This window comes from Nocardia sp. CDC160 (assembly GCF_035818795.1).
In the GTDB taxonomy this organism is placed as follows: domain Bacteria; phylum Actinomycetota; class Actinomycetes; order Mycobacteriales; family Mycobacteriaceae; genus Nocardia.
In genome coordinates this window covers 343773-571309 of record NZ_JAYKYT010000002.1, presented here as the reverse complement: position 1 = coordinate 571309, position 227537 = coordinate 343773, and the positions used below count along the sequence as shown (strand labels likewise).

Annotated in this window: 218 protein-coding genes, 2 tRNA genes and 4 pseudogenes (2 of these 224 cut by a window edge); 129 read left to right on the top strand and 95 right to left on the bottom strand. The window is 68.0% G+C overall.

Annotated elements, in window-relative coordinates; all coding sequences use genetic code 11:
* From VMT40_RS10045 to VMT40_RS10010, 8 genes are all read right to left on the bottom strand, one after another.
* On the bottom strand, nt 1–194 hold the 5' portion of the coding sequence (locus VMT40_RS10045; RefSeq protein WP_326357711.1) for a hypothetical protein. It extends 10 nt beyond the left edge of the window; only the first 194 of its 204 coding nucleotides appear in the window; its start codon is at nt 192–194; the stop codon falls past the left edge of the window.
* A gap of 227 nt (nt 195–421) precedes the next feature.
* Complete coding sequence (locus VMT40_RS10040; RefSeq protein ID WP_442789971.1) at nt 422–931, bottom strand: peroxynitrite isomerase; 510 nt, start codon at nt 929–931, stop codon at nt 422–424.
* Between the two features lie 81 nt (nt 932–1012).
* Nucleotides 1013–1834, bottom strand: coding sequence for an ABC transporter permease (locus VMT40_RS10035; RefSeq protein ID WP_326357708.1), 822 nt, complete (start codon nt 1832–1834; stop codon nt 1013–1015).
* Nucleotides 1834–2667, bottom strand: coding sequence for an ABC transporter permease (locus VMT40_RS10030; protein ID WP_326357707.1), 834 nt, complete (start codon nt 2665–2667; stop codon nt 1834–1836). Before VMT40_RS10030 ends, VMT40_RS10035 begins: the two co-directional genes overlap by 1 nt.
* Nucleotides 2664–3737, bottom strand: a complete 1074-nt coding sequence (locus VMT40_RS10025; protein WP_326357706.1) for an ATP-binding cassette domain-containing protein — start codon at nt 3735–3737, stop codon at nt 2664–2666. Before VMT40_RS10025 ends, VMT40_RS10030 begins: the two co-directional genes overlap by 4 nt.
* Nucleotides 3738–3769: 32 nt before the next feature.
* Entirely contained in the window at nt 3770–17017 is a 13248-nt protein-coding gene (locus VMT40_RS10020; RefSeq protein WP_326357705.1) for a non-ribosomal peptide synthetase, read from the bottom strand.
* 89 nt (nt 17018–17106) lie between these two features.
* Nucleotides 17107–17493, bottom strand: coding sequence for an AMP-binding protein (locus tag VMT40_RS10015; RefSeq protein WP_326357704.1), 387 nt, complete (start codon nt 17491–17493; stop codon nt 17107–17109).
* 180 nt (nt 17494–17673) lie between these two features.
* The gene (locus VMT40_RS10010; RefSeq protein WP_326357703.1) at nt 17674–18543 is read right to left on the bottom strand and encodes a helix-turn-helix domain-containing protein; all 870 of its coding nucleotides are present in this window, start codon (nt 18541–18543) and stop codon (nt 17674–17676) included.
* 262 nt (nt 18544–18805) lie between these two features.
* Here VMT40_RS10010 and VMT40_RS10005 point away from each other — a divergent pair, with 262 nt between their 5' ends.
* A complete protein-coding gene (locus VMT40_RS10005; protein ID WP_442789970.1) occupies nt 18806–19165 on the top strand; it encodes a DUF4254 domain-containing protein in 360 nt (119 codons plus the stop codon).
* Nucleotides 19166–19476: 311 nt separating this feature from the next.
* The gene (locus VMT40_RS10000; protein WP_326357702.1) at nt 19477–19866 is read left to right on the top strand and encodes a hypothetical protein; all 390 of its coding nucleotides are present in this window, start codon (nt 19477–19479) and stop codon (nt 19864–19866) included.
* 80 nt (nt 19867–19946) lie between these two features.
* Here VMT40_RS10000 and VMT40_RS09995 read toward each other — a convergent pair whose 3' ends face one another.
* The 8 genes from VMT40_RS09995 to VMT40_RS09960 form a co-directional block, all read right to left on the bottom strand.
* Nucleotides 19947–20582, bottom strand: coding sequence for a LysE family translocator (locus tag VMT40_RS09995; protein ID WP_326357701.1), 636 nt, complete (start codon nt 20580–20582; stop codon nt 19947–19949).
* Nucleotides 20582–22285: a hypothetical protein gene (locus VMT40_RS09990; RefSeq protein WP_326357700.1), complete on the bottom strand. Its 1704-nt coding sequence runs from the start codon at nt 22283–22285 to the stop codon at nt 20582–20584. The genes VMT40_RS09995 and VMT40_RS09990 overlap by 1 nt, the downstream gene beginning before the upstream one ends.
* A 153-nt stretch (nt 22286–22438) precedes the next feature.
* A complete protein-coding gene (locus VMT40_RS09985) occupies nt 22439–23236 on the bottom strand; it encodes an ABC transporter permease (protein WP_326357699.1) in 798 nt (265 codons plus the stop codon).
* A gap of 3 nt (nt 23237–23239) precedes the next feature.
* The gene (locus VMT40_RS09980; protein WP_326357698.1) at nt 23240–24133 is read right to left on the bottom strand and encodes a 2-aminoethylphosphonate ABC transporter permease subunit; all 894 of its coding nucleotides are present in this window, start codon (nt 24131–24133) and stop codon (nt 23240–23242) included.
* Nucleotides 24130–25311, bottom strand: a complete 1182-nt coding sequence (locus VMT40_RS09975) for an ABC transporter ATP-binding protein (RefSeq protein WP_326357697.1) — start codon at nt 25309–25311, stop codon at nt 24130–24132. The genes VMT40_RS09980 and VMT40_RS09975 overlap by 4 nt, the downstream gene beginning before the upstream one ends.
* Before the next feature lie 28 nt (nt 25312–25339).
* A complete protein-coding gene (locus tag VMT40_RS09970) occupies nt 25340–26404 on the bottom strand; it encodes a 2-aminoethylphosphonate ABC transporter substrate-binding protein (protein WP_442789943.1) in 1065 nt (354 codons plus the stop codon).
* Between the two features lie 75 nt (nt 26405–26479).
* The gene (locus VMT40_RS09965) at nt 26480–27172 is read right to left on the bottom strand and encodes a phosphonatase-like hydrolase (protein WP_326357696.1); all 693 of its coding nucleotides are present in this window, start codon (nt 27170–27172) and stop codon (nt 26480–26482) included.
* Nucleotides 27173–27194: 22 nt separating this feature from the next.
* On the bottom strand, nt 27195–28310 hold the full coding sequence (locus tag VMT40_RS09960) for a TIGR03364 family FAD-dependent oxidoreductase (protein WP_326357695.1): 1116 nt from the start codon (nt 28308–28310) through the stop codon (nt 27195–27197).
* Nucleotides 28311–28407: 97 nt separating this feature from the next.
* Here VMT40_RS09960 and VMT40_RS09955 point away from each other — a divergent pair, with 97 nt between their 5' ends.
* Nucleotides 28408–29169 carry a GntR family transcriptional regulator gene (locus tag VMT40_RS09955; protein ID WP_326357694.1) on the top strand — a complete coding sequence of 254 codons (762 nt, stop codon included), beginning with the start codon at nt 28408–28410 and terminating at the stop codon, nt 29167–29169.
* A gap of 3 nt (nt 29170–29172) precedes the next feature.
* On the opposite strand, the gene VMT40_RS09950 is transcribed toward VMT40_RS09955, so the two are convergent.
* A complete protein-coding gene (locus VMT40_RS09950; RefSeq protein WP_326357693.1) occupies nt 29173–30375 on the bottom strand; it encodes an alpha/beta hydrolase family protein in 1203 nt (400 codons plus the stop codon).
* A gap of 111 nt (nt 30376–30486) precedes the next feature.
* On the opposite strand from VMT40_RS09950, the gene VMT40_RS09945 reads away from it, so the two are divergent.
* The gene (locus tag VMT40_RS09945) at nt 30487–31101 is read left to right on the top strand and encodes a TetR/AcrR family transcriptional regulator (protein ID WP_326357692.1); all 615 of its coding nucleotides are present in this window, start codon (nt 30487–30489) and stop codon (nt 31099–31101) included.
* Between the two features lie 56 nt (nt 31102–31157).
* On the opposite strand, the gene VMT40_RS09940 is transcribed toward VMT40_RS09945, so the two are convergent.
* The gene (locus tag VMT40_RS09940) at nt 31158–32171 is read right to left on the bottom strand and encodes an LLM class flavin-dependent oxidoreductase (RefSeq protein ID WP_326357691.1); all 1014 of its coding nucleotides are present in this window, start codon (nt 32169–32171) and stop codon (nt 31158–31160) included.
* Between the two features lie 129 nt (nt 32172–32300).
* On the opposite strand from VMT40_RS09940, the gene map reads away from it, so the two are divergent.
* From map to VMT40_RS09920, 4 genes are all read left to right on the top strand, one after another.
* Nucleotides 32301–33164: a type I methionyl aminopeptidase gene (map, locus tag VMT40_RS09935; RefSeq protein ID WP_326308811.1), complete on the top strand. Its 864-nt coding sequence runs from the start codon at nt 32301–32303 to the stop codon at nt 33162–33164.
* Nucleotides 33161–33457, top strand: a complete 297-nt coding sequence (locus VMT40_RS09930) for a hypothetical protein (RefSeq protein ID WP_326357690.1) — start codon at nt 33161–33163, stop codon at nt 33455–33457. Before map ends, VMT40_RS09930 begins: the two co-directional genes overlap by 4 nt.
* Nucleotides 33454–34995 carry a cobyric acid synthase gene (locus VMT40_RS09925; protein WP_326357689.1) on the top strand — a complete coding sequence of 514 codons (1542 nt, stop codon included), beginning with the start codon at nt 33454–33456 and terminating at the stop codon, nt 34993–34995. The genes VMT40_RS09930 and VMT40_RS09925 overlap by 4 nt, the downstream gene beginning before the upstream one ends.
* A gap of 66 nt (nt 34996–35061) precedes the next feature.
* Nucleotides 35062–35625 carry an alpha/beta fold hydrolase gene (locus tag VMT40_RS09920; protein WP_326357688.1) on the top strand — a complete coding sequence of 188 codons (564 nt, stop codon included), beginning with the start codon at nt 35062–35064 and terminating at the stop codon, nt 35623–35625.
* On the opposite strand, the gene VMT40_RS09915 is transcribed toward VMT40_RS09920, so the two are convergent.
* A complete protein-coding gene (locus VMT40_RS09915; protein ID WP_326358560.1) occupies nt 35605–36543 on the bottom strand; it encodes an alpha/beta hydrolase in 939 nt (312 codons plus the stop codon). The genes VMT40_RS09920 and VMT40_RS09915 overlap by 21 nt on opposite strands.
* A 294-nt stretch (nt 36544–36837) precedes the next feature.
* On the opposite strand from VMT40_RS09915, the gene mqo reads away from it, so the two are divergent.
* Together mqo and VMT40_RS09905 are read left to right on the top strand one after the other, a co-directional pair.
* The gene (gene mqo / locus VMT40_RS09910) at nt 36838–38361 is read left to right on the top strand and encodes a malate dehydrogenase (quinone) (RefSeq protein WP_326357687.1); all 1524 of its coding nucleotides are present in this window, start codon (nt 36838–36840) and stop codon (nt 38359–38361) included.
* A gap of 18 nt (nt 38362–38379) precedes the next feature.
* Nucleotides 38380–38829: a GNAT family N-acetyltransferase gene (locus VMT40_RS09905; RefSeq protein WP_040810874.1), complete on the top strand. Its 450-nt coding sequence runs from the start codon at nt 38380–38382 to the stop codon at nt 38827–38829.
* Between the two features lie 66 nt (nt 38830–38895).
* On the opposite strand, the gene VMT40_RS09900 is transcribed toward VMT40_RS09905, so the two are convergent.
* Entirely contained in the window at nt 38896–39282 is a 387-nt protein-coding gene (locus VMT40_RS09900; protein WP_326357686.1) for a YybH family protein, read from the bottom strand.
* Nucleotides 39283–39399: 117 nt separating this feature from the next.
* Here VMT40_RS09900 and VMT40_RS09895 point away from each other — a divergent pair, with 117 nt between their 5' ends.
* The 7 genes from VMT40_RS09895 (at nt 39400) to VMT40_RS09870 (ending at nt 47279) form a co-directional block, all read left to right on the top strand.
* A complete protein-coding gene (locus VMT40_RS09895) occupies nt 39400–41574 on the top strand; it encodes a VWA domain-containing protein (RefSeq protein ID WP_326357685.1) in 2175 nt (724 codons plus the stop codon).
* Between the two features lie 119 nt (nt 41575–41693).
* Nucleotides 41694–41975 carry a hypothetical protein gene (locus tag VMT40_RS09890; RefSeq protein ID WP_326357684.1) on the top strand — a complete coding sequence of 94 codons (282 nt, stop codon included), beginning with the start codon at nt 41694–41696 and terminating at the stop codon, nt 41973–41975.
* 90 nt (nt 41976–42065) lie between these two features.
* Nucleotides 42066–42686, top strand: a complete 621-nt coding sequence (cobO, locus tag VMT40_RS09885) for a cob(I)yrinic acid a,c-diamide adenosyltransferase (RefSeq protein ID WP_326357683.1) — start codon at nt 42066–42068, stop codon at nt 42684–42686.
* Nucleotides 42680–44065, top strand: a complete 1386-nt coding sequence (locus VMT40_RS09880; protein WP_326357682.1) for a cobyrinate a,c-diamide synthase — start codon at nt 42680–42682, stop codon at nt 44063–44065. Before cobO ends, VMT40_RS09880 begins: the two co-directional genes overlap by 7 nt.
* Complete coding sequence (locus tag VMT40_RS39345; RefSeq protein WP_442789942.1) at nt 44052–44426, top strand: cobalamin biosynthesis protein; 375 nt, start codon at nt 44052–44054, stop codon at nt 44424–44426. The genes VMT40_RS09880 and VMT40_RS39345 overlap by 14 nt, the downstream gene beginning before the upstream one ends.
* A 68-nt stretch (nt 44427–44494) precedes the next feature.
* Nucleotides 44495–46045 carry an HNH endonuclease signature motif containing protein gene (locus VMT40_RS09875; protein WP_326357681.1) on the top strand — a complete coding sequence of 517 codons (1551 nt, stop codon included), beginning with the start codon at nt 44495–44497 and terminating at the stop codon, nt 46043–46045.
* An 868-nt stretch (nt 46046–46913) separates the two neighbouring features.
* Nucleotides 46914–47279, top strand: a complete 366-nt coding sequence (locus VMT40_RS09870; RefSeq protein ID WP_326357680.1) for a hypothetical protein — start codon at nt 46914–46916, stop codon at nt 47277–47279.
* 16 nt (nt 47280–47295) lie between these two features.
* Here the strand turns inward: VMT40_RS09870 and VMT40_RS09865 are convergent, their stop codons facing one another.
* Both VMT40_RS09865 and VMT40_RS09860 read right to left on the bottom strand, forming a co-directional pair.
* Nucleotides 47296–48408: a hypothetical protein gene (locus VMT40_RS09865; protein WP_326357679.1), complete on the bottom strand. Its 1113-nt coding sequence runs from the start codon at nt 48406–48408 to the stop codon at nt 47296–47298.
* Between the two features lie 3 nt (nt 48409–48411).
* Nucleotides 48412–49548: a phosphotransferase family protein gene (locus VMT40_RS09860; protein ID WP_326357678.1), complete on the bottom strand. Its 1137-nt coding sequence runs from the start codon at nt 49546–49548 to the stop codon at nt 48412–48414.
* Between the two features lie 274 nt (nt 49549–49822).
* Here VMT40_RS09860 and VMT40_RS09850 point away from each other — a divergent pair.
* A pseudogene (locus VMT40_RS09850) lies at nt 49823–51175 on the top strand (DoxX family protein).
* Here the strand turns inward: VMT40_RS09850 and VMT40_RS09845 are convergent.
* Nucleotides 51162–52148: a poly(ethylene terephthalate) hydrolase family protein gene (locus tag VMT40_RS09845; RefSeq protein ID WP_326357675.1), complete on the bottom strand. Its 987-nt coding sequence runs from the start codon at nt 52146–52148 to the stop codon at nt 51162–51164. The pseudogene VMT40_RS09850 and the gene VMT40_RS09845 sit on opposite strands and share 14 nt — an antisense overlap.
* A 160-nt stretch (nt 52149–52308) precedes the next feature.
* Here VMT40_RS09845 and cobA point away from each other — a divergent pair, with 160 nt between their 5' ends.
* Nucleotides 52309–53553 carry a uroporphyrinogen-III C-methyltransferase gene (gene cobA / locus VMT40_RS09840; RefSeq protein ID WP_326358559.1) on the top strand — a complete coding sequence of 415 codons (1245 nt, stop codon included), beginning with the start codon at nt 52309–52311 and terminating at the stop codon, nt 53551–53553.
* A 149-nt stretch (nt 53554–53702) separates the two neighbouring features.
* Complete coding sequence (locus VMT40_RS09835) at nt 53703–55166, top strand: MFS transporter (protein ID WP_326358558.1); 1464 nt, start codon at nt 53703–53705, stop codon at nt 55164–55166.
* A gap of 12 nt (nt 55167–55178) precedes the next feature.
* On the opposite strand, the gene VMT40_RS09830 is transcribed toward VMT40_RS09835, so the two are convergent.
* The gene (locus VMT40_RS09830) at nt 55179–56168 is read right to left on the bottom strand and encodes an SMP-30/gluconolactonase/LRE family protein (RefSeq protein ID WP_326357674.1); all 990 of its coding nucleotides are present in this window, start codon (nt 56166–56168) and stop codon (nt 55179–55181) included.
* Nucleotides 56169–56234: 66 nt separating this feature from the next.
* On the opposite strand from VMT40_RS09830, the gene VMT40_RS09825 reads away from it, so the two are divergent.
* Nucleotides 56235–56810 carry a TetR/AcrR family transcriptional regulator gene (locus VMT40_RS09825; protein ID WP_326357673.1) on the top strand — a complete coding sequence of 192 codons (576 nt, stop codon included), beginning with the start codon at nt 56235–56237 and terminating at the stop codon, nt 56808–56810.
* Nucleotides 56811–56885: 75 nt separating this feature from the next.
* A complete protein-coding gene (locus tag VMT40_RS09820) occupies nt 56886–57515 on the top strand; it encodes an HD domain-containing protein (RefSeq protein WP_326357672.1) in 630 nt (209 codons plus the stop codon).
* Nucleotides 57516–57524: 9 nt separating this feature from the next.
* On the opposite strand, the gene VMT40_RS09815 is transcribed toward VMT40_RS09820, so the two are convergent.
* Nucleotides 57525–58001 (bottom strand): Lrp/AsnC family transcriptional regulator, encoded by a 477-nt coding sequence (locus VMT40_RS09815; protein WP_326357671.1) that lies wholly within the window; start codon nt 57999–58001, stop codon nt 57525–57527.
* A gap of 84 nt (nt 58002–58085) precedes the next feature.
* Here VMT40_RS09815 and VMT40_RS09810 point away from each other — a divergent pair, with 84 nt between their 5' ends.
* Nucleotides 58086–59234 carry a metallophosphoesterase gene (locus tag VMT40_RS09810; RefSeq protein ID WP_326357670.1) on the top strand — a complete coding sequence of 383 codons (1149 nt, stop codon included), beginning with the start codon at nt 58086–58088 and terminating at the stop codon, nt 59232–59234.
* Nucleotides 59235–59387: 153 nt separating this feature from the next.
* Here the strand turns inward: VMT40_RS09810 and VMT40_RS09805 are convergent, their stop codons facing one another.
* From VMT40_RS09805 to VMT40_RS09795, 3 genes are all read right to left on the bottom strand, one after another.
* Nucleotides 59388–60803 carry an NAD(P)/FAD-dependent oxidoreductase gene (locus tag VMT40_RS09805; protein WP_326357669.1) on the bottom strand — a complete coding sequence of 472 codons (1416 nt, stop codon included), beginning with the start codon at nt 60801–60803 and terminating at the stop codon, nt 59388–59390.
* A gap of 392 nt (nt 60804–61195) precedes the next feature.
* Nucleotides 61196–62563, bottom strand: a complete 1368-nt coding sequence (locus VMT40_RS09800) for an aspartate aminotransferase family protein (RefSeq protein WP_326357668.1) — start codon at nt 62561–62563, stop codon at nt 61196–61198.
* A 25-nt stretch (nt 62564–62588) separates the two neighbouring features.
* Nucleotides 62589–64079: a CoA-acylating methylmalonate-semialdehyde dehydrogenase gene (locus tag VMT40_RS09795; protein ID WP_326357667.1), complete on the bottom strand. Its 1491-nt coding sequence runs from the start codon at nt 64077–64079 to the stop codon at nt 62589–62591.
* Nucleotides 64080–64190: 111 nt separating this feature from the next.
* Between VMT40_RS09795 and VMT40_RS09790 the strand changes: the two genes are divergently transcribed.
* The 5 genes from VMT40_RS09790 to VMT40_RS09770 all read left to right on the top strand — a co-directional run bounded on the left by VMT40_RS09790 (nt 64191) and on the right by VMT40_RS09770 (nt 71651).
* A complete protein-coding gene (locus tag VMT40_RS09790; protein ID WP_326357666.1) occupies nt 64191–65912 on the top strand; it encodes a PucR family transcriptional regulator in 1722 nt (573 codons plus the stop codon).
* 577 nt (nt 65913–66489) lie between these two features.
* Nucleotides 66490–69534 carry a BTAD domain-containing putative transcriptional regulator gene (locus VMT40_RS09785; RefSeq protein ID WP_326357665.1) on the top strand — a complete coding sequence of 1015 codons (3045 nt, stop codon included), beginning with the start codon at nt 66490–66492 and terminating at the stop codon, nt 69532–69534.
* 193 nt (nt 69535–69727) lie between these two features.
* On the top strand, nt 69728–70018 hold the full coding sequence (locus VMT40_RS09780) for an FAD-dependent monooxygenase (protein ID WP_326357664.1): 291 nt from the start codon (nt 69728–69730) through the stop codon (nt 70016–70018).
* A gap of 5 nt (nt 70019–70023) precedes the next feature.
* Nucleotides 70024–70941, top strand: a complete 918-nt coding sequence (locus VMT40_RS09775; protein ID WP_326357663.1) for an FAD-dependent monooxygenase — start codon at nt 70024–70026, stop codon at nt 70939–70941.
* 137 nt (nt 70942–71078) lie between these two features.
* Nucleotides 71079–71651, top strand: a complete 573-nt coding sequence (locus tag VMT40_RS09770) for a methyltransferase family protein (protein WP_326357662.1) — start codon at nt 71079–71081, stop codon at nt 71649–71651.
* Here VMT40_RS09770 and VMT40_RS09765 read toward each other — a convergent pair.
* Nucleotides 71648–72490 (bottom strand): SCO6745 family protein, encoded by an 843-nt coding sequence (locus tag VMT40_RS09765; RefSeq protein WP_326357661.1) that lies wholly within the window; start codon nt 72488–72490, stop codon nt 71648–71650. The two genes, VMT40_RS09770 and VMT40_RS09765, sit on opposite strands and share 4 nt — an antisense overlap.
* Before the next feature lie 108 nt (nt 72491–72598).
* On the opposite strand from VMT40_RS09765, the gene VMT40_RS09760 reads away from it, so the two are divergent.
* The 3 genes from VMT40_RS09760 to VMT40_RS09750 are packed head-to-tail and all read left to right on the top strand — an operon-like array spanning nt 72599 to nt 75398.
* On the top strand, nt 72599–73987 hold the full coding sequence (locus tag VMT40_RS09760; RefSeq protein WP_326357660.1) for a purine-cytosine permease family protein: 1389 nt from the start codon (nt 72599–72601) through the stop codon (nt 73985–73987).
* 5 nt (nt 73988–73992) lie between these two features.
* Nucleotides 73993–74442, top strand: a complete 450-nt coding sequence (locus VMT40_RS09755; protein ID WP_326357659.1) for a nucleoside deaminase — start codon at nt 73993–73995, stop codon at nt 74440–74442.
* Nucleotides 74439–75398 carry an isopenicillin N synthase family dioxygenase gene (locus VMT40_RS09750; protein ID WP_326357658.1) on the top strand — a complete coding sequence of 320 codons (960 nt, stop codon included), beginning with the start codon at nt 74439–74441 and terminating at the stop codon, nt 75396–75398. The genes VMT40_RS09755 and VMT40_RS09750 overlap by 4 nt, the downstream gene beginning before the upstream one ends.
* Nucleotides 75399–75493: 95 nt before the next feature.
* Here VMT40_RS09750 and VMT40_RS09745 read toward each other — a convergent pair whose 3' ends face one another.
* Complete coding sequence (locus VMT40_RS09745) at nt 75494–76690, bottom strand: MFS transporter (RefSeq protein WP_326357657.1); 1197 nt, start codon at nt 76688–76690, stop codon at nt 75494–75496.
* A gap of 111 nt (nt 76691–76801) precedes the next feature.
* Here VMT40_RS09745 and VMT40_RS09740 point away from each other — a divergent pair, with 111 nt between their 5' ends.
* Nucleotides 76802–77128 carry an ArsR/SmtB family transcription factor gene (locus tag VMT40_RS09740; RefSeq protein ID WP_326357656.1) on the top strand — a complete coding sequence of 109 codons (327 nt, stop codon included), beginning with the start codon at nt 76802–76804 and terminating at the stop codon, nt 77126–77128.
* A gap of 132 nt (nt 77129–77260) precedes the next feature.
* Complete coding sequence (locus VMT40_RS09735; protein WP_326357655.1) at nt 77261–77938, top strand: NADPH-dependent F420 reductase; 678 nt, start codon at nt 77261–77263, stop codon at nt 77936–77938.
* Between the two features lie 243 nt (nt 77939–78181).
* Here VMT40_RS09735 and VMT40_RS09730 read toward each other — a convergent pair whose 3' ends face one another.
* Both VMT40_RS09730 and VMT40_RS09725 read right to left on the bottom strand, forming a co-directional pair.
* A complete protein-coding gene (locus tag VMT40_RS09730; RefSeq protein WP_326357654.1) occupies nt 78182–78544 on the bottom strand; it encodes a DUF4189 domain-containing protein in 363 nt (120 codons plus the stop codon).
* Between the two features lie 143 nt (nt 78545–78687).
* Nucleotides 78688–79176: a nuclear transport factor 2 family protein gene (locus VMT40_RS09725; RefSeq protein WP_326357653.1), complete on the bottom strand. Its 489-nt coding sequence runs from the start codon at nt 79174–79176 to the stop codon at nt 78688–78690.
* Nucleotides 79177–79233: 57 nt separating this feature from the next.
* On the opposite strand from VMT40_RS09725, the gene VMT40_RS09720 reads away from it, so the two are divergent.
* The 5 genes from VMT40_RS09720 to VMT40_RS09700 all read left to right on the top strand — a co-directional run bounded on the left by VMT40_RS09720 (nt 79234) and on the right by VMT40_RS09700 (nt 83651).
* On the top strand, nt 79234–80301 hold the full coding sequence (locus VMT40_RS09720; protein WP_326357652.1) for an NAD(P)H-dependent amine dehydrogenase family protein: 1068 nt from the start codon (nt 79234–79236) through the stop codon (nt 80299–80301).
* A gap of 35 nt (nt 80302–80336) precedes the next feature.
* The gene (locus VMT40_RS09715; RefSeq protein WP_326357651.1) at nt 80337–80825 is read left to right on the top strand and encodes a carboxymuconolactone decarboxylase family protein; all 489 of its coding nucleotides are present in this window, start codon (nt 80337–80339) and stop codon (nt 80823–80825) included.
* A 121-nt stretch (nt 80826–80946) separates the two neighbouring features.
* Nucleotides 80947–81636 carry a PadR family transcriptional regulator gene (locus tag VMT40_RS09710; protein ID WP_326357650.1) on the top strand — a complete coding sequence of 230 codons (690 nt, stop codon included), beginning with the start codon at nt 80947–80949 and terminating at the stop codon, nt 81634–81636.
* A 177-nt stretch (nt 81637–81813) separates the two neighbouring features.
* Complete coding sequence (locus tag VMT40_RS09705; RefSeq protein ID WP_326357649.1) at nt 81814–82836, top strand: ABC transporter ATP-binding protein; 1023 nt, start codon at nt 81814–81816, stop codon at nt 82834–82836.
* On the top strand, nt 82833–83651 hold the full coding sequence (locus VMT40_RS09700; protein WP_326357648.1) for an ABC transporter permease: 819 nt from the start codon (nt 82833–82835) through the stop codon (nt 83649–83651). The genes VMT40_RS09705 and VMT40_RS09700 overlap by 4 nt, the downstream gene beginning before the upstream one ends.
* 131 nt (nt 83652–83782) lie before the next feature.
* Here the strand turns inward: VMT40_RS09700 and VMT40_RS09695 are convergent, their stop codons facing one another.
* Both VMT40_RS09695 and yaaA read right to left on the bottom strand, forming a co-directional pair.
* On the bottom strand, nt 83783–84175 hold the full coding sequence (locus VMT40_RS09695; protein ID WP_326357647.1) for an ankyrin repeat domain-containing protein: 393 nt from the start codon (nt 84173–84175) through the stop codon (nt 83783–83785).
* 153 nt (nt 84176–84328) lie between these two features.
* A complete protein-coding gene (yaaA, locus tag VMT40_RS09690) occupies nt 84329–85075 on the bottom strand; it encodes a peroxide stress protein YaaA (RefSeq protein WP_326357646.1) in 747 nt (248 codons plus the stop codon).
* A 58-nt stretch (nt 85076–85133) separates the two neighbouring features.
* On the opposite strand from yaaA, the gene VMT40_RS09685 reads away from it, so the two are divergent.
* Entirely contained in the window at nt 85134–86882 is a 1749-nt protein-coding gene (locus VMT40_RS09685; protein WP_326357645.1) for a proline--tRNA ligase, read from the top strand.
* A 431-nt stretch (nt 86883–87313) separates the two neighbouring features.
* On the opposite strand, the gene VMT40_RS09680 is transcribed toward VMT40_RS09685, so the two are convergent.
* Both VMT40_RS09680 and VMT40_RS09675 read right to left on the bottom strand, forming a co-directional pair.
* Nucleotides 87314–87550, bottom strand: a complete 237-nt coding sequence (locus VMT40_RS09680) for a hypothetical protein (protein ID WP_326357644.1) — start codon at nt 87548–87550, stop codon at nt 87314–87316.
* A gap of 201 nt (nt 87551–87751) precedes the next feature.
* Nucleotides 87752–88405, bottom strand: a complete 654-nt coding sequence (locus VMT40_RS09675) for a Uma2 family endonuclease (RefSeq protein WP_326357643.1) — start codon at nt 88403–88405, stop codon at nt 87752–87754.
* Between the two features lie 154 nt (nt 88406–88559).
* Between VMT40_RS09675 and VMT40_RS09670 the strand changes: the two genes are divergently transcribed.
* Entirely contained in the window at nt 88560–88952 is a 393-nt protein-coding gene (locus VMT40_RS09670; RefSeq protein WP_326357642.1) for a hypothetical protein, read from the top strand.
* 121 nt (nt 88953–89073) lie between these two features.
* Here VMT40_RS09670 and VMT40_RS09665 read toward each other — a convergent pair whose 3' ends face one another.
* Complete coding sequence (locus VMT40_RS09665; protein WP_326357641.1) at nt 89074–89472, bottom strand: VOC family protein; 399 nt, start codon at nt 89470–89472, stop codon at nt 89074–89076.
* A gap of 190 nt (nt 89473–89662) precedes the next feature.
* Here VMT40_RS09665 and VMT40_RS09660 point away from each other — a divergent pair, with 190 nt between their 5' ends.
* Nucleotides 89663–90475 (top strand): PIG-L family deacetylase, encoded by an 813-nt coding sequence (locus VMT40_RS09660; protein ID WP_326357640.1) that lies wholly within the window; start codon nt 89663–89665, stop codon nt 90473–90475.
* Between the two features lie 40 nt (nt 90476–90515).
* Here VMT40_RS09660 and pdxR read toward each other — a convergent pair whose 3' ends face one another.
* Nucleotides 90516–91937, bottom strand: coding sequence for a MocR-like pyridoxine biosynthesis transcription factor PdxR (pdxR, locus tag VMT40_RS09655; RefSeq protein ID WP_326357639.1), 1422 nt, complete (start codon nt 91935–91937; stop codon nt 90516–90518).
* 46 nt (nt 91938–91983) lie between these two features.
* On the opposite strand from pdxR, the gene VMT40_RS09650 reads away from it, so the two are divergent.
* The gene (locus tag VMT40_RS09650) at nt 91984–92469 is read left to right on the top strand and encodes a carboxymuconolactone decarboxylase family protein (protein ID WP_326357638.1); all 486 of its coding nucleotides are present in this window, start codon (nt 91984–91986) and stop codon (nt 92467–92469) included.
* Nucleotides 92470–92495: 26 nt separating this feature from the next.
* The gene (locus tag VMT40_RS09645; RefSeq protein WP_326357637.1) at nt 92496–92738 is read left to right on the top strand and encodes an Rdx family protein; all 243 of its coding nucleotides are present in this window, start codon (nt 92496–92498) and stop codon (nt 92736–92738) included.
* A gap of 50 nt (nt 92739–92788) precedes the next feature.
* Here the strand turns inward: VMT40_RS09645 and VMT40_RS09640 are convergent, their stop codons facing one another.
* A complete protein-coding gene (locus VMT40_RS09640; protein WP_326357636.1) occupies nt 92789–93184 on the bottom strand; it encodes a hypothetical protein in 396 nt (131 codons plus the stop codon).
* Between the two features lie 127 nt (nt 93185–93311).
* On the opposite strand from VMT40_RS09640, the gene VMT40_RS09635 reads away from it, so the two are divergent.
* On the top strand, nt 93312–94103 hold the full coding sequence (locus VMT40_RS09635) for a helix-turn-helix domain-containing protein (protein ID WP_326357635.1): 792 nt from the start codon (nt 93312–93314) through the stop codon (nt 94101–94103).
* Nucleotides 94104–94119: 16 nt separating this feature from the next.
* Here the strand turns inward: VMT40_RS09635 and VMT40_RS09630 are convergent, their stop codons facing one another.
* On the bottom strand, nt 94120–94665 hold the full coding sequence (locus VMT40_RS09630) for an anthrone oxygenase family protein (protein WP_326357634.1): 546 nt from the start codon (nt 94663–94665) through the stop codon (nt 94120–94122).
* A gap of 116 nt (nt 94666–94781) precedes the next feature.
* Here VMT40_RS09630 and VMT40_RS09625 point away from each other — a divergent pair, with 116 nt between their 5' ends.
* Entirely contained in the window at nt 94782–95567 is a 786-nt protein-coding gene (locus VMT40_RS09625; protein ID WP_326357633.1) for a TetR/AcrR family transcriptional regulator, read from the top strand.
* A 28-nt stretch (nt 95568–95595) separates the two neighbouring features.
* Nucleotides 95596–96474, top strand: coding sequence for an alpha/beta hydrolase (locus VMT40_RS09620; protein ID WP_326357632.1), 879 nt, complete (start codon nt 95596–95598; stop codon nt 96472–96474).
* Here the strand turns inward: VMT40_RS09620 and VMT40_RS09615 are convergent.
* The 3 genes from VMT40_RS09615 to VMT40_RS09605 all read right to left on the bottom strand — a co-directional run bounded on the left by VMT40_RS09615 (nt 96471) and on the right by VMT40_RS09605 (nt 99054).
* Nucleotides 96471–97898 carry a three-helix bundle dimerization domain-containing protein gene (locus VMT40_RS09615; RefSeq protein ID WP_326357631.1) on the bottom strand — a complete coding sequence of 476 codons (1428 nt, stop codon included), beginning with the start codon at nt 97896–97898 and terminating at the stop codon, nt 96471–96473. The genes VMT40_RS09620 and VMT40_RS09615 overlap by 4 nt on opposite strands.
* Nucleotides 97899–98050: 152 nt before the next feature.
* Nucleotides 98051–98485: a ferritin-like domain-containing protein gene (locus tag VMT40_RS09610; protein ID WP_326357630.1), complete on the bottom strand. Its 435-nt coding sequence runs from the start codon at nt 98483–98485 to the stop codon at nt 98051–98053.
* On the bottom strand, nt 98482–99054 hold the full coding sequence (locus VMT40_RS09605; protein ID WP_326357629.1) for a hypothetical protein: 573 nt from the start codon (nt 99052–99054) through the stop codon (nt 98482–98484). The genes VMT40_RS09610 and VMT40_RS09605 overlap by 4 nt, the downstream gene beginning before the upstream one ends.
* Nucleotides 99055–99312: 258 nt before the next feature.
* Between VMT40_RS09605 and rimP the strand changes: the two genes are divergently transcribed.
* The 8 genes from rimP to VMT40_RS09565 all read left to right on the top strand — a co-directional run bounded on the left by rimP (nt 99313) and on the right by VMT40_RS09565 (nt 107484).
* Nucleotides 99313–99945, top strand: coding sequence for a ribosome maturation factor RimP (gene rimP / locus VMT40_RS09600; RefSeq protein WP_326357628.1), 633 nt, complete (start codon nt 99313–99315; stop codon nt 99943–99945).
* Nucleotides 99942–101021 (top strand): transcription termination factor NusA, encoded by a 1080-nt coding sequence (gene nusA, locus VMT40_RS09595; protein ID WP_326357627.1) that lies wholly within the window; start codon nt 99942–99944, stop codon nt 101019–101021. Before rimP ends, nusA begins: the two co-directional genes overlap by 4 nt.
* A 152-nt stretch (nt 101022–101173) precedes the next feature.
* Nucleotides 101174–101503: a YlxR family protein gene (locus tag VMT40_RS09590; protein ID WP_326358557.1), complete on the top strand. Its 330-nt coding sequence runs from the start codon at nt 101174–101176 to the stop codon at nt 101501–101503.
* A 108-nt stretch (nt 101504–101611) separates the two neighbouring features.
* Nucleotides 101612–104668 carry a translation initiation factor IF-2 gene (infB, locus tag VMT40_RS09585; protein WP_326357626.1) on the top strand — a complete coding sequence of 1019 codons (3057 nt, stop codon included), beginning with the start codon at nt 101612–101614 and terminating at the stop codon, nt 104666–104668.
* Between the two features lie 111 nt (nt 104669–104779).
* Nucleotides 104780–105070 (top strand): DUF503 domain-containing protein, encoded by a 291-nt coding sequence (locus VMT40_RS09580; RefSeq protein WP_326309182.1) that lies wholly within the window; start codon nt 104780–104782, stop codon nt 105068–105070.
* A 20-nt stretch (nt 105071–105090) separates the two neighbouring features.
* Nucleotides 105091–105540 (top strand): 30S ribosome-binding factor RbfA, encoded by a 450-nt coding sequence (gene rbfA / locus VMT40_RS09575; RefSeq protein WP_326357625.1) that lies wholly within the window; start codon nt 105091–105093, stop codon nt 105538–105540.
* 6 nt (nt 105541–105546) lie between these two features.
* Nucleotides 105547–106539, top strand: coding sequence for a DHH family phosphoesterase (locus VMT40_RS09570; RefSeq protein ID WP_326357624.1), 993 nt, complete (start codon nt 105547–105549; stop codon nt 106537–106539).
* A gap of 87 nt (nt 106540–106626) precedes the next feature.
* Nucleotides 106627–107484 (top strand): DUF5995 family protein, encoded by an 858-nt coding sequence (locus VMT40_RS09565; protein WP_326357623.1) that lies wholly within the window; start codon nt 106627–106629, stop codon nt 107482–107484.
* A gap of 16 nt (nt 107485–107500) precedes the next feature.
* Here the strand turns inward: VMT40_RS09565 and VMT40_RS09560 are convergent, their stop codons facing one another.
* Nucleotides 107501–109066, bottom strand: coding sequence for a mucoidy inhibitor MuiA family protein (locus VMT40_RS09560; protein ID WP_326357622.1), 1566 nt, complete (start codon nt 109064–109066; stop codon nt 107501–107503).
* A gap of 215 nt (nt 109067–109281) precedes the next feature.
* Here VMT40_RS09560 and VMT40_RS09555 point away from each other — a divergent pair, with 215 nt between their 5' ends.
* Entirely contained in the window at nt 109282–110718 is a 1437-nt protein-coding gene (locus VMT40_RS09555; protein WP_326357621.1) for an MATE family efflux transporter, read from the top strand.
* A gap of 7 nt (nt 110719–110725) precedes the next feature.
* On the opposite strand, the gene VMT40_RS09550 is transcribed toward VMT40_RS09555, so the two are convergent.
* Nucleotides 110726–111325 (bottom strand): TetR/AcrR family transcriptional regulator, encoded by a 600-nt coding sequence (locus tag VMT40_RS09550; protein ID WP_326357620.1) that lies wholly within the window; start codon nt 111323–111325, stop codon nt 110726–110728.
* A gap of 115 nt (nt 111326–111440) precedes the next feature.
* On the opposite strand from VMT40_RS09550, the gene VMT40_RS09545 reads away from it, so the two are divergent.
* On the top strand, nt 111441–112520 hold the full coding sequence (locus VMT40_RS09545; RefSeq protein WP_326357619.1) for a Gfo/Idh/MocA family protein: 1080 nt from the start codon (nt 111441–111443) through the stop codon (nt 112518–112520).
* Nucleotides 112521–112526: 6 nt separating this feature from the next.
* On the opposite strand, the gene VMT40_RS09540 is transcribed toward VMT40_RS09545, so the two are convergent.
* Both VMT40_RS09540 and grpE read right to left on the bottom strand, forming a co-directional pair.
* Nucleotides 112527–113672 (bottom strand): Rieske 2Fe-2S domain-containing protein, encoded by a 1146-nt coding sequence (locus VMT40_RS09540; protein ID WP_326357618.1) that lies wholly within the window; start codon nt 113670–113672, stop codon nt 112527–112529.
* 87 nt (nt 113673–113759) lie between these two features.
* Nucleotides 113760–114275, bottom strand: a complete 516-nt coding sequence (gene grpE / locus VMT40_RS09535; protein ID WP_326357617.1) for a nucleotide exchange factor GrpE — start codon at nt 114273–114275, stop codon at nt 113760–113762.
* Between the two features lie 49 nt (nt 114276–114324).
* Here grpE and VMT40_RS09530 point away from each other — a divergent pair, with 49 nt between their 5' ends.
* The 4 genes from VMT40_RS09530 to VMT40_RS09515 all read left to right on the top strand — a co-directional run bounded on the left by VMT40_RS09530 (nt 114325) and on the right by VMT40_RS09515 (nt 120236).
* Nucleotides 114325–116007, top strand: a complete 1683-nt coding sequence (locus tag VMT40_RS09530) for an Hsp70 family protein (protein WP_326357616.1) — start codon at nt 114325–114327, stop codon at nt 116005–116007.
* A 26-nt stretch (nt 116008–116033) separates the two neighbouring features.
* The gene (locus VMT40_RS09525) at nt 116034–118277 is read left to right on the top strand and encodes an Ig-like domain repeat protein (RefSeq protein ID WP_326357615.1); all 2244 of its coding nucleotides are present in this window, start codon (nt 116034–116036) and stop codon (nt 118275–118277) included.
* 196 nt (nt 118278–118473) lie between these two features.
* The gene (locus VMT40_RS09520; RefSeq protein WP_326357614.1) at nt 118474–119430 is read left to right on the top strand and encodes a metallophosphoesterase family protein; all 957 of its coding nucleotides are present in this window, start codon (nt 118474–118476) and stop codon (nt 119428–119430) included.
* Between the two features lie 104 nt (nt 119431–119534).
* Nucleotides 119535–120236, top strand: coding sequence for an LmeA family phospholipid-binding protein (locus VMT40_RS09515; RefSeq protein WP_326357613.1), 702 nt, complete (start codon nt 119535–119537; stop codon nt 120234–120236).
* Between the two features lie 22 nt (nt 120237–120258).
* Here VMT40_RS09515 and VMT40_RS09510 read toward each other — a convergent pair whose 3' ends face one another.
* From VMT40_RS09510 to VMT40_RS09485, 6 genes are all read right to left on the bottom strand, one after another.
* Nucleotides 120259–121152 (bottom strand): LysR substrate-binding domain-containing protein, encoded by an 894-nt coding sequence (locus tag VMT40_RS09510; RefSeq protein ID WP_326357612.1) that lies wholly within the window; start codon nt 121150–121152, stop codon nt 120259–120261.
* 104 nt (nt 121153–121256) lie between these two features.
* A tRNA-Met gene (locus VMT40_RS09505) sits at nt 121257–121329 on the bottom strand.
* 87 nt (nt 121330–121416) lie between these two features.
* Nucleotides 121417–121812: an ester cyclase gene (locus VMT40_RS09500; protein ID WP_326357611.1), complete on the bottom strand. Its 396-nt coding sequence runs from the start codon at nt 121810–121812 to the stop codon at nt 121417–121419.
* Between the two features lie 99 nt (nt 121813–121911).
* Complete coding sequence (gene truB / locus VMT40_RS09495) at nt 121912–122982, bottom strand: tRNA pseudouridine(55) synthase TruB (protein ID WP_326357610.1); 1071 nt, start codon at nt 122980–122982, stop codon at nt 121912–121914.
* Nucleotides 122982–123656 carry a 4'-phosphopantetheinyl transferase Npt gene (npt, locus tag VMT40_RS09490; protein WP_326358556.1) on the bottom strand — a complete coding sequence of 225 codons (675 nt, stop codon included), beginning with the start codon at nt 123654–123656 and terminating at the stop codon, nt 122982–122984. The genes truB and npt overlap by 1 nt, the downstream gene beginning before the upstream one ends.
* 178 nt (nt 123657–123834) lie before the next feature.
* Nucleotides 123835–124224 (bottom strand): VOC family protein, encoded by a 390-nt coding sequence (locus tag VMT40_RS09485; protein WP_326357609.1) that lies wholly within the window; start codon nt 124222–124224, stop codon nt 123835–123837.
* 94 nt (nt 124225–124318) lie between these two features.
* Between VMT40_RS09485 and VMT40_RS09480 the strand changes: the two genes are divergently transcribed.
* Together VMT40_RS09480 and VMT40_RS09475 are read left to right on the top strand one after the other, a co-directional pair.
* Nucleotides 124319–125053, top strand: coding sequence for an SDR family oxidoreductase (locus tag VMT40_RS09480; RefSeq protein ID WP_326357608.1), 735 nt, complete (start codon nt 124319–124321; stop codon nt 125051–125053).
* 100 nt (nt 125054–125153) lie between these two features.
* The gene (locus tag VMT40_RS09475) at nt 125154–126053 is read left to right on the top strand and encodes an alpha/beta fold hydrolase (protein WP_326357607.1); all 900 of its coding nucleotides are present in this window, start codon (nt 125154–125156) and stop codon (nt 126051–126053) included.
* Between the two features lie 3 nt (nt 126054–126056).
* On the opposite strand, the gene VMT40_RS09470 is transcribed toward VMT40_RS09475, so the two are convergent.
* Complete coding sequence (locus VMT40_RS09470) at nt 126057–126827, bottom strand: metal-dependent transcriptional regulator (RefSeq protein ID WP_442789941.1); 771 nt, start codon at nt 126825–126827, stop codon at nt 126057–126059.
* A 156-nt stretch (nt 126828–126983) separates the two neighbouring features.
* Here VMT40_RS09470 and VMT40_RS09465 point away from each other — a divergent pair, with 156 nt between their 5' ends.
* From VMT40_RS09465 to VMT40_RS09440, 6 genes are all read left to right on the top strand, one after another.
* Nucleotides 126984–127943 carry a bifunctional riboflavin kinase/FAD synthetase gene (locus VMT40_RS09465; RefSeq protein WP_326357605.1) on the top strand — a complete coding sequence of 320 codons (960 nt, stop codon included), beginning with the start codon at nt 126984–126986 and terminating at the stop codon, nt 127941–127943.
* 168 nt (nt 127944–128111) lie between these two features.
* Nucleotides 128112–128381 (top strand): 30S ribosomal protein S15, encoded by a 270-nt coding sequence (gene rpsO / locus VMT40_RS09460; protein ID WP_326308720.1) that lies wholly within the window; start codon nt 128112–128114, stop codon nt 128379–128381.
* A 421-nt stretch (nt 128382–128802) separates the two neighbouring features.
* Complete coding sequence (locus VMT40_RS09455) at nt 128803–131064, top strand: polyribonucleotide nucleotidyltransferase (protein WP_326357604.1); 2262 nt, start codon at nt 128803–128805, stop codon at nt 131062–131064.
* Nucleotides 131065–131149: 85 nt separating this feature from the next.
* Entirely contained in the window at nt 131150–132490 is a 1341-nt protein-coding gene (locus VMT40_RS09450) for a M16 family metallopeptidase (RefSeq protein ID WP_442789969.1), read from the top strand.
* Between the two features lie 107 nt (nt 132491–132597).
* Nucleotides 132598–134313 (top strand): serine/threonine-protein kinase, encoded by a 1716-nt coding sequence (locus VMT40_RS09445; protein ID WP_326357603.1) that lies wholly within the window; start codon nt 132598–132600, stop codon nt 134311–134313.
* A 78-nt stretch (nt 134314–134391) separates the two neighbouring features.
* Complete coding sequence (locus tag VMT40_RS09440; protein WP_326357602.1) at nt 134392–135069, top strand: pyridoxamine 5'-phosphate oxidase family protein; 678 nt, start codon at nt 134392–134394, stop codon at nt 135067–135069.
* Nucleotides 135070–135103: 34 nt separating this feature from the next.
* Here VMT40_RS09440 and VMT40_RS09435 read toward each other — a convergent pair whose 3' ends face one another.
* Complete coding sequence (locus tag VMT40_RS09435; protein WP_326357601.1) at nt 135104–136219, bottom strand: alcohol dehydrogenase catalytic domain-containing protein; 1116 nt, start codon at nt 136217–136219, stop codon at nt 135104–135106.
* Between the two features lie 76 nt (nt 136220–136295).
* Between VMT40_RS09435 and VMT40_RS09430 the strand changes: the two genes are divergently transcribed.
* A complete protein-coding gene (locus VMT40_RS09430; RefSeq protein ID WP_326357600.1) occupies nt 136296–136949 on the top strand; it encodes a class I SAM-dependent methyltransferase in 654 nt (217 codons plus the stop codon).
* Here the strand turns inward: VMT40_RS09430 and VMT40_RS09425 are convergent, their stop codons facing one another.
* On the bottom strand, nt 136950–137741 hold the full coding sequence (locus tag VMT40_RS09425; RefSeq protein ID WP_326357599.1) for a hypothetical protein: 792 nt from the start codon (nt 137739–137741) through the stop codon (nt 136950–136952). It lies immediately after the preceding gene.
* Between the two features lie 115 nt (nt 137742–137856).
* Between VMT40_RS09425 and VMT40_RS09420 the strand changes: the two genes are divergently transcribed.
* Nucleotides 137857–138633, top strand: a complete 777-nt coding sequence (locus VMT40_RS09420; RefSeq protein WP_326357598.1) for a VOC family protein — start codon at nt 137857–137859, stop codon at nt 138631–138633.
* Between the two features lie 33 nt (nt 138634–138666).
* Here VMT40_RS09420 and VMT40_RS09415 read toward each other — a convergent pair whose 3' ends face one another.
* Together VMT40_RS09415 and VMT40_RS09410 are read right to left on the bottom strand one after the other, a co-directional pair.
* Nucleotides 138667–140109 (bottom strand): pentapeptide repeat-containing protein, encoded by a 1443-nt coding sequence (locus VMT40_RS09415; RefSeq protein WP_326357597.1) that lies wholly within the window; start codon nt 140107–140109, stop codon nt 138667–138669.
* 168 nt (nt 140110–140277) lie between these two features.
* Nucleotides 140278–141504 carry an MFS transporter gene (locus tag VMT40_RS09410; protein WP_326357596.1) on the bottom strand — a complete coding sequence of 409 codons (1227 nt, stop codon included), beginning with the start codon at nt 141502–141504 and terminating at the stop codon, nt 140278–140280.
* Nucleotides 141505–141598: 94 nt separating this feature from the next.
* Here VMT40_RS09410 and VMT40_RS09405 point away from each other — a divergent pair, with 94 nt between their 5' ends.
* The gene (locus VMT40_RS09405; protein ID WP_326357595.1) at nt 141599–141922 is read left to right on the top strand and encodes an ArsR/SmtB family transcription factor; all 324 of its coding nucleotides are present in this window, start codon (nt 141599–141601) and stop codon (nt 141920–141922) included.
* Nucleotides 141923–141988: 66 nt separating this feature from the next.
* On the opposite strand, the gene VMT40_RS09400 is transcribed toward VMT40_RS09405, so the two are convergent.
* Both VMT40_RS09400 and VMT40_RS09395 read right to left on the bottom strand, forming a co-directional pair.
* Nucleotides 141989–143098 carry an RNA-guided endonuclease InsQ/TnpB family protein gene (locus tag VMT40_RS09400; RefSeq protein WP_326357594.1) on the bottom strand — a complete coding sequence of 370 codons (1110 nt, stop codon included), beginning with the start codon at nt 143096–143098 and terminating at the stop codon, nt 141989–141991.
* A 3-nt stretch (nt 143099–143101) separates the two neighbouring features.
* Nucleotides 143102–143176, bottom strand: coding sequence for a helix-turn-helix domain-containing protein (locus VMT40_RS09395; protein WP_326358554.1), 75 nt, complete (start codon nt 143174–143176; stop codon nt 143102–143104).
* A 47-nt stretch (nt 143177–143223) separates the two neighbouring features.
* Between VMT40_RS09395 and VMT40_RS09390 the strand changes: the two are divergent.
* From VMT40_RS09390 to VMT40_RS09380, 3 genes and pseudogenes are all read left to right on the top strand, one after another.
* Nucleotides 143224–143346, top strand: a pseudogene (locus VMT40_RS09390) (alcohol dehydrogenase); the annotation flags it as partial.
* A gap of 24 nt (nt 143347–143370) precedes the next feature.
* Nucleotides 143371–145299, top strand: coding sequence for a M3 family metallopeptidase (locus tag VMT40_RS09385; protein ID WP_326357593.1), 1929 nt, complete (start codon nt 143371–143373; stop codon nt 145297–145299).
* A gap of 105 nt (nt 145300–145404) precedes the next feature.
* Nucleotides 145405–146061, top strand: coding sequence for a maleylpyruvate isomerase N-terminal domain-containing protein (locus VMT40_RS09380; RefSeq protein WP_326357592.1), 657 nt, complete (start codon nt 145405–145407; stop codon nt 146059–146061).
* An 18-nt stretch (nt 146062–146079) separates the two neighbouring features.
* On the opposite strand, the gene VMT40_RS09375 is transcribed toward VMT40_RS09380, so the two are convergent.
* Both VMT40_RS09375 and VMT40_RS09370 read right to left on the bottom strand, forming a co-directional pair.
* Nucleotides 146080–146844: an AEC family transporter gene (locus VMT40_RS09375; RefSeq protein WP_326357591.1), complete on the bottom strand. Its 765-nt coding sequence runs from the start codon at nt 146842–146844 to the stop codon at nt 146080–146082.
* Between the two features lie 114 nt (nt 146845–146958).
* Nucleotides 146959–147774 carry a TauD/TfdA family dioxygenase gene (locus VMT40_RS09370; protein WP_326357590.1) on the bottom strand — a complete coding sequence of 272 codons (816 nt, stop codon included), beginning with the start codon at nt 147772–147774 and terminating at the stop codon, nt 146959–146961.
* Between the two features lie 180 nt (nt 147775–147954).
* Between VMT40_RS09370 and VMT40_RS09365 the strand changes: the two genes are divergently transcribed.
* Entirely contained in the window at nt 147955–149556 is a 1602-nt protein-coding gene (locus VMT40_RS09365) for a sensor histidine kinase (protein ID WP_326357589.1), read from the top strand.
* The gene (locus VMT40_RS09360) at nt 149553–150269 is read left to right on the top strand and encodes a response regulator (RefSeq protein WP_326357588.1); all 717 of its coding nucleotides are present in this window, start codon (nt 149553–149555) and stop codon (nt 150267–150269) included. The genes VMT40_RS09365 and VMT40_RS09360 overlap by 4 nt, the downstream gene beginning before the upstream one ends.
* Before the next feature lie 55 nt (nt 150270–150324).
* Here VMT40_RS09360 and VMT40_RS09355 read toward each other — a convergent pair whose 3' ends face one another.
* Both VMT40_RS09355 and VMT40_RS09350 read right to left on the bottom strand, forming a co-directional pair.
* On the bottom strand, nt 150325–151923 hold the full coding sequence (locus tag VMT40_RS09355) for a peptide ABC transporter substrate-binding protein (RefSeq protein WP_326357587.1): 1599 nt from the start codon (nt 151921–151923) through the stop codon (nt 150325–150327).
* Nucleotides 151924–152043: 120 nt separating this feature from the next.
* Entirely contained in the window at nt 152044–153612 is a 1569-nt protein-coding gene (locus VMT40_RS09350) for an esterase-like activity of phytase family protein (RefSeq protein ID WP_326357586.1), read from the bottom strand.
* A gap of 172 nt (nt 153613–153784) precedes the next feature.
* Here VMT40_RS09350 and dapB point away from each other — a divergent pair, with 172 nt between their 5' ends.
* The 3 genes from dapB (at nt 153785) to VMT40_RS09335 (ending at nt 155755) form a co-directional block, all read left to right on the top strand.
* Nucleotides 153785–154540 (top strand): 4-hydroxy-tetrahydrodipicolinate reductase, encoded by a 756-nt coding sequence (gene dapB / locus VMT40_RS09345; RefSeq protein ID WP_442789940.1) that lies wholly within the window; start codon nt 153785–153787, stop codon nt 154538–154540.
* A 68-nt stretch (nt 154541–154608) separates the two neighbouring features.
* Nucleotides 154609–155031: a hypothetical protein gene (locus tag VMT40_RS09340; protein WP_326358551.1), complete on the top strand. Its 423-nt coding sequence runs from the start codon at nt 154609–154611 to the stop codon at nt 155029–155031.
* A gap of 55 nt (nt 155032–155086) precedes the next feature.
* Nucleotides 155087–155755 (top strand): hypothetical protein, encoded by a 669-nt coding sequence (locus tag VMT40_RS09335; RefSeq protein WP_326357585.1) that lies wholly within the window; start codon nt 155087–155089, stop codon nt 155753–155755.
* Between the two features lie 218 nt (nt 155756–155973).
* Here the strand turns inward: VMT40_RS09335 and puuE are convergent, their stop codons facing one another.
* The 6 genes from puuE to VMT40_RS09305 form a co-directional block, all read right to left on the bottom strand.
* Nucleotides 155974–156906: an allantoinase PuuE gene (puuE, locus tag VMT40_RS09330; RefSeq protein ID WP_326357584.1), complete on the bottom strand. Its 933-nt coding sequence runs from the start codon at nt 156904–156906 to the stop codon at nt 155974–155976.
* Nucleotides 156903–157931, bottom strand: coding sequence for an allantoicase (gene alc, locus VMT40_RS09325; protein ID WP_326357583.1), 1029 nt, complete (start codon nt 157929–157931; stop codon nt 156903–156905). Before alc ends, puuE begins: the two co-directional genes overlap by 4 nt.
* Nucleotides 157928–159142 carry a DUF6986 family protein gene (locus tag VMT40_RS09320; protein WP_326357582.1) on the bottom strand — a complete coding sequence of 405 codons (1215 nt, stop codon included), beginning with the start codon at nt 159140–159142 and terminating at the stop codon, nt 157928–157930. The genes alc and VMT40_RS09320 overlap by 4 nt, the downstream gene beginning before the upstream one ends.
* Nucleotides 159139–159885, bottom strand: a complete 747-nt coding sequence (locus VMT40_RS09315) for an aspartate/glutamate racemase family protein (protein WP_326357581.1) — start codon at nt 159883–159885, stop codon at nt 159139–159141. The genes VMT40_RS09320 and VMT40_RS09315 overlap by 4 nt, the downstream gene beginning before the upstream one ends.
* 75 nt (nt 159886–159960) lie before the next feature.
* Nucleotides 159961–160695, bottom strand: a complete 735-nt coding sequence (locus VMT40_RS09310) for a GntR family transcriptional regulator (protein ID WP_442789939.1) — start codon at nt 160693–160695, stop codon at nt 159961–159963.
* Between the two features lie 76 nt (nt 160696–160771).
* On the bottom strand, nt 160772–161221 hold the full coding sequence (locus VMT40_RS09305) for a MarR family winged helix-turn-helix transcriptional regulator (RefSeq protein WP_326357580.1): 450 nt from the start codon (nt 161219–161221) through the stop codon (nt 160772–160774).
* Nucleotides 161222–161306: 85 nt separating this feature from the next.
* On the opposite strand from VMT40_RS09305, the gene VMT40_RS09300 reads away from it, so the two are divergent.
* Genes VMT40_RS09300 through VMT40_RS09285 form a run of 4 tightly spaced genes read left to right on the top strand, consistent with a single transcriptional unit; the run spans nt 161307 to nt 164242 of the window.
* Complete coding sequence (locus VMT40_RS09300; RefSeq protein ID WP_326357579.1) at nt 161307–162755, top strand: DHA2 family efflux MFS transporter permease subunit; 1449 nt, start codon at nt 161307–161309, stop codon at nt 162753–162755.
* A 52-nt stretch (nt 162756–162807) separates the two neighbouring features.
* Complete coding sequence (locus VMT40_RS09295) at nt 162808–163380, top strand: DUF6817 domain-containing protein (protein ID WP_326357578.1); 573 nt, start codon at nt 162808–162810, stop codon at nt 163378–163380.
* A complete protein-coding gene (locus tag VMT40_RS09290; protein WP_326357577.1) occupies nt 163377–163751 on the top strand; it encodes a hypothetical protein in 375 nt (124 codons plus the stop codon). Before VMT40_RS09295 ends, VMT40_RS09290 begins: the two co-directional genes overlap by 4 nt.
* Entirely contained in the window at nt 163748–164242 is a 495-nt protein-coding gene (locus VMT40_RS09285) for a DnaJ family domain-containing protein (RefSeq protein ID WP_326357576.1), read from the top strand. The genes VMT40_RS09290 and VMT40_RS09285 overlap by 4 nt, the downstream gene beginning before the upstream one ends.
* On the opposite strand, the gene VMT40_RS09280 is transcribed toward VMT40_RS09285, so the two are convergent.
* Nucleotides 164199–165557 (bottom strand): MFS transporter, encoded by a 1359-nt coding sequence (locus VMT40_RS09280; RefSeq protein ID WP_326357575.1) that lies wholly within the window; start codon nt 165555–165557, stop codon nt 164199–164201. The genes VMT40_RS09285 and VMT40_RS09280 overlap by 44 nt on opposite strands.
* Before the next feature lie 141 nt (nt 165558–165698).
* On the opposite strand from VMT40_RS09280, the gene VMT40_RS09275 reads away from it, so the two are divergent.
* From VMT40_RS09275 to VMT40_RS09260, 4 genes are all read left to right on the top strand, one after another.
* Nucleotides 165699–166151, top strand: a complete 453-nt coding sequence (locus tag VMT40_RS09275; RefSeq protein WP_326357574.1) for a flavodoxin family protein — start codon at nt 165699–165701, stop codon at nt 166149–166151.
* Nucleotides 166152–166277: 126 nt separating this feature from the next.
* Complete coding sequence (locus VMT40_RS09270) at nt 166278–166958, top strand: response regulator transcription factor (protein ID WP_326357573.1); 681 nt, start codon at nt 166278–166280, stop codon at nt 166956–166958.
* Nucleotides 166955–168241 carry a sensor histidine kinase gene (locus tag VMT40_RS09265; protein WP_326357572.1) on the top strand — a complete coding sequence of 429 codons (1287 nt, stop codon included), beginning with the start codon at nt 166955–166957 and terminating at the stop codon, nt 168239–168241. Before VMT40_RS09270 ends, VMT40_RS09265 begins: the two co-directional genes overlap by 4 nt.
* Nucleotides 168228–169277 (top strand): hypothetical protein, encoded by a 1050-nt coding sequence (locus VMT40_RS09260; protein ID WP_326357571.1) that lies wholly within the window; start codon nt 168228–168230, stop codon nt 169275–169277. Before VMT40_RS09265 ends, VMT40_RS09260 begins: the two co-directional genes overlap by 14 nt.
* 28 nt (nt 169278–169305) lie before the next feature.
* Here VMT40_RS09260 and VMT40_RS09255 read toward each other — a convergent pair whose 3' ends face one another.
* The gene (locus tag VMT40_RS09255; protein ID WP_326357570.1) at nt 169306–169755 is read right to left on the bottom strand and encodes a hypothetical protein; all 450 of its coding nucleotides are present in this window, start codon (nt 169753–169755) and stop codon (nt 169306–169308) included.
* A gap of 147 nt (nt 169756–169902) precedes the next feature.
* Here VMT40_RS09255 and dapA point away from each other — a divergent pair, with 147 nt between their 5' ends.
* Both dapA and VMT40_RS09245 read left to right on the top strand, forming a co-directional pair.
* Entirely contained in the window at nt 169903–170811 is a 909-nt protein-coding gene (gene dapA, locus VMT40_RS09250) for a 4-hydroxy-tetrahydrodipicolinate synthase (RefSeq protein ID WP_326357569.1), read from the top strand.
* Entirely contained in the window at nt 170808–172904 is a 2097-nt protein-coding gene (locus VMT40_RS09245) for a ribonuclease J (protein ID WP_326357568.1), read from the top strand. The genes dapA and VMT40_RS09245 overlap by 4 nt, the downstream gene beginning before the upstream one ends.
* Nucleotides 172905–172970: 66 nt before the next feature.
* Here the strand turns inward: VMT40_RS09245 and VMT40_RS09240 are convergent, their stop codons facing one another.
* The gene (locus VMT40_RS09240; protein ID WP_326357567.1) at nt 172971–173534 is read right to left on the bottom strand and encodes a hypothetical protein; all 564 of its coding nucleotides are present in this window, start codon (nt 173532–173534) and stop codon (nt 172971–172973) included.
* Between the two features lie 13 nt (nt 173535–173547).
* Nucleotides 173548–173937 (bottom strand): DUF4189 domain-containing protein, encoded by a 390-nt coding sequence (locus tag VMT40_RS09235; protein ID WP_326357566.1) that lies wholly within the window; start codon nt 173935–173937, stop codon nt 173548–173550.
* A gap of 189 nt (nt 173938–174126) precedes the next feature.
* Here VMT40_RS09235 and VMT40_RS09230 point away from each other — a divergent pair, with 189 nt between their 5' ends.
* The 8 genes from VMT40_RS09230 to VMT40_RS09195 all read left to right on the top strand — a co-directional run bounded on the left by VMT40_RS09230 (nt 174127) and on the right by VMT40_RS09195 (nt 185910).
* Nucleotides 174127–174744, top strand: coding sequence for a TIGR03085 family metal-binding protein (locus tag VMT40_RS09230; protein ID WP_326357565.1), 618 nt, complete (start codon nt 174127–174129; stop codon nt 174742–174744).
* Between the two features lie 126 nt (nt 174745–174870).
* Entirely contained in the window at nt 174871–177732 is a 2862-nt protein-coding gene (locus VMT40_RS09225; protein ID WP_326357564.1) for an AfsR/SARP family transcriptional regulator, read from the top strand.
* A 119-nt stretch (nt 177733–177851) separates the two neighbouring features.
* The gene (locus tag VMT40_RS09220; protein WP_326357563.1) at nt 177852–180446 is read left to right on the top strand and encodes a DNA translocase FtsK; all 2595 of its coding nucleotides are present in this window, start codon (nt 177852–177854) and stop codon (nt 180444–180446) included.
* A 54-nt stretch (nt 180447–180500) separates the two neighbouring features.
* Nucleotides 180501–181601 carry a hypothetical protein gene (locus VMT40_RS09215; RefSeq protein WP_326357562.1) on the top strand — a complete coding sequence of 367 codons (1101 nt, stop codon included), beginning with the start codon at nt 180501–180503 and terminating at the stop codon, nt 181599–181601.
* Nucleotides 181602–181653: 52 nt separating this feature from the next.
* The gene (locus tag VMT40_RS09210) at nt 181654–182970 is read left to right on the top strand and encodes a KamA family radical SAM protein (RefSeq protein ID WP_326357561.1); all 1317 of its coding nucleotides are present in this window, start codon (nt 181654–181656) and stop codon (nt 182968–182970) included.
* A gap of 79 nt (nt 182971–183049) precedes the next feature.
* Nucleotides 183050–183481, top strand: coding sequence for a hypothetical protein (locus VMT40_RS09205; RefSeq protein ID WP_326357560.1), 432 nt, complete (start codon nt 183050–183052; stop codon nt 183479–183481).
* 135 nt (nt 183482–183616) lie between these two features.
* Nucleotides 183617–185251: an adenylate/guanylate cyclase domain-containing protein gene (locus tag VMT40_RS09200; protein WP_326357559.1), complete on the top strand. Its 1635-nt coding sequence runs from the start codon at nt 183617–183619 to the stop codon at nt 185249–185251.
* A complete protein-coding gene (locus VMT40_RS09195; protein ID WP_326357558.1) occupies nt 185248–185910 on the top strand; it encodes a Crp/Fnr family transcriptional regulator in 663 nt (220 codons plus the stop codon). The genes VMT40_RS09200 and VMT40_RS09195 overlap by 4 nt, the downstream gene beginning before the upstream one ends.
* A gap of 26 nt (nt 185911–185936) precedes the next feature.
* Here VMT40_RS09195 and VMT40_RS09190 read toward each other — a convergent pair whose 3' ends face one another.
* Complete coding sequence (locus VMT40_RS09190) at nt 185937–186443, bottom strand: nuclear transport factor 2 family protein (RefSeq protein WP_326357557.1); 507 nt, start codon at nt 186441–186443, stop codon at nt 185937–185939.
* Between the two features lie 149 nt (nt 186444–186592).
* Here VMT40_RS09190 and VMT40_RS09185 point away from each other — a divergent pair, with 149 nt between their 5' ends.
* Nucleotides 186593–187660 (top strand): AraC family transcriptional regulator ligand-binding domain-containing protein, encoded by a 1068-nt coding sequence (locus VMT40_RS09185; RefSeq protein WP_326357556.1) that lies wholly within the window; start codon nt 186593–186595, stop codon nt 187658–187660.
* Here VMT40_RS09185 and VMT40_RS09180 read toward each other — a convergent pair.
* Nucleotides 187633–187944, bottom strand: coding sequence for an EthD family reductase (locus VMT40_RS09180; RefSeq protein ID WP_326357555.1), 312 nt, complete (start codon nt 187942–187944; stop codon nt 187633–187635). The genes VMT40_RS09185 and VMT40_RS09180 overlap by 28 nt on opposite strands.
* 132 nt (nt 187945–188076) lie before the next feature.
* Here VMT40_RS09180 and VMT40_RS09175 point away from each other — a divergent pair, with 132 nt between their 5' ends.
* Nucleotides 188077–188979, top strand: coding sequence for a LysR family transcriptional regulator (locus VMT40_RS09175; RefSeq protein WP_326357554.1), 903 nt, complete (start codon nt 188077–188079; stop codon nt 188977–188979).
* A gap of 3 nt (nt 188980–188982) precedes the next feature.
* Here VMT40_RS09175 and VMT40_RS09170 read toward each other — a convergent pair whose 3' ends face one another.
* From VMT40_RS09170 to VMT40_RS09150, 5 genes are all read right to left on the bottom strand, one after another.
* Nucleotides 188983–189927 (bottom strand): YihY/virulence factor BrkB family protein, encoded by a 945-nt coding sequence (locus VMT40_RS09170; RefSeq protein ID WP_326357553.1) that lies wholly within the window; start codon nt 189925–189927, stop codon nt 188983–188985.
* A gap of 75 nt (nt 189928–190002) precedes the next feature.
* Nucleotides 190003–190269 carry a cold-shock protein gene (locus tag VMT40_RS09165; protein ID WP_326357552.1) on the bottom strand — a complete coding sequence of 89 codons (267 nt, stop codon included), beginning with the start codon at nt 190267–190269 and terminating at the stop codon, nt 190003–190005.
* An 84-nt stretch (nt 190270–190353) separates the two neighbouring features.
* The gene (locus VMT40_RS09160) at nt 190354–190983 is read right to left on the bottom strand and encodes a UdgX family uracil-DNA binding protein (RefSeq protein ID WP_326357551.1); all 630 of its coding nucleotides are present in this window, start codon (nt 190981–190983) and stop codon (nt 190354–190356) included.
* A 9-nt stretch (nt 190984–190992) separates the two neighbouring features.
* Nucleotides 190993–191412: a low affinity iron permease family protein gene (locus VMT40_RS09155; protein WP_326357550.1), complete on the bottom strand. Its 420-nt coding sequence runs from the start codon at nt 191410–191412 to the stop codon at nt 190993–190995.
* Between the two features lie 23 nt (nt 191413–191435).
* Complete coding sequence (locus VMT40_RS09150; protein ID WP_326358547.1) at nt 191436–191981, bottom strand: hemerythrin domain-containing protein; 546 nt, start codon at nt 191979–191981, stop codon at nt 191436–191438.
* A gap of 351 nt (nt 191982–192332) precedes the next feature.
* On the opposite strand from VMT40_RS09150, the gene VMT40_RS09145 reads away from it, so the two are divergent.
* Nucleotides 192333–192797: a CinA family protein gene (locus VMT40_RS09145; protein ID WP_326357549.1), complete on the top strand. Its 465-nt coding sequence runs from the start codon at nt 192333–192335 to the stop codon at nt 192795–192797.
* Between the two features lies 1 nt (nt 192798).
* Here VMT40_RS09145 and VMT40_RS09140 read toward each other — a convergent pair whose 3' ends face one another.
* Complete coding sequence (locus tag VMT40_RS09140) at nt 192799–193161, bottom strand: MerR family transcriptional regulator (protein WP_326357548.1); 363 nt, start codon at nt 193159–193161, stop codon at nt 192799–192801.
* Nucleotides 193162–193584: 423 nt separating this feature from the next.
* The gene (locus VMT40_RS09135) at nt 193585–194565 is read right to left on the bottom strand and encodes a TIGR03557 family F420-dependent LLM class oxidoreductase (RefSeq protein ID WP_326357547.1); all 981 of its coding nucleotides are present in this window, start codon (nt 194563–194565) and stop codon (nt 193585–193587) included.
* 151 nt (nt 194566–194716) lie between these two features.
* Between VMT40_RS09135 and VMT40_RS09130 the strand changes: the two genes are divergently transcribed.
* Both VMT40_RS09130 and VMT40_RS09125 read left to right on the top strand, forming a co-directional pair.
* Nucleotides 194717–195196, top strand: coding sequence for a Dps family protein (locus tag VMT40_RS09130; RefSeq protein WP_326357546.1), 480 nt, complete (start codon nt 194717–194719; stop codon nt 195194–195196).
* Between the two features lie 173 nt (nt 195197–195369).
* Nucleotides 195370–195726, top strand: coding sequence for a hypothetical protein (locus VMT40_RS09125; protein WP_326357545.1), 357 nt, complete (start codon nt 195370–195372; stop codon nt 195724–195726).
* Here VMT40_RS09125 and VMT40_RS09120 read toward each other — a convergent pair.
* The 3 genes from VMT40_RS09120 to VMT40_RS09110 form a co-directional block, all read right to left on the bottom strand.
* Complete coding sequence (locus VMT40_RS09120) at nt 195707–195988, bottom strand: hypothetical protein (RefSeq protein ID WP_326357544.1); 282 nt, start codon at nt 195986–195988, stop codon at nt 195707–195709. The two genes, VMT40_RS09125 and VMT40_RS09120, sit on opposite strands and share 20 nt — an antisense overlap.
* 88 nt (nt 195989–196076) lie before the next feature.
* Nucleotides 196077–196149: transfer RNA gene (locus VMT40_RS09115), tRNA-Arg, on the bottom strand.
* A gap of 312 nt (nt 196150–196461) precedes the next feature.
* On the bottom strand, nt 196462–196872 hold the full coding sequence (locus VMT40_RS09110; protein WP_326357543.1) for a hypothetical protein: 411 nt from the start codon (nt 196870–196872) through the stop codon (nt 196462–196464).
* 219 nt (nt 196873–197091) lie between these two features.
* Here VMT40_RS09110 and VMT40_RS09105 point away from each other — a divergent pair, with 219 nt between their 5' ends.
* The 3 genes from VMT40_RS09105 (at nt 197092) to VMT40_RS09095 (ending at nt 200131) form a co-directional block, all read left to right on the top strand.
* A complete protein-coding gene (locus VMT40_RS09105; RefSeq protein WP_326357542.1) occupies nt 197092–198201 on the top strand; it encodes an ATP-grasp domain-containing protein in 1110 nt (369 codons plus the stop codon).
* Nucleotides 198202–198233: 32 nt separating this feature from the next.
* Nucleotides 198234–199832: a GMC family oxidoreductase gene (locus VMT40_RS09100; RefSeq protein ID WP_326357541.1), complete on the top strand. Its 1599-nt coding sequence runs from the start codon at nt 198234–198236 to the stop codon at nt 199830–199832.
* An 83-nt stretch (nt 199833–199915) separates the two neighbouring features.
* Nucleotides 199916–200131 (top strand): hypothetical protein, encoded by a 216-nt coding sequence (locus tag VMT40_RS09095; protein WP_326357540.1) that lies wholly within the window; start codon nt 199916–199918, stop codon nt 200129–200131.
* A 12-nt stretch (nt 200132–200143) separates the two neighbouring features.
* On the opposite strand, the gene VMT40_RS09090 is transcribed toward VMT40_RS09095, so the two are convergent.
* The 3 genes and pseudogenes from VMT40_RS09090 to VMT40_RS09080 form a co-directional block, all read right to left on the bottom strand.
* Nucleotides 200144–201109, bottom strand: coding sequence for an adenylate/guanylate cyclase domain-containing protein (locus VMT40_RS09090; RefSeq protein ID WP_326357539.1), 966 nt, complete (start codon nt 201107–201109; stop codon nt 200144–200146).
* A gap of 38 nt (nt 201110–201147) precedes the next feature.
* Nucleotides 201148–201906: pseudogene (locus VMT40_RS09085) on the bottom strand (Gfo/Idh/MocA family protein); the annotation flags it as partial.
* Between the two features lie 57 nt (nt 201907–201963).
* On the bottom strand, nt 201964–202389 hold the full coding sequence (locus tag VMT40_RS09080) for a hypothetical protein (RefSeq protein WP_326357538.1): 426 nt from the start codon (nt 202387–202389) through the stop codon (nt 201964–201966).
* A 132-nt stretch (nt 202390–202521) separates the two neighbouring features.
* On the opposite strand from VMT40_RS09080, the gene VMT40_RS09075 reads away from it, so the two are divergent.
* From VMT40_RS09075 to VMT40_RS09065, 3 genes are all read left to right on the top strand, one after another.
* Nucleotides 202522–203004 (top strand): hypothetical protein, encoded by a 483-nt coding sequence (locus tag VMT40_RS09075; protein WP_326357537.1) that lies wholly within the window; start codon nt 202522–202524, stop codon nt 203002–203004.
* Nucleotides 203005–203082: 78 nt separating this feature from the next.
* The gene (locus tag VMT40_RS09070) at nt 203083–204456 is read left to right on the top strand and encodes a glycosyltransferase 87 family protein (RefSeq protein WP_326357536.1); all 1374 of its coding nucleotides are present in this window, start codon (nt 203083–203085) and stop codon (nt 204454–204456) included.
* Nucleotides 204440–204922 carry an FKBP-type peptidyl-prolyl cis-trans isomerase gene (locus tag VMT40_RS09065; protein WP_326357535.1) on the top strand — a complete coding sequence of 161 codons (483 nt, stop codon included), beginning with the start codon at nt 204440–204442 and terminating at the stop codon, nt 204920–204922. Before VMT40_RS09070 ends, VMT40_RS09065 begins: the two co-directional genes overlap by 17 nt.
* A gap of 4 nt (nt 204923–204926) precedes the next feature.
* Here the strand turns inward: VMT40_RS09065 and VMT40_RS09060 are convergent, their stop codons facing one another.
* Entirely contained in the window at nt 204927–205358 is a 432-nt protein-coding gene (locus tag VMT40_RS09060) for a TIGR03668 family PPOX class F420-dependent oxidoreductase (protein WP_326357534.1), read from the bottom strand.
* A gap of 216 nt (nt 205359–205574) precedes the next feature.
* On the bottom strand, nt 205575–206162 hold the full coding sequence (locus VMT40_RS09055) for a TetR/AcrR family transcriptional regulator (RefSeq protein WP_326357533.1): 588 nt from the start codon (nt 206160–206162) through the stop codon (nt 205575–205577).
* A 90-nt stretch (nt 206163–206252) separates the two neighbouring features.
* Between VMT40_RS09055 and VMT40_RS09050 the strand changes: the two genes are divergently transcribed.
* Entirely contained in the window at nt 206253–207377 is a 1125-nt protein-coding gene (locus tag VMT40_RS09050) for a Gfo/Idh/MocA family protein (protein WP_326357532.1), read from the top strand.
* Between the two features lie 95 nt (nt 207378–207472).
* Here VMT40_RS09050 and VMT40_RS09045 read toward each other — a convergent pair whose 3' ends face one another.
* Nucleotides 207473–207757 carry a YciI family protein gene (locus VMT40_RS09045; RefSeq protein ID WP_326357531.1) on the bottom strand — a complete coding sequence of 95 codons (285 nt, stop codon included), beginning with the start codon at nt 207755–207757 and terminating at the stop codon, nt 207473–207475.
* Nucleotides 207758–207798: 41 nt separating this feature from the next.
* Nucleotides 207799–208341, bottom strand: a complete 543-nt coding sequence (locus VMT40_RS09040) for an amino-acid N-acetyltransferase (RefSeq protein ID WP_326357530.1) — start codon at nt 208339–208341, stop codon at nt 207799–207801.
* Between the two features lie 189 nt (nt 208342–208530).
* On the opposite strand from VMT40_RS09040, the gene pgsA reads away from it, so the two are divergent.
* From pgsA to VMT40_RS08965, 15 genes are all read left to right on the top strand, one after another.
* Nucleotides 208531–209163, top strand: a complete 633-nt coding sequence (pgsA, locus tag VMT40_RS09035; protein WP_442789968.1) for a CDP-diacylglycerol--glycerol-3-phosphate 3-phosphatidyltransferase — start codon at nt 208531–208533, stop codon at nt 209161–209163.
* A gap of 64 nt (nt 209164–209227) precedes the next feature.
* Nucleotides 209228–209722: a CinA family protein gene (locus VMT40_RS09030; RefSeq protein WP_326358544.1), complete on the top strand. Its 495-nt coding sequence runs from the start codon at nt 209228–209230 to the stop codon at nt 209720–209722.
* Between the two features lie 81 nt (nt 209723–209803).
* Nucleotides 209804–210247, top strand: a complete 444-nt coding sequence (locus VMT40_RS09025; protein ID WP_326357529.1) for a helix-turn-helix domain-containing protein — start codon at nt 209804–209806, stop codon at nt 210245–210247.
* A gap of 187 nt (nt 210248–210434) precedes the next feature.
* Nucleotides 210435–211268 (top strand): phage shock protein PspA, encoded by an 834-nt coding sequence (gene pspA / locus VMT40_RS09020; protein ID WP_326308630.1) that lies wholly within the window; start codon nt 210435–210437, stop codon nt 211266–211268.
* A gap of 243 nt (nt 211269–211511) precedes the next feature.
* Nucleotides 211512–212489, top strand: coding sequence for a phage shock envelope stress response protein PspM (pspM, locus tag VMT40_RS09015; protein WP_326357528.1), 978 nt, complete (start codon nt 211512–211514; stop codon nt 212487–212489).
* Between the two features lie 311 nt (nt 212490–212800).
* Nucleotides 212801–212977: a hypothetical protein gene (locus tag VMT40_RS09010; protein ID WP_326357527.1), complete on the top strand. Its 177-nt coding sequence runs from the start codon at nt 212801–212803 to the stop codon at nt 212975–212977.
* A 71-nt stretch (nt 212978–213048) separates the two neighbouring features.
* Complete coding sequence (locus tag VMT40_RS09005) at nt 213049–213993, top strand: quinone oxidoreductase family protein (RefSeq protein WP_326357526.1); 945 nt, start codon at nt 213049–213051, stop codon at nt 213991–213993.
* 124 nt (nt 213994–214117) lie between these two features.
* Complete coding sequence (locus tag VMT40_RS09000) at nt 214118–215281, top strand: sugar ABC transporter substrate-binding protein (RefSeq protein WP_326357525.1); 1164 nt, start codon at nt 214118–214120, stop codon at nt 215279–215281.
* Nucleotides 215282–215292: 11 nt separating this feature from the next.
* Complete coding sequence (locus tag VMT40_RS08995; protein ID WP_326308624.1) at nt 215293–216066, top strand: ATP-binding cassette domain-containing protein; 774 nt, start codon at nt 215293–215295, stop codon at nt 216064–216066.
* Nucleotides 216067–216083: 17 nt separating this feature from the next.
* Entirely contained in the window at nt 216084–217511 is a 1428-nt protein-coding gene (locus VMT40_RS08990) for a sugar ABC transporter permease (RefSeq protein ID WP_326357524.1), read from the top strand.
* Between the two features lie 25 nt (nt 217512–217536).
* Complete coding sequence (locus VMT40_RS08985) at nt 217537–218688, top strand: ROK family protein (protein WP_326357523.1); 1152 nt, start codon at nt 217537–217539, stop codon at nt 218686–218688.
* Nucleotides 218689–218733: 45 nt separating this feature from the next.
* On the top strand, nt 218734–219447 hold the full coding sequence (locus VMT40_RS08980; RefSeq protein WP_326357522.1) for a PIG-L deacetylase family protein: 714 nt from the start codon (nt 218734–218736) through the stop codon (nt 219445–219447).
* A gap of 370 nt (nt 219448–219817) precedes the next feature.
* Nucleotides 219818–220981 carry a glycosyltransferase gene (locus VMT40_RS08975; RefSeq protein WP_326357521.1) on the top strand — a complete coding sequence of 388 codons (1164 nt, stop codon included), beginning with the start codon at nt 219818–219820 and terminating at the stop codon, nt 220979–220981.
* Between the two features lie 82 nt (nt 220982–221063).
* A complete protein-coding gene (locus VMT40_RS08970; RefSeq protein ID WP_326308616.1) occupies nt 221064–221255 on the top strand; it encodes a DUF3046 domain-containing protein in 192 nt (63 codons plus the stop codon).
* On the top strand, nt 221249–221974 hold the full coding sequence (locus VMT40_RS08965) for an aminoglycoside 3'-phosphotransferase (RefSeq protein ID WP_326357520.1): 726 nt from the start codon (nt 221249–221251) through the stop codon (nt 221972–221974). Before VMT40_RS08970 ends, VMT40_RS08965 begins: the two co-directional genes overlap by 7 nt.
* Nucleotides 221975–221992: 18 nt before the next feature.
* Here VMT40_RS08965 and VMT40_RS08960 read toward each other — a convergent pair whose 3' ends face one another.
* Nucleotides 221993–222544: a CGNR zinc finger domain-containing protein gene (locus tag VMT40_RS08960; protein ID WP_442789938.1), complete on the bottom strand. Its 552-nt coding sequence runs from the start codon at nt 222542–222544 to the stop codon at nt 221993–221995.
* 124 nt (nt 222545–222668) lie between these two features.
* On the opposite strand from VMT40_RS08960, the gene VMT40_RS08955 reads away from it, so the two are divergent.
* The 3 genes and pseudogenes from VMT40_RS08955 to VMT40_RS08945 all read left to right on the top strand — a co-directional run bounded on the left by VMT40_RS08955 (nt 222669) and on the right by VMT40_RS08945 (nt 224472).
* A complete protein-coding gene (locus tag VMT40_RS08955; protein ID WP_326357518.1) occupies nt 222669–223121 on the top strand; it encodes a VOC family protein in 453 nt (150 codons plus the stop codon).
* Nucleotide 223122: 1 nt separating this feature from the next.
* Nucleotides 223123–224007 (top strand): annotated as a pseudogene (locus tag VMT40_RS08950) (pyridoxamine 5'-phosphate oxidase family protein); the annotation flags it as partial.
* Nucleotides 224008–224019: 12 nt separating this feature from the next.
* Nucleotides 224020–224472, top strand: a complete 453-nt coding sequence (locus tag VMT40_RS08945; protein ID WP_326358543.1) for a nuclear transport factor 2 family protein — start codon at nt 224020–224022, stop codon at nt 224470–224472.
* Between the two features lie 108 nt (nt 224473–224580).
* Here VMT40_RS08945 and VMT40_RS08940 read toward each other — a convergent pair whose 3' ends face one another.
* On the bottom strand, nt 224581–225990 hold the full coding sequence (locus VMT40_RS08940) for a DHA2 family efflux MFS transporter permease subunit (RefSeq protein ID WP_326357517.1): 1410 nt from the start codon (nt 225988–225990) through the stop codon (nt 224581–224583).
* A gap of 95 nt (nt 225991–226085) precedes the next feature.
* Here VMT40_RS08940 and VMT40_RS08935 point away from each other — a divergent pair, with 95 nt between their 5' ends.
* The gene (locus tag VMT40_RS08935) at nt 226086–227108 is read left to right on the top strand and encodes an Lrp/AsnC family transcriptional regulator (protein ID WP_326357516.1); all 1023 of its coding nucleotides are present in this window, start codon (nt 226086–226088) and stop codon (nt 227106–227108) included.
* A gap of 171 nt (nt 227109–227279) precedes the next feature.
* Nucleotides 227280–227537 carry the beginning of a recombinase RecA gene (gene recA / locus VMT40_RS08930; protein WP_326308609.1) on the top strand. Its footprint extends 777 nt past the window's final position, so the window shows 258 of its 1035 coding nt (coding positions 1–258); the start codon lies at nt 227280–227282; the stop codon falls past the right edge of the window.

The window sequence follows — 227537 nt, the reverse complement described above, 5'->3', positions numbered from 1 at the left end:
CCGTACAGGGAGTCGTTGCGCAGGCACGCGGCGGCGGGATGCAGTCCGCCGATGGAGTCGCTGATGAAGCGCTGCTGGGCGAGGGTGCGGGCGGGCGGTCCGTCGGCGGACGCGTCGCCGATGATTTCGGTGACACCGGCACCCGCGAGAATCATTCCGGCGGTGGTCAACAGCAGAAAGGCCGAGCGCTTCATATCCCTCTCCCTTGTTTGGGGATGAGTTGAGGAGCCCGAATGGTCGAATTCGGGACTCCGGTGCTCTTAGGGTTGGCTGATCGTTAGCCAATGCCCGAAACGCTAATCGGTCACTTATGTCGGGGCAACCCGCCGGTGATCGACGATCCGGCCGCTCACCGGGGCATGTTGCCGGAATCGGACCAAATCGGTATCGGATGTTTACCGTCGGTTCGCGCGCCGCCGGATCAGTTGGCCCGCTGCATGGTGGCGGCGAGGTGATGGGTGAGCGGCTGCTCGACGGCCGCCATGCGCAGGGAGTATTCGAGGGTGTCACCGGCGACGGTGATGGTGCGCCCGAGCGCGGTCACCGATTTGGCGCTGCTGCTCAAACCGATCGAGGTGGAGTCGAGTTCGAGCCGCAGTTCGCCGTCCTCGTTCACCAGCCGTCCCTCGCAGATCTCGGTGATGCCGGTGGGGTGGGCCAGGATCAGCTCGATGCGATCGGGTCCGGTGGCCCGCAGGTATCCGGTCTCGCTGTGCATGGGTCGGCTGCCGTCGGCGGCCCGGGTGCGCTGCCGGTAGGTGAGGAAGGGGCGTCCGACGTGGCCGAAGTGCACTTCCTCCAGGTACTCGAACGGCTGAATGGTCGGGTATTCCCCTTGTCCGCGTCCGCGCCAGGTCCCGAGCAGCGGGGCGAGGTGGGCGATATCGGGGTGGGGCGCGACGGGGGTTTCGGGTTCGAGCACGGCGGTCAGCTTAATGCGCCCGCCCGATCTCGGCGGCCCGTCGACGCGCCCGCCGCGCGGTATTTACGGAAAGGGGTCTGGATGGTCGGGTCAGCGACGGCTGGCGCGGCGGTACCCGTAGGCGGCGGGGACGGCGAACACGACGATCAGGCCCAGGGACCAGGCGATGGTGAGGGTCAGCGGTGTGGCCACCGGTCCGCCTTCGGCGAGTGCGCGCATGGTGTCGACGGCCACCGACATGGGCTGATGCCGCACGACCGGTTGAATCCACCTGGGATACGCGGCAAGTGGGACGAATCCGGTGCTGAAGAACATGAGCAGCGACGACAGCAGCGCGACGGCCTCGACGAGCGTCGACTTGGCGGTGAACACGGCGATGGCGGTGACCATGGTGGCGAACGCCAGCCCGAACAGGACCGGCACCCACAGGAACGCGAACGCCTGCATCGGCCCCTGCCGGAAGCGGAAGCCCAACGCCATGCCGAACAGAATGATGACGACGGTGCCGCAGAAGATGCGGCAGCCCTCGGCGAGAATGCGGGCGGCCAAACCGGATGCGCGGTGCACGGGCAGCACCCAGAACCGAGACAGGATGCCCGCCTCGCGTTCTCGCCCGAGCATGACGCCGCTGGCCACCGTTCCCGACAGTGCCCCAACGAGAGTCACCATGGGCGTGGACCCGTACAGCGCGCTGTGTCCGGAGAATTTCTGGATCTGCGACCCCACCACGATGTCGAGCATGAGCAGCAGCAGACACGGCACGATCAGCGTTTCCAACAGTGTGATCGGGTCGCGCACCCAGCGCAGCAGCAGGCGCTGGGTCTGAATCCAGGTGTGCCGCAACAGCGCCGGGGCGGAGGCCTCGCCGAAGACGAGGGTGTCGGAGACGTCGGGGCGGTCGAGGGTTGCCATCACGACCTCTTCAGGTTCTGCCGGGCGATGAAGAAGCAGGACACCGCGACAATGGCCGCGATCCACAGCAGCGGCGGCGTCATGAGCGACCAGGTCACCGGCGCGGACTTGCCGAGCGAGTCGCCGCCCAGCGCGCGCATCCCCTCCGCGAATTGCGACACCGGCTGATTGCGCACGAAAAGCTGGACCCAGTGCGGGAATTGGTGGGCCGGTGCCAGTCCGGTGGAGAGCATGCCGAGGATGAGCGGCGGCAGCACCAGCATCTGCGTGGTGGCCTCGGGGCTGCGGGTGAAGGTGCCGATGGCGTCCGCGCCGAGGCAGAAGGCGATGCCGATGAGCAGCCCCAGCGCCAGGAAGCCGAGGGTGTGGGCGGTGCCGCCGTCGAAGCGGAAGCCGATCACGTAGATGCTGGCCACGGCCGAGGCGAGCCCGATGAGCAGCCGAAAGACATTGGAGGACATGCGTGCCGCGGCCGGGACCAGCGGGTGCATGGGCATGGAGTCGAAGCGTCGATCGAGCCCGGAGACGGCGTCGGTGGCGGCCCGGAAGGCCGCGGAGACGGCGGTGAACGCGGCGGCCTGCAGGATGACGATGGGTGCCATGAACTGCGCGTAGCTGCTGAATCCCAGTCCCGCGAAGGTCATGACGCGATTGAGCGGGATGTAGAAGCTGGCGGTGAAGGTGATGGGCGCGAGGATGGCGGTGACGATCTCCCCGGTCTGCACCGACGGCACGATGAGCCGCACGGTGAGCACCCACCACTGCGCGAGCGTGGATTGCGTTGCGCGCGCGTCGGTGAGCCACCCGTTGGAAGCGCCCGCGACCGCGGTCATGCCCGGGTCCGATCCTCGGAGGTGAATCGCCCGTCCGCGGTCCGCAACCGGAACGATGGCGAATCCTCTTCGGGTTCTTCGACTTTGGCGATGTGGCCGGTGAGTTCGAGGAACACGTCGTCGAGAGAGGGGCGGCGCAGCGCGATGTCGACCAGTTCCAGTCCGGCCGCGTCGAGCCGCCGCAACGCCTCGGCGAGCGTCTTGGCACCCTCGGGCGCGGGAATGGTGACCCGGTCCGAATCCACGGTCAGCGCATCCCGATTCGCGTTGGGCAGCAGATCGCCGAGCGCCTTGGCGATGATCGGCAGCTCCTCCATGCGCAAAGGCACGATCTCGCAATAACTCCCACCGGTGCGGGCCTTGAGCTCGTCGGCGGTGCCGTCGGCGATGACCACCCCGTGGTCGATGACGATGATCCGATCGCACAGCGCGTCGGCCTCTTCCAGGTACTGCGTGGTCAGCAGTGTGGTGATGCCGTGCTTGCGGAAGCCGCCGACCAGGTCCCAAACCCCTTGGCGGCTGCGGGGATCCAGTCCGGTGGTGGGTTCGTCGAGGAATACCACCTCGGGCCGCACCACGAGTCCGCAGGCGATGTCGATGCGCCGCCGCATGCCCCCGGAGTAGGTGCCGACCCGGCGTCCGGCGGCCTGGACCAGGTCGAATTCCTCGACCAGTTCGTCGGCGCGGGCGCGGGCGGCGCGTTTGCGCAGGCCCATCAATCGTCCGAACATGACCAGGTTCTCGTATCCGGACAGCGCGTCGTCGAGGGCCGCGAACTGTCCGGTCAGCATGATGGAACGCCGGACCGCGGCGGCCTGCGACACCACGTCGTGCCCGGCGACGGTGGCGCGTCCGGCGTCCGGCGCGATGAGCGTGGACAGGATATTGACCGTGGTGGTCTTGCCCGCCCCATTGGGACCCAGGATCCCGAGCACCTCGCCGGGCGCGGCCCGGAAGGTGATCCCGCGCAAGGCCTGGACCGAGCCGAAGGATTTCTCGACGCCCTCCACGACCACACCGTCGAGGCCGGTGGCGGCGGGTGTGGCGGGGGCGATCGTACTGGTTTCCACGTCTGTTGTATCGGGTTTGCCACTGTCGGTGTTCACGGCGTCCCTCCCGGAGATGCGTCGAGAATGCGGGCCCAGTGCTCGTCGAGGACCCGCGCGATGGCCGCGAGCGCGTGCGGTGCGGTCAGTTCGTCATGGCTGACGTCGATGTCGTGATTGCTGATGGTCCCGGTGATCCAGGGCCGCCAGCCCTCGGGCCCGAAGATGTCGGAGGAGTGCACGGTGGCGCTGAAATACAGTGCGTCGCCGTGGAATACGGGCCGTCGATAGCCGGTGCGGGTGTCGGCGGAGGCATTGTAGGAGGCGGCCATGCGTTCGAGGGTTCGCGCGTCGACCAGCGACACCCCGCCCATGCGTTCGCGAATCAGCTCGGCGGCCTGTTCGGCGCTGGTGTCGGCGGGGATATCGGAGATGCCGAAGACCGACCCGAAGGTGGCGACGAACGATCCGGCGGTGAGCTTCTCGATGCTGCCGCCGTCGATATCGGTGCTGTCCGCGTCGAGCAGGGCCAGGGTGGCGACCTCGTCTCCGTGTGCCTCGAACTGGGCGGCGACGGCGTGGGCGATCAGGCCGCCGAAGGACCATCCGAGCAGATGATAGGGGCCGTGCGGTTGCAGTCGGCGGATTTCGGCCACGTAGCGTCGCGCGAAGTCCTCGATGCTGCGGGCGTGCGGTTCCCCGGACAGGTCGGGTGCCTGCAGACCGTAGATGGGTCGGCCGGGGGCGAGGGCGTCGGCCAGGCCGAGGTAGGTCCAGGCGATGCCCGAGGACGGGTGGATGCAGAACAGGGGTGGCTGCTCGCCGCCGGGCCGAATGGGCAGCACCACGTCCAGTCCGAGGCCGGGTGCCGAATCCGCCCGGGAGGCGGCGAGTTCGGCGGCGGCCTGCTGTTCGCGCAGTTCGGCCAGGAACTGGCGTTCGGCCTCGGCGGCGAGTTCGGCGGCGGGGGAGGCCGCGAAATAGGCCGCGGCGGACAGCGCGTCGGTCCACAGGTGGGCCAGCATCGTGACTTCGTGGCGGGGCAGCAGGGTTTCGGGGAAGGTGAAGCTGGCCTGCAGCCGGTCGCCGACGACGACCGCGTTGATTTCGATCTCGGCGGTGACGGGCACGTCGGGATGTTCGGTGGCCTGTAGATCGCCGAATTCGTCGGTGGGCAGCCAGCCGAGATCCTCCAGCCCGGCCGGAATGTCGGCGGTGGCGTAGCGGCCGAGGTAGTTGAACCCGATGCGGCCGGGCACCCGTTCCGGCAGCCGGGCACCGGTGTCGGAGTTGAGGTAGCGCAGCATCCCGTAGCCGATGCCCTTGTCCGGCACCGCCGCCAGCTGGTGTTTCACCGCGCGAATGGCCGCGCCCATGGCCGGTCCGCCCGCGAGCGCGTCGCGAATCGGGATGTCGGACAGGGCCAGTCGGACCGGGTAGACGGTGGTGAACCAGCCGAGGGTGCGCGACAGATCGGCTCCCGGAATGATCTCCTGTTGCCGCCCATGGCCTTCCATTCGCACCAGGACCGCCTCGACGGGTTCCATGCGCCAGCGTTGGATGGCCAGCGCCAGGCTGGCCAGCAGCGCGTCCTCGACGGTGCCGTCGAACAGCGCGGGCAGGGTGGTGAGCAGTGTCGTGGTGGTCTCGGCGTCGACCTCCACCTCGACCGCCCGCACCGTGGACACTCGATCGACGGCCGGATCGAGTTCCCGGGAGCCCAGGCGCGGGTCGGGGGTCGCGGCGATCTCGCGCCAGTAGTCGAGCTCGGCGGTCCGCCGCGGCTGCTGGGCCGCGTCTCTGAGCGCATAGGCCCAGCGCCGCATGGACGTTCCGGTCTCGGCCAGGATCGGTGGCTGGCCGCCGCTGATCTGCGCCCAGGCCGCGATGAGGTCCGGAATGAGGATGCGCCAGGACACGCCGTCGATCACCAGGTGGTGTGCCACCAGGATGAGGCGGCCGCGGCGATCGGGCGGGCTGTCCGGCGCGGGATCGAGCCAGACCAGTTGCAGCACGGTCCCGGTATCCGGATCGAGTCGGTCCAGCGCCGAATTCAGTTCGGTGACAGCGTATTCCCGCAACTCGACGCTGTCGGCGGTGTCGAATTCGATGCGGTGCAGCAGCCGGTCCACCTCGACCGCACCGGGCGGCCGGGTGCGCAGCCGCCAGTCGCCGTCGATGAACGCCAGGTGGGCGCGCAGCATGTCGTGCTGGTCGACGACGGCGGTGACGGTGGCGACGAGTTGTTCGCGCTCGATGCCGCGCGGCAGCTCCAGCACCGCCGTCTGCGCGAATCTGCGGTGGTCGCCGCCGCGTTCGAGCATCCAGCGTACGATCGGGGTGAGCGGTATCTCCCCGACCCCGCCGCCGGGCAGTTCGTCGAGGGTGACGGTTTCGCCCGCGGCGGCCGCGAGCTCGGCCAGGGCGGCCACGGTGCGATGCTCGAACACCTGCAGCGGGGTGAGTTCGATGCCGCGCAGTCGGGCTCGGGACACCAGTTGGATGGCGAGAATGCTGTCGCCGCCGAGCGCGAAGAACGAGTCGTGCACGCCGACCCGGTCCCGGCCCAGCAGCTCGGCCATGATCTCGGCCAGCGCGGTTTCCAGATCCGTTGTCGGCGCGCGGTATTCGGTCTCGGCCTCGAAGACCGGCGCGGGCAGCGCCTTGCGGTCGAGCTTGCCGACGGCATTGAGCGGGATGGCGTCGAGCACCACGAACGCCGAGGGCACCATGTAGCCGGGCAGCCGGTCGGCGGCGTGCGCGCGCACCGCCGCCACGTCGACCTCGCGGCCGGGTTCGGCCAGCAGGTAGGCGGCCAGGGCGGTGCCGCCGCCCGGACCGGAAACGCCCAGCGTGACCGCGAATTCGACCCCGTCGGCCGCCGACAGCGCCGCGTCGATCTCGCCCAGTTCGATGCGCTGGCCGCGCACCTTGACCTGGAAGTCGGTGCGGCCCAGGTATTCCAGGCGGGGTTCGTCCAGGTAGCCGGTCCAGCGCACCAGATCGCCGGTGCGATACAGCCGTTCGCCGGGACGGCCGTACGGGTCGGCGACGAACCGGGCCGCGGTGAGCCCGGGTCGTCCGTGATAGCCGCGGGCCAGGGCGGGCCCGGCCAGATACAGCTCACCGGCCACGCCCATGGGCACGGGGCGCAGCCGATCGTCGAGGACCAGGGTGCCCGCGCCACGGATGGGTGTGCCGATGGTGACGGGCTGTCCCGCCACCAGCGCTTCGGAAGCCGTTGCCCAGATGGTGAATTCGGTCGGACCGTACAGGTTGATCAGCGTGCGGCCGGTGGCCCAGCGCGCCACCAGATCCGGACCGATGGCCTCGCCCGCCACGGCCAGCACCCGCACGCTCGACACCGCGTCCGGATCGAGGGTCGCCAGCGCCGACGGCGTGATCACCAGGTGGGTGACCCCCTGCGTCGCAATGAGATCGGTGAGCGGCTGCCCGCCGAACACCTCCGGTGGCGCGACCACGGCGGTGCCGCCGGACCCGAACGCCATGAGCGCCTCGAAGGCGGAGGCATCGAAACTCGGTGAGGCGACCTGCAAGACGCGGCAGTGCTCGCCGAGCGCGAGCAAATCGCGTTGCGCCCGAACCAGGTCGGCGAGTCCGCGATGCGAGACGGACACGCCCTTGGGTGTCCCGGTGGATCCGGAGGTGTAGATCAACCAGGCGGGCTGGTCCGGATGGGTCGGCATGGCGCGAACACGCCCACGCCCCAACTCGATTCGCACACTGGAGGCGTCCGGATCGTCCAGGACGAGCCAGCCGATGCTGTCGGGCAGCACGCCTCGATGCGCACTCGTGGTGAGCCCGAGCAGCGCGCCGGAATCACCGAGCATGTGATCGATGCGGTCCATTGGATGGCGCGGGTCGATGGGCAGGAACGCGGCCCCGGCCTTGGCGCACGCCCACATCGCGGTGATCAGCTCGACGCCCCGGGAAAGCGCTAGCGCCACAACGGTTTCCGATCCGGCCCCGGCGGCCGCCAGCTGCATGGCCAGCCGCTGCGAGGCGGTGTCGAGCTCCCGATAGGACACCGTCCGCCCGTCGGCGATGATGGCCGGGCAGAGCCGGTGTGCCGTGGCGGCGGCCCGGAAAACCTGTGCCAGCGTGGTGAGTCCGACGGTCCCGGGTCCCCGCAGTGGCACCAGCGCGGCCCGCTCGGCCTCGTCGAGCAGATCGATATCCGACAGCCGTACACCCGGGTCGGCGGTGACGGCGGTCAGTATCCGCTGCCAGCGCGTCACCAGCCGCGCGGCCGTGGCCTCGTCGAACAGATCGGTCGCGAAGGTCAGCGTTCCCTCGAGCCCGGCCTGTTCGGTTCCCGGCAGTGGCGAACGCAGATCGAAGGTCAGATCGAATTGCGAGGCATCCCGCTCGAGCGGCTCGACCTCAACCCGCAGTCCCGGGAATTCCACGGCGGGCGTGGTGAAGTTCTGTAGCGACAGCGACACCTGGAACAGCGGATGCTGGGCGGTCGAACGCGGTGGATCCAACACCTGTACGAGGCGTTCGAACGGCACCTCGGCGTGTGCGAAGGCATCCAGGTCGGTGGCCCGCACCTCGCCGAGGAACTCCCCGAACCCCCGGGCCGGATCGACAATCGTCCGCAGCGCCAGCGTATTGACGAACATCCCGACCAGATCGTCGAGCGCCGCCTCCCCACGCCCGGCGACCGCGGTCCCGATCACCACATCGTGCGTCCCGGCCAGGCGCGAGAGCAGCACCGCCAGCGCGGCATGCAACACCATGAACAGACTGGTGTCGGTGGCCGTCGCCAGTTCCGTGAGCGCCGAATGCAATTCGCCGTCCAGCCGGAAGGCGAGGTCCGCGCTTCGCATGGACTGCACCGCGGGCCGTGGCCGATCCGTCGGCAACTCCAACACATCCGGTGTCGCCGCCAACCGCTGCGACCAGTACCGAATCTGTTGCGCCGCCCGGGATTCCGGGTCCTTCTCATCCCCGAGCAACTCCCGCTGCCACAGCGCGTAGTCCGCGTACTGCACCCGCAACGGCGGCCGTTCGGCCCCCACGCCGGAAGTCCGCGCGAGATACGCCGCCATGAGATCGGTGGCCAACGGCGCCATGGAGGTCCCGTCCGCGCTGATGTGGTGCACGACCAGCACCACGACGTGGACGTCGGTGCCCGGCAGCACCCGGAACAGCCCGACCCGCAGCGGCGCTTCCCGGGTCAGGTCGTACCCGCCGCCGGTCAGCTCCTCGATCCGATGGCGCAGTGGCGCACCGTCTTCGACGTCGGCCAGCTCGATATCGGGTGCGGCGGCCTCCGCGCCGAGCACCACCTGGCGCGGCCCGTCGGCATCGGCCGGGTAGATGGTGCGCAGGGTCTCGTGGCGCGCCACCACATCGGCGACGGCCCCGCGCAGCGCGTCCACGTCCAGCGCGCCGGTGAGCCGCAGCGCGGCGGTGATGTTGTAGGCGGCGGAGGTGGGGTCGAGGCGGTTGAGGACCCACATGCGCTGTTGGGCCGGGGACAAGGGGATTCGGTCCGGTCGGATGCGCGGGGCCAGCGTGGGCAGGCCCGGGATCTCGGAGCCGGGGACGATGCGGGCGGAGAGTTGGGCGACGGTCGGGGCATCGAACAGGTCGCGCAGGGCGACGGTCGCGCCGAGGGCGGCATTGACGCGCGCCACCACGCGGGTGGCGGTCAACGAGTTGCCACCGAGTTCGAAGAAGGAGCGGTCGATGCTCACCCGGTCGGTCTCGAGCACGTCGGCGAAGACCTGGGCGACCGCGGTCTCGACCGGTGTGCGCGGGGCCAGATACCGCTGGTCCAGGGTGGCGAAATCCGGTGCGGGCAGCGCGTTCCGGTCGAGCTTGCCGACCGGGGTGAGCGGGACGTCGTCGAGTTCGATGAGATAGCTGGGCACCATGTAGCCGGGCAGCGCGGCGGCGATGCGGGTGCGCAGCAGTTCGGTGTCGAGGGTCCGGCCGGGTGCGGCGACCACGTAGGAGACCAGCACGGTCTGTCCGCCGGGCCCGGGGCAGCCGAGGGTGGCCGCGTAGTCGACCTGGTCGTCGGCGGCCAGCACCGCGTCGATCTCGCCGAGTTCGATGCGCAGGCCGCGGATCTTGACCTGGAAGTCGCTGCGCCCCTGGTATTCCAGTTCCAGCTCCATGCCCTCCGCGCCCTCGGAGCCCTCGGAGGTCTTGACCTCCACCCAGCGCACCATGTCCCCGGTGCGGTACATGCGCGCGCCCGGCCCGGCGTAGGGGTTGGCCACGAAACGCGCGGCGGTGAGCCCGAATCGGTTGAAGTAACCGCGCGCCAGGGCGGGCCCGGCCAGATACAGTTCGCCGGTCACGCCGACCGGCACGGGCCGCAGCCAGGTGTCGAGCACCAGCGCGGCGGCCCCGCGAATGGGCGCGCCGATGGTGATGGGCTCCCCGGGCAGCAGTTCACCCGGCCCGGTGGCCCACACGCTGAATTCGGTGGGGCCGTACAGGTTCACCATGCGCCGCCCGGCCGACCAGGCCGCCACCAGTTCCGGTCCGGCCGCCTCACCGGCCACCGACAGGCAACTGAGCTCGTCCAGCCCTGCGGGATTCATGGTGGCCAGGACCGAGGGGGTGATGACCGCGTGGGTGACGCCCTCGGTGCGCAGGAGTTCCTCGAGCGCGCTGCCGCCGTATACATCCGGCGGCGAGATGACCAGCCGTCCGCCCGCGCCGTGTGCCATGAGCAGCTCGTGGACCGAGGCGTCGAAGCTGGGCGAGGCCACCTGCAGGGCGCTGCTGGTCTCGTCCAGATCCAGCAGACTCTGCTGGGAGGCAACGAGATTGGCCAGTCCGCGATGGCTGAGCAGCACCGCCTTCGGCTTGCCGGTGGATCCGGAGGTGTAGATCAGATACGCGGTCTGGGCCAGATTGATGGGCCCGCCGCGTTCGGCGTCGGTGATGTACGCGTCCGACACCGTCATGACCCGGCGAATGGTGTTGAGGTCGTCGAGCAGCAGCCAGTCGATGCTGCCGGGCAGGGTCTCGCCCACATCGCACACCGTCACGCCGATGGGCGCGCGGGAGTCGGTGAGAATGTGCTCGATGCGCTCCACCGGATAGTTGGGGTCCAGGGGCAGGAAGGCCGCCCCGGTCTTGGCCAGCGCCCACACCGCCACCACCGATTCCACCGAGCGGGTCAGCGCCAGCACCACGAAGGTCTCGCGACCGACCCCGCGCCGCAACAGGACTCGCGCGAAGCGGTTGGACCAGGCGTCGAGATCGCGGTAGGTCATGGTCAGGCTGCCGGAGCTGACCGCGATGCCGTCCGGATTCGCCCGCGCTCCCGCGGCCAGAATGTCGGGCAGGGTGCGCAGGGGAGTGGGCTCGCCGCCGCGCACGGGCAGCAGTTGGGCGCGTTCGGCCGGGTCGCAGTGTTGCAGTTGGGCGGTGCGCCGCCCGGGGTGGTCGGCGATCTGGTCGAGCAGCAGCACGAACCGGTCGAGCAGTCGCCGCGCGGCGGCCTCGGGCAGCTCGTCGGCCATGAATTTGATGGTGAGGCGGAGGCTTTCGCCGCCGTCGGCGGCCCGCTGCGGAATCACCATGAGGTTCAGGGGATATGGCGTGGCGTCGGTGCCGGACACGTCGAGAATCCGCATGCCCGCGATATCGAGTGCGCGCGAGAGGGTTTCGCGGTCGATCGGATACGACTCGAAGACGGTCAGCGTGTCGAACAGTTCGGGCAGTCCGACCGCCCGGTGAATGGCCGCCAGCCCGACATGCTGGTGATCCAACAGCTTGGCCTGCTCGTCCTGCACCCGGGCCAGCAGATCGCCCACGCGCTCGGCGGGGTCCAGCCGCACCCGCACCGGCAGGGTATTGATGAACAGCCCCACCATGTCCTCGACCCCGGCCAGCTGCGGCGGTCGCCCGGACACGGTGCCGCCGAACACCACATTGGTGCGGCCGGTCAGCATGGCCAGCAGCAGCGCCCAGGCGGCCTGCACCGCCGTGTTCACCGTGGCCCCGCTGCCGCGCACGGTGGCGGTCAGCCGGTCCAGTCGGGCGGTGCCGAATTCGACCGAGACCATGCCGGATTCGGTGGAGGTGATGCCCGCGAGGGTGGGCACCGCGCGGGTCGGGGAGTCGACCCCGGCCAGCGCCTCGGTCCACACCGCGAGGGAGGCGGCATCGTCCTGTTCGCCCAGCCAGGACAGGAATTCGCGGTACGAATGCGCCGGTGTCCGCGGCAGTTCGTGTCCGGTGACGGTGGCCAGGTATCCGGCCAGCAGCTCGCGCACCACGAGCGGGGTGGACCAACCATCCAGTGCCAGATGGTGATTGGTCATGAGCAGCGTGTACGCCTCGGGCTCGGTGCGGATGAGGCTGAAGCGCAGCAGCGGCGGGCGGGTCAGATCGAAGCGGGTGCCCGCGTCCACCGCGAGCAGGCGGGCGAGTTCCCGCTGCCGCTCGGCGGGTTCGGCGATGGTGGTGAGATCCAGTTCCTGCCAGGGGAGTTCGGCCTCGCCCAGGACGAGCTGGCGCGGTCCGTCGGTGGTCTCGACGTAGGCCACCCGCAGCACCTCGTGCCGATCCAGCAGCGCCGCGGCCGAGGTCCGCAGTCGCGCGGCATCGACCCGCCCGGCCAACTGCAACCGCGTCTGGACCGTGTACCCGTCGGCGGTGTCGGTGTCGTAGCGCGCGTGGAAGAGCAACCCGTATTGCAGCGGCGACAAGGGCCAGACGTCGGCGAGATTCGGATAGGCCCGCTCCCACTCCTCGATCTGCCGCTGCGACACGGGAACCAGCGGGAAGTCCGAGGGCGTGAACCCGCCCGCACCGGCGTGCCGGGCATGCACCACCAGGGCGGTCACCGCCCGGCCCCACAGCTGGGCCAGCTCCCGGACCTGGCCCGCGCCGAGCACGCGGGAGGCGTAGGCCCAGGTCACCTCGAGACCGGCGTCGGTGTGGAAGGCATTGATGTCGACGACCGCCGCCAGGGGCGCGTCGTCGTCCTGGGTGGACGCGAATCGCACGGGCACCCACGGTGTTTCGGAGCTGCCCGCGTTCTCCACGCCCGCCCCGGTGCGGCCGAGATAGTTGAAGCTCAGCTGGGGCGTCGGCGCGCCCGCGAGCTCGGCGGCCGTCTCGTCGTCGAGGTAGCGCAGCATGCCGAACCCGACACCCTTGTCCGGAATCGCGCGCAGTTGTTCCTTGACCGCCTTGAGCGCCGCCCCCGCGGCCGGGCCGCCGTGGAAGGCGTCGTCCAGATCGATCCCGGCGAGGTCGAGCGCCACCGGGTACACGCTGGTGAACCAGCCGATGGTGCGGGAGATGTCCGCGCCCGGCAGGATCGACTCCTCGCGGCCGTGGCCCTCGACGGTGAGCAGGGTGCGGTGGGTGCCGCGCAGCTGCCCGACGGCCAGGGCGAGCGCGGTCAGCAGGGCGTCGTCGAGTCCGCAGTGGAAGCGGGCCGGAATGAATTCCTGTGCGGCCGCGGCGGTTCCGGCGTCGATCACGGTGCGCAGGCGGCCCATGGTGGCCACGGTGTCGACCCGGGGGTCGAGGGCGCGGGTGCCCAGTCGCGGGTCCGGTGTGGTGAGAATTTTGCGCCACAGCGGGAGTTCGTCCACGCGGGCGCGCGTCTGCTCCACCTGTCCGTGCGCCCACCGCCGGAAGGAGGTGCCGACCGGGGCGAGCGTGCCGCCCGCCCAGGCGGTGGCCAGGTCCGGCAGCAGAATGCGCCAGGACACACCGTCGGTGACCAGGTGGTGCAGGACCACCCACAGCAGCGGCAGCGCCTCCCCGCGCTCGATCAGCACGAAGCGCGCCACGATCCCCGCGGGCGGATCCAAAAGGTCGGCCGCGCGCTGCAATTCGTCCTCGCCGTCGCTGTCGGCGGTGGTGGTGACGGTCTCGATGAGCGCACCGGCCTCGACCGCGCCCACCGCGCCGACCCGCCATTCCCAGGCGCGGGCGCCGTCGGCGGCGGTGTGGGTGAGGGTGCTGCGCAGCAGGTCGTGCCGGTCGAGAAGGGCCTGGACCGCCGCGGTGAGCCGGGCGCGATCGATGTCGCGGGGCAGCGGAATCAGCACGGCCTGAGCGAATCTGGGCCAGGTGTCGCCCTGTTCGAGCATGTCGTGCACGATCGGCGTGAGCGGCACCGGGCCGACCGGGCCGCCGGGCAGCTCCCGCACCACCGGCGCGGTCACCTCGGTCGCCACCGCCGCCAGACCCGCGACCGTCTTGTGCTCGAACACATCCCGGGCGCGCAGCCCCAGCCCAGCGGCCTTGGCGCGGGCCACCAGCTGAATGGCGACAATGCTGTCGCCGCCGAACGCGAAGAAATTGTCGTCCGCCGCCACCGATTCCACGCCCAGCACCGCCGCGAACACCTCCGCGAGCAGGCGCTCACGCTCGGTGGCGGGTGCGCGGCCGACCCGGGCGCGTGTCCCGAAATCGGGGCGGGGCAGTGCGCGGCGGTCGACCTTTCCGGCCGGGGTCAGCGGCAGCGTTGCCAGCACCATCACCACCGACGGCACCATGTGCGCCGGAAGCTGCTGGGCGACCGTCTCTTTCACGCCCTCCGGGCTGACCGTCGCATCGGCGGCCAGGACATACGACACCAGGGCGGTCGCACCGCCGGGCGTGGTCGCGCCGACCGTAATGGCCATCTCGACGCCGGGATGCCGTGCGACCGCCGCGTCCACCTCACCGAGTTCGATGCGGAAGCCGCGCACCTTCACCTGGGTGTCGCCGCGACCCAGGTACTCCAGCTCCCAGCGCCCGGTGCGTCGCCGCCATCGCACCAGGTCCCCGGACCGGTACATGCGCTCGCCGGGCGCGAACGGGCTGGCCACGAACCGTTCGGCGCTCAGGCCGATGCGTCGGTGATAGCCGCGCGCCAAACCCGCACCGCTCAGATACAGTTCGCCGATCACACCGGGCGGGACCGGGCGCAGCCACGGGTCGAGCACGATGGCCGAGACGCCACGGGACGGCGCGCCGATGGTGATGGGATCCCCGGGTGCCAGGGGTGCGCTCAGCGTCGCGGTGATCGTGGTCTCCGTCGGCCCGTAGCCATTGATGACACACCGTCCGGCCCAGCGCACCGGCAGCTCGGGCGGGCAGGAGTCGCCGCCGACCACGACCGTCCGCAGGCGCGGCAGCGTCTCCGGTTCCAGCGAACCCGCCACGGCCGGAGTCACATTCAGGTGGGTGACCTCGAGCTTGCGCAGCACCCGCGCCAGCTCCTCGCCCGCGTAGGCGGCGGGCGGGACCACCGCCACCGTCGCGCCCACGGCGAAGGCGACCAGTAGTTCCTCGATCGAGATATCGAAGCTGGGCGACACGGCATGCGCCACCACGGCATCCGAGCCGACCCCGAACGCGGCCCCGGAACCGGTGACCAGATTGGTCAGGCCGCGATGGGTGACCGCGACACCCTTGGGCAGACCGGTCGAACCGGAGGTATAGATCAGATAGGCGACCTGGTCCAGCCGCACCGGCGCGTGCCGATCGGCATCGGTGACGGGTCCGGAATCGCTTGCCGCGAGTCGCTTCTCGGTCTCGGCATGGTCGAGTACCAGCCACTGCACCCGATCCGGCAGCGCGGGCCGCGCACTCGCCACCGTCAAACCCGCGACCACCCCGCTGTCGGTGATCATGTGCTCGATGCGATCGACCGGATAGCCCGGATCGATGGGCACGAAGGCCGCGCCGGTCTGCGCCACCGCCCACATGGCCAGCACCGACTCCGCCGACCGCGGAATCGAGATGGCCACGGCGCGTTCGGGTCCCGCGCCCGCCGCGATGAGGACCCGGGCCAGCCGGTTGGCGTATTCGGTGAGCTCCCGATAGGTGTAGGCGGTCCCGTCGATCCGCATGGCGATGGCGCCGGGCGCGCGCTCGGCCCCGGCGGCGAGGATCTCGGGCAGGGTGCGCGCGCGACTGCCATTGCGGCCGTGCGCGGGCACGAGCTCGGCGTGCTCCTCGGCGGAGACGGCCGTCACCGCGGCCACGTGCTGGTCGGGGCCGTCGGCGAGAAAGCGGTGGAGGAACTCCAGGAAGCGGGCGTGCAGGCCCGCGAGTTCGGTGTCGCCGTAGCGATTCGGATTGGCCTGGAAGTCGATGTGGGTGGCTTCGCCGCCGCCACCGGGATACACGTTCACGAACAGGTCGTCGATGAGTCCCGAGGTCAGCACGTGCAGCCGCCCGGTGACCTCGCCCAGGCGAATGCGGGTGTCGGCGAGCATGAGATTCACCGTCGGACCGAACCCGGCCACCTCGTCCATGGCCCAGCCGAGGTCGCGAATGATGTCCTCCTGCCGGTACCGCTGGCGGCGCAGGGCCGCGGTGAGCTCACCCTGGGTGCCGCGAATCAGATCGCCGACGGTGGCGGTAGGGGCCGGGCGCAGGCGCAGCGGAACCACATTGGCGACCATGCCGCCGGAGCGGCGCAGGGTGGCGGTGGTGCGGCCGGACACCGGCAGGCTCAAGACGATCTCGTCCGCACCGGTCATCGCGCCGACATAGGCGGCGAAGGCGGCGACCACGACCGGGGCCGGACTGGTGGACAGGGCCGCGGTCATCGAATCCAGCAGGGCCGCCGTCGATTCCGGCAGCGCACCGCTGAGCAGGCGCGGGTGCGCGTCCACCGCGCCGGTGCGCCGACCCAGCATGGCCGGTTCGGGCAGGCCCGCCAGGTGCTCGCGCCAGTAGTCGCGGTCGGCCTGGAGCTTGTCCGAATCGCGGTATGCCGCATCGGCTTCCACGATCCGCTGCAACGGCTCGGCCTTGCCGGGCGGGATCTCGCCCCCGGTGCGGGCGGTGTTGTAGATCTCCGAGGTGCGCTGCAGCATGGTGAGCGCGCCGACGCCGTCGATCAGGATGTGGTGGAAGCGCGAATACCAGTAGAACCGATCCGGGGCCAGCCGCAGCATGGCGACCTTGCACAGGCGGTCGCGGGTGAGATCCAGCGAGGCGGTGTACTCGGCGTACATCCACGCCCGGGCGGCCGCTTCCGGATCGGGCGCATCGCTCAGATCCACGGTCTCGATGCGGTCGTCGAGCGTGGTGTCGACGAGTTGCATGGGCAGCTCGTCGATTTCGATCAACCGCAGGTAGCCGGTGCCGAACTCGCGCCCCGCCCGCCGCGCCGCGTCCGCGAGCAACTCCACGTCCACCGCGCCGCTGAACTCGACATACTGCGCAATGGAGACGGGTGTGTCACCGGCCAGCTGCTGGGCGAACCAGATGCCGCGCTGGGCCGCCGAGAGGGGAAAGGCCGGGGAGGTATCGGAGGTGGCGGCGGACAGGGTGCTGGGAGAAGCCATGCTGCTGAAACCTTCTGCGGCCTATGAAGATTCGGGCGGACCGAGTGCGTGGGCGGGGAATTCCCGGGGGTGGACCGGGCCGCGGTGGCTCAGGAGGCCTTGCGCGCCAGGTGGAGTTCCGCCTCGGTGAGCGGCGCGTCCGAGCCGGTGAGGTACTGCACCAGGGTGGAGCGGTCGTCGAGCACGAGCCAGCGGCTCGCGTCGGTGATCAGCTCCCGCCCGGCCTTGGTGGTGATGCCGAAATCGGCACGCGCCAGGGTGGTTTCGGTGGTGAGCGGCACCGGCGTCGCGCCGGTCTTGGCAATGGCCATGCGGGCCACCACGGCCTCGAGCCGCGGGGTCTCCGCGATCGCGATGCGGGCGCCGGGGTGGGCTCCGAGGCGCAGCAGCATGCGCGCCAGGCGATTGCTCCAGCGATCCAGTTCGGTGTTGGTCAGGTCGCAGTCGGCGGCGGGCGATTCGACCGGCTTGCACATCGAACATCATCCTCTCGAAGGGGGCGCTTGCGGTGGTGTTCGGGATGTATCCACTGTCGCCGCCGCGCGCGGTGGTCGATAGCGACCACAGTGCTGCGCATTTCCGCTCCGAGGGTGTGGGTTCACCCACCCTGGGGTGGGTGGAAGATCAACCGCCGGAATCGATCATGACCGTCGTGATCATGACCGCTTGTCCAGGTCGATCATGGTCTGCTGGATCATGGAGATCGAATCGCGCGGGCTCAGCGCCATGGCGCGCAACTGGTCGAACATCACCCCGTAGCGCCGCACCTCCGGATGACCCTCGATCAGCTCGTCGCTGGCGATGCCCTCCACGTAAACCAGTTCCGGGTCAGCGGGATCCGGGAAGTCCAGCAGCGTGAAGGAGCCCAGCATGCCCGGGTGCGCGCCCGCGTCGAAGGGCAGGATCTGCAGGATCACATTGCGCTTCTCGGTGTGCTCGAGCAGCAGGCTGAACTGCTGGCCCATCACCCCCGGGCCGCCCACCAGGCGGCGAATGACGGCCTCGTCGAGCACCACCCACAGCTCTAGCGGATCGTCCTTGGTGAGCACCTTGGCCCGCTCCTGCCGCGCCCGAATGCGTTGCTCGATAACCTGATCCGAGACCTTGGGCATGGTGGTCTGGTAGACCGCGTTGGCGTACGCCTCGGTCTGCAGCAGGCCGGGGACGTAGGTGGACTGGAAGAACCGCGCCGAGAGCGCCTCGGCCTCGAAGTTGATGTACGCGCCGTAGACCTCGGAGACGGCGTCCTCGAAGGAGCGCGCCATGCCGGGGCGGAGCGCATCCACCAGCAACTGCAAGGCATCTGAACGTTGCGGCTCGCCGATGCCGTACAGGTCCAGCATGGCGGTCAGGGTGCGGCGCTGTGGCCTGGCCTGAGCGGTCTCGATGCGGTAGAGCGTGGTCACATTGATGCCGGTCTTGGCGCTGACCACCTCTTTGCTGAGCCCCGCGCTTTCGCGCATCTCGTGGAGCATCGCGGCGAGCCGCCGCAAACGGACGGTAAGCACGGTGCGCTTGCCTGCCATGACAACCCTTTCGCTTGGCGCACTTGCAAGAACGCAGTATTGCGTTCTTGCATTTGTAAGAGCATGATCCAGCTAGCCTATTCGTGTACGGCCGATCCGATGACCGGTATAGCTGAATCCGGAGACCAATCATGTTGGTGCGATTAGTGATGCTGTCGGGTGCGTTTTGGGAGTCGCGATGACCATGTCCATAGCCGGTGTCCTGCCGACCGCTCCGCAATTGCTCTGCGCCTTCCAGGGCAGGCGATTTCAAGATCGAGTTTTGTTGCGGTCGGCGCACGCTCTCGCCGAACTGCACGAACGTCGTGCCCAAGTGCGGGATCCCATGATGGTCAGTGAGATCGATTGTCGCCGCGGCGAACTCGTTGACGATATCAACGATTGGGTGGAGCAGGAACTGCCGCAGCACCGCAACGGCGCCGCGTTGCACACCGAGAGTCTGGGCGCGGTGGTGGACCGCATGGCCCGGAGCTGGGTGGAAGCCAATCAGGTGATAGATCATGAAGGCGCGGCCAGTGATAACACCCATAAACACTGGTACCATCTTGCCGAACTGGTTGACGGCTACACTGATCTCGTAATCGACGTGGCCGGTGGCCGCCGCCGTTTACCAGAACAATGATTCTAAATGCATTGACACAATTGATGTATTGCTAGCGAACCATTGATCGTCAGCGGTGACGTCAACCGAGTAGCGCTATCGGACCAATAGCTCGCTCGAACCGTAAGACGTCGCCCGCCACAAGACGGCGGGCGCAACGGGGCGCCCCGCCCGGCGTGCCGCGTGGTCGACTGGCGCGGCACGCCCGCCCCACGCTTTTCCATTGCGGGGGTGCCGCAAGCTCATTCGCACTGTGTCCTTTTCACGAAGGCGCGACCACACACGTGCGGGTGTAATCGGCATTTCCCACTGTGAGGGACGGAGTTCAATTCATGAACACGGGCGAGGCCTCTGCCCAGGACCTGTATCGGCGGGCCAGCGACGGCACGTTCCGCCTGGAAGTGGCGACGGCGCGCAAGTGTGCCGCAAACTTCCTGCGGTTCGCAGACGCGCTGGACCCGCAGCTCGAGCGCAGTCGCGACACGCACTCCCTCACCGGCTTCGGCGATGTCGATTCCGCCCACCAGCTCCGCCGCGGATTCGAGCACAAGGGCCGCGATCTCACCGCGGCCCTGACCGCACTCCAGGACTCGGCCCTGGACATGGCCGCCGCCTACCTCCTGGCGGCGGGCCTCATCCAGGCCACCGACGACACCCATTCCCGCACCCTGCTCGCCGCCTCCGCGGGCCTGCCCGGGTGCCCACCGACTTCGGGGTTCTGATCCCTCACCCGGAGAACAGTTGGGCCGGTGCCTGAATCCCCAGGTACCGGCCCAACTCTCGGTTCAGGGTCGAGGAATGCTCAGCTGTTCCCGGAGAACGCCATGGTCGTCCCCACCCCGATGATCATCACCCCGCCGGTGGCGCCCACCGCCTCCACGCGCTTGGGCGACCGCGCGAACCACTCTCGCGCCGAGGCCGCCCCCACGGCCCACACCGCATCCGAAAGCACCTGCAGCACAGGGAAACACGCCCCGATGATCAGAAATTGCACCGGCAGCCACCCCGCCGAGGGCACCGCGAACTGAGGTAGCACCGCCGCGAAGAACACCACCGTCTTCGGATTCGTCACCCCCACCAGAAACCCTTGCCGCACCACTCGCCGTGCCGTCCCGTCCGGCAGCGGCCCCCGCAGTGCCTCCGACAACTTCCGCCGCTCCCGAATCGCCATGGCCCCCAGGAAGATCAAATACACCGCCCCCGCGATCTTCACCGCCAAGAACAACATCGCCCACGCCATCAACAGCGCCCCCAGGCCCAGCGAAGCCCCAACCAGGCACACCGTCGTCCCCATCCCGGTCCCGACCACCGACAACACCGCCGCCCGCCGCCCCAACGCCAGCGCTCGACCCACCGTGAACATCACGTTCGGCCCGGGAATCACGATCAGGATCAGCGCGGCCACCCCGAAGGCGACCACATGCGACAGCGGAACCATCAGCGGGTCTTCCAGTAGTTGTCGGGGCCCACCACCTGGATGACGGTGTGGGCGGGGGCGTCGACATTGGGTTCGAGGGAGGAGTCCTGGGTGAGGTTGATGTAGAGGGCGTAGGACTCGTAGAGGTAGCGGTATTGCTGGCGGCCCCAGCTGGAGTAGGTGGCGGCGAACATGGTCTTGAGGTTGGCCTGGCAGACGGAGCTGCCTACGCCCTGGGTGGGGCACCAGACGTCCCAGGTCTGGTCCTGGCCCTTGAGGCCGGAGTAGGTGGTTTCGGCCTCGGTGTTGGAGGGGAAGGCGAAGACCTCGATGGAGACCAGGATGGTCTGATCCGGGTTGAGGTAGACGCCGGTCATCATCTGCTGGCACTTGTTGTTCTGCAACGCGGTTTTCACGTTGTCGGACATGTTCTGCGAGACGCAGTCCTTCGCGCCGGAGGAGGTGCGGTTGTAGACCACGCCCTTGCTGTCGGTGAAGGTCGAGGGCAGCAGGGCGTCGGCGGTGAAGGGGGTCTTGTCGGTGGCCTGCTGGTTGAGGGTGGATCTGTCGAAGGCCGGGGTCGTCGTGGTCGGCGGGGCGGTGGTGGTCGGGGGAGTCGTGGTGGTGGTCGGGGCGGCGGTGGGCTTGGAATCCTTGCCGGTGAGCACCACCGCGCCGACGGCGATGGCGATGACCAGGATCACCAGCAGCACACCGAGGATGACCTTCAACGCGGTGTTGGAGCCATTGCCCTGCGGCGCACCGGAATACGCGACCTGCGGCTGCGGCTGGGACCAACCGGTCGATGAGGGAACCGGTGCGGTCAGCGCCACGGTCGGCAGGGCGGGCGCGCTCGCGGGCCGCTGCCCGACGTGGCGATCCAGCACCGCCAGACTCTCCGGCACGTAGTTCGCCCCGTCCGGCGTCAGGTAGGACGCCCGCAGCGCGTCACCCCACTCCAGCGCGGAAGGCCGTGCGTCCGGACCGAATCCGCCATGGCCGAACGCCCGATCGAACAGCGCCCGCACCCGCGGATCCAGATCCGGCGGGAACCCGACCGCGGGCTGCCACGGCGCGCCCGGCACGGCGGCCACGCCGGGATCCAGAAACAGGATGCGATACAGCAGTGCGGCCAGGTCGTGGCGATCCTGGTACCGGTCGTAGGCGGCGTCCAGGGGCCGCAGCCCGGCGGCATCGATCACGTACGCCAGCGGCGCGGACCCGTGCCACAGCACGTTCTTCGGCGACAGGTCCCCGTGGATCAGCTGCCGATCCTCGAACACCCGCACGATATCGCACAGCCGAATGGAAAGTCCCGCACGGAAATACGCCTGCGCCTGCCCGGGCGTCGCCCACAAAGCGTCCAGCGTGCGCGGCCGCCCGTCGGGCTGGAGGTAGTCCATCGGGATCAGCGGAAGCACCACCCCCGGCGGCGTCCCGTCCTGCACGACGACATCGATGGGCCAGTTGATCGCCTCCGCGGCATGGCCGGTCGACCCGCCCGCGGCCTCGGCGGCCAGCACCGTCTGCCGCCCGAAAAGCATTGCCTGCCGGGCCCATTCGATCTCGGTGGGCGAGGTCAGCGGCGTCCGAAGCTGCTTGTACAGCCGCTGCTGCCCTCGCGGATCGCGGCACAGGTACTGCACCGACCGACTCCCCGCCGCGTAGAACGGTTCCCCGTCCACCTCGTAGGAATCGCCCGACAGACCTGCTACGACCACCATCGAACTTCCCCCGCCCGATTCATGACTTCAGCAATGAGCCGAGCATACCGATCCACTCTCCGCCACGCCCGCCCATGAACGCAAGACACCGCTGACCGCCCCTCACTGGATCGGTCAGCGGTGTGGTGCGGTCGAACTCGTGCTGACCCGGGGTCAGCGGAGCGCCGCACGACCTTTCAAGCGGCCCAGGATGACCAGGGCGATCAAAGTGACCAACACCAGCAGGGTGGTGCTGGCGGCGGCGTCGAAGACCGCACCGCGGTCGGTGGCCGCGAAGATGGTCACGGGCAGGGTTTTCCAGGTGGCGGGGTAGACCATGATGGTCGCGCCGAGCTCACCCATGGACAGTGCGATGGCCAGGCCCGCGGCCGCGCCCAGGGCGGGCAGCAGCAGCGGGAGCGTGATCCGGAACAGGACCCGGACCGGGCCCGCGCCGAGGGATTCGGCGGCCTGGCGGTAGCCGGGGTCGAGTCGGTCCAGGGCGGCGGAGACGCCGCTGAAGGCGTAGGCCAGCACCAGCACCGTATGGGCCAGGATCACAATCCATTTGGTGCCGCCGAGCAGCAGCGGCTGCTCGTTGAAGGCGATGAGCACGCCCAGCCCGATGGCCACCGACGGCACGGCGACCGGCACGTGGAAGACCGCGTCGGTGATCCGCCGCAGCCAGGCCGGAGCCTCGATCGAGGCCAGCGCCGCCCAGGTGCCGAGCACCAGCGAGAACAGTCCGGCCAGCAGCGCGGTCTGTAAACTCACCGACAGGCTCGCGGATTCCTCACCGGAGAGCGCCCGATCGAAATTCGCGAAGCCCAGGTGCGAGGGCAGCGGCCCGGTCCACCGTCCGGCCAGCGCGGCGGCCACCACGGTGGCGATGGGCGCGACGAACACCACGGTGACCACGACCCCGAACACCGCGAGCACGATGGCCCGCCCGCGTCGCGTCCACACCAGCATGGGTCAGCTCTCCTTCCGCGCAGCGGTCAAGCGCGCGAACAGCAGTCGGTATCCGAGGTACAGGCTCAGCGACAGCAGCACCTGCACCGAGGCCAGCACCGCGGCCCCCGGCAGATCGAAGGTGACGATGCCGCGGGTGTAGATCAGCGCAGGCAGCGTGAGCACGCCCTTCGCGCCGGTGAACAGCACGATGCCGAATTCGTTGAGGGTCAACAGCAGGGTGAGGCTGCCGCCCGCCGCGAGCGCGGGCCATGCCTCGGGCATGACCACCTGCCGCAGGACCCGCCACGGCGAAGCGCCCAGGCTCGACGCGACATCCAGTTGCTCGCGCGGCAATTGGGCGAACGCCGCCAACAGCGGGCGGACGACGAAGGGCGTGAAGAACGTGACCTCGGCGAGGATCACGCCCCACTGCGTACTGAGGAAGTCCACGACCGGCTTGTTCCCGCCGGTGATCTGCTGGATCAGCGCGTTCACCGCGCCCGCCGTCCCGTAGAGGAACGTGAACGCCAGTGTCACAAGGAAAGACGGCAGGGTCAGCACCGAGTCGATGAGCCGACCCACCACCTGCGAGCCGGGAAACGGCACGAACGCCAACACGATCGCGAGGAAGGTCCCCAACACCAGACACCCGAGCGTCGAGCTGACCGCGATCATCACGGTCCGCCACAACGCGTTTCGAAACGATTCCTCCTCCAATACCTTCGACCAGGTCTGGACCCCTCGCCCGGACTTGGTCTTGGTCGACTCGGACAGCACCCGCACGATCGGATACACCGCCATGCCGATCACGATCAGGACCGGCGGCAGCGTCCACAGCACCGGCTGCCACGACCGTCGCTGTTCTCGTGTTTCGGGAGCCTCTGGTGCGGACGGGGTTTCGAGTAGCGCGGTCATGCGCGGGCCTCGCCGTCCGCTGCCGCCTCGGTGCCGATGCCCGGGGGAATGAGGACTCCGGCGGGATCGGGGAAGCGGATGCCGACGTGGTCGCCCGGCGCGATATCGGTGTGGCCCAGGACGTCTGCGGTCAATTCGTCCGGGATACCGGCCACGTCGAGGTGGAGGCGGGTGGAAGCGCCCTTCCAGACGCTGGTGATCACGGTGGCGCGCAGGGCGTCTCGCTCGGTGAGCGGGACGATCGCGATGGTGTGCGGGCGAATGCACAACTGCGCCTCGGCATTCGGGACCCAGTCGGGGCGGCCGACGCCGGGGCGTGGGGCCTCGGCGCGGAGGGTGCGTTCGCCGACCTTCACCAGGGCGGCGGTGCCGGAGACGTGCTTCACCTCGCAGGCCAGCAGGTTCGCGCCGCCCAGGAAGGAGGCGGTGAATTCGGTGGCGGGCTGCTGCCACAGCGTGTGGGCGGTGTCGATGTCGACCAGTCGCGCGTCGCGCATGACGGCGATCCGGTCGGCCAGCGCCAGCGCCTCGGCCTGATCGTGGGTCACGTACAGCATTGCCGTGTCGGGCAATGCCTTTCGCAGCTGCTGGAGCTCGCCCAGCATGTTCTGGCGCAGCTGGGCGTCCAGCGCCGCGAGGGGCTCGTCGAGCAGCAGCACCTTGGGTCGAATGGCCAGTGCCCGCGCGATGGCCACGCGCTGCTGCTGCCCGCCGGACAGCTCCCGGGGCAGTCGCTTGGCGTAGGCGCCCATGCCGACCATGTCGAGCGCCTCGCGCACCCGAGCGTCGATTTCGTTGCGCGCCACGCGATGTGCCTTCAAACCGAAGGCCACATTGTCGTGCACCCGCATGTGCGGGAACAACGCGTAGGACTGCACCACCACCCCGATCCCGCGCTTGGCGGGGGACAGGTCGGTGACGTCGCGCCCGGCCAGCCGCACCGCGCCCGAGGTGGGCCGGACGAATCCGGCCAGCGCCTTGAGCGCGGTGGACTTGCCGGAGCCGCTGGGCCCCAGGAGTGCGACCGTCTCCCCGGCGGCGACCCGCAGGTTGAAATCGGCCAGTGCGACAGTGGTTTTCTTGCCACGGCCGTAGGTGACACCGACCCGGTCGAACACGATGGCGGGTTCGGCGGTGGGGTCGGCGACCACCGCGGATGTCGTCGTCGGGGAGGACATGGTGCGCTGCTCCTGGGGTGGTGAGGCGTTAGCTACCGGTGGCCTTGGTGTAGGCCGCCACGTCGGCGTCGAGGTTGTCGAGCACGGTGGTCCAGTCCGGGTGCAGGACGGTCACGTCCTTGATGGTCGCGGCCGGGGAGGGACCGGTGCCGGTGGCCGGGGCATTGGCCAGATCGGTGCGCGAGGGGATGGCGAACACGTCGGGCAGTGACTTCTGCACGTCGGCCGAGAGCAGGAACTCGAACAGCTTCTTGGCGGCGTCGGCGTGCGGCGCACCCTTGGCCATGCCCATCAGGTACGGCAGCGAGACGGTCGAGCGCTTTCCATCGGCGGAGGCCGGGAAGAAGACGTTGAACTTGGAGCCGTCCTTGACGCTGTCCAGGTTCATCTGCACGTCGCCGTTGGCGACCAGCAGCTCACCCTTGTCGACCTTGGCCTGCAGCTTGCCGGTCGAGGACGACGGGCCGACATTGTTGGCCTGCAGCTTGGCGAGGTAGTCGAGCGCGCCCTGCTTGCCCAGCAACTGCTGCAGCAGCACCAGCACCGCGGTGCCGTCACCGGCCTGGCCGGGGGTGGAGTACTGGATCTTGCCCTTGTAGTCGGGCTTGAGCAGGTCGTCCCAGGTGATCTTGGTGGTGTCGACGGAGGGGTTGGCGATGAAGCACAGGTAGTTCCCGGCCAGCGACACCCACTTGCCGTTCGCGTCCTTGTCGGCCGCGGCGATCGCGCCGGTGTCCACGCCGCTGGCCTGCAGCAGACCGGACTTGTCGGCCTTCTGGATGAACGGCGGCAGCGCGACCATCAGGTCGGCCTGCGGATTGGACTGCTCCTTCTCCACGCGGGAGACGACCTCGCCGGAACCGGCCTCGACATAGTTGACCGAAATGCCGGTCTGCGTCTTGAACTTCTCGAAGACGGGCTTGTACCAGTCGCCGAGACCATCGGCGGAGTAGACGGTGACCGTCTTGCCGTCCTTGGCGTCGCTGCCGGTGCCGCCGCAGGCGGTGAGGCTGAAAGCGACCGCGGTGGCGGAGGCGACAATCAGAGCGGATCGGGCGATGGTGCGTGCGAGGCGGTTGTTCGAATTACGCACGGTGACTGCACTTTCAGTTCAGGGGACGGTCGAGTCGTAGGGACGGTGGGTACTCCGCCGGGGCGGCGGAATTCTCTAGCCGCGCTCGGCCAGCAGCAGCTGCGCGAACTCGGTGACGGAGGGAACCACGTGGGTCGCACCGGCGGCCCGCAGCTGCTCCTCGTCGTGCGCGCCGGTCAGGGTCCCGGCCACGATGCGGGCCCCGGCGGACAGCCCGGTGCCGATATCGCTGGCCGTATCGCCCAGCACCGCAACGCGATCCACGGCGTCGATGCCCAGCCGCAGCACGGCGGTGAGCACCATGTCCGGGTACGGGCGGCCGCGCCCGGCGTCGGAGGGGGCGAGGGTGAGGTCGGCGATCTCGTTCCAGCCCAGGGCATCCAGCAGCTTGTCCTGGGTCTCGCGGCTGAACCCGGTGGTCAGCGCCACCTTGATGCCCGCCGCCCGCAGCGCCGAAATAGCCTCGGCGGCACCGGGAATCGGGACGACGCCGGTCTCGCTGGCGAGTTCGGCGTAGGCGGCCTCGAATTCGGCGTTGGCCCGCTGCGCCCGCTGTTCGTCCCCGCCGGTGAGCGCGCGGAAGACGACGATCTTGGACTGGCCCATGGTGTCGATGACGTACTGGCGGGCGGCCTCGCGCTCGGGACCCTGCTCGGGAATGCCCGCCGCGGTGGCGGCCCGCTCGAAGGCGCGGATCACCAGGCCGTCATCGGAGACGGTGGTGCCCGCCATATCGAGCACCGCCAGATCGATCTGCTTGTCGGACACGCTGATTCCTTCGCTGGTCGAGTCAGAGGTTGAGCAGGTCGGCGGTCTGTTCGCCGATCGCGGGACCCAGCGTCATGCCGCGCCCGCCCGGCCCGGTGACGACCCACACGCCCTCGGCGGCCCGCGCGCGGGTGACGATGGTCCCCGGATCGATGGACTGGCTGTACACGCCCGCCCAGCGCCGCACGATCGGCGGCAGCTTGCGGCCCAGCAGTTCCTCCATCACACCGGTGAGGTGCTCGTAGGGTGCCTCGTCCACATCGAAGGTGAACGGCTCGTCGTACTCGTGGGTGTCGCCGATGGTGAGCCCGCCGTGCAGGCGCTGCACGGCCAGCAGCTGCATCTTGTGCTGGGCGGCCGTGAAGGGCTGCGCCTCTTCGCGATTCAGCTTGTCCAGCTCCGGGCCCGCGAAGGCCGGGTAGTAGCGGAAGCTGTCGCCGTCGGCGATGGCGGTGGTGAGCGGCTCGCCCAGGGGAGCGGTCTGCATCATCTGCAGGCGCACGCGTCGCACCGGAATGTCGCCCACCAGTTCGCGAGTCAGGCCGGAGTGCGCCGCACCGGGGCAGACCAGGACCAGATCGCCCTCGTGGCGGCGGCCGCGATCGTCGATGACGGTGGTGCCGGTGATGGCGCGCGCCTCGGTTCCGGCGAAGAAGGTGTAGCGCTCGCTGGCCTCCATGTAGCGGCGAAGGGCGGGCAGCGCCTGGCGCGACTCCACGGCGGCATCGGTCGAACAGTGCAGGCCCGCAAGGAATTTACCGCGCAGCGCCGGGTTGATCGCGCGCACCTTGTCCGGGTCCAGCAGTTCGAAGCCGCGCTCGGCGGCCGACGGGCTCGCCATGGCGGCCTCGGCCACCGCGAGCTCATTGTCGGTGCGCACCAGGGTGATCGAGCCCGCGGGCCGGAAGCCAACGCCCGGCACCTTGCCGCCGATCTCCTCCCACAGCTGCCGGGACCGCAGCGTGAGTTCCAGTTCATTGGCGCTGCGCCCCGACACCCACACCAGACCGAAGTTGCGCACGGTCGCGCCGCGCGCCTCCACCTCGCGTTCGAGGTGGATTACTTCGTGGCCGCGGCCGATGGCGGCGAGAGCGTGGGCGGTGCCGAGGATCCCTCCGCCGATGATGACCAATCGCATGACCAACATCCTGGGCAATGGTCTAGACCTAGGAGTGTTTCGTGTGGAAACGCTAGGTTAATAATTGGTATAGACCAATCTTGTGTACGCTGGGGGTATGGAGACGAGGGAGGCCGCCGGGGTGGAGAACCAGCCAGATTCCGTGCTCACCGGCGGCGATGCGCGCCTGCCCAAGTCGTATCGCGTGCGCGCGGAGCTCGAGGAGTTGCTGGCCGAGCTGTCCGAGGGTGATCCGCTGCCCTCGGAACGCGAACTCGCCCTGCGCTGCGGTGTCGCCCGGGAAACCGTACGCCAGGCGGTGCGAGAACTCCTGGTGGAGGGGCGAATTCGCCGTCAGGGGCGCGGTACCGTGGTCTCGCGGCCGAAGATGGTGCAGCCCTTGTCGCTGCGCTCCTACACCGAGGGGGCGTTGAAGTTCGGCCGCACGCCGGGGCGTCTGCTGGTCGGCTGGAACGATGTGCCCGCCGATCCGGACGTGGCCCGGGATCTGGGTGTCGCGCCGGGCACCGTGGTCACGCACCTGGAACGAGTCCTGCTCGCCGACGGTGAGCGCATCGGGCTGGAGAGCACCTGGATGCCGTTGCCCCGCTTCGCCTTCCTGCGCGAGTTCTACGACCCCACCACCTCGCTCTACGCGGCGACCCGCTCGCGCGGGGTGGTCTACATGTCGGCGACCGAGCGGATCGAGACCATGCTGGCCTCCCCGCGCGAGGCCGCGCTGCTGGAATGCACCACGGCCCTGCCGATGCTGCTGCTGCACCGGCGCAGCGTCGACGCGGAGGGCTCGCCGATCGAACTCGTGCGGTCGCTGTATCGCGGCGACCGCATCGCGTTCCAGGCGACCCTGCGGGATTACTGACGCTTACCGCGCGGCGAGGGTGCCGTCGAGCCAATCGAACAGCCGCTGCAGGGTGAGCAGCACCGCGCCGGTGTGGCAGTGTTCGCCCGCACCCTCCGCCTCGGTGCCGGTGATCAATTCCTTCTTGCAGGTGAGTGCCTCGTACACGCGCGCGGCCTCACCCTGGAAGAACAGGTCGTTCTCGGCGTCGAAAACCAGTGTGGGACATTGGATCTTGTCGGCGATACCGGCGAGGGTGTAGTTGGCGGTCATGCGCACGTACTCGGCGGGCGAGGCCGCGCCGAAGGTCCACACGCCATTGCGCAGTGCCCAGCGCAGGGTGGTGTTGTGCGTCATCATCAGCGCGGCAACGGCATTCGCCTCCGCGTCGCGGCCCTGTGCGATCCACTCGGACAGGAACGGCGGCATCATCCGCTCGTGCGCGTAGTGGTAGTCGAACAGACCGTCGTCGAGAATGAGCGCGGCGAGCCGGTGTTCGAAGGCCGCCGCGCGGGCGGTGAGGTAACCGCCGAGGCTGTAGCCGAACAATGAGATTCGCGCCGGATCGATCTCCGGCCGGGTGAGCGCGAAGTCGACGACCGGGGTGATGACGGCCTCCCAGTCATGTCGGAAGGTCAGGCCCTGTTCGCGAATGACCGCGCCCTGGCCGGGTCCGTCGAAGGCCAGCACGTGGTAGCCGCGCGCGATGGCCCCGGCCGCGAGCGCGAAATACGACTCCTCGAGGGTGGAATCGAAGCCGCTGGTGAAAATGACCGTCGGGCGCGGCGTGCCGGTGTCGTCGGCCAGGTACAGGTAGCCCGGAAGCGTGGTGTCCTGGTATGGAATCTCGACCGGCAGCACCGGGGTGTCCATGAGTTGCGCCGCGGCCCAGAAGGTTTCGCGCGACAGCCGAGACAGCTCGCGGGCCTTGGGGTCGTGCGCCGGATCGTCGCGGCGGTAGAACTCGGCGGTGCGGTAGTAGTTCGAGGCGCGCAGCAGCGCCTCGCGGGCGCTGACCCGGTGGCCCGCGCTCGCGCTGGCTTCGCCGATGGCCTGGGCGCGGCGGGCGGTGGCCTCCCACTCGCGCAGCCAGGCGTCCTCATCGCCCTCCGGGATGCGGGCGGCGGTGGCGAGCACCTCGCCCAGTTCCGCGCCGCCGTAGCAGGCGAACCCGGCGGCACGCAGCGTCTCGTAGGCGAAGGATTCATCGTCGAAGAGGAATTTCATGGCTTCTACCTCGCTCTTTACGTCGATACGACACCGTTTCGTCGTATGGGAAGAACGGTAGACCGATCGACGACGAAACGCAACCGTTTCGTCGTTGCTAGACTGCGGCGCATGAGCGACGAATCCGGTTCCCGCACCCGCAAACCCGCGGGCGCGGCCGTCATGCAACCGCAGGTGACCGCGGCCATTCGCGCGGCGGCCTTCGAGGAACTGGCCGAGGCCGGGTACGGCAAGCTGTCCATGGAGGCGGTGGCCCGGCGCGCGGGCGTGAGCAAGCCGACGCTCTACCGCCGCTGGTCGAGCAAGGAAGACCTGGTGACCGCGCTCATCTCCGAGGTCGCCATCGACGCCGCCGACTCCCCGGACACCGGCACCCTGCGCGGCGATGTGCGGGCCTTCCTCGAAGTCTCGGCGCAGGCGCTGACGAATCCCCTAGTGGCACGCATCATTCCGGACCTGTTAGCACAGGCCGTGCGGGTGCCCGCGCTGCGGGAGGTCATGCAATCGGGCATCGGTCGCTCGCGCCGAGCCAAGGTCGCGCGGATCCTGCACCGCGCCATCAGCCGGGGCGAACTGCCCGAGACGCTGAATATCGAACTGGCCCTGGACTTCCTGGGCGCACCTTTGTTCCTGCGCGTCATGCTCGGCGGCGACCCCACCGCCCCCGACTACCTCGACCAACTCACCGACATGCTGCTCACCGCCTTCGGGGCGACCACGCCCTGAAGTCCGGCGAAACAAATTCGGCCCGGTCATGCAGACCGGGCCGAATTCGTTGTCGCTCAACGCACCTGCGGTGCCACCTTCGCACCGAACAGCTCGATATTGGCGAGCACCTTCTCATGCGGCAACGTGCCCACGCTGCTGTGCAGCATGAACCGATCCAACCCGAGCGTGTCGCGAACGTTCGCGATCTTCTCGGCCACATAATCCGGCGTGCCCACGAACAGCGAACCGCTCTGCGAGCGCAGCGCGTCGAACTGCTGCCGCGTCATCGGACCCCACCCGCGCTCGCGCCCGATGCCGGACATGGCCCGCGCGTAGGAGGCGTAGAAGTCCGACACCGCCGCCTCGTCGGTCTCGGCGATGTACCCGTGCGCGTGCACCGCCACCGGCTGCGGCTCGTGCCCGCCCTCGTCGAGGGCGCGGTGGTACAGATCCACCAGCGGCTGGAACCGCGCGGGCTGCCCGCCGATGATGGCGATGGCCAGCGGCAGGCCCAAAAGCCCGGCGCGCACCACGGATTCGGGGCTGCCGCCGACCGCGATCCACACCGGCAGCGGCCGATTCTCGGTGCGCGGATAGACAATGGCGTCCTTCAAAGGCGCGCGGAACTTGCCCGACCAGGTGACCGGCCCCTCCTCGCGAATCTTCAACAGCAGCGCCAGCTTCTCCTCGAAGAGCTCGTCGTAGTCGTTGAGGTCGTACCCGAACAGCGGGAACGATTCGATGAACGACCCACGGCCCGCCATCAATTCGGCCCGGCCGTTCGACAGCCCGTCCAAGGTCGAGAAGTCCTGGAACACCCGTACCGGATCATCGGAGCTGAGCACCGTCACCGCGCTGGTGAGCTGAATCCGCTCGGTGCGCGAGGCGGTGGCCGCCAACACCATGGCGGGCGAGGAGGCCGCGAAATCCTTGCGGTGATGCTCGCCCACGCCGTACACGTCCAGCCCGGCCCGCTCGGTCGCCACCGCTTCCTCGACCACCTGCCGCAGTCGCTCGCCCGCGGTCGGCACCGGCCCGTCGCCGCCGACGGGATGCGTTTCCGCGAATGTCGTCAGTCCCAATTCCACGGCCGCAGCCCCTCTCGAGTCTCGTTTCCAAGCCAACTGGAAGCATAAACGGACCACGGTCCGGAAAGATTCCCCGGTGCCTCGGACCTGGGAATCCCACGATTCGGACCGGCAGATACTCTGGTAGCCATGTCTGTGCGCACCCGCAAGCCCCTCGTACCCGGCACGCAGTCGCCCATTCGCGAGGTCCCCAAGAACATCGAGCGACCCGAGTACGTCTGGAAGAAGACCGCCAAGGAAGGCTCGGAGCCTTGGGTGCAGACTCCGGAGACCATCGAGAAGATGCGGATCGCGGGGAAGATCGCGGCGCAGGCCCTGGAAGAAGCCGGTAAGGCCGTCGCGCCGGGGGTGACCACCGACGAGCTGGACCGCATCGCGCACGAGTACATGTGCGACCACGGCGCGTACCCGTCGACCTTGGGCTACAAGGGTTTTCCCAAGTCCTGCTGCACCTCGCTGAACGAGGTCATCTGCCACGGCATCCCGGACTCGACGGTCATCGAGGACGGCGACATCGTCAATATCGACGTGACCGCCTACATCAATGGCGTGCACGGCGACACCAACAAGACCTTCCTCGCCGGTGACGTGGACGAGGAGGTGCGCCTGCTGGTCGAGCGCACCGAGGAAGCGACCATGCGGGCCATCAAGGCGGTCAAGCCCGGTCGCGCCCTCAATGTCATCGGTCGGGTGATCGAGGCCTACGCCAACCGCTTCGGGTACGGCGTGGTCCGCGACTTCACCGGCCACGGTGTGGGTCCCACCTTCCACTCCGGCCTGGTCATCCTGCACTACGACCAGCCCGCCGTGGAGTCGGTCATCGAGCCCGGCATGACCTTCACCATCGAGCCCATGATCAATCTGGGCGGCATCGACTACGAGATCTGGGACGACGGCTGGACCGTGGTCACCAAGGACCGCAAGTGGACCGCCCAATTCGAACACACACTCGTCGTCACCGACGAAGGCGCAGAAATCCTTACTCTCCCGTGAACATCGCAATGCCCCAGCGGGGCACCAGAACTCGCGCCCTCGGCTCCCGCGGCCCCCGGCGCAAGCCCGCCCGCTTCCTGCCCCCGAACCCCCGCGACGAGGGCCTGGGCGCCATGCGCGCGACCATGCGCCGCCACGTCGAACTCGCCGCGGGCCGCCCGGTCGACGACCCCGACAAGCCGGAGGGCGTCACCGCCGACAGCGGCGATGCCTACGTCGACCGCGACGCCTACCGCGGCAGCGGCCGCGACCACTACGTCTACCGCCCCCGAGCGGAGTACAGCACCCGGTGAAGGGTGCTCTGCTCGTCGCGGGAACCACGTCCGACGCCGGGAAAAGCGTTGTCGTAGCGGGGCTTTGCCGAATGTTGGCGCGGCGCGGCATTCGTGTCGCGCCGTTCAAGGCGCAGAACATGTCGAACAACTCCGTGGTGACGCTCGACGGCGGGGAGATCGGGCGGGCGCAGGCATTGCAGGCTCGGGCCGCCGGGCTCGAGCCGAGTGTGCGATTCAATCCGGTGCTGTTGAAGCCGGGGAGTGATCGGCGCTCGCAGCTCGTGGTGCGGGGCAAGGCGATCGACACCGTGGGGGCCAAGGATTACTTTCGGCATCGGACCGCGCTGCGGGCGATCGTGGCCGAGGAATTGGCTTCGCTGCGGGACGAATTCGATGTGGTGATCTGCGAGGGGGCCGGGTCGCCCGCCGAGATCAACTTGCGGGCAACGGATTTGGCGAACATGGGGTTGGCTCGGGCGGCGGATGTTCCGGTCGTGGTGGTGGGTGACATCGATCGCGGGGGAGTCCTGGCGCATTTGTTCGGGACGGTCGCGATTCTGGAACCCGAAGACCAGCGGCTGATTTCCGGGTTCATCATCAATAAATTCCGGGGGGATGTGGATTTGTTGCGGCCGGGGCTGGACCAGCTCACGGCGCTCACCGGGCGGCCCACTCTGGGGGTGATTCCGTTCGCGGAGGAACTCTGGATCGATGCGGAGGACTCCCTCGGCACCGTGGCGGACGCCCCGGTCGGGCGACCGCGCCCGCCGCTGGGCACCGAGTGGCTGACCGTCGCCGCCGTTCGCCTGCCGCGCATCTCCAATTCCACCGACGTCGAGGCATTGGCCTGCGAACCCGGAGTTTCCGTCCGCTGGGTGAGCGATCCGTCCCGCATGGCGGGAGCCGACCTGGTCGTGGTGCCGGGCAGCAAATCCACGGTGAGCGATCTGGAATGGTTGCGGCGCAGCGGGATTGCCGACGCCCTCACCGCCCGGGCCGCGGCAGGCGCGCCCATTCTCGGCATCTGCGGTGGCTACCAAATGCTGGCCCGCACCATCGTCGACCCGGTCGAATCCGCCGCGGGCACCGTCGCGGGCCTGGGTCTGCTGGACCTGGAGATCGAATTCGCCGACCCGAAGGTATTGCGCCGCTCCAGCGGTCGTGTCCGGCATCATGCGACCGCCGGGGGTAATAACGATCTCCCGGTGCACGGCTATGAGATCCACCACGGCCGCGTCACCCGCACCGGCGACACCCCCTGGTTCGAACTGGACGGTCTCCCCGAAGGCAGTGTGCGCGAATCGATCTGGGGCACCCACCTCCACGGTGCCTTGGAATCGGACGAGTTTCGCCGCGCCTGGCTGCGCCGCGTCGCCGAGCGGGCGGGCCGCACCGGTTTCGTTGTCGCCGAGGATGTTTCGGTCGCGCAGGTCCGCGCCAGCCAGCTCGACCTGCTCGCCGACCTGATGGAAAAGCACCTCGACGCAGACCTTCTCGACCGCCTCATCACCGAGGGAGCCCCCGCGAATCTCCCCGTCCTCACCGTCGGTAAGTGACCGGCGTCACAGCAATCCGCCCGAGTCGCGGTCGGCCCCTCGCCGCCTCCTGTAGCGTGATTGACCATGGAATCTCGGCGGATCACGGTCGGTGACCGCGAGTGGGCGGTGCGAGTCGGCGGACCCGAAACACGGCACCACGTCCTGCTGCTACCCGATGCGGGTGATCCGGCCGATGTTTACGACCAGGTCTGCGCCCGGCTGCAGACCTCGGACCTGCACACCATCGCGATCGAATCGATCGACGGTCTCGACGCCACCGCGGTGTTCGCCATCCTCGACCAGCTGAAGGTCCCGTGGGCCAATCTGGTCGGCAGCGGCGCGGGCGCGGAATTGGCCTGGCAGTTGGCCGCGCGCGGCTTCGGCCGCTTCATGAGCTTGATCGTGGCCGGTGGCGGGCATCCCGCCGCGCCCGGCACCGACGGCACCGTCAAGGACGCCTCCTGCCCGCCGGTGGAGATCCCCACCACCCTGCTGGCCACCAAGCGCCTGCCGCGCTCGGTGGCCGAGGGTTCCAGCCGGTTCGTCTACGGCGAATTCCGGCTGGTGCCCATGGATGTCACCGATGTGGCCGCCGAAGCGGGCCACGAGCTGGCCACCGAAGTGGTGCTACGCACCAGCTTCTGGTGACTTCCCCAGCCACTCCAGCCAGGAATCGAGCTCGGCGAACGCCTGTGCGCGCGGGGTTTCCGAGGACAGGAACACATCGTGCCGCGCGCCCTCGATCGGCACGATATTGGTCCGGTCGCCCAGGCAGCCCGACCAGCGCTGAATCTGTTTGACGTCCAGCACCAGATCGGCCAGATCGGCGGCGGGCCCGTACTCGCGCATGAACTTGGTCAGCTTGGACCGCAGGATCAGGGCGGGGACGCCGATATCGAGGCCCTTGTGCAGCCGGAACTGCCCGCGACGAATGGCCCGCAACCAGCCCGCGTGAACCGCGTAGCCGCTCAACGGTTTCCAGTCCAGGTTGTAGTCCCACTCCCCGGAGACGCTCTTGTGCAGGCTGTCGCCGTAGGCGGTGGAGACGCCGAGCGGAATCTTGGCGAACGCGCGCAGTCGGCCCAGCCCCTCCAACAGCGGCGTGCCGATCGAGCGGTAGTAGCCCGGCCCCTGCAGATCGAACCACGGGCTGTTCAGCACCAGCCCCGTAATCCCTTGCGCCGCAGTGCCTCCCGCGGACTGCAGCCGGTTCAGCCACAGCGAGGTGACCAGGCCGCCGGTCGAATGCGCCATGACCAGCACCGGCAGGCCGGTTTCCTCACGCACGATCTTCAGCGCCCGATTCAACTCCACGTCGTAGAGTGCCAGGTCCGACACGAAGTGCGGCGTCTGCCCGCTGCGCTGTGAACGTCCACATTTGCGCAGGTCCAGCGCGTAGAAAGCATGGTCTTGGGCGGCCAGGTGCTGGGCCAGGTGTTCCTGGAAGAAGTAGTCGGTGAATCCGTGCACGTACAGCACGGCCCGGGTGGCGACCGGGGCGTCGGCCGGGGTGTAGCGGACCAGCGTGGCGACCACATCGCCCTCGCCGTCCGGATCGGGTCCCATCGGAATCGTCAGCTGCTGGTAGTCGTCGCCCAGCACGTCGGGCTGCCAGGTGCCGGGCAGGGTGGCGTCGGGCGGCGTGGTGTCCGACGGCGAGGTGGTGGATGACGTATCGGAGGTCACAAGCCCAAGATAGACCGCGCCACAACGATGTCCATTTGGGAGGGATCTCTCACATTCGGGGATTTCGAAGGGGGATTCGGGAATGCTCAGGGGCAGAATTAGGCTCAAGTGAACGACGGGTAACCTAACTCCCACCTGGTGACCCATTCAAGGACAAGGAAGTCGACGAACGCCGTGTCGAACGCTGCCACGATTGAAAAGACCGATGTAGTACTGATCGGCGCAGGCATCATGAGTGCCACCCTCGGTGCCTTGCTCCGACAGGTGCAGCCGGACTGGTCGATCAATATCTTCGAGCGCCTGGACGAGGCGGCCGGAGAGAGCAGCGATCCGTGGAACAACGCCGGTACGGGCCACTCGGCCCTGTGCGAGCTGAACTACACCCCGCAGAACGCCGACGGCTCGGTCGAGATCACCAAGGCCATCGACATCAACGAGCGCTTCCAGGTCTCGCGCCAGTTCTGGTCCTACGCGGTGGAGAACGGCGTCCTGGCCAACCCGTCGAACTTCATCAACCCCATCCCGCACGTGAGCTTCACCCACGGCACGGACGGCGTCGAATACCTGCGCAAGCGCCACGCGGCGCTGTCGCGGCATCCGCTGTTCGAGGGCATGGAATTCATCGACGACGCAGCCGAATTCAGTCGGCGACTACCGCTGATGGCCAAGGGCCGCGACTTCTCCGACCCGGTCGCCCTGAACTGGACCCAGTACGGCACCGACATCGACTTCGGTGAGCTCACCAAGGAACTGCTGGCCTACCTGGGCGCGTCCGGCGCGGACATCGCCTTCGGTCACGAGGTGCTCAACCTCACCAAGCAGTCCGACGGCTCCTGGCTGGTCAAGGTGCGCAATCTGCGCAGCCGCAAGGTGCGTGTGATCAACGCCAAGTTCGTGTTCGTGGGCGCGGGCGGCGGCGCGCTGCCGCTGCTGCAGAAGTCGGGCATCAAGGAGATCGCCGGTTTCGGTGGCTTCCCGGTGTCGGGCCTGTTCCTGCGCTGCACCAACCCCGATCTCGTCGCCAAGCACGAGGCCAAGGTGTACGGCCAGGCGTCGGTCGGCGCGCCGCCGATGTCGGTGCCGCACTTGGACACTCGCGTCATCAATGGCGAGAAGGGGCTGCTGTTCGGCCCCTACGCCGGGTGGACGCCGAAGTTCCTCAAGGACGGCAAGATGACCGACCTCATCAAGTCGGTGAAGCCGAACAACCTGTTCTCCATGCTGGGTGTCGGCGTCACCGAGATGGGTCTGGTCAACTACCTGGTCTCCGAGCTGCTCAAGTCGCAGAACGGCCGCATCGACTCCATGGAGGAGTTCATCCCGCGCGCCGAGCTCGGCGACTGGGAGCTGATCATCGCCGGTCAGCGTGTGCAGATGATTCGCCGCAAGGGTATCGGCGGCGTGCTGGAGCTGGGCACCGCGGTCGTCGCGGCCGAGGACGGCACGATCGCCGGTCTGCTGGGCGCCTCGCCGGGCGCGTCCACCTGCGTGAGCGCCATGCTGGACGTCATGAAGCGGTGCTTCCCGCGCGAATTCTCCACGTGGGAGCCGAAACTCAAGGAAATGGTGCCGTCGCTGGGCGTCAAGCTGTCGGAGAATCAGGCCCTGTTCCGCGAGGTCTGGGACTGGTCGAGCAAGGCCCTGCAGCTCGATTCCGCCAACACGCCAAAGCACGCCGGTATCGCTTCTCACGCCTAGATGTGATAGCAAGACTCGATGATGTCAACGGTTGCTCTCAAACGGTCGTGGTCCCAAGACCTGGACACCGCGACGCTGTACAAGCTGTTGAAACTTCGGGTCGAGGTGTTCGTCGTCGAGCAGAAGTGCGCCTACCCGGAACTGGACGGGTTCGACCTGCTGCCGGAAACCCGCCACTTCTGGCTCGACGATGAGGGCGAGGTCATCTGCACCCTGCGCCTCATGGAGGAGCACGAGGACGGCGTGAAGTCCTTCCGCATCGGCCGCCTCTGCACCACCCCCGAGGCCCGCGGACACGGCTACACCACCCGCCTGCTGCAGGCGGCGCTCGCCGAGGCCGGTTCGGCCACGGTCCGCCTGAACGCGCAGACCTACCTCGTCGACATGTACACCAAGCACGGCTTCAAGGTGGACGGCGAGGAATACATCGAGGACGGCATTCCCCACATCCCCATGCGCCGCGGCTGAACCAAAACCAACGCCTTCATTGGACAACTTCGAGCGCCCGTCGTGCGATCCACGGCGGGCGCTCGGTCATTTCCGGGGCTGGACACCCCAGGGATCGTCGATGAGGATGCCCCAGGAGCCATCGGTTCGGCGGCGCATCACGTCGGTGCTGGTGGCCGACATGGCGATCGGCTGCCCGTCCGGCCGAGTTCCGTCGATCCGCCACGCGTTCACGACCGTGGCGATATTCCCGGCGATGACGGTCCGCAGCACATCGTTGCGCAGGACCGGATGGATCGCCGCGAGATCGGCGAGCGCCGAACGTATTTCGTCCCGCCCGGTCACCGGCCCGGTATTGGGCGAGTAGAAGAACACGGCGTCGGGTTCGTACAAGCTCGCCGCATCCGCGACTCGTCCCTCACCCAACGCGATGCTCAACAACACCAACACCTCTTCCGGAGTATTCGCCCGCATTCCTCCACCATCCGCCGACTGGCACACCCTGGAGGAGATTTGCCCGATTCCCCTCCAGGGTGTGCCAGTCGATGGGGCGCGGGCGGGTGGGGTGGGGGGTGTGCTTAGAGTTGGGGCGTGTCCGTTTCTCCTGTGGCTTACTCCGAAAGTGTTCGTGCGGCCGGTGATGAGGCCGGGTTTCCGTTCTCCGCGGTGGTGGGGCAGGAGCGGCTGCAGCTGGCGCTGATCCTGTGCGCGGTGCATCCCGGGATCGGTGGGGTGCTGGTGCGGGGTGAGAAGGGGACCGCGAAATCGACCGTGGTGCGGGCGCTGGCGCAGTTGTTGCCGCCGGTGGTGGACGAGTCCGGGGCGCGGCCCGCGCGGCTGGTGGAGTTGCCGGTCGGCGCGACCGAGGACCGGGTGGTCGGTTCGCTGGATTTGGAGCGGGTGCTGCGCGACGGGGAGCAGGCATTCAAGCCCGGCCTGCTGGCCGCCGCCCATCACGGCGTGCTCTATGTCGACGAGGTGAACCTGCTGCACGACCACCTGGTGGACGTGCTGCTGGACGCGGCCGCCATGGGCCGGGTGCACATCGAGCGCGACGGCGTCTCCCACACCCATCCCGCGCGATTCGTGTTGGTGGGCACCATGAATCCCGAGGAGGGCGAGCTGCGCCCGCAGCTGCTGGACCGCTTCGGCCTGACCGTCGACGTCGTCGCCTCCCGCGACGTGGACGTCCGCATGGCCGTGGTCCGCCGCCGCCTCGACTACGAGGCCGACCCGAACGCCTTCGCCGACCGCTACCGGGCCGCGGATCGCGAAGTGGCCGAACGCATTCTGACCGCCCGCGACCGGCTCGCCGAGGTGACTCTGGACAATGTCGAGCTGCGCCGCATCGCGGCCCTGTGCGCGGCCTTCGATGTCGACGGCATGCGCGCGGACCTGGTGGTCGCCCGCACCGCCACCGCCCACGCCGCCTGGCGCGGAGCCCCCGCGGTCACCGAGGCCGATGTGCGCGTCGCCGCGGAACTGGCCCTGCCGCACCGCCGTCGCCGCGACCCGTTCGACGAACCCGGGATCAGCGAGGAACAACTCGACGAGGCCATGGATCGGGCCGCGGCGGAGGCCGCGCGCGCCGAAGGGGATGACAGCCTGGGAAAAGGTGAAGCGGTCCCGCCGAATGACGGTGCGGGACCGCAGGATCTGGCGAACGGGCTGACCCCCGAGGACGCCGAAGCTTCTGCCGCAGAGCGGGATTCGCGCGATCGTGATGCCTCGGCCGACGGTCCGGATTCGGTCGGCGGCTCGGACACTTCACCGGGTGATCGGGATTCGGCCGATGGCTCGGACTCGCCGATCGGCGGGGATGACGGCGCGAACCTTCCGGATGGTGGACCGGATCCCTTTGGGGGAGGGCGGAATCCGGACGGTTCGAGCACCGACACCAATGCCCAGGGTGACCGCAACACCTCCGGTGACCGTCCCGCCCGCGAGGGCCGCGTCGCGGCACCCACCGCCACCCTGCCCAAGCCCCCGCGCTGGGAGGTCCCCGGCGTCGGTGAAGGCGCACCCGGCCGCCGTTCGCGCGCCCGCACCCGCCAGGGCCGGGTCGTCCAGGTCACCGACGACACCTCCACCGGCCTGCATCTGCTGGGCACCATCTTCGCCGCGGCCCCGCATCAGCACGAGCGTGGCCGCCTAACCGGCCCCCTCTCCTTCGCTCCTGGAGACCTGCGCGGCGCGTATCGCGAAGGCAGGGAAGGCAATCTGGTCGTCTTCGTGGTCGACACCTCCGGATCCATGGCCGCCCGCGACCGCCTCTCGGCCGTCACCAACGCGGTGGTGGCCCTGCTCCGCGACGCCTACCAGAGCCGCGACAAGGTCGCGGTCATCACCATGCGCGGCCAGCAAGCGGAACTCGTCCTCCCCCCGACCTCCTCGGTCGACATCGCCGTCCGCCGCCTGTCCGACCTGCGCACCGGCGGCAAAACCCCACTGGCGCAAGGACTCCTGAAGGCCCGCGACCTGATCCGCCGCGAACGCCTGCGCGACCCCCTCCGCCGCCCGCTGCTGGTCCTGCTCACCGACGGCCGCGCCACGGGAGGCACCGACCCGGTCCTGCGCGCCCGCGCCGCCGCCCGCATGCTCGCCCACGACGCCGTCACCGCCATGGTCGTCGACTGCGAACGCGGCATGATCCGCCTCGGCTTGGCCCGCGACATCGCCACTGAACTACGCGGCGGCTACCTCCAATTGACCGCCCTCACCGGCGATTCCGTCGCGGGGATAGTCCGCGCCACCCGGGCCGCGTAACCCGTCGTCCTCGCGCAGATCTGACCGTCGCTGAAATGCGCGGCGGCGGCTTACGATTGGGTGAGTCGGGCCGGAGACTTCAGCGCCGGATCGGCCAGAGTCACCCCGGGGGCGAGAACATGGGCTATTACACGCACGGCTGGGCCGAACCTCAGCGTGATATCTCCGATGTCATCGCGGCGGCGAAGGCGGCACAGGCTGCGAGGCGCGGGCGGGGCACTCCCGATGAATCCGGTGGCACCAAGACGGGACCCGGCACGGGCGGTCGTACTTCCAGCGGGCGCAATTATGGTGAGGCGGCCGTCGAGACAGCGGTGCACCTTCTCGGCCCGACGCCCGTTCCCGGCGCTGTAGTCGGTGGCATCTGGGGTGCGATCAAAGGCTTCTTCGACAACCTCTAGCGACCCGCGGTCCGGGCCGGGGGCCGTGGTGTCGTAGGCGTATGGCACCGTGATTCCCGGACTTGGTTGTCGTGGAAGGAGCTGGGGTCGATGCCGAAGGGTGTGCCGCTGCCGGAGAGCATTCCGGATGACGGGCTGACGACGCGGCAGCGTCGGAATCTGCCCGTCTTGGCGGTGCACACCGGGCCGGGCAAGGGGAAGTCGACCGCGGCGTTCGGCATGGCGTTGCGGGCGTGGAACCAGGGCTTCGATGTCGCGGTGTTCCAGTTCGTGAAGAGCGCCAAGTGGAAGGTGGGGGAGGAGGCCGCATTCCGAACCCTCGGTCAGCTGCACGACGAGACCGGTGTCGGCGGCGCGGTCGAGTGGCACAAGATGGGCGAGGGCTGGTCGTGGACGCGCAAGCAGGGCAGCGATGAAGACCACGCGGCCGCGGCGCTGGCCGGATGGAAGGAAATCCAGCGGCGATTGGGTGCCGAGGAGCATCGCTTCTACGTGCTCGACGAGTTCACCTATCCGCTCAAGTGGGGCTGGGTCGAGGTGGACGAGGTCGTCGAGACGCTGCGCAGTCGGCCCGGCAACCAGCACGTGGTGATCACCGGGCGGGACGCCCCGCAGGCGCTGATCGACGCCGCGGACCTGGTCACCGAGATGACCAAGGTGAAGCATCCGATGGACGCGGGCCGCAAGGGCCAGCGCGGCATCGAATGGTGAGCACACCCGCGGTGGTCATCGCCGCACCCGCCTCGGGCAGCGGAAAGACCACGGTCGCCACCGGATTGATCGGCGCACTGCGCCGGGCCGGGCACCGCGTCGCACCGTTCAAGGTGGGCCCGGACTACATCGACCCGGGCTACCACGGCCTGGCCGCCGGACGACCGGGCCGCAACCTGGACCCGGTGCTGGTCGGTGCCGACCGGGTGGTGCCGCTGTACCGGCACGGCAGCCGCGACTGCGATCTGGCCGTGGTCGAGGGCGTGATGGGCCTGTTCGATGGCCGCATCGACGAACACAACACCGAGCCCATCGCCGAGGGCTCGACCGCTCAGATCGCGGCCATGCTGGGCGCACCGGTGATCCTGGTCGTCGACGCGCGCGGCCACAGCCAGAGCTTGGCGGCCCTGTTGCACGGATTCGCCACGTACGACAGCGGAATCCGGCTCGGCGGCGTGATTCTCAACCGTGTCGGCAGCGAGCGGCACGAGCAGGTGCTGCGCGCGGCCTGTGCGCGTGTGGGTCTGCCGGTGCTGGGTGCGTTGCCGCGCATGGCCGAATTGGCCGTCCCGTCACGGCATCTGGGGTTGATTCCCGCCGTCGAGCACGGCTCGGCCGCGCAAGCCGCAGTGGATGCCATGACGGATCTCGTTGCGGCACATATTGATTTGAGTGCCGTGGCGGCATTGGCGGCGTCGAAAGCTGACGGACCCGTGTGGGATCCCGCGGCCGAGGTGACCGCCGAGGAGTCTGGCCCGGTGGTGGCGATCGCCGGTGGACCGGCATTCACCTTCGGCTATGCGGAACACCGCGAGCTGCTGGCGGCAGCGGGTGCGGAGGTTCGAGTCTTCGACCCGCTGCGTGATGAATTGCCCTCCGGTACGGCCGGTTTGGTCATCCCCGGTGGATTCCCCGAGGAACATGCCGCCGACCTCGCCGCGAACACGACCCTGCTCACCTCGATCGCCGACCGGGCAGCGCGCGGCCTCCCAATCCACGCCGAATGCGCGGGCCTCCTCTACCTGACCCGCACTCTCGACGGCCACCGCATGGCCGGAGTCATCGACGCCGAAGCCGAATTCGGCCCCCGCCTCACCCTCGGCTACCGAGATGCCGTCGCACTCACGGACTCCCCCCTCTGGAGCGCCGGTGAACGAGTCCGCGGCCACGAGTTCCACCGCACCCGCCTCACCACCCCCAGCTCCGCCGCCCCCGCCTGGGCCTGGCGCTCACCGTCCGGAGAAACCATCCGAGAAGGCGCAACCCCACACCGAGTCCACGCCTCCTACCTCCACACCCACCCCGCCGGAAACCCCACCGCCATAGGCCGATTCGTATCCGCCGCAGCCGATTTCGCCCAAACCCATGCCCCGGCGTGAGCTCGTAGTGGGCGTCGGGCTACGGCCCGGAACACCGGCCGACGAGATTGTGGCGGCGGTCCGGGAGGTAGTCGGCGATGCGGCAATTCGACAGCTGGCCACGATCGACCGACGGGCCGGAGAGCCTGGATTTCGTACGGCAGCAGAACAATTGGGAGCCGAAGCGGTGGCGGTCTCAGTCGTGGACCTGGAAGTGATCCAGGTCCAAAACCCCTCGACCCGAGTCGCGGCAGCATTGGGAACATCGAGTGTCGCTGAGGCTGCAGCCCTTTCGGTTAGTGGCGAAAAGGAATTGATTACATCGAAGACGATAGTCTCCGGCGTAGTTATCGCCGCAGCGCTATTTCGAAACACCAAGTAGTCTGAAATCCCTTATATCACAACGCAATTCGCCTTCTATTGTGATCGAATTCGCGATAGAATTAGAGCATGAATTCGAAGGGGGAATCACTCGACACCACCGGCATCAGCGCCCTGATGACCGCAGTCACCAACGTCACCGACACTGTCGCGCACGGCGGACTCAACCGCCTCGCCGATACCGATGTCGTGGAATTCATGCGCCGCCTGGAAATCTGCAAACGCCAATTGGCTGCGTTGGATGCGGCTCTGGTGATCGAGGTGTCGGATCGGGATCTGCCGCGCAAGGCCGGAGTGAAGGACGCGGTGCCGTTCCTGCGTCAAACCCTGGGCCTGTCGCGGTATGACGCGTCGATGCGGGTGAAGATCGCCGCAGCGTGTGGGGAGTTCCTCGGGGTCGACGGCAAGCCGCGCCCGGTTGCTTTGGCGGCGACCGCGAACGCCTTTGAGACGGGCGTGATTTCCCGCGATCATGTGCGCGGCATCGTGGACATCATGACGCATCTGCCCGCCGAGATCCCCGCCCCGGCGCGGGTCGAGACCGAGGCGTTGCTGGTGGAGCACTGCGTGACCGGCATGCCCGATGACCTGCCCAAGATCGGACGCGAGATCCTCGCCCGCCTGGATCCTGAGGGCACGGTGATCTCCGATGCCGACCGTCGCCGCCGTCGCGGCATCACCATCAGCCGTCCCGGGGTGGATGGGATGTCGAAGATCGAAGGCTGGCTCACCCCCGAACTCCGCGCGCTGCTGGATGCGATCTTCGCCAAGCTGGCCCGGCCGGGCATGTGCAACCTCGACGACGCCGACACCGAAATCCTCACGGCCACGGCGCGGGTCGAGTCGAAGGTGTTGGAGGCGGCCGCGCGTCGCGACCGGCGCGACGCGGGGCAACGCACCCACGACGCATTGTTCGCCCTTGTCACTGCCCTGCAGCCGGGCACCGACACCGCCGCCGACGCTGTCGCTGCCACAGCTGCTACCGGTGTCGCTGCCGGTGCGGATGCTGGTGTCGCTACGGCGAAGCCGGGCAAGCCGGTGAAGCTGGGCAAGCACCGTGGCCTGCCGGTCGAGGTCGTCGTCACGATGAGCCTGGCCGACCTCGAGAAGGGTGCGGGCATGGCCACCACCGCCTCGGGCGGGCACCTGTCGATCAGCGAAGCCCTCAAGCTGGCCAAGAACTCTCGCCCCGTATTGGCGGTGCTGGATAAGGACGAGATCCCGCTCTACCTGGCTCACGGTGAACGCCTCGCCAGCTCCGGGCAGCGGTTGGCGTTGATCGCCCGCGATCGCGGCTGCACCCACCCGGGCTGCGATGTGCCCGCGAGTATGTGCGCCGCGCATCATGTGATCGATTGGGCCAAGGGCGGACCGACGGATTTGAACAACCTCGCCCTGGTGTGCGATCACCACCACGCGATGGTCAACGACAGCGAGCACGGGTGGCAGACGGTGATGTTGGGCAAGGACTCCGCCCACCCGGGCCGGGTCGGCTGGATTGCCCCGAAGGCGTTGGACCCCTCCCACACCCCGCAAGTCAACGACACCCATCACGTCGGCAAGCGGGTCGCCACGGCGGTCGATTCGAGTTGCCGGAGGTGGGGTTCACGGGCAGCGTGAAACCCGGCTGCTCGTCCCACCCGGGCGTGCGCAAAACAACGGGAAGTGTGGTCACCTCGCCTGCCCTACCGCACTTGGGCTGACGCCGGGTTGGGAGCCGCCACCTCACCTCCCAGCCCACGGACTGCACGCATCACCTTTAAAGACAAAAACCCAAAACCAAAAGACTCAAAAACCCTCCGCCCTCCAACTGCCCCGCCCACCAACAGCCCCGCCCACCAACAGCCCCGCCCACCAACAGCCCCGGCCTACAGATTGCCCGACCTACCGATAGCCCGCCCACCGATAGCTCCAGGCCACTGATTGTTACGGCCCACTGATTGCCCCGGCCGACCGACAGCCCCACCTACCAAAAGTCCCGCCCACCGAAACCCAACCGACCGACAGCCTGGCCCACCGACAGACCCGCCGACCGAGACCCTGCCGAAAGGCAACACGCCCAAAGACCGCAAGGCTCAACGCTTCCCGAGCCCAACACAGCCGGTCAGCTCTTTGACAATTCCACAGAGACGATGAACGGCCGAGCGGTGAGCGGGCTGGGACGTGAGTGAGGTGCCATAGGTGAGGGGGCTGGGAGGTGCGGTTGTTTCCGTGAGGGGGCTGGTGGGTGAGGGGGCCTCGCAAGCTCGACCCGCCTCTCTCCCTCCTCCAGGCATCTTTTGGCTTTTGTCTTTTCGGCGAGTGGGCTGGGAGGTGAGTGAGGTTCGGTAGGTGAGGGGGCTGGGAGGTGCGGTTTTTGCGGGAGGGGGCTGGTGGGTGAGGGGGCCTCGCAGGCTCGACCCGCCTCTCTCCCTCCTCCTGGCGTCTTTTGTCTTTTGTCTCTTTTGGTTTTTGGCTCTTGGGGTTTTGGTCTTTAAGGTTTTGTCTTGTGGCAGAACCCACTTTCGCCCCGGACGACCGCTGGCGCACCTATCTGACCTGGTGGCTGTTCTGGGGCTTCATTGGGTTCTGCGTGACGGGGTTTCTTTCGTTCCTGATCATCAGTGATATGGACGGGGTTCCGGCCTACTGCGGGTGGCGGCATCCGTGTTCGCCGATCATCCTTGGAAGCCTTGGCATGCTGCCGCTTTATGTGTGGGCTGGAGCCGGGGGGATTGCCTGGAAGCTGGGCCGGGTGGCACTGGATAGAGGCCGGAGGGCGGCTTGGGGGATCGTTGTTGGCGGGGTGGTGTTCGTTCCCGGCGTGATTCTCAGCCTCTATCTGGTGGCGGACTACTGGTGGCCCAGCTCTTGAGCGGGCGACGCTGGGGTCAGGGGGCGACGGAGCCCCAGTCGGCCATGCCGGTGGGGTCGTGGCGGCCCATGGTGCCGTGTTCGAAGAGTCCCCAGCCTTCGGCATCACCGCAGCGGGCCTTGCCGACGTGGTCGATGACGCCGAAGGGGATTCGGCCCGCGATGGCCGGGTCGGTGAGGTCGTAGAGCTTGCTCTCGACCCAATCGCGCCCCTTCCACTGGCCGTGCTGCCAGTCCGGGTCGCCGCCGTAGCCGCAGCCGACATTCAAAGCCATGAAGGTTCCCGCCTCGACTTCCAGCTCGAGCGGTTTGCCCTCGCCGGTGGTGAGGTCCAGGCGCACCTTGGTCGGGATGCGGGTGCCGGGCTTGTAGGTCAGATGCACACGCGGCCAACCGAGTTGCTCGATCCGCCCGTCCTTCCAGATGCGGGTGGCGTCGTTCAAGGTGCGGAAGCCGTTGGGCTCCTCCTGCACGATGACGATGATCGAGAACTCGTCGAACAGCAGTGGCACGTACAGCCACCAGAAGCCCTCGGACGGTTCGGAGGCCAGCCGTCCGGGATGATCGGATTCGCCGACCGGACGGATGCCCCACGACCGGTCCCGGGTGCCACACCACGCCGCCGGGTCGATCGAGATATCGGTTCCATCCACATTCAATGTCCCCGACCAGGTTCCGACCTGAGCGAACCGCTGCGCGTCGATGATCGGCCGATGCACCCCGGTGAGAATGGTGTGCGGCTGCTCGGCCACCGCCGGGAACGCCCCCTCCCACGTGAGGTCGAACGACAGATCCTCGTGCTCACACAGCACCCGAATCTTCTGCAGCGGTTCCACGATCTCGATGCGATACCCGCCGACCTTGGGTTCCAGGCTCCGCTCACCCAGCGCGTCGGAGAACCGCACCGCCCGCTGGGTGTCCCCGCGCCGCACGGTCGCGAAGGCGTCGGTCACGCCGAGGTTGGGATACACACCGAACCCGGTCACCAGGAAGGTGTCACTGCCCTTGTCCAGAGCGTTGAAGTAGTTGCGGTCGTAGAAGTTCCGATCGCTGGTCCCGACCCGCGACATGGACAGCGGAGTCTGATGGATCGGGTATTCATCGAGCGAGTTGATCTGATTCTGCGTCATCTCTCAATCCCACGAGTAGGTGCCGTCGAGCATTGCTTCCAGTACTGGCCGGTGCATCACGTAGTCGTCGCGGTCGTCATTGTCGGCTGCCTCGCCGAAGTGGATCATTCGCCGCCGAATCCGGGCCATCACGATGCCGTGCCGCAGCGCGGAATACATGAGGTACCAGTCCATATCCCGCGGGGCGTGCCCGGTGGATTCCTCGTAGAGCTTCTCCACATCCGCGCGCCGCATGTAGTCCGCCAGCCCCGGCTGGTCGAAGCGGGTGGCGATGTCCTGGAAGAACCGATGGATGAAAATGGTCCACGCGACATCGAGTTCACGCGGCCCGATGGCGGCCATCTCCCAGTCCAACACCGCGACCGGCTCGAACCCGTCGAACATGACATTGCCCGGCCGAGCGTCCCCCCAGCTGAGCACATCGGGCCCGGTATCGGTGGGGAAGTTCCGCTCCAGCCAGTCGAAGGCGCGCTCCAGCAACGGAATCCGGTAGCCGTCGCGGGCCAGCGCCCAGTCGTACCAGGCCCGTTGCGCCTCGAAATGCCGCCGCAGCGCCGAGCCTTCCCCGTCGAACATCGGGAATCGTTGCGCCGGATCGGGAATCGAGTGCACCTTGGCGATGATCTCGACGGTGTGCCGGGTGACCTGATACCGCTGTTCCGGCGTCGCCTCGTGCAGCCAGCCGGTGAACACGTAGGGCGGATTGTCCTCGGGCACACGGCCGTTCACCCGTCGCATGACGAAGAACGGCGCGCCCAGCACATTGTCGGTGCCGGTCTCGAGCCAGCACAGCGGCGGCACCGGCAGATCGGTGGCCTCGGCGACGCCCTTGATCACCGCGAATTGTGTTGCCAGATCGTACTTCTCGAACACCGGGAACGAGTTCGCGTCCGGCGCGAGCCGGGCCACGAAGGAGCCGCCCGCAGCTTCACCCTGCTCGGTCCACTCGGCATCGAAGAGCAGCGTCGTGCTCGACATGCCGCCCGCCTGGGGGCGAGTGATCGAGGTGACCCGCGGCGGCTCATCGGACTCGACCTTGGTCCCGAGCCACTGCGCGAGTTCGTCGGCGAGTTCGTCGAGATTCTGGTCGGAGACGGTGAGTTCCATCCGCTGATTGGGATCGGCATTGGCCGAAGTCATGAGGTCCTCCCTGCACGGGTGTAGCGGCGCGTGTCGCCGTGTGGTAAGCCCCCGTGCGGCACGTTGAGGGAAATGTAACCCGTTCTAAATGCGTCCGTAAGAGGATCGGACAGACCTGTTTCACCAGTACCGGTGACCGGGATGCGGGTTGGTCGCCACCGCGCGGTCGTGCTGGCACGTACGCCTCGAGAAGTAGTTCCTATCAGGCATATTCCGGGTCGGCTCAGGGTGATTCCGGAGGCGCGCGGCGAGTTGCCGTACCTACCGTCGATACGTGCAGACAATCGATACCGTCGCCGATCGCGAGGGCGAAAACAACGCCGCGGTCCGCTCGTGGAATCCCGTCGGCCGCATTCTTTTCCGATTCGGATTCCTGTACCTCGGGCTTTTCTGCGTCCTCTACCCGCAGCCGCTGTTCGCCTTCCTGGGCCCGATCGAACGCATGCTGCCCGACGGCTGGGTGCTCAAGTGGATGAATCCCACCGCGCCCATCGTGAAGTGGGTGGGGCGCACCGTCTTCGGGACCGATGTCGAACTTCACAGCACCGGCAGCGGCGATCAGGCGATCTTCTGGGTCCTGGTGTTCTGCATCCTGGTGATCGCGGTGGCCGGAACCGTGCTGTGGACCCTGCTGGACCGCCGACGCACCGAATACCACCGTCTGGCCGCATGGTTCCTGCTGTTCATCCGCCTGTGACTGGCCGGGCAGATGCTGGGATACGGCTTCGCCAAGGCGATTCCGAACCAGATGCCGCAGCCCGATCTCACCACCCTGCTCACGCCCTACGGTGACTTCGCGCCGATGGGTGTGCTGTGGAGCCAGGTGGGTGTGTCACCGGTGTACGAAAGCCTGCTCGGCATCGCCGAAGTGCTGGGCGGCCTGCTCTTGCTGCTGCCGCGCACCCAGTTGGCGGGCATCCTGCTGAGCCTGGTGGCCATGGCGCAGGTGTGGGTGCTGAACATGACCTTCGATGTGCCGGTGAAGCTGCTGTCGTTCCATCTGCTGCTCTTGGGCCTGGCCCTGCTGGTGCCCGAGCTGCCGCGGCTGACCGCGCTGCTGACCGGCCGGGCCGCCGGTCCCGAAGCCACCCCGCAACCGTTCCGCGGCCGCCGGGCGGTGCGGATCGCCGCCGCCGTGCAGGTGTTCCTGGCGGTGTGGATGTCGTCGGCCGACATCTGGGAGGGCGTGCGCGGCTGGCACGACTACGGCTTGGGGAGACCGAAGTCCGAGCTCTACGGCATCTGGACCGTCACCGAGTTCACCCGCGACGGCCAGCCGGTGCCGCCGCTGCTGACCGATGACACCCGCTGGCGGCGACTGGTTTTCGACCAGCCGAAGCTGGCCGTGGTGCAGCGCATGGACGATGAGCTGATGCCCTTCGGCGCGCAAATCGACACCGGCGCACACCGGGTGGTGCTGCATTCCCCGAAGACGGACACCGATGTGGCCACCCTGTCCTACCAGCAGCCCGCATCCAATCGCCTGGTGCTCGACGGCCAGTTGGACGGGCACCCCGTCACCATCACACTCGATCAGGTCGATCTCAATGATCTGGCTCTCCGCAAGGGCCGAGGCCTGCACCTGATTCAGGAGAGCGCCAACTTCGGCAAGCCTATGGGGGAGTGATGTCGCTGATCTGGTTGGTCCACAGCGGGTTCGAGGCGAAGAACTCACCGGACTCGGAGACGAAGGCGCGCTCGGCGGCGGCGTCACCCAGCAGCCGGGCGGCCAGCCAGGCGGTCGGATAGCCGAGGTACCCGAACACACCCGACGTGCAGGGCCAGGACGCCTCCGCGCAATCCGGTTGGCCCTGCACGTCATTGTGGTTCGGACCGACCAGCGTCCCCCACGCTTTCGGCACCGTGCCCGGCACCGCGTCGTAATAGGCACGCACGGACTGCAATCCGGCGGTCTCCGGCGGCAACGCCTGCTCCGACGGCGAAATAATGGTGTCCGCCGACCCGTTCACAAAGAACACCGATCCATCGGACACCCGATGAGTGTCCGGACACCCGCCCGCGAAGCACCACATCTGCGCCGGAAGCTCGATCGGCACCGCGGTCCTGATCCGCCCGCCGGAGTTCATCATGGCGTTCAACACCCCGGTAGCCCCCTGCGAATGCCCCACCGCGCCAATCGCATCCGTATCCAGCCGACCGTGGAACACACTGCCCGGGTCGGCGGCCACCGCCAAGAGCTTGTCCACCGCCCCCGCGATATCGACTCCGGATCCGGTGGCCGCGTTCTCGGTGGCAATCACCACGAAGCCCCAGGACGCGAAATGCCGCAGCAGATAGTCGTATTGGCTGGGATGCGCATTGGTCCCGTCACCCCAGGTGATAATGGGATGCCGAAACCCATTGGCTCCCAAGCTCGTCGGATACCAGATGTCATAGGCCGCCCCCGTGGAGTCGCAACAGGCGAAGGCCTGCTCCGCCGTCACCGCCCACGGCCCGGGTTGCGAATACGTCGATTCCACCGCTCCCGCTACCGAATCCGCGTGTCCGATCGGATGCCCCACCCCCAATGCCATCCCCCAGGCCATCGACACAGCCAACACACAACTGCGAATCAACGCGGCGCAGCGGGTCATAGCCATCAAGCATAGAATCGCCCGACCGGTTTCCGACGCAAGATGCCCCCGTCACGGTGAGCTTCGTATCGATTGCTGGACAGCAGCCGGGCGATTGTTTCCTGTCGCACGGCACGCCGTACGCTGAATCCTTGTGCAGAACGCCTCAGCCACCCCCGATGACCAGCTGGTTCCGGATTCGCAAGCCTCGACCGGTGACCCGAACTACCTGGTCGGCCTCGATCTGAACGGTCGCCGCGTGGTCGTGGTCGGCGGCGGCACGGTGGCGCAGCGGCGGCTCGGGCTGCTCATCGCCTCCGGCGCGGACGTGCACGTGATCAGTCGTGAGGTGACGCCCGCGGTCGAGGGCATGGGCACATCCGGTCAGATCAGCATCGAATTGCGCGCCTACGCCGACGGTGATCTGGACGGCGCCTGGTACGCCATGGCCTGCACCGACGAGCCCGAGACCAATGCGGCCGTGGTCGCCGAGGCCACCCGCCGCCGGGTGTTCTGTGTGCGCGCCGACACCGCCCGCCTCGGCACCGCCGTCACCCCGGCGACCGCCCGCTACGACGGCATGACCCTCGGCGTGCTCGCGGGCGGCCAGCACCGCCGCTCGGCCGCGGTCCGCAATGCCCTGCTCGAGGCGCTGCAATCCGGTGTGGTGACCGATGATTCGGCCCCCGTCGCCCCCGGCGTCGCCCTGGTCGGCGGCGGTCCCGGCGATCCGGACCTGATCACCGTGCGCGGCCGTCGCCTGCTGGCGCGCGCGAATCTCGTTGTCGCCGACCGGCTCGCGCCGCCCGAGCTGCTGGCCGAACTGGGCCCGGACGTCGAGGTCATCGACGCGGCCAAGATCCCCTACGGCCGGGCGATGGCCCAGGAGCACATCAATGCCGCGCTCATCGAGGGCGCGAAGGCGGGCAAGTTCGTGGTCCGGCTCAAGGGCGGCGACAACTATGTCTTCGGCCGCGGCTACGAGGAACTCGAGGCCTGCGTCGACGCGGGCATCCCGGTGACGGTCGTCCCAGGTGTCACCAGCGCGATCTCGGTGCCCGCCCTGGCCGGTATCCCGGTCACCCACCGCGGTGTCACCCACGAATTCGTGGTCGTGAGCGGCCACGTCGCCCCCGACCACCCGGATTCCCTGGTCGACTGGCCCGCCCTGGCCCGGCTGCGCGGCACGATCGTCCTGCTCATGGCCGTCGAGCGCATCGAAAAATTCGCCGACGCCCTGATGGCCGGTGGCCGCGCCGCCGACACCCCGGCCACCGTCATTCAAGAGGGCAGCCTCCGCACCCAGCGCATTCTCCGCGCGGATCTGGCCACCATCGCCGAACGCGTACGCGCCGAGGGCATCCGCCCGCCCGCCATCATCGTCATCGGCCCCACCGCCGGTTTCATCGCGGGCGCGCCGGACATCGAGTGACTAGTGCGGAGTATCGAGGAACTAGTCCGAGGGTTCGGGCGCGGAGCCCCCGAGGTGCTCTTGGGGGTTCGGGGGCGAAGCCCCTGAGAGTTACCGAGAGTTGGTGACTCCACTACAGTGGCCACGTGCTCGATAACCCCGCTGCGACGATGCAGTATCCGGTGACCAAGCGGGCGTTCGGGCTCGCCATTCTCGTACTGAGCGGGCTGCAGCTGATGGTGGTGCTCGACGGCACCGTCATGATCCTGGCGCTACCGCGACTACAAGAGCAGCTCGGGCTGTCCAGTGCGGGCAGCGCGTGGACGGTGACCGCCTACGGTCTGCCCTTCGCGGGATTGATGCTCCTGGGCGGTCGGCTCGGCGACTCGTTCGGCCGCAAGCGGATGCTGATTCTCGGCGTCACCCTGTTCACCATCGCCTCCGCGCTCTGCGGCACCGCGCAGAACGAGGCGTGGCTGATCGCGGCTCGCGCCCTGCAGGGCACGGGCGCGGCCATTGCCGCGCCGACCGCGTTCGCGCTGGTCGCCAGCACCTACGCGCCCGGGCCCGCCCGTAATCAAGCGATCGCCATCTTCGGTTCCATGGTCGGCGTCGGCTCGGTCGGCGGTCTGGTCATCGGCGGCGCGCTCACCCAGGTGGACTGGCGCTGGATCTTCTGGATCAATGTGCCGATCGGTCTGCTCATTGTCTGGGGCGCGATCTACCAGCTGCGTGACACCGAGCACCGCCGCATGTCCATGGATGTGCGCGGCGCGATCCTGGGCACGCTGGCATGCGTGTCGATCGTCTTCGGCGCGACCGAGGGTCCTGAAATGGGTTGGAACTCACCGGTCATCCTCGGCACGCTGATCGGCGGCTTCGTGCTGCTGCTCGTGTTCGTCTTCGCCGAGCGCGATGTGGAGAACCCGCTGCTGCCGTGGTCGCTGTTCGACAGCCGCGACCGCGTGATCACCTTCGCCGCCATCTTCCTGGCCTCCGGCGTGCTCGGCGCGACCACCTTCTTCGTCGCCCAGTTCCTGCAGAACGTCTTGCGCTACAGCCCCTTGCAGGCCGGTCTGGCCAGCATCCCGTTCACCCTCGGCGCGGGCGTCGGCACGGCGGTGGCGTCCAAGGCCTGCATGTACATTCGGGCGCGCTGGCTGCTGCTGGGCGCCGCGGCGGTGCTGGCCGGTGCGCTGTATTTCGGCTCGACACTGGACAGTTCGGCCGACTATTTCCCGACCCTGCTGGTCATGATGTCGATCGTGGGCTTCTGCATCGGCATGGCCATCGTGATCCTGCCGCTGTGCGTGCTGGTCGGTGTGGACATGGCCCATATCGGCCCGCTGTCGGCGGTCGGGCAGATGTTCATGAACATGGGTACGCCGTTCGCGGTCGGCGTGCTGAGCCCGGTCGCCCTGTCGCGCACCCTGTCGTTGGACAAGGGCGCGACGGGCAAGGTGAGCGAGATGTCGCAGCATCAGATCAATGCGCTGGGCAGCGGATACACCTTCGTCCTGCTGGTGTGCGCCATCGGCACCGCGATCATGGGGTTGCTCGCGTTGACGCTGCGGTACACGCCCGCGCAGTTGGCGCAGGCGCAGCACGCGCAGGACGAAGCGCAGAAGAACTGACGCGCAAGCGAATCAGGGCACGCGCGTCAGGCCGATGGCCGTCTCGGTGAGACTGCCGAGGTAGATCACCCCGTCCTGTTCGGCGACCCCGGTGACCATGGCGTAGTCCGTGCCCTCCCGCTGCAGATCGTGAATCAGGTTCCCCTCGAAGTCGAACGCCTGCACCCACACCGTGCGCGCCGGTTTCGGTTGCAGGCGTTGGGGAATCGCCCACACCAGCCGTCGCAGCAGGCCGGGGAGCGGAAGCAGCATGTCCAGCAGCGGATTTCGCGGCGTGACCAGCGCGACCCAGACCAGCCCGTCGCTGCCCAGTCCCATATTGTCGGGGAAGCCGGGCAGGTTCTCCACGAAATAGTCGTGGGTGCCCGCCTTGTCTCCGGACAGCCAGTAGCGGGTAATGCTGTAGCCACCCGTCTCGGCGACCAGCACGCACGAGCGGTCCGGGGCCAGCACGAGGCCGTTCGCGAATTTCAGCTCGCCGACCAGGGTTTCGACGCGGCCGTCCGGATGTCGGCGCAACAGCCGCCCGGTTTCGGAGTGCTCGAGCATGTCGCCCATGTACTCGTCGAGCTTCCAGCGCCGGGTGGATTCGGTGAAGTAGACGGTGTCCCCGTCGGCGAACACATTGCTGGTGAAATTCAATGGCACGCCCCCGATCTCGTCGACCAGCACCGTGATCTGCCCGCCCGGCTTGTCCAGCCGCAGCAGTCCGCGTTCGGCATCGCAGATCAACAGCGACCCATCGGAATTGGCGTGCAGTCCGAGCGGCCGTCCGTCGGTGTGCCCGATCTGCTCGACGGTCCCCTCGCCGGGATCCACCGCCACCAGCGCTCCGTTCGCGAGCCCCGCGACCACTCTGCCGTCGGCCGCGACCACCACATCCTCGGGCCCTTCGCCGGGCACTTCGATCCGCTGTACCGCGGGCATCGGTGGTTCGCTGTGCTTTTCGCGCGCGCGTGGCGTGGCCTTGGGTGGCTGCCAGCGCCGAGGCTGTAGAGACATGGGTCAATTCAACCCCGTGACGGGCGGTACTTGGGTGTCAACAGATGTTGGCCTACACTTGTGGGCATGAATGTGGAGACGACTCCCCGGCGCTCGGACGCCACCAAGGCCGCCATTCTGGAGGCCGCGCGGCGCCGCTTCGCCGAGGACGGCTATCGGAAGGCAACCATTCGCGCCATTGCCGCCGATGCCGACATCGATCCCTCGATGGTCATGCGGTACTACGGCAACAAGGACGGATTGTTCGACGCCGCACTGGATATCGACCTGGAGCTGCCCGATCTGGCCGCGGCCGTGCCGGATTCGCTCGGTGCCCTGATAGCGGGCCGCTTCCTCGAGCTGTGGGAGCAGCCGCCGACCAGTGAAATCCTGCTCACCCTCATGCGATCGGCGCTCAGCGACGACATCGTGGTCGAGCGCATGCAGCGCATTTTCGCCCAGCAGATCATGCCCGCGGTGTTGCGGTTCGGCGATCCCTCCGACGCACCGCATCGCGCGGGATTGATCGCCACGCAAATTCTGGGCCTCGCGCTGTGCCGCTATGTGCTGAAGCTGCCGCCGGTGGTGGCGTTGACCCACGAACAGATCGTGGCCGATATCGGTCCCACCGTGCAGCGTTACCTCACTCTGGGCCAGCGGTGAACCGATTCGCGCAGTGGTGAAAACCACCGTGCCCGAGGCCTTTTCTCCGCGCGGAACTTCGGTCACACTGCCTCGATGGGGATGAGCCTGCACGCGGAGCTGCTGGACCGCTGGACGAAATTGGCCGGGCCGCAGGCGCGGGCGGTGGGGGAGGACCTGGTCCGCCGCTACAGCGAGCCGCACCGCCGCTATCACACGGTCGAGCATCTGGCCGCCATCCTGGCCGTCATCGACGATCTGGCCGCCGACGCCGCCGACCTGGACGCGGTCCGCTACGCCGCCTTCTTCCACGACGCCGTCTACGCCATGGACGGCGGCGACAACGAGGAGGCCAGCGCGCGCCTGGCCGAATCCACCCTTCCCACATTGGGAGTCGACCCGGAGACGGTCGCCGAGGTGGCCCGCCTGGTCCGCCTCACCGGCGGCCACCACCCCGAACCGACCGACCGCAACGGCGCCGTCCTCTGCGACGCCGACCTGGCAATCCTCGCCGCCGACCCCGCTACCTACGCCGCCTACACCACGGCCGTCCGAGCCGAATACGCCCACGTCCCCGACGACCTCTTCCGCGCGGGACGCGCCGCCGTCCTCACCGCCCTGGCCGACCAACCCGCCCTCTTCCGCACCCCCACCGCCCGCGCCCGCTACGAATCCGCCGCCCGAGCCAACCTGGCCGCCGAATTGGCAACCCTCACAAGCGATTAGCGCTGTCCGTCAGCGGGTGCCGTATTTGTAGGTCTGTTTGCGGAGCTTGAGGTACATCATGATTTCCGCGTGGCGGACGCCCGCCAGGGCGCGGATGCGATTGGAGACGAGGTCGAGGAGGGCCTCGTCGTCGGGGCAGACGGCTTCGCAGAGGATGTCGTAGCGGCCCGCACAGACGACCACGTAGTTGATTTCCTCGATGGCGGCGAGGGTGTCGGCGACCGGTTGGACCGGGCCGTCGACGGTGATGGCGATCATGGCCTGGCGAAACAGGCCGACCTGGAGGGGGTCGGTGACGGCGACGATCTGGATCACTCCGGCGTCGGCCAGTTTCTGCACGCGCTGGCGCACGGCCGCCTCGGAGAGCCCGACCGCCTTGCCGATGGTGGCGTAGGCGCGGCGGCCGTCCTCCTGGAGTTGGGCGATGATCCGCTTGGAGATGTCGTCGAGGTGCGGAGCTCCCCGGCCGGAGGTCTGGTCGGTCACGCGAGATCATCCTTCCCGATGCGCACGGTACGTTGGATGGCACGCCGGTTCCGGCGGCCTTCGGTCCGACAAGGATGATCTCCCGTGAAGTACGTTCCGCGCGCGGTTCTGTTCCTCGGCATTCCCGCGCTTCTGTTCGCCCTGCCGTGGTGGCTGCTGGTGTACACCACCCTGTCCGGGACCTGGTTCTGGCTCGGCTCGGCGGCATTCCTGCTCGGCTATCTGGCGCTGCCCGCGGGCATGCTGCTCGGCCACGGGCCCCGGCAGTCGGATGCGGCGTCGCTGGTCGGGGACACGCTGCTGGGTGTGATGTGGGTCCTGTTCACCTGGTCGGTGATCGGTGCCGTCGTGCGGGCCGGGCTGGGTGTGGTCGGTGTGGACGACCCGGCACGCTCGCGGATCGTTGCGGTCGGCGTGCTCGCGATCTGGGTGGGATTGACCGCCTGGGCGATCTACGAGGCGCGTCGCGTGCCGCGGGTGAAGACCCTGGACGTCGAGATCCCCGGTCTCGGAGCGGGTTTGGACGGTCTGCGGATGGTGGTGGTCACCGACACCCACTACGCGGCCACCGATCGCCTGCGCTGGTCGGAGCGGGTGGTCGAGGAGGTGAACGCGCAGCGCCCCGATATCGCCTGCCACGCGGGCGATCTCGCCGACGGGTCGGTGGCCGCGCGCCGGGCGCAGGTCGATCCGCTGGGCAAGGTCGACGCCGAGTACGGGCGCTTCTACATCACCGGCAACCACGAGTACTTCGGCGACGCACCCGGCTGGATCGACCACATGTCCGGCCTGGGTTGGCAGCCCCTGCGCAACGCCCACGAGGTCATCACCCGCAATGGCGACAGCCTCGTCCTCGCGGGCATCGACGACCCCACCGGTGTTTCGCTCCCCGGCCACGGCCCCGACATCACAACCGCCCTGACCGGAGCCGACCCCGCGCTCCCGGTAATCCTGCTGGCTCATCAGCCCAAGCAGGTCACCGACGCGGTGTCCGCCGGTGTGGCCCTACAGATTTCGGGCCACACCCACGGCGGCCAAATCTGGCCCTTCCGCTACCTGGTCCGCCTCGACCAGCCGGTAGTGGCGGGCCTCTCCCGCCACGGCACCCACACCCAGCTCTACACCAGCCGAGGCACCGGCTTCTGGGGCCCCCAACTCCGGCTCTTCGCCCCCAGCGAAATCACGGTCCTGATCCTCCGCGCCCCGAGACAACCCGCCGCGCTGCCCTCCTGATTCGGCGCCGCTGCCTCGACGCCCCAGCCCCCGTAATCCCAGCGTATGTTTGGGCCGGGACCCACCCTGCCGCAGTGGATTCCGGCCAAGAGCGCGCCGGGATGGCGGGGTGGTTGCGGCCACCGCGCCCGGGGAGCGGGGTGGCCGTGACACTCAGGAGTCGAAGCCTAGGCCGGTGTAGTCGAGGGTTTTGAGCCAGAGGTTGCGGCGGCCTTGGTGGGAATCCGCGCGGGCCAGGGACCAGCGGGTGAGGTGGATTCCGGCGGAGCGCAACGGTTCTGGGGGGAGGGGGAGGGGGCGGGAGCGGACCAGGCGGAGGCGGGTGCGTTCGGTGTCCTCGTTCCAGAGTTGGTCGAGCATGACTTCCGCGCCGAAGCGGGTCGCGCCGACACCCAGGCCGGTGTAGCCCGCGGCGTAGACGAGTTTGCCCTTGTAGGCCGAGCCGAAGAAGGCGCAGAAGCGGCCGCAGGTGTCGATGACGCCGCCCCAGCGGTGGGTGAAGCGCAGACCGTCGAGTTGGGGGAAGGTCTGGAAGAAGTGTTGGGCCAGGGTTTCGAAGGTGGCCTCGTTGGATTCCAGGGTGGGCGCGATGCGGTTGCCGAAGTGGTAGATGGCGTCGTAGCCGCCGAACAGGATGCGGTTGTCGCTAGTCAGCCGGTAGTAGTGGAAGCGGTAGGAGGCGTCGCCCAGGCCCATGCGGGTGTGCCAGCCGATGCTGTCGAGCTGTTCGCGGGTGAGCGGCTCGGTCATGAGCGCGTAGTCGTAGACCGGCACCACATGCCGCGACACCTTGGGCACCGGACCCGCGAATGCGCTGGTGCACAACGCGACCCGCGGCGCGCGCACTTCACCGTGCGGTGTGTGCAGCGTCAACGTTCCGCCGCAGGATTTCGAAATCCTTTGCACGGGAGTGCCTTCATAGATCCGCACGCCCAATTCCAAACAGGCGCGCCGCAATCCCCAGGCCAGCCGCGCCGGATCCAGCATGGCGACCCCGTCACGATCCCACCAGCCGCCCAGATACGTGGGTGAGTGCACCATGCCCTGCACCTGTGCCGCGTCCAGCAATTCCGTGCGGTAGCCGAGGGATTCGGCCGCGTCGTGGCTCTCCCGCAGCCATTCGATCTCGTGCGGCGCGGTGGCGACCTCCATCTCACCGGTGCGTTCGAAGTCGCAGTCGATGCCGTAGCGCAGGGTCGCCTTCTCGATATCGTCGAGGTTGCAGCGGCCGAGGCGTTCCAGCTCCCCGATCTCGTCGGGGAAGCGTTCCATGCCATTGGCCAGGCCGTGAGTCAGGCTGGCGGAACAGAATCCGCCATTGCGGCCCGAGGCCGCGTGTCCGCAGAGTCCGGATTCCAGCAGCACCACATCGGTGCCGGGATTGCGTTCCTTGGCCAGCAGCGCGGTCCAGAGTCCGCTGTAGCCGCCGCCGATGACGGCCAGGTCCGCGTCGGTCGCGGTGGTGAGGGGGTCGGTGGGGGTCGGCCGCTCGGGCCGGTCGGTCCAGTACGGCGTCGGCGCTGCGTCTTTCAGGGCCGACGCCCACAGTTTGCTTCCTTTGGCCGACATGGCCGATCAACTCCTTCGCTCCAGCCGTACGCGACGGCACACCTCGGCTCTCGAGGATGGTGGGGGGCTGTCCCGAACCGCGATGCGTCGGAGGCGACGGGCGGTTCGGGATGCGCGAAAGCCGCCGATGGTCACCCGAGATGACCGGTCGGCGGCTTTCGAAGAGTTCAGCTGGTGGCGGCGCGATCGTCGCAGCGGCGGCGCATGCGCAGCTGCCCGGCGATATTCATGGCTGCGTGTCGCAGCCTCGGGTTCAACCCGGCGGTGCGGGTTTCCACGGTCAACCACCTCGGAACGTGATGTGTGCCGTGAGAATAGCTCAAACCCGAAGCGATTACGCGGAGCGGGCGTAACCGTGTCGCCGCCGTTATGCCCCTTGCGCCGTTATGCCGTCAGACGGTGTGCCCGTCGGCGATGGTCAGCGCCTGATCGAGAATCGCGAGTCCCTCCTTGGCCTCGGCTTCGGAAATGGTGCACGGCGGGACCACGTGCAGGCGATTGAAATTCACGAACAGCAGCAGTCCGGCGGCCTTGGCGGCGGCGACGGTCTCGGTCATGGCCGGGCTGCTGCCGCCGTAGGGTGCGAGGGGTTCGCGGGTGGCGCGATCGAGGACCAGTTCGACGGCCCAGAACACGCCCGCGCCCCGGACCTCGCCGATACTCGGGTGCCGCCCGGCCATGTCGCACAGGGTCGGGCCGATGACCCGCTCGCCGATCTCGGCGGCGTTCTCGACAATGCGCTCGTCTCGCATGGCATTGATGGTCGCGACCGCGGCGGCCGTGGCGAGCGGATGCCCGGAGTAGGTGAGCCCGCCCGGATACGGCCGATCGTCGAAGGTGGCCGCGATGTGCGGCGCGATGGCCACGCCGCCGAGCGGCACATACCCGGAGTTGACGCCCTTGGCGAAGGTCAGCAGGTCCGGCACGACCTCGCCCGCGTGCTCGATGGCGAACCATTTTCCGGTGCGCCCGAAGCCGGACATCACCTCGTCGGCGATGAACACGATGCCGTAGCGGTCGCACAGTTCGCGGACCCCGGCCAGGTATCCCGGTGGCGGCACCATGATTCCGGCCGTGCCCGGAATGGATTCCAGAATGATGGCCGCGATGGTGCTCGGCCCCTCGAACACGATCGTCTGCTCGAGGTGTTGCAGCGCGCGTTCGGTTTCCTCGGCCTCGGTGCTGGCGTGGAATTGCGAGCGGTACAGGAACGGCCCGAAGAAGTGCACGACCCCGGCATTGCCGTGGTCATTGGGCCAGCGCCGGGGGTCGCCGGTGAGATTCACCGCGGTCTCGGTGCCGCCGTGGTAGGAGCGGTAGCGCGCGAGCACCTTGTACCGGCCGGTGTGCAGCCGCGCCATGCGCACCGCGTGCTCGACCGCGTCCGCGCCGCCATTGGTGAAGAAGATCCGGTTCAGCTCACCGGGGGTGCGTTCGGCAATGAGCCGCGCGGCCTCCGAGCGGGCGTCGTTCACGAAGGCCGGGCCGATGGTGCACAGCGTGGCCGCCTGCTCCTGAATCGCGGCCACCACCTTCGGATGCTGGTGTCCGATATTGGTGTTCACCATTTGCGAGGAGAAGTCCAGGAGCCGATTCCCCTCGCCGTCCCACACGTAGCAGCCTTGGGCGGCGGTGATCACCATGGGATTCAACGACTTCTGCGCGGACCACGAATGGAAGACGTGCGCGCGATCCAATTCATAGGCGCGGGCGGCTATTTCACGCGCCGCGTCGGGGGTCAAGCCATTGGGCAGTGTCATGGCGATGTCCTTCGAGGATTCAGCGTCAGTGGTTCTGGGGGAAGCCGAGGTTCAGGCCACCGTGGCTCGGATCGAGCCAGCGGGTGGTGACCGCCTTGGTGCGGGTGAAGAAGTGCACGCCGTCGGTGCCGTGCGCGTGCGAATCGCCGAACAGGGAGTTCTTCCAGCCACCGAAACTGTAGTAGGCCATGGGAACCGGGATCGGGACATTGATGCCGACCATGCCGACTTCCACCTCGTTGTGGAAGCGTCGGGCCGCGCCGCCGTCATTGGTGAACAGGGCGGTGCCATTGCCGTAGGGGTTGGCGTTGATGAGGGCCAGCGCGTCGTCGTAGCTCTCGACGCGGACCACCGAGAGGACGGGGCCGAAGATCTCGTCGGTGTAGACGGTCATCTCGGGGGTGACGTGGTCGAGAATCGTTGGGCCGAGCCAGAATCCGTCGGCTTCACCGTCCGCGTCCACCGCGCGGCCGTCGAGTACGACCGTGGCACCGGCGGATTCGCCCGCCGCCACATAGGAGGTCACTTTGTCGCGATGCGCCTGCGTCACCAGCGGGCCCATATCGGTGCCGCGGGTGCCGTCGCCGGTGCGAATCGTCTTGGCGCGCTCGGCGATTCGTGCCACCAGGTCGTCGGCGATGGATCCGACCGCCACCAGCGCGCTGATCGCCATGCAGCGCTCACCGGCTGAGCCGAAGCCCGCGTTCACCGCGGCGTCGGCGGCCAGATCCAGATCGGCGTCCGGCAGCACCACCATGTGGTTCTTGGCCCCGCCCAGCGCCTGCACGCGCTTGCCGTTGGCGGTGCCGTTCTGGTAGACGTACTTGGCGATCGGGGTGGATCCGACGAACGAGATCGCCTTGATGGCAGGGTTTTCCAGCAGTTCGTCCACCGCGACCTTGTCGCCCTGCACCACATTGAACACGCCGTCGGGCAGTCCGGCCTCCTGCCACAGCTCGGCCATCCACAGCGACGGCGACGGGTCCTTCTCGCTGGGCTTGAGCACCACGGTGTTTCCGGCCGCGATGGCGAGGGGGAAGAACCACATGGGGACCATGGCCGGGAAGTTGAAGGGCGAGATGATCGCCACCGGGCCCAGGGCCTGGCGCACCGAGAAGATGTCGACCTTGGTCGAGGCGTTCTCGGTGTAGCCGCCCTTGAGAAGATGCGGTATGCCGCAGGCGAACTCGACGATCTCCAGGCCGCGGGTCACCTCGCCGAGGGCGTCGCTGAGCACCTTGCCGTGTTCGGCGGTGATCAGCGCGGCCAGTTCCTCCTTGCGCTCGTTGAGCAGTTCGCGGAAGCGGAACAGGACTTGGGTGCGCTTGGCCAGGGAGGAGTCGCGCCAGGCCGGGAAGGCGGCCACGGCGGCGTCGACCACCGTGCGCACGTCGGCGGCCGAAGCCAGGGCGACCTGTCCGGTCACCACGCCCGTCGCGGGATTGGTGACCGGCGCGGTCGCCGTGGAGGAACCGGCGAAGGGTTTGCCGTCGAGCCAGTGGGCGATGGTCTGCATGTGTCCTCGATTCCTCTGATGCTGTGCTGCCGTCCCTACTGTGCGGCATTACCCGCCGGTTGACGCCCGACAAAATGTCCGTGGTTTCGCGTTTCGTTTTACACTTCGTCGATGCACCTCAGCGTTGCCGACGTCGTAGCCATGCCCGTTGTCCAGGCCGGGCAGCCCGAGCTCGCGGGCGGCGGCAGCCTGGATCGGCCGGTGCGGTGGGTGCACGTGAGCGAGCTGCCGGACGTTGCCGAACTCTTGGTCGGGCGGGAATTGATCCTCACCACCGGCCAGGCGCTGGCCGGTTCCGACGCGGCCACCGTCGCCTATCTGGAATCCCTGGCGGCCGCCGGGGTTTCGGGTCTGGTCGTCGAATTGGGCACCTACGTGCGGAGATTGCCGCCGGTGGTGGTGCGCACGGCCGACCGCCTGGGCCTGCCGGTGATCGCGCTGCACCGGGTGGTGCGCTTCGTGGAGATCACCGAGGCGGTCCACCGCGTGATCGTCGCCGACCAATACGCGGAACTGGAATTCGCCCGCACCGTCCACGAAACCTTCACCGCCCTCAGCGTCCGCCGCGCCTCCCTCGCCGAAATCGTGAAAACAGCTGCCGGAATGCTGGACACCTCGATAGTCCTCGAAGACCTAACCCACCGCGTCCTAGCCCTAACCGCCCGCCACACCACCACCCCCGCCCTCCTCGACCACTGGGAAACCACCTCCCGCCTCCTCCCCGACACCGACCCGAACGTAGTTCCGGTAGGCCCACACACCCAACGCTGGGGCCGCCTCATCCTCCGCCCACCCACAGCTGGCGACGTGCGTTCCGGTTCCAACGGGGGTGGCGATGGGCGTTCCGCCGGGGCTGGTGGTGGGCGTTCTGCCGGGAGTGGCGATAGGCGTTCCGCCGGGGGTGGCGAGGGTCGTTCTGTTGGGGGCGGCAATGCGCGGGCTCGCATGGTGCTCGAGCGGGCCGCGCAGACACTGACGTTGCATCGCATGGTGGAGCGCGATCGCTTTGGGCTGCATCGCCAAGCCCAGACCGGGCTCATCGACGATATGGTGACCGGCCGAGTCACGGACGAGCGTGAGGCGGCCGCCCTGGCCGCCGCGCTCGGTCTGGCGCGCCGCGCCCGTTATGTCCCGCTCGCCGTGGATATCGCCGCCGCGGCGGAGTCGGATCCCGTTGCCCAGCAACGCCGCACGGCCGCGCTGCTCGACGCCACCCTGCATGGCGTGGCCCTGGCCAAGGCGACCGCCCTCGCCGCCCCCGACCACGGCACCCGAATCACCCTGGTACTAGCCATCTCCCGCACCGGCGACCTCGACACCGCCCTCACAACGGCCTGTTCCGCGATCCTCGCCGAAATCCGCCGCGTCCCCGGCGTGGATCGCGCCGTCATCGGCACGGCCGCCGAATCCGACTCCCTCCTCGACACCGCCCGCGAACTAGCCCAGGCCGCCCACGTCGCGGAAGTGGCTCTCTCCCTGGCCCCCTCGACCCCCCGCCCCTTCTACCGCAGCGGCGACATCCGCCTGCGCGGCCTCCTCTCCCTCATCCGCGACGAGCCCGGCGTCCAACGCTTCGCCGAAACCGAACTCTCCGCCCTCCTCCGCCACGACATCCGCAACTCGACGGACCTCACCCCCACCCTCCGCAGCTTCCTAGACCTGGCAGGCAACAAAACCGAACTAGCCAAACGCCTCAACATCAGCCGCCCCACCCTCTACGACCGCCTCTCCCGCATAGAACGAATCCTCGCCATAGACCTGGACAACGGCGAAACCCGCACCTCCCTCCACACCGCCCTCCTAATCCGCGACCTCCTCCCCACCCCCCGCTAACCCACGAGCATGCAATTCAGCAGCCATCGCCCGAGAAGACCCCTGCCAGAATGCATGTTCGTGGGGGAGTGGGTGGTTGCTGACCCACGAGCATGCAATTCAGCAGGCATCGGCCGAGAAGAGTCCTGCCGGAATGCATGTTCGTGGGGGGAGTGGCTGGCTGCTGACCCGCGAGCACGTAATTGAGCAGGCATCGGCCGAGAAGGCCGCTGCCAGAATGCATGTTCGTGGGGGAGTGGGTGGTTGCTGACCCACGAGCATGCAATTCAGCAGGCATCGGCCGAGAAGAGTCCTGCTCACTTGCATGCTCGTCGGCGCGAGTGGTCGGCTGAGAAGCGCCGTGCCATGGGGATGCACGCGGGCGGGTGTGGTCGGTCGAGAAGCGCCGTGGCACGGGGATGTTCGTGGGCGGGCGTGGTCTGCTGAGGAGGACCGTGTGGTGGTGGCATGGTTGTGGGCGGGAGGGGCGGGGCGAGGGGGTGGGGGCGGGCATACTGCTGGCGTGGAGTTTGGGATCTTGGGGGCGGTTGAGGCTTGGCGGGGGGATGGGAGGCCGTTTCCGGTTGGGGGGCCGCAGGTGCGGGCGTTGTTGGGGGCGCTTGCGGTAGAGGCGGGGCGGGTGGTGGGGCGGGAGCGGTTGATCGATGGGTTGTATGGGGAGCGGGCGGCGGGGGATGTGGGGCATGCGTTGCAGTCGCAGGTTTCTCGGCTGCGGAGGGCTTTGAAGAGTGGGCTGGGGGAGGGGGAGTTCGTCGAATCGAGCGGTGCGGGTTATCGATTGGCCGTTCCGGCGGAGGCGGTGGACGCGCATCGGTTCGCCCGGTTGGCGGAGCTGGGGCGGAAAGCGTTGCGGGACAATGATCCCGCCGCCGCGCTGCCGCTACTGGATCAGGCCTTGGCGCTGTGGCGCGGTCCCGCCCTGGCCGATGTGCGTGATGCGCCTTTCGCCGAGGCCCAGGCCGCCCGCCTGGACGAGGCGCGTTTGGCCGCCGAGGAGGATCGGGCCGAGGCAGCCTTGGCTGTCGGTGAGCCGGACGCCGTCCTGGGCGCGCTATCGGAATTGGTTGCCGCCCATCCACTTCGGGAACGAGCCCGCGCCCTGCTCATGCGCGCCCTCTACGCGGCGGGCCGCCAGGCTGAAGCCCTGGAGTGCTTCGAACGCGGCCGCCGCCTCCTCGCCGACGAACTCGGCACCGACCCCTCCGCCGACCTCATGGCCGCCCACTTCGCCATCCTCCGCGCGGACGAGCTCCCCCCGCCCTCGACCCGCCGCCTCCCCACCCCCCTCACCAGCTTCATAGGCCGCGAACCCGAACTCTCCGAACTGCTCCCCCTCCTGTCCCAATCCCGCCTCGTCACCTTGGTAGGCCCCGGCGGCACCGGCAAAACCCGCCTAGCCCTCGCCGCCGCCTCCCGCCTACGCGGCGAAACCTGCTTCATCGACCTGGCCCCCCTCACCGACGGAACTCAAATTCCGCAAGCCGTAGCCGCCGCCCTTGGCGAAGCCGTCGGCGGCGCGATCTCCGCGTTCGGGGTCAGCGACACCCCGAGCGACCACATGGGCTCGGTCGGCGGTGGTGGCGCAGCGGGGAGCGGCATGCTCTCTGCCGAGCGCGGTGGCGTGGGCGCTGTGAGAAGTGGCGTGACCTCTGCCTGGAGAGACGGTGTGGGCGCTGCGGTGAGGGGCGGCATGACCTCGGCTGGGAGCAGCGGCATCGACTCTGCCGGGAGGGGCGGTATGGCCTCAGCGGGGGCCGGGGGAATGGGCTCGACGGGAAGCGGCGCGGATGGCGCTACGGCAGATGGGGCTGGTGCGGTGACAGGTGGTGAGCGGGGCCAGTATTCGGGGGACGGGCGCGAGGTTGAGCGGCGGTTGCGGACCATGTTGGGGGATCGGCGGATTGTGCTCGTTCTGGACAATTGTGAGCAGGTGGTTCTCGAGGCGGCGCGGTTTGCGCATCGGCTGTTGGTGGATTGTCCGGGTGTGCGTGTGTTGGCCACCAGTCGCGAGGCCTTGCGGATTACCGGCGAATCCGTGTTTGTCGTACCGCAGTTGCCGCTTGCCAGCCCGGATTCGCCACTTGCCGAACAGCTTTCCGGTCCGGCGGTGCGGCTGTTCGCGGATCGCGCGTCGGCCGTCTGTCCCGGCTTCACCGTTGACGCGGGCACCATCGGCATGGTGGCCAGAATCTGTGCCCGCCTGGACGGTTTGCCGCTGGCTATCGAACTGGCCGCCGCGCGGCTGCGGACACTCGATCTGCCCGAGATCGATGCGCGACTGTCCGATCGCTTCCGTCTGCTCGCCCGGGGCGACCGCACCGCAGAGCCCCGCCATCAGACCCTGCAGGCAGTGGTCGCCTGGAGCTGGGACCTGCTGGATTCGAGCGAACAGCAACTGGCGCAACGCTTCTCGGTCTTTGCGGGTGGTGCGACCGCAGCGGCCGCCCGGCAGATCTGCGGTCTCGACGATATCGACGACCTCCTGGCCGACCTGGTCGACAAATCGCTGCTGAACGTCGGCCAGGGGCGCTACCGGATGCTCGAAACCATCCGCGAATTCGCCCGGCAGCGGTCCCTCGAATCCGGTGACCACGAGACCACTCGCCGCGCCCACGCCGAGTACTTCACCACCCTCGCCGAGACCTCGGATCCCTTGCTGCGCGGCCCATCCCAACTCGACCACCTCACGCGCCTGGCCGCCAACCACGACAACATCCAAGCGGCCCTGCACTGGTCCGTCGAAGCCGACCCCGCCCTCGCCACCCGCCTCATAGCCGCCCAAGCCTGGTTCTGGTGGCTCACCGGCCGTCCCGGTGACGCACCGGAGCTGGCGAGAAGCCTGCTGCCCGTACTTAATTCGACTGTCCATACCGACGCGGAGCGGTATGCGTTGTGCGTCGCGGTGGCGGCGCGGGGGCGGGCGGATTTGGGTTCGGAGGTCGAGCGCGCCGCTGCTGGGCTCGCGGCGCTGAAAGAGCCGCTGCGGCAACCACATGTGATCCTGCTGCTCGCACTGGCCGGTGGGATGGTGCCCGGCGATCCGGCGAGGCTGCGGCGGCTGTTCGGACCCGACGCGTGGTCGCAGGCCTTCCTGCGCCTGGGCGAGGGCCTCGGCCTGTTCATGTCGGGCAAGATCGCGGAGTCCGAACCCGAATTCGCGGCGGCGCTAGCGGGTTTCCGAGCGACCGGGGACCGGTGGGCCATTGCCGCGAGCCTCGACAAACTGGCCGCGGTAGCCGAGCGGCAGGGAGATCGATCCACCTCGCTGGCATTGATCGACGAGGCCATCGCGGTGAACACCGACCTGGGCTGGGTCGCCGACACGGCCGACCTGCTGACCCGGCGCGGCGATATCCGCCTCGGCGGCGAGGGCGACCACCGCGACATCGAGGCGGCCCGCGCAGACTACGAGCGTGCCGCCGAACTGGCCCGCACCCACGGCGCGACCGACATGCACGCCAACGCCCTCCGCGGCTTGGGCGACGTGGCCCGAATCCAAGATCCCCCCGCCGCCCGCGCGTATTACGCAGCTGTACTGGACATCCCAGTCGACGGCTCGCCCACTCTGGCCGAGGCACACGAGGCCGCCCGCCGCGGTCTCGCCCTACTCGACCAGGCGTGATCAGCGATCACTAGCTCGGGTTCGAGCGCCCGCTCGAGCGTGATCGGTGGTCGCCAGAGTGGGTTCGGGCGTGGTTGGTCGGGGCTAATCGGCGGTCGAGTCTCGGGTGCAAGATTGATCGGGTAGTGGCTGGTCAGGGCCTTGGCGAGGTGATGGTGAGGGTTTGGTGAGGGGGGTTGGCGAAGGTTGGGGCATGAGCAATACACAGCAGTTCGCCAACAAGACCGTTTTGATCTCTGGGGCTAGCGTTGCCGGTCCGGCGCTTGCCTTTTGGCTGCGGGAGTACGGGTTCAGCGTGACCGTGGTGGAGCAGGCTCCCGCGCTGCGGGAGGGTGGGTACAAGGTGGATATTCGTGGGGTCGCCATGGAAGTCATCGATCGGATGGGGCTGTCGGATGAGATTCGCAAGGCGTCGACCGATATGCGGGGCGGGGCCTGGGTCGACGAGACGGGAAGGCGCTGGCCACCCTCGGCCCGGATCTGATCGGCATGCGCTCGCCCGGAGACGACGAGGTCCTGCGCGGGGATCTGGCGCGAATCCTGTTCGACGCCACCAAGAGTGGCATCGAGTACCGCTTCGGGGATTCCATTACCGGGCTGGTCGAGCACTCCGACGGCGTCGAGGTGCGCTTCCGCAATGCCGCGCCCCGCGTCTTCGACCTGGTGATCGGCGCGGACGGCATGCATTCCACCGTGCGCCGCAGCGTCTTCGGCCCCGAGGAGCGGTTCGCCCGCCACACCGGCATGGCCGCCTGCGTCATCTCGGTGCCCAACTACCTGGACCTCGACCACTGGGAGCTGCTGCACGCCACCCCCGGCCATGTGGTGCAGGTCTACAGCACCCAGCAGTCGGCGGCCAAGGCGCAGTTCATCTTCCCCGCTCCCGAGCAGCTGCCCGACCGTCGCGATATTGCCGCCCAGCAGCGCCTGGTGGCCGAGGCCTTCGCCGACGGCGGCTGGGAGGTCGCGAACCTCCTGCGCGCCATGCCGGATTCGCCGGACTTCTACTTCGACACGGTGAGCCAGATCCACCTGGAGCGCTGGTCGCGCGGCCGCGTCGCCCTCGTGGGTGACGCCGCCTACTGCCCGTCCCCGCTCTCGGGGCAGGGCACCAGCATGGCCCTGGTCGGCGCGTACGTGCTCGCCGGTGAACTGCGCGCCGCCGCGGGCGATCACCACGTCGCCTTCGCCGCCTACCAGGACCGCCTGCGCGACTACATCGACGCCAACCTGACCCTGGGCTGGAACAACGCCACCCAGATGGTCGCCGGTGACGCCAAGGCCCTACGCATGCAGACCACCATGCTCAAGATGCTGCGCTACCTGCCGTGGAAGGGGTTGGCGATGCGCCCCATCATCAAGCCGATCGAGAAGGCCGCCAACGCCATTCGACTGCGGACGTACTGAACTACCCCCGAGGTAGGCCCCGGGTATTACCCGGGGCGGCGGGTTTTCGGTCTCCGGGTGGATCCCCGATGTGCGCGAATGCCGTTCGATGGGACTCTCGAGGCATTCGGCTCGAACCGCGAAAGGAACCGGTGCACGTGAACATCGCCGTAGTGACCACCTGGGTCTGGCTGGCCTTCGAAATCGCCCTGCGCGTGCGAGACCGCGTGCGCGGCACCGGCTCCACCGCTGGTGACGGCAAAACCCGCCTCGCCATCATGCTGCTGGTGGCGGGTTCCATGATCCTCGCCAACGTGGTGGTCGTTTTCCTGCCGTCCGACAGCCCCTTGCGTTTTCCGGGCCCCGCCCTCCTGTGGCAGGTCATCGGCGTCGCCCTCATGTGGCTCGGCCTGGTGATCCGGGCCTGGGCGATCGCGGTGCTGGGCAAGCACTTCCGCACCACCGTCGAGGTGGATGCCGATCAGCCGGTCATCAGCCACGGCCCCTACCACTGGGTCCGCCACCCCTCCTACACCGGCGTCCTGCTCATCACCTTCGGTTTCGGCATCGCCACCGCGACGTTCCCGTCGCTGCTCCTGACCACCCTGGTCCCCACCTACGCCTTCCTCCGCCGCATCGATCTGGAGGAGAAGACCCTGGTCGCGACGCTCGGCGCACCGTACGAGACCTACCGCATGGCCACCAAGCGCCTGGTCCCCGGCGTGTACTAGGCGGGATCGGCCCCCATCGGATTGGGATAGGGCACCTCGCCGCTCCGCACGACCGCGCGGGCGGCGGGGGTCAGGATCGAGAGGGTTTCGACCATGCCCGGGACGTCGCGATAGGCCGTCATGGCCAGGGCGTCGGTGCGCGCCTCGATGTGCTGCCGCAGCGCCCGCCCGGCGTCGGTGAGGCCGTCGGCATCCAGGAGTCCACGCCCCCGCAGCCGCTCTCGCGCCGCCTGCCAATCGGTTTCGCTCCACCCACGATTGTCGCGCCACAGCTGCTCGGGCGCCCCGGTCGAGGCCGAGAACAGCACATGCGCCTCGCACCCGTCGATGCCCTCGCTCAACAGACACGCCACATGCCCGTCACCGCGATGCTCCCGCAGCGCGGTGGCCGCCTGCCAGAGCGCGTGCACCGCGTCGCCCGGGGTCGGCAGATCGCGATTGGCGGCGAAGAGCGGACGGCCCGGCGCGGGCGCGGCGGCAATGGCCTCGTACAGGTGCGGGACGGCACGGGCGGCGATGACGGCGATGTCCGGCACCACGTTTCGCAGCACCGCGGCCGCCGCGATGGTCCGGGTCGCGATGACCGCGTCCGGTGTGGCGAAACCCCAGGCGTCGGGAATGGCCCGCCGAATCATGGCCGGATGGAAGTTGTAGAACGCGGCTTCCACCACCGACGGCCCCACCGCGCCCAAGGGTGCCGAGCGCGCCGCGAAATATCCCATCCAGAATCCCCGGAGTCCGACGGCCTTATTGGCGGCAATGCAGTCGGCGGCGAAATACGTGACGGCGTGCAGCGGCTCCAGTACGCGCCACATGTCGCGGGCGAACGCGTTGTCCATAGGCCCACCCTAGCGACTGAGTTCAGCGAACTGAAGCCAGGATGGTTGGTATCTGCTGGTAACCCCAATTCATATCGAGGCAACAATCGGAACCGCACAATTCCTCCCATGACCGACACGCAAGCCCGGTCGGCCTACGGTGACAAGGTGATCGCCGTAGAGCCCGGCGGTGACGATTACATTCCCGAGGACGCCCGGCACGGCACGCCGCGAAAACTGTTCTGGACGTGGATGTCTCCGAACATGGAATTCGCGACGGTGTTCGTGGGCGTGCTCGCGGTCACCGCCTACGGCATGAATTTCTGGCAGGCGAGTCTGGGCTTGGCGCTCGGGCTGGGGCTCGGGGCGGCGGCGCACTATTTGCTGTCGGTGCGCGGCCCGCTGCACGGGGTTCCGCAAATGGTGTTGGGGCGCTTGGCGTTCGGCTATCGCGGCAACACGCTTCCGGCCGCGTTCATGTCGGTCATGTGCGGTGTCGGCTGGTTCGCCACCAACTCGGTGAGCGGCGCGTTCGCGCTCAACTCCTTGACGGGACTGCCGAAGGTGCCCGCGCTGCTGGTGATCGTGGTGGCGCAGACGGCCTTCGCGTTCTTCGGCCACAATCTGGTGCAGGCGTTCGAGCGAATCGCCTTCCCGCTGTTGGCGATCGTGTTCGCGCTGGTGACCGTGGTGATCTTCAGCAAGGCGTCGCTGGGCGCGCCCGCACCGGCCGGTGGCATGGGCGGCCTGGGTGGTTTCCTGCTGACCGTCGGCACCGCCTTCGGCTACGGCGCGGGCTGGAATCCCTACGCGGCGGACTACTCTCGCTACCTGCCCGCCTCGTCCTCCAAGCTCGCGACCGGCGGATACGCCTCGGCCGGGCTGTTCCTGTCCTGCTTCTGGCTGTCCGTGGTCGGCGCGGCGTCGGCGACCGTGGCGAGCACGGCGCAGGGCAGCCCCACCGATGTGTTCACCGCCAACCTGCCCACGGTCCTGAAGGATCTGACGCTGCTGGCCATCGCGGTCGGTGCGGTGGCGGCCAATGCGCTCAATGTGTATTCGGGCGCAATGGCTTTCGTCACCATGGGATTCCGATTCTCGGTGCGCGCGCAGCGGGCGGTGGTGTCGGTGGCGTTCGGGGTGATCGGATTCCTGGTCGCCTGGTGGGCGCTGCCGGACGCGGCGGCCAGCTACGAGGGCTTCCTGTTGATCGTGGCGTACTGGATCGGGCCGTGGCTGGGTGTGGTGTTCGCCGACGAGTATTTGCGGCGCGGTCAGCGCATCGACCATCTGCTCTACGACCGGTCCTACGCCAATTGGGGCGGCGTGGCGGCCTTCCTGATTGGGCTGGTCGTGTCGGTGGCACTGTTCTCCAATCAGGAGAAGTTCATCGGACCCATCGCGAAGGCGGTGCCGCAGCTGGGTGACATCACCTTCTTCGTCGGGTTCCTGCTCTCCGGCGCGGCCTATCTGGTGCTCGTGCGGTCCCGGATTTCGCGCGCGGCGGTGGCAGCATGATCGGCATGATCAATGCACAGGATCTGCTGGTCACCGCCTATGAAGAGGCACTGCTCGGGCTGCGCGAGGGTGGGATTCCCATCGGCGCGGCGCTGTTCGATTCGAGCGGGAACCTGCTCGGGCGCGGCCACAATCGGCGCGTCCAGAACGACGATCCCAGCGTGCACGCCGAGACCGATGCCTTCCGCAATGCGGGGCGACGGCGGGACTACCGCGACACCATCATGGTCACCACGCTCTCGCCCTGCTGGTATTGCAGCGGTCTGGTGCGGCAGTTCGGGATCGGCGCGGTGATCGTGGGTGAATCGCGCACCTTCACCGGCGGCCACGATTGGCTTGCCGCGCACGGGGTTTCGGTCACCGTGCTGGACGACCCGGCATGCGTGGACATGATGACCCGCTTCATCGCGGAACGACCGGAGCTGTGGAACGAGGACATTGGAGTGGCGGAATGACCCCCATCGCGACCGTCGACCTGGACCGCTGGCGCGCGGGCGGCGAGTCCGCCGCGGCGGTGCTGCGCGAGGTGGACGAGGGCATGCAGCGCGCCGGATTCCTGCTGGTGCGCGGACACGGTGTGCCGGAAGGACTTCCGGCCGCCCTGCGCGCGGCGGCCCGCCGGTTCTTCGCGCTGCCGGAGACGGTCAAACAGCGCTACGCGGTATCGGTCGGTGGACGCGGGTGGATCGGACCCGGGCTCGAGGCCAACGGCTACGCCGAAGGCACCGAAACCCCACCGGATCTCAAGGAGACCTTCGCCATCGGCGCGGACACCCGCACCGGCGACGCTCTGGTCGATGACGTCTGGTTCCTCGACAATGTCTGGCCCGCCGAGGTGAGCGAACTCCGTGAGCTGTTCCTCACCTACACCGCCGCCATGCGCGTGCTCTCCGACGAACTGCTGGCGCTGTTCGCCGAGGCATTGTCCTTGCCCCACAACCCCTTCCAAGGGTTGGCCAGCCGTCCCACCTGGACGTGCAATATCAACTGGTACCCACCCCTGTCCGAGGTGGGCCCGCCCGAGCCCGGCCAGTTCCGCATCGGCCCCCACACCGACTTTGGAACCGTGACCGTGCTCGACCGCGAACCGGGAGCGGGCGGCCTGCAGGTCTACACCGAGGACGGCGGCTGGGAGGACGCCCCCTACGACCCCGCCGCCCTCACCGTCAATATCGGTGACCTGCTGGCCTATTGGAGCGCCCAACGCTGGCCCGCGGGCCGCCACCGCGTCCTCCCACCCCAGGAATCCGCCCCCGAAGAAGACCTGATCTCCCTCATCTACTTCTACGAACTAGACCACGACGCCCAGGTGACACCCCTCGCCCCACCCATCGGACGCCTGGAAAACCTCCCCCCGGTCATCTCCGCGGACTTCCTCCGCACCCGCCTCGACGCCATCACCCTCGGCTGAAACATCAGCCCCGCCAAGAGATCCGGCGACCCCAGTCCACCCGGCGAGTTCCCACGGCCGTCGTACGTCGGCGGCCGTGGGGGCGATCCCCTTGGTTAGACGGTTGCTTCAGCGCTCTTCGGTGCTATATCCGCTGTGGCACTGGCGGTTCCCCGCGCCGAGCCGCGCAGGCTGAGGGTGAGCAGGCCGAAGGACACGACCACCAGGCCCGCGCCGATCCAGCCCAGCGAGCCCGCGCCCCACCATTGCACGCCGAGGCCGCCCGCTGCGCCGCCGAGGGCGATGCCGAAGTACTGGGCGGAGGCGTTGAGGCCCAACAGAAGTGGGGAGCCCTGTGGGGAGAGTTCCACCAGGCGGTGTTGCTGTGCGACGGCCCAGATCCAGCCGGGGATGCCGAAGGCGATGCACCAGGCGATGGCGGTGGGGAAGTGCTGGCCCGACGCCTGGACCAGGGCCAGGACGATGATCGCGCCGATCAGGGTGAAGGGCATGATCTTTCGGGAGCCGAGGCGGTCGACGAGGCGGCCGCCGAGGGTGCTGCCGACCACCGCGGTGAAGCCGTAGACCCACAGGAGGATGGTGAAGCGGGTCGTGCTGTCGCCGGTGGCGGGGTGCATGGCCGCCGCGAGATAGGTGTAGACGGTGAACATGCCGCCGAACAGCAGGACCGCGTGCAGCAGGCCGGTGGCAATCGTCCTGTCGCGCAAGGGCATCAAGCGGTCGCGCAGCCGCGCGGGCGCGGGCAGGTGGACCGCCGGGACGATCACCGCGACGCTGATCAGCGCCACCGCGCCCAGCACCGCCACCAGCCACAGGGTGGCCCGCCAGCTGATCGCGCCGCCGATCCAGGAGCCGATGGGCACGCCCAGCGCGGTGGCCACGGTCAGTCCGCCGATCACCACCGAGATGGCCCGCCCGCGTCGTTCGGGTGGCGTGAGCGCGGCGGCCACAGCCGTGGCGTTCGGCGTGTACATCGACGCGCCCGCGGCCGCGATCACCCGCGAGGCCAGCACCAGCGCGAAGGCCCCGGCCAGCGCGGTCACCACATTGCCGAGCACGAACAGCGAAAGGGCTATGAGCAGCACCCTTTTCCGGGACAGCCGCGCGGTCGCGGTGGCCAGGACCGGCGACAGGATCGCGTAGGACAGCGCGAAAACGGTGACGAGTTGCCCGGCCGCCGAGGTCGACACGCCGAGGTCCTTGGACACGGGCGTGACCAGTCCGGCGGTGACGAAGGCGTCGATCCCGATGGCAAATGTCCCCAGCGCCAAGGTAATCAGTCGAGAGTTCACCCGAGTCTCCTCGTGGAGGGTGAGCGGGAATCCGCATTGGTTTGACGATCGTCATACTATGAATACGGTTCGATAGATGTCAAACAATCCAACAGTTGCTAGGGTGACGCCATGCGGTACCTGCCCCAACCCGCCACCGGCGACATCGAATTCGTCGCCGTCATGCACGCCCTCTCCGACCAGGTGCGCCTGCGCCTGCTGGATCGTCTCTCCGACGACCAGGAACACGCCTGCGCGGCCGCCGCCGAGGGCATCGAAGTCCACAAATCCACCATGTCCCACCACTTCCGAGTCCTCCGCGAATCCGGCCTCATCTCCACCCGCCAAGACGGCCGCAACCGCTTCGTCAGCCTCCGCCGAGACGACCTCAACACCCGCTTCCCGGGAGTGCTGGACGCCGCCCTGAGCGCCGCCTCGGCCCTCCCGCAGGAGGTATGACGCCGCAGGTGCTAGGTGCGGGATGCCGAGGTGAGGTGCCGGGAGGGCGGATCTCGCGGGGCGATCGCGAGGGCGAATCCCGCCGTCGTGCGGGCGGGAACATCGGCGGGTTGAGGCGCGTTGGCAGCGGGCATGACGACGCTTGGATTGATCGGGAGTGGGAATATCGGCGGCACGCTGGCCAGGTTGGCCGTGGCCGCGGGGATCGATGTGGTGCTCAGCAATTCGCGAGGGCCGGAGACGTTGGCGGATCTGGTGGCCGAGTTGGGGGAGCGGGCTCGGGCCGCGACGCCCGCGGAGGCCGCCGCGGCCGGGGACATCGTCGTGGTGACGGTGCCGTTGAAGGCATATCGGCAGGTGCCGGTCGAGCCATTGGTCGGCAAGGTGGTCATCGACACCAACAACTACTATCCGGGGCGCGATGGCGAGATCGGTGAGTTGGAAGCGGGCGGGGTGACGAGTTCCGAACTGCTGCAACGGCATTTGCCGCGCTCACGGGTCGTGAAGGCGTTCAACAACATCTTCTTCAAGCACCTGGCCACCCTGGCCCGCCCGGCCGGTGCCGCCGACCGCACCGCCCTGCCCATCGCGGGCGACGACACCGAGGCGAAAAAGGCCGCGGCGGAACTCATCAACGCCCTCGGCTACGACACCGTCGATATCGGCGCACTCGCCGACAGCTGGCGCACCCAACCCGACACCCCCGTCTACGGCACCCCGTACGGCGCCGCCGAACCCTTCTTCGAACACGAGGGCGCACCCGTCGACGCGGCCACCATCCGCAAACTGGTCGACTCCGCCGAACGCTGAATCAGCCTTGGCCCTGGTCGGCCCGGCATCGAGCGGGCCTGGCCGTCCTGGCATCAGGCGGCTCCGACCCTGGTCGCCCCGGCTGCTCTTGGCCGGGATCCACTCTGCCGCAGTGGATTCCGACCAAGGGCGGGCCGGAATGACCGGGGTTGGGCCGGATGACGGGGCGGGGTCGAGAAGGATTGTGGTGCAGGGGTATTCGAGCGGGGCGACGGTGTCAGCGCCGTCGCCCGGCCAATGCCGTCAGTCGTTGCAGATGGCGGTGCGCACGAGGTACGAATCGGGGTACCACAGGGCCGAGCTCTCCGCCTCGGAGGGAGTGGCTCCGTAGCCGCCGGTGTACTTGTTCATCGAGTTCGAGAATGCCGCCGCACCGCAGCCGGTGAAGGTGGTGATGGTGGAGCAGCTGGCTCGGCCGCACTTGTCGATGGCGGCCTGGCTGGCCTGACCCTCGGTGTCGTAGTTCCAGGCCCAGCCCAGATCGCCATTGTCCGACACCGCGATCGCGCCCCACGACGCGGGCGCGGCCTGCGCCGGGGCGGTGGGCAGCACCACGGCGGCGGTGGCGAAGGCGAGGCCGGACAGGGCGAACAGAGTCTTGCGCATGTTGTTCCTAGCGTTGATCGAAATCGCGCGCGCACCCGTCAGGGTGGGTGCGAGCGTCCTTGTCGCACTCATGATCGATGGGTTTCGACGACGCGTTAACCCCGGGGAACCGCTGGGGCGCAGGAACTTCCGATAATCGCTGTTCAGTGCTTGGAACCGGCGGCGAGATCGGCCCACCGGTTGGCGAGCAGCGTGTAGCCGGGCAGCTCCGCGGTGGACTGCGAGGATTCGTAGATGCGCTCGTAGCCGGTGCTCGCGATCCGCCACACGCCGTCCTCGCGGCGGTAGGTGTCGTTGTAGTAGGCGGCACCGCGGATCAGCAGCCCGTAGTCGGCGGCGATCACCGTGTCCTCCATGCACCAGCTGCCCGTGGCGGTGTCGCCGTCGACGGTGATCTCCGGGTGGTTGGCGACATGCACGGTAATGATGTTGGCGTTCAGCGCATTGCGCATGAACTCGACGATCTGATCGCGGCCGTGGAACTCGGCGGGCAGCCCGCCCGAGGGTGACCCGTACTTGCCGACGATGTCCTCGCACAGCGTGTCGGCGAATTCGTCCCACTGCTTCAGATCCAGGCTGCGCAGGTAGCGGTACTTGAGTTGGCGAATCGCCTCGAGTGCTTCGAAATCCATCACCGCAATGTAACCGAATCGGACGTGTACCTACCAAGCATTTGCTACGTTCTCGACATGATTTCCACCCTGGTCTGGGGTACGGGCAATGTCGGCCGTGCCGCTATCCGGGCCGTCGCCGCCCATCCCGGGCTGGCACTGACCGGTGTCCTGGTCCACAACCCGGCCAAGGTCGGCCGCGACGCCGGTGAATTGGCCGGTCTGGACACCGAATTGGGAATCACCGCCACCGCCGATATCGACGCCGCCCTGGCCGCCGGACCCAGAGCCGTGGTGTACGCCGCCTCCGGCGATATCCGCCCCGACGACGCCCTCGCCGATATCGAACGCGCCCTGAGCGCGGGAGCCGTGGTCGTCACCCCCGCCCTCTACGCGCTCTACGACCACCGCAGCGCCCCCGCCGAACTGCGCGACCGCGTCGAGAAGGCCGCCCTCGACGGCGGCGGTGCCCTGTTCGTCTCGGGCATCGATCCGGGCTGGGGCAATGACATCATGCCGCTGCTCATGAGCGGACTCGGCAGCACCCTCGACGTCCTGCGCTGCCAGGAGATCTTCGACTACACCACCTACGACCAGCCCGATTCGGTGCGCTACCTGGTCGGCATGGGTCAGCCCATGGACTACCAGCCGCCCATGCTCGCACCCACCATTCCAACCATGGTGTGGGGCGGGCAGATTCGTCTCATCGCCCGCGGACTCGGCGTGCCGCTCACCGATATTCGCGAGGTGGTGGAGCGGCGCGCCCTCGACCACACCGTCGAGACCGAACGCATGGGCACCTTCGACGCGGGCACCCAGGGCGCGGTCCGCTTCGAGGTGCAGGGCATCGTCGACGGCAGCCCGCGCATTGTCATCGAACACGTCACCCGCATTCACGCCAGCTGCGCACCGGACTGGCCGCAGCCGCCCGGCGGCGCGGGCGCGCACCGCGTGCTGATCGAGGGCCGCCCCCGCATCGAGATCACCGTCCAGGCCACCGACGAGGACGGCAATCACTCGGCGGGCGGAAACGCCACGGCCGTGGGCAGATTGGTGAACGCCATCCCGTGGCTGGCCGCCGCCGAGCCCGGACTCTACGACGCCCTCGACGTCCCGCTGCCCTTCGGCACGCTCGGGAAGCAGTGACCTCTGATCTCAGGGATATTCACAAGGAGTACGGCATGATCATCGACATCCCCGAGGGCAAGGACCCCATCGGCTACGTCTGGGGCGAAATGGTTCCCGGCATCGGCGTGGCCGCCTCCAACTTCTCCCTGGCCGTCTATTCCCACTCCACCCTGGGCCTGCGCGAATTCGAGGCCGCGCGACTGCGCATCGCCCAGATCAACGGCTGCCTGTTCTGCCTGGACTGGCGCACGGACCGCAATGGCGAGACGGTCGAAGAGTCCTTCGCCGACGACGTAACCCATTGGCGCACAACCGAAAACTTCGACCCCCGCACCCGCATGGCCGCCGAATACGCCGAACTGTACGCCCTCGACCACCACGCACTCGACGACGAATTCTTCGACCGCATGAAGCAGCTCTACACCGACACCGAAATCGTGGAACTCTCCATGTGTCTGGGCTCCTGGCTAGCCTTCGGCCGCCTCAACCACGTCCTCGGCCTCGACGCCGTCTGCGTCCTCCCGGGCCACACCGCCCAATAGCGTTCCGCCTGCGGCCCCGTGACCGGAGTTATTCCGGTCACGGGGCCGAGCCTTGTCCGGGCCCGCCCCCGGGAGTACTCTGGCCAGAGTAATGCAGATACTCTGGACAGAGTAATTGGAGGTGAGCGTGGGCGCGCAGCGGGCGTTCCGTCGGGTCAATCCCCTGGCCTTGGCCGTGCTGATGGTGCTCTGGGAGCGGCCCATGCACCCGTATCAGATCTCGCAGACGCTCAAGCAGCGCGGCAAGGAGGGGAGCGTCCGGATCAACTTCGGTGCGCTGTACCCGGCGGTGGAATCGCTGCTCAAGCAGGGGTTCATCGAGGTCGTGGGTGCCGAGCAGAACGGGAACCGGCCCGCGCGCACGGTGTATCGGCTCACCGCGGCCGGGGCCGCGGAGGCTCGGGATTGGATGCGCGAGTGGCTGTCGGAACCGCAGAAGGAGTATCCGCGGTTCATGGCCGCGCTGTCGTTTCTGCCCGCGGTCGGTCCGGAGGAGGCCGTCGCACTGCTGCGGCATCGGGTCGCCATGCTGGACAAGGAGATGGCCGAACTCGAGGAGCTGGTCGCGCCCGCGCGCCCGTGGCTGCCCGAGTTACTGCTCGTCGAGAGCAATTACGAGGCCCGCATGCTCGAGGCCGAGCGGGACTTCGTGATCGAACTGGCCGACCGCATCGAATCCGGTGCGCTGGGCGGCCTCGACGCCTGGCGGCAAATCACCGAGTTGGCCTCCCAGTACCCCGACGGCGGGGTGCCGCCGGAAGTGAGCGACAAATTCTTCGAGGATTGGGGGATGCCGAGACCACCCGAATGAGCAATCAGCCCGAGAACAACGGAAGCCCGGGTGCGCCAACACCCGAGCCTCCGCCGAATCCGAACGACCGACGGCGAACCGCCGGATGCTCGAACCGCATTCACAGCCTACGCTTTGGAGTATTCCAGCCAGCACCGCCGTGGTCGTTCTCCCACTCCCTGTACGAGGAGACGAACCATGTCTGTCACACCCATGCCCTCGGCCGCGGTCGAGGTTCATGACCTGGTGAAAACCTATCCCGGTGGCCGCCGCAAACCCGATGTGCGGGCCCTGGACGGCCTGAGTTTCAGCATTGCCGCGGGCACCGTCTACGGCATGCTCGGGCCCAATGGCGCGGGCAAGTCCACCACGACCAAGATCTGCACCACCTTGTCGCGGGCCGATTCCGGCACCGCGCGGGTGGCCGGATTCGACGTCACCACCGATGCGGCCGCCATCCGGCATCGCATCGGCTACGTCTCGCAGGGGTCCGGTGCGGATCCCCGGCAGACGCCCTTCGAGAATCTGGTCATGGCGGCTCGCCTGCACGGGATGTCCCGGCACGACGCGGTGCTGCGCGCGGATGGGCTGCTGGATCAGTTCCAGCTCACCGATGCGCGAAATCGCAAGGTGGCCAAGCTGTCCGGTGGCATGCGGCGCAAGCTCGATGTCGCCGTCGGGTTGGTGCACACGCCGCAGGTGCTGTTCCTGGACGAGCCCACGACCGGCCTGGACCCCCAGGCCCGCGCCGAAATGTGGTCGGAGATCCGGCGATTGGCCGCCGAGGCGGCCCTGACCGTCGTGCTCACCACCCACTATTTGGAGGAGGCCGACGAGCTGGCCGACCGGCTGGTCATCATCGACCACGGCCGGACCGTCATCGAAGGTACACCGGCGCAACTGAAGTCGACACTCGACGGCGATACCCTTACCGTCGAGCTCATCGAACCCGATGTGGCCGCCGTGCGCGCGGTCGGCGCATCCATTCCGGCGCTGCGCGACATCATCGTCGAGCAGGACGGCCCCAAGGGCAAGCTCATTGCCCGCACCGACGACGCGTCCGGCGTGGTCGGCAAGGTCATCGCCGAATTCGACGCCGCCGCAATCAGTTTCGGCGCGGTATCCATCTCCCGCCCCTCCCTGGACGACGTGTACCTGCACTACGCGGGCCGCTCGTACCGGGCCGACAACGACCGCGATCGAGTGGAGGTGGCGGCATGACCGCGATCACGACCTACGACCTGCCTCGCGAAACCCCGTCGGCCGGTTGGCTGGTCGCCGCCGGGCAGATCTACCGCCGCTTTGCGGTCAACAATGTGCGCGAGGCGTGGGGCATCGGCGTCGGCCTGCTGCAGCCGGTGGTGTGGATCCTGTTGTTCGGCCAGGTCTTCAAATCGGTGGGCAGCATCCCCGGCTTCGGGTCCGGTAGCTACATCACCTTCCTGTCTCCCGGAATCCTGATGATGACCGTGCTGTATTCCGGGGTGTGGGCCGGGACCAGCTACATCGAGGACATCGACAACGGTGTCATGAATCAGACACTGACCGCACCGATTTCGCGCAGTGCGGTGGTGGCGGGGCAACTGGGGGTCCAACTCACCCTCGGCCTGATTCAATCGGCCTTGGTCCTGATCATCGGCTACCTGGGCGGTGCCCGCTACCCGGGCGGTGTCACCGGGGTACTGCTGGCCCTGGCCGCCGCCACCCTGCTGGCCATCATCTTCTGCGCCGGGTCGGTGGCGATCGCCCTCACCACCCGCAGCCAGATCGCCCTGATCGGCCTGTCGCAGATGATCATCCTCCCGGCGACGTTCCTCTCCTCGGGCATGATGGCCCCCAACCTCATGCCCGGCTGGGTCCAAACCATCTCGAAGTACAACCCGGTCTCCTGGGCCGTCGACATCGGCCGCAGCGGCCTGGCCGGAAACACCGACTGGGCCTTCACCTCCGAACACCTCGGCTACCTCGGAGTGCTTGCCGCACTGGCCTTCTGGTGGGCGGTCTCCGCCTTCCGCGGCTACCAGCGCACCCAGTAGTCGATCCCCCAAAAGTCCGGCCCGAGTGGCATTTTCGCCACCCGGGCCGGACCGGCATTCAAGATCAGGGAGCTCTCACCGCGGTGATTTGTCCGAATCACCGCGAGGGGAGCTCCCTGATCTTGGTCAGCTCACTGGTCGAAGAGCTTCAGATACTTTGTCTGGCCGAACATTTCGGCGGCGTCGCGGGCCGACGGGCTGCCCGCGTTGGGGTCCGCGCCCGCGGCGAGGAGGGCTTGGACGATCTCGTCGGAGCCCTTGAAGACCGCGCCGGACAGTGGGGTCTGGCCCTTGTCGTTGCCGAAGTTGGGGTCGGCCTTGCGTTCCAGCAGGGTGTTCACGGCTTCGGGGTGGGAGTAGTAGGCGGCCAGCATGAGCAGGGTGTCGCCATTGTCGTTGGTGAGGTTCACCGGCACCCCGGCGTCCAGATAGGCGGCCAGGGTGGCGGCGTCGCCGGTGCGGGCAAGGTCGAAGATCTTGCTCGCCAGTTCGAGCACTTCCGGGTCCAGATCGTTGGGTTCCACCAGGCCACTCTATCGAGCCCGACCGCCCTGGCCGACCCACCTTTTCGTATATCCCTCGGCAGCGGAGTGACCCGCCATTCCGGTGCGCTCATGGCCCGGATACATCTGACGGTCGGGCAGCGTTCCGGCTGAATGGGGACGCGGCGGGCGCGTTCAGGAAGTGATGATGAGCAGTTCGGTGGGGGAGGCGATCTCGGTGCGCAGGCCGGACTTCTCGGCGATGCGGGCCAGCCCGTCGATATCGGAGGGTTCGGAGCGCGACAGCACCAGTGCCCGCGCCAGCAGCCCCTTGTGGTGTTTGTTGAAGTGGCTCACCACGGTTCGCTTGCCATCGGGGCGCTCGGTGAGCACGGTCGCGGTCACGGCACCCGGCACGCGGCCCAGATTCATGTAGGTGCCCGAGCGCAGATCCACGACGAGTTGGCCCGCGGCCTCCGCGCGCAGGGCGTCGGGGAGCACCGGCTTCCACAGGGACTGCAGGGTCGGCAGGCCGGGGAGTTTGGAGCCGCCCGAGAGGCGGTAGGCGGGAATCGGATCGCCCGCCCGGATCACGCCGAACAGCGCCGACCCGATGCCCAAGCGCGCTTCGGCCTTGGCGCGCTGCGCCTTCGTGAACCCGGGCGCGTCGAGCGCGTCGTAGAGCACACCCGTGTACCGGTCCAGCGCCGGGCGTGTCGCCGAGGTGCGCAGCGCGGCATTCCGCGCGATTTCCGCGTCAGCCCCCTTGCCCAGTCCGAGCGCGGTGCGCGAGGCGTCCGCGTCGGCGGCCAACTCGATCACCTGCGTGACGAGTTTGTCGCGCACCGCCGTGAGCTGCGGCATCGCGAGGGAATCCAGGTCCAGGGGACCGCCCGAACCACCGTCGGACTTGGTTTCTGAGGGAGGCAGCAGCACCAGCACGAGCCAACACGGTAATGCCTTCGCGGCATCGCATGAGCAGCGGCTACTGTGTTGAGCCGTGATCACCCGCCTCTCCCACCTGTTCCTGCGTACCCTGCGTGACGATCCCGCCGACGCCGAGGTGCCCAGCCACAAGCTGCTGGTGCGCGCCGGATACGTGCGTCGCATCGCGCCCGGCGTCTACTCGTGGCTGCCGCTCGGCCTGCGCACGCTGCGCAAGGTCGAGGATGTGGTGCGCTCGGAGATGAACGCCATCGGCGCTCAGGAGATCTCGCTCCCGGCCCTGCTGCCGCGCGAGCCCTACGAGACCACCAACCGCTGGACCGAATACGGCGACGGCCTGTTCCGCCTGAAGGACCGCAAGGGTCAGGACTACCTGCTCGGCCCCACCCACGAGGAGCTGTTCGCTCTCACCGTGAAGGGCGAGTACAGCTCCTACAAGGACCTGCCCGTCACGCTGTACCAGATCCAGACCAAGTACCGCGACGAAGGCCGCCCCCGCGCGGGCATCCTGCGCGGTCGCGAGTTCATCATGAAGGACTCGTACTCGTTCGACCTCGACGAAGACGGTCTGAAGAACAGCTACAGCGCCCACCGCGAGGCCTACCAGAAGATCTTCGACCGCCTCGGCGTGAAGTACGTGATCGTCGCCGCCACCTCGGGCGCGATGGGTGGTTCGGCCTCGGAGGAGTTCCTGGCCGACAGCCCGGTCGGCGAGGACACCTACGTCATCTGCCGCGAATCCGGTTATGCCGCGAACGTGGAGGCCGTGGTCACCGCCGCCCCGCCGGAGATCCCTCTCGAGGGCCAGGCCGAGGCCGTCGTCCACGACACCCCCAACACGCCGACCATCGACACCCTGGTCGCCTGGGCCAATGCCGAGAACGTGCTGGGCCGTGAGGTCACCGCCGCCGACACCCTCAAGAACATCCTGGTCAAGCTGGTCTACCCGGAAGGCAAGACCGAGATCCTGGGCGTCGGCATCCCCGGCGACCGCGAGGTCGACGAGAAGCGCCTCGAGGCGTCGGTCGAGCCCGCCGCCGTCGAACTCCTCGACGAGGCCGACTTCAAGGCCAACCCCTTCCTGGTGAAGGGCTACATCGGCCCGAAGGCCCTGCAGGCCAACGGCGTTCGCTACCTGGTCGACCCCCGCGTGGTCTCGGGCACGTCCTGGATCACCGGCGCGGACGAGCCCGGCAAGCACTATGTCGGCCTGGTCGCCGGTCGTGACTTCACCCCCGACGGCACCATCGAGGCCGCCGAGGTCCGCGACGGCGATCCTTCGCCCGACGGCCGCGGCGTGCTCGAGGCGGCGCGAGGCATCGAGATCGGCCACATCTTCCAGCTCGGCCAGAAGTACACCGACGCCTTCGAGGTCGACGTGCTGGGCGAGAACGGCAAGCCGGTCCGCCTCACCATGGGCTCCTACGGCATCGGCGTCTCCCGCATGGTCGCGGTGCTGGCCGAGCAGATGCACGACGACAAGGGCCTGCGCTGGCCCCGCGAGGTCGCCCCCTTCGACGTCCACGTGGTCATCGCCAACAAGGACGAGGGTGCCCGCGCGGGCGCGGAACAGGTTGCCGCCGAACTCGATTCCCTCGGCTTCGAGGTGCTGTTGGACGACCGCACCGCCTCCCCCGGCGTCAAGTTCAAGGACGCCGAACTGTTGGGCATGCCCTACATCGTCGTCGTAGGCCGAGGCTGGGCCGAAGGCAAGATCGAACTCCGCGACCGCTTCGCCGGAACCGCCGAGGAACTCCCCGCCGACACCGCCGTAGCAACAGTCGCCGCCAAGATCCGCGGCTGACCCTTCTCGCGAAACCACAGGTGGCGCATCACCTTCTAAGGTGATGCGCCACCTGTGCGCTTGCGTGGGTTATGCGCGGTCCGTTCGATCGGGGGCATGATGATCGGTATGAAGAAAAGTCTTGTGCGTCTCGGGAACTGGCTACGCGGTCTCATGAGCGACAGAAACACCGGCCTGAGCACCTACACCTCGGTCTCGCAACGCCGCCCAGATGGCTCCACCGGCCCCATCATCGCCCCCCAAACCCGCCGCTGACGGACTCGCCCTCCCGCCAAATGTTCCAGCCGCCACTGGGTCTGCGAACCATCTCCACAACGGCGCTGGCGTAGCACTGCTCGGCCGCGCAGTCGTCCGCGCACTTGCGATGCCGGTCCAGTCCACTCTTGGCCTCGGCGAGTGTCGCGGGCCGCCGATGCGGTGGCCGATGTCGGTCACGGATCGCACGACCCACAGCCCACCTCCCGCCAGCCCGTGGGAAACGGAATAACCTTCGCCGACAAGGTTTTCTCGGCATCGGTCTTGATGATCTGCCCCGCCGCCATCTTGCGCTCGCACAGCGCGGTCAAGCAATCATGATGCAACACAATCGATTCCATTGCCTCGGCGCAACTCATCGCCGGTTCACCATCGCCCACATCGCAACTCTCGAGGCGTTCGTACATATCCACGGAAATTCACCTCCGATGCCTGCCCACTCGCCGTCTGAACCGATCGGTATTTCTAAGTTCTTCGGTCAGGAAGGCGATGGCGGCGATCATTCCAACCGCATTCAAGCACGCCAAAGTCCAGGCATCCCAAGGCATTACGACTCCCGAATTTGCCGGTTGCTATCTGTCGATCTCTAGTCTTGGCGATTGCGTTCTCTGAGTTCAGAATTCGAGTTCGGACCACGGTATGTGGATCGGGAAGGGGTGGTCGAAGGCGATGCCGTCGTGGACCTCGCCGAGCCACTCACCGGCTGTCACGTAGTTCGCGGGGTGTAGCGGGGCCACTCCGTCGGGCAGGCTCCCGTGCCCAGTCTCGAGCGCGAACGCCCGAACTCGCGCGATGCGGCGGGGATTGCGCCCCAAGGTGACCTCCCAATACCACGGGATGCCGCCACCCGCGTACTTCGCCTTCTTGGCCTCGATGTCCTGTTCGGAGTTGGATGGCGAGAGCACTTCACCGGCGATCAGGACATCGGACGAATGGATGTTCTGGTACTCGTGCTCGAGACATCGGTAGACGAGGAAGTCCGGTGTCACGAAGTCGGACTTGCTGGCGGCGTCGAAGAACACGTTCGTCTCGACGGCTGTCCGCCAGCAGCGGTCCGGCTCACCCGACATGTCATCGCGAGCGCAACGGCGCAAGGAGTTCCGGAATTCCACGGAGTACTCCTGATGTTCGGGCGGACCTTTTCGGACCCAAACCACCCGCCCCTCCCACAGTTCGATCTCCCCGGCGATCTCGTCGGGCAGCTGTTCGAGTTCCTCCCAGGTCATGTATTCCGGCAGGTCAGGTCGCTCGACGGGCGGAGTCGGCATACCGGTCATGGTACCGGGGTTGCTCCGGGATTCGTCCCATCGCTCGCAGCTCATCGGTGTTCCCCCTGGGATGTCGTCAGATGCGCTCCGACTAGTTCGGATCCGGACCCCTTCCTGGACTTCTCGGGAGTGCGTTCTTTTCTCGGTTCAGAATTTGCCCGAAAGTAACGCGCGGGAACTGGGCGCGATGTTTCTGGCAACACCTATTCAGGAGGTCGAAATGCTCTCTGCTAAGCGGCTTGCTGCGGGCGCTGTTGTTGTCGCCGCTACCACGGGCGCCATGCTGGTTGGTGGCGGCGTCGCTCACGCCGATGATGTGCCGGTGTGGCAGGCCAACTGCCATGTGTACAACATTTTCAACACCGGCGGGATGTCCACCTGTGAACTGCCGACCTGGCATCAGGTGAAACTCACCTGTATCGCCTGGCCGATCCCGTTCACCTACTGGAAGTACGGACCCATCCAGTATGGCCAGAACCAATCCTGGGCCAGCTGTGACTCCTTCAACGCCTTGGTGAATGTGGAAGTGATCCAGGCGTATCCGTGAGGGGCGTGAGCACTCTCGTCGCGGGGTGTGATGGGCCGATCCCTGCACAATCCTGCGTTTGACGACAGTTTCCTGTCGAATTCGCTGTGATAGTGTAGGTTTCGGCCCATTTCCCCACCCTTCAACCGATCGGCGGGCCAAGCAAATCCCATCGGTTCCCAGCGATATCGAGGAACACGGCGACCTCGCAATACGAATCGATCCTGGGTTCGGTCACGAATTCGACTCCCGCATCGACCATTCGGCGGTAGGCGCTCGCGAAGTCGTTGACGCGCAGGAAGAACCCGACACGCCCGGCCACCTGATCCCCAATCGCGTTGCGCTGCCGCTCGCCGTCCGCGCGAGCGAGCAGGATCCCCGTTGAGCCTTCGGGCGGCCGCACCACCACCCAGCGTTTGGGTCGCCCGTCATTGGTGAACGAGGGCGAGTCCTCGACCAGGTCGAATCCCAGGGTGTCGACAAAGAATTCGATGGCAGCGTCGTACTCCTCGACGATGAGGGTGATCAGCTCCAGCCGCACCACCTGAGCGTACCGATACCCGGGCGACAATCCGCCAATGTCGTTGTGCCGGTGAACGCCCTACGATCGTGCGCGTGGCTGCCCTGGCAACCGCTGGACTCCGTCGGCTGAACTGGGCGGAATCAGGGCCGCGGTGCGCGGTGTTGAGTCGTGGAGTAGGGGAGGGCCGACCGCTCGAAGTTAGGGAATTATGGCCGACGAATTGACGATCATGGCTGTCCACGCCCATCCGGACGACGAGGTCCTCGGCACCGGCGGGATGTTCGCCAAGTACGCCGCCGAAGGCATTCGAACCGTCCTGGTGACCTGCACCAATGGCGAGCAGGGCGATGCGCCGGGCGGGATCAAGCCCGGTGAGCCGGGGCACGATCCGAGTGTGGTGCGGGCGCTGCGCCTGGCCGAACTGAAGGAATCGGCGGCGGTGCTGGGCATCGAGCACGTCGAGCTGCTGGGCTACCGCGACTCCGGAATGATCGGGTGGGATGCCAATCAGGACCCGGAAGCATTCTGGAACACACCCGTCGAGCAGGCCGCCGAGCGGCTGGCCGAGCTGCTGCGCCAGTACCGGCCGCACGTGGTCGTCACCTACGACGAGAACGGCAACTACGGCCACCCCGACCACATCCAGGCCAACCGCATCACCTTGGCCGCCGCCGCGGCCACCGAAATCCCGGACAAGCTCTACTACGCCGTGATTCCGCGCGAACGCTCCCTCGAGATGTTCAAAACCCTACGGGCACAAGGACTCATCGACTTCGAACCGCCGGAGGACTTCGGCACGCCGGAGGAGCAGATCACCACGCTCCTCGACGTCGCCCCCTTCGCCCAACGCAAATTCGAGGCGCTCCAGGCACACGCCAGCCAGGGCGACAGCGTGCCGTTCCTCCGGATGCCCGCCGAAATCCGCAACGCGATGTTCGCGACCGAGACCTACGTGCGCCACTACAACCGGATAACCTCCGCCCCCGCCCAGGAAACCGACCTCTTCGCGGGCCTGCGCTGACCCCAGCGCCGACACGATAGGTTTCCCAGGCGGCTGCTGATCAGGTGCTCGACAGGGTTCGCACGAGGGCGTCGAGGGCGGGCGGGTAGGCGGCGTCGGTTGGTGAGCCGAAGCCGACGACTATGCCTTGTCGCGCGTGTTTTTCGGGGGCGATGAACATGCCCGAGAGGCCGTCGATTGCCAATCCGTAAGCGGTTGCGCGGGAAAGGACTTCGGCCTCGGTGAGTCCGGCGGGTTCGAGGCGGATGAGGGCGTGTAGTCCGGCGGAGATGCCGCTGAGCGCGAAACCGGTGAGGGGGCGGCCCGCGCGCGGTTTGAGGCGGTCGGCGAGGAGGTCTCGGCGTCGGCGGTAGCGCAGGCGGCACGAGCGAATGTGGCGGTCGTAGGCGTGGGAGGTGATCATCTCGGCCAGGGTCAGCTGTCCGAGGGTCTCGGAGTGATTGTCGGCGAGCCGCTTGGCGTCGGTGGCCGGGCCGACCAGGCGCGGTGGGAGCACCATCCAGCCCAGCCGGAGGCCGGGGCCGAGCGTCTTGGACGCGCTGCCCAGATACACGACATGGTCGGGGGCGAGGCCCTGGATCGCGCCGACCGGCTGGCGGTCGTAGCGGAACTCGCCGTCGTAGTCGTCCTCGATGACCAGGTGCCCGGCCCGGGCCCAGGCGGCTAGGTCCTTACGCCGCGACGGGCTCAGTGTCGAGCCGATCGGGAATTGGTGGCTCGGGGTGACCACAGCGGCACCGACGCCGTCGAATGCGTGCGTGGTCAGCAGCTCGACCCGTGCGCCGTCGTCATCCACCGGCAGCGTGACAACCGTTGGGCCGGTTGCCTTTACGGCCTCGTGGAACTGTCGAATGTAGGGGTCCTCCATCGCCATCACGGGCGTACTCGACGCGGCCTGCACCGTGCCGAGCAGACTCAACGCCTGCTGCACACCGGTGGTGATGACGATCCGGTCCGGGATGGCCAGCACACCGCGAGTGCGGCCCAGGTATTCCACCAGCGCGGAACGCAATTCGATCCGGCCGCGCGGATCGCCATATCCGAAGGCGTCACTGGGCGCACGGCCGAGGGCTTGGCGGGAGGCGCGCAGCCAGGCCGAGACCGGGAACCGGCTCAGGTCCGGGGTGCCCGGTCGCAAGTTATGACGCAGTGCCACAGCAGGTTTCGGGCTCTGCACCGTCGTGGTCGGCGTGCTCACCGTATCCGCGACGCGAGTCCCGGACCCCTGCTGCGCCACCAGATGCCCCTCGGCGATCAACTGGTCGTACGCGGCGCTGACCGTCCCGCGCGAGAGCCCGAGCTCCGCCGCGAGGGTCCGCGTCGAGGGCAGCCGCGTCCCCGCGCCGAGCCGCCCATCGCGAATCGCCTCCCGCAGCGCATGCTCCAAACCATTGCGCCGACCAGCGCCGGAGTGGACCGGCAGATGCAGGTCGATGTCCAAAGTGGACCAATAATCAGACATGTAATTGGCTCCTAAAGTAAGGCCATTATGTCGTTACGGTCGAAGCATGACAACGAACACCGAAGCCTACGTACTGCCCACCACCCGCCTGGCCATCGACGACCTGAGCCCGGAAATCGCCCGCGCCATGAACGGCCTCGAGCGCGCCGCCCAGCACACCACCCTCGAAGCGCCCCTGCGTGAACTGGTCAAACTGCGCGTCGCCCAGATCAACGGCTGCGTCTACTGCGTCGACATGCACTCCCGCGACGCGGTGGCGGGCGGCGAAACCTGGCGCCGCATCAGCCTCCTCCCCGTCTGGCGCGAATCCCCCTTCTTCACCCCGCGCGAACGCGCCGCCTTCGCCCTCGCCGAATCCATGACCCGACTCGCCGACAGCGAAGTCCCCGACCAGATCTGGACCGAGGCCGCCGCTCACTTCGAGGAGAAGGAACTCTCCGACCTGGTCTGGCACATCGCCATCATCAACACCTGGACCCGCCTCGGTGCCACCGCCCGCCCCTGGACCCTCTCGGGCGACGCAAACTCCTAACCCCTTCCACCCCAAAGGATCCCGCCATGACCACCGTCGTCATCACCTACTGCAAGCCCTGCGGCTACCTCAAACGCGCCCAGGCCGCCGCAACCGCCCTCGAGGCCGAACTCGGCATCACCCCCGAACTGGTCGCGGGTGGCGGCGGAGTCTTCCGAGTGGCCGTAGACGGCACCGTCGTCGCGGCAAAGTCTCGCCAGGGCTTTCCGGGGCCGGACGAAATCGTCCGCGCTGTCTCCGAATCCATTACTTCGAAATCGATCGCCTAGAGACTCGCCACCGTGCCGCACCCGGTAATCGCCGGATGCGGCACGGATCCTTACTCGGCATGGTGGCGGGCGGTGTATTCGAGGGTGGCGAAGACGAAGACGACCAGTGCACCAATGGCCAGGAACGCTCGGCCCCAGATGGTCAGGGGAAGCAGGTCGATGTCGGCCAGGGCGATCATCCCCACTCCGGAGAGAGCGTTGACTGACGCGACGCCGGTTGCGAGGGGTGCGGGGATGGTCGGTCGGGTGGCGATCAACGCCAAAGCGGCTGCGCCACCGAGCATGCCGAGTCCGAAGAGCATCGAAACCGCGGTGGGGATGCCCAGCGGATCGCGGAGCAGGGGAGCGGTGGTCAGGAGGGTTAGGCCGAAAATGCCTGTGCTCCAGGCGTCCAGGCGAAGGGCGGGGCGTAGGGCGAGCAGGGGGCGGCGGGTGAGGGTGGTCATTCGAAACTCCTTGTCGGCGTGGGCCACCGGGTGGGGCCGCTGATGTCGACAGTGCCGAATGGAGGTCATGGACTCAATGACCTCGGAGGTTATGGGAACGCCGACTCGGCGTCGATATGCTGCGGGGATGACCTCGATGACGCCACGGGTGGGACTGCTGCTGCGGGAATGGCGGCAGCGGCGGCGGTTCAGTCAGCTGGACCTGGCATTGGCCGCCGATACCTCGGCGCGGCACGTGTCGTATGTGGAGACGGGGCGCTCGCGGCCGAGCCGGGCCATGGTGCTGCGGCTGTGCGAGGTGTTGGAAGTGCCGCTGCGGGAACGCAATACGGTGCTGCTGGCGGGTGGATACGCGCCCGAGTATCGGGAGAGCGGGCTCGACGGGGCCGAGCTCGCGGCGGTGCGGGAGGCGCTGGACGCGATCCTGGCCGCGCACGAGCCGTATCCGGCGGTGGTGGTGGATCTGCACTGGAACGTGGTCATCGGCAACAAGGCGATGGCGGTATTGATGGCCGGGATTCCGGAGCATCTCCTCACCCCCGAGATGAACGTCTACCGGCTGGTTCTGCATCCGGAGGGGCTCATCCGGCACCTCGACAATGCGCACCAGATCCGAGATCTGTTCCTGGAGCGGCTGACTCGTCAGGTGAGCGCGACCGGCGATGAGCGGCTCCGCGAGCTGCTCGCGGAGACCTCCGCCTACCCGCCGCCGCCCGAGCCCGATCCGCGGCCGGTCGAACCCGGCCCCTTCGCGGTGCCCATGCGCATTCGCACCCCGATGGGCGTGCTGTCGATGTTCAGCACCATGGCCACCTTCGGCGCGCCCGCCGACGTCACGCTGTCCGAGCTGGCCATCGAATTGTTCTACCCCCTCGACGAATTCACGGCTACGGCACTGCGGGGTGTCGCAGTGCCATAGCCGTGATCGGGTGCGGTCAGCCAGCGGTGATCCGCCCGTATTGCACGAGCGCCCAGCCGAGCACGCCGAGCGCGGCCGTATTGACCAGGCCACGGACGACATTCCAAGCCACCCAAGGGGTTTCGAAGTCGTGACGCAGGCCCGCGTAATCGATGGGTGCGGTGGCGGTGTCGGCGGTGGCGAGGTGATTGTTCAAGGGGATATTGAAGATTCCGCTGATGGCCAGGCTCAGGATATTGAGCACGACGGCCGCGATGACCCACAGCAGGATCGGCCGGTAGTCGGCGCGGAAGAAGAACAGGGCCGCGATGATCGAGAAGACGACCGAGCCGAGAAAGCTGAGCATGAAGATCGGGTTCACGATCACGACATTGATCTTGTTGAAGACCTCGACGAACGTCTTGTCGTCGAGCCGGTGAAACGCGAGCATGACCGACGTCGCGTAGGCGTAGTAGGTGCCCGCCAGTAGCGCGGTGGAGATCAGGGCGACCAGTAGTGCGATGACGCCGGGCATGGTGACCAGGGAGTGGCGGGGTCCGGCGGCGGTGGATGTTGTCGTCATGGCGGTTCTCTCTGACCGAGTTTGTATGACAGACAAACTATAGAAGACAAAGTATGTCGTTGTATAGTATGAATCCGCCGGTACGACAATGGAGAGAAGCCTGGAGGGCACAGGGGATGGCAGACACGGACCTGCCGGAGGATCTGGCGCGACTGTGGCGACGACCCACCGGATCCGGCTCCCGCATGGGCCGCCCCGCCGCCCTCGATGTCGACCGCGTGGTGCGCACCGCCGTCGCGCTCGCCGATCGCCAGGGCCTGGCGGGCGTCACCCTCCCCAAGCTCGGCGAGGAGCTCGGCGTCACCGGAATGTCGTTGTACCGCTACGTCGGATCCAAGGACGAACTCCTGATCCTCATGGGCGACACCGCATTCGCCACCGAGTACATCGGCGTCGACGCCGTCGAGTCCTGGCAGGAAGGCATCCAACAGTGGGCGCGCGGCCTCTGGCAGGCCTACCAGGCCCACCGCTGGCTGGCCGACCTCCCGACCTCCGGCCCCCCGCGCGGCCCCAACGCCATCGCCTGGATGGACGCGGGCCTACGCGCCATGCGCCCCCTCCCACTCGACCCCATGACCAAGGTCGGCATCCTCACCTTGGTCAGCGGCTACGTCAACACCTCGGCCCGCATGGCCCAACAACTAGAACAGACCTGGCGTCAATCCGGTCGCATAGACCCGGCCGTAGCCGCCCAACAGTACGGCCGCGAAATGGCCCAACTAGCCACCCCCGACCTCTACCCCGATGCGTCCCAAATCTTCTCCTCCGGCACCTTCGAATCCAACGCAGCCCCCGCCACCACAACCCCCACCGCCCCCGCCGAAGCCAACTTCATCTTCGGCCTGGAAGTCCTCATCCGCGGCATCGAGGCAACAACCTTCCTGAACGCCGCCGAGGGTTAGCGACACCCCAGCGCGGGTAAAAGGCTGTGTGACTGAAAACGCAACCGCCGCACCCACATTCGTACTCGTGCACGGCCTGGCCAGCAATAGTTTCTACTGGGCTCCCGTGGTCCGCGAACTGGCCTTGCTCGGACATCGCAGTCTGCCAGTGGATCTGCCCGGACACGGGCTCGACGCCTCGATACCGCTGTCCTATCAGTCACAGGACATCGCGGCCTTCGCCGCAAGCCCGTCGCCGATGTCGGCAATCGCCGTGCAGGACAATGTCTCTCACGCCATCGATGTGGTGCGAAAGGCGCGCCGCCATGGCCCGGTGATTCTCGTCGGTCATAGCCTCGGCGGCATCACGATCGGGTTGGTCGGCAATGCCATCCCCGAGGCGATCGATCGCCTCGTTTACGTTTCCGCGTTCTGCCCCTCCACCGCGGAGGCTCCCAGCGCCATGGCGCTGAGCCAGACACCCGAGGCCCTGAAGGATGTTCCGGTCCCGAGTCAGGACCATTCGCTGTTCCTGGGCATGGAACCGGTGACTCGCGGCCTCATCCGCTTCAACCTGCGCTCGGCCGATCCCGCTGCGCTGGAGGACTTCCGGCTGACCAATATGCCCGAGGCCACCCTGGAGCAGATGCTCACCGTTATCAACTTCGGCATGCAACCCGAGGACGGCGCGCAGACGAGCTTCGCCGACGCCCGGGTCGAGGCCGAGACGTGGGGACGCATTCCGCGCAGCTTCATCCGACTGACCCGGGACAACGTCATCTCTCCGGCGTTGGCCGCCAAGATGATCGAGGATGCCGACCGGCTGACCCCCGACAATCCATTCGACGTACACAGCCTGGCGGCCGGGCACGTGGGCGTCGTGCTTCAGGCTCGGGAGTTGGCGGCCATCCTCGGTGGGCTGGGTTAGTTGTAGGACTTGGCGATGCCGTCCAGGAGGTGTTCGAGGGTGTCGTAGTCGGGTGGGGTTATCTGGTTGATGAGGTTTGCGTCGACTGGAATCTGGTGGGCGGTGGTTACTTTCGTGAACAGGGTCACGTCGGTGGGGCGGAAGCCGTGGTCGGCGGCGAGGCGCTGGAGGTCGGGGTCGGTGGTGAGGAGTTTGCCGATTTGGTCGCCCTTGTCGGTCAGAGGGACCACCGTGTGTTGGGACATGACGGTGGGGGTTGGGTACATGAGGACCATGTCGGGCTTGAGTTGGTCGTGGGCGGCGGCGTCGACGTACTGGGCCTCGTAGATCCAGGCCATGGGCACCGTGCCCATGCCGTTGGCCAGGTAGTCCTTGAAGGGGCCGTCGCTGCTGGATTCGGTGAAGCCCTGGCGGGTGAACAGGCGCGAAACGCGGGATACCGCATAGTCTTCGGCCTTGGTGCCGCGCACGATGGTGTTGTCATTGGCGACGTAGGCGGTCACCGCCAGGTACATGGCCGCCGAGTTGGAGGTGCGCGGGTCGGTGGTGGAGACCAGCACGTTCTTCGACACCGGATAGGTCGAATTGCCGTCGAGCTGATTCCACTGGACGCCCTTCTCGGCGAGCTGCAGATACTTCTCGATGTCGAAAGTCGTTGTCGCGCCGGTCTGCACGATCCCGGACTGCCCGAGCAGATCCGCGATCGGCTTGAAGGTCGCGATCGCCATGGGGGAGGAGAATGGCACGTACTTGCCGCTCACCCCGCGCTGCCGCTGAATCCGCTCGGCCGCGGCCGAACTCGACGGAAACGCGAAATCGAACCTGCCCAGATCCACCGAGGTGGCGATCTGCCGCGACCCGGCGGGCTCGACCTCCACCTTCAACCCGTGCTTGGCCAGCACCTCGGCCACCCGCGGATCATCGAAGAACGCCGCCTTCTCCGACCCCACCACCCCGCGCACGGTCGTCAACGCGGTCGCGGCGGAGGTCACGGACGGCGAATCCGAATGCCGCACGGCCAAAACCGTCCCGGCGGCCAACACCACGGCCACACCCGCCGCCACCGCACCCAACGCCCGCTTATTCTCCACCAGCCGCACGGGCACGAACCGCCCCGCCACCGCCGCGAAAACACTCGTCGTCTCCGCCGGACCCTCCGGGGAAGCCGCCGCCCCGTCGGACGCCTTCGCCAACTCCACCTGCCCCGCGGTGTTCTTCCCCCGCTTCGGATCCAATTCCCGCCGCGCAATCCGCTCGACGAGAATCGGTACGAACTCGCGCACCGAATGCCCCTCGAACCGCTTGCGAACCGCCCCCACCACGGCCTCCACCCGCTCCGCCGGATGCGCCTCGCCGTAGTCCTCGACCAGTCGGCTGGTCACCTCACGCAGCGCCTTCTCCTCACGCGCAGCATCGACCGCCACAACATCTCCTCGACCTCGCACCGAATGTGATTGCGCGGCAGAAAAATACGAGAAGCCGCGCCGCCAGGACCCTAGTTACCCAGGGTGCCCGGCCACGGTCGGGAACGGAAACGTCACCTACGCCCCGGCGAACTTTCGGTGACGAAGGCCGATCAGGGCTGGCCGGGCAGGGCCGCCGTCGCCGGATTCGTGCCCAGGATGGACTGCCAGGTGGCCAGGCGCACAGCGCATTCGGTGAGCGCCTCGACACCGGTGCGACGCAGATCGGGGTTGTCGGCGCGCTCCACCACCGAGCGCCACGCAGCGGCGGTGTCGGACTCGACAATCACCGCCAGCTTCGCCGACGGAATCGGATCGTTCACCGGAATCGGCGAGGTGTAGGCCGCGGCCGGTTCGGGAACCGTTGCGCCGGAAGCCTTCAGCGCGTCGATGGTGGCGTCGCGGCGGGCCCGGTGGGCCGCGGTGTACTCGGCCACCAGCTTGTCGCGGTCGTGATTGGCGTAGGCGGCGATCACGCCATAGGCGTAGACAGCGGCGTACTCGGCGCTCAACGCATCGATGAGCGCCTGTTCGTCGGTCGTGGTCATGCCAGGAGAACCCCCGCGTGCGTGGCGCAGGACGCGCTGATGGAAGCGAGCAAACCGGCACGGTAGCCGGACAATTGGGTGGCGAGATCGGCGGCCGAACGCTGCGACTGCTGCAACTGGGTGCGCAGGGTGGCCACCGGCGGGGGCGGCACCGGCGCGGCCGGGGTGACCGGCGGGATCCGGCGACTGGGCGTGCTGCCATCGCCGTAAACGCCTATGGCGCGGTCGATTTCGGTGCGCAAAGCGTCGGCGTGCGCGGTGCGCTGGGTCGCGATGGTCTGCAGCGCACCGGCCTTGTCCGGGGAGGTCGCGATGGCGGCGGTCGCGGCGGCGGCATCGGTGCGCGCCGCGGTCTCCTGGGCGATCAGCGGATCCGGCACCGAGGGCTTGTCCTCGGTGCCGCACGCGGCCAGCGCGCCCACGGCCGCCGCGGCGAGCACGCCCCCACCGGCCAGCCGCAGCGCGGCACGACGGTTGCGGGGGGCGAGGGGAGACGGGAAGCCGAATCGGTCCGGCGGGACCGTGAGACCGACGACATCGGCCGGATGGCCGCTCTGACTGCTGGGCACGAATACATGATGCCAGCCGTCGCCGACCGCTTGCTGCGCCAGGGCCGTCGGATAGGCTGTGATCAGGAACGACGGGTAACCGTCATGGGCGCGTCGCACACTGACACGCCGCCCGCACCACAGGGCCGACCATGCCGAACTCGAGCGAGTTCGCTGGTCCTTTACACTCTTTCCGCGCGTTACGCTAGACCTTCGGCCCGGTATTTCGCCGAACACCGACAACTCAACCCGTGACAACTGAACCAGGAGCCGCCCCACATGCCGATGCCGACCGAGGAAAGGGTGAGCCAGCTAGTTGCTGAGCTCGTCGAACGCCGAGGATTCGACCTCGAAGGCGTCGCGATCTCGGCTGCGGGGACAGCGCATTCGAAGGTCACCGTCACCGTCGACAGCGACGGCACCGCCGACCTGGACACCGTCGCGGAATTGAGCACCGAGATCTCGCAGGCCCTCGACGACGCCGGAGACTTCGGCGAGACCCCGTACCTGCTCGAGATCACCACCCCCGGCATCGACCGACCCCTCACCGAACTACGCCACTGGCAGCGCGCCCAGGGCCGCAAGGTGAAGATCGTCCTACGCCCCGGCGCCGAATCACCGGAGGAAAAGGGCAAGACCACGTTCGAGGCCCGGGTGGGCGTCGCCACCGACAGCGAGATCGCCCTGGTCCTCGGCGGCAAGCGGAAGCCACACCGGGTGACGGTGCCGCGGGCCGATATCCAATCCGCCGTCGTCCAAGTGGAATTCAATCCACCCGGCGCGGCCGAACTGGAACTCGCAGGGGGAGTAGCACCGGGCCGTCCCCAGCCCGGCGCTCAGGAGGTATCCGACACCGAAATCGAAAACGAAGCAGCAGCGTCCGATTCACCGACCGAAGGGATCGTGGAATGAACATCGAAATCGAAGCCCTGCGCGCGATTGTCGCCGACAAGGGGATCTCGATGGAGACCGTGATCTCCGCGATCGAGTCCGCCCTACTCACCGCCTACCGGCACACCGAGGGCCACCAGCCCAACGCCCGCATCGACATCAACCAGAAGACCGGTGTCGTGCGCGTGATGGCCCGCGAGCTCGACGCCGACGGCAATGTCATCTCCGAATGGGACGACACCCCCGAGGGTTTCGGCCGCATCGCCGCCACCACCGCCCGCCAGGTCGTGCTGCAGCGGCTGCGCGACGCCGAGAACGAGAAGTCCTTCGGCGAATTCTCCACCCACGAGGGCGATATCGTCGGCGGCGTCGTGCAGCGCGACGCCCGCATGAACGCCCGCGGCACCGTCGTGGTCCGCATCGGCTCGGAAGCCCATGGCGCCGAAGGCGTCATCCCGCCCGCCGAGCAGGTGCCCGGCGAGACCTACGAGCACGGCGACCGCATCAAGTGCTACGTGGTCGGCGTCTCGCGCGGCCCGCGCGGCCCGCAGATCACCCTCTCGCGCACCCACCCGAACCTGGTGCGGCGGCTGTTCGCGCTCGAGGTGCCCGAGATCGCCGACGGCTCGGTCGAAATCGTGGCCGTGGCCCGCGAGGCCGGACACCGCTCCAAGATCGCCGTGCGCTCCACGGTCCCCGGCGTCAACGCCAAGGGCGCGTGCATCGGCCCGATGGGCCAGCGCGTGCGCAATGTGATGAGCGAGCTGGCGGGCGAGAAGATCGACATCATCGACTACGCCGAGGATCCGGCCGCCTTCGTCGGGAATGCTTTGTCGCCCTCGAAGGTTGTCTCCGTCACGATCGTGGATCCCGAGGCCCGCGCGGCGCGGGTGGTGGTCCCGGACTTCCAGCTCTCCCTCGCCATCGGCAAGGAGGGCCAGAATGCCCGCCTGGCGGCCCGGCTCACCGGCTGGCGGATCGACATTCGCTCCGACGCGGCCGCCGATACGCAGGGCGGAGCGCGTCCGGCCGGGGCCGAGCCGTCCCGGGGAGATGCCGCATCGCATCGGGGTGACGCGGCAGCCCATCGGGGTTGATCTTGCCGGAGGCATCCGGCCCGGTCGGTCCCGAGATTTGTGAAACAGACCCCCGGGATGACAGGTTGGTAACTTCCAAGGGGTACGGATGCGGAGATCGGGACGTGACAGCGGTAGAGTGGACGCAGGCTCAGCACGAGTCGTCGGCTTCTCTGCGCGCCGAACGGGTTCATCCAAGATCAGAACCCGTCCGGACCTGCATTGGATGTCGGAGACGCGAGCTGGCTGCCGATCTGATGCGGGTCGTGGCGCAACGCCCTGTTGAAAGTGAACAGGGGTCTGTCGACAGTGGGCAGACAGTTGTGGTCGTTCCGGATCCGCGGCGCAGACTTCCCGGGAGGGGTGCGTGGTTGCACCCCTCGTCGGCTTGTCTGAGCCAAGCAGTTCGGCGCCGAGCAATCGGCAGAGCACTACGAGTGTCCGGACATCTGGATATCTCAGCCCTGGAGCATTACGTAGAGAACAGGCACGAGCACTCATGAGCACACCGTGAAGTCCCAGAAATGATCGGCCTTCGAAATTAGTCGAGGTCGTGCGCGCGTCCCGTCGTGAAACGGGCTGCCGCGCTCGACCTCTGAGTGAGGAGAGCAGTGGCAGGCAAGGCCCGCGTGCACGAGTTGGCTAAAGAACTCGGTGTCACGAGCAAAGAACTACTCGCGCGGCTCAAGGAGCAGGGCGAGTTTGTGAAGTCGGCGAGCTCGACGGTGGAAGCACCCGTCGCGCGCCGACTGCGGGAGTCGTTCCAGGCGAAGAGCGCCCCGGCGAACGGCTCCGCCAAGACGGCCAAGCCCGGACCCAGTACGTCTGAGCGTCCGGCGGCGAAGCCGTCCCCGGCGTCCGGTGGCCCGCGCCCCGGACCCCGTCCCTCGGCCCCCGCGCCGAGCCCCGCGCCCAAGCCCGCGGCGGCACCCGCCGCCGAGGCGGCCCCGGCCGCCCGCGCTGAAGCGCCCAGCCCCGCGTCGGCGGCCCGCCCGGCCCCCGCGCCCAAGCCCGCCGCGCGCGAAAACGCTGCTCCCGCAGCGTCCTCCGCTCCGGCGACCCCCGCGCAGCCGCGTACCGACGCCCCGCGTCCGGCCGCGCCCGCTCCGCGTCCGTCGGCACCGCAGCCGAATGCCGCCGCGGCCCCGAGCCCGTCGGCCGCGCCGCGTCCGGCCGGTCCGAAGCCGGGCCCGAAGCCGCCGCGCGTCGGCAATAACCCGTTCTCGTCGGCTCCGGAGCGTCCCGCTCCGCGTCCGGCTCCCCGTCCGGGTCAGCAGCAGGGTGGACCGCGTCCCGGTCCCGCCCAGGGCGGCCCGCGTCCGGGTCCGCAGGATCGCGGTCCCCGTCCGGGTCAGGATCGTGGCCCGCGTCCGGGTCCCGGTCAGGATCGTGGGCCCCGTCCCGGTCCGGGTCAGGGCGCTCCGCGTCCGGCCGCGGCCGGTCAGGGCGGTCCCCGTCCCGGCGGTCCGCGTCCCAGCCCCGGCTCGATGCCGCCCCGCCCGAACCCGGGTGCCATGCCCGCGCGCGCTCAGCGCCCGGCCGGTCCGGGTGGCGGCGCCGGTCGTCCGCCGCGTCCGGGTGGGCCCGGCCAGGGTGGTCCGCGTCCCGGTGGCGGTGGCGGCGGCTACCGCGGTGGCGGCGCTCCCGGCGCCGGTGCCGGTGCCCCGGGTGCGGGTGGCGCTCCGGGTGGTTTCCGGGGTCGTCCCGGTGGTGGCGGCGGTGGCCGTCCCGGTTCCGGTGGTGGTCGCGGCGGTGCCGCGGGTGCCTTCGGCCGTCCGGGTGGTGCGCCTCGCAAGGGTCGTAAGTCGAAGCGGGCAAAGCGCGCCGAGTACGAGAACCAGCAGGCTCCGATCGCCGGTGGCGTGCGGCTGCCCCGCGGCAACGGTGAGATCGTTCGCCTCGCCCGCGGCGCCTCGCTGTCCGACTTCGCCGAGAAGATCGGTGCCAACCCGGCCGCTCTGGTCCAGGCGCTGTTCAACCTCGGCGAGATGGTGACCGCCACCCAGTCGGTGAACGAGGAGACCCTCGAGCTGCTGGGTTCGGAGATGAACTACGTCGTGAACGTGGTCTCCCCGGAGGACGAGGACCGCGAGCTGCTCGCCAACTTCGACCTCACCTACGGCGAGGACGACGGCGACGAGGACGACCTGCAGGTCCGTCCGCCGGTCGTGACCGTCATGGGTCACGTCGACCACGGTAAGACCCGACTGCTGGACACCATCCGTAAGGCCAACGTCCGTGAGGGCGAGGCCGGTGGCATCACCCAGCACATCGGCGCCTACCAGGTCGAGGCCAATGTCAATGGCGACGACCGACTGATCACCTTCATCGACACCCCCGGTCACGAGGCGTTCACCGCCATGCGTGCCCGTGGTGCGAAGGCCACCGACATCGCGATCCTCGTGGTCGCGGCCGACGACGGCGTCATGCCGCAGACGGTGGAGGCCATCAACCACGCGCAGGCCGCGGACGTGCCGATCGTGGTGGCGGTCAACAAGATCGACAAGGAAGGCGCGAACCCGCAGAAGATTCGCCAGCAGCTGACCGAATACGGTCTGGTGGCCGAGGAATACGGTGGCGACACCATGTTCGTCGACATCTCCGCCAAGCAGGGCACGAACATCGAGCAGCTGCTCGAGGCCGTCGTCCTGACCGCGGACGCGGCGCTGGATCTGCGGGCCAACCCGGACATGGACGCGCAGGGTGTGGCCATCGAGGCCCACCTCGACCGCGGCCGCGGCCCGGTGGCCACCGTCCTCGTCCAGCGCGGCACGCTGCGCGTCGGCGACTCGATCGTGGCGGGCGACGCCTACGGTCGCGTGCGCCGCATGGTCGACGAGCACGGCGACGACGTCGAGGCGGCCCTGCCGTCGCGGCCCGTCCAGGTCATCGGCTTCACCTCGGTGCCAGGCGCGGGTGACAACCTGCTCGTGGTCGAGGAAGACCGCATCGCGCGTCAGATCGCCGATCGCCGCAACGCTCGCAAGCGCAACGCCCTGGCCGCGCGCAGCCGCAAGCGGATCTCCCTGGAAGATCTGGATGCCGCTCTGAAGGAGACCTCGGAGCTGAACCTGATCCTCAAGGGCGACAACTCCGGTACCGTCGAGGCCCTCGAAGAGGCGCTGCTCGGTATCGATGTCGGCGACGAGGTGCGCCTGCGCGTCATCGACCGCGGTGTCGGTGGCGTCACCGAGACCAACGTCAACCTGGCGTCGGCGTCCAACGCGATCATCATCGGCTTCAACGTCCGTGCCGAGGGCAAGGCGACCGAGCTGGCGAACCGCGAAGGCGTGGACATCCGCTACTACTCGGTCATCTACCAGGCGATCGACGAGATCGAGAAGGCCCTCAAGGGTCTGCTCAAGCCGATCTACGAGGAGCACGAGCTGGGTCGGGCGGAGATCCGCCAGATCTTCCGGTCCTCCAAGTTCGGCAATATCGCGGGTTGCTGGGTGCTCTCGGGCTCGGTCAAGCGCAACGCCAAGGCGCGCCTGATCCGCGACAACGTGGTGGTCGCCGAGACCACCATCCAGTCGCTGCGCCGCGAGAAGGACGACGTCACCGAGGTTCGCGAAGGCTACGAGTGCGGTATGACCGTGGGCTTCAACGACATCAAGGATGGCGACATCATCGAGGCCTACGAGCTGCGGGAGAAGCCGCGCGACTAGGAAGCAGTACGCGATCCCGCCGGACCCGTCGTGGTCCGGCGGGGTTGTGCCCCTTCCCTTTCCGGGTAACTGTGCGCGCATTCCCCGGGGCGCGTTCATATGACTGAAAAGATGTTTTTCGGAGCGCTCGAATTCGATATCTTGCTCGGTGATGTGCATTCACTGAAAGAGAAGCGCTCTGTCATCCGCCCCATCATCGCGGACCTGAAACGGTTCGACGTGAGTGTGACCGAGGGCGGAGATCATGACCGGTATCGGCGATCATTGCTCGGTGTGGCAATGGTCAGCTACGGCATGAACCACCTGACCGAGGTGCTGGACAAGTGTGAACGGCACGTCGCCAATCGTCCGGAGTTAGAGTTGCTGTCGGTGCGCCGTCGCATCTTCGGACCCGAAGACTGAAGAAGTGAGGAGGGCTCGCAATGGCTGATCAGGCCCGAGCACGCCGACTCGCAAATCGCATCTCGTCCATCGTCGCCACGGCGATCGAATACGAGATCAAGGATCCGCGACTGCGGTTCGTCACCGTCACCGATGCCAAGGTGACCGGTGATCTGCGTGAGGCGACCATTTACTACACCGTCATGGGCGAGACCATCGACGCCGAGCCCGATTACGCGGAGGCCGCGGCCGGACTGAAGAAGGCCGCGGGCATTCTGCGGTCCAAGGTCGGCGCGGGCACCGGGGTGAAGTTCACCCCGACGCTGGCGTTCAAGCTCGACACCGTGCCGGACGCGGCGCGCGAGATGGAGGAACTGCTGGCCAAGGCCCGCGCCGCCGACTCGCGCGTGGCGCAGGTGGCCGTAGGCGCGAACTACGCCGGTGACGCGAACCCATACAAGTCGGACGAGGACGAAGACGACGAAGCCTGACCTGCCGTGACCCCCGTCGATGTCACCCCTGCCGTCGAGGTTCTCGATGCCGCGAAATCGGTGACGATTCTCTGCCACGTCCAGCCCGACGCCGACACCATCGGCAGTGGACTGGCGCTGGCGCAGGTGTTGCGTCGACGCGGGGTCCCGGTCGTCGTCTCCTTCGCCGAACCGGCCGAGCTGCCGGTGTCCATGCGGTCGCTGCCCGGTACCGAGCTGTTGGTGCGGGCGGATCAGGTGCCGCGTGAGGTCGATGTGCTGGTGTCGGTGGACTGCGGCAGCGTCGGGCGGCTCGGTGTGCTGCGGGACCGAATCGACGGTGCCGCAACGACTTTGGTGATCGACCACCATCGGTCCAATACCCGCTTCGGGCAGGTCAACGTGGTGGACGAGGCCGCCGAATCCACGGCGGGGGTGATCGCCCGCATCCTGGACGCCTGGGGCGAACCCATCGACCGCGATATCGCGCACTGTCTCTTCGCCGGACTGGTCACCGATACGGGCTCGTTCAAATGGACCCGGCCCGGCTCGCACACCCTGGCCGAGCGTCTGCTGGCCACCGGCATCGACGGTGCGGCCATTACGCGCACCCTGATGGACACCCACCCGTTCGCGTGGCTGCGCATGCTCTCGCGGGTGCTGGCGTCGGCGCAACTGGTGTCCGATGCCGCCGCCGGTGCGGGACTGGTCTACGCCGTGGTGCGCCGTGAGGACACCGAGGCCGTCCGGTCCGAGGAGGTGGAGTCGATCATCGATCTGATTCGCACCACCGCCGAGGCCCAGGTCGCGGCGGTCTTCAAGGAGTCGCGCGCCGAATCCGGACACTGGACGGTCTCGTTGCGTTCGCACGCGAATGCCGACGGCAGCCCCGGTGTCGATGTGGCCCGGGTTGCCACCGCACTGGGCGGCGGTGGACACCATTATGCCGCAGGCTATTCCACCGTCGGCGCGGCCCCGGACCTCGTTTCGATCTTGATCGAGGAACTGGCTCGCTCATGACCTGCGATTATCCGATTTTGCTATCGCGTTAATCTCTGGCAAACTCTCCGGCCGAAGTTGTTCATTCGTCCGGAAGTTCGATTCACCATGCTCACGTCACGCATCGCGATGACCCTCGTGGCCGCGGCCGCGATCACCGGAGCGACGGCGGGCACCGCGGGTGCCGTCGATACTCCCGTCCCCGCCATTGCCGCCACTCCCCAGATCGACGCGGCGCAGCAGGCCGAATTGGTCGAGCTGTCCGATCCGTCGACGCTGACCGATCTGCACGAGGGGCAGCGGCGGATGGAGCGGATCACCGACATCCTGACCGGGGCCAAGGATCGGCGCGGCATCTTCGCCGTCTTCTATCGCAATATTCTGCGTGATGCGAACCCGCTGCTGGATGCCGGTGACTTCGACGATCCGCAGTGGGCGCGCGCGGTGAGCTTCGAGTTCTTCCGGACGTATCTGGAGAACCTGCACGGGCATCTGACCGGCGGGCCGGTCACCCAGGGCTGGCAGCGCTACTACGCCATGGCCGCCGATCCGACGCGGTCGGCGGGGCGGGTGGCCGCCGCCGCATTGGACGCGCATCTGCTCGTCGACTTCCCCAAGGCCATTGCCGCCACCGACACCGGGGTCGATCACACCCGGGACTTCTTCACCATCGGCGATTCGCTGATCAACACCACCGATCGCATTACCGACGAGTTGAGCGCGCTCTACGGGGCGAAACTGGCGGGGTTCTTCCACCTGTACTTCGTCGGACGCACGGCGGATGTCGTTCTCGGGCAGGGCAATACCAGCTACGTCATGTTCCAGAGTGTGCGCGGGACCGCGCTGGCCTCCGGTATCGCCATGCGGGACGCCGCGACACGACGTCCCGCCGAGGCGAGCATGCGGGAGCTGTACAACCTGGCCGAATCGGTGTTCAACGGACTGGAAGCCGTCGGCCAGATCTGAACCGCCGGAAGGGGATTCAGTCCGGCAGGCCGAAAATGGTGACGCCCTTGGGGGTCTCCACCCGGTAGCCGAGACTGATGGCGGTCGTCGCCTGCGGGGCGAGATCCTGTTTCCAGGTGAGGATTCCGAGATCGTCGCGGCTGGCCGGGGTCGGCTTCAGGACCGTTTCCTTGACGGTGACCGAGGTGTCGTGGGCTACCGGGAGGCGGTCCAGGACGGTGACCGTGGTGGGGCGCGCGCCGTGGTTGGCGACGGTGATCGAGTACTCCATTTCGATGCGACGGGACGAGCCGAGGGTGGCCTTGGAGACATTGCGGCGCACCAGTTCTCGCTCCACCCGGATGCGGTCGTCGACGCCGAGGGCGAGTTCGCGCTCCTCGCCGGGGGCCCAGATGTCGAGGGTGGTGGCGCCGACGTATTCGCTGTCGTTGAACAGGGAGGCGCGGCCGCGGGGGAGGGTGTGCTCGGAGGTGTTGCGGGCGGTGGCGCGCAGGATGGCCTCGGGGGAGCGGCTGGGGGCGGTGACGTGATCCAGGTCGGCCTCCAGGTCGAGGGCCGTGATGAGGGTGCGGTGTTCGGTGCCGTCGGAGGCGATGGCCACCGGGCGCTGCGGTGAATAGGTCGCGGCGGTCGCGCCGTGCTCGACGGTGGTGACGGCCTCGCGGACCTTGGGCGCGGGCGGGGGAGTCGGCATGGCACCGGCGGGGGCGGCCGCGGCGAGCATCGCTGGGGGAGCGGCACCGTCGAGGTCGTCCGAAAGGGCACGCCGCGCACGGCGTTTCGGCTCGGGCGGGGTGGTGCTCAGGTACCAGGGGTCCAGTTCGGGGATGTCGAGGGCGACGGCCGGGCGGGCGGTCGACAAGTCGAGGCGGCATTCGGGCCAGTCCTCGCCGGTCCGCTGGCTGACCAGGCCGAACCAGCGCAGGGACAGGCCCTTGTCGTCGATGCGCAGGTCATAGGTGCTCGACCAGGTCGCGCCGGGCACCACGTAGGACAGCTCCAGTTCGGCGGTTGTCGGTTCGGCCGCGTCGACGGCAATGATCGCGGTGCGGATATCGGGCCGGTTCTTGCGACCCAGGTCCGCCAGCTGCCGTTCGAGCGAGTTCTTCTCGCGAATCTTGTCCTGCCGCACGCGGGCTCGCTCGCGGCGTCCGGCGTGAATCGCGGCGTACTGCGCCTCGAGACTATCGCCGAACGCGACCACCCGCTCGTCCGAGGCCTTCGCCAACGGCCCGGCCGACTTGTGGACCAGCCGCTGCAGGAATTCGACGCGGGCATCCGCGGCCTTGTCCGCATCGGCGAGCTCGGTCAACGCCACCTCGACCGCATCCCGGCGCGCGGTCAGCTCCGTCACCTGCTCATCACTCGGTTCCGGCTGCCGCTCGGTCACAATGTCCACCCCGAGCACCGTCACCTCCCCCCGCCCCGCCACCCGAATCGAATCCCGCAGTAGCTCCACCGGCAGCGGCGAAACCCTCACCCGATGCTCACCCGCCTCCAACATCGCCTTCCCCGACCGGGTCACCCGCGCCCGATCCGGATACACCGTCACCGCCGCAATAGCTGTCTCGAGATCCACCATGCGCCCAGCCTGCCCGACCACCCACCCCCAGTCGACGAAAATCCCCCCACCACCACCCCCACCCCGGAGAGTCGCCCCACCCGCGGGTCGAGCCGACCGGTCGCCCACCCGACCACGAGCATGCATTCTGGCAGGAGTCTTCTCGGCCGATGCCTGCTGAATTGCATGCTCGTGGGTTAGCGAGGGGTGTCGGGGGCGTGTGGGATGGTGGGCGGATGAGCAGCACCGAGGTTTTCGGCGACGCGGGCGAGGATCCCGGATCTATCGAGAGGGCCGAGGCGGCCGCCCGCGGGCTTGGGGCCGAGGTCGCGCAGCGCGGGGCCGAAGCTGCGGCAGCTGGGCCGCGACGGATTCTGGGGATCGCCATCCCGACGTTGGGGGTGCTTGTCGCCGAGCCGATTTATCTGCTCTTCGATATGGCTGTCGTGGGGCGGTTGGGGGCGTTGGCGTTGGCGGGGTTGGCCGTGGGTGGGTTGATTTTGGCGCAGGTTAGTTCGCAGTTGACGTTTTTGAGTTATGGGACGACGGCGCGGGCTTCGCGGCGGCATGGGGCGGGGGATGAGCGGGGGGCCGTGGTGGAGGGGGTGCAGGCCAGTTGGATCGCGGTGGGGGTGGGGGTGGCGATTGTGGTGGTGGCGCAGGTGTTCGCGGGGCCGATTACGCGGGCCATTGCGGGTGGGGATGATATTGCGCGGGCGGCGGAGTCGTGGGTGCGGATCGCGTTGTTCGGGGTGCCGTTGATTCTGTTGTCGATGGCGGGGAACGGGTGGATGCGCGGGGTGCAGCAGACTCGGCGGCCCTTGATGTATGTGGTTGCGGGGCTGGTGGTTTCGGGGATCTTGTGCCCGACGCTGGTGCATGGGCTGTTGGGTGCGCCGCGCATGGAGTTGGAGGGGTCGGCGGTCGCGAATCTGGTGGGGCAGGCGATTTCGGGTGGGCTGTTCGTGAGTGCGCTGTGGCGGGCGAAGGTTCCGCTCGCGCCGCACCTCGAGATCATGAAGGCGCAGTTGGTGCTCGGGCGGGATCTGATCGCGCGGAGCCTCGCCTTTCAGGCGTCGTTCGTGTCGGCGGCCGCGGTGGCCTCTCGCTTCGGCGCGGCTTCGGTCGCCGCCCACCAGCTGGTATTGCAGATCTGGAATTTCCTTGCCCTGACCCTGGATTCGCTCGCCATAGCCGCGCAAACCCTCGTGGGTGCCGCCCTGGGAGCCGGAAACGCGCGCGGCGCACAGGGTTTGGCCCGCCGCATCACCTCCTGGTCGACCACCTTCTCCGTCGCCCTGGCCGCGATCTTCGCGGCCGGATACTCCGTCATCCCCCGCCTGTTCACCGACGACCCCTCGGTCCTCGACCGAACCCACGTGGTCTGGTGGTATTTCGTCGCCATGATCCCCGTCGCGGGCATCGTCTTCGCCCTCGACGGCGTCCTCCTCGGCGCGGGCGACGCCGCCTTCCTCCGCAACGCCACCCTAGCCTCCGCCCTGATCGGCTTCCTCCCCCTGATCTGGCTCTCCCTCGCCTACAACTGGGGCATAGGCGGCATCTGGACCGGCCTGGTCGCCTTCATGCTCCTGCGCCTGATCGCCGTGAGCTGGCGCGCCCTCTCCGGCCGCTGGGCCCAGGTCGGTGCCGAGGTACCGCGCCGGGCCGCGTGACCCCGTATCACCCTGTGGTCCAGGGGCTTTCACCCAGCAGGGCGCGCAGCGCCGAGTCGCCGATCCGCCGCAGGTCCTGGCGGCTGCGCCCCGCCGCGGCCTGGACGGCAATGCCGTCGGAGATCGTGTGGACGAGTGCCGCCAGGGTCGCCGCATCCTGGTGCGGCGGCAGGTCGGTGGCCTGCTCGAGCCGCCTGCGCAGAGCCGTCTCCCCGGCCTTGCGAACCTTCGCGGCCTCCCGCCGCGCGGACTCGGCATCGGGTCGACTGGCCTGAACGGTCTTGACGCACAGGCAACCCCGGGGCGTGTCCTTACCCGCGGTCAGGCCGATGGCCCCGTGGATCAATCGCTCGATGACCTCGCGGCCGGTGGGAGCGTCCAAGGCCGCGGCGGCGTATGCGCCCGGGCCATCGAGGTAGCGGGCTAGCACCCTACCGAAGAGCTCCTCTTTGTTGCCGAAGGCGGCGTACAGGCTGGGCTTGTTGATGCCCATGGCCGCGGTCAGGTCTGTCAGTGAGGTGCCTTCGAAGCCGTTGTGCCAGAACACTTCCAGTGCGCGTTCGAGTGCGGTGTCCGCGTCGAACGAGCGGGGGCGTCCGCCCGGCATGCCGTCCTCCGTGATTCTCTCCAGGTTTTTTTACCTATCGGTACATTACCTCTTGCGACTCCGGCCCGCGCCCCTTAGTTTCTTACCGGACGGTACATAACTAGGGAGTGTGCGCATGATCCGAGCCGGAGTCGTCGGGGCCAGTGGGTGGGCCGACAATTCACATCTGCCAGCGTTGACCGCGCTCGAGGAGTTCGAGGTGACCGCGGTCGCGACCACCAATCAGGCCAGCGCCGATCGGGTGGCCGCCGCCCATGGTGTTCGATACGCCTTCGCCACGGCGGGAGAACTGGTCTCGCATCCCGAGGTCGATCTGGTGGTGGTCTCGGTGAAGGCCTCCGGGCATGCGGCCGTGATTCGGGCGGCGCTCGACGCGGGTAAGCACGTCGTCTCCGAGTGGCCGCTGGGCGTCGACGCCGACGAGGCCGAAGGGCTGGTCGAGGCCGCCACCGCCGCGGGGGTCGTCCACGCGGTCGTGCTTCAGGGCCATCACTCGCCGAGTGCGAGGTTCGTAGCAGATCTGCTGGCGGACAACCGAATCGGGAAGCTCGAATCGGTCGTGCTCATCGCCGAAGGCGCGCCCTGGGGCGGTGATCGCATCTGGCCGGAACTGGTTTTCGGTCTCGACCCCGCCGAGGGATCGAATGTCCTCACCATCATGGCCGGTCACTTCCTGGCCGCGCTCGAGCGCGTGGCGGGCCCGTTGACCGAGGTCTCGGCGCGGCTGCCGCGCACGCACGACCGCGTGCTGGTCGCCGGGACGGATCGGACCGTGCCCAATGCCACGCCCAGCCATGTGCTGCTGCACGGAGTGCTGGCGGACGGCGCCACCGCGTCCGTCGCGGTGCACGGTGGCAATGGACCCGCCCGATACGGGTTCCGGCTCGAATTCGTCGGCAGCGCTGCGACATTGACCGCCACCCCGGTCGAGCCCGGGAGCTTCATCCACTGGGGCGACTGGGAGATCCGGATCGGCGACGAGGTACTCGCCGTGCCCGACGGGTATCGCACCGTCCCCGCAGGGGTCCGGTCCGGACCACCGGCCAATATCGCGGCCCTCTATCAGGAGGTCGCCCGCGCGATTGCCGAAGGGCGGCAACCGCATCCGAGTTTCGAGACCGGCCTGCGCCAGCATCGGCTCCTGGCCGCGATCGAGCGATCCGCGGCCGAGGGAGCGGTGCAGAAGGTTTCCTGATTGGCGTCAGTCGGCGGAGCCGTTGGCCTGGGCGGCAGCCTGTTTGGCGAGGTTTTCGGCGACCTCGGCCTGCCAGTTCTTGTTGGCGTGGGTGGTGTCGACCTCGTATTCGAAGCGGTCGGTCATTTCGGGTTTGATGTCGGCTACGTCGACGTAGAACTGTTCGTACCAGCGGCGGTGTTGGTAGACGGGGCCGTCCTCTTGGGTGAGGAGGGGGTTGTCGATGCGGGTTTTGTGTTTCCAGATTTCGACGTCTTGGAGGAAGCCGACGCCGAAGCTTTTGCCGAAGGCTTTGGCGAGCTTTTCGGATTTCTCCGGTGGGAGGCCCTTGATGCGTTGGACGCTCACGCCCCATTGCAGGACAAAGGAATTGTGGGTGACGGGGTAGTGGCAGTTGATGAGTGCCACCTCGACGGTGTTGTCGCCGAAGTCGTTGTGCAGGTAGTTGATCATGTAGGAGGGGCCGAAATACGAAGCCTCCGAACGCAGGAGCGACATCTCCTGTGAGTAGTTGGACTTCGCGTGAATGTCGGGGCGGCCCTTGGAATGCAGGTACTGGGTGGCGACGTGGCCTTCGAACACATTCTTGAAGTACACCGGGTACGCGAAGTGAATGTAGAAGAAGTGCGCCATATCGACGTTGTTGTCGATGATTTCGCGGCAGTGCGCGCCCTCGATGAGCAGGCTGTTCCAGTCCCAGTCGCTCCACTCGTCGGTCTCGATGCCCTCGATGTGGGGTATGGCGACCTCGGGTGGCGGCGGATTGCCCTCGGGATCGTTCCACACGAAGAACTGGCCGTTTTCCTCGCAGGTGATCCAGGATCTGGTGCGCGCCAAGGGCGGAACGCGGCGGGCGTACGGAATGGCGGCGCATTTGCCGTCCCCGCGCCAACGCCAATCGTGGAACGGGCAGGCGATATTGTCGTCCTTGACGCTGCCGTAGGACAGGTCCGCGCCCATGTGGCGGCAGTAGCCGTCGAGGGCGTGTATCTCGCCCTTGCTGTCGGACCAGATCACCAGTTTGGTGCCGAAGGCATTGATCGAGTGCGGTTGTCCGTCCCGAAAGGTCTCGGCGAGCCCGAGGCAGTGCCAGCCGCGGGCGAACCTCGTCATCGGCTCGCCGACATCGATGCTCCGATAGTGCTGACTCATGCGCGTCCTCCGTGCTCGAGGGTCCCCTCGACCGAGGCTAAGCACTGCCGCTTAGTAGAACAAGTGTCAGTTTGTTGGAGCCTCGGATCAGGACCTGCGGTAACGGCGCACAACGACTTTCGCGGGACGAATGGAGCGATCCCCGACGGTCAGACCCGGTTGGATCACCGACTCGACGGTCCGATCGGCGTCCTTGTCGTCGGTGTCGGTGAGTTCGGCGGCCTCCATGACATCCGGATCGAAGGCCGCGCCGCGGAACGGCGTCACCAATTGGCCGCCGCGCTCGGTGAGCATGCGCTCGACGCGTCTGCTGATGGCCTCGAAACCCGGGCGGTCGGCCTCGGAATTGGAGGTGGAGGCGAAGGTCTGGGCCAGGCCGTGCAGGGCGAACAGATCGCGAACGAGGGGTGCGTCGGCCTCGGCGCGCTCATCGCGGATCTTCACCTTCGCCTCATCGGCTAGTCGCTCGATGGTGGCGGCCTGTCTGGCAATGACCCGCGCGAGGTCGTCGATGCGTTCGGTAATGCGGTCGAGAGACGTCGAGGACACCTCGGTAGTAGTGGGGACCTCGGTAACAGCGGCCGCCGGGGCTGGATCGGTCATGCTCGAACCATAGACCCAGCGGTCGGCGCTGACTGCTACCATCGCCCACGTGGGGGTCTACGGAATCGATCTTGGCACAACGAATTCGGCAATTGCGGCAATCGACGCATATGGTCGGCCGGAGGTGCTGATCGGGCTGAATGGCGAGCCGACCGTTCCGTCGGTGGTCTTGTTCGCCTCCGCCACCGATCACGTGGTGGGCGAGGGCGCGCGGCGACAGGCCCGCCTGGACCCCGAGCACGTGTGCACGCTGGTGAAACGCCGCATGGGGGATGCGGAATGGCGGTTCGGGGCGCACGGGCAGCTGTGGTCCGCGCCCGCGGTGTCGGCGCTCATCCTGAAAAGCCTTGCCGCCGATGCCGAATTCTCCGGCGGCGAACCGGTGCGGCGCGTGGTCATCACGGTGCCCGCCTACTTCGGTGACGAGGAGCGCCGCGCCACCATGCAGGCCGGGACGTACGCCGGATTCGAGGTGGCGGGCGTGCTGTCCGAGCCCATCGCGGCGGCGCTGTCCTACGGGTTCGGGCGGCTGGACGGCGGCCTCGAGATCGACCAGGGTCCGGCCCGCGAGACCGTGCTGGTCTACGACCTCGGCGGCGGCACCTTCGACGCCACCGTCATCGAACTGGCCGATCGGCGCATTTCGGTGCTGGCCGTGGAGGGCGATCACCAGCTCGGCGGCGCGGACTGGGACGAGCGGTTGGCGCTGCACCTGTCCCAGCGCTTCTGTGCGGCCAACCCGGATGCCGAAGACCCCCTGGACGATTCGGTCGGCTCGCAGCTGCTGGTGCTGGCGGCCGAACAGGCCAAGCGCGAACTCACCACGGCCGAGCGCACCGAGGTGGTGATCGCCCACGACGGCGCGCGGGCGGTCATCGAGGTGACCCGCGACGAGCTCGAGACCATGACGGCCTCGCTCATGCGCCGCACCCTCGATCTGACCAAGGCGGTGCTGGCCGCGGCCGAGCAGCGCGGGGTGCGGCGGGTGGACCGGCTGCTGCTGGTCGGCGGTTCCTCGCGCATGCCGATGGTGGCCGAACAGCTGCACAAGGAATTCGGGCTGGCCGGGGAACTGCGCGATCCGGATCTGTCGGTGGCACGCGGGGCCGCGCTCTACGGCGAGAAGCTGGAGATGGAACGGCTCGTCACCGCCGATCTGGTGACCCGCGGGCGGCTCCGCGACCATGCCGAGCTGAGCGAGGCCGCGCCCGCCGATCTGGAGGCCGCGCTGAAGCGGGTGGCCGACTCCTTCGGGCAGCCGGTTGCCTTGGTGCGCCGCATGATCGAGATCCAGGTCGACACCGTGGTGTCGCGGGGCTTCGGGGTGCTGGCGCTGGATCCGTTCAATGGGCTGGCGGCCAGCTGGCTGGTGCATCGCAATCAGACGCTGCCCATCAAGGTGCGGCGCTCCTACGGCACGGTGCGCGCGGATCAGGATCAGATCGAGCTGACCATTGTCGAGCAGCAGGGGCAGGCGGCCTCCACGCGGCCCGAGGACACGAAGGTGTTGGTGGAGGGCAGGATTCGCGATATTCCCCCGGGGTACCCGGAAGGCAGTGAAGTCCGGGTGACCTTCGAGATGGGATTCGACGGCGTGCTGCACGTCACCGCCTACCACGTGGACGCCGACATGCCGTTGACGCTGTCGGTGCAGACCGGTGCCACTCTCTCGCAGGCGGATGTCGAGCGCGAACTGGATCAGCTGCAGCGCACGCGCCGCCGCACTTCTTGACCCGAATCCGTCTCGAACGAAAACCCATGCGCGCCTTCGATCCCAACGACTATCGCAAACGAGTCCTCGCCGCCGTGGAGCGGCGGGGCGGCATCGAGGAATCGGATGCCTTCGAGCTGTACGACATTCCGCTCGAGGAGGCGGCGCGGCTGAGTGACGCCGAGGTGGCGGCGCGCGTCGCGGAAGTATGGGCGTTCTGGCAGAAGCAACGTGATCACCCGAAGTATCGGGTGCTGGTCGGGCTGCTGGTGGACGCGCACAAGGAACTCTCGGAACCCTTGCTGCACACCGGTTCTCGGCTCATCGAGGCCGATCGGGTGCGGCAGTTGCGTGCGCGACGGGAGGCCGAACGCTACGAGATGCTCGATGTCGCCATCGAGCGACTTGTGCAGCGGCACGGTGGAATTCCCGCCGCCAAGATTCCCGGGCTCGAGGACATCGGCCGCATGGGTGGACTGTCGCTGGCCGAGATCGCCGCCCACATTCGCCGCCATCGCATCATCGACGACGGCCCGAGGTCGACGCCGCCCGCCGCGGTCGAGCTGAGTCCCGAACGGCGGCAACAGATTCGCAAGCTGCTCGCCGAATACGAGCGCCTGCTCCCCGGCGACCCGGTACCCACCCTGCTGGCGCTGCTCGGCCTGGATTACTCCGCCGCCCACCGCACCTCCGAGATCCGCCTGCGCGCCGAGGCCTTGCGCGCCCGCACCCGCGAACTCCCACCCGGCCGCGTCCGCGTGGTCCTCGACGAACTCCTCGTCCACGTCCGCGACATCCTCGAACCCGGCGGCGAGATCGTCGACGCCTACCTGCTGGCCATCGTCGAAACGGTCACCGACGACCTCCGCCCAAAGGTCCGCGCCGCCGTCCTCGTCGAAGACCTCTTGGTGACAGCCGATTTCGACTACCTCCTCCGCGAAGCCATCCTCGCGGGCCTCGACCACCCCACCGCCGAACGCGTCCTCATCACCCTCACCGACGAACTGGGCACCGTCGTCGAGGGCCGCGAACACCTCGCCGCCCCACCCCACAGCGGCCCTTCGATCACGTCCACCCAATCCGCGCGCGTCCCAGCGTCTTCCGTCGGGCCGGAATCATTCGACGCTACCCGCGGCGAGGGTGGGGCGGGGGCTCCTGCGCCGGAGCGGTGGCAGGAGGTCCCCTATTCGGGTGGGTCGCCCGCGGTGGGTGTTGGACGGCCGTGGGAGGCGGCGTTGCGGGCGGCGCGGGCCGCGTTACGGGGTGGGCGGCCCACCGAGGCGGCGGGGTTCGTGGCGGATGCGCGGCGGAATCTCGGCGGCGACAGTGCCGGAGTGACATCGGTGGGGGCCGTTGCCGAGGAGGTCGAGCGGGTGTTGGGCGAGGCGGTCGGGCATTGGCGTGGGGCCGTGTCCTGTTGTGCCGGAAGGCGGTTCGTGGAGGCGCTGGCGGAGCACCTGGATTATCTGGATCGGCGGGCGAACGATGTGCCGAATCCGGATGCGCGGGGCGAGAGCCGGGAACTGTTGATCGGGCGGGCGCGGGCGGCGGTGATCGAGGCCGGGCGGATGTTCGAGGCGGTGCCGCCCGGGCCGCCGTCGGTGCGGTTGCGGGCGGTGTTGGACGTGCTCGCGGTGTGCGCCGATCATCCGGAGGCGTTGGCGGCGCTGGCCGAGTTGCAGGTCGGTGCGCCGGGGCAGGTGAGCGCCAGTCGCAAGCCGGATGGCACCGTGGTGATCGCGTGGACCGCGTCGGCGACCGCGCAGGTGGAGTACCGGGTCAAACGGTTGCAGGAGGACGGGTCGTGGCGGGTGGTCGGCCGCACCCGGGGAACCGCGCTCGAGGACGGCGGCGCGCTGGCCGGGCCGGTGCCGGTCTACGGCGTGGTCGCCGCCGTGGGCGGGCAGACCTCGGAAATGGCACGGTCCGACGGGAATTCGGACACCCCGCCCGTGGGTGCCCCCACCGACACCGAGCAACCCAGCGGCATGCCGACCGTCCGCGGCCTCACCGCCCAGCGTGGCCTGCTGGTCTTCGAATGGCCCACCGGCATCACCGAGGTCATGGTGGTGGCCCGCCCCGACGCCCCACCGATCGACCCCGAAGACCCCCACGCGCGCCGCTGGAAAGTCACCAACATGCGCTACGAAATCGACGGCGGCGTCCGCATCCCCGCCGAAATCCCCCGCCCCTGCCACGTCGCCATCGCCTCCTGCCGCCGCGAGCCCTCCGGAACCCTCACCGTCGCCACCGCATTCGCCCCCACCGCCAGAATCCGCTGGGTCGGCTGACCGATCGCCACCTGCCGCCGTGACCTGAGGCGCTTCTCACCGTCGCGGCCGGATCGGCCCCCACCGCCCGAATCCGCCGGGTCGGTTGAGCGCCCATTCGCCGGGTCGGTGGAGATCGGGCGGGGTGGGGCGTGGGAATCTGGTGGGGGTCGGGGCTGTTGGTCAGTACCGGTCGTGATCAGAGAGGCGGAGCTGGGTGAATCCGAAGTTGATGGCGGTGAGCGACATCCATGTCGGTCATCAGGGCAACAAGCCGGTGGTCGAGGCGATCCGCGCGGATTCTCCCGAGGACTGGCTGATCCTGGCCGGTGACGTCGGGGAGAAGACCGATGACATCCGGTGGGCCCTGGAGACCCTGCGGGGCCGCTTCGCCAAGGTCATCTGGGTGCCCGGCAATCACGAATTGTGGACCACCGCAAAGGATCCCGTGCAGATGCACGGCGCGGCCCGCTACGACTACCTGGTGTCGCTGTGCCGCGATCAGGACGTGCTCACCCCCGAGGACCCGTTCCCGGTGTGGGAGGGCGCGGGCGCGGAACACTACGGCGGCAAGGTCACCCTCGCGCCGCTGTTCCTGCTCTACGACTATTCCTGGCTCCCGGCGGGCGCGAAGACCAAGGCCGAGGGCCTGGCCATCGCCAAGGACCGCAACGTGGTCGCCACCGACGAATTCCTGCTCTCCGCCGAGCCGTATCTGACCCGCGACGCCTGGTGTCACGCCCGCGTCCAGTACAGCCAGCGCCGCCTCGACGCCCTGCCCGCCGACACCCCGCTGGTCCTGATCAACCACTGGCCGCTGGTCCGCCAGCCCGTCGACATGATGTGGTACCCGGAGTTCGCGCTCTGGTGCGGCACCGACCTCACCTCCGACTGGCACACCACCTACAACGTGGTCTGCGCCGTCTACGGCCACCTCCACATCCCCCGCACCACCTGGTACGACGGCGTCCGCTTCGAAGAGGTCTCGCTCGGCTACCCCCGCGAGTGGCGGCGGCGCGGCCTGCCCGACCAGCTGCTGCGGCAAATCCTGCCCGTCCCCGACTACGGCGACACCCTCAACGAGTGGGGCGGCCACTTCAAGATCACTCCGGAAATGCGTGCCGCCGCGCTGGAAATGAAGGAGACCATCGAACGCCGCCGCGGCCTCGCGTGACGCGCCGCTGAGAAAACACCGTGAACTTCGGCCGCGGTGAGCCCTCGACACCGGTTCGGCCGTATTTCCCAGCATGATGGTGGGATGGTTGAGCGGGTGAGCGCATGCGTACATTGCTGATACTGATCGTCGTCCTGGTGGCGGCGGTGGTCGTGGGTGACCGGGTCGCGGTCGTGATGGCGCAGAACGAGATTGCCCGCCGCATCGCCAGCGAGTACAGCCTGCCGCATCAGCCGAGCGTGCGCATCGGTGGTTTCCCGTTCCTCACCCAGGCCGTCGACGGCACCTATCACGACATCGATATTCGGGTCGGCGACTGGAACGACAAGGATGTCTCCGTTCGCGATCTCGATGTGAAGCTCACCGATGTCTCGGCGCCGCTGGACGATATTCTCAACGGCCGCATCACGAATCTGGTCGCGGCGACCGCCACCGCGAACGGCGTCGTCTCCTACGACACCGTGCAGCATTACGCGCCCGACGGGATCGAGTCGATCACCTATGGTCCCGACGGCATGGAGGCCAGCGGGAAGTTCTCGGTGCAGGGCATCAAGGTGCCCGCCAAGGTGGTCGCGACCGTCGCTTCCACCGATGACGGCATCAAGGTCACCCCGGTGTCGGTGCGCCCCGCGGCGGGTGGGCCCGCGATCCCGCTGGCGTTGGTGAGCGAATCCCTCGCCTTCACCGTGCCTTTGAAGCAGCTTCCGCTCGGCGCGCATCTGACCACGATCAAGGCCGCCTCCGATGGCATTCACGTCACGGCCGTGGCGAAATCCGTCCACTTCTCGGACCTGCCGAAACCCTGAATCGAGCCCGGTGTGGGCCGGGTCAGTCGGAGGAGAGGCGCAGGCCACCGGCCAGGGCGTCGGCCATGGTGTGGAGCAAGGGGTTTCGGGTGGTGGCGCGCCAGGCGGCGGCGTAGGTGATGACCAGCGGGCGGGGCTGGAGTGGCCGCCAGACGAGTCCCGGCACGGTGGCGGTGCGGGCGGAGCCGACGCCGATGGCCTTGGGGCGCAAGGGGAGTAGTTGCAGCATCTGGGCGTGGCTCATGGCGCTGTCGCTGAGGACCACCGACGCGCCGCGCTCGCGAAGCTGTTCGAGTACCGCGTCGTGGACTTCGGGTGCCGCCTCCCGGGCGAACATGATGAGCTCGTGGTCGCCGATGCGGGCAGGTTCCACCGAACCCTCTGCGGCCAAGGGATTTTCGCGGGACATGACGATCCCGAGCTCCTCCTCGGCGATGGGCGTGAAGGTGAGATGCTCGGCCAATCGAACCGGCAGCCGCAAGACCGCCAGATCCACCTCGTCGCGATCCAGCAGCCGCGCCTGATCCCCACTCGTCCCGGTGGTCAAGGCCACCCGCACCCCCGGCTGCCGCGCCTTCAGCAGCGCCTCGATCCGCCCCGGCAACCATTGCGGCGCACCGTTCACGATCCCCAATCGGAACACCGCGTTTCCCGGTTGCGCCACCGCCCGCGTCTCCCGCAGCGCGACGTCCGCCGCCTCCAGCACATTCCGCGCGGTCTTCAACAGCACTTCCCCGGCCGCGGTCAACTCCACCCCGTGATTCCCCCGAATCAGCAGCGGCCCACCCACCTCCCGCTCGATGGCCCGGATCTGCTGGCTCAACGTCGGAGTCGAGATGAACAACCGCTCCGCCGCGCGCCGAAAATGCAGCTCCTCGGCCACCGCCACGAAGTACCGCAACTGCCGCAACTCCACCCTTGAACTGTAGGCGGCCCCACCCGTGATCGGAGCACCCGCCGACAATGCCGGGACCGACACGCGGGAACGCCCCGGGGCTGGAACCTCCGGGGCGCTCCGAATAGCGGGGGCGGGATTCGAACCCGCGACCTCTGGCATATGAAACCAATGCGCTACCGGCTGCGCCACCCCGCGTCGACGGATACGAAGCTACGCCTGCGGCCATTTCGCCGCGAGCGATTTTCGCGCGGCCCAACCAGGTGGAATGGGTGGGCGCGGTGTTTACGCCCAGCCCGGGTGTGGGGAGGGTTGGGTTACGGTGGCCCAGCGTTCGGCTATGCGGCGGCCCTGGAAGCGCCAGAGGACGAAGCCTTGGAAGGTGAGGGGTTGGCCGGTGGCGCGGTCGGTCCAGCGCCAGACGTTGCGGCACATGACCTTGTCGCCTTCGGCGAGCATGTCCAGGACGGTGACGTGGAGGTCGGGCATGGCCTCGTACATGCCGAGCATCATCTTCTCGTCGCCGGTGAGGTCGGTGGGCTGACCGCCGGGGCCGTCATGATCGAGGAAATCCGGCGTCATATTGCGATGAATGACCGCCGCATTGCGCCGATTGACGAATTCCTCGAAATGGTCGGCGACAAACTGCTTCATGGAATCCAGGGACAGATCGGTGGCCATGATCGCCTCCTCTGAAACGGTCGTACGACCTTTCCATGGTGCGCCGATCCTCCGCTCGCCGTACCCCTTTGGGCAGCGCTGTGGCAGCCACTCGGCGGGTCAGAGGTTGGCGGGGCGGATGACCATGATCGAGGAGGCGCGTTTGCCGGATTCCTTGACGAGGGCGATGGCGTGGCCGGTGGGGTCGATGGCGGCGTAGATGCCTTGCAGGCCAATCGGGTCCAGCCAGCGGCCGTTGCGGAGGTCGTCGGCCTGCGCCTCGGTGATGTCGCGGGTGGGGAAGGCGGTGCGGACGGCGGCGTCGATGTCCAGGCTCAGCATGGGTTCGTTCGCTTCGGCGGCGGCCGACAATTCGTCCAGGGTGCGGGCGTGCTCGAGGGTGAAGGGGCCGACCCGGGTGCGGCGCAGGGCGGTGAGATGGCCGCCGACGCCGAGTTTTTCGCCGAGGTCACGGGCCAGGGCGCGAATGTAGGTGCCCGACGAGCACTCCACCTCGACGTCCAGATCCACGAATTGGGTGGTGCCGGTATCGATATCGCGGCGGGCCAGCACGTCGAAGCGGCTCACGGTGACCGGGCGCGCGGCCAACTCCACTTCCTCACCCGCGCGGGCACGGGCGTAGGCGCGCTCACCATTGATCTTGATGGCGCTGACGGTGGCGGGCACCTGCTGAATGTCACCGGTCAATTCGGCTATGCGCGAGGCGATCTCGGCGTCGGTGAGATGCCCGGCCGCCGTCGTGGCGGTGACCTCACCCTCCGCGTCATCGGTGATCGTGGACTGACCCAGCCGAATCGTGGCCGTGTACGCCTTCGTGGTCAGAATGAGCTGCCCGAGCAACTTTGTCGCACGCTCGACACCCAGCACCAGTACGCCGGTCGCCATCGGGTCGAGCGTGCCCGCGTGCCCAACCTTCTTGGTGCGCAACAACCCTCGGCACTTGGCGACCACGTCATGGCTGGTCCACCCGCCGTCCTTGTCGACGATCACCAGTCCACCGAAGGCATCCACCCGCGGCGGCAACTTCTCCCGCCGAGGGGCGTTCTGCTTGTCCCGCTTGGACTTACCCCGCTCCTGCGCCTGCACAGCGCCGGACGCCGTCCGCGCCGCGCTGGATACGGCATGCGTCGCGTCGAGTTCCCTGTGCGCGGTGCCGGATTCGTCGGTCATCAGGCCTCCACGATCGCGGTCAGGATGAGGCCGTCGGAGATCAGCCAGCGGCCGTCGAACGAGGTCAGGGGGGAGCCGCCGTCGGTGGTGTGGCCGGGGATGAGCAGGTCGCTGTGGAAGGTGCCCTCGCCGCCGGATTCGGACTCCCGATCCACGGTGAAGGTGATGTGGGCGTCCTCGAAGCCGAGCCAGCGGCCGGTCAGCGGATTCCACGCCTTGTAGGTGGCCTCCTTGGCGCAGAACAACAGTCGATCCAGATGCAGGTCGGTGCCGGGCAGCACCGCGGTCAGCCATGCGCGCTCGGCGGGCAGGCTCACCGAATCCAGCACGCCGTCCGGCAGCTGCGCGTGCGGTTCGGCGTCGATGCCGATGGAACGAAATCGCAGCCGGTGCGCCAACGCCGCGGCCCGATAGCCGTCGCAGTGGGTCAGGCTGCCGACAATGCCGCGCGGCCATGCGGGCGCGCCACCCTCGGTCTTGCCGATGGCGACCGCGGGCTCACCTAGCTGGCTCAGCGCCTCGCGGGCGCAGTAGCGCGCGCCGATGAAATCGCGCCGCCGCTTCTCCACCGCGCGCGCAATCAAATGCTCCTCGCCGGGATGCGGTTTCAGATCCTCCGGATACACCGTCAGCTCGGCCGCGGCCACCCCATTGGGAAGAATCCTGCCGAGAATGCGCGCCGACCCCGTATTCCCCGAGGGACCGTGATCCGCCCCGACTGCCCGCTCCTCGATGACCCGCCTCCTGCTCGCTCCCTGCACTGCCGCATCGAGCCTACCGGGCCACGGAATTCGAGATCAGGGAGCTCTCAGCGTGGGAATACGGACAAATTCCGCAGTGAGAGCTCCCTGATCATGTTGCCTCGTTCGGGGCCACGCGTCGGCGCAGCAGGCAGAATTCATTGCCCTCGGGATCGGCCAGCACATGCCAGGTCTCGTTGCCGGTCTGGCCGATATCGACCGGCCGGGCGCCCGCGGCGAGCAGGCGCTCGAGTTCGGCGTCCTGATCGCGGTCGGTGGCGTTCACATCGATGTGCATCGGTAGCTTTCCGCGCCGCGGATCGTCGTTCCGGCTGAACAACAGGGTGACGTGCGGTCCGCCGAAGGTGGAGCCGGGCGGACCGATGAGCCGGTCCTCCGCGTCGCGCTCGATCTCGACGTATCCGAGGACCTCGCACCAGAAGTCCGCCAGCCGTGCGGGATCGGCGCAATCGATGACGAGTTCGGTGATCTTGCAAGCCATGAAATCGACACTACGCGCGGTGTTAGCCCGAGCCTCACACGCGTTCGATCGCGCGTCGTGGACGGTGAATCGTGGCGGCAGTTTGCTGAATGGCATGACAGACAAGGGAATTGCGAAGCAGGCCGGGCGTGTGGTCGTGGTGGGTGGCGGCTCCGGAATGGGGCAGGCGATCGCGGATGCGCTGTTGGGTGAGGGTTATGAGGTGATCATTGTCGGGCGGTCGGAGCAGCGGCTGGCCGACGCGGTGCGGGAGTTGGGAGACGGGAAACTCACCGCCATCGCGGCGGATGTGACCAAGGAGGAACAGGTTTCGCGGCTGTTCGAGACCGTCGGCACGGTTGATCACGTGATCAGCACGGCCGCAGATTTGGCGGGTGCGTACGGACCGGTCGCAACCTTCGATTTCGAGCACGGCCGCGGTTTCATCGAGACGAAGCTCATCGGGTCGATGCTGTTGGCCAAGCACGCGCGACTGACCGAACACGGATCGCTCACCTTCATCTCCGGAATCGCCGCCTACCGCCCGGCGGTGGGCGGGGCAATGGTCGCGTCGGTGAATGCCGCCTTGGAAGGGTTGGCGCGGGCACTTGCCGTGGAGCTTGCCCCGATTCGCGTCAACGCCGTCTCGCCGGGCTGGGTACTGACCGGAATCTGGGACAACATGCCGTGGGAAGACAAGGACGACCGGCTGCGGGCGATGGCCGAGAAGCTGCCCGCGCGTCGCCTGGGACGGCCGGAAGATGTTGCGACGGTGGTGCTTTCACTCTTACGCAGCGAGTTCGTCACCGGCACGGTGCTGCACGTGGACGGCGGCCACCGCCTCGTCTGAAATCCTCCCCACTTCAACGTATATCGGGCGGGGGCTCTTGCCGCAAGACCCAGGGGCGGATCCATAATCGCTGGTCGAAGCGGATTGCGGAAGGGGATTCATGACCGAGCGAATGGCATCCGGGGTCGGACCCGCGCGGCTCGATATCGCCTACGAGGAATTCGGCGAGCCCGGCGACCCGCCGGTGCTGCTGATCATGGGCGGGGCGGCGCAGATGATCCATTGGCCCGAAGAGTTCTGTACCGAATTGAGCGGGCGCGGACTGCGGGTCATCCGCTTCGACTCCCGGGACACCGGGCGGTCGACGTGGATAACCGATGCGCCGGAGCCCGATGTCGTCGCGGCCATGGCCGGGGACGTGTCCTCGGCCGCCTACAACCTGTCGGATATGGCCGCCGACACGGTCGGGCTGCTGGACGCGCTGTCGATCGGCAGCGCGCATCTGGTGGGGCTGTCCATGGGCGGGATGATCGCCCAGACCGTCGCCATCGAATATCCGGACCGGGTGCGCTCGCTGACCTCGATGTCCTCCACGACGGGCGATCCCGCTGTGGGACAACCGAAACCGGGCGTGCTCGGGTCGGCGGGCGGGTGGCCGCGGAATCGGGACGACTACATCGCCTGGCAGGTGCGCAATATCCGGGCGGTCGGTTCACCCGGCTTCGCGTTCGACGAGGCCGCGGTGGCCGACCGCGCGGGCCGCGCCTACGACCGGGGCGTCGACGAGTCGGCGATGATGCGCCACTTCCTGGCCGTGCTGGCCTCCGAGACCGACCGCACGGACAAGCTCGCGACCCTGCGCGTGCCGACCCTGGTGATCCACGGACTCGACGATCCGATGATCGACCTCAGCGGCGGCCGGGCCACCGCGGCGGCGATTCCGGGAGCACGACTGGTCACCTACCCCGGCCTCGGCCACAGCCTGCCCTCGGAGCTGTTCTCCGCGTTCGCCGATGAGATCGCCGCGCTCGTCGCCGAGGCGGAGAAGAACCGCGCCTGAGCGTTAGTGTGCGTCGCTCAACCAGATGGCCTCGGCGGCAATGCTGCCGAGGTCGATGGTGCGCTCGCGCACCCGCACCGCGATCGTCCCCGCGAAATCGCGGCGCTCGACCACCGCGATCGGCGTATCCAACGCGATGCCCAGGGAATCGAAATACCGCAGCATGGCCGGATCGGAGTCGGAAATCCTTGCCACCCGCCCGGCTTCGCCCGCATCGAAATCACTGAGCTGCCGGGCCGGGGGAGTCGGCACCGCGCCGTCCACCGACGGAATCGGGTCGCCGTGCGGATCCCGGTCGGGGTGGCCGAGTTTGGCGTCGATGCGCTCCACCAGCGTCTCGGAGACCGCGTGCTCGAGCACCTCGGCCTCGTCGTGCACCTCGTCCCAGCCGTAGCCGAGCTCATTGACCAGGAACGTCTCGATGAGCCGATGGCGACGCACCATGGCGATGGCGGCCCGGCGGCCGTCCTCGGTGAGCGTGATGGCCCCGTAGCGCGCGTGCTCGACCAACCCCTGATCGGCGAGCTTGCGCACCGCCTCGGACACCGTGGACGCCGAGACGCCGATCTTCTCGGCCAGCAGCTTGGTCGACACCTTCTCCTGCGACCACTCCTGCGCGGTCCAGATCACTTTCAAATAGTCCTGGGCGACCGAGGAGAGCACCGGGGCGACAGTCGCGGTCTTGCCAACGGTCTCGGAAGGTGCGGACGGATCGGCCAGCTCGCGGCGGGTGGCGATGTCTCGTTTTCCGGGCACGTACCCGAGCTTAGGCACACCTGTCGCGGTTTCACACATCGCCGCGCTCGCTGGTAGGAGCGGGGACCGACAAGGGCGGTGGCCCGGTGAACGCACGGTGACGGGCGTGCTTCGGCCCGTGAAGATCCGCACCGCCGAATATTGTCCGATCCGCGCTTTCAGTAGGCTTCCGGTGTGCAGAGATGGCGAAGCCTCGAGGAGATGCCCGCGGACTGGGGCCGGTGTGTCCTCACGATCGGGGTGTTCGACGGCGTGCACCGCGGACATGCCCAGCTGATCAGCCGCGCGGTGAAATCGGCTGCGGTGCGCGGTGTTCCGTCGGTGCTCATGACCTTCGACCCGCACCCGCTGGAGGTGGTGCGGCCGGGTTCGCATCCCGCCCAGCTGTCCACGCTGGAGCGGCGCGCGGAACTGGTCGAGGAACTCGGCATCGACGTGTTCGTGGTCATGCCGTTCACCAGTGAGTTCATGAAGCTCACCCCCGAGGAGTACGTCGAGGATCTGCTCGTCGAGCGTCTGCACGTCTCCGAGGTCGTGGTCGGTGACAATTTCACCTTCGGCAAGCAGGCCAAGGGCACCGTGGACACCATGCGCGAACTCGGCGCCCAGTACGGCTTCGACGTCGACGGTGTGCAACTGCTCGGCGAGCACGCCGTCACCTTCTCCTCCACCTATATTCGCGGTTGCCTGAGCGAGGGCGATGTGAGTGCGGCCGCCGAGGCGCTGGGCCGCCCGCACCGCGTCGAGGGCGTGGTCGTGCACGGCGACGGCCGTGGCAAGGGCCTGGGCTTCCCGACCGCCAATGTGGCCCCGACCATGCACGCCGCGATTCCCGCCGACGGCGTCTACGCGGGCTGGTTCACCGTCCTCGAGCCGGGCGACGAATTCACCGGCCAGCGCCACATGGCCGCCATCTCGGTCGGCACCAACCCCACCTTCGACGGCCGCAATCGCACGGTCGAGCCGCACCTGCTCGACTTCGACGGCGACCTCTACGGCAAGCGCGTGGCCGTCGACTTCGTCGAACAGCTGCGCGGCATGCGCAAATTCGACTCCATCGACGACCTGGTCGAAGCCATCGGCAAGGACGTGGACCAGGCCCGAAAGGTCCTCGACGACGAGACCGGCGACTGAGGGCCGATTTCCGCCATTCGGGATGCTCCGGTAAGCTGGCCCGTTGGGTTTGCTGCGGTCCGCGGTTGCTGCCCAGCCCACCTCTCGTTCGGGGTTTCAGGGGCTTGCCCCTGAGAGTTCCGAGAGTTGGGTCCCCATTCTGAGCGCGGACTGAAACAAGGAGTATCTGTGGCTCTCACCACTGAGCAGAAGAAGGCGATTCTCGCCGAGTACGGCGTGCACGAGAAGGACACCGGTTCGCCGGAGGCGCAGATCGCGCTGCTGTCCAAGCGGATCGCCGACATCACCGAGCACCTCAAGAAGCACAAGCACGACCACCACACCCGCCACGGTCTGATGGCGCTGATCGGTCGTCGCAAGCGGCTCTCGAAGTACCTCCAGGAGAAGGACATCGAGCGTTACCGTTCGCTGATCGAGCGTCTCGGCCTGCGTCGCTGATTTCAGCCGCAGGCGCCTCAGTGACCGAGGTGACACACCTCGTACAGCAGAGGTAGTTGACGAACCGGCCAACGAGGAGGCATAGAATCTCCTCGTTGGCCTTTCGTATATGTGTCCGAAATCCCCACGAGGGGGAGGTCGAGACGTGTATACGCCAACAGAAGCCGTATGCACCCGTCGCGTGGCGTCGGTCTTCGGTAGTGGCTTTTCGGGGCGTAGCAAGAGGATGAACCCTGCGCGCCCGGAGGGCTTCGATCGATGACCGCCTCCGCGTCGCCGTACCCAAGGGGGTACCGGCCGGGTGTGCGTGCCGCTGACCACGAGGGTCGGCGCGCGCCCATGCCGGGTACGGCCGACGAGCCGGATCGCACGAGACGAATGTGCGAGCAACCGGCGAAGACGAGAGGTTGAGAGAAAACACATGTCTGACACCCAGACCAGTTCCGCCGCCGAGGTCGAGCCCGGCGTTTTCGAGTCCGTCGCCCTGATCGACAACGGCGCCTTCGGAACTCGCACCATCCGTTTCGAGACCGGCCGTCTGGCCAAGCAGGCCGCGGGTTCCGTGGTCGCCTACCTCGATGACGAGACCATGCTGCTGTCGGCGACCACCGCCTCCAAGCAGCCCAAGGATCAGTTCGACTTCTTCCCGCTGACGGTGGACGTCGAGGAGCGTATGTACGCCGCGGGCCGCATCCCCGGCTCGTTCTTCCGTCGCGAGGGCCGCCCCTCCACCGACGCGATCCTGACCTGCCGCCTGATCGACCGGCCGCTGCGCCCGTCGTTCGTCGACGGCCTGCGCAACGAGATCCAGGTCGTCGTGACCGTCATGTCGCTGGATCCGAAGGATCTCTACGACGTGGTCGCGATCAACGCCGCCTCGGCGTCCACCCAGATCGCGGGCCTGCCGTTCTCCGGTCCGGTCGGTGGCGTGCGCGTCGCGCTGATCGAGGGCCAGTGGGTCGCGTTCCCGACCGTCGAGCAGCTCGAGGGGGCCGTGTTCGACATGGTCGTCGCGGGCCGCGTGGTCGACGGTGACGTCGCCATCATGATGGTCGAGGCCGAGGCCACCGAGAAGGTCATCGAGCTGGTCGCCGACGGCGCCCAGGCCCCGACCGAAGCCGTTGTGGCGCAGGGCCTCGAGGCCGCCAAGCCGTTCATCGCCCGCCTGTGCAAGGCGCAGTCGGACCTGGCGACCCTGGCCGCCAAGCCGACCGAGGAGTTCCCGATCTTCCTGCCGTACCAGCAGGACGCCTACGAGGCCGTCGAGGGCACCGCCAAGCGTGAGCTGAACGAGGCGCTGTCCATCGCCGACAAGCAGGAGCGCGAGGCGAAGATCGACGAGATCAAGCTCGCCGTGCTCTCGGAGCTCGCGGAGTCCTTCGAGGGCCGCGAGAAGGAGATCGGCGCGGCGTTCCGCTCGGTCACCAAGAAGCTTGTGCGCCAGCGCATCCTGACCGACAGCTTCCGCATCGACGGCCGTGGCCTGGCCGACATTCGCGCGCTGTCCGCCGAGGTCGCCGTGGTGCCGCGGGCCCACGGTTCGGCGCTGTTCGAGCGTGGCGAGACCCAGATCCTGGGCGTCACCACCCTGGACATGGTGAAGATGGCGCAGCAGGTCGACTCGCTCGGCCCGGAGACCTCCAAGCGCTACATGCACCACTACAACTTCCCGCCGTTCTCCACCGGTGAGACCGGTCGCGTGGGTTCGCCCAAGCGTCGCGAGATCGGCCACGGCGCGCTCGCCGAGCGTGCCCTGGTGCCCGTCCTGCCGTCGCAGGAGGAGTTCCCCTACGCCATCCGTCAGGTCTCGGAAGCGTTGGGCTCCAACGGTTCCACCTCGATGGGCTCGGTCTGCGCCTCGACCCTGTCGCTGCTGAACGCCGGTGTGCCGCTCAAGGCCCCCGTCGCCGGTATCGCCATGGGCCTGGTGTCGGACACCGTGAAGAACGACAAGGGTGAGGACGAGGTCCGCTACGTGGCCCTCACCGACATCCTGGGCGCCGAGGATGCCTTCGGCGACATGGACTTCAAGGTCGCCGGTACCCGCGAGTTCGTCACCGCCCTGCAGCTGGACACCAAGCTCGACGGCATCCCGTCGCAGGTCCTCGCGGGTGCGCTGAACCAGGCCAAGGACGCCCGCTACACCATCCTGGACGTGATGGCCGAGGCCATCGCCACCCCGGACGAGATGAGCCCCTACGCACCGCGCGTCACCGCCATCAAGATCCCGGTCGACAAGATCGGCGAGGTGATCGGGCCCAAGGGCAAGGTCATCAACCAGATCACCGAGGACACCGGCGCCAACATCTCCATCGAGGACGACGGCACCGTGTTCGTCGGCGCGACCGACGGCCCGTCGGCGCAGGCCGCGATCGACGCGATCAACGCCATCGCCAACCCGCAGCTGCCGAAGGTCGGCGAGCGCTTCCTGGGCACGGTCGTCAAGACCACCGCCTTCGGCGCGTTCGTCTCGCTGCTGCCGGGCCGCGACGGTCTGGTCCACATCTCGAAGCTGGGCAACGGCAAGCGCGTCGCCAAGGTCGAGGACGTGGTCAACGTGGGCGACAAGATCCGCGTCGAGATCGCCGACATCGACAACCGCGGCAAGATCTCGCTGGTGCCGATCGACGAGGATTCGGACAACTCCGAAGCCTCGGCTGCGGTCGACGCGATCGCAGAGTAATTATTTCTCTGTGACGAAGAAGCAGTCCGCGGTGCGCGCGGGTTCCGCGCGCACCGCGACAGACACCGCCCCCTTGCTCCGGAATCTGGAGCAGGGGGGCTCTTCACTGGTGATCGACCGGAAAGAGGCCCCCGCCACGGACATCGGCGTCCGCCGCACGGTTCTGCCGGGTGGCCTACGAGTGGTCACCGAGCACGTGCCGGGCGTGCGGTCGGCATCGGTCGGCGTGTGGGTCGGGGTCGGCTCGCGCGACGAGGGCCCGACGGTCGCCGGTGCCGCGCATTTCCTCGAGCATCTGCTGTTCAAGGCCACGCCCACGCGCTCGGCCCTGGACATCGCACAGGCCATGGATGGCGTTGGCGGCGAACTGAACGCGTTCACCGCCAAGGAGCAGACCTGCTACTACGCGCACGTGCTCGACGAGGATCTGCCGCTGGCGGTGGATCTCGTCTCCGACGTGGTGCTCAATGGTCTGTGCCGGGCCGAGGATGTCGCGGTCGAGCGTCAGGTGGTGCTGGAGGAGATCTCCATGCGCGACGACGACGCCGAGGACATGGTCGGCGACGCCTTCCTCACCGCGCTGTTCGGCGATCATCCGGTGGGGCGGCCGGTGATCGGCAGCATCGAGACCATCGAATCCATGCAGGCCAACCAGCTGCGCTCGTTCCATCTGCGCCGCTACCGTCCCGACCGCATGGTGGTGGCCGTGGCGGGCAATATCGAGCACGACCACGTGGTCGAATTGGTGTACCGCGCCTTCGCGAATCGCCTCGAACCCGGACTCGAGCCCGCGCCCCGGCGCGAGGGTCGGTTCCGTCCGCGCGGCAATCCGGAGCTGCTGCGCATTCAGCGCGACAGCGAGCAGGCGCACCTGGTCTTCGGCACCCGGGCCTTCGGCCGCCACGAGGGCGAGAAGCGCTGGCCGCTGTCGGTGCTCAATACCGTGCTCGGCGGCGGTCTGAGTTCGCGGCTGTTCCAACGGATTCGGGAGGAGCGCGGCCTGGCGTACTCGGTGTACTCCAGCGTCGACACCTTCGCCGACACCGGCGCGTTCTCGGTCTACATCGGCTGCCAGCCCGAAAACCTCGGCCACGTCGCCACTTTGGCGCGCGGCGTGCTCGAGGACGTCGCGGCCAACGGCATCACCGACGCGGAATGCGCCCGCGCCAAGGGTTCGCTGCGCGGCGGTCTGGTGCTCGGGCTCGAGGATTCCGGCTCCCGCATGAATCGCATCGGCCGCTCGGAACTCAGCTACGGCAACCACCGCAGCGTCTCCGACACCCTGCTGCGCATCGACGAGGTCACCACCGACGAGGTCTCCAAGATCGCCGCGACCCTCCTCGCCCGCCCCTTCGGCGTGGCGGTGGCGGGACCCTATCGGCGCACGCGGGACCTGCCGGTCGCCGTACGTCGTTTGGTTCCCTGAGAATTCGCGGATTCGCCCGCGAATTCGCTACCCGGCGGTAGTTTCCCGTTGCCGGTGAGGTATGCCCGTTTGTGGCTATGATCACCTCGCCGGAATGGGAGGGGTCAGTGCTTTCTCCAGGTGAGAACTTCGCCGGGTATGTGATCGAACGCGAGCTCGGGCGTGGCGGAATGGGCGCCGTGTACTTGGCGCGCCATCCCCGACTGCCGCGATGGATCGCGCTCAAGGTATTGAACGCGGAATTCCACGGCGACAACCAGACTCACGCGCGCTTCGAGCGCGAGGCCGATCTGGCCGCGCGATTGAATCACCCGGGCGTGGTCACCGTGTACGACCGGGGGGTCGAGGACGGGCGACTGTGGATCGCCATGCAATACGTCGACGGCGTCGAGGCCGAGGCGGTGACGGATATGACGGCCGAGCAGGCCGTGGAGATCGTCACCGCCACGGCCGACGCGCTCGATTACGCGCATCGGGTGGGTGTGCTGCATCGGGATGTGAAGCCCGCCAATATCTTGCTGGCGCGCGAGACGCGGGAACAGCAGGCGGGGGTGCTGCTCACCGACTTCGGGATCGCCCGACTCCAGGAGGACACGGGGGGACTCACCGGGTCCGGATCGGTGATGGCGACGCTGGCCTACGCCTCGCCCGAACAGTTGCAGAATCATCCGGTGGGGCCGTGGTCGGATCAATATTCGTTGGCCTGCACGCTGTTTCGATTGTTGACCGGGTTCACGCTGTTTCCGGCGTCGGATCTCGGGGCGATCGTGAAATCGCATTTGTACGACAATCCGCCGCCGGTGCGGAGTCGGCGGCCCGGGCTGCCCGCGGCATTGGACCCGGTGTTCGCGCGGGCGCTGGCCAAGGATCCGGAGGCGCGGTATCCGTCGTGTTCGGAGTTCGCGGCGGCGGCGCGGCGGGCCTTGACGGTCGGGGATCCGGTGGGTTCGGCGACCATCTCGATTCGTGAGCGAACCCCGGACAAGCCGGTGCGCCGGGCGGATTCGGCCGCGGCGAATCGGCGGGGGAGCGCGACGGGTCCGCGGCCCCGGCAGGACCCGCGAGCCTTGCAGTCGGGTGCCCATGCCCAGCGCCGGTCGGCGCAGCAGTCGGTGGCATTGCGCTCGGGTCGGCTCACCGACATTCCGGCGCTCATGGGTCCGCCCAGCGATCGGTTCCCGAAAGTCACTGCGGCGGAATCGAAAACGCGGCCGATGACCGGTCGCCGGTGGATCCTGGGGTTGCGGGCCGTGGTGCTGCTGGGTGTCTGCCTCGCGGCCGCACTGGGACTCGCGCTGTTTCTCGTGACGCCGTCCGGCAATACCGCCAAACCCAAGTCGCCCGCCGCCGAAATCGCCGAAATCAGTGCGGCCTTCCCGGGATTGGTGCCGCGCAATCCCGAACTGGGTTCCGGCTACGCGGCCGCCAGCTGCCGCGTGGTCGATCACGACACCCGGGACTTCCTGCCGCCCATCGCCTTCGAGGGCTGGTCTGCGGCCTGGGACTGCCAGTACTCGGCCGACCACGAGGTCCGCGAGTACGTCGTTTTCGCCTACAGCTCCGCGGCCGTGGCGCGAGCGGCGACGCACCGCATCCGTCCCGCCGGAAGCACCTTGGAGGACCTCACCTTCAAGGAGTTCTGCGGCAAGAAGCAGTACACCAACCACCGTTTCGACGCCCCGGTCGACGTTCCCTCCACCGCCTTCGCCACCTCCTTCTTCGACGATCCGGCCCGCGAGAAGTTCCTCCTCTACACCCGAGGCAACCCCAGCACCCCCAGCGGCATTGTCGACTGGTGGAAAACCTTGCCGCTCACCCCGTAGTGACGAACACCGCACCTCCCCCCATCCAGTACGGGCGTACCGTAAAACGCGTTCGTAGGGGATGTGGAAGGGAGCGCAATGTCGAATCGGTATGCGCGGATCGCCTTCTCGGAGGCGGCGCGGGAGCGACAGCGGATCGCGGGGAGCTATCGGGACTACGGTGCGCAACTCGAGAACGGTCGCGATGAGCCCCAGGCGCTCGAGATGCGCGAGAAGGGATTCATTCGAGCCGCCGACTCCTTCTTCCTCGGCACCACCACCCCCGACGGCTGGCCCTACATCCAACATCGCGGCGGCCCACAGGGTTTCGTCCAGGTCCTCGACGACCGAACCATCGCCTTCGCCGACCTGTCCGGCAATCACCAGTACGTCACCGTCGGCAACCTCACCACCAACGACCGCGTCACCCTCTTCTTCATCGACTACCCGCTCCGCGAACGCCTGAAGCTCTACGGCCGCGCCCGCATGGTCGAACGCGCCGACGACCCGGACCTGGTCGACCGCGTCGCCAGCGCCTACACCGGCGCGATCCAGAAGATCGCCGAACGCGCCATCCTCATCACCGTCGAAGCCACCAACTGGAACTGCGTCAAATACATCCGCCCCCGCTTCACCAAGGCCCGCCTCGACGAGGCCGTAGCCCTCGAACGCCGCACCGCCGCCGCCGACCGCGACCGCCTCACCGCCGAGATCGACCAACTGCGCCGCGAGAACGAGGCACTGCGAGCGCAATTGGACGAAATGTCGGCGCGCTAGCCTTCCCGACCATCGTGGTACTCGCAGAGCCCTGCTAGTCGAACACGATCACCTGACGCAGGGCGTGACCGGCGGCGAGCTCGTCCATCGCCTCGTTGATGTCCTCGAGCTCGATGCGGGAGGAGACCAGGCGCTCGACGGGGAGTTTCCCCTCGCGCCACATGCGGACGAATTCGGGGATGTCGCGGGAGGGGACGGCGGAGCCGAGGTAGCTGCCGATGATGGCGCGGCCCTGGGCGACCAGCCCCAGTGGCGAGATGCTGGCCCGGGCGTCGGGGGCGGGCAGACCGACGGTGACCGTCACGCCGCCGGGAGCCGTTGCGGCGACGGCGGTTTCGAAGGCGCGGATATTGCCCGCGGCCTCGATCACGGCCTCGGCCTGAATGTTCTCGGCGGCGAGCTCCTGCGGGGTATAGGCCGCGGTCGCGCCCAATTCCGTGGCGATCTTCAGCTTTTCGGGGACGGTGTCGACGGCGATCACCTCGCCGCCGGTCCCGGCGCGCAGGGCCGCGGCCACCAGGACGGCGGCCATGCCGACACCGCCGAGACCGACCACCATGATCCGGTCGTGCGGACCGGGTTTCGCCGAATTCAGCAGCGCCCCACCGCCGGTCAGCACCGCGCAGCCGAGCACGGCGGCGACCTCCGGCGGCACATCGTCGTCGACGGGGACGACCGAGCGGCGATCCACCACCGCGTGCGTGGCGAAGGCCGAAACACCCAGGTGGTGATGGACTTCCGCGCCGTCGCGCAGCAATCGGCGTCCGCCGCTGAGCAATTCGCCCGCATTGTTGGACAGGCTGCCGGGTTCGCAGGGGGTGCGCCCGTCGGTGGCGCAACCCGCGCACTGACCGCAGCGCGGCAGGAAGGTCATGACCACGCGCTGACCCACCTGGAGATCGCTGTCGCCCGGGCCGATGGCCTCGATGCGGCCCGCGGCCTCGTGGCCGAGCAGCATGGGCACCGGCCGCACCCGATTGCCGTCGACCACGGACAGATCCGAATGGCACAGCCCGGCGGCCTCGATCTTGACCAGCAGTTCGCCGGGGCCGGGTTCGCCCAGCTCCAGCTCATCGACGGTGATCGGCTTCGACTCCGCGAACGGGGTCGGGGCTCCGATGACTTCCAGGACGGCACCACGAATCCTCATGAGCCAGACGGTACTCCACGGAACCTTCCCAGACAGCTGGATATCTGCTTCGATGGGTGACAGATAAGGAGCACCCATGAGCACTTCGCTGACCACCGGCAACAGAGCCTTCAACCACGTGGTGACGCAGTTCTTCGGCAATGTCGCCCGTGCCTATGACACCGCCGCGCTGCAGTTGGTCGTCTACCGTCCGCCGCAGGATCAGGTCCTGTCCGAGCTGCGGCGGGCCGGGTCGCGCCGGATCGCCGACATCGGCTGCGGCACGGGCATTCTCACCTCCCGAATCCAGCGTGAGCTGCACCCGGACGCGGTGTACGGCGTGGATGCCTCCGAGGGCATGCTGGCCCAGGCCCGGGCACGCTCGGAGGCCGTGCAGTGGCGGCAGTCGGCCGCGGAGCATCTGCCCTTCGCCGACGGCGAGCTGGACGCGGTCGTCTCCACCAGCGCCTTCCACTTCTTCGACCATCCGGTGGCGTTGCGCGAGTTCCACCGGGTGCTGTCCCCCGGCGGGCTGGTGGCCATCGCGACCGTGCACCCGTCGAGCCCGACCTCGCGCCCGATTCAGCGGCTGACCCGCAGCCCGCTGTTCCCGGCCCACGCGCCCTCACCGCGCGAGACCCGAAAGCTGCTGGAAGACGCCGGTTTCGAGGTGGTCGATCAGCGTAAGATCAGCCGCCCGCTGCCGTCCTGGCTGATTCCGGACGTCATTACCGTCGGCCGTAGCCGCTGATCACTTCCCGGGATTGTCGCTGCCGCGGAAACACACGGTGAGCTGGAGTTGACTCCAGACCACCCACACCGCGCCGCGGCCGTCCCGGGGACAGCCTGCCCCCGAGGTGGAGTTCTCGAACACCGCGGTCGCCTGAACGATGTGATCGCCGGGCGTGCCGCAGTCCACCTTGGACGGGGCGTCCATGGTGGTGGTGTCGTAGCAGACCCCGACGCGCCAATCGAAGGTCATGCACACGTGATAGCGGACCTTGCCGGTCTTGTCGCGCGGCGCGGAATCCAGGGTGTAGAGCGGCCCGCCGCACGGCTCCGGGCCGACCTGCAGCACACGGTAATTCGCGTCGATGGAATTGCAGTCCGACGGTTCCGGGGAACCCGCCTTCCAGGTGGGCGCGCCCGAGGAGTCCTTGGCCTGCTGGATCGGCACCTCGACGCAATCGCCGACCTTCAGCGACGCCAGGGGGTCGGCATGCGGTTTCGCCGCGGTGGTGGTGGGTTGACCGGCCCGCACCAATTCCGGCGGCGCGGCAATGGCCTTGCCCGCGACGGTGTCATGGTGCACGAACGGCAGATTCGAGGCCACCGCGGCGTAGACGAGAAACCAGCCCGTGAGGGCCAGCGCCACGATCGCCGTCCGCCGACGCGGTTCGATCGGTTCCCGCGGCGCGCGCTCCTGGCGCGCGATCGCCCGGACGCCCAGCGCGGCCGCCACGGACAGCAGGACGACCGCCATCCCGACCACAACCCACACGCCCGCGTCCCCTCCACCAACCCAGACCTCGATCGTCTGCAAGCTATCGCACCCGACGACAACCGGGCAATCCGACAACCCGCCCGGGCGGACGGTGGAATGCTGGAGCCGCCGGGGCGTTCCCGGCGGCCAATCCCTATTCGCAAAGGAATATCCAGTGCTCACAACCGAATTCGTCACGGGTTCCCCCAACTGGCTCGACCTCGGCAGCCCCGAGCCGGGCGCGGCCGCCGCCTTCTACGCGGCGGTCTTCGGCTGGCAGTTCCAGTCCGCGGGACCGGACGCCGGTGGTTACGGGTTCCTGCAGGTGGACGGCAAGACGGTGGCCGGGCTCGGGCAGCTCACCGAGGAGGGCGCGAGCTCGGCGTGGACGGTGTACTTCCAGACCCCCGACGCGGACGCCGCGGCCAAGGCGGCCGAACAGGCCGGGGCGACCATTCGCACCGACGCCTTCGATGTCATGGGCGCGGGCCGGATGGCGAATCTGACCGATCCGCAGGGCGCGCCGTACGCGGTCTGGCAGCCGGGAGACTTCGCGGGCTTCGAACTCGCCAGCGCGCCCAACGCCCTGGGCTGGGTGGAGTTGCACGTCGCCGATCCGGCGGCCGCGGCCGCGTTCTACGGCGCGCAGTTCGGGTGGCGGGCGGCCCAATCCGACATGCCCGACATGCCCTACACCATCCTGTCCACCAGCGAGGGCGACCTGGATGCCACCAGCTTCGGCGGCATCGCGCCGTTGATGGAGGGCCAGACCCCGCACTGGCTCCCGTACTTCGGCGTCGAGGATGTCGATGATCGGGCGGCGGCGGTCACCTCGGCCTCCGGGGCGGTCATCGTGCCGCCCATGGACATTCCGTCCGTCGGCCGGTTCGCCATTCTCGCCGATCCGTTCGGGGCGCAGTTCGCGATGCTGAAGCCGGAGCAGCCCGCCTGACACCCGGCGGCCACGTCACCCCGGCGCGGACGGTCAGGCGGCCGGATCCTTCACGGTTTCGGATTCGGCCAGCACGGGCGGCCACATCGTCGGGGTGATATTGGCCGGTTTGGTATTCGGGCTGGCCTCCCAATCGAAGTGGACGCCCACCCACGCCTTCGGGCGTTCGAAGCTGACGGCGCGGGCATCGAAGGCCGCTCGGCGGAAGGAGATGTCGCCGAAGAAATCGCCATTGGCGAAACTCACCGAGCGCCCGGAGAACACGGCGTCGGCGAAGGAGACCCGGCCGTGGTATTCGGCGCGAACGAAGGTCACCTCCTGGGTGCGGCCGGTGCGCCAGCGGACCTGCGCGCCGAGCTGGGCGCAGTCGAAGGAACTGGACTCGGTGTAGAAGCGGGAATCGGCGAAGGTGACTCGCGCGCCGGTGAATTCGGCTCCGGTGAAGGTGACCCGCTCCCCGTCGAAGACCGCGCGCTCGAAGCTGGTCAGGGTGGCGGCGAAGGCGGCATTGGCGAAGCTGGCGCGCTCACCGGCGAAGGTGGTGCGGTCGAAAGCCGTTCGCGCGCCCTGGAATTGCGCGCCCTCGAAGCTGACACCGCCGCCGAAGGTGGCCTCGGTGAAGACGGTTCGCGCGCCCGCCCGATCGGTCTTGTCCACGGCGGTGTGCGCGAAGACGGCCCGGTCGAAGGAGGCGGGGGTGCGGAACATCGCGCCCTGGAAGGTGACCTCCCCGCCGAGGAAGCGCGCCTGCTCGAAGCTGACGGTGCGGCCGCTGAGGAACTGGGTATTGGTGAAGCGGACGGTGCGGCCCGCGAAGACCGCGTGGCGGAAGTCCACATCCTCGAACACCGCGTCGGAGAAGTCGAAATCGCAGGCGGACCAGGAGGTTTCGGCGGTGCGCCGGAGATGCTCGGCGATCACCCGCACGATGGTGTCGCGCACCTGCCGGTCGTTCTGGCGGTAGGTGAACACGCGCTCGACGGCGGTGCCGTGGTCCTCGATGCGCTGGGTCTTGGAGACGAGGTGGCTATTGCCCTCCTCGGGGTGATACGGCAGACGCAGGTACCCGCACAGCACGTCCACGCATTGCTGCCGCCGCCAGCGCGAGGAGAATTCGTCGGCCACACCGGCCATGGCGTAGACGCCCGCTATCCGCACCGCCACATCCGGATCGCCGAGTTGCCGCGCGGCGGCCCCGAAGACATCGGCGAAGCGGCCGCGTTCGGAATCGCGCTGGCGCCGGTAGGCCACCACCAGCGCCACCGCACCGCCGACGCCCGCCGTCACGGCGAGTGAGACCTTGCCCAGATCCAGACGATTCGGCGTCTCGGCGGTGACCCCGAGGAAGTGCCACAGCCCCCACCAGGTGAGCCCCGCGATCGCGAGCCCGCCGACCACCGCCGCCAGTACCGACCACATCAGACCCGACCGGTGGACCGTCCGGCTCACCACCCCACCGAACCTCCACCGCCGCATAGCCGAACAATAGCGACCCGCGCCCGGTCACGCATCGGATGCGGCAATTCCGCCGGGACTTCGCACCCCCGAAATCTGCGTAACACCAATCCTTTTCGTCCGAAATGACAGATCCGCCCGGTGACACGATGTCACCGGGCGGACTCGATCCGGACTATCCGGGAGAAATCAGACGGTCTCCACGGCCGCTTCGGCCGGAGCCTGCTCGCGCCGCAGCCCGATGGCCGCGGCACCCACGCAGGCCAGCGCCACCACGACCACGAACCACGGGAACACCGTGCTCAGCCCCCAGGTGGTGGCTGCCCAGCCCGCGACGACCGTCGGAATCGCCATGGCCGAGTAGGCCAGCAGGTAGTAGGCCGACATGGTCTCGCCCCGCTTGTGTTGCGGCACAACATTGGACAGGTGCCGCAGCGACCCGCCGAAGCCGAGCCCGAAGGTGCCGCCCAGCGCGAATCCGGCCAGCAGCACCAGCACCCAGTTGCCGGTGTTCAGCGCCGGAATGGTGAGCACCAGCGCGACCGCCATGCCGATATCGCCGATGATGGCGGCCCGGCGCGCCGGAATCCCACCGGCGACGGCCTGGGCGAGCGCGCCCGCGGTCGCGGTGGAGGCCACCACCGCGCCGCCGAAGACCAGATTGTGGATCCCGGTCTTGGCCGAGGCCAGCGACGGGTACAGCGACAGCAGCACGCCCAGCACCGACCAGGCCGCCATCACGCCCAGCGCCGAGAACCAGAAGTCACTGCGAATCTCCTGCGGCACGGCCGGTTTTGCAATCGTGATGCGCTGCTTCTTGCGTGCCCCGTGCGGCTCGCGCAGCACCAGCACACCGGCCGCGATGAGCGCGCACACCACCGTGATCACGACGTACGGGGTCCGCAGCGGATGCGGCGCGTACTGCGCCAAGACCGCCGACCCCAGAATCGCGACGGCCATACCGACATTGAAGGCGACCCCGGACAGCTGGCCCGACCGCGCCCCGTGCTGCGGTCGCAGATCCAGCAGCGCCGCCGCGCCCGCCACCACGGTCGCACCGACCGCCGCGCCGTGCAGCGCCCGCGCGATCAGCAACATCGCCACATTGTCGGCGAGCAGGAACACCACCAGCCCGACGATCATGGTCGCGAAAGCACCCAGCAACACCGGCTTCCGCCCCACCACATCGGAGATGCGCCCCGAGACGAGCACCGCACCCAGCGCCGCCACCGCGTAGGCGGCGAACACGAAAGTCGTCGTGAGCGGCGAGAAATGCCAGCTCTGCTGATAGATCCCATACAGCGGCGCGGGCGCGCCGGACACCCCCAGCGCCACCCCGCTGGCCGCGAGAATGAGCGCGTACGCCCAGGTCTGGCTGCCCTGCTCGGCTCGAGTTGCCGCAACTACTGTCGCCATCGAACCACCTCATCAGCTAAGTTTGATTAGTATCGAACCTGACGATACATCTGGTTCGACGACCGTCAAACCTGTCGCGAGAGTGAAGTAGGTCATGTCCGATACCGACGAACTTCCGGTGGCACCCTTGCCTGTCGTCCTGAGCGCGCTGCAGGACCCCGTCCGACTGGAAATGGTCCGTCGACTCGGGAACGCCGGAACGGCGTTACGATGCGGCGCCCTCTACGAAGCCGTTGGAAAGTCGACTGCAGCGCACCACTTCAAGATTCTCCGCGAAGCTGGACTGACCGAGCGCATTACGATCGACGGCAACGTCTGCCAGCGCCTACGGATCGAGGATCTGAACGCCGTGCTTCCCGGTCTGATCGATTCGATTCTCGCGGCGGCGAACCGCGAGAATCGTCCCTCCATCAGTTGACTTCCTCCCAACCGTCGAAGACGGTAGGGACTCCTACCCGACGCGCCTGTGCTTCAGGAGCGCCGCTCAGTGGGTTCCTGCTTCGTCGCGGATCGCTCCGGCGAGCCGGAGTCTGACACCCGCTCCACAGGCGTTTAGCGACTCCGCCAGCCCGGCGGCGTCGAGAACGTTCAGTGCGGCGTTGAAATCGCGGTCGAGCTCCGAACGGCAATTGGTGCAGGTCCAAGCTCGCACTCGTAATGGCTTCGGGCCAGCATTGTTCTTACACACCGAACATAGCCGACTGGTCGGTGTCCAACGATCAACCCGCACCACCCTTCGGCCATGACGCACTGCCTTCTCTTCGAGCAGCCTCAGCAGTTGCGCCCAGCCTGCCTCATGGACCGACTTACCCAGCCAACTACGGGCCATTGCCGCAATAGCCAGATCCTCAACGGCAATCGTTTGGTTCTCACGAATCAGCCGGAGTGCGAGCTTGTGGTGATGGTCCAGCCGGGCATTGCGCACGCGACGGTGTTGCGCGGCGAGTCGTATTCGGGCCTTCTCTCGGTTCTTGCTTCCTTTCTGCTTGCGTGACAACGCTTTTTGAGCTCGTATGAGTCGACGCTGTCTCCGTAGAAGGTATCGAGGATTCGATACCTTCTCTCTGGTGCCGTCCGAACGAACGACTACTGCAAGGTCCGCCAGGCCGAGGTCCATCCCAGCGATGGTCTCCACTTCCGGCAACGACGCAGTCTCGATCTGTACGACAAATGACACGTAGAAGCGACCATCTGCCTCGCGGATCACAGTCACACTTGAGGGTTCGCTCGGCAGTGGACGGGACCAGGCCAGCTTTACATCGCCGATCTTCGCCAGCCGAACGCCGCGGCTGGTGACGCCGAAGGCATTGCGCGTGAAGCGTATCGATTGATTTCGAGATTTGCGAGACTTCCAACGTGGCCTACCCACCCGTGGCCCACGTCGCCGTTTTCCAAGGCTGTCGAACCAATTCCGGTATGCACGGCTTGCATCGTTCGCTGATTGAACAAGGATCGTGCTCGATACGCCCCGCAACCACGCTCGGCGCGGGGTGCGTTTGGCTTCGGTTAGTACTCGTTTCTGAATCTCGCTGTCGCTCAGCGGAATTCCTTGTCGAAGCGTCCGATCGTATTCTTCGAGGACGTCATTGAACACGACTCAAGCGCACCCGAAACTACGGGCGAGCCTCCCGATCTGATCACCTGTCGGATAGGCGCGGTACCGATACCTCACCAGCACTCGAACATGCTATCGAAACGCTGGTGCTATGTGGGCCGATTCGCAAGGCCAAGCTCCCCGTCGAGCGCCTCGTCTCCTCCCGCATCGAGCTCGAGGACATCAACGAGGCGATGGACGAGCTCGCCGCCGGTCATGCCCTACGCCAGGTGATCGTCTTCGACTGATCGTGCCCGGGCTAGGGTCGAGGAATGAGTCTCGAACCGCTTGCCCTGCCCTCGGCTGACTGGTCCGACTGGCTGTCCGGTTATGTGCAGGACCGATTGCACACCGCGACGGACATTTTGGAGCGGCTGAAGGCAGGGCCGGGCGGGGATTCGATCGCCGTGCTCGACGCGTGGAACGACGCCGATATCGCGCTGCGGGGCGCGAGCTCGGTTGCCGGGCTGTTCGCGGAGGTGCATCCCGACGCCGAGGTACGCACGCTGGCCGATGAGCTGACGCAGCGCATCGACCGGGCCAGGACCGATCGTGATCTCGACCGCGCGCTCTACGACATTGTGGCGGCGACCGAGACGGGCGGGTTGGACGAGCAGGCGCTGCGCATGCGTGCGCACGTGTTGCGCGACTTCCGGCGTACCGGGGTGGACCGCGATGAGGCGACTCGGGATCGGCTGCGGGAGATCTCCGAACGGCTTGTCGTGTTGGATCAGGACTTCGGTCGGGCCATTCGCGAGGACGTTCGCGAATTGCGGCTGACGCCGGAGCAATTGGACGGGCTGCCCGCCGACTTCATTGCCGCGCATCCGGTCGACGCGGACGGCACCGTCACGGTCAATACCGACTACCCGGACTATCTCCCGTTCCGGACCTATGCCCGCGACGGTGAGGCCCGCCGCGCGCTCACCGTCGAATTCGAGACCCGCGGCTGGCCCGCCAATGACGCCGTCCTGCACGAGATGCTCGAGTTGCGGGCGGAGAAGGCGCGGCTGCTCGGGTTCGAGAGCTGGCCCGACTACGACGCCGACGTCAAGATGATCGGATCCGGTACGGCCATCGCGGAATTCATCGACCGGATCGCGGCCGCCGCCGACGCCGCGGGCCGCCGCGACCTCGAGATCCTGCTGGCCCGCCGCCGCGTGGATGATCCGGCCGCCACCGGTATAGACCGCTCCGAGGTCGGCTATTACACCGAGGTGGTGCGCGGCGAACAGTTCGATGTGGATGCGCGGGAGGTCCGCCGCTACTTCGATTTCTCGCGGGTGCGCGCCGGGCTGCTCGAGGTCACCGGTCGGCTGTTCGGTCTGGAGTATCGGCCGGTCGAGGTCGCGTGCTGGCATGACGACGTCACCGCCTACGACGTGTACAGCGGGGACGAGCGCTGCGGCCGGATCTACCTGGATCTGCATCCGCGCGACGGAAAGTACAAGCACGCCGCCCAATTCGATCTGGTCGGCGGGATCACCGACCGGCTGCTGCCCGAGGGCGTGCTGGTCTGCAACTTCCCGCGCGGGCTCATGGAGCATCGCGATGTCGTCACCCTGTTCCACGAGTTCGGGCATCTGCTGCATCACGTCCTGGGCGGTCGGCAGCGGTGGGCGCGGTTCTCCGGTGTGGCCACCGAATGGGATTTCGTCGAAGCGCCCTCGCAGATGCTCGAGGAATGGGCTTGGGACGCCACGATTCTGGGCACCTTCGCCCGCGACGAGACCGGTGCGGCCATACCGGCGGAACTGGTGGAGCGCATGCGCGACGCGCGGCTGTTCGGCCAGGGCATCGGGGTGCGGACCCAGGTCGCCTACTCCGCGGTGTCCTACCTGCTCCACCGCGACCGCCCCGCCGACCAGACCGCGGCCGTGCAGGCCGCCATGGACCGCTACGGACTGATCGGGGCGCTGCCGGGCACCCACTTCCAGACCTCGTTCGGCCACCTGGCGGGCTACTCCTCGGCGTACTACACGTACATGTGGAGTCTTGTCATCGCCAAGGACCTGTTCTCCGCCTTCGATTCCGACGATCTGTTCGATCCGGTTGTGGCGCAACGCTATCGCGACCACATCCTCGCCCCCGGCGGCTCCCGCGACGCCGCCGACCTGGTGACCGGATTCCTGGGCCGACCCTTCACCTTCGACGCCTTCACCGCATGGCTGGACCAGCTTCCGGCGCGAGCCCGCTCCTAGGACGGATGGGCCTGAGTACCCCCGAATCGGTTGCGGGAGGCAGTTTTCCGCCAATTCCGCTGTACCGGTGCGGGTTCAGGCCCATCCGGTGATTAACCTGCGACCGTGGATCTCTTCTCACAGTCGTGGACGGCATTGCTCGAGGCGGTCGCCGAACTCTCCGACGCGGACTTCGCGCGACCCTCGGGCTGCACTGGTTGGCTGGTGCGGGACCTGGTGTGCCACTTGATCATCGACGCCCAGGACGTCCTGATCACACTCGTCACACCCGTCGACGTGCCACCCACCCGCAATGCCGTGACCTACTGGCAGGTCTCCGACACCCCACCCACCGGCGACGACCCGCTCGACGCCCTGATCGTCCGCCTGGCCAGCGCCTACGGCGACCCCCGCCTCCTCGAATTCCATCTCGACGACGTCGGCTCGGCCGCGGGCCGCGCCGCCCGCCTCTGCGACCGCACCATGCACGTCAGCACCCGCGACCAGGTCCTCACCGCCGACGACTACCTCACCGCCTACGTCCTCGAATGGACCCTCCACCACCTCGACCTCATCGCCCACCTCCCCGAAGCCCACCGCCCACCCACCGAACCCCTCGCCCACGCCCGCACAATGCTGGAAACCATAGCCGGACAACCCTTCCCCGCATCGTGGTCCGATGAGGACGCGCTGCTGATCGGCACCGGACGCCGCGCCCCGTCCGAGACGGAACTGTCCGAACTCGGTACCCTGGCCGCGCAGCTGCCCCTCGTACTGGGCTGAACGGCAACGACTTTCGAGCTAACGAGTCACCGAGATGATGCCGGGCAATGCCACCAGGGCCAGCATGGTCGATACCAGGACCATGCCCGCGATCTCTTCCCGTGGGCCGTTGTACTTCTCGGCGATCATATGACTGAGCACGGCGACGGGCATGGCGCATTGAATGGCGAATGTTCCTGCGGCGACATGGTCCATTCCCAGCATCGACGCCAATGCCAAACCGATGGCGAACCCACCGCCCACCCGAACCGCCGACAAGAGCACCGATCGCGGCAGACTCGCGAACCGAAGACGGCTCAGCGATGCCCCGAGCATGAGTAGCATCAACGGAACCGCGATATTGCCCAGCAGTTTCAGCGTCTCCTGAACCGCTCCCGGGATCTTCACCTCGAATCCGATCAGCAGCAAGGCGGAAACCAGGGCATAGATCATCGGGTTGCGTAACAACGCCCGGGGAGTCATTTCCCCGGAGGCCAGCCACACGCCTATCGTCACATGGCAGATCTGGATAAGCGTCGAAAACGCGACAGCAAAGATCAACCCGTCCTTTCCGAATGTGAAGAACGCGATCGGAATGCCGAGATTCCCCGTATTCGGCAGCATCAAAGAAGGCAGCAGTCGTCGCACATCCTGCCGGGCGAGCCGAAGGACGACGGCACCGAGGACGGCGAACAATGCCACGGCGAGCGCCCCGGCCAGGAATGTGTGAGCGACCAGCCCGAGCGTGAGCTCCGGTCGATTGAGCGAGGACAGCAGCAGACACGGGAAGCCGACGTTGGACACCAAGGAGGTGACAACCTTGGTGTCCTGCGGTCGTTCGACCCTCGCCCAAATCATGCCGACCGCGGCACACGCGACAATCGGTACGACTATCGACAAGACGAGAGAAAACACGGATCAATCTCCGGGCACGAATCCGAGCAGCAAACCCGCCGGGCCGCTGTCGAAATTCAGTCGCCGCATATCGCGGGCGCTGTCTTGCTCGAATGACGTCCTACCGTGCACGATCGCCGTATTGTCGCCGATCAGTACTTGGCCGGCCCGCAGCGCGAACCGGACCTGGTTCTCCTCCCGGGTCAGAAAATGGCACAATTCGTCGAACATCTCGGCCACGTCCGGATGCGGCCGTACCCGGGCGGCCCCGTCGGCCATCCTGAACTTGATGCCCAGCCTGGCACCGTCCCTGGTGAACAGTGCGCTACGGCTCGACTGATGAGTCCTTTCGATGGTGAGCGCATCGGCGCGGCTCACCGCATCGATCGTGTCCGGATACTTGATCGCGAGATGCTCGAACGCGGCCTTGGCCGAGCCGAGGAATGTCACCCCACCTGATTCCGCAGGTGTCACGCATTGCAGGGTGATTATTCGTTCCGGGTTGTCGCGAAAAGCGCCGTCGGTGTGCGGCAGATGATTGGCGCGTCCAGCCCCCAGAAACCCTGGAACCTGATTGAAGGAATTGATACCCACGATTCCGTCTCGGTCCGCGCGAGGATGCGGCGCGTGATTCCCGAAATGTTCCTTCAGCAAGAGTAGATCGTTTCGGCTGTCGGTCGTATCGGCGCATTCAACAATGGCGAACCCGAGTCTGTTGAATGCTGCCGTGAATGCTTCATGGTCTTCCGCATTCATTGCGCGAATGCTCCTCACACGAATAATCTGTGCAGATATATCGGTGGAAGCGTCGAATGTGATTCGATCGTCTGTGGTGATCATGACTCAATCTCCCCTTTCGTGAGCCATGACCGAACGTAACAAGGTTGTTTGCGAGGGTAAATAATGTGATCGTTTTCGTTGTTTCGGGCGCGGTTGAATATTGAATTTACTTGTTGAACCCGTTTTGCTCATTGTGCTCACGGCTACTGCGGGGAGTGGTGATCGTCTATTGTTCGGGTTGTGTTCGCACAACTGTTTCCGCGATTCGTACGGCGGGTGCTCATGCTTCAGATCGCGGTCGTCATGGCTTCGGTGGGTGTGGAGTACGGCGTCTCGACGTGGCTGATCAGTCGGGAGTTGACCGCGCAGTACGGGGACAGTGCGCTGCGGATCGCGCGGGCGGTCGCGGCAGCGCCGGGGATCGGGGACACGGTCGCGGCCGGAGATCCCGAGCGCGAAGTGCAAGAACTCGCCGAGAGTATTCGTCGCAGCACCCGGGTGCTGTCGGTGGTGGTGACGGACCGCAATGGGATCAGGCTCGCGCATCCCGATCCCGACCGGATCGGGAGGCCGGTCAGCACGAATCCGCAAGTGGCGCTGTCGGGTTCCGAGGTTACCGGGTTGGTGACCGGGACGCTGGGCCCGTCGGTGCGCGCCAAGGTCCCGGTGCGCGATCACACCGGCGTTGTGGTCGGGATGGTCAGCGTGGGATTCGCGGTGACCGACCTGACGAATCGCACGCGCGAGATCTCGCTGCTGATCGGCGGATGCACCGCCTTGATCCTGGTATTCGGGGTGCTGGCCTCCACCGCGATCGGCTACCGGCTCAAGCGGCAGACCCTCGGCCTCGACTCGGACGAGTTTCCCGATCTGGTCCGCAAACGGGAGGTTGTCATGCACGGGCTCGAGGAAGGCGTCCTGGCCGTCGACAGCGCGGGCAGGATCACCGTGTGCAACGCGAGAGCCGCCAGCCTGCTGGGCATTTCGGTGCGCATCGGCACACCGCTCGATGAACTGGACATCTCGCCGCGCCTGCGTGGCATGCTCGAGGACCATCGCGACGGCGAGGATCAACTGCTGATCGTCGGGCAGCGGATGCTGGTCCTGCACGGGCGCAAGGTCGTCCACGACGAGCAGAACCTCGGCTTCGCCATCACGATCCGCGATCGGACCGATCTCGTGCGGCTCACCCGGGAACTGGAAGCCGTTCGGTCACTACAGGACACGCTGCGCGCACACCGCCACGAAACCGCCAACCGCCTGCACACGGTGTCGGGAATGCTGCAGCTCGGCCACTACGACGACGCCGAGAACTATCTGCGCCAACTCGCCATCGCGGTCACCGAACCCGATGTCCCCGAGCATCTTTCGGATCCGTTCCTGTCCGCCTTCCTGGCCGCGAAGTCCGCGTTGGCCAGGGAGAAGGGAGTCGACCTGACGGTCGACGCGAGCACCGTCGACATGCGGATGACCGTCGATCCCGTCGATATCACCACCGTCGTGGGCAATCTCATCGACAACGCCATCGAGGCGGCTCGACAGGATCCCCGGGGCTGGGTCGATATCGAATTGCTCGCCGAGGACACCGATCTCGTCGCGATCGTCGCCGACTCGGGCGGCGGGATACCGGCGGACCTGACCGACCGCGTCTTCGAGGACGGATTCTCGACCCGCGGCGAAATGCACGGGCTCGGACTGGCATTGGCCAGGCACGTCGCGCGCAACCGCAGCGGGGATGTCACCCTGCTGGACCGCGGCGGCGGCCCGGCGCACGGCGCGATCTTCCTGTGCCGCTTGCCGGGCGCCCTGACCGGTACGAACGAGGAGGTATCTCCCGCGTGATCACAGTCCTCGTGGTGGACGACGACTTCCGGGTCGCGCAGATCCATGCCGGTTTCGTGGCACAGGTCGACGGGTTCCGGGTGATCGGGCAGGCCCGGACCGCGGCCGAGGCCAGGGCCGCCGTCGCCCAGTTGAATCCCGATCTCGTCCTGCTGGATCTGTACCTCCCCGACGAATCCGGTATCGCCCTGCTCACCGATCTCGGCGCCGATGTCATCGTCGCGACCGCCGCCAATGACCGCCGCACCGTCTCGAACGCCCTCGCGCGTGGTGCGCTCAACTACCTGATCAAACCGTTCGACGGCGCCGACCTCGTCGCGCGACTGCACGCCTACGCCCGTTACCGGGAACACCTGGCGAAGTCCGGCGAACTCACCCAGACCGACGTCGACCGGGCCTGCCACCTGCTTCACCTCGGTGACGCCGCCGAGGCGGTGGACCCGCTCGACTCCGCCGCCAACCCCGCGAACAGTGCACCCGCGACCCCGGTCACGGTCCGGCTCATCGCCAGAATCCTCGCCCGCACACCCGAACCCATGACAACCAGCGACATCGCCGAGCAACTCGGCTTCTCCCGGACGACCGCCCAGCGCTACCTCTCCGCGCTCGCCCAGGACGGCCGCGTCGAAGTGCGATTGCGCTACGGCACGACGGGCCGCCCCGAGCACCTCTACAACTGGAATCCCCGATACCCGGTCCACGAACGAGGCTGAGCCCAGCGTGCCGACCCTTTGCCCCGTTGTGTCACTCGACCGTCGAGGTGAGCCGCTATTTCTTCTCGATGTTCTCGAAGTCGAACAGGCCTGCCCAGGTGACCTGGGCCTTGACGCGGTCGGAGCGGGCCGAGGCGGCGTTGTATTCGAGGACCGGGACGTCGGCCATGTCGGCGAGCAGGAGGGTTTGGGCTTGGGCGAGGAGAGACCAGGCCTGGTCGGGGGAGGGGGCGGCCAGGGCGGCTTTGAGCAGGCGGTCGAATTCGGGGTTGGCGTAATCGATGTCGTTGGTTTCCGAACCCGAGAGGTACTGGGAGGTGAGGAATTCGAACATCGACGGGTAGTCGCCCTGCCAGGCGTAGCGGAAGGCCTTGCCGACGGTGCGGTGGGTGATCTCGTCGCGCAGGTTCTTGAAGGTCGGGTAGGGGAAGGGTTCGGCGGAGATGCCGAGGGTGTTCTTCACGCTATTGGCGATGGCCTCGATGACGGCCTGGTGGCCACCGTCGGAGTTGTAGGCGATCTGCAGGCCGCCCGACCACGGGGACATGGTGTCGGCCTGGGCCCACAGCTTCTTGGCCTCGTCGGGGTTGTAGGCCAGCCATTGCACGCCGGGCAGGTCGCCGCGGAATCCGGGCAGGGTGGAGGCGGTGAAGTCGCGGGCGGGCAGGCGCGCGCCGTGGAAGATATTGGCGCAGATCTGTTCTCGGTTGATCGACATGGAGATGGCCTTGCGGCGCAGCACGCCCTCGGCACCGCCGAAGTGCGGCAGGTCCTTCGGGAATCCGATGTGCAGGTTCTGCGCGGTGGGATGGTCGATGGCGCGGTCGCCGAGCTCCTTCTTGTAGAGCGCGAGCGAGCCGTCGGGGACGGTGTCGAGGGCGTCGAGATGACCGGCGAGCAGATCGGCGTAGGCGGTCTCGAAGGTCTGGTACATCTGGAACCGCAGGCCCTTGTTCTTCGCGGGCCGCCCGCCGTGATAGCCGGGGTTCGGCTTCACCTCGATCTTCACATTGTGTTCCCAGGTGGTCAGCTCGTAGGGGCCGTTGCCGACCGGGTGTTCCCCGAACGCCTTCATATCCTTGTAGGCCACCTCGGGTAGCGGATAGAACGGCGAGAAGCCCAGGGACAGTTCGAAATCCATCGACGGCTGGGTGAGATCGACGGTGAAGGTGTGATCGTCGACGACCTTCAGCCCACTCATGGTCTGTGCCTTGGGCGGATTCGCCGAGACGTCGTCGTAGCCGACGATCGGGGAGAACACCCAGTTGCTCAGCTGCCCGTTGGTGGCCAGTGCCCCGTAGTTCCAGGCGTCCACGAACGACTTCGCCGTCACCGCCGTCCCATCGGTGAAGGTCCAGTCCGGCTTCAGCGTGATCTTGTAATGCTGGCGATCCGATGACTCAATGGACTGCGCGAGCTCGTTGTACGCCTTCCCGTCGACGTCGTAGTACTTCAATCCCGCGAACAGCCGGTCGACGACGCGCCCGCCCTGATTCTCATTGGTATTGGTCGGAACCAGCGGATTCTGCGGTTCCCCGGCATTCACGACGATCATGTCGTCGCCACCTCCGTCACCGGAGGAGCATCCCGCCAACGCGGGTCCGGCGGCCAGCAGGGCCGCAAAGCACAGGGCGGTGAGCGTCCGTCTCTTCATGATCTCTCCCGAATCCAGTGTGTCGGCAGAGCGTAACGGGAATTTGTTCTCCCCCAGTGGGTTTGACACAAGAATTTAAAGAGGAGCCGCCGGACTCACCGGATAGGGAGGGTGTGACGCCTATTCGACGGTCACGGTGACGGTCTTGGTCTGGGTCTTCGCGGGCAGCTTGGTGGTGTCGACCGCGAGAATCTCACCCGTGTCCTGGACGCCGTTGGCGAGGATCTTCGCCTTCAGGCCGTACGGGGGCTGATCGCCGGTGAGGGCTTCGAGGCCGAAGTCGCTGTCGTTGGAGATGTAGAGCGTCTTGCCGCCGTCGGTGGTGGCCACGCCCTCGATCTTGTCGTGGCCGAAGAACTTGCCGTCGGGGTTGAGGGAGTCGAGGAGCCCGGCCAGGTCGAGATTGGCGGTCTTGGCGACCGGGGTGATGTTCGCCTTCTTCAGGGCGGCGACGGCGTCGGCGGTGCTGACCGTGCCGACGTAGACCTCGAGCGGCTTACCGTCGATCAGGATGCCCTTGTCCGGATCATACGGCGCGCCAGCGACTTTCGACCGCGGGCCGATATCGGTGGCCCCGGAGATGTCGATGGTCCACAGCTTCTTGTTGGCCTTGGGTGCCTTGTTGCCGTCGCGCTCGTCGATCAGGAACGTGGTGTTGGTGAGGGCGGTGATCTCCGAAATCGCCAGCTTCTCTTTGGGATTCTCCAATGGCACCGCGAATTCCTTGACCGCGCGGGTCTTCAGATCCACCGTGACCAGGCGGGTGACGGGAGTCTCCCGGGAGTTGGTGACACCCGGCTCGCTCAGCGCGCTCTGGATCACGCCGACCAGGGTATTGCCGTCGGGGGTGATGGTCAGCCCCTCCATGCCCTGGTTCGGGGTGCGGTACGAAAGCTCCTTGGGCAGACCGCGTCCCGGCGCGAGCCGCTCTAGCTCGGTGCCCTTGGCGTCGAAGTGCACCAGGAACGGGCCGTATTCGTCGGAGACCCAGAGGGAGCCGTCGGGCAGGGCCACCAGACCCTCGCTGTCGATGCCGTGATCGGTGGGTGCGAGGGTCTTTCCGGTGAGATCCTTCATGGTCTCGCCGGTGGAGGCCGAGGTGTCGACCAGACCGTTGAAGGGCTGTCCGGCCGGATTCTTCAGCAGGATGGTCGATTCCACTGTCGCCTTGTTGCCGACCAGCTTGAATTTGGCGATCTGCGGCGTGAAATCTGGTACGGGAGCGATCTTCTCGTTCTTGGCCTTGCCGTCCACATTCGGGCCGCGGTCGGTCAGGCCGTAGAACTCGTCGGTGGAACCCGGCACCGGTGTGAACGCCGAACCGTACCCGCTGGCCTGCACCGGCACCCCGCCGAACTCGCCGATGGGCGCGATATCGGTGGTGAATAGCCGCACCGCGTCGGTGGTGGTGACGGTAATGGTGTCCGATCCGGTGTACCCGGCCGCCGGGGTGTAGACCAGCGCGCCGTCCAGGCGGCGGTTCAGCGTGCCGTGCTGCGGGTCGGCGACGGCGACCGCGGCCCGGCCGCCGGTCTTGGCCAGCAGTTGATCCAGGGAGATCATCAGCGGCTGTCCGGCGGTGGCGGTGAAGTCGGCGGCCTCGGAGCCCGAGGAGCAGGCGGCGGTGACGGCCGAGGCGCAGACGGCGGCGGCGACGAAGGCGCGACGGGTGGCGAGACGAATACTCACCGTGGTGTCGTATATGTCCGATTCAACAGTGTGTTGACGTGGGCGTGAACGGTTCCCGCCCAGCTCGTGAACCGCACCCGCGCCAGCCCTTCGTCCCGGCGCCGCGCCGACCCGATAGGCTCGACCCCGAATTCAGGCAGGCAGTCCAGCTAGGTGTAGTGAAGGAGACCAGGTGACCACGAACCGGATCCGGGTGGGCGTGCTCGGGGCGCGCGGCAAGGTCGGGCAGGCCATCTGCGCGGGTGTCGAGGCGGCTGCGGATCTGGAACTGGTGGCCCAGGTCGACAAGGGCGACTCGCTGGAGGCGTTCACTGCCGCCGGGACCGAGGTGGTCGTCGACTTCACCCATCCCGACGTGGTGATGCCCAATCTGAAGTGGCTGGTGGAGAACGGCATTCACGCCGTGGTCGGCACCACCGGATTCGACGCCGAGCGGCTCGAGCAGGTGAAGGGCTGGCTGGCGGCCAAGCCGGAGGTCGGTGTGCTGATCGCCCCGAACTTCGCCATCGGCGCGGTGCTGAGCATGCGATTCGCCGAGCAGGCCGCCCGCTTCTTCGACTCGGTCGAGGTCATCGAGCTGCACCACCCGAACAAGGCGGACGCGCCCTCGGGCACCGCCTTCCGCACCGCGGGCCTGATCGCGGCGGCGCGGGAGAAGGCCGGTGTCGGCCGCAGCCCCGACGCCACCAGCCAGGAGCTCGAGGGCGCGCGCGGCGCGGATGTGGACGGCGTGCGCGTGCACTCGATCCGCCTCGCGGGTCTGGTCGCGCATCAGGAGGTGCTGTTCGGCACCCAGGGCGAGACCCTGACCATTCGCCACGACTCCCTGGATCGGACCTCGTTCGTCCCGGGTGTGCTGCTGGGCGTGCGCAAGACGCCGCTGCGCCCCGGTCTGACCGTGGGCATCGACCCTCTGCTCGACCTGTGAGCACCCCGGCCGAGAACAACTCGCGCGAGGTCTACAGGCGCGTCGGCTTCATCACCGCGCTGGTCCTGATGCTCGCGTTCTATTTCGTGTTGCTGGGCCGCATCGCAATCGATCTGATCGCCTCCGGCAAGGCGGCGGCCATCGGGCTCGGCATCGGCGTGCTCATTCTGCCGCTGCTGGGCGTCTGGCTGGTCGCGAGCAGCGTCCGCGCCGCCCTCGCGCATCAGCACCTGGCCCGCCGCATGCACGAGGAGGGCCGCGAACTGGATGTCTCCGAGCTGCCGCGCCGCCCCTCCGGCCGGATCGAGAAGGCCGCCGCCGACCGGCTTTTCGAGCAGGTGAAGCAGGAGTTCGAGGCCGATCCGGAGAACTGGCGCAGCAACTACCGCGCCGCCCGTGCCTACGACTACGCGGGGGACCGCTCCCGGGCGCGCGAAATGATGAAGCGCGCAGTGGAATTGGAGCGCATCGAGCGGTCGGGCAAACAGTAGCCCGGCCTTCGCGGGAAACCGGCCGGTAACTCTTAGCGGGAGTAAAGTCCGCCCGGTGAAGTTCATGGTGGGTTACGCGCTGGCCATCGCCTGCGCGACACTGGGGTCGCCCGCGACGGGATCGGCTGTGGCGCGGGCGGATTCTCCGGTGTCGCGGGCTGATTTCGCGCCCTCGTGTGTCGAGTCGGAGAACGATTACAAGCTGGAATGGCAGGCCAGCTGGGCGATCTACGAGGCCGAGCAGCGGAATCCGGACGACGGGCGCGCGGTGACCGAGGTGGACCTGCCGATCACCATCGCGGCCCCGCTGGACAAGGTGTGGGCGGTCTACACCGACGTCCGCAATGGCATCGGACGGCACTCGTTCCTCAAGGACGTCATCGTGCACCGCACCTGCGACGAGGACGGCGTGCACATCACCGATTTCACCGCGCTGGAAGACATTCCGATGGGTTCGGGGACGTTCCCCGGCCACACCCAGGCCGAGACCCGGCTGCACCCGGACGAGCACTACTACACCACCGAGAGCTGGGACGTCCCCAATGTCACCACGCACCAGGTGATCACGTTCACCGACAACGGTGACGGCACCACCACGGTCAACGAGCACCTGACCTTCGTGGCCGACCAGACCCTCATCGATTTCACGACCACCAATGGTGTTGCCGCGCACCTGGCATCGCAGCAGGGCGTCAAGCGCGATATCGAAAACGGGGACCTCTGAGGCGATTTCGTCCCGTACACATGACTGTGGCCCGGAACCAACCTACTGGTTCCGGGCCACAGTCGTACTGCCGGTGGGTCACACGCCTAGGAGGGTAATCTGTCCGGGCACCTGCGTGACGGGTGGCACCCGGTCGAGAGGCGGCATGCGGTCCGGCCCCACCGACGGTCCTCTGGACCGCGCCGACTATCCGCGAATCGGCACGGCCGCAGTGGTTTTCAGGACGCGGCTCCGGGCGCGGGGTGTACCCGGGCCCAGTGCTCGGCGATATCGATGCGCCGCGCCAGCCACACCTTGTCGTGCGACTGCACGTAGTCCAGGAACCGCTCCAGCGACTTGGCCCGCGCGGGCTTGCCGACGATGCGGTTGTGCAGACCCACCGACAGCATCTTCGGCGCACCCGCGGCACCCTCGGCGTAGAGCACGTCGAAGGCGTCCTTGAGATAGGAGAAGAACTCCTCGCCATTGGCGAACCCGGCGGGGGAGGCGAAGCGCATGTCGTTCGTCTCGAGGGTGTACGGCAGCACCAGCTGATCCTTGTCGCCGACCTTCACCCAGTAGGGCAGGTCGTCGGCGTAGGAGTCCGAGTCGTAGACGAATCCGCCGTGCTCCACCACCAATTCGCGGGTGTTGGGCGAGTCGCGGCCGGTGTACCAGCCCTTCGGCGCCTCACCGAACAGCTTGGTGATGATGCGCACGGCCTCTTCCAGGTGCGCCTTCTCGGTCTCGCGGTCCACCAGCTGGTAGGAGAACCAGCGCAGGCCGTGCGAGCAGATGTCGTACCCATTGCGCTTGAACGCCGCGACCGCCTCCGGGTTGCGCTCGAGCGCCCGCGCCACACCGAAGATGGTGAGCGGGATGTCGCGCTGCTCGAACATGCGCAGCACCCGCCACAGTCCGGCCCGCGAGCCGTACTCGTACATGGTCTCCACGCTCTGGTGCCGGTTCGGGAACGCCGCGCCCGGAACGATATCCGGGGTCAGGAACGCCTCGGAGCCCTCGTCGCCGTCGAGCGGGTTGTTCTCGCCGCCCTCCTCGTAGTTGAGCACGAAGTTGATGGCGATGTTCGCCTCGCCGGGCCAGTGGGGATGCGGCGGGTTGGGGCCGTACCCAACCATGTCCCGCGGGTAGTTCAGGTCGAAATCACTCATGCCAGTTCATTTTCCAGCTCGGCGCGCAGGCGCGCGCGAGACTCGTCGGTCAGGGTGCCGAACAGCCGCAGCCGCGCCATGCCGCCATCGGGGAAGGCGTCGAAGCGCACCCGCACGACCGCCTCGGCGGAATCGATGAGGAAGCGGTGGCGGGTGTCGGGCTGCAGGCGGGTGCGCGGCAGCAGCTCCACCTCGGAGCCGTCGGCGCGGATACCGGTCAGCGCGCCCGCGCCCGGGGCGTTGAACAGGAAGTACGAGGTGTCGATCTCCGCGGCGGTGACGACGCCCTCGGCGGCCAGCTGCACCAGCACCCAGTCGTTGACGGACTTGTCGCGACCGCGCGCGGTCTCCCAGCCGTCGCCCATGCTGGCGGCACGGCCCGGCATCAGGATGTTCTGTGGGTGCGAGAAGAAGATGTTCGAGCAGTCGGCGACCAGGCCGCCGTTCTCGATCGCGGCCAGGTCGAACGGGCCCGACTCCAGCCACGCCAGATCCGGCTTGGCGATGCCGTGCACGCGCAGTCGGGCGATGCCGCCGTCAGGGAACATGCGCAGCCGCACGTGGGTCCAGCGCTTGGGCGAGTCCACGGTGAACGGGTTCTTCGAATCGCCATTGACCTTGGCGCGTTCGACGATGGTGGTCCAGCCCTCGGCGGCGACCAGCTCTTCGGTCGACGGATGGCCTTCCACCGCAATGGCTTCCACGGAAACCTCGGGCGGGTAGTTGCCCTTGAACCAGGCGGTGTCCACGACCACGCCCTTGATCACGCCGGGCACGCCCAGGCGGATGATGGCCGAGTCGCAGTCGTCCCCGGCGGGGTGATCGCCGTTCTCGCCGCGGCGACGGCGGGTCTCCCAGCCGTCGTACACCTGGCCCTTGTGGCCGAAGGTGGCGGGGGAGTAGGTGGCCGCCTGCGGGCGGATGAGGTTCTCCCGCTCGGCGAAGGACTCGTCATTGGCCCACAGCACCGCGCCACCCAGGGTGCGCACGGCCAGGTCCGGAAGCAGCGTGAAGTCGTCGCTCATAGCGCCGGAATCTTCCTTTCTCGCAGTTGATGCAAAACGTCGACGGAGGCTTTGGGGGCGATGGCGGTGACGTCGGCGGGATCGAATGCGCCGCACTCCAATCCGCGCAGCACCACGGTCGCCAGCGCCTGCGCGGTGGCGGGCTCGTCCATCACCGCGCCGCCCTGGCGATCCAGGTAGCGGCCGATGCGGGGAGCCGCGACGCCCAGGCCCTCGCGGAAGAAGGCGAAGGTGGCCAGCCAGCGGGTGACCAGGTGGCCCGCGCCCATGTCCCAGCCCTGGTAGTAGCCGCGCTCGAGCGAGCGGGTGACCAGCCGGAAGTGCCGCGAAACCGCCGCGCGCACTTCCTCTTCGGTGCCGATGGGCAGCACCTGGGTGGAGCCGTCGCACACCCACACGCCGGTGGTGGCCGCGGCGGCCTGCATGACGGCCTTGGCGTGATCGGCCACCGGGTGCTCGAGCGACTGGAACTTCGGGGCGATGCCCAGCGCGGCACTGTAATCGTAAGTGCCGTAGTGCAATCCGGTGGCACGTCCGGCCGAACGCTGAATCAGCTGCGAGACCGGGGAGGTGCCGTCGGCGGCGATGATGGCCTGCGGGGACTCGATCTGCAGCTCGAACTTCAGCGACCCGGCGGGCAGCCCGTGCGCCTTCTCGATGGCCTCGCACACATGCACGGTCAGGTCGGCCTGCTCGACGTGGCGGATCTTCGGCACGGTGAACACGAAGCCCTCGGGCACGCCGCCCGCGCCCTCGAGGACCTTCTCCAGGGTGCGCAGGGCGCGCGCCCACTCCAGGGTGGTCAGGCCCTTGGTGCGGATGCCGCGCGAACGCACCTCGGCCGGAAGGGCTTTGAGCACCGCACCGGCATTGAGGGCGGCGGCGTCCTCGACGTCGTCGGGGCGGGTGCCGTAGCCGTCCTCGAAATCGAATCGCAGGTCCTGGATGGGACGCTCGCGCAGGGTCTCGAAGACCCGGGCCACGACCTCTTCCCCGGCCAGTTCGACCAGCAGCTCACGCTGGCTCTCGGCGAGTTCCAGTGCGGCCGAACCCCATTCGCGCGGGGTGTCGACGGAGGCGTCCGCGCCCGAGACGTACGCGGTGTGAATCGGCTGGCCGGGACGGTCGCCCGGGTAGCGCCGCAGCAGCTCCGAATCGATTGCCTGCAAACGGGATTCGATCCCATTCAATGTCTCCGGTGGCAGCGTCACGCCTGGGCCTCCTGTTCCTCGATGCCGAAATCGGCGAGCAATCCCACGTACTTCTTCGGTAGTGGGGCCGCGAATTCCCCGCGGCCGGACTTACGCAACTTCATGGTGACCAGCGATTGCACGGTCAGCGTGGCGGCGGCGACGCCGTCGACCACGGGTACCCCGACCTCGTCGGTCAGGAATTCACACAGATCCGCCATCCCGGCACAGCCGAGCACGATGGCATCGGAGTTGTCGGCGGCCACGGCCTCGCGGCAGGCGTCGGCGATCACCTGGCGCGCCTTGGGATCCTCCAGCTCCAGCACCGGGATCTCACAGGCGTGCACGTCGGCGCAAAACCGTTCCATGCCATAGCGTTCCGCCAGCTCCCAGGCGCGGCCCGCGGTGCGGGCCAGCGTGGTGACGACGCTGAACTTCCGGCCCAGGTGGCTCGCGTACTGCATGCCCGCCTCGGCGATGCCGATGACCGGGCCGCGCGCCAGCTCGCGCGCCGCGTCCAGGCCCGGATCGCCGAAGCAGGCGATGACGTAGCCGTCCACGCCCTCGGCCTCGCCCTTGGCGATCTCGGCGAGCAGGCCGGGCACCGACAGGGCCTCGTCGTAGTGGCTTTCGATGGACGCCGGGCCCATCTCGGGGTTGACGGCCTCGATCACCGTGTCGGGGGCCGCGACCAGACGCGCGCTCTCCCCGATGAGGGCCGTCATCGCGGCGGTGGTGTTGGGATTGATGACCCGGATCCGCATGGGACCACGCTATCGAACAGAAATGGTTCCGGGGTTGCTGGAACCGTATATGTTCGAAAGCCCCTGGCTCAGGTGTTATATATCTTCTTCACCTGCGGGTTCGGCGAACAAACCGGTGTCGGTGGGCAGGTGTTCCAGAACACCGCTGAGGCGTGCGTGATGCCCCTCGCTGGCGGCCAGCAAACCTTCGGCATCCCGAGCGAGGAAGGCCTGCAGCTGCTTGCTGTGGTCGGCGTGCAACACCACCCGGTCCATGGTCGACACGTGCACCATGGGCTGCACGGGTTCGGTGATGTTCCAAGCGTATTCGAGCATGTGCACCACGCGCGGCATGCCCGAGGGGCGCACCAGGGCGAGGTGGAAGTTGCGGGTCTCGCGATGGTAGGCCACCGCGTCCTCGGTCAGCACCGCCTGTTCGAGGCGGGCGTGGATCTCGCGCGCCTGCTCGTGATCGGCCTCGGTGGCATTGTGCACGGCCGCCGCCATGGCCACCGACTCCAGTCGCTCGCGCACCACGTAGAGCTCGCGCAGCTCGTCGGAGGTCAGCATGGTGACCTGGTAGCCGAAGTTGGGGCGATGCTCGACCAGGCCCTCGCCGATCAGGGTCTGCAGCGACTCGCGCACCGGGATCGCGCTCACGGTGAACATGCGCGCGATCTCGCCCAGGGGTAGGCCGGTGCCGGGCGGCAGGTTCCCCTCCAGGATCAGACGGCGCAATTCGCCGAGGATCTCCTGCTGGGAGTAGCCGCGACGGGCGTCCAGCGGAGGGTTGAGCTGAGGCAGGCGAGGTAGGCGCGGGCGAGAAGGCACGGGGTCGATCGTAGCTGGTCGCCCCCGCGGTGCGTACACCGTACCCGTCGGTGCCGCTCGGGCGGCGCGGTGTGGGTCAGCTCTCGTCGGTGTCGTAGCCCAGGGCCTTGAGCGAAAGCCGGTGCAGCGTTTCGCGTTCCGCCGGGGTGAGGCGGGCGAGCAGCACATCGGTGGCTTCGAGGATCTTCGCGTCGGTCTCCGCGCGCAGCCGATTGCCCGCGGCGGTGATAGTCAAACGGTATTTCCGGCGGTCCTCCGGATCGCGATTGCGGGTGACCAGTCCCGCCTTCTCCATGCCGTCGATGATCCGCACGACCTCGCTGCGGTCGATGTCCATGGCCTTGGCCATGTCCTGCTGGGAGATCTCGCTGCGCTCGGCGAGGTAGGTGAGCACCCAGTGTTCGCGCAGGGGGGTGTCGAGCTTGGTGTGCATGGCCTTGTGCAGCTTGCCCAGGGCGTAGGTGGGGTGGCGCAGCAGGCCCGCGGGGTGGATGTCGCCCGGTGCGGCACACGGTTCGTCGGTCACCCGCTGATTATATCTATTGTTGAGTAGCTCAATCATTGTTACTCTCTGCAATTGAGTTACTCATCAACTACCGAAGGAGAGTCCGATGACGCAGATGCGTTCGGACACACGGACATCCGATGCCGGGGGAATCGCCACCGGTTCGCCCGCACCCGCCGATTCCGACAAGATCCCCGCGCATGTCTGGCGCACCGCCGGAGTGGTCGTGTTCGGCGCGATCATGGGAATGCTCGACACCTCGCTGGTGAACATCGGTCTGCGCACCATCGGGACCGACCTGGGGGCCTCCCTGGCCACGATTCAATGGGTGGCCAGCGCGTACCTGCTGGCCCTCGGGGTGTCCCTGACCGTGTGCGGGTGGTTGGCCCGCCGGATCGGGGTGACCCGGCTGTGGATGGGGGCGCTGGTCGCCTTCACCCTCACCTCGACGGCGTGCGCCTTCGCGCCGACGGCCGGATGGCTGATCGGCATGCGCGTGCTGCAGGGGCTCGCGGCCGGGCTCATGATTCCGGCCGGGCAGACCATCCTGGGTCAGGCGGCGGGCCCGCAGCGCATGGGGCGCGTCATGGGCGTGGTCGGCATCGCGGTGGTGGGCGCGCCCGCCATCGGGCCGACCATCGGCGGGCTCATGCTCGCGCACTGGAGCTGGGAATGGTTGTTCCTCATCAATATTCCGTTCGGGCTCATTGGATTGGGGCTCGGACTGCGGTATCTGCCGCGGACCGCCGGGGTGCCGATGCCGCGGCTGGATGTGCTCGGGGTGGCTCTCGCCGGGGGTGGGGTGTCCGCGATCGTGTACGGGCTGTCCGAGATCGGCGTGACCGGGTCGGTGACCTCGATGTCGGTGTGGCTGCCGGTCGTGCTCGGGGCCGTCGGACTGGCCGGATTCCTGTTCCGCGCCTTGCGAACCGAGCGCCCGCTGCTCGACATTCGGCTCTTCGCCAATCCGGCCTTCCGGGCCGCGAACATCGCGAGCTTCTTCGCCGGTGGGGCCATGTTCGGGGTGATGGTGTTGCTGCCCTTGTACTTTCAGGTGCTGCACGGCACGGGGCTGATCCGTACCGGGGTGGATCTGCTGGCCTACGGGCTCGGCGGCATCGTCATGCTGCCGCTGGGCGGGCGGCTGACCGACCGGTTCGGCGGCGGGCGGGTCGCCGTCCTCGGCAACCTCCTCATCGCCGCCGCGGTGCTGCCGCTGGTCTTCCTGCCCGCCGACGCGAATGGCGTCCTCATCCAATTCCTGCTCTTCGCGGCGGGCATGGCGACCGGCGTGGGTGCCATGCCGTTGGTGTCGGCCGCCTACGCCTCGGTCGAGCGCGCGCAACTGCCCGACGCCACCGCCTTCGTCAATATCCTGCAGCGCGTCGGCGGTGCGGTCGGCGTGGCCCTGGTGGCCGTCATCCTCTCCCGCGCAACGGCATCCGACTGGGCACCGGTCTCCGGCTACCACCTCGCCTTCGCGGGTCTGGCCGCCATGTCGCTCGTGGCGTCCGCGCTCTCCACGGTGCTGCGCAACCATCAGCGCCAGGCCTGAAGGTGGCCAACGGAACCGCTACAACCGGGGATTCCCGAGTGACACTGGAACGGTGAACGCTCCCGATTCCCTCGCATCCCGCAGGACCCGCGTCGAGCGCTTCCTGCGGGATCGCGGCGCGGACACCATCCCGCACCCCGGCGGCACCCTGCTCGCCCACCTGGGGCGAGTGGCCGACACCCTCGCCGCCTGGGGCCACGGCCCCGACCTCCAACTCGCGGGCCTGGCCCACGCGGTCTACGGCACCGACGGCTTCGACCGCTGGCTGGTCGAATTGACCGACCGCCCAACGGTTGTCGACATCCTCGGCCCGCACACCGAATCCCTGATCTACCAGTACGCCTCCTGCGACCGCGCGGCCATCTACCCCCGAATCGACGCCAACCCGGTCCTCTTCCGCGACCGCTTCACCGGCGACGAATTCGAGCCCGCTCCAGCCGATTTCCGAGCCTTCCTCGAACTGACGGTCGCCAACGAACTCGATGTCATGGCCCACAACGCCGACCTGGCAACCCAACACGGCGCGGCCCTCTACGGCCTCTTCGCTCGAGTCCGTCCCCACCTCACCCCCGCCGCCTGGTCCGCCTGCCGCACCCAACTCTTCCCCTACGTCTCCCCGTCATGACCACCCCCACGCCACTTTTCCGCGCAGCGTGGATCGCCCTGTCCGCCAACGGCATCGCGATCCTCGCCTTCGGCCTCGTCACCCTGCTGGCCCCACCCTCCGGGGACCGCCTCCTTTGGCGAGCCGACTCCCTGGCCACCCTCGGCACCGGCCTGTTCGGCCTTGTGATCACCGTCTTCGCCTTCCGGCAACGCCAGATCTGGGCCTGGTGGGCGCTGTGGTTCTACCCGGTCTTCTGGCTCACCCACCTGCTGTCCAACCTCCCTCCCGGCAAGGACCACATCCACCAAATCGCCTTCACCGCACTCTCCTTGGCCGCCCTGATCGCCACCTTCCCCTTAGGTAATGGTCGGGTAAACTCGGAGTCATGACCGAGCGCAAAACGCCCGGCCTCTCCTTCGAATCGTGGATCGACAAACAGGTTCGTGAGGCGACCGAGCGGGGCGAATTCGATAACCTTCCGGGGGCGGGGAAACCCATTCCGGCCGGTGCGGCCGATGAGAATTGGTGGATCCGTAGCTATTTGAAACGGGAGGGGGCTGCCGCGGACGCCCTGCTGCCGGAATCCATCGTGCTGCGTCGAGAACGGGAACGCATGCCGGAGACCGTGCGGGACATGGCCTCCGAAGCGGAAGTTCGCGCCGCCGTGGCGGAACTCAACGATCGGATCGTGCAATGGCTGCGCATGCCGACCGAGCCGCACGTGCCGATCGGCCCGCTGAAGGTCGAGGACGTGGTCGAAACCTGGCGCGCCGAGCGTGCGGCCGCTCGCGCGGCGCGCAGCCCGGGCACGTCGATATCGCCTCCGGTCACTCGACCTACGCCTGAACGGCGTTGGTGGCGACGGCTTTTCGGGATGTGAACTCCACTGTGGACTCGGGGATCTCGGTGCCGTGCAGCGAGGTTCCTGCGGTTTCGCGGAGGAATGCGCAGGCGACCAGGCCGATGAGGGATGCCGCGACCATATAGACGGCCGGGAACAAGGACCAGTCGGTGCGTTCGATGACCGCCTCGTTCACCAGGGGTGCGGTGCCGCCGAAGGCAGCGGTGGAGACGTTGTAGCCCAAGGCGAATCCCGCGTAACGCACGTGGGTGGGGAAGATGGCCGGGAAGGTCGAGCTGATCGTCGAGAGCTGGGGAACGTAGAGCAGGCCCAGCACGATGAATCCGAGGACGGCCCAGACGATACCGCGGCCCATGAGCCAATACATGGGTACCGCGAGGACGGTGAGACCGGTCAGCGAGACCAGCCACAGCGGGCGGCGGCCGACCCGATCGGAGAGGCGGCCGAAGAACGGCAGCGACACCATCATCACCAGCTGGCCGATCAACATCATTGCGGTGGTGGTGGATTCACCGAGATCCAGGGTGTGGCGCAGGTAGGTGGGCTGATAGGTGAGCAGCGTGTAGTTCACCACATTGAGCGCCACGACCAGCCCGATGAGGGTGAGCAGCTCACGGCGATAGGTGGTGAGCACCTCGCGCAACCCGCCCGGCGGGGTGTCCCGATCGTCCTGCTCGGACAATTCGGTGAACACCGGGGACTCATCGAGTTTGGCGCGCAGATACCAGCCGGTCAGCCCCAGCGGCACCGCCAACAGGAACGGGATGCGCCAACCCCAGGCGTGCATGGCGTCCGAACCCAGCGCCACCTGACACGCCAGCACCACGGCCGATCCGCCGACGAAGCCCGCGAGCGTACCGAATTCGAGAAAGCTGCCCAGGAATCCGCGCTTGCGATCCGCCGCGCACTCCGCGAGATAGGTTGCCGCACCGCCGTATTCGCCACCAGTCGAGAACCCCTGCACGACACGCAACACGATCAGCAGGACCGGCGCGAGCAGCCCGGCACTGGCATGGGTGGGCAGGATGCCGATGGCACCGGTAGCCACCGACATGAGCAGAATCGTGGTGGCCAACACCGCTTTTCGCCCGATGCGATCACCCAGCGGACCCCACACCATCCCGCCCAGCGGCCGCAGCACGAACGACACCGCGAAACCCAGCATCGTGCCCAACGTCCCCCACTGGCCGGGGAAGAACGCCGAGGTGAGGTATCCGGCCGTGGCCGCGTACACCCCGTAGTCGAACCACTCGGTGGCATTGCCCAGGGCACTCGCGGCGACCGACCTCCGCAGCGGGAAGTCGGACCGGTTTGTTTCCGTCGAATCCTGCATGACAGAAATCGATACCCATGCTCACAATCCCCAAACGGCGGCGCTCCCGCGCGGCCCGTCGACGCCCATACTCACCAGTGCCTAAACCCGGGTCGTGATCGTGATCACAAACGAATTTTCCGCCGCCAGTAGGCTCGGGGAGTGCCCACGCTGCTGATCATCCACCACACCCCCTCGCCCTTCATGCAGGAGATGTTCGAAGCGGTCCTGTCCGGGGCCACCGATCCGGAGATCGAGGGCGTGGACGTGGTGCGCCGCCCCGCGCTCGGCGTCACGCCGACCGACGTCCTCGAAGCGGACGGCTACCTCCTCGGCACCCCGGCCAACCTCGGCTACATGAGCGGCGCGCTCAAGCACGCGTTCGACACCATCTACTACCCGTGCCTGGACTCGACGAAGGGCCGCCCGTACGGCCTCTATATCCACGGCAATCAGGGGACCGAGGGCGCGGAGCGCAGTGTGGAGAGTGTGGTGACCGGGCTGGGGTGGGAGAAAGCGGCTGCGCCGGTGATCCTTTCGGGCAAGCCGGAGAAGGCCGATATCGAGCGCTGCTGGGAGCTGGGCGCGACGGTCGCCGCACAGCTCATGGGGTGAGGGCCGCGCGGCTCATGGGGTGAGGGGAGGCTTCCCCCGAATTCTGGTGGCTGACACATCAGGTGGTTGTGCCGTCATACTCGATGGAACGTTCGCGCTGGACGTTGAAGTGGAGTGTGGGAAGAGGTGACGGCCGCCGTGGAGGCGCAAGAGTCGGGGATACGCCGGATCGGGCTGGTCGAAGACCATGAGTCGGTAGCGATCGGACTGTCGGCGATGTTGGCCCCGGAGGCCGATCTGGAGTTGGTGATCACCGCGGGAACCGTGGCCGAATTGCTGGCGTCCGGGTCGAAGGTGGACCTGGTGGTGTTGGATCTGCGCCTGGCGGACGGTTCTTCGCCGGAAGACAATGTGCGGGCATTGCGGGCGCGGGGGATCGAGGTGCTGGTGTTCACCGGCGCGGACAATCCGTTCATGGTGCGGGCCGCGGCCCGGGCGGGTGTGCTCGGTGTGGTCCGCAAGTCCGAGGACGTGCCGACCGTGGTGGCGGCGGTGCGCCGTGCCGCGCACGGCGAGCAGGTGGTGACCACCGACTGGGCGGCCGCCATCGACGGCGACCCGCAGCTGTCGGATGTGGGTCTGAGCCCGCGGCAGCAGCAGGTGCTGCAGCTGTACGCCTCGGGGGAGAAGGCCTCGCGCGTGGCGCGCATGACGGGCCTGTCCGAGCAGACGGTCAACGACTACCTCGGCCGCATCCGCCAGAAGTACGCCGACGCCGGACGCCCCGCCCCCACCAAGACCGACCTCTACAAGCGGGCCGTCGAGGACGGGTGGCTGCCTGTCCCCGAACGGAATCCGCGGGCATGACCGCGTCGGGCACCCTCGAACCCACGGCCGCCGCCCGGCCGATGCCCTCGCTCGCGGCACTCGCGCAGCGCGTGCGCGGCAGCATGATGAACGACGATCCGGCCACCGCCGCCTACGACCGGATCATGCGGCGACTGGGCATCTCCATCGGCATCGCGGGCGTGATCGTCGGCGGCGTCGAACTGCCGGAGGTGGCCGAGCAGGGTCGATCCAATCCGGCCTGGTGGACGGTGCTGGCGGTGGTGCTGGCCTTCGGCTGGTATCCGATCATCTCGGTGGTGTCCGCGGTCTCGGGCCCGCGCGCGATTCGCTTCGTGTGCGGTTGCGCCGCGGTGAGTTTCCTCGGCGCGCTGGCCTCGATCCCTTTCGGGCTGCACCTGCACACGGTCGATTCCACGACCGTGTGGCCCTACCGGGTGACCGCGCTGGCCGTGACCGCGGCCGTGCTGGCCTGGCCGACCCGGCTGACCGTCGCCTACCTGCTGGTCGCGGCGACCTCGGCCGCCGCGGCCACGGTGTACACGGTGCCCGCGCTCACCACCCAGCACGTGGCCGAGAACTTCCTGCGCTCAGCGGGTTTGGCGGCGCTGTTCGTGTGGTGCGGCACCGCGGCCACCGGTGCGGCCGCCCGCGTCGACCGGGAATCGGCCATCGCCAGCCGCCGCGCCGCCGCCCAGGCCGCCGCCGTGGCCCGCGACCGCGAGCGCTCCCGCTTCGCCGCGCTCATTCACGACGCCGTGCTCTCCACCCTGCTCGAAGCCTCCCGCGCCGGAACGCAATCCGATGTGCTGCAACGCCAGGCCGAACGCACCCTGGAACAGCTCGAGGAATACCGCGGCGAGGAACGCGATCCCGACCTGCTCGACGCCCGCTCGGCCGTGCTGTTCCTGAGAGCGGCCGTGCACGAGATCAATCCGGGCGTCCGCTTCGCCACCCGCACCTGGCCCGGCTACGACGATCTGCGCATGCCGGTGCACGCGGCGAGCACCATTGCCGCCGCCCTGTCCGAGGCCGTGCGAAACAGCCTGCGCCACGCCGCGGTTCCCGGTCGCGAGGTGCGCCGCACGGTGACCGCCACGGTCAGCGCGGGCAGCATTCGCATCGTCTTCACCGATGACGGCGCGGGTTTCGACCTCTCGGCCGTCTCCGCGGATCGTCTAGGCCTGTCCATGAGCATTCTGGGCCGCATGCGCCAGCTCGCGGGCGGTTCGGCGTTCGTGGAATCCCAACCGGGAGAAGGCACCACCGTGACGCTCGTGTGGGGTGGCGATGGTTCCCGCTGACGACCGCCTGCTCGATCTGGACCCCCGCTTCGGCCTGCGCGACCTGCTCGGTCTGCGCGGCAGCGCGGCGTGGCTGTTCCTACTGATCCTGGAAGCCGTGATCGCGCTCTATATGATGCGCAATTTCGGCCAGTCGCCGCTGTGGGCGGCCTTCGCCAGCATGGTGCTCATGCTCAGCGCGGGCGCGCTGGTCACCGCGATTCCCGTTGACCCGCTGCCGATTCCGGTGGCGCTGTACGCGGCCGCCGCACCGCCGGTGGCCACCGCGCTGACGGTCATGACGCCCGAGCACGACCTGGTGCACGAGACCGTGTGGTCGGCGTTCGCCTCGTCGTATGTGCTCGCGGTCCTGGTGCTGCGCGGGCGGATTCGCACCGCCTGGGTGGGTGTCAGCGCCGTCGCGGCGGTATTGGTGGCACTCGGACTCCTCGGCGGCCATCTGCAACCGGGCACGCTGGTCGGCTCCCTGGTTCCGGTCGGAACGGTCACCGCCATCTCGGTTTTCACCGCGGTCATGCGACCCATGCAGCGCTCGCTGCGCATGCTGCGCGAGGACGCCATGATGCGGGCCGCGGCCGAGGCGACCATGGCCGCTGCCGACAGCGAACGCACCCGCCAGCTCTCCAAACTCGACCGGGTGGCCCGCCCGATCCTGGAACGCATTGCCGAGGGCGCGGAACTCAGCGCCGCCGAACGCGAGGAATGCCGCCTGCTGGAAGCGGAATTGCGCGACGGCCTGCGCGCACCGCAACTGGTCACCGACGAACTCAGCGGCGCGGCGCGCGGTGCCCGGGCGCGCGGGGTGGAGGTCATCCTCCTGGACGACGGCGGGTTCGCCGGTGTCCCCGAATGGGTGCGCAAGCGCGTGATCGACGCCGCCACAAGGGAACTCGACGCCATCAACTCCGGGCGGATCACGGTGCGCGTGCTGCCGCTGGGGCGTCACGTGCTGGCCACCGTGCTGGCCACGGCCCCGGATCAGGACCGCCGCACCGAGGTCGATATCGACGGGCACGTGACCGTCATCGACGACTAGCCAGGTGTAACTGACTAGCCGGGTGTAACTACGGGTTGTCGCAGCGGCCCGGGCCGCCCTTCTTCATCTGGTCCCGCAGCGCGGACTGGACGGTCGAGGACAACCACCCGTTCAACGACTGCCCGCTCTGCGCGGCGGCCTCCTCGGCGCGCGCCTTGAGCTGCTCCACCAACCGCAGGGTCACCCGGCTGATACCCCCGGTGACCTCCTCGAAGCTGGGATGCTCGTCCTCGCTCTCGGCCTTGCGCACATCGATGTGCGCGTCGGTCCCGTCGACGGACACGTGCACGGTCCGGTCGGGCAGCGTCGCGCTCACCTCGGCGGCCAGCTCGGACAGCGCGGCCAGCAGCACCAGCCGCGCGGAGTTCTCCGTCGCCGCCGCCAGCGCGGCGGCCGTGGCCTGCGTCTTGTCATCACCCAGGGCGGCCGCGGCGATCAGGTTCTCGCGCAGCTGAGCGGTGTATTTATTGAGATCCATGACACCAGTGTGATGTCACCGATGACGTCATTCAAGGAACGTTTTGACGTCAGAATCGGGCGCTTGACACGAATCGCCATCGCACCGGGCGCGGTTCGGGTATAACGATGCGAATCCCGTTCCAGGGAGGCTGTAGCCTTTCTGACTATGACGAACGGTGAATCGACGCGAATCGAGCTGCGCGCGTCCGGCACAGTAGGTGTCGCGATGGTGACCCCCTTTACCGCCGAAGGCAAGCTCGACGTCGATGCCGGTGTCGCCCTCGCCGCCCGTCTGATCGACGGCGGCGTCGATTTGCTCGCGATCTCCGGCACCACCGGGGAGTCGCCGACCACCACCGAGTCCGAGAAGTTCGATCTGCTGCGCGCCGTCGTGGACGCCGTCGGTGACCGCGCCACCATCATCGCCGGTACCGGCACCTACGACACCGCGCACAGCATCGAGCTGTCCCGCAACGCCCAGCGCGCGGGCGCGCACGGTCTGCTGGTGGTGACGCCGTACTACTCGAAGCCCAACCAGGACGGGCTGTTCGCGCACTTCACCGCGATCGCCGACGCGACCGACCTGCCGATCACCCTCTACGACATTCCGCCGCGCTCGGTGGTGCCCATTGCCACCGACACCATTCGCCGTCTCGCCGAGCACCCGCGCATTGTCGCGGTGAAGGACGCCAAGGGCGATCTGGGCGCGGGCGCGGAACTCATCGCCGAGACCGGACTGGACTTCTACTCCGGTGACGATGTGCTCAACCTGCCGTGGCTGTCGGTCGGCGCGACCGGATTCATCAGCGTCATCGGTCATCTGGTGCCGGACCGCCTGCGTGCCCTCCTCGACGCCTACCGCGCCGGTGACGTGCAGCGGGCGCGCGAGATCAATGTCAGCATGGCCCCGCTGAATCGGGCCATGGCCCGCCTCGGCGGTGTCGCCATGACCAAGGGCGCCCTGCGACTGCTGGGCGTCGAGACCGGAGAACCCCGCTTGCCACAACTCATGCCGTCCCAAGACCAACTCGATGCGCTCGCGGTGGACCTGCGCGCGGCCGGGGTGCTTGCATGACCGGCCCCGTCGCCCGTCGCCCGCGCCGCGGAGCCAGCCGCGCCGCCGGTGCGCCCGCCCCGGCCCCCGAGACGCCCGCTCAGCCCGCACCGTCCGCTCAGCCCGCGGCCCAGCCGGAATCCGCTGCTCCGGCTGCCGCCCGGACCGAATCGGTGAGCACCGCGGAATCCGCTGCGGCCGAACCGGTTCGCGAGCGCAACGGCCGCGGCCGCACCGCCTCGAGCGAGCGCGCCAAGACGCAGTCCAGACCGGCCGAGGAGGCCCCGCGCTCGCGTCAGGACGATTCGCGCTCCCGCCAGGACGATTCCCGCTCCCGCCAGGACGATTCGCGCTCGCGCGGTGACCGCAACCGCCGCGGCGGCGGCCGTTCCCGCCAGGGCGGCCGCGATCGCGAACCGGCCCCCGCCCCGCGCGACCCGCACGCCATGGGCACCCCGCCCAAGGCGCCCAAGGGCGGCCTACGCGTGTTCGCGCTCGGCGGCATCGGCGAAATCGGCCGCAATATGACGGTTTTCGAGTACGACGGCAGTCTGCTCATCGTCGACTGCGGTGTGCTGTTCCCCGAGGATCAGCAGCCCGGCGTGGACCTGATCCTGCCCGACTTCGGTCCCATCGAGGACCGCATGGACGATATCGCCGCGGTCATCCTGACCCACGGTCACGAGGATCACATCGGTGCGGTGCCGTTCCTGCTGCGCCTGCGTCGCGACATCCCGGTCGTCGGCGCGAAGTTCACCCTCGCGCTGGTGGCGGCCAAGTGCCGCGAACACCGCCTGCAGCCGCACCTGGTCGAGGTCACCGAGGGCGAGCACACCACGCACGGCCCGTTCGGCTGTGAGTACTTCGCGGTCAACCACTCCATTCCGGACGCCATCGCGGTGGCCATTCGCACGCCCGCGGGCATCGCGCTGCACACCGGTGACATCAAGCTCGATCAGCTGCCGCTCGACGGCCGCCTCACCGACCTGGCCGGATTCTCCCGCCTCGGCGACGAGGGCGTGGACCTGTTCCTGGTCGACTCCACCAATGCCGAGGTGCCGGGCTTCGTGACGCCCGAGCGCGAGATCGGCCCGGTGCTCGACAATGTGATCGGCAAGGCCAAGGGCCGAGTCATCGTGGCGTCCTTCGCCTCTCACGTGCACCGCATTCAGCAGGTGGTGGATGTGGCGCAGCGCTACGACCGCCGGGTGTGCTTCGTGGGCCGGTCCATGGTGCGCAATATGCAGATCGCGCAGGACCTCGGCTACCTGGATATTCCGGACAATATCGTGGTCGATCTGGATCAGGCCGCGAATCTGCCGGTGCACAAGCTGGTGTTGATCTCGACGGGTTCGCAGGGCGAGCCGCTCTCGGCGCTGTCGCGCATGGCGCGCGGCGATCACCGCCAGATCAATATTCGCGCCGACGATCTGGTCGTGCTGGCCTCCTCGCTGATCCCGGGCAATGAGAACGCGGTCTTCGCGGTCGTGAACGGGCTGGCCCGCCTGGGCGCGACGGTCGTCACCCAGCAGAACGCGAAAGTCCATGTCTCGGGCCATGCTTCGGCCGGTGAGCTGCTGTACCTCTACAACGCGGTGCGGCCCACCAATGCCATGCCGGTGCACGGCGAATGGCGGCATCTGCGCGCCAATGGCGCGCTGGCGGTGGCGACCGGCGTGCCCGAGGAGCGAGTCATCCTGGCGGAGAACGGTGTTGTGGTCGACCTGGTCGACGGCATCGCCTCCATCACCGGCCGGGTGCCGGTGGGGCAGGTCTACGTCGACGGCCTGTCGGTCGGCGATGTCGGCGAATCGACCCTCTCGGATCGTCTGGTCCTGGGCGAGGGTGGCTTCATCTCCATCAATGTCGCCGTCGACTCCGCCACCGGCAAGGCCGTCTCCACCCCCGAGGTCAGCGGCCGCGGTTTCTCCGACGATCCCGAAGCCCTCACCGGCGCACAGGAACTCGTCGAGAGCGAACTGCACCGCCTGGCCGTCGAGGGCGTCACCGACACCCACCGCATCGCCCAGTCGGTGCGTCGCGTGGTCGGCCGCTGGGTCGCCGAGACCTACCGCCGCCGCCCCATGATCGTCCCCACGGTCATCGGCGTCTGAGACCCGAAACAGAAACCGCCCGAACAGCTTTCGCTGTTCGGGCGGTTTTCGTTCTGCCCTGCGGTCTTACTTGTCCTGGCAGGCAGCCGAATCCAGCTTGGCGGCCTTGACGATCGAGCAGGCGTAGTTGTGGTCGATCTTCCAGTCGGTGCCGTCGGCGACGAAGGAGACCGTCGCGTTCTGCACGGGCTTGCCGTCGATGGTGACGTCGGCGTCGGCCTTGAGCTTGCCGTCGGACGGGTCGCCCACATTGGTGATCTTGATCTTGACGTTGTTGGCCTTGGCGGCGTCGACCAGCTTCTGGGCCAGCTGCGGGTCCAGGGCCGCGTCCTCGATCCAATCGGTCTTGGTCTTGGAGTCGATGGACGGGTCGAAGGCCTTGGCCACCTTGTCGTTCAGGTCCGCCACCGACGGCTTGGCGATGTCGGCGACGGTGGTGGGGGCCGGGGCCGCGCCGGTGAGCTTGCCGTCGCCCTCGGTGCTGCCGTCGAACTTGCCCGCGGGCTTGGCGGCGGCGGAGGTGGTGGTGGCGGCCTTGCTCGAGTCATCGGACTTGCTGCAGGCCACCAGGCCCAGCGCCGAGGTGGCCAGCATCAGCGCGGCGGTGGCGCGAAAGATGGTGTGCTTCAACGAATTCTCCCCGTTACAGCTCGTAGCCGGTGGTGCAGTTCCAGTGAATGATGGTGGCATCGCCGGAGTTCCGGCTCAGCGCCTGGTTCTTGGCCGCGATCCGCGAGGAGGCCGCACCGAAGGTGTAGTAGCCACTGCGGCTCGAGTAGGCGATGGCGCCGCAGCCGTTGGCGAACTTGGCCACGATCTTGCAGTCGTTGTAGGTGCACGAGCTCATGGCGGCGTTCTGCGCCGAGGGGCTGTCGTCATAGTCGTAGGAGTAGCCGATATGACCCGTGGACACCGACAGCGCAATGGCGCCGAAGTAGTAGTCCTGGTAGGCATTGGCCGGAGCCGCGGTACCCACCAGCAGGGAACCGGCGGCCGCGACCATCACGGCTGCGCCGCTGACGATCTTCTTCAAGGTGTTGCCCTTCTTGTGCTTTCGAGTCCACGACCCTTATGGACCAAGCGATCAAGCTACCGATGCGGAAACGTTGACGCCAATCCCCCGGATCTGTGGTCTAAAGATCAACTACTCGGCTTATGAAAGACCAGGTGGTTCGCTTAACGCCCTATGCGCATCCGGACATAGCCGACTAAGGTCGCCCTCATGACTTTGGCTCAGCGGGAACGCCAGGCACTGGTGCGGGCGATGGCCGAGGCGGGTCCGGACGCCCCGACCCTGTGCGGGGAGTGGACCACCCGAGATCTGGCCGCGCACTTGATCGTCCGCGAACGCCGTCCCGACGCGGCCCCGGGCATCATGCTGAAGCCCTTCGCCCCGTACCTGGAGCGCGTGCAGGCCAAGGTCGCCCGCCGCCCCTTCGCCGAGCTGCTCGACGAGGTGCGCGGCGGCCCGCCCTTCTATCTGCGCCCGGTCGACTCCCTGATGAACACCACCGAGATGTTCGTCCACCACGAGGACGTGCGCCGGGGCGCTCCCGGCTGGGAACCGCGCACCCTGTCCGCCGAGGATGAGAACAGCCTCTGGAAGATACTGCAGGGCTTGGCGCGCATGGCTTATCGCAAATCACCGGTTACTGTCGCGCTCACCACACCCGACGGTCGCCGCACCGTCGCCCACCAGGCCGGTGATCGCACGGTCGTGCTGGCCGGTCCGCCGTCGGAGCTGCTGCTGCATGCCTTCGGCCGCAACGCCGTTCGGCTCGAGGCGACGGGAACGCCGGAGGACGTGGCGCTGGTCCACGCCCTCGACCGAAGTGTGTGACGTCCCACCCGCTGGGACCGGTGTGTCGACTGGACTGGCACCCCGCACATCGGTCATGAAACGATCACGCGGTGGCCGGTAGCTTCCGTATTCGGCAGCGGCCCGTGGGTGATGAGGTGGTAGGCAATGTCTTGGCAACTGGCGGTTCTCGGACCGGTCGAGTTGATGTCCGACGGCGTGCCGATTCCACCCATGCCACCCAAACAGCAGGCGGCACTGGTCATGTTGGCCTGTGCGCGCGGGCGCACGGTGTCGGTCGAGGAACTCGTGGACGGCATCTGGGGTGCCGACCGGCCCTCCTCGGCGGTGGGCGCGCTGCGCAATTACGCGTGGTCGCTGCGCAAGCACCTGTCGGCGCAGGACAGTGTGCTGCTGTCCTCGGAATCGCGCGGGTACCGGCTCGACGGCACCCTGGAATTGGATATCGACGGCGTCGACCGATTGCGCGCCGAGGTGAGCGCGGCCCGCGCGGGCGGCTGCCTCGACACCGCCGATCGCGCCCTGCGCACTGCCCTGGGCGCCTGGCGCGGTGATCCGCTGACCGGCGTGCCGGGCCCGTGGGCCGCCGCCGAACGCGCCCGGCTGCGGCGACTGCACCGGGTGCTCGAGGAAGACCTCATCGAGATCACCGTGCAGCGCGGCGACTTCTCCCACGCCATGGCCGATCTCGAGGCCCTGATCACCGGCGACCCGCACAGCGAGCGGCTGCGCGGACTCATGATGACCGCCCTCTACCGCGCGGGCCGCCGCACCGAGGCCCTCGACGAATATCAGCGCATCCGCAAGCTGCTGGTCTCCGAACAGGGCATCGAACCCGGCCCGGCACTGGCCGAGTTGCACCGCCAGATCCTCTCCGACGAGATGCCCGGCGCGGAGGCCCCGACCGCGCCGATCACCGTGGTCGCGCCGCGCCCGGCTCAATTGCCGCCCGACACGGCCGATTTCACCGGGCGGCAGGAGTTGGTGCGCGAGCTGTGCGGGGTGCTGGGGGCCCATCGCCCGATCGTGGCGATCTCCGGTATGGGTGGCGTCGGCAAGACGGCGCTGGCTTTGCATGTGGCGCACCGGATTCGGGACATGTATCCCGACGGCCAGCTCTACGTCGACCTTTTCGGCGCGGGCGCGGCACCGGCCGAACCCGAGCACGTGCTGGGCGCGTTCCTGCGGGCACTGGGGGTGGCGCAGAAGGAGATTCCGGTCGGCCTCGCCGAACGGGCCGCGCTGTTTCGCTCCGCGATCAGCGGTCGCCGCATGCTGGTGGTGCTCGACAATGCCGCGGACGCGACCCAGGTCGCGCCGCTGCTGCCGGGCGAGTCCGGCTGTGCGGTGCTGGTGACGGCGCGCCGCCCGCTCACCGCGCTGCCGGGGGTGCGGTCGGCGGCCCTGCGGGTCCTCGAACCCGAAGAGGCCGTGGAACTTTTCGCCCGGATCGTCGGGGCGGCGCGGGTCGCGGCCGAGCCCGAGGCGGTCCGCCGCATTGTGGAACTGTGCGGACTGCTGCCCATGGCGGTGCGGATCGTGGCCGCGCGGGTGGCGGCGCGCCCGCGGTGGACGGTGGTGTCGGAGGCCGAACGTCTCGCGGCCGAACGCTATGACCTCGACCGGTTCCGGGCCGGGGATCTGGCGCTCACGGCCGCCTTCCGCGCGGGCTACGACCAGTTGCCCGTCGACGCGGCCCGCGCCTTCCGACTGCTCGCGGTGGCCGATCTGCCCGATCTGCCGCTGGCCGCCATCGCCGCCGTGCTCGACACCATCGAGCCGCTGGCCGAGGACCTGTGCGAGGAGCTGGTGGATCGCGGCATGCTGGAGTCGGTCGGCCGCGGCCGCTACCACTATCACGACCTCATGCGCCTGTTCGCGCTCGGCCGCCCCGGCTCCGACAGCGAGCCCGATGTCACCGCCCGCCTGCTGGACTACTACCTGGCCACCATGAAAACGGTGCTGCGCGTGCGCCATCCGGGCCTGCGCCTGCGTCTCGCGCCGACCGGCCACCCGGGTACCCGGCTCCCGGATCTGGATTCGACGCGCGAGTTCCTGACCATCGAGCGCCGCAACCTGAACGCCCTGTACCGATTGGCCATGGCGGGCACGCCGGGGCATCGCGAGATGGCGGCGGATCTCGCGCTGACCGTCGCGGAGACCGGCCTGGCCTGCGACGCCACGATCGACCTGGTCAAGACCCTCGAGGACCTGGTGTTGGCGCTCGAGGCCGACGGCAATGCCGCCGCGGTCCGCCGGGCACGCTTGGCGCTGGTGTTCGCGCTGCTCGGTGAGCTGGACGAACCGCGCCTGGCGGCCGTGCACGTGCGCCGACTGCTCGACGCGGACGACCCCGATACCGATGCCTGGGCCTCGGGTGCGACCAATGGCTTCGCCGGGCTGCTGGCCCTGCACGACGGCGATCCGACCCGCGCCGCCGCGCATTTCGCCACCGCCCTGTCCATGTACCGCCGTGGCGGCAGCCCCGAATGCGTCCGGGTGGCGTATTCATTGCTGGCCCGCGCCTATTCGGCCGCCGGTCGCAACCGCGACTCCCTGGCCGCGGCCGCCCGCGCGGTGGTGGCCGATGACGAGCCCGGGGTGCGCCGGAATGTGGTCTGGGGTCTGACCGAGGCCGCCTGGGTCCTCAGCGGCGAGGGTGAATCCGATTGCGGCGCCCGACTCTTCGACGCCGCCCTGGCCGTGGCCCGCCGCTTCGGCAGCACCCGTTTCGAATCCGCCGTCCACGCCCGGGCCGCCCGCGCCTATCTGGCGGCGGGCCGCTTCGCCCAGGCCGCCGATCATGCCGAACGCGCCGAGGCCACCCGCGTTTCGATCGGCACCGGCGCGGTCCACGCCCATAACCTGCTGGTCCGCTACACGGCCCTGCGCAATCTCGGCCGCAATGTGGACGCCGCCGAGTGCTATCGCATGGCCTCGAGTCAGATCCCCGACTTCGACACCGCACTGCGGTCCTGGACCACCGAACCCCCGGTCCCCGCTCGCTGACCGGGGCCACTCCGGCCGGTGACGGGCCGGTTTCGGGTAGTGAGCGCCACATGTCTGATATGGGTGGGTCGGGTGTTGCGGATGGTCTGGGTGGGGCGGGAGCGGCTAGCCTGGGACGCATGGCAGGGAAGGCCCGCAGCGGAACGTCACGTACGAGAGCCGGGACCGCGCGGGGTCAGGCCCCCGCGCAGTCCCGTGCTCGCGGGCCGCGCACGGCCACGCGGGCCCGGAAAGCACCGGCGCGGAAGGCGCCCGCGCGGCGGCCGGTGCGGCGGCAGTCGAATACCGCGCCGCTGGCCGTGGTTCGGCGCGGCGTCACCAGCGCCTGGACCATGACGGCGCGCGGGCTCGGGGCCACGACGCGGGCGGTGAGCCGGGCGGGGGATATCGAGCACGGGCATCGGCGCGATGGCATCGCGCTGGGGCTGGTGGCTTTCGCCTTCATCATCGCGGCGGCGGTGTGGCTCTCGGCGGGCGGGCCGGTCGGGCACTGGGTGGACGCGGTGGTGCGCTGGGTGGCCGGATCCGCTTCGGCGGGACTGCCGTTCGTGGCGGTGGCCATCGCGGTGATCCTCATGCGGACCGAGCCGAATCCGGAGATCCGGCCCCGGCTGGTGCTGGGCGGGCTGCTGGCGGGCCTGCCGATTCTGGGCCTGTGGCACATGGCGGCGGGTTCGCCGACCGACTATCACGGCCGGGCGCACGGTGCGGGATTCGTGGGCTATGTGGTCGGCGGTCCTTTGAAGGACGGGCTGAGCGCGTTCCTGGCCGTGCCATTGCTCATGCTGGCCATCGGTTTCGGTGTCCTGCTGCTCACCGGCACCCAGGTGCGCGACATTCCCGCCCGCATGCGGGAGATCTTCGGCACCGACGCGGGCGGCGACGAATACGAGAGCTACTCCGAGGAACACGGCCTCTACGACCCGGCCAACTACGACGCGGACGGCTTCCCGCTGCACCGCCCCGAGGTGCGCAAGCGGCGAGGCAAGACGCCGTCGGAGAACTACCCGCCCGACGAGTTCGCCGGTTCGGACGCCGTCACCGAGATCATCGGCGAACCACCGCTGCAGGACGCCAAGGACATCGTCGCGCCGGAGGAGAAGCCGAAGGCCAAGCCGCGCAAGCCCGCTCCGAAGGTGGTCGATCAGACGCCGCCGCCGCCGGAACCGCAGCAGCTGGAGTTCGTCACCGACCGCGAGGTCGACGGCGACTACACGCTGCCCGCGCTGTCGCTGCTCACCGACGGCGATCCGCCCAAGAAGCGCAGTGCGGCCAATGAATCCATGATCGAGGCCATCACCGAGGTGCTGGTCCAGTTCAAGATCGACGCCGCGGTCACCGGTTTCGTGCGCGGCCCGACGGTCACCCGCTACGAGGTCGAGCTGGGCCCGGGTGTGAAGGTCGAGAAGATCACCGCACTGGCCCGCAATATCGCCTACGCGGTGGCGACCGAGAACGTGCGCCTGCTGGCCCCGATTCCGGGCAAGTCGGCGGTCGGCATCGAGGTGCCGAACGCGGACCGCGAATTGGTGCGCCTGGCCGACGTTTTGAAGGCCCCGAGCACCCGCAACGACCATCACCCGCTGGTGATCGGTCTGGGCAAGAACATCGAGGGCGAGTACCTGGCCGCGAACCTGGCCAAGATGCCGCATCTGCTGGTGGCCGGTTCCACCGGTTCGGGTAAGTCCAGCTTCGTCAACTCGATGCTGGTCTCGCTGCTGTGCCGGGCCACCCCCGAAGAGGTTCGCATGATCCTCATCGACCCCAAGATGGTGGAACTGACGCCCTACGAGGGCATTCCACACCTGATCACGCCCATCATCACCCAGCCCAAGAAGGCCGCCGCCGCCCTGGCCTGGCTGGTGGAGGAGATGGAGCAGCGCTATCAGGACATGCAGGCCAACAAGGTCCGCCACATCGACGACTTCAATCGAAAGGTGAAGTCCGGGCAGATCACCGCGCCGCTGGGCAGCGAAAGGGTGTATCGCCCTTACCCGTACATTCTCGCGATCGTCGACGAGCTCGCCGACCTCATGATGACGGCCCCGCGCGATGTCGAGGACGCCATCGTCCGCATTACCCAGAAGGCCCGTGCCGCGGGCATTCACCTGGTGCTGGCCACCCAGCGTCCGTCGGTGGACGTGGTGACGGGTCTGATCAAGACGAATGTCCCGTCCCGCCTGGCGTTTGCGACCTCCTCGCTCACCGACTCCCGGGTCATCCTCGACCAGCCGGGCGCGGAGAAGCTCATCGGCATGGGTGACGGTCTGTTCCTCCCCATGGGCGCGAGCAAACCGACTCGTCTACAGGGCGCGTTCATCTCCGACGAGGAGATCGCGGCCGTCGTCGACTTCGCCAAGACCCAGGCCGAACCCGACTACCAGGAGGGCGTCACCGCCGCCAAGGCCGGGGAGAAAAAGGACGTCGACCCCGATATCGGCGACGACCTGGACCTCCTGGTACAGGCCATCGAACTGGTCGTCACCTCCCAATTCGGTTCCACCTCCATGCTTCAACGCAAACTCCGCGTCGGCTTCGCCAAGGCGGGCCGCCTCATGGACCTGATGGAAACCAGGGGAGTGGTCGGCCCCTCCGAAGGCTCCAAGGCCCGCGACGTCCTCATCAAACCCGACGAACTAGACGGTGTCCTCTGGACCATCCGAGGCGGCGGCGAACCCCCCACCTCGGATGACTCTGAGCCCCAAGACTTCTGAGTTCGGTCTTCGTCGGGCTTTGAAGCTTCGCGGGCAGGCTCTACCCTGAATCCCGTGGCAGGCGGGGGAGTTTCGTGGCGGCGTCGGATGCGGCGGTGGCGCTGGCCGGAGCCGCGGTGGATCGCGGGGTTGGGCGTCGGCGTCGCGACGGTGTTGACGCTGTCGACGCTGGCTCGCGGATTGCCGGACTACTGGCGCAATTTCGAACTGAACACCGCGGCCGACCTGATCGGCGCGGTGTTCACCATCTTCCTGCTGACGCCGATCATTCAGCGGGTGGGCGAGTCTCGGGTGCGCGAGCACCGGGAACTCGACTACGGGCGCTTTCTCGATCGGGCCGATCGCAGCACCGATGCCGTCCGGGTCGTCGACACCTTCTCCAATATGCTGCTCGACCCGTATGTCGACCGGTTCCGGCGGATCACGCGCGCGGCGCTGGCTCGCGGTGTGTCCGTGCGGATCCTGCTGATCAACCCGTCCACCCTGGCGGCCGAGCAGCGTGACCTCGAGCTGGGCGCGGCGGAGGATCTGCAGCGACAGCTCGCCCGCAATCTGACCACTCTGCGTGATATGCAAAGGGAGATAGGCGAACTCGTGCGCAAGCTCGGCGGGCGTGGGTTGCGTGGGGATTTCCAGGTCCGGCTCTACTATTCGGGTCCCGATGTCACCATGTATCGGTCCGACGACCGGTGCCTGATTTCGTTCTACACTCTCGGCGAGCTCTCCGGTGATTCGCGGCAGCTGGAGGTGTCGGTGCGTTCCCCGCTCGGCAAATTCGTCAATGATCGATTTCACGCCGTCTGGGCTCGCTCGGCACCGCTGGAGCACCTGATCGGCATCACCCTGTCCGACGGGCACGGTGACGAACTCCGCCGCTTGGTGAGATCCATTGTGGTGGACAATGTCCGGTATCTGCACAGTTCGCGGGTGGATCGCTTTCTGGATCGTGACGACGCCGACGCGATCACCGCCAAGCTGGACAGCGGCGACGACTACACGCTGACCCGGGTGGCGGACGAAGCGCTGACCGCCCGGCTCACCGCCGTGCTGTCCGGGATCTTCTCCGAAGCCCCGACCGGCAGCTTCCACCGCCTCGATCCGATCGACGGAATCCGGGAGCAGGCCCGCGAAGACGGGGCAACCGCGGATCGATAGGATCGGACCTCGGTTGCTCGACGCCCGTCGGGCATGTGGCTGGAGGCATCGGATGTCGCTGGGCACCACGGAGTATGGATTTCGTGCGATCGGTGCACGGGAGCTCCCGGCTATTGCCGCGCGGGCCGGGCTCGATGCGGCCGCGGCGCTCGAACTGGCCGCCGTGGCCGCGGTCCTGCCGTTCCGGACGAATCGGTATGTCCTCGACGAACTCATCGACTGGACCCGCGCGCCCGAGGATCCGATCTTCCGGCTGACCATGCCGCATCCGGGCATGTTGACCGACGACGACCGCGCCGAGGTCGTCTCGCTGCTAGTCGGCCGGGCCTCGGCCGCCGAGATCCGGCATACCGCCACCCGAATCCGCAAGGCCATGAACCCGCATCCGGAGGAGCAGCGCACGCTCAATCGTCCTGAGGCGGAAGGGGAATCGTTCGAGGGGCTGCAGCACAAGTACCGCAGCACCGTGCTGTACTTCCCCAGCAACGGTCAGACCTGCCACGCGTATTGCGCGTATTGCTTTCGATGGGCCCAGTTCGTCGGCGATCCCGAATTGCACATGGCCGCGCCCGGACCCGAGACGCTACTGCGCTACCTGAAGCGGCACCCCGAGGTCAGCGACGTCTTGGTGACCGGCGGCGATCCGATGATCATGAGTGCCCGGGTGTTGGCCCGCCACCTGGAGCCGCTGCTGGCCCCGGAGTTCGAGCAGCTGTCCTCGATTCGGCTCGGCACCAAGGCCCTGGCGTTCTGGCCGCACCGCTTCGTCACCGATCCGGATGCCGACGAACTGCTGGCGCTGCTGTCCCGGATCACCGCCTCGGGTAGGCACCTCGCGCTCATGGCGCATGTCTCGCACACGCGGGAGCTGGAGACCGATATCGTGCGCACCGCCATCGCGCGACTGCAGGGCACCGGTGCGACGATCCGCTGCCAATCGCCGCTCGTCCGCACCGTCAACGACTCGGCCCGGGACTGGATCGCGTTGTGGCAGAGCGAAGTTCGACTCGGCATGATCCCGTACTACATGTTCGTCGAACGGGACACCGGCCCGCGCGATCACTTCGCCGTCCCGCTGGCCGCCTCCGCCGCCCTCTTCACCGAGGCCTATCGGTCGGTCCCCGGCCTGGCCCGGACAGTCCGCGGTCCTGTCATGTCGGCGACACCCGGGAAGATCGTCATCGACGGTGTCACCACCATTGCCGACCGTCGTGTGTTCGCTCTGCGTTTCCTCCAGGCCCGTAACGAATCCTTGGTGGGTACACCGTTCTTCGCGAACTACAGCGAGACCGCGCGTTGGCTCGACGATCTCACCCCCGCGTTCGCGCCGAGGTTTCCGCACGAGAGTTCGGGCATGCCTTTCCTGTGAATTTCCTCCGAGCGAGACAGTGAAGCATTATCGTTTCTCTTCGCTCACGGCTGACGTGGGCGACGAGAGGAGCACATTCATGAACACCATCCGGCGGGCCGGGGTCGGCGCGACCGCGATCGGCGCGGCGGCGGCTGTCGCGTTGCTGACCGCACCCGATGCCAGCGCGCTGGTCAGGGGGATCAGCGTGACCAACAGTGACAAGTACTGCGCCAATTCGACCTATACCGTGGCGGTCAATGTGACCGCGACGTCCTTTCTGTTCGATGTCAGCCTGAGCGACAACGACACTCAGATCGGCAGCACCAAGCCGTCGAACGGCGTGGCCACCTTCTCGTGGACCCCGACCAGCACGGGGTCGCACACCCTCAAGGCCGTGCAGGAGCTCATTAGCACCAAGTCCACCACCGTGACCGTGGTCGACTGCACCCCGACCGGTGGCGGTGGCGGCACCGGTTCGTCCGCCGGCAACCCGCTGGCGGGTTTGCTCAGCAGCCTTTCGGCGCACTGAGTATCCCGGTCGAAAGCGATAGCGGGGGCGAAAGAGCCTGAGCCCCAACGGCGCGAGCCCGCGCGCCCGGCCGGAACACGTCCTCCGGCCGGGCTTGCGGCCCCGCGTGCCCGCTGGCGTCGGTAGGGTTCAATAGTGTCGAAATCGAGCGTCCTCACCTGGGTCGCCGCGATCAGCCTGCCGGTGGCGGGGCTGTGGCTGTTGCTCTCGCATCCGCGGTTGGACGTTCACTACGAGCATCATCCGGAGCATTTCTGGCTGGTGCTGGCCGCGGCGGCGCTGGCCATGGCACTGGGGATCGTGCTGTATCGCGCCGCGCGGGCTCGCCACGATCTGCGACTCGTGCTGGTGTCGTTGATGTTCCAGTTCGCGGCCGGATTCCTGGGTCTGCACGCCATTGCCACGCCCGGTGTCATCATTCAGATGCCCAATGCCGGATTCGTCTACGCGGTACCGGTCGGTTTGACCTTGGGTGGGTTCGCCGCCCTGGCCTCGGCCTTCGAATACGGTCCCGTCGGCGCGGCACGCATGAACCGGCTCATCGGGCTGCTCTCGGCGCTGCCGGTGACCCTGCTGATCGGGTGGGCGATGTTGTCGCTCACCGGATTACCGCCCTTCGACGCCACGCCCAGCGCGACCGAGACCTCACGGTCACTGATCATCGTCGCCTACGCGGGGTCGCTGTCGTATCTGGGCGCGGCGGTGGTGTACGCCCGCCAGTTCTACCGCCGTCGCGGATTGCTGCTGCTCAGTGTGCTTTCCGCGTTCGTTCTGCTGATCGAGGCGCTGCTGGCCGTCGGGTACGGGCGCAGTTGGCAGGCCTCGTGGTGGGAATGGCATGCGCTGATGGTGGCGGCCTTCGCCTTGATCGCGGTGAGCAGTCACGTGCAGTTCCGGCGGGAAGGTTCGTCGCTGGGCTTGTTCGACAGCGTCACGCTGAATCAGACCATGGCCAATCTCGAGCGCGATTACACGCGGGCGCTCACCGAGATGGTGGAGGTACTGCGACAGCGGGCGGCCGTGGGCGTGCCGGTGGACCAGCCGCTGGGTTCGGTCGGGGTGGAGTTGTCGAAACGGTTCGGGCTCACCGAACGTCAGCTCGCGGTGCTGGAACAGAACGCGCGGCTGTACCGTCAGCTGGACCAGTTGTTCCGCTCGTACATGTCGCCGCAGGTCGCGACCGCGCTGATCGCCAATCCGGCGGAAGCCGATCTGGGTGGGCGGATCGCGGAAGTCAGTGTGCTGATGGCGGATCTGAGCGGGTTCACGCCGTTCGCCGAACGCACCGACCCCGCACTGGTGGTGCAGATGTTGAACACCTACTACGGCGCGATCGTGCCGGTGATCCTGGAAGAGGGCGGCGTGGTGGTGCAGTTCGTCGGGGACGCGGTGATGGCGGTATTCAACGCGCCCACACCGCAACCCGATCACGCGCTGCGCGCCGCCCGCGCCGGATTGCGACTGCAGCAGGCCGTCGCGCACATTGCGGCGGGGCGACCGGACTGGCCGCGATTCCGGGTCGGCGTGAATACCGGTCCGGCCCTCGTCGGGAATATCGGTGCGGCACAGATGCGCAACTACACCGCCATCGGCGACACCACGAATACCGCGGCTCGGTTGCAGGGTGTCGCGCAGCCGGGTGACGTGGTGATCGGGCCGCAGACCCGCGCGCAGCTCGGGCCCCGAGCGTTCGTGCAACCGCTGCACGCGATCCCGGTGAAGGGTCGCCGGGAGCCGGTGAACTGCTTCGTCCTGCGAGGTGTGCGGTGACGGAATACGCGCTGCTGGCCAGCCTCACGCCCGACGAGCGCCGCGAGGTCATCGCCTCGTGTGTGCTGCGGCGGTTCAAGCGCCGCGAAATCCTGTGCCACGAAGGCGATCCCGGAGACACCCTGCACCTGGTGCGGTCGGGTCTGCTGCTGATCCGGGTGACGACCCCGCTCGGCTCAACAGCCACCCTGACCATGATCGGACCCGGCGATTCGTTCGGTGAACTCGCGGTGCTCAGCCCCGACGCGCGGCGCACCGCCACCGTGGAGGCGGCCGAGAACGCCGAAACCCTCAGCATCACCCGGGATCGGCTCCAGGCCCTGCGCGCCGCCAACCCGGGCATCGACCAGATGCTGACCGCAACCTTGGTCGAGCAGATCCGACGGCTCTCGGCGACCGTCCTCGAAGCGCTCTATCTGCCGGTGGAGGCGCGGGTGGTGCGCCGCCTGGCCAATCTCGCCCGCATCTACGGCGGTCCCGCCCCGATCGCCGAAATCCGGCTCACCCAGGACGATTTGGCGTCGATGGCGGGCACGACGCGGGTCACGGCCAATCGGGTGCTGCGGGATCTCGAGGATCGGGGCATCGTCTCGCTGGGCCGCGGACGGATCACCGTCACCGATCGCGCGAAACTGGTGGCGATCGCGTCCAGCCCGTAAACCGGTGGTGCCGGACCGGATTCGGCTCAGCCGCCGAAGATGGCCTTGGGTTCGCCCAGGTACCAGGTGTTTTCGATGCGCATGCGGTGAATGAGCCAGCGGTCGCCGTCGCGCTTCAGCTCCAGCACATAGGGGTTCTTGAGCAGGGCGAAGGTGTCGTGATCGGCGGTCAGCAGGTGCTGGGCCTCCACGAGTGCGGTCATCCGCGCCGTATCGCCCTCCACGGTGATGCGCGGATTGGTGACCTGATGCGTGGTATCCACGCGGCCGGTGAACATGCCGAGAATCGCGTCGACAATGGCGTCCCGCCCGGTCATGACGGGCGGCTCGGCTCCCCAGCGGGCGGCGGCGGGCCGGAAATCGAGTTCGGCGTCCTCGGTGAAGGCCGAGGCGAACAGGTCGCGGTCCTTGCGATCCTGGCCGAGAGCGAATCGGTAGAGAGCGTCGGTGATCTCGGCTCGATCGCGCAGTTCGGCGGTGACGGCGGCCGAATCGGCGGCGGGGGCGCTCAGGGCCCGGTGGGTGACGCTCACGGTGATCTCCTTGTGGTGGTGCGTTTCTGGGAGGCAACCCAGTGCGGGGGAGTCGGTATTCCGGCAGCACCGAACGTAGGGGTGGGAACAACACCGGGACATGTCGCGGTTGTAGCCGTTCCCCAGCCGGAGTCGGATCAGGAGTTGCCATGACATCACCACAGCGCGGTGGGCTCGCGAACACGGTGTCCTCGCATGTCGCGGTGCTCGCGCTGGATACGGCCAAGCAGGCCGGGGTGCCGTGTTCGGAGCTCGCGCCGATCGCCGAACTGGTGCGGGGCAGGGCGGTGGACGGTCGGACGCGGGTCCCCACCTCGGACATGGTGCGGCTGTGGGAGATCCTGCACCACCACATCGGCCCGGAGGCGGGTATTCGGATGGCGGCGCTGGCCGATCCGGGCCGCCTGCACGTGTGGGATTACCTCATTGGCGCCGCACCGACCCTGGCCGCCGGGCTGCGGACCGCCGCCGAACACACCGCGACCATTTGCGATCCCGCCGTGTCGATGCGGATCGCCGACGATGGCACTCGGCTGTCCCTGGATCTCGCCGACTCCCCGTTCCAGGGCCCCGCGCTCGCGGCCTTCGTCGAATTCGCGCTCGCCATAACCCAGCGGCGAGCCCGAGAAGTATTCGGCGACTGCGGTATTCCCGTTCGCGTCGACCTGCCGCATGCCGCACCGCGTCGGTACGACTATCTCGTCGAGGCCTTCGGCACCGGCAATATCCATTTCGGGCAGGAACGCGGCGGCCTGACCTTCCTGTACACGGACGCCCGCACCCGCGAATCCCACGACCCGCACCTGTATTCGATCCTGCGGGACTACGCGCGAAACCTGCTCGAGCATCCACTTCCGGTCCCGTCCTGGCCGGAGGAGGTGCGGATCGCCATTCGATACATCTTGTCCGACAACACCTCTCACGGCATCGACATCGATGACGTCGCCCACCGCCTGAACCTCAGCCGCCGCACCTTCCAACGCCGCCTGGCCGAGCACGACACCACCTGGCGTGCCGAACTCGACACGGCGCGTTTCGAATTGGCGACCGCCCTGCTAGGCGATCCAGCGCTCCCGGTGCGCGCCATCGCCCTGCGCCTCGGCTACGACGACCATCGCACCCTCGCTCGCGCCTTCCAACGCTGGACCGGCCGCACCCCGTCCGAATACCGCCGCGAACTGGCGGCGGATCAGCTGGTGCCGTCCCGCAGCGGGTAATCGAGAACGACCACACCACCGGTGGCGTAGTTGGCGACATCGGCGGCCGCCCGCTTGCCTTCCGGCGACGCCTGAGACGCGGCCAGGGCGTCGGCGTCGGCGAAATCGGCTTCGAAGATCGCGAAGTACGGTGCCGCCCCGTTGGCAGCCGCCACGTCGAAGCTGTAGCGGCAGGCGAGCAGGCCCGGCATTTCCCTGACCAGGGGAAGGTGTTTGGTCACGTAGTAGTCGCGAAAGTGGTCGGGGTCGACAGGCTCGGGATACAGGACCAACAACCTATGCATGACTGCCTCCTGCTGCTACCGCGATCGGTTGAATCGTCATATGCGCAGGTTAGGGCTTCATGCGTGGTCGAGGGAAAGACCGAGACGCGATAGACTCAGAACGATTCGTTATCAATTGGCGGGGGAGGGCATGTGGCACCGGATACGGTGAGTCTGCGCTATTTTCTGGTGCTCGCGCAGGAGTTGAACTTCACCCGCGCGGCCGCCCGGATCGGTATCGCGCAGCCCGCCCTCAGCGCCCGCATGCGCCGATTGGAGGCCGAACTCGGCACGGCCCTGCTGGTACGCAATACCCGCAGCGTCGAATTGACCACGGCCGGTGCGGCTTTGGCTGAATCCGCGCCACCCGCCCTGGCGGCCCTCGACCGCGCCTGGGACACCGCCCGCAGCGCGGGCGCCGGTGAACTGGGCACGCTCCGCATCGGCTACAGCCTCAGCACCGGTGCCGAAACCGCACCGGCCCTGGTGGACAGGATCATTCGCAGCAGCCCCGGACTCGAGGTCAGCGCGGTCCCCATGGCAACGCCGGAGATTTCCCTCGCGGTCGCCGACGGCCGCGTCGACGCCGGGATCACGCGCGGTGAACAGCCGGGTCGTGGCGTGCGCCGGTTCCCACTGCGGCGGGTGCGCGTCGGCGTCCAGATGGCCGACCATCATCCACTGGCCGAACACCCGGAGATCGAAATCGCCGAGGCGGCCGCCTATCCGCTGCGACTGCCCGACCGTTCGGCCAACCCCGCGATCCACGATCAGTTGTCCGCACTGTTCCGAGAAGCCCACCCGAACCCCCGATTCCACACGCTCGCAGTCTCTTTCGACCTTTCGCAGCACGACCTACGCGACGGCCTCACCCTCGCCCCGGCCGGTGAAACCGCCCTCACGACACAACCGACCGGCCTCACCTGGCGACCACTGCGGGCCGCACCCCCGTTGACCATCCACCTGGTCCTCCCGCGCGTCCAGTCACCCCTGCACCGCCGCATCCGCACCGTCGCCAAAACCCTGGCCCACGAACTGCATTGGCTGCCGACCTAGCGCCTAGACCTGTTCCGGCTCGTCGTCGGGTTGATCGCGTGGTGGGAGGAAGGGCTGCTGGTCGGGAGGTTGGCCCTGGGCGAGGCCGCGGGCCCGGGCGAGTTCGGCGTCGAAGGCGGCGCCGAAGAGGACGGCGAGGTTGGTGAGCCACAGCCAGATCAGGAAGATGACCGCCCCGGCCAGGGAACCGTAGACCTTGTTGTAGGAGCCGAAATGGGCTACGTAGAGGGCGAATCCGGCGGAGGCCGCGGCCCAGATGAGGACGGCGGCGGCGCTGCCGGGGGTGATCCAGCGAAAGCCGGGTTGGCGGACATTGGGTGCGGCCCAATACAGGAGGGCACAGACCAGGCTGACCAGCAGCAGGAGCACCGGCCACTTGGCGATGTTCCATACGGTGACGGCGGTGGTGCCGACGCCGAGCCAGCGGCCGGTGCGTTGGGCCAGGTCGCCGCTGAGCACCAGGCCCACCGCGGTCGCCGCGACCACCACGACGACGGCGAGGGTGAGGCCGATGCGCAGCGGCAAGGTTTTCCACGCGGCGCGGCCTTCGCCGACGTCGTAGAGCGAGTTGGCGGCTCGGATGAAAGCGCCGATGTAGCCCGAGGCGGTCCATAGTGCGGTGATCAGACCGAAGATGGCGACGGGGCCGGAATAGGTTCGAGCGCCTTGCAATTGGTGCAGGGCGTCCACCAGCGCGCCGGTCTCATTGCTGGACCCGGCAGCCTGCACCGTGGAGATCAACGCGTCGGTCGCGCCGCGACCGAGCAACCCGAGCAATGCCGCCAACAGCACCAGGCCGGGGAACAGTGAAAGCACGCTGTAGTAGGTGAGGGCCGCGGCCCAATCGGTCACCCGATTCGACCAAATGGACCCGAAGACCCTGCGCGCCACCCCGATCCACGCGCGCCGTGACAGATCGGTCGGTCCGCCGATATCGTGCCCGTCCATCTCCACCTCCGCGCGGTGTCGCCATACCCGACCGCCGGAACCCGAAACCGCGGTCGGGAACGGGTGGACCGCGAATCAGCGCGGGCGTACCGCCGCGGCGTGCAGGCCGCGCTCGTCGCGTTCGACGGTGAAACTCACCGGCTGATGTTCGGTCAGGGTGCGATAGCCGGGGAGGTCGATGCCGGAGAACTCGACGAACACTCGCCGCGCCGGTTGCCCGTCGGGGGTGATGAAACCGAAGCCCTTCGCCGTGTCGAACCAGAGGACGACACCGTGCACACGCGGTTCGAGAGCATCGGTGTGATCGATGTCGCGAGCGAGATCTGGTGAGGTGACCGGCATTTCGGGCCTCCTTTGTCAGTGGAGTTTCTGGCGGAGGGGAGCTACCCGCGTAGGGAGGCGTGAAACATGTTGGCGGGCAACGGTTCAGCCGCCGGTACCCGGCAATCCGGTGGGAAACATCGAGCGGGCCGCCCGCAAATCCTCGACAAACGCGGAGTACGCCTCGGTGCGGTCCGGCGCTCTCAACACCGCCGACGGGTGCACGGTCGCGATCACCTCGTACTCCTCCGTCGAGATCAACTTCCCACGCTGCGCGGTGACCCGAAACGACTGTCCCAGTATCGCTTTGGCGGCAATGCTGCCCAAACACACCACGAGCCTGGGTCGCACGATCCGCATCTCCGCCTCGAACCACGGTGCGCAGGCCACGATCTCCGTCCGCCCGGGCTGCGCGTGAATGCGGCGCTTGCCACGCTCGACGAACTTGAAATGCTTGACCGCGTTGGTCACATACACCGCGTCGCGATCGATCCCGGCCTCGGCGAGCGCGCGATCGAGCAGCCGCCCGGCCGGTCCGACGAACGGATGACCCTCGCGGTCCTCCTGATCGCCGGGCTGTTCACCGACCAGCACGACCTGTGCGTCCGCGGGACCCTCGCCGAAAACCGTCTGCGTCGCATGGCGATACAGATCGCAGCCATGGCAGCCGCGGGCGGCCTCGCGCAGGTCGTCGAGATCGCCGTCGGGCGGCACGTACCGCGTCGCGTCCGGCATGTTCGTCTCCTACCCGTCGGAAGTCTGCCGTCGGCCCGATCCCTCACGTTTCTCCAGGCCGACGGAATCGGCGAGTTCGCTACGGTGCCGGTCCAATTCGGGGTATTCGGCACTGAGCTCACCCATGAACGCGGCCAGTGCGCCCGCGACCGCGTTGAGCTTGTCCTGCACCGCGGCGTCACTGCGGCGCTGGGTGTTCTGCAGCAATGCCACCAGCAGGAAGGTGATGATGGTGGTGGCGGTATTGATCACCAGCTGCCAGGTGTCCACGCTCGGCAACACCAGAATGGACGGCACCCAAACCACCACCAGCCCCACGCAGAACACGAAAAATCCTGCCCGCGAAGCCCAATCGCTGGTGCTGGTGGCGAATCGGTCGAACAGCGACAGATTGCCGCGGTCGCCCGCCTGTGGTTTGGGTCTGCCCATCATGCGCTCCCGCACTGAAGAACTCAGGCTTCCCGCGGTTTGGTAATCGCATCGCGGGCGCGGTCGAGCATGGCCGCGAACGGGCCGGTCAACAGGTTGGCTTCCACCGACTCCACGCCCGGATGCGGCCGGGTCGGGGCCAGCGCCTCGGCGATCTCCACCGCCCGCCGCATGGCCCGCAGCTGGCGGGGTTCCAGCTCGTGCCGCAGCTGCGAGAACTCGTCCTGCTCCTCGTGTTCGGCGTGGGCGACGACATCCTCGCGCAACTGCGCCAGGCCCTTCTCGAACTCGGCGGAATCGATATCGAGGGATTCCACTTCGGCCAGTTGCTGTTTGGCCTGATGCTCCTCCTCGAGCCGGGCGGCGACCACCGTGGCCCCGTCCTCGATCTCGGTGCGGGCCCGCGGATGGATGATCTCCTCCTCGGCGGTCTCGTGCACGGCCAGCAGGCGGCGCAGGGTGCGGAAATTGGCCTCCCGCTCGGCCGGATCGGTGGCGTCCAGGGTCTGGGTGAACAAGGTCTTGATCAGCTCGTGCTGACGCAGCAGCAATTCCAGCGCGTCGCCGATGCTGTCGGGCTCGTGCGTCCGACCGGGGTCCTCGTGCGCCCGACCCGGATCGTTGTCGTGGCTGTGCGCGCCCGCCTCGCGCGGATCGGCGGAATTCTCCGCCCCGAAACTGCCGCTGCTGGCCTTGCCGCCCTTGCGGGCCTGCTCGACGGTGTCCGGGCGGTTGCCGAACTGGCCGGGATTGCCGGTGTCTGCCATGGGATGGTCCCTCCTCGTAGCGAACGATTCACCGGCGTCGGGCCGGGTGTGTTCGCCGTACCCCGATTCGGGGATCTCACGCACGCCCTCGGGGTGGTCGATTCAGTGGTCGCGAGCGGGGTAGTGCTGAGGTCGAATCGAGAGGAGGCGGGCATGGCGGAGATCGGTGAGCTCACCGAACGCCTGGCGGACGCGGCCCAGCGGGCGGGCCGCACCGTGGCGGTCGCGGAATCGTTGACCTGCGGGAAATTGTCCTCGGCCCTCGGCGCGGGACCCGACTCGGCGCGCTGGTTGCGCGGGGCGGTGGTGGCCTACAGCGCGGAGGTCAAACATCGGGTGCTCGGGGTCCCCGACGTTCCCGTCGTGTCGGAGACGGCCGCGCATGCCATGGCCGCGGGTGCGCGGTCGTTGCTCGGCGCCGATATCGCGGTGGCGGTGACCGGGGTGGGCGGGCCCGGTGCTCAGGATGGTGAGCCCGCGGGTTCGGTGTGGCTGGCCGTGGACGCCGGGGCGGAGAAGTGGGCGCGGCACGAGCAATTCGACTGTGCGCCAACGGAAGTCCTGGCCGGTGCGGTCGAAGTGGCGATCGGTATGCTGCTCGAGGCCGTCGAGGGTTGAGTTACGGCTGTGCGCCCGGTCGCTCGGCCGCGTCCGTATTCGATTGGCGTAGTGCGGCGTTGGTGGTTTCGAGGGCGGCGTTGGTGGCGCGCAGGGCGGTATTGGTGTCCTCGAGTTCGAGGATGCGCCCGATTCCGGCCAGGTTGATGCCCTGCCCGGACAGGGTGACGATGCGGGCGAGGCGGGCCAGGTCGTCGCCGCTGTAGCGGCGGGTGCCCCCGACGCTGCGGGTGGGGGTGATCAGTCCGTGCTGCTCGTACAGGCGCAGGGTTTGCACGCCGACGCCCGCCAGTTCGGCGGCCACCGAGATGGCGTAGACCGCCTGTTCGGAGCGCGGGAGGTGGCCGTGTTCGCCTGCCAGCATCCGGGGTGCCTTCCTCTTGTACAGCAGTGTCGGTTGGAGGTCAGATTACCTTGCCCCGAATCTTGCACTCACCTATGGAGAGTGCTAAATAATATCTGTGTCAGATGACAGAGGTTATCTGATCCCCTTTCGATCGAGAATGAAGTGAGTTGGAGGTGGCGGCGGTCCCCTGCGCCGTTCCGGTGATCACGTGGTGAGAGCGAGGTGATGCCCGGCAGGAACGACAAACGGACACCGCATTCTCGTGCGGGCGGGGCGCTATCCCCGAGCCCCTCACGAACGTCGCAGTGGCGGAGCGGTCTTCGGTGCACAAGCCGCCACCGCGGTGGGTGGGCACGCGCCCCGCATCCGCCTGCTGGAACCCCACGATCGATTCCGCGACAATCGCTTCGAGCTTCGCGGCCATGCGGTCCACACGCCTGATTACGGGGCGGCGGCCCGCAGCTTGTCCAGTAGTGGCCCGGCGGCCTCGGACAGGAATCGCTGCTGTGCCTCGTCGCCGACCTGCACCAGCGCGATGTCGGTGAATCCCGCTTCCCAGTAGGGGCGTACCGCTTCCACGATGGCGTCGAGGTCGGGGCCGCAGGGGATCGTGTCGGCCACATCCTCGGGCCGAACCAGGCGCGTCGCGGCGGCGAAGGCGTCGGTGGTGGGGAGATTGGAATTGACGTCCCAGCCGCCGGTCGACCATCGGAACTGCTCGTGGGCGCGCTGAATTGCCTTGTCGCGGTCGGTATCCCAGCACACCGGCAGCTGCCCGGTCATGCGTGCCGGGCCGGTGGCGTCGCCCCGGGCCGCGGTCCAGGAGCGCACCAGGTCCGCGTCGGGATCGGTGCTGATCATCTCGTCGGCCAGCGGCGCGAACCGCTCCACCGAGCGGGCTCCCGACACGGCGACGGCGATCGGCACCGGATCCGGCGGCAGATCCCAGATGCGCGCGGAATCGACACGGTACCAATGCCCATGGCGGGTGACCGTCCGGCCGGTGTGCAGTTCACGGATGATGCCGATGGCTTCCGCCAGCCGCTCGTGGCGTTCGGCGAGCCCCGGCCAACCCTCGCCCACCACATGCTCGTTGAGGCTCTCGCCGCTGCCCAGCCCCAGGGTGAATCGGCCTCCGGCGAGGATCTGCAGGGTGGCGGCCTGCTGGGCCACGATGATCGGGTGATACCGCATGGTCGGGCAGGTCACGTAGGTCATCAGCGGAATCGACTCGGTGGCCTGCGCGACGGCCCCGAGCATGGTCCAGGCGTGCGGCGCATGCCCCTGCTCGTCGAGCCACGGCGAGAAGTGGTCGCTGCTCACCAGGAAATCGAATCCGGCCCGCTCCGCGGCGACCGCGTACCGCACCAGCTCGCGCGGCCCGCTCTGCTCGGTCATCAGTGTGTATCCGAATGTGGTCATGGCTCACTCCTCCACCTGTCGCCGACTGAGATACCGACGAGCTACCCGATGGCCCTCGATTGATGCCTCGGTCGCGCCGTCGTCGATTGAGCGGCGGATGGCCGGGTAGAGCGTGGAGGTACCCCTCGATCGCTAGCCAGGAGGACAAGCCATGCCGGTGCAGCCGATTCAGAGCCCACTCAGCGGTGACCCCCTGCGGGTGACCGGAGACGCGCTGCAGCAGACGGTCGTCGATCTGATCGACCTGTCGCTGATCGCCAAGCAGGCGCATTGGAACGTTGTCGGACCGCATTTCCGGTCCGTGCACCTCGGCCTCGATGAAGTGGTCGCCGCCGCAAGGGAATTCACCGATGCCGCCGCGGAGCGCGCCACCGCCATCGGCGTCAGCCCCGACGGCCGCGCCGCGACCGTGGTGAAGGAATCCGCCGTCCCCGGAATCGAATCCGGTTGGCAGACCGACACCGACGTCATCGCCACCATGGTGTCCACCCTGTGGGCCATCATCACCCGCCTCCGTGAGCACATCGCAGCCACCGAAACCGCCGACCCGGTCACCCAGGACCTGCTCATCACCATCGCCGCCCGCATCGAGCAACTGCACTGGATGTGGCAGGCCCAGCAGGCCCGTTGACGCGGCCACGCGGTTAACGTCCGCCCCAACAGCCGCCATTTCCTCAGACGAGGTTGAGTGACTGTTGGGGGGACAAGATGAGCGAAGAGTCGGCAGGGCCCGCGACGTCCGTCGCGGGCCGTCGGCGAGGCGACCGGCGACCGAGGGAAATACTCTGTGCCTACAGCCTTTTCGTGGCCACCGGCCTACACCTGTGCTACTGGTTGTTGCGCCCGGCCGGAGACTCGCCGCCGCACCGTGCGGACGACACCCTGGTCATCGCGGCGGTGTTGCTCTCGGCGACAGCGGTAGTCCTGTTGCTCGTCGCAGCCCAGGGGGCTCGTGCCGTCGCGGGATGCGCTCTCGGACTGTTGCTTTCGGCGAATCTCGGCCACGTGCTCGCGAGCTTCGACGAGCCCGACGACCACCTCCGTCATCTGGTCCAATACGGCGGGTGGCTGTCGATCCCGATCATCGGGCTGGCTCTGATCTCGCTTCTGCTGCTGGCGGTTCCGGCGAGGACCGCTCGACCTACGAGCGCGGCCCGATGACGAAGGCGGTGTTGCCCTTTGCGTCGAGGCCGGTGTCGAGGACCTTGTCGTCGAGGAAGGCCGCCGAGTCCTGATCGAGGAAAACGCGGGCACCTTCCGCGACGACCACCTCGTCATCGGCGGCGGGCGCCTCGGTAATCGCGAGATGGAAGCTCTGAGCGTTGTCGGGCGTGGATATCCGCAGCCCCGCCTCCGGCGGCACCCCCTCCTGCGTGGTGATATCGCGAACCACATCGACGGCTTTGGGCGTGAGTACCAACATATGTCGCAGTCCTTCCGTCCTCCGAGCGCCCGGGTGGCGCACGACAGTCGGTCGAGTAACCGCGAGATCGACCCTGAAACCTCCCCGGTGTGCCCGGAAGGATTCGAACCTTCGGCCTCTTGCTTCGTAGGCAAGCGCTCTCTCCGCTGAGCTACGGGCACGTGACCCCGCGCGGATGTCGGCGTTGACATCGGCTCGGCACTGAGGTGCGCGGGGTGAATAGGGAAAGGGCCGCTGTCCGGCGGTGTGCGCGGAAGCGGCCCTGTGGCTCGGGAATCGAGGCCGTCAGGGGGCGCTCCGGCGGACGCGCGGGCGGCGGGTGAAGTCGAGGGTGATTACGCGCTGTGTCAGCACGGTCATCGGGGCCCGCCTTTCCTGTCGTCGGGGTGGCTGTCTCGAAGTCAAGGTAGCAGTGGAGCTTTGCTGCGGTAAAACGATTTTCGGGCCGGGCAGGGGCGCCCGGCCCGAGGTCGTCAGGCGGCATGCAGGGCGGTGGTGATCTTGCGGGTCATGTCGGTGACGACGGGGCTGGAGTAGCCATTGCGGCCGGTGGCCGCGGCGGCCTCGACGGCGACCAGCACGGTGGTGCGGAAGTTGTCGGCCTCGACGGGGTTCTGGCGTTCGAGGACGGCCGCCGCCGAGGTCAGGGCGGGCAGGACCTGGTCGGCGAGTTCGGCGACGGTCTTGCCGCTCAGGTGGATGTCCTTGGACTTCGTGTTCAGCAGGTGGCCGATCTGGCCGGTGGCCGAGCCCAGGGCGAGGGAACCGGCGGTGGCGGCCTTGTGGGCCTTGCCGGAGGCGGCCGAGATGAGCGACACCGCGCCGTAGGCGGCGGAGCGGATGGTGGCCTTGTCCTGGTCGGTCAGGTTCAGGGTGGCGGACATGATGTTCTCCTTCGAAATTCGTTGTGGCGGTTCGCCGTGATGGACATACTTTGTCCGGCCCGCCTGACAGCGCTCTGACATGGAGCTGACACCGCCGCTGACAGCTTGTGGTGCGGTACCGGTGGTTTCGGGTCGCGGGTGGGGCGGCGGGCGAATACGGTTGGGCTGCACGGTGAACGGTGGTTGGTAGGCGACCCTGGATGTGAGAGGGGCGCTGGTGTGACGCTTCGGATTTGGTTGAGTAGTGCCGGGGCGGCGACCGTTCAGGTGATGCGGCTGCTGCGGGAGAACCCCGACGGGGTCGAGGTCGCCGTGTATGCCAGCAATGTGGATCCCGAGGCCGCGGCCTTGGCGGTATGCGATGTGGCCGAGGTGGAGCCGCGCCGGGTCGACAATGACGAATACGGGCGGTTCGCCCTCGATTTCTGTCGGCGGCATCGGATCGATGTGCTCATTCCGCCGCGGCGGCTCGAGGCGCTGGCCGGACGGGTCGCGGAGTTCGCGGCGATCGGCACCGCCGTGATGTGTTCGCCGGTCGAGGCGGTGCGCACGCTGACCGACAAGGCGGCCACTTACGCGGCCGCGGCGGGAGCGGGGATTTCGGTGCCGCCGTGGCGAGTGGTGTCCGACGGGAAGGGCTTGCGGGCGGCGGTCGAGGAGCTCTCGCAGCCCGGAGAACGGTTGTGTATCAAGCCGAGTGGGGAGTATTCGGCGTTCGGGTTTCGCATTCTCGATGATCGGCCGCTGAGCGTGGCGGATCTGCTCGCCCCGCCGGTGCCGACGGTCTCCGTCGACGCGGTCGCCGGTGCGCTGGATCGTGCTGCGGCACACGGGGATCGGGTACCCGACCTGCTCGTCATGCCCTACCTCGACGATCCGGAGATCAGCATCGACTGCCTCTCCACCCCGGACGGCGAGTTACTGATCGGCATCCCGCGCGCCAAGCACGGCCGGTTCCGCACTCTGCTGGACGATCCGGACCTAGTCGATACGGCACGACGGTTGGTCGAGCATTTCGGCCTGGCGTATCTGACCAATGTGCAGTTGCGGCACCGCGCGGGCGAACCGGTGCTGCTCGAGGTCAATCCGCGACCGTCGGCCGGACTGTTCCACACCGCTTTCACCGGGGTGAACCTGCCGTGGGCCGCGACCCGCCTGCTGATGACCGGAGACGCCGGTCTATCCACCCCGCCCCGACTGGGTGTTCGACTCGCCTTGGCGGAGGCGGTCATGGAGATCGCCCCGAATCCGAGCGGGATTACTGAAACGAGTTCCTATCCGGGTGGATTCGAGTATTTTCGCAACACATCCCAGTTTCGCCGTTCATAAAGGGGCGAGGCTGTGTGGCGAAAGGGCTGGTCATGGCTGCTACGGACTACATCGTCATCGGTTCCGGAAGCGCCGGGGCCATTATCGCCCGCAGGCTGGCCGACACCGGCGCGGCCGTGACGCTCTTCGAGGCCGGACGGCGCGACAAGGGCCGGTTGGTGCGCAAGCCGGGCATGATCGGGCCGATGCACAGCGTGCCGCAGCTCAAGCAGCGAATCGACTGGGGGCACTACACCGTCGAGCAGAAACACGCGCTCGGCCGCAAGGTCCCGCAGACGCACGGGAAGGTGGTCGGCGGGTCGAGCTCGGTCAACGGCATGGTGTTCGTGCGCGGGAACAGACGGAACTTCGACGGCTGGGCGGCGGCGGGCAATACCGGTTGGTCGTACGAGGACGTGCTGCCCAGCTTCAAGAAGTTCGAGTCCTTCGAGGACGGGGCGAGCGAATTCCGCGGCGGCACCGGACCGATCAAGGTGATCCGCGCCCGCGAACTGACCCCCGCTTCCGCGTCGTTCATCGAGGCGCTCGCCGAAACCACCGGTGTCGCAAAGAATCCCGACTACAACGGTGCCGAACAGGAGGGCGTCTCGATCCTGCAGCAGAGCAACAGCAACGGCTTGCGATACAGCACCTCGGTCGGTTACCTCGACGACCGGCCGAAAAACCTTACGGTGCTGCCGGATACGCATGTCACGCGCATTGTGATCGAGCACGGTCGCGCCACCGGCGTCGAATATCGGACCGCGCAGGGCACCCAGGTCCTGCACGCCGACCGCGAAGTAATCGTCAGCGCGGGCACTTTCGGCTCACCGCAACTGCTCATGCTCTCCGGCATCGGCCCGGCCGACCACCTGCGCGCCTTCGGCCTCGACGTGGTCGCCGACCTCCCGGTGGGCGACAACCTCCACGATCACCTGTTCGTCCCGATGACCTTCGCCATGCCGACCGCGCTGCGCCGCTCCGCCCCCGGCTATTTCGCCCGCGCCTTCGTCCGAGAGTCCTTGCGCAACAACAGCACCTGGCTGGCCCGCAGCGTCTTCGAGGCCGTCGCCTTCCTGCACACCCCGTACACGACCGGCGCACCCGACCTGCAGTTGCACGTCCTGCCCTGGGGCTACCCGGGACCCAACCAGGACGCCCCGATCCGCCACGTCCCCGACCCGCGCCGATCGCTCACCATTCTGGTCACCATGATCTACCCCCAGAGCCGCGGCACCCTGCGCCTGACCTCCGCCGACCCGGCCGCGCCGCCCGCCATCGACCCCAATTATCTCGCCGAACAGCGCGACCTGGACACCCTGGCCCACGGCATGGAACTGACCCGAGAAGTCATGGCCGCCAAGGCGATCAGCGCCGCCGTGGACACCGAGATCTCCCCGGGACCCCAGTACCCGACCCGGGCGGAGCTGGCCGCGGAAATCCCCAATCGCGCCACCACCGTCTACCACCCCGTCGGCACCTGCCGCATGGGCGTCGACGATCGCGCGGTCGTGGACCCGACCCTGCGCGTCCGTGGCATCGACGGCCTGCGGGTGGCCGACGCGTCGATCATGCCGAGCATTGTCGGCGGCAATACCAATGCCGCCACCATGATGATCGGCGAACACGCGGCGGCGCTCATCCTCGGTTGACCTCAACGGCCCCGGTTGACCCGAACCGCCTAATGCCCGCAATCTCAGTCTGAAATGTCTAAGTTTCACTACTGTTTGCAGCCATGAGCCACAACACTCGTCGCCTCGGATTCACCCTCATCGCCTTCTCGGCCATACTCGCCGGGGCCGCGGGCCCCGCCCTCGCCGATTCCGGCTCCGCCAGCTCCGGCTCCTCCAGCGCCAGCTCCAGTATCGCCACCACGCCGCTGGGGCAGTTCTGGACTCAGATCGTCAACAACCTCGGCGTCGCCATGGGATCGTCCCAGCCCACCAAGTAAGGACCGAATTCCCTACTTGCGCTTGCGCTCTCGCAAGACGTGGGAGCGCAAGCGCGAGAAACCCTTCACCCGAACACCGCGCAGATGCCGCAACGTGAACTCGGCATCATCCTCGCCCAGCGCGGCGGCCGCGCCGTCGTCGAGCAGAATCGTCCCCGGCCGCGCCACACCGGTCAGCCGCGCGGCCACATTCACCACCGTGCCGTAGAGATCGCCGAAGCGCGTCAACACCGGACCGTAGGCCAACCCCGTCCGAATCTGCGGCATCTCCGAAATCCGCTGTGCCGCAGCGGTGACCGCCGCATTCATGGCCAGCGCGATGCGCGCGCCGTCGCGCACGTTCTCGGCCGCGAACATGACTTCGTCGCCGACATTCTTGATCACCCACCCGCCGTGGGCGGTGATGGCGTCCGTCGTGGCGGACTCGAAAGTATCGAGCAGCTCGGTCAATTCATCGGGATCCAGATGTCGCGACAACCGTGTATATCCGACCATATCGGCGAACCCGACCAGCAATTGCCGTGTCGCGCCCCCGGATTCGTGCGACCGCCCCAGCGCCGCCGCCAAATGCCGATGCCACGCGTACTCCTGCAACTCACCGAGCACCTTGATGGTCTGCGCCGTAACCTCCCCGTCCCCGAGCTCACGGGTGATCAGATCCGCCTGCCATTCGGCCAGCCGAGCCATCGCCCGCCCCAGCGTCCGCGCTGCGGTGACCTGACTCTGCTCATCGGCCCCCGCGATCGCCTGCATGGCCGTGAACGTCCGCACCGCAACCACATCCGCATCGGTGAACCCCACCTCGTCATCACTGGCCGCCGCCGGAAATCCCAATGCCACCCACAGCCTTTGGGCCCGCTCCACCGGCACCCCCGACAACTCCGCCACCTGCCGCCGGTTATACCTCCGAGGCCCACCGAGCAGCGCCCCCTCGACCACAGCGTCAACCGTCGCGTCCAGGCCACCAGATTCGATCACCCGGCCAGTACAGCACAGTCGTTCTCGGTCCTGCCGTATCAGCTTGGTTGGCGGAGGGGGAGGGATGCGGTGCGGTAGATGGCGTCCAGGATGGTCATGTTGGCTGCGGCGGCTTCGGGGGTGGTGGGGATGGGTTCGCCGCGGAGGACTGCGGCGGTGAAGGCGTCGAGTTGGTAGTCGTAGGAGGGGCGGCGGCCGTAGGTGTGGAAGTGGCGGCCGGAGGTGGTGCGGAGCGTGAGGAGGTGGCCCAGGTGGGGGACCACCGGGTTGAGGATGCGGAGGCGGCCGCGGTCGCCGGTGATCGTGGCGGAGATGCGGATCAGGTTGGAGGACCACATGGAGCAGCTGACGCGGCCGGTGTGGCCGGAGGGGAAGCGGAGTTCGGCGGTCATCGCGCGATCGATGCGTGGGTCGCGCAGGATGGCTTGCGCCGCAACGACTTCTGGCTCCTCGCCGCCGAAGGTTCGGGCCATGTGCACGGCGTAGCAGCCCGCGTCCATGGTCGCGCCGCCCGCCAGGTCGTAGTTGTAGCGGATGTCGGAGAACTTCGGCAGCGGGAAGCAGAGGGCGGTCTCGACCCGCCGCAGGGTGCCGAGTTCGCCGGAGGCGATGATCTTTTCGGCCGCCCGGGTCAGCGGGTGGTAGCGGTAGTGGAACGCCTCCATCACCACGCGATCGGAACCGGCTGCCAGCGCGGCGATTTCACGCGCCTCGTCGGCATTCGCGGTGAAGGGCTTCTCGCACAGCACATGCTTCCCGGCCGCCAGCGCGGCACGAATCCAGCGGCCGTGCAGGCCCCTAACAGCCCTTCCCGGGATCCTGAATGCCCTTATTCACAGCGATTGCGACACGGCTCAGGCGCCGCGGGCGACGCAGCGGAACCAGCCGCGGAAGCTGATCTCGCAGAAGGCCCCGGCGAAGGACAGGCGCGGACCCCAGGGGCCCTGGTCGTTGGCGACGGCATAGAAGTCCGGGTTGCCGCCGGGGAGGGTGTAGGGCTGGCTGAAATCGTAGGAGGGGTGGATGCCGCTCGCGTCCTGGATGGACTGGGGCGCGGGGACGTCGATGGGGAGGCCGCCGCCGACCGGGAGGGTGACCGCGGTGACCATTTGCCAGCCGTCGCAGCCGATCACGCCGTCGGGGGTGATGGCACAGTTCTTGCCGCCGTAGTTGAAGTAGACGGAACCGGGAGGGGCGGCCTGGGCGGTCGCGGTGGCCAGCAGCGGAACCGCCGCGGCCACGGAAACTCCCACGATCAGGGTCTTCACCGAACGCTTCATAGTCGATCTCCTCGTCAGGGGCGGTGGCTGTGACGCATGCCGATGCCGACTCATTTAGTAGTTGGTCACTTGGTCTATAGATAACTGTCGAATAGCTGTTACGGTCTGCGCTGGAAAGGAGGTCCGACCGGGATGTTCGGACGAACTGCGGGGTTGCTGGTGGCGTGCGTGGTGCCGGTGCTGCTGACCACCGGCTGTGGCAAGGGGGAGACGACCTCGGACGGTAAGACGCCGGACGCCGAGGTGCAGGCGGTCCGCAGCACCTTCGAGAAGTTCTTCGACAGCTCGCTGCCGGTCGATCAGAAGATGGCGTTGCTCGAGAACGGGCAGGCCTTCACCGAAACGCTGGAGCACCAAGCGCATTCGGCCATTGCCGGTGGGGCGTCGGCGAGTGTGTCGGAGGTGGTCGGCGATGGGCCCGGGCGCGCGGCGGTGACCTTCACCATCAAGAAGCACGGAATTCCGTTGCTGCTCAATCGACACGGAACGGCGCTCGAGATCGGCGGCTCGTGGAAGGTCGCGGCCTCGACCTTCTGTGATCTGCTGCGCATCGAGGGCGGGGTGCCCGCGGTGTGCGATGCGACACCCGCCACGACCACGCAGCCGAGCGGGTAGTTGATTCGGCCCGTCGGCAAGGGATGTGTCGCACCGTCATTGCCGCGATTCGACGGGAACGTTCGCTATCGTGGGCGCGTGGTTGCGGGGGCTAAGGAGTTATCCGGTACCGAGTGCGACACCACGCTGCCCACGAGCGAGCGGTGCGACCCGACGAATCGAATGCTGATCGCGGGGGCGCTGCTCGCGGTGGCAGCGGTGGTGTTCCATCTCTACGCGATTCCCCTGGACAACCCGTACTACGGACTGTTCAGCAACGGCCTCGACCTGGAGGTCTATCGCGCGGGCGGGCAGGTGATCCGCGACCGGTCCGGGCTCTATGACGGACCCGTGGTGTTCGGCATGGAGTTCACCTACACCCCCTTCGCGGCCCTGGTCTTCCTGCCGCTCACGGTGATCTCGCTGGTCCATGCCAAGACACTGTGGTCGTTGGCGACCATGCTGGCGCTGATCGCGCTCACCGGACGCTGCCTGCTGGTGCTGAACTACCGAAACACGGTGCGCACCTGGGTATTCGCGGCGTTGCTCGCGGTCCTGTCCACGGTGCTCGAACCGGTCCGCACCACCCTCTGGCTCGGGCAGATCAATGTCTTCCTGGTGCTGTTGATCGTCTGGGATCTCACCCGTCCGGCCAAGGCACCGCTGCGCGGCGTGGGTGTCGGAATCGCCGCCGGGATCAAGCTGACGCCCGCCTTCTTTCTCCTCTATCTCGCCTGCACCCGACAGTGGCGCAGCCTGGGCATCGCCACCGGGGCGTTCGCGGCGACCATTGCGGTCGGTTTCGCGCTGCGACCCGACGACGCGTACTCGTATTGGCGCGGTCAGGTCACCTCCGCGGGTCGGGTCGGGGCCGTCGATTCGCCGGGCAATCAGTCCGTCAACGGTTTTCTCGCGCAAATGCTGCGATTCCTCGACATTCAGCGCTTCCAAATGAACTCGGTGTTCCAGCCGCCCACCTGGATGTGGCTGCTCACGCTGCTGCCGGTCGTGGCGCTCGGGCTCACCGCGGCGACACTGGCCCATCGCGTCGGCAAGGAACTGCTGGCGATCACCGTCACCGGCATGACCGCGGCCTGCGCGTCACCGTTCTCCTGGGGCCATCACTGGGTGTGGTTCGTGCCGTTGGCGATTCTCGCCTGGCATTACGCCCGCGGCACCGAGAATCGGTGGGCCCGGCTCGCGCCGGTCGCCGTCGTGCTCATCGCCTTCAGCTGGTGGTGGACCTTCGCCGACCGACCGCCCATGGAGGACTCGCCGCATCCCATTGGAATCGGCCTGTTCATGATGCCGAGACCGGACAATTCGGTGTGGTTCGCCTATTTCACCGTGCCGTTCTACGCGGGTTGCTTCGTGCTGGTGCAGGTGGTCACCGGCGTGGCGGTCATCAGGCGATACATTGACCCGGTACGCATTCCTCCGCGAAAGGCTCCCCACCATGTCGATTGCCGCTGACAAGGTCGTTTCCATCGAATACACCTTGACCGACGACGACGGCGAGGTGCTCGACACGTCCGTCGGCGACGAGCCGCTGGTCTACCTGCACGGCGCGGAGAACATTGTCGAGGGCCTCGAGAAGGCGCTGGACGGCAAGAACGTCGGCGACCGGATCGAGGTCGTGGTCGAGCCCGAGGAGGGCTACGGCGACTACCTGACCGAACTGGTCAGCACGGTGGACCGCGACGCCTTCGAGGACGCCGACCAGCTCGAGGTCGGCATGGAATTCCATGCCGAGGCCCCGGACGGCGAATCGCAGATCGTGACCGTGCGCGCGGTGGACGGCAATGAGGTGACCATCGACGCCAACCACCCGCTGGCCGGGGTGCGACTGCACTTCGATGTAAAGGTCATCGATATCCGCGACGCCAGCGAGGACGAGCTCGCCCACGGGCACCCGCACGGCGAGGACGACGACCACTGATTCATCAGGCCGAGTAGGCCCAGCCGCGCACCGACGCCACCTCGATCCGGATCACCGGTCCGGCGGGCGGCTCGGCCCGGTATTGGGCGTACTTGGCGCTCAGCCACGTCAGTGGGGTCGCGAGATCCTCTGGGGCGGTGAGGATTTCGGCTCGGCCGTCGAGCCGCGTCCACCAGAGCCGGGTCCAGTCGTCGTCGTACTCGTCGGCCAGCAGGCAGACCAGGGGATTGGACTCGATATTGCGCAGTCGGCGCAGATTTGAGGTGGTCTTCGGCTTGTGGTCGATGGCGATGACCGCGTAAAGCGGTGTGTCCGTGGGGGAGACGGCGAAGGTGACCGGCACCAGATGCGGCTGCCCCGCGTCGTCGGCGGTGGCGAGACGGGCCACGCGGGCGGCGCGGAATCGGGACAGGGCAGTGGCTTTGTCCAATCGCACGGTGCAAACGCTAGACCTCCCGCGGGTCCGGGTTACCGGCGGAGGATAGTCAGGTCCCCGATGAGTGGGAGCGATCCGGCGCGAAGGTTTCGATCGGTTTCGCGTAGCGCCCCTGAGCGAACCGGCGCGGCGGATTCTGCTGGTTCGCGTGGCGCGTGCGGGAGCGAACCGGCGCAAGGGATTCGGGTAGGGCGTCGAGGGGTAGTCGGCTCGGCCTCAGCGGCGCGCGGCCAGCCCGTCCAGGACTATGCGCAGGGTGCGCTGCCATTGGTCGGGGGCGGCACTCAGGCCGATCGTGTGATCGTCGGTCGCCACTCCGGCCAGCATGAAGGCGACGTCCTGCCAGGTGGTGTCGGGGCGCAGTGAGCCGTTTTCCTGTGCGCGGCAGACCAATTCGCGCAATCGCTCACGTATGTCGGCGAGGCAGCGATCCACGTCGCAGGCACCGCCCAGGGCCTCGTTCACACCGCAGCTCTCCTTGCGCAGATGCACGTAAGCGGAGGCGAACTCGGTGAATCCCTGCCAGGGGTCCGGGTTTTCGAGGGCGCGGTCGGCGACGGCGATGGCCTCGTCGAGCACCTCCTCGAGAACCGCTCGCAACAGCACCTCGAGCGAGGGCACGCGGCGGTAGAAGGTGCCCTTGCCCACTCCCGCCCGCTGCGCGACCTCCTGCGCGGTCACACCCACCCCGACCTCCGAGACGGCCTCGCGGGCCGCGGTGACCAGTCGTTCGAGATTCCGGCGCGCGTCGGCGCGCGGGGTCGGCCCGGATTCGCGGGCGAGCAGGCGATCGACAGCGGTCATGACCTGGAGTTTAGCAAAAGTGGACTTTCTTAGTCCGCTTGGCTAGCGTCATAAACGGACCGGCTGAGTCCGTTTAGCGAAGGAGTGAAGATGTCCGACACCATTCGAGTGGGAATCATCGGTGCCAGCCCCGACCGTGGCTGGGCCTCCCGCGCCCACATTCCGGCCCTGAACGCCCTACCCGACTTCGCACTCACCGCGGTAGGGACCAGTCGCCGCGAGAGCGCCGAGCAGGCGGCCCGCCTCTTCGGCGCCGAGCACGCCTTCACCGATGCGCGTGAGCTCGCCGAGCATCCGGAGGTCGACCTGGTGGTCATCACCGTGAAGGTCCCCGCGCACGCCGAACTGATCCGGGCCGCCCTCGCCGCGGGCAAGCATGTCTACTCCGAATGGCCGCTCACCCGAACGACTTCCGAGGCCGAGGCCATCGTCGCGGAGGCTGCCGCCGCGCCCGGCCATCACGTCGTCGGCCTGCAGGCGCGCTTCGCCCCGGCGGTGCTGCGGGCCCGGGAGCTGCTCGCCGAAGGCCATGTGGGCGAGCCGGTTTCGGCCACCGTCTACTCCGCGCGCGGCAAGGGCGCGGGCGGTGCCATCCCGCAGTGGGCGGCCTACACCCTCGACCGCGAGAATGCCGCCGGACTGCTGGAAGTGGCGGGCGGCCACACCCTCGACCCGCTGCAATTCCTGCTCGGCGACCTCACTGAGCTGTCGGCCGACCTCGCGGTCCGCAATCCCTACAACACGGTGGTCGAAACGGGGGAGCGGGTGCGCGTCACCAGCCCCGACCATCTGCTGTTCAACGGCCGCATCGGAGACGTGGTGGTCTCGGCGCATCTGCATGACGCCAAACTCACCAACGCCCATACCCGCATCGAAATCTCCGGCACCGCAGGAGATCTCGTCCTCGCCAACGACACCGCCTCCGGCGCGCCCGGCCTGCACGCGGGTGGTATCCAGATGAGCGACCTGAACCTGCTGGCATCGCGCGGCGCGGGCGGCACCTGGCAGGACCTCACGCCTGCCGACCCGGAACCGATCGCGAGCCTGCCGGTCGAATCCCGCAATGTGGCGAGGCTTTACGCCAGCCTTGCCGACGACATCCGCACCGGCGGCCACACCGTCCCGACCTTCGATACCGGCCTGCGCCTCCACCGCGTCCTCGACGCCATTCGTCGCAGCGCCGATTCCGGTGCGCGCCAACCAATCCCGGCCTGACCTGCCGCGCTCGCGGCTTCCCCGCCGTCACCCATGCGGATACGCGAGAGGGCCCCACCCGGCCATGCCCGGATGGGGCCCTCTCGAACGCGGGGTCAGGACACGAACGCGCCCATGGTGGGCAGCCACTCCACGATGCGCTTGTCCGCGAGCAGGTTCTCGCGGGCGAACGGGTCGTTCTCGAAGAGCTTGGTCACCGCCTCCAGGGAGTCGCCCTGGACCAGGATGAGCGCGCCCGAACCGTCCGGGTACGGACCGCTGGTCAGGACGGTGCCCTCGTCGACGAGGGCATTGAGCCACGCGCGGTGCTCGGGACGGTGGACGTCGCGCACCGGGGCGGTGGCGTCGGAGTAGACGTAGTGGACGGCGAAAACGGCCATGGGCAATCGCTCCTGCTCGAAAGAGATGTTTGACGGAAGTGTCAGAGCGTCAACAGCATTCGGGTATTCCCGAGCGTGTTCGGCTTGACGTAGGACAGATCCAGGAATTCGGCGACACCGGTGTCGTAGGACCGGCACATCTCGGCGTACACCTCGGCGGTGACCGGCGTGCCCTCGATCTCCACGAAGCCGTGTCGGGCGAAGAAATCCACCTCGAAGGTCAGCACGAACAGCCGCTTCAGCTCGAGTTCGCGGGCCACGGTGATGAGTTGCTCCACGATCAGCCGCCCCGCGCCGGTGCCCTTGATATCCGGGTGCACCGCCACCGTGCGCACCTCGCCGAGATCGGCCCACAGCACGTGCAGCGCACCGCAGCCCAGGATCACCCCGTCGCGTTCGGCGACCCAGAATTCCTGCACCGCCTCGTACAGCGTGACCAGGTTCTTCTCGAGCAGGATCCGGCCCGCGTAGATGTCGATGAGACGCTTGATCTCGGGCACGTCAGAGGTTCGCGCTCGACGGACGATCGGCGCTACCGCCGTCTGCCCGTCGATCGAACCGCTGTCAGGTGCCCGTGTTGTCATGGGGTGCACAGTAGTCGGCCCACCTACCGATAGGCTTGTCGGTGTGTCACACATCCAGTTCCCCCGCATACCGGCATGGTCCGGCATCGACGGTCGCTATGACGGCCGGTGGGGGCGCTGGTGACCGTGCAGCGTGACGAACTCGAAGGTCGCTGGACCGATGCCGGTCCCGCGGCGAGCCCAGGATATATATCCTCCCCGCGCCCCGAGGCGGTCGCCTCATCGCGCCCGGAGGCGGTGGTCGAACCCGCGGCGGTGCCGCTGATGAACATCGCCAATGTGCTGACGGTGCTTCGCATCCTGATCGTGCCGCTGTTCCTGCTCGCGCTGTTCGCGGCGGGCGGGCACGACACCACCTGGCGCTGGATCGCGGCCGGACTCTTCGGCGTCGCGGCCATCACCGATCGCGTCGACGGACAGCTGGCCCGCAAGTACGGCCTGATCACCGACTTCGGCAAACTCATGGATCCGATCGCGGACAAGGCGCTGATCGGTGCCGCGCTCATCGGACTGTCGATGCTGCACGATCTGCCGTGGTGGATCACCGGGGTCATCGTGGCCCGTGAGCTCGGCATCACGCTGCTGCGGCTGGCCGTGGTGCGGCGCGGTGTGATTCCCGCGGGCCGGGGCGGCAAGCTCAAGACCCTGGTCCAGTCGGTCGCCATTGCCGTGCTGTTGCTGCCGCTGTCCGGTGGATTCGCTTCCGCTGGAATGGATTTGATGTATGTGGCGGTGGTGCTGACGGTGGTCACCGGGCTGGATTACGTCGTGCAGGCCGGTCGCCTGTGGTTCGGGTCCCCGGGTGGCTCCCGTGCGTCCTGATCGCCCCGTGCGCGTGCGGCCCGATATCGAGGCCGCGCTGTCCCGCGTGGCGACCGCCGCCCCGATCCCGCCCGATCCGCTCGTCACGGCCGCGCCCGCGGCCGAGTTGGTCGCGGCCCTGATCGAGTCAGGTCAGACCGTCGCCACGGCCGAATCGCTGACCGCCGGACTGCTCAGCGCGACCATCGCGGGAATTCCCGGGGCCAGTGCGGTGTTGCGGGGTGGACTGATCGTCTACGCCACCGACCTCAAACAGTCCCTCGCGGGTGTGAGTGCGGACACGCTGGCCGCCGACGGACCGGTCGCCGCGAGCACCGCCGAACAGCTCGCGGTAGGGGCTCGCCGCCGCTGCGCCTCGGACTGGGGAATCGGACTCACCGGCGTCGCCGGACCCGAACCGCAGGACGGACGACCGGTCGGCACGGTATTTCTAGGTATAGCGGGTCCACAGTCCACCGAGGTACTTCGGTTGAAGTTGTCGGGGGACCGGTGGACGATCAGGGTGGGCGCGGTCCGCGCCGCGGTCACCGAACTCGTCCGCTCCGTCAGGGGCGAGTGAAGCAGCCGGGAACGCGCGGCCGACGCCGGACGTTGTCCAGTCAAACGCTGGGTCCGGCGAGACGAGTGTGAGGAGAACGAGATGACGCTGCTGCGAGAAGCGATCGGGGAAAGCCTGCGTCGTGCTCGGGTCGCCCAGAGCCGGACACTGCGTGAGGTCTCCACCTCCGCGAGGGTGAGCCTGGGGTACCTGTCCGAGGTCGAGCGGGGTCGCAAGGGGGCGTCCAGTGAACTGCTGGCCGCCATCTGCACGGCCCTGGATGTGCCGCTGTCGCAGGTGCTCTTCGATGTGAGCGCCGCCATGGCCGACGCCGACAAGGCCACCGCGCTGGCGGGCGAGAAGGCCGTCGCCGGGGTGGGCGCGAAGGCCAAGGTGCCCGCGAAGACGCTGGCCAAGGCCGCCGCGAAGGTCACGCCCAAGGGTGGAGACGGCGATATGGCGCTGGCCGCCGACGGAACTTTCGGTCCCCGCATCGTGATTCCGGCCCCGAAGTCGGATCGTCTGGTGCTGGTGGCCGCCAAGTGATCGCTGTACTGCGGAGCCGAAAGGGATAAATTCTCTGTAGGCTTCGTGCCGGAGACATCGTGCTGTTGCCGATGTCTCCGGAACGACCGTTGCACAGTGGAGATATGGGACAACAGGGGTGCGCGACGGTCGCGCACTGCTGTCGCGCTACGGGGCGCGGCACGTCATATGGAGGCGGGATCAATCGATGGCTAATCCGTTCGTGAAGGCCTGGAAGTACCTGATGGCCCTCTTCGACTCGAAGATCGAGGAGCATGCGGATCCGAAGGTTCAGATCCAGCAGGCCATCGAGGAAGCCCAGCGCCAGCATCAGGCCCTGTCGCAGCAGGCCGCGTCGGTGATCGGCAACCAGCGCCAGCTGGAGATGAAGCTGAACCGGCAGCTCGACGAGGTCGAGAAGCTCAATGCCAATGCGCGCCAGGCGGTCATGCTCGCCGATCAGGCCAATGCCGCCGGTGACTCCGAGAAGACCATCCAGTACACCAATGCCGCAGAGGCTTTCGCCGCGCAGCTGGTGACCGCGGAGCAGGCCGTCGAGGATCTCAAGGTCCTGCACGACCAGTCGCTGCAGGCGGCCGCGCAGGCCAAGAAGGCCGTCGAGCAGAACGCCATGCTGCTGCAGCAGAAGGTCGCCGAGCGCACCAAGCTGCTGTCCCAGCTGGAGCAGGCCAAGATGCAGGAGCAGGTTTCGGCCTCGCTGCAGCAGATGGACTCCACCCTCTCCGCCCCCGGCACCACCCCGAGCCTGGACGCGGTGCGCGAGAAGATCGAGCGCCGCTACGCCAACGCCCTCGGTGCCGCCGAGCTCGCCCAGAACTCGGTGCAGGGTCGCATGATGGAGGTCCAGCAGGCGTCCATCCAGATGGCCGGGCACAACCGCCTCGAGCAGATCCGCGCCTCCATGCGCGGCGACTCCCTCCCCGCCGGTGGCAATGCCGCCCAGCCCCAGATCCAGCAGGGCCAGCCCGCCCAGCCCGCCACCCAGCCCAACTTCAACAAGGGCCAGGCCGCCCAGCAGTAACTGCTGCGCGAAAGGTAGTGCACGATGGGGAGATCGCGGGCCGACCACAGTCCCGCGACCTCCCCTGCGCGCTTCCTCCGCCGATCCCGCACCAAAACCCCTGATCCCCTCCCGGGCTTCCCCTCTCCCTTCCCTCCAGCTGCAAACTTCCAGCCGCCTGAATCCACCCCGCCCGGACCAACTTTCGCCGAGATGAGTCCGGGCGTGAATTCGGTTGTCGGTGCCCCCGGTTACCGTGACCCGGTGGAATCGGCGCAGCCGCAGCCCGCGGCGAATCAGACTCCCTACGGCACGGCGCAACCCCCGACGTCCGCGCCGCGAACTCCCGCGCCCGGCCCTGAAGCCGTTGTGCCCCAGCAGAATGCCACCGGGCGGCGGAAGCGGCGGGGGCGGGCTGCCGAGGCGGTGCGGGAGGTGTTGGCGCCCACCGGGTTCGAGCCGGAGGAGTTGGCGCAGCGGCTGCCGGACACGTTGCGCGGGGTGGGGGAGCAGGCGTTGGTGGCCGTGCGGAAGTGGGCCGATCCGCGGGAGCGGGAGCTGCGCAAGCGGCGACGGGCGCGGCGTAGGAGTCTGCGGTTGGGGACCGCGTCGGGGCTCACGACGGCGGGAACCATTGGGCTGGTGTTGATTTCGGCACCGGCGTGGGCGGTTGTCGTGGTCGGCGGCGGCGCGGTGGCACTGGTCACCGGGACCGCGGTGACCGCGAAGCGCTATCTGGAGATGCGGAAGGAGCCGTTGCCGCAGGCGGCGTTCGTGCCGCGGAAGCTGCCGCCGATGCGGTCGGCGGCGCGGGCCTCCATCGCGCGCCTGGTCCGGGCGGAACGAGCGCTACACGGCCTACACGCGCAGATCGCGCGCTCGGGCCGACTGCCCGAGGAAGACCTCGAGGACACCCTCGAAACGGCCGCCTCCGGTGCCGCCGCCCTACACGCCCTGGCCTCCGATGTGGTGGCCATGGAACGCGCCTCCGGCGCCCTCGGCGCGAATTCCCCACTGGGCGAACACGTCCGAGCCGTCTCGATGCGCCTCGACGGCGGCGTCGTCGAATACGAGGGCATGGTGGCGGCCGCCGCCCGCGTCCTGGCGGTACCCGAGAGCGCCGCCATCTCCGACGACCTCGGCTGGGCCATGCTCAACCTCCGCGACGCGGCCGACCGCCTCGACGGCTGGGCCCAGGCCCTCACCGACCTGGCCGACCAACGCTTCCGCATAAACCCCTGACGCTCCGCGCCAATCCCCGAGGCTTTCGAGCCTATCGTCGAGCGGCTCGGCGGAATCCACGTTGACGGCATTCGGCCGCGAGCGGTCTGGATGCGGGTCCCCGATCGGGCGGGGCGTGGCTCTCACTGTCGTCGCAGGTCGGGTGGTGGTGGGCCCCGAAGGCTTGCGACGAATGCCGGTCGGGGACTCGGGGTGAACCCTGATTCTGTCCCGGATATCGGTGCTGACCTGGTGATTTTCTCAGGTGGGGGACGCAGTATGGATGGTGACGGATCGCGCGGACGGCGGTTCGGAGTACTAGGGAGGCATTGATGTTTTGGAAGATTCTCGGCGTCGTCGTCCTCGTGTGGATCGCGCTGGCGATTCTGGGCACGCTGATCAAGGCGCTGTTCCCGATTCTGGTGATCAGCGCGATCATCTTCGGTCTGTACCTGGTGTACAAGGCCGTGTCGGGGTCGAAGGACAAGTCGCCGCTCGGGAAATTCTGACGCGACGAGCCATAAGAGACCGTCCACCTCGGATCGCCGGGGCGGGCGGTCTCTTTCCGTAAGATCGCGGCATGGCTACTGCTGTCGTCGCCACCTCCTACGGTGGACCGGAAGTCCTGTCGCTCATCGAGGTCGAGGTGCCCGCGCCGGGGCCGGGTGAGGTCACCATCGCGGTCCGCGCGGCCGGGGTGAATCCCTTCGACTACAAGGTGTACAGCGGTGCGTTCGGCACCGATCCGAGCAAACTGCCGCTCCGGCTGGGGCTGGAGGTGTCCGGCGTGGTGACCGCGGTCGGCCCGGACGCGCAGGGTCCGGCGGGCCCGATCGCGGTGGGGGACGAGGTGATCGCGCAGGTGTCCGGCGGTTACGCCACCGCGGTGAACGCCAAGGCGAAGAGCACGGTGCCCAAGCCCGCCGATGTGGAGTGGAAGCAGGGCGCGGGCGTGCTCAGCGTCGGCGGGACGGCCGTGCACCTGCTCGCCGCGACCGGAGTTGGACCCGGTGACACGGTGCTCGTGCACGGTGCGGCGGGCAGTGTCGGCGCACTGGCCGCGCAGTTGGCGGTGCAGCGCGGCGCGAAGGTGATCGGCACCGCCTCGGCGAGCCGCCACGAACGCCTGCGCTCCTACGGCGTCGAGCCGGTCGAATACGGTCCGGGTCTCGCCGATCGCGTGCGGGCATTGGCCCCCAACGGCATTGACGCCGCCCTCGACACGGTCGGCACGGACGAGGCGGTGGACGTCTCCCTGGAGCTGGTCGCGGATCGCGGCCGCATCGCCAGCATTGTCGCCTTCGGCCGTGCGGCCACCGACGGATTCAAGGTGCTGGGCATGGGCCCCGGCGCGGACCCGGGCACCGAGATTCGCGGCAATGCCTGGCGGGAACTGCTGGAGCCCTTGGCCACCGGCAAGTTGGACCTGGTCATCTCCAAGACCTTCCCCCTGGCCGAGGCGTCCGCGGCGCACGAGTTCGTCCGCGATGGCCACGCGGGCGGCAAGGTGATCCTGCTGCCCTGATTCGGGCCGATTGATTTATCGAAACGTCCCATATGAGTGCCTCGCACGGCATATGTTGTTGCCCACAACATATGCCGTGTGTGCGGTCGCAACCCAGTGATCCGCCGCCTGAAAGGTCACCCTGATGAGGACGAAAAGCGCGCTCCCGCCAAAGAAGTCCGGACGCCGACGGATTGTCGTCGCCGCGGCGCTGGCGCTATCCGGTTTGCTCACCCTCACCGCCTGCGGATCCAATTCCAGCAGTGGCGGTTCTTCTTCGACCAGCGCGGGCGGCGGTGGCGGAGGCGGCGCGAATGGCACGGTCGGGGTGATCCTGCCCGAGACCGCCACCTCGGCCCGCTGGGAATCCTTCGACAAGCCACTGATCAAGAAGGCGCTCAATGACGCCGGTTTCGACGCCGACGTGCAGAACGCCCAGGGCGATGTCCAGAAGTTCTCCACCCTCGCCGACGGCATGATCGCCAAGGGTGTGAAGGTCCTGCTCATCGCCTCGATCAATAGCGAGGTGGGCAGCGCGGTGGCGGCCAAGGCCAAGAAGGCCGGTATTCCGACCATCGACTACGACCGCCTCAACCTCGGCGGATCCTCGGACTACTACGTGTCTTTCGACAATGTGAAGGTCGGCGCGCTGCAGGGCCAGGGCCTGGCCACCGCGCTCAAGGACAAGCCGGGCGCGCAGGTCGTCGAGATCGAGGGCGCGCCGACGGACAACAACGCGACGCTGTTCCATCAGGGCCAGGAGACCGTCCTGCAGCCGCTGTACGACTCGGGCGCTTTGAAATTGGTGCGCAGCCAGGCCATCGACGACTGGAACAACCAGAAGGGCGGCACCACCTTCGAGCAGATTCTCACCGGCAATGGCGGCAAGGTCGACGGCGTGGTCGCGGCCAATGACGGCCTCGCGGGCGCGGTGATCACGGTGCTGAAGAAGAACGGCCTCAATGGCAAGGTGCCGGTGACCGGCCAGGACGCCACCGTCGACGGTCTCAAGGCCATCCTGCGCGGCGATCAGTACATGACGGTCTTCAAGCCGATCAAGGACGAGGCCGAGAACGCCGCGAAGCTGGCCGTGGCCCTGGCCAAGGGCGACAAGGCGAGCGCGGACGCGCTGGCGACCGCCTCGAGCCAGGACCCCAAGGGCAAGCGGGATGTGAAATCGGTGCTGCTGGAACCGCATTTGATCACCAAGTCCGAGGTCAAGCAGGTCATCGACTCCGGGTTCGTGAAGGCCGCCGACGTCTGCTCCGGCGACGTGAAGCAGGCCTGCACCGATCTCGGCATCTCCTGAGGGTAAGAAACATGAGTGAGCCGCTGCTCCAAATCACCGGCCTGAACAAGAGTTTCGGACCGGTGCACGTGCTGCACGACGTGGACCTCACCGTGCCGGCGGGAGAGGTCACCGCGCTCGTCGGCGACAATGGCGCGGGCAAATCCACGCTGGTGAAATGTGTTGCCGGAATCCACGCCGCCGACTCCGGCGAGGTGCGTTTCCGGGGCGAACCCGTCCACCTGCATGGTGCCAGGGACGCGGCGGCGCTCGGCATCGAGGTCGTCTACCAGGATCTGGCCCTGGCCGACAATCTCGACATCGTGGCCAATATGTTCCTCGGCCGGGAGCGCGGAAAACCGTGGCTGCTGGACGAGGCGAGCATGGAGGAGGCGGCGCGGCGCACCCTGGCCTCGTTGGGGGTGCGCACCGTGAAATCGGTGCGCACCCCGGTCGCAGCTCTCTCCGGTGGGCAGCGCCAGACCGTGGCGATCGCGAAAGCGGTGCTGTGGAACAGCAATCTGGTGCTGCTCGACGAGCCGACCGCGGCGCTCGGCGTCGCCCAGACCCGGCAGGTGCTGGATCTGGTGCGGCGGCTGGCCGAACAGGGGCTGGGCGTGGTGCTGATCAGCCACAACCTGGCCGATGTGTTCGAGGTCGCGGATCGCATCGCGGTGCTGTACCTGGGTCGGATGGCGGCGCAGGTGCGCACCGCGGACGTGACCACCGGACAGGTGGTGGAGTTGATCACCGCGGGACGCTCGGGTGATCTGGGCTTGGCGCGGCCGGAGGCCGTGGCGCTGTGAGTGAGAAAGCCACTGATATGACCAATGTTTCGGAAGCGGTGACCACCGAACAGGGTTCCGCCATCACCGACTTCGGCATCGACACGACGACGCTGTCGACCCGAGAAGCCCTGCGCGACTATGTGGCCCGACTGCGCGGCGGCGAGATAGGTTCGCTGCCAGCGATTCTCGGTTTGATCGCGCTGGTGGTGCTGTTCTCGCTGATGTCGGATGTGTTCTTCTCGCTCAACAACATCGCGAATCTGCTGGCGCAGGGCGCGGGCCAGACGATCATCGCCATAGGCATCGTGTTCGTGCTGTTGATCGGCGAGATCGACCTGTCGGCGGGCACGGCCTCGGGCGTGGCGGCGGCGGTGCTGGCCATGCATTTCGTGGACGACGGAAACCTGTTGAACGGCATGGGATCCACGGTCTTCTACATCTTCATCGCCCTGATGGTGCTGGCCACGGCGCTGGCGGGGCTGCTGCGGATCTGGCCGGGTGTCGCGTTCTCGGTGCTGGGAATCGTGTTGGTGGTGGTGGGTTTCCACGCCAATCCGTGGATCGAGATGCTGCTGGCGGTGTGCGTCGGCGCGGCGATCGGGTCGATCACCGGATTCCTCATCGCCAAGATCGGCATGCCGTCGTTCGTGGTGACGCTGGCCTTGTTCCTGGCCTGGCAGGGCGTGATCCTGCAGCTCATCGGTGAGGGCGGGGTGCTGGGCATCAGTTCCTCGCATGTGCTCAACGAGGTGGCCAACGGGAATCTGTCGACCGCGGGCAGCTGGGTGTTGTGCGCGGTGGCCGCGGGCGGATACGCCGCGGTGACCCTGGGCGGGCACGCGCTGCGCAAGCGTCGGGGGTTGGTGACCTCGCCGACGCCGCTGGTGGTCGCCAAGGTGGCGGCCCTGGTGGTCTTCGCCATCGTGGTGACGGCGCTGCTCACCGTGAACCGCTCGCCGAGCAAGCTGATCGTGATTTCCGGTGTGCCGTACGTGGTTCCGATCGTGCTGGTGCTGCTGGTCGCGGGCACCTACGTGCTCACCCGCACCACCTACGGGCGCCACCTCTACGCGGTCGGCGGCAATGTGGAAGCGGCGCGGCGCGCGGGCATCAACGTAACCCAGTTGCGGGCCAGCGTTTTCGTCATCAGCTCCTCGTGCGCGGCGGTCGGCGCGATCGTCTATTCCTCGAAGGTCGGCTCGGTCGACCCGCAGGCGGGCGGGCTCAATACGCTGCTGTTCGCGGTCGGCGCGGCGGTGATCGGCGGCACCTCGCTGTTCGGTGGGCGGGGTCGGGTCGCCGACGCGGTGATCGGTGGCGCGGTGCTGGCCGTGGTCTCCAATGGCCTTGGCCTGCTGCAACAACCGGCGGCGGTGGTCTCCATCGTGACCGGGTTGGTGCTGCTGCTGGCCGCGACGGTCGACGCGATCTCGAGACGCCGCGTGGCAATTGCGGGCCATTGAGCCGGGCAATGGTAGAAACCGGTCCATGACCGTCGCCCGACCGGACGAGGTGCGCCGGTTCAACCGTTCCAGCCTCCTACGGCTGCTGCACACCGGAGGCCCCGCCACCCGGGCGGCGCTGGCGGCCGAGCTCGGATTGAACCGGTCCACCATCAAAATGCTCGTCGACGGCCTGACCGAGGACGGGGTGGTCGAGGAGAAGGTCCCGCGCCTGGCACGCGGGGCCGGTCGGCCGTCGCTGCTTGTGCTACCGCAACCGCAGGCGGCGGTGGTGCTGGCGGTGGATGTGCAGGTCGAGCACGCGGGGATCGCGCTGGTGGGTTTCGGCGGGCAGATCCTGGGGCGCAACAGCTGGAATCTGCGTGGGCGGCAACGGGATCCGGACGAGGTGATCACCCACGTCGCCGAGTCGGCGGCGCTGCTGGCGGCGGATCTGGATCTGCGGCCGGTGGCGGCGGGGGTGTGCGTGCCGGGGGTGGTGCGGCGCGCCGACGGGCTGGTGCACACCGCCGCGAATCTGTCCTGGGGTGAGGTGGCGTTGGGGCAGCGGTTGCGGGCGGTGCTGGATCTGCCGGTCGTGGTCGGCAATGACGCCGAATTCGGTGCGCTCGCAGAGCATGTCAGGGGTGCGGGGCGGGGGTCGGCGGACGCGGTGTTCGTGTCGGCCGATGTCGGGGTCGGCGGTGGACTCATCGCGCAGGGGGCGCTCTTGCGTGGCTCGGCGGGCTATCTCGGCGAGATCGGGCACATGACCGTGCGGCCCGGCGGGCGAATCTGCCACTGCGGCAATGAAGGATGCTGGGAGACCGAGGTCGGGGAGGCGGCGCTGTGCCGGGCGCTCGGCATGCCCGAACACGGGCCGCGCGGGGCCATCGTCGCCGAACTGCGTGAGCTGCACGGTGATTGGGAAACGCACCTGCGCGAATACCTGGACTGGCTGACCCTCGGGCTGGTCAATGTCGTGAACATTCTCGGCCCGGAACTGGTCGTGCTCGGCGACCTGTTCACCGCGCTGCCGGACGGCGCGGTGACCCGGGTGCGCGAGGACGTGCGACGCCGCAGCATGGTAAGCCGCGCCATGGGCGGCGTACGGATCGAGAAGTCCAGCCTGGGAGCCGATTTGAAACTGCTCGGCGCGGCGGAAGCGGCGTTCGAGAATGTGCTGGCCATGCTGTGAGGACTCTGGCATGGCGGCGGGGTGCGGTTGGTGTTGAATTCAGGCATGGAGCAGCTTCCCGAGGATTGGCAGCGCGGCATTGTGATCGTCGCGCACCCCGATGACATCGAGTACGGTGCCGCGGCCGCGGTCGCGCGCTGGACGCGGCAGGGCAAGGACATTCGTTACGTGCTGGTCAGCAGCGGTGAGGCCGGGATCGCGGGGCTCGCGCCCGCGGAGGCCGGTCCGCTGCGGGAGGACGAGGAGCGGGCCTCGGCCAAGATCGTCGGCGTCAGCGAGGTCGAGTTCCTCGGTCACCCCGACGGCCGCATCGAGGAATCGCTGGCCCTGCGCCGCGATCTGGCCGCCGCGATTCGCCGCCATCGCCCGGAAATGGTGGTGCTGTTCAACTTCGGCGACACCTGGGCCCGCGGCTACGCCAACTCCGCCGACCACCGCGCCGTCGGCCGCGCCGCATTGGACGCCGTCTCCGACGCGGGCAACGAGTGGATCCACCCCGAACTCGCCGACCTCCCCGCCTGGTCCGCCCGCTGGGCCGCCGTCTGCGGCGTCACCGATGCCAGCCACGCCGTCGACGTCACCGACACCTTCGAAGTCGGCATCGAATCCTTGACCGCCCACCGCCGCTACCTCGAAGCCTTGAGCCCCGACCCCGTCGAAGCCCAGGCCCGCGCCGTCCTCGAAATGACCACCGGCCCCAAGGAAGGCTTCCCCGCCGCCCACGCCGTCGCCTTCGAGCTCTACCACTTCGCAGGCTGAGCGCGCCGCGTCGGCTTGGCGCCCGAGCTCGCTGTGTCGGCTTGCGAGCTGGCCCAGCACGGCGGCTTCGCGGTCCGAGCTGCCGCTGTGCGCACCCCGTCATTCCGGCACGTGTCCTCGTCATTCCGGCGCGATTTGGCCGGAATCCACAGTGGCAGGGTAGATCCCGGGCAAGACATGCCGCGATGACGGGCCGCACTCCGCTGGGGTGGCGGGCTGTGGTCTGGCGGGGCGGCGTGCTGTGCTACACCCGGGTGACCGTCTACGGGCTGCCGGGATGACAGCGGGGCCGCGTCGTGGCGAGACGGAGGGCATCTTGGCTAGCCGCCTGGATGTGAGGGCGGTCGGTGGGGTGTGGCACCCTGGGCGCGTGCGAGTAGCTGTTGTGGCGGGGCCGGATCCGGGGCACACGTTCCCGGCTATTGCGTTGTGCGAGCGGTTGCTGGCGGCCGGGGACGAGCCGGTGTTGTTCACCAGTCCGCGGTGGTTCGATGCCGCTCGGGGGGTGGGGATCGGGGTGCGGCGGCTGAAGGGGCTCGCGCCGCGCGCCGAGGATGATGATGACGACGCGGGTGCGCGGATTCATCAACGGGCCGCGCACATTTCGAGCGAGATCCTGCCGGAGATGAGTGCGATGCTGCCCGAGTTGGTGGTGTCGGATGTGCTGACCGCCGGGGGTGGGATGGCGGCCGAGCGGTTGAAGCTGCCGTGGGTGGAGCTCTCCCCGCATCCGCTGTATCTCCCCTCGAAGGGGTTGCCGCCCATTGGAAGCGGGCTCGCGATCGGCGAGGGCATGCGGGGTCGCGCCCGGGATTCGGTGCTGCGCGGCCTGACCTCGCGCGCGATTCGCCGCGGTGAACTGCAGCGCGCGCAGGCGCGGGCGAGCGTGGGCCTGCCGCCGGAGGATCCAGGACCGACCGCCCGGTTGGTTGCCACCCTGCCCGCCCTCGAGGTGCCGCGCCCCGACTGGCCCGACAACGCCCACCTGGTCGGCCCGCTGCTGTGGGAGCCCACCGACCACATCCTCGACCTGCCGCCCGGCGATGAGCCGCTGGTCATGGTCGCCCCGTCCACCGCTCAAACCGGCACCGCCGGTCTGGCCGACCTCGCCCTCGAAGCCCTGGAGGGCGCTGGCGTTCGCGTCGCCATCTCCACCCTCGACACCCCGCCCGCCGACCTCCCCGCTTGGGCCACAGCCGGTTTGGGCCGCCAGGACGAGCTCCTGCGCCACGCCGCGGTCGTCATCGGCGGTGGCGGCCACGGCCTGCTCGCCAAGACCCTCCTCGCGGGCGTACCCATCGTCACCGTCCCCGGTGGCGGTGACCAGTGGGAACTCGCCAATCGCGCCGCCCGTCAAGGCAGTTCGATCCTGGTCCGCCCCGCCACCCCCGAGGCCCTGCGCGACGCCGTCAAACGCGTCCTCGACGATCCCTCCTTCACCGACGCCGCCCGCTCGGCCGCCACCGGCATTTCCGTGGTCACCGACCCGGTCGCGGTCTGCCACGCCGCAGCCGAATCGCCCAACCCGGCCTGACCTGCCCGTTTCGTACCGGTCGCCGCGGGCCTCGGCGGTCGCGGTTGGCCGGGCCGTCCGAGATTGGCGTAGGCTCGCCGCCGTGCGATTGACGGAGTTCCAGGAGTTGTTGCATACCGAATTCGGAACGGCACGCGGCGACGTGCTGCTGAAAGATCATGTGCTGCCGACCATGGGCAAGACGGGCGCGCAGGCGATCGAGTCCGGGGTGGACCCCCGCGACGTGTGGCGCGCGCTCTGCGCGGAATTCGATGTGCCCAAGTCCCGATGGTGACGAACCGCTCGTGGCCGCCGCGCGTGGCGGCCTTGCTCGGGGCCGATCCGGTGCTCTCCGCGGACCACGAAGGGCTCAGCGGCGGCGTCGTGCAGGTGAACGGAACCTACTGGCTCAAGCGCGGACCCGTGGCGGTGGCCGAATACGAGCGATATCGCTGGCTCGGCGAGCAGGCCATAGCGGTGCCGGAGATCGCGGTCTTCGACGAGGACGTCCTGGTGCTCGCCGATGCGGGGGTGCCGAGTCTGGCCGCCGCGCAGGTGGATTCACCCGGTCGGCTGATGGGGGAGACGCTGCGTCGGCTGCACGGGCTGTCGGTGGCGCACTGTCCGTTCGACGGACGCCTCGAGGCCACTCTGCGGGCAGCGCGACGACGCATTGCCGAAGGTGCCGCCGATGCTGACGATTTCGATGACGACAACCTTGGACTGACGCCGGAGCAGGTGTTCGATCGGCTCGTCGCCGAACGGCCCGCGGTCGAGGATCTCGTTGTGGCGCACGGGGATTACACGCCGTCGAATGTGCTCGTGGGCGGGCTGCTCATCGATGTGGGGCGGCTCGGTGTGGCCGATCGGTATCGCGATCTGGCCTTGGCAGCCAGGGATTTGAGCGATGACTTCGGCGCGGGAGAAGTGGCGGCGTTCTTCGCCGCCTACGGGCTCGACGACCCGGATGCCGGGCGGTTGACCTACTACCGGCTGGTGGACGAATTGTTCTGAGCCCCACTCGGATTCGGTTCACTCCGAGTGTGTCTTCTTCGCGTAGTGGCGGGTGGCCTTGGCGCGGTTGCCGCACGAGGCCATCGAGTGCCAGCGGCGGGTGCCGTTTTTCGAGGTGTCCAGGAAGAACAGGATGCAGTGCGGGTGGGCGCACTGTTTGATTCGGTCCGGGGAGCTCGCCAGCAGGTGGAGCAGGTTGTCGGCGGCCAGCCAGGCGGGTAGCCAGGCGGGGGCGCTCACCTCGGGCAGGGAGTCCGGGCCCGCGGGGGTGAGGACGCGGCGAATGCGGCCCCGGGCGAGGACGGTATTGAGGTCGTCGGCGGTCTCGCCCCGGACCGCGCGCAGAATGGCCTCGCGGGCGGTGACCAGGGCCCGCCGGGTCGCTTCGTCGGCGGGCAGGTCGAGCTCGTTGTCGGCCAGCCATCGTTGGACGCCCGCCACGTCGGTGAGCAGGTCTTGACGGCCCTCCGCGGTCATCCAGCGGGTGTTGAGCAGATCCAGGGCGAGCGGTTCACCGAGGTGGGGGCGGGCAGCGGGCACGTCTGAGGGTAACCGCCGGGCGAGTGGCATCCGGGTCGCGACTCCTTTCTAACCGATAAAACGACCTATAGGGGTTGACGGTACGCCGTCCCCGTCATTAATTTCTAACTAGTCAAACTCGATATGATGGTTAGATCATCCGAAGGGGTTCACCATGACCGCACCTGTTCTCGCCCCCGGGCACATAGGCCTCAATGTCACCGATCTCGACCGGTCGGTCGCCTTCTATCGGCAGGCGCTCGGCTTCGAGCAGCTCGGCGCAGGCGGCGAGGGCGCGCGGCGCTTCGCCTTCCTCGGGCGCGACGGCAAGCTCCAGGTGACCCTGTGGCAGCAGAGCGATGGCGAATTCTCGGCGAAAACGCCCGGCCTGCATCACCTTTCGTTCCAGGTGGACAGCATCGACCAGGTGCGCGAGGTGGAATCGGTGCTGAAGGAGCTGAATGTCTCCTTCGCTCACGACGGTGTCGTCGCCCATCGCGAGGGCGGATCATCCGGCGGCATCTTCTTCATCGATCCCGACGGCATCCGGCTCGAGGTCTATGCGCCCAGCGGTGCCGAACACGCCCCCGCACCGAGCGGCTCCGCGCCCACCTGCGGCTTCTTCTGACATGAGCGTCGCCTATCACCCCGGCGAGTTGGCCGTGCAGGAGCGGATGGGGCAGGCCGATATCGCCCAGCGGGTCGGCCGCATGATCCGGCCCGAGATTCCGGCGGTCGCGGCGGAATTCCTGGCGGCGCAACCCATGATCGTGGTGGCCGCCGCCGACGACTCGGGACGGATGTGGGCGAGTCAGCTGATCGGGCCGCCCGGGTTCGTCCAGGCCTCCGGCGCGCGGACCATCGAGGTGGACGCGCTGCCGGTCGAGGGGGATCCGCTCGCCGAAGCACTGCGGGGCACAAGGCAGGTCGGCATGATCGCGCTACAGCCGCAACTGCGGCGGCGGATGCGGGTCAACGGTGTGGTCGCGCCCACCGCGCATGGTCTGCGCATCGATACCGAGCAGGTGTACTCGAACTGCCCCAAGTACATCTCGCGTCGAGATATCGACGACTGGGTCACCGGCACGACACCGACGGTGCGCCGATCGGCGGCGCTGAACGACGCTCAGCAACAGCTGGTTTCGCGCGCGGACGCCTTCTTCGTCGCCTCCGCCGACGCCGACGGCAATGCCGATGCCTCCCATCGCGGCGGCAATCCCGGCTTCCTCCAGGTACTTTCGCCGACCCGGCTGCGCTGGCCCGACTACCGCGGCAACTCCATGTTCATGACCCTGGGCAATATCGCCGCCGACCCGCGCTGCGGGCTGCTCATCCCGGATTGGCGGACCGGCACCACGCTGCAACTCACCGGCACCGCCGAGATTGTCTGGGATGAGACGACTTTCACGGCCGGGGCGCAATGCGCGATCGACTTCACCCTCCATGAAGTCGTGGAGATCACGGGAGCGACGCCCTTGCGCTGGAGTGAACCCGAACTTTCACCAACCAACCCGAAAGGTTTCAGGATGCGTCCCCCACTGCCACCGTTTGACATGGAATCGGCCAGGGCCAAGGTCCGTGCCGCCGAAAACGCCTGGAACACCCGCGATCCCGAAACTGTCGCGCAGGCGTACACCGAGGATTCGGTCTGGCGTAACCGCGACGAGTTCATTACCGGCCGCGCCGAGATCATCGACTTCCTGAAGCGTAAGTGGGCCAAGGAGAACGGGTACGCATTGCGCAAGGAGCTGTGGGGCTTCCGCGAGAACCGCATGGCCGTCCGCTTCCAATACGAATGGCACGACGACAACGGCCAATGGCACCGCAGCTACGGCAATGAACTCTGGGAATTCGCCCCCGACGGCCGCATGTCCCGCCGCGAAGCCAGCATCAACGACGTACCCATCGCCGAGAACGAGCGCCGCATCTTCGGCCCCCGCACCCCCGAAGAGGACACCGCACCCCTTCCCCTGCACTAGCAACAAGATCAGGGAGCACTCAGTGCGGTGAATTCGGGCGAATTCCTCGCTGAGAGCTCCCTGATCTTGGTCATTTCTGCGGGGGGCCGGCATGGGATGGGTTGTGTGTCAGGCGAGATGGGCGGGTTCGGGCGCGGCGGCGGGGGCCGCGGGGATGGTGCGGTCGGCTCGGGAGTAGAGGGCGAAAACCAGTGCGCCCGCCAGGATTCCGGTGACACCGGCGGTGATGGTCGCCGAGTTCAAGCCGTCGATGAAACCGACGTCGGGTGTCTTGCCCGAGCCCGTGTTGCGGAAGACGGTGCCCAGCACGGCGACTCCCAGTGCCAGCCCCAGCTGTCGCGCCGTATTGATCGCACCGGCGGCGGTGCCGCTCTGCTGCGGCGGGACCGCCGCCAGGCCCACCGCCACCAGCGGCGGGGCCATGATCCCGACACCGACGCCGATCACCAGATAGCCGGGAACCGTAGCGGCCCAGGACGATCCGGTATCGATAATGGTCAGCAGCGTGCTGCCCGCGCCGATCAGCGCGAGACCGCCGCCGATGGTCCATTTCGGCGCGACGTCGTGCAGCAGCCTGCCGAAGACGCCCGAGACCAGGAACGCGCACACCGACAGCGGCAGCATGGACAGTCCGGCCCGCAACGGCGTCAAGTGCAGGTACTGCTGCAACCACAGCGACAGCAGCGGGCTCGAGGCGAAGGCGGCGAAACTCATGCCGACGGCGGCGATCAGCGTGGCGGTGAAGCCCGCGCTGCGCAGCAGGGGCAGCGGCAACATCGGTGCGGTGCTGAAGGATTCGATGAGAACGAAGGCAATCAGGGCGATCGCGCCGCCGATCAGCGCCACCGCGGCCCCGCGATCGCCCCAGCCGTGCTCCCCGGCGCGGATGACGCCGTAGGTCACGGCCGTCGCGGCCGCGGTGAAGGCCAGCATGCCGACGACATCCACGCGGCGCTCCGCGCGCCGGGGCGACGGCCCGAAGGCGATGGCGGACAAGGCGATCGCCAGCACCGCGATCGGCAGGTTGACGAAGAAGATCCACCGCCACGACAGCAGATCGGTGAGTACGCCGCCCAGCACCACGCCGACACCGGCGGCCGCGCCCGACACCGCGCCCCACGCGCTGAACGCGATGCCACGATCGCGGCCGGTGTAGGTGGCGTGCAGCAGCGACAGCGTCGTCGCCAGCATGGCCGCACCGCCGATGCCCTGCGCGGCGCGCGCCGCCACCAGCACCTCCGCCGAACCGGCCACGCCGCAGCCGAGGCTGGCGGCCGCGAACAGGGCCAGGCCGATCAGATAGGTGGGCTTCGCGCCGAAGCGGTCGGCCAGTGAGCCGAGCATGAGCAGCAGCGCGGCCAGGGCGAGGGCGTAACCGTCGATGACCCACTGCAATCCGGACAGGCCCGTGCCGAGGTCCGCCGCGATGTCGGGCAGGGCGACATTCACGATGGTGACGTCTATGAGCAGCATGAACGAGCCCAGGCAGGCCGCGAGCAAGGGGAGCCATTTCCGCATGGGAACCTCCAGAAGTACGAGCGATTTCGTCACCTAGACTGGTGGGGAACGCTGGTATCCCATAGCCGCACCGCCTCTCGCGAAGGATTCCTCCCATGGATGGTGAAAGTCTGGACGAATCCTCCGTCCTGGATACGCTCGACAAGCAGATCATCCACGGCCTGGTCACCGACGCCCGCATCCCCTTCGCCCGGCTCGGGGCAGTTCTGGGCGTCTCCGAGCAGACGGTCGCTCGGCGGTATCGGTCGCTGCGGCGGCGCGGCATGATTCACGTCGCGGGACAGGTGAATACGGTGCCGCTCGGGCGCACCCGGTGGGTTCTGCGCATCAAGACCGCGCCGAATCGGGCGGTGGCGCTGGCCGAGGCGCTGGCGCGGCTGCCCGATGTGAGCTGGGTTTCCCTGCTGGCCACGGGATTCGAGGTGACCTGCGTGTGCCGTCCGCGGTCGGTGGAGCGGCAGGAGGAGTTGCTGCTGCGCATGATTCCGCGGGCCAGCCAGGTGCTGGAGTTGACCGTGCACGAGGTGATGCGGCAGTTCCCGTTCGAGGAGGAGTGGCCGCGCTACGGCCATCTGTTCACCGCCGAACAGCTGAGTGAACTGGGCCCGCGCCCGCCGATGTGGGAGCCGCGCGGGCCGGAGCGCTCGGTCGAACTCTCGCGCGAGGACGAGGTGATGCTGGCGATTCTGGCGCGCGACGGGCGGGCCTCCTACGCCCAGATCGCGACTGCCACCGGATGGAGCGCGACCCGGGTGGCGCGGCGGATGAGCGAGCTGATCGAGTCGGGGGTGCTGTACTTCGATCTCGACTTCGCTTTGGAGCGAATGGGTTACGTGGCGCGGGCCATGATCTGGATGCGGGTGCGGCCGGGGGATCTGGAGGCGGTGGGGAAGGCCGTGGCGACGCATCCGGAAGTGGCCTATGTCGCGGCGACGACGGGGACGGCGAATCTCATGGTCTCGGTGGTGTGCCAGGACACCGCGCATCTGTACCGGTATGTGACCGAATCGCTCGGGGTGCTGCCGGGTATCAATGACGTCCAGGTGCTTTCCGCATTGCGGATGTTCAAGCAGTCGCAGACACTGCTGGACGACCGGAAGATCGCGGTCGTGCCCTGAGGTCGCGTGCGCTTGCCGCGGATTTGCCACCAGGTCTTTCGCGTGTCGTTCAGCGCGTCGCTTGCGTCGAACACTTGTTCGTCTAAGCTCGTCGTCGGAACTTGTCGGTGCCTCCCTCTAACGTGGGCGCCAACCACAGCACTTGACACCCGTTGAGAAGGGGAACTGACGATGGCACCTCCGGCTTTCGATCGTGACAAGGCCCTCGATCTGGCGTTGGCGCAGATCGAGAAGAGCTTCGGCAAGGGCGCGCTCATGCGCCTGGGAGAGGAGGCGCGCCAGCCGATCTCGGTGATTCCGACCGGATCGATCTCGCTGGATGTCGCCCTCGGCATCGGCGGCCTGCCGCGCGGGCGCATTGTCGAGGTCTACGGTCCGGAGTCCTCGGGTAAGACCACCGTCGCCCTGCACGCGGTCGCCAATGCGCAG

Bases quoted from the DNA above. Each gene is read 5' to 3' on its own strand.
- VMT40_RS10035 (WP_326357708.1), bottom strand. From the start codon at position 1,834: ATGGCAACCCTCGACCGCCCCGACGTCTCCGACACCCTCGTCTTCGGC.
- VMT40_RS10030 (WP_326357707.1), bottom strand. From the start codon at position 2,667: ATGACCGCGGTCGCGGGCGCTTCCAACGGGTGGCTCACCGACGCGCGC.
- VMT40_RS10020 (WP_326357705.1), bottom strand. From the start codon at position 17,017: ATGGCTTCTCCCAGCACCCTGTCCGCCGCCACCTCCGATACCTCCCCG.
- VMT40_RS10015 (WP_326357704.1), bottom strand. From the start codon at position 17,493: ATGTGCAAGCCGGTCGAATCGCCCGCCGCCGACTGCGACCTGACCAAC.
- VMT40_RS10010 (WP_326357703.1), bottom strand. From the start codon at position 18,543: ATGGCAGGCAAGCGCACCGTGCTTACCGTCCGTTTGCGGCGGCTCGCC.
- VMT40_RS10000 (WP_326357702.1), top strand. From the start codon at position 19,477: ATGAACACGGGCGAGGCCTCTGCCCAGGACCTGTATCGGCGGGCCAGC.
- VMT40_RS09995 (WP_326357701.1), bottom strand. From the start codon at position 20,582: ATGGTTCCGCTGTCGCATGTGGTCGCCTTCGGGGTGGCCGCGCTGATC.
- VMT40_RS09990 (WP_326357700.1), bottom strand. From the start codon at position 22,285: ATGGTGGTCGTAGCAGGTCTGTCGGGCGATTCCTACGAGGTGGACGGG.
- VMT40_RS09985 (WP_326357699.1), bottom strand. From the start codon at position 23,236: ATGCTGGTGTGGACGCGACGCGGGCGGGCCATCGTGCTCGCGGTGTTC.
- VMT40_RS09980 (WP_326357698.1), bottom strand. From the start codon at position 24,133: ATGACCGCGCTACTCGAAACCCCGTCCGCACCAGAGGCTCCCGAAACA.
- VMT40_RS09975 (WP_326357697.1), bottom strand. From the start codon at position 25,311: ATGTCCTCCCCGACGACGACATCCGCGGTGGTCGCCGACCCCACCGCC.
- VMT40_RS09960 (WP_326357695.1), bottom strand. From the start codon at position 28,310: ATGCGATTGGTCATCATCGGCGGAGGGATCCTCGGCACCGCCCACGCT.
- VMT40_RS09955 (WP_326357694.1), top strand. From the start codon at position 28,408: ATGGAGACGAGGGAGGCCGCCGGGGTGGAGAACCAGCCAGATTCCGTG.
- VMT40_RS09950 (WP_326357693.1), bottom strand. From the start codon at position 30,375: ATGAAATTCCTCTTCGACGATGAATCCTTCGCCTACGAGACGCTGCGT.
- VMT40_RS09945 (WP_326357692.1), top strand. From the start codon at position 30,487: ATGAGCGACGAATCCGGTTCCCGCACCCGCAAACCCGCGGGCGCGGCC.
- map (WP_326308811.1), top strand. From the start codon at position 32,301: ATGTCTGTGCGCACCCGCAAGCCCCTCGTACCCGGCACGCAGTCGCCC.
- VMT40_RS09920 (WP_326357688.1), top strand. From the start codon at position 35,062: ATGGAATCTCGGCGGATCACGGTCGGTGACCGCGAGTGGGCGGTGCGA.
- VMT40_RS09915 (WP_326358560.1), bottom strand. From the start codon at position 36,543: ATGGGACCCGATCCGGACGGCGAGGGCGATGTGGTCGCCACGCTGGTC.
- VMT40_RS09905 (WP_040810874.1), top strand. From the start codon at position 38,380: ATGATGTCAACGGTTGCTCTCAAACGGTCGTGGTCCCAAGACCTGGAC.
- VMT40_RS09900 (WP_326357686.1), bottom strand. From the start codon at position 39,282: ATGCGGGCGAATACTCCGGAAGAGGTGTTGGTGTTGTTGAGCATCGCG.
- VMT40_RS09890 (WP_326357684.1), top strand. From the start codon at position 41,694: ATGGGCTATTACACGCACGGCTGGGCCGAACCTCAGCGTGATATCTCC.
- cobO (WP_326357683.1), top strand. From the start codon at position 42,066: ATGCCGAAGGGTGTGCCGCTGCCGGAGAGCATTCCGGATGACGGGCTG.
- VMT40_RS09880 (WP_326357682.1), top strand. From the start codon at position 42,680: ATGGTGAGCACACCCGCGGTGGTCATCGCCGCACCCGCCTCGGGCAGC.
- VMT40_RS39345 (WP_442789942.1), top strand. From the start codon at position 44,052: ATGCCCCGGCGTGAGCTCGTAGTGGGCGTCGGGCTACGGCCCGGAACA.
- VMT40_RS09875 (WP_326357681.1), top strand. From the start codon at position 44,495: ATGAATTCGAAGGGGGAATCACTCGACACCACCGGCATCAGCGCCCTG.
- VMT40_RS09865 (WP_326357679.1), bottom strand. From the start codon at position 48,408: ATGACGCAGAATCAGATCAACTCGCTCGATGAATACCCGATCCATCAG.
- VMT40_RS09860 (WP_326357678.1), bottom strand. From the start codon at position 49,548: ATGACTTCGGCCAATGCCGATCCCAATCAGCGGATGGAACTCACCGTC.
- VMT40_RS09845 (WP_326357675.1), bottom strand. From the start codon at position 52,148: ATGGCTATGACCCGCTGCGCCGCGTTGATTCGCAGTTGTGTGTTGGCT.
- VMT40_RS09835 (WP_326358558.1), top strand. From the start codon at position 53,703: ATGCAGTATCCGGTGACCAAGCGGGCGTTCGGGCTCGCCATTCTCGTA.
- VMT40_RS09830 (WP_326357674.1), bottom strand. From the start codon at position 56,168: ATGTCTCTACAGCCTCGGCGCTGGCAGCCACCCAAGGCCACGCCACGC.
- VMT40_RS09825 (WP_326357673.1), top strand. From the start codon at position 56,235: ATGAATGTGGAGACGACTCCCCGGCGCTCGGACGCCACCAAGGCCGCC.
- VMT40_RS09820 (WP_326357672.1), top strand. From the start codon at position 56,886: ATGGGGATGAGCCTGCACGCGGAGCTGCTGGACCGCTGGACGAAATTG.
- VMT40_RS09805 (WP_326357669.1), bottom strand. From the start codon at position 60,803: ATGTCGGCCAAAGGAAGCAAACTGTGGGCGTCGGCCCTGAAAGACGCA.
- VMT40_RS09800 (WP_326357668.1), bottom strand. From the start codon at position 62,563: ATGACACTGCCCAATGGCTTGACCCCCGACGCGGCGCGTGAAATAGCC.
- VMT40_RS09795 (WP_326357667.1), bottom strand. From the start codon at position 64,079: ATGCAGACCATCGCCCACTGGCTCGACGGCAAACCCTTCGCCGGTTCC.
- VMT40_RS09790 (WP_326357666.1), top strand. From the start codon at position 64,191: ATGCACCTCAGCGTTGCCGACGTCGTAGCCATGCCCGTTGTCCAGGCC.
- VMT40_RS09780 (WP_326357664.1), top strand. From the start codon at position 69,728: ATGAGCAATACACAGCAGTTCGCCAACAAGACCGTTTTGATCTCTGGG.
- VMT40_RS09775 (WP_326357663.1), top strand. From the start codon at position 70,024: ATGCGCTCGCCCGGAGACGACGAGGTCCTGCGCGGGGATCTGGCGCGA.
- VMT40_RS09765 (WP_326357661.1), bottom strand. From the start codon at position 72,490: ATGGACAACGCGTTCGCCCGCGACATGTGGCGCGTACTGGAGCCGCTG.
- VMT40_RS09760 (WP_326357660.1), top strand. From the start codon at position 72,599: ATGACCGACACGCAAGCCCGGTCGGCCTACGGTGACAAGGTGATCGCC.
- VMT40_RS09755 (WP_326357659.1), top strand. From the start codon at position 73,993: ATGATCAATGCACAGGATCTGCTGGTCACCGCCTATGAAGAGGCACTG.
- VMT40_RS09750 (WP_326357658.1), top strand. From the start codon at position 74,439: ATGACCCCCATCGCGACCGTCGACCTGGACCGCTGGCGCGCGGGCGGC.
- VMT40_RS09740 (WP_326357656.1), top strand. From the start codon at position 76,802: ATGCGGTACCTGCCCCAACCCGCCACCGGCGACATCGAATTCGTCGCC.
- VMT40_RS09735 (WP_326357655.1), top strand. From the start codon at position 77,261: ATGACGACGCTTGGATTGATCGGGAGTGGGAATATCGGCGGCACGCTG.
- VMT40_RS09730 (WP_326357654.1), bottom strand. From the start codon at position 78,544: ATGCGCAAGACTCTGTTCGCCCTGTCCGGCCTCGCCTTCGCCACCGCC.
- VMT40_RS09725 (WP_326357653.1), bottom strand. From the start codon at position 79,176: ATGGATTTCGAAGCACTCGAGGCGATTCGCCAACTCAAGTACCGCTAC.
- VMT40_RS09720 (WP_326357652.1), top strand. From the start codon at position 79,234: ATGATTTCCACCCTGGTCTGGGGTACGGGCAATGTCGGCCGTGCCGCT.
- VMT40_RS09715 (WP_326357651.1), top strand. From the start codon at position 80,337: ATGATCATCGACATCCCCGAGGGCAAGGACCCCATCGGCTACGTCTGG.
- VMT40_RS09705 (WP_326357649.1), top strand. From the start codon at position 81,814: ATGTCTGTCACACCCATGCCCTCGGCCGCGGTCGAGGTTCATGACCTG.
- VMT40_RS09700 (WP_326357648.1), top strand. From the start codon at position 82,833: ATGACCGCGATCACGACCTACGACCTGCCTCGCGAAACCCCGTCGGCC.
- VMT40_RS09675 (WP_326357643.1), bottom strand. From the start codon at position 88,405: ATGCCGACTCCGCCCGTCGAGCGACCTGACCTGCCGGAATACATGACC.
- VMT40_RS09660 (WP_326357640.1), top strand. From the start codon at position 89,663: ATGGCCGACGAATTGACGATCATGGCTGTCCACGCCCATCCGGACGAC.
- pdxR (WP_326357639.1), bottom strand. From the start codon at position 91,937: ATGTCTGATTATTGGTCCACTTTGGACATCGACCTGCATCTGCCGGTC.
- VMT40_RS09650 (WP_326357638.1), top strand. From the start codon at position 91,984: ATGACAACGAACACCGAAGCCTACGTACTGCCCACCACCCGCCTGGCC.
- VMT40_RS09645 (WP_326357637.1), top strand. From the start codon at position 92,496: ATGACCACCGTCGTCATCACCTACTGCAAGCCCTGCGGCTACCTCAAA.
- VMT40_RS09640 (WP_326357636.1), bottom strand. From the start codon at position 93,184: ATGACCACCCTCACCCGCCGCCCCCTGCTCGCCCTACGCCCCGCCCTT.
- VMT40_RS09635 (WP_326357635.1), top strand. From the start codon at position 93,312: ATGACCTCGATGACGCCACGGGTGGGACTGCTGCTGCGGGAATGGCGG.
- VMT40_RS09630 (WP_326357634.1), bottom strand. From the start codon at position 94,665: ATGACGACAACATCCACCGCCGCCGGACCCCGCCACTCCCTGGTCACC.
- VMT40_RS09625 (WP_326357633.1), top strand. From the start codon at position 94,782: ATGGCAGACACGGACCTGCCGGAGGATCTGGCGCGACTGTGGCGACGA.
- VMT40_RS09610 (WP_326357630.1), bottom strand. From the start codon at position 98,485: ATGACCACGACCGACGAACAGGCGCTCATCGATGCGTTGAGCGCCGAG.
- rimP (WP_326357628.1), top strand. From the start codon at position 99,313: ATGCCGATGCCGACCGAGGAAAGGGTGAGCCAGCTAGTTGCTGAGCTC.
- nusA (WP_326357627.1), top strand. From the start codon at position 99,942: ATGAACATCGAAATCGAAGCCCTGCGCGCGATTGTCGCCGACAAGGGG.
- VMT40_RS09580 (WP_326309182.1), top strand. From the start codon at position 104,780: ATGTTTTTCGGAGCGCTCGAATTCGATATCTTGCTCGGTGATGTGCAT.
- rbfA (WP_326357625.1), top strand. From the start codon at position 105,091: ATGGCTGATCAGGCCCGAGCACGCCGACTCGCAAATCGCATCTCGTCC.
- VMT40_RS09565 (WP_326357623.1), top strand. From the start codon at position 106,627: ATGCTCACGTCACGCATCGCGATGACCCTCGTGGCCGCGGCCGCGATC.
- VMT40_RS09560 (WP_326357622.1), bottom strand. From the start codon at position 109,066: ATGGTGGATCTCGAGACAGCTATTGCGGCGGTGACGGTGTATCCGGAT.
- VMT40_RS09555 (WP_326357621.1), top strand. From the start codon at position 109,282: ATGAGCAGCACCGAGGTTTTCGGCGACGCGGGCGAGGATCCCGGATCT.
- VMT40_RS09550 (WP_326357620.1), bottom strand. From the start codon at position 111,325: ATGCCGGGCGGACGCCCCCGCTCGTTCGACGCGGACACCGCACTCGAA.
- VMT40_RS09545 (WP_326357619.1), top strand. From the start codon at position 111,441: ATGATCCGAGCCGGAGTCGTCGGGGCCAGTGGGTGGGCCGACAATTCA.
- VMT40_RS09540 (WP_326357618.1), bottom strand. From the start codon at position 113,672: ATGAGTCAGCACTATCGGAGCATCGATGTCGGCGAGCCGATGACGAGG.
- grpE (WP_326357617.1), bottom strand. From the start codon at position 114,275: ATGACCGATCCAGCCCCGGCGGCCGCTGTTACCGAGGTCCCCACTACT.
- VMT40_RS09525 (WP_326357615.1), top strand. From the start codon at position 116,034: ATGCGCGCCTTCGATCCCAACGACTATCGCAAACGAGTCCTCGCCGCC.
- VMT40_RS09515 (WP_326357613.1), top strand. From the start codon at position 119,535: ATGCGTACATTGCTGATACTGATCGTCGTCCTGGTGGCGGCGGTGGTC.
- VMT40_RS09500 (WP_326357611.1), bottom strand. From the start codon at position 121,812: ATGGCCACCGATCTGTCCCTGGATTCCATGAAGCAGTTTGTCGCCGAC.
- truB (WP_326357610.1), bottom strand. From the start codon at position 122,982: ATGACCGACGAATCCGGCACCGCGCACAGGGAACTCGACGCGACGCAT.
- VMT40_RS09485 (WP_326357609.1), bottom strand. From the start codon at position 124,224: ATGGCTTGCAAGATCACCGAACTCGTCATCGATTGCGCCGATCCCGCA.
- VMT40_RS09480 (WP_326357608.1), top strand. From the start codon at position 124,319: ATGACAGACAAGGGAATTGCGAAGCAGGCCGGGCGTGTGGTCGTGGTG.
- VMT40_RS09475 (WP_326357607.1), top strand. From the start codon at position 125,154: ATGACCGAGCGAATGGCATCCGGGGTCGGACCCGCGCGGCTCGATATC.
- VMT40_RS09455 (WP_326357604.1), top strand. From the start codon at position 128,803: ATGTCTGACACCCAGACCAGTTCCGCCGCCGAGGTCGAGCCCGGCGTT.
- VMT40_RS09440 (WP_326357602.1), top strand. From the start codon at position 134,392: ATGTCGAATCGGTATGCGCGGATCGCCTTCTCGGAGGCGGCGCGGGAG.
- VMT40_RS09435 (WP_326357601.1), bottom strand. From the start codon at position 136,219: ATGAGGATTCGTGGTGCCGTCCTGGAAGTCATCGGAGCCCCGACCCCG.
- VMT40_RS09430 (WP_326357600.1), top strand. From the start codon at position 136,296: ATGAGCACTTCGCTGACCACCGGCAACAGAGCCTTCAACCACGTGGTG.
- VMT40_RS09415 (WP_326357597.1), bottom strand. From the start codon at position 140,109: ATGCGGCGGTGGAGGTTCGGTGGGGTGGTGAGCCGGACGGTCCACCGG.
- VMT40_RS09410 (WP_326357596.1), bottom strand. From the start codon at position 141,504: ATGGCGACAGTAGTTGCGGCAACTCGAGCCGAGCAGGGCAGCCAGACC.
- VMT40_RS09405 (WP_326357595.1), top strand. From the start codon at position 141,599: ATGTCCGATACCGACGAACTTCCGGTGGCACCCTTGCCTGTCGTCCTG.
- VMT40_RS09385 (WP_326357593.1), top strand. From the start codon at position 143,371: ATGAGTCTCGAACCGCTTGCCCTGCCCTCGGCTGACTGGTCCGACTGG.
- VMT40_RS09370 (WP_326357590.1), bottom strand. From the start codon at position 147,774: ATGATCACCACAGACGATCGAATCACATTCGACGCTTCCACCGATATA.
- VMT40_RS09355 (WP_326357587.1), bottom strand. From the start codon at position 151,923: ATGAAGAGACGGACGCTCACCGCCCTGTGCTTTGCGGCCCTGCTGGCC.
- VMT40_RS09340 (WP_326358551.1), top strand. From the start codon at position 154,609: ATGCTCGCGTTCTATTTCGTGTTGCTGGGCCGCATCGCAATCGATCTG.
- puuE (WP_326357584.1), bottom strand. From the start codon at position 156,906: ATGAGTGATTTCGACCTGAACTACCCGCGGGACATGGTTGGGTACGGC.
- alc (WP_326357583.1), bottom strand. From the start codon at position 157,931: ATGAGCGACGACTTCACGCTGCTTCCGGACCTGGCCGTGCGCACCCTG.
- VMT40_RS09315 (WP_326357581.1), bottom strand. From the start codon at position 159,885: ATGCGGATCCGGGTCATCAATCCCAACACCACCGCCGCGATGACGGCC.
- VMT40_RS09300 (WP_326357579.1), top strand. From the start codon at position 161,307: ATGACGCAGATGCGTTCGGACACACGGACATCCGATGCCGGGGGAATC.
- VMT40_RS09290 (WP_326357577.1), top strand. From the start codon at position 163,377: ATGACCACCCCCACGCCACTTTTCCGCGCAGCGTGGATCGCCCTGTCC.
- VMT40_RS09285 (WP_326357576.1), top strand. From the start codon at position 163,748: ATGACCGAGCGCAAAACGCCCGGCCTCTCCTTCGAATCGTGGATCGAC.
- VMT40_RS09280 (WP_326357575.1), bottom strand. From the start codon at position 165,557: ATGCAGGATTCGACGGAAACAAACCGGTCCGACTTCCCGCTGCGGAGG.
- VMT40_RS09265 (WP_326357572.1), top strand. From the start codon at position 166,955: ATGACCGCGTCGGGCACCCTCGAACCCACGGCCGCCGCCCGGCCGATG.
- VMT40_RS09260 (WP_326357571.1), top strand. From the start codon at position 168,228: ATGGTTCCCGCTGACGACCGCCTGCTCGATCTGGACCCCCGCTTCGGC.
- VMT40_RS09255 (WP_326357570.1), bottom strand. From the start codon at position 169,755: ATGGATCTCAATAAATACACCGCTCAGCTGCGCGAGAACCTGATCGCC.
- dapA (WP_326357569.1), top strand. From the start codon at position 169,903: ATGACGAACGGTGAATCGACGCGAATCGAGCTGCGCGCGTCCGGCACA.
- VMT40_RS09245 (WP_326357568.1), top strand. From the start codon at position 170,808: ATGACCGGCCCCGTCGCCCGTCGCCCGCGCCGCGGAGCCAGCCGCGCC.
- VMT40_RS09230 (WP_326357565.1), top strand. From the start codon at position 174,127: ATGACTTTGGCTCAGCGGGAACGCCAGGCACTGGTGCGGGCGATGGCC.
- VMT40_RS09225 (WP_326357564.1), top strand. From the start codon at position 174,871: ATGTCTTGGCAACTGGCGGTTCTCGGACCGGTCGAGTTGATGTCCGAC.
- VMT40_RS09220 (WP_326357563.1), top strand. From the start codon at position 177,852: ATGGCAGGGAAGGCCCGCAGCGGAACGTCACGTACGAGAGCCGGGACC.
- VMT40_RS09210 (WP_326357561.1), top strand. From the start codon at position 181,654: ATGTCGCTGGGCACCACGGAGTATGGATTTCGTGCGATCGGTGCACGG.
- VMT40_RS09205 (WP_326357560.1), top strand. From the start codon at position 183,050: ATGAACACCATCCGGCGGGCCGGGGTCGGCGCGACCGCGATCGGCGCG.
- VMT40_RS09185 (WP_326357556.1), top strand. From the start codon at position 186,593: ATGACATCACCACAGCGCGGTGGGCTCGCGAACACGGTGTCCTCGCAT.
- VMT40_RS09180 (WP_326357555.1), bottom strand. From the start codon at position 187,944: ATGCATAGGTTGTTGGTCCTGTATCCCGAGCCTGTCGACCCCGACCAC.
- VMT40_RS09170 (WP_326357553.1), bottom strand. From the start codon at position 189,927: ATGGACGGGCACGATATCGGCGGACCGACCGATCTGTCACGGCGCGCG.
- VMT40_RS09165 (WP_326357552.1), bottom strand. From the start codon at position 190,269: ATGCCGGTCACCTCACCAGATCTCGCTCGCGACATCGATCACACCGAT.
- VMT40_RS09160 (WP_326357551.1), bottom strand. From the start codon at position 190,983: ATGCCGGACGCGACGCGGTACGTGCCGCCCGACGGCGATCTCGACGAC.
- VMT40_RS09155 (WP_326357550.1), bottom strand. From the start codon at position 191,412: ATGGGCAGACCCAAACCACAGGCGGGCGACCGCGGCAATCTGTCGCTG.
- VMT40_RS09145 (WP_326357549.1), top strand. From the start codon at position 192,333: ATGGCGGAGATCGGTGAGCTCACCGAACGCCTGGCGGACGCGGCCCAG.
- VMT40_RS09140 (WP_326357548.1), bottom strand. From the start codon at position 193,161: ATGCTGGCAGGCGAACACGGCCACCTCCCGCGCTCCGAACAGGCGGTC.
- VMT40_RS09135 (WP_326357547.1), bottom strand. From the start codon at position 194,565: ATGACCACATTCGGATACACACTGATGACCGAGCAGAGCGGGCCGCGC.
- VMT40_RS09130 (WP_326357546.1), top strand. From the start codon at position 194,717: ATGCCGGTGCAGCCGATTCAGAGCCCACTCAGCGGTGACCCCCTGCGG.
- VMT40_RS09120 (WP_326357544.1), bottom strand. From the start codon at position 195,988: ATGTTGGTACTCACGCCCAAAGCCGTCGATGTGGTTCGCGATATCACC.
- VMT40_RS09110 (WP_326357543.1), bottom strand. From the start codon at position 196,872: ATGTCCGCCACCCTGAACCTGACCGACCAGGACAAGGCCACCATCCGC.
- VMT40_RS09100 (WP_326357541.1), top strand. From the start codon at position 198,234: ATGGCTGCTACGGACTACATCGTCATCGGTTCCGGAAGCGCCGGGGCC.
- VMT40_RS09095 (WP_326357540.1), top strand. From the start codon at position 199,916: ATGAGCCACAACACTCGTCGCCTCGGATTCACCCTCATCGCCTTCTCG.
- VMT40_RS09080 (WP_326357538.1), bottom strand. From the start codon at position 202,389: ATGAAGCGTTCGGTGAAGACCCTGATCGTGGGAGTTTCCGTGGCCGCG.
- VMT40_RS09075 (WP_326357537.1), top strand. From the start codon at position 202,522: ATGTTCGGACGAACTGCGGGGTTGCTGGTGGCGTGCGTGGTGCCGGTG.
- VMT40_RS09065 (WP_326357535.1), top strand. From the start codon at position 204,440: ATGTCGATTGCCGCTGACAAGGTCGTTTCCATCGAATACACCTTGACC.
- VMT40_RS09055 (WP_326357533.1), bottom strand. From the start codon at position 206,162: ATGACCGCTGTCGATCGCCTGCTCGCCCGCGAATCCGGGCCGACCCCG.
- VMT40_RS09050 (WP_326357532.1), top strand. From the start codon at position 206,253: ATGTCCGACACCATTCGAGTGGGAATCATCGGTGCCAGCCCCGACCGT.
- VMT40_RS09045 (WP_326357531.1), bottom strand. From the start codon at position 207,757: ATGGCCGTTTTCGCCGTCCACTACGTCTACTCCGACGCCACCGCCCCG.
- VMT40_RS09040 (WP_326357530.1), bottom strand. From the start codon at position 208,341: ATGACAACACGGGCACCTGACAGCGGTTCGATCGACGGGCAGACGGCG.
- VMT40_RS09025 (WP_326357529.1), top strand. From the start codon at position 209,804: ATGACGCTGCTGCGAGAAGCGATCGGGGAAAGCCTGCGTCGTGCTCGG.
- pspA (WP_326308630.1), top strand. From the start codon at position 210,435: ATGGCTAATCCGTTCGTGAAGGCCTGGAAGTACCTGATGGCCCTCTTC.
- VMT40_RS09010 (WP_326357527.1), top strand. From the start codon at position 212,801: ATGTTTTGGAAGATTCTCGGCGTCGTCGTCCTCGTGTGGATCGCGCTG.
- VMT40_RS09005 (WP_326357526.1), top strand. From the start codon at position 213,049: ATGGCTACTGCTGTCGTCGCCACCTCCTACGGTGGACCGGAAGTCCTG.
- VMT40_RS09000 (WP_326357525.1), top strand. From the start codon at position 214,118: ATGAGGACGAAAAGCGCGCTCCCGCCAAAGAAGTCCGGACGCCGACGG.
- VMT40_RS08995 (WP_326308624.1), top strand. From the start codon at position 215,293: ATGAGTGAGCCGCTGCTCCAAATCACCGGCCTGAACAAGAGTTTCGGA.
- VMT40_RS08990 (WP_326357524.1), top strand. From the start codon at position 216,084: ATGACCAATGTTTCGGAAGCGGTGACCACCGAACAGGGTTCCGCCATC.
- VMT40_RS08985 (WP_326357523.1), top strand. From the start codon at position 217,537: ATGACCGTCGCCCGACCGGACGAGGTGCGCCGGTTCAACCGTTCCAGC.
- VMT40_RS08980 (WP_326357522.1), top strand. From the start codon at position 218,734: ATGGAGCAGCTTCCCGAGGATTGGCAGCGCGGCATTGTGATCGTCGCG.
- VMT40_RS08965 (WP_326357520.1), top strand. From the start codon at position 221,249: ATGGTGACGAACCGCTCGTGGCCGCCGCGCGTGGCGGCCTTGCTCGGG.
- VMT40_RS08960 (WP_442789938.1), bottom strand. From the start codon at position 222,544: ATGCCACTCGCCCGGCGGTTACCCTCAGACGTGCCCGCTGCCCGCCCC.
- VMT40_RS08955 (WP_326357518.1), top strand. From the start codon at position 222,669: ATGACCGCACCTGTTCTCGCCCCCGGGCACATAGGCCTCAATGTCACC.
- VMT40_RS08945 (WP_326358543.1), top strand. From the start codon at position 224,020: ATGCGTCCCCCACTGCCACCGTTTGACATGGAATCGGCCAGGGCCAAG.
- VMT40_RS08940 (WP_326357517.1), bottom strand. From the start codon at position 225,990: ATGCGGAAATGGCTCCCCTTGCTCGCGGCCTGCCTGGGCTCGTTCATG.
- VMT40_RS08935 (WP_326357516.1), top strand. From the start codon at position 226,086: ATGGATGGTGAAAGTCTGGACGAATCCTCCGTCCTGGATACGCTCGAC.